Here is a 230,686-nt window from a genome sequence, read left to right as displayed (position 1 = left end):
ATCAGACCATTCACTGCCATCATTAGGAAACAAATCTTGTTCATTAACAACACCATCACCGTCGCGGTCTACATCTGCATTATCTCCAATGCCATCATTATCAATATCTGACCATTCACTAGCATCGTTAGGAAATGCATCTTGTTCATTGCCATGACCATCACCATCTTTATCTGGATCCGAATTATTACCAATGCCGTCACCATCTAAATCTGCCCATTCATTTTTATTTTCTGGGAATAGATCATTTACATTTAAAACCCCATCGCCATCTTTATCTGGATCCGAATTATTACCAATGCCGTCACCATCTAAATCAGCCCATTCTGATGGGTTATTCTCAAAAGCATCTTCATCATTGTTTACGCCATCGCCATCTTTATCTGGATCTGAGTTATCACCTATGCCATCACCATCTAAATCAGCCCATTCGGTGCCATCATTTGGAAATAAATCAGTCTCATTATCTACACCGTCACCATCTAAATCTGGATCTGAATTATCACCTAAGCCATCCCCATCGGTATCTCTCCATTCATTCGGATTATTAGGAAATGCATCATCTTCGTTAGCAAAGCCATCATTATCTAAATCCGGATCTGAATTATTGCCTATACCATCACCATCAGTATCAATCCACTCTGTCGGGTCATTTGGAAATGCATCGACATCATCAGGGTAACCGTCATTATCTGTATCTATTGCATCAGGGTCATTATTCCATCTAAGTGGGTCATCTGGAAAATCATCAAGTTCATTTATTACCCCATCGCCATCTCTATCAGGGTCGGCATTATCACCAATACCATCTCCGTCCATATCAGCCCAATCAGTTGGGTCGTTTGGATATAAATCATTTTCATTTAAAACACCATCACCATCTCTGTCTGGATCTGAATTGTCACCGACACCATCCCCATCTAAATCAGACCATTCTGTATTATCATTAGGTAAAGCATCATCTTCATTTAAAACACCATCGCCATCTCTATCTGGGTCGGTATTATCTCCAATACCATCACCATCTAAATCTGACCACTCACTAGGATCACTTGGAAACGGATCTTCTTCATTTAAAACACCATCGCCATCTTTATCCGGATCAGAATTGTCACCAATACCGTCGTTATCTATATCTGCCCATTCAGAAGCGTCATTTGGAAAGAGATCATTCTCATTTGTAACACCGTCACCATCCCTATCAATATCTGAATTATCACCTATGCCATCACTGTCTAAATCAGACCATTCGGTCGCATCATTTGGAAATGCATCATCTTGGTTTAATACACCATCACCATCTCTATCGGTATCTGAGTTGTCACCTATACCATCATTATCTAAATCAGCCCATTCAGTTGCATCATTTGGAAATGCATCATTTTCATTTAAAACGCCATCACCATCTCTATCTGCATCTGAATTGTCACCAATACCATCAGAGTCTAAATCTGACCACTCATTGGGATCATTTGGAAATGCATCTTCTTCATTTAAAACACCATCTCCATCTCTATCTGTATCAGAATTGTCACCAATACCATCAGAGTCTAAATCTGACCATTCATTAGGGTCGTTTGGAAATGCGTCATCATCATTTAATACTGAATCACCATCAATATCATCATCTGTATTATCTCCTATTCCATCGCCATCAATATCTGAAGACTCCGATGGATCGTCTGGAAAATCATCTTCTTCGTCAGAAACTAAATCACCATCAAAATCTGTTGCAACTTCTTGTGTTGAAGAAGAGAATTTAAATGAACTTAAACTTGAACGTGTATTTCCTGTCGGCGCTATTTCAATTTTTGGTAAATTAGATTCGTCTGTTAAATGATAGAAAACTTCTAATTTATAATACCCTTGGCCTAAGTAGTAAGTGATGGAGTGTGAACTATTTAAATTATTTGTGATATTTGTTTTTTGACTTACTTTATTAGAAATTGTTTGCTCTGCTATTTTAAGTTCTAATAAATTATCATGCTCTAAATAAAAGGTATAATTGCCTTCTTCTAGTATTTGTACCTGACTTGTAAAATATGCTGAGTATGGATAGTTAATTTGCTCTTGTTCTATTTCAAATTTATTTAAACGCATTGCCGTATTTGGCATAAATAAATCAATTTCATTTATACTTGCGGGCTGATTTGAAAAGTAATAACGACCATTTATACCAAGTTCCCATTGTTCATTTTCAGGTTCAGCTATTAGTTCAATTTTAGTAAATTCTTCTGATGTAAGGCCTAGCTCATCAATTGCTAGGTATTGAGACTCGATATTAGGTTCTTGCTTTTTCCAGACTAAATTTATAGCGTCTGATTCTGATTTCCCAAGTACTTCAACCCTAAGTTGATAAATTCCAGGCTCAATCCAAATTGAATTGATATATAAAGATGAGCCTATTTGATTTTGGTTTATTAACTCTTTTTCTCCAATATAGATACGCAAAGGAACATTGGAATTAGCTTTAAAGCTATATAAACCAGCTGATTCAACATTAAAATATCCCTTAAATATCATTGCCATATCATTATGTTTATTTTTTTCAACTAGGGATAACTGATTTAAATTTCCTTGCTCAATTGGTGATAAATTTTCTAATAACTCAAATGAAATACCATCTAATTCATAATAATGGTATGACAGTCCATTTATTATATTTTGAGGATCAAAATCGATTGCGGCAGCTTGACTTAAATTATTTTGTGCTAAAAATAAATTGTGTTCGGCTAAATCTATTGTACTTGTTGTTTCAGAGAGCATGAATACTTGGGGTTGAATATTAATATCTTCAGGTATCAACCAATAAATGAATTCGTGATAACCTATATCAAGGTTCACCTCATTTTCAATTACTTCATTGTTTATAAGTAATAAACTGAGACCACTTTGTCGTGTTTCAAATCGATATTGTTCTTTTTGTTCAACATAAAAGTATCCCCTAAAATAATAAGCTCCTTTACTTTGCTGTTTCATAACATCTAAATTTAATTCAGGTGTTATTCCCATAATATCAGGCTGAGTATGAGTTAAAGATTCAATAGAATTGTAATCACCTGAAAAATAGTTAAATTCAACTGCTGAAATAGGATCATTCAGCACTATGCCTTCTTGATACGTCTTGTCCTCATCTGAATTAGAACAAGCAGTTAGTAAGGAAGTGGTGAAAATCAATAAGAATATTTTTGTAATTGCTCTGAATATATTAATCAAAGGCATAGATCTTAACCTCTGACTTATCTTTTAAAAATCGCGCTTGATTTTTAATCGCCTTTTTAATCTGTATCGGTGCTAAACGTTTATGAATATCTTCTTTTACTTCTATTAAAGGCTTTGCAGGTAACTCTATTAAGTCTATTACTTTAAAACGCACTAAAACACCATTAATACTATGGACTTTTGATGCCTCGTTCTTTGCTAAAGTAGATATTATTGATTGATAAGATTTTAGTAGCCCTTTATCAGCGCTATTGCCACGAATTATTTTAACTGAGTATTTTTTAGTTTCCGGTATATTAGCTAGCGCCTGCCAATCTTCTTTAGGTGATATATTTTGTATAAATTTATTAATTTGCTTTACTTGTTTTTCATCATGTCCTATTTGTGCTCTGATCATATCGAAACGTCTGATCTGCTTTTTACCGAACTGAGATAAGTTATTATGATAATACTCATTCACCATTTCATTCGAAACGGGGTCTGCTGAAATGTTATTTCTGATATATTGCTTTGTAAGTAATTCATCACGATATGCTGCAACTTGAAGCTCAACATGTTGAAGCTCAGTCTGCTCCATCAGTTTTAATTGCTCGGCTTTCATTAGTTTTCTAAGTACTAAGCTTTGCAAAATTTTATCTTTTGTCTTTTTAGTCAGTTGTAAAGCTGCAAATTCCCCAACAGTTTGATTTACGATTAAATCAAACTCTGTTTTATAAATTGGTTCACCATTTACTTTAGCGACAACCTCAGTTGGTGCATTATTACCATTTATTGTATTGTCAGTTTGTGTTTTATTACACGCAGCAACAAGGCTTACTAAGAGTAAGAATCCTATGGTTCGCATTGATATTTCCTTATTTTACTCTTAATAATTTAAATTTACTGAATGACAGTTATGCTCGTTTGTAAACGCTTTAGTTCTGCATCTTTTGCAACTTGGCGCAATATACGTTTAATATTACCTCTTACTTTTTCAAAAGGTTGTTTTACAATCGAAGGGCTTTGTTCTAATTTTACAATATGGTAACCAAACTCAGTTAGAAATGGTTCTGATATTTCTGAAGCTTGCAATTGATTAAATACCTTATCTGAAAATACAGGAGAGATTGCCCCTTTTTGCATCCAACCTAATTGACCCCCTTTTTTTGCAGAAACTAAATCTTCAGAATATTGTGACGTTATTTCATTAAACATAGCGCCTGTTTTTAATTTACTATAGGCTTCCATAGCTTTGCTATATTTAGACTGACGTTGCTGTTCAGTAGCATTATTATCCAATCTAAAAAGAATATGTGACACTTTCGCCTTTTCTTTTTGGTATTTACCTTGATTTTCAGCGTAATAATTTCTCATAGCAGTATCAGTGACAGCATTATCTAAAAACTTCATCAGGTAACGATTTAAAATTAAATCTTTTTTAATTTCAAACAATTCAGTTTCTATTTTTTGTTGATCTAAACTCCCTTCTTTTTCGATTGCTGCAATTAATGCTAAATTTTTTAAGTAATATTGCTTTGCTGATTGATATTGTTCTTCATTTTTACTATTTATTTTCTTTAATGATAAATAAGACTCTATCTCTGCTTTCGTAACTTGTTTATCACCAACTTTTGCCACACTTTCTGGCTTTGGACTACAAGCAAGCAAACCACTAATAACAACTACACCAAACAAGATTTTTAAGCCTTTCATCACAACTCCCTTTACCTAAAACAAATACAAAATCCGGCGAATTATACCCTAACTATTTAAAAATAGTGAGATTTATTTAATAAAAAGCACTTTTATTATAAATAAAAAGCGCTTTTTCATACTATTACTCAACCCAAGTTATAATTGCAGAGGTTTTATCTAAATAAGCTTTAAAAGCTGGATTTGCAGCGCCAAGTTTTAGCTGAATATTATCCATCACTTTTGAATTATCGATATCAGTTACTTCAACACGATTATTACCAAAATCAACATTTGCTCTATTAAGAAGCTCAATTGATTTAAATTGATGTATTCCCTGATAAGTTTTACCAACTAGATAAGATAAATCTTTATTACTTTCAACTACTAAGCTATTTTTAGTATTTGATATAATTGTGAGTATTTCATTTGTTTCATCATCAATATCTAAATCAATTGAACGTCCGATGAGGCTATGTTTAGGTTTTTCAAAAGAGTCATTCCATGGACCTGAAATAATAGTACTATCACAATATCCTTCTGGCTGTATCAACCACTTATTCTCATTTAAATCTGTCACACATTCTATCACTCCTTTTCCGGCATTTCGTATTACAGTACCTGAATCAGCATGGAGCATATGGCTATTGGTAATCCCATTGTCTATTTTAAAATGCCCTTGTTTACCGATATCATCTGCAATATATACTGTACCTGCTCCCGCTTCATAATTTCTGTAACTTATATAGTCAGTAGATGCAGTTGTGGTGTTTCCAGTATATGCTGTATGGTCATTTGTATAAATTGATATTCGCCCTCCACCACCTTGAGGATCATATGATCCTCCGCTTCTGCCTTTGGCTGAAATAGTACCAGAACCTGTTAACTTATCGCTTTGGATATGAATAGAGCCACCTGACCCACCTGGTTCACCATTCCTTACTCCACCATCAGCTGATATATCACCATTGAGTACAATATCTTTGGCATTAATTACAATGACACCGCCACCAGCTGTATCTAAACGATAATCAAGGTTCCAAGCATCTCCTGCTAGCCCAGCGAATTGTGCTTTAACATAAAAACCATACTGACAATCTTTAAAATCTCTATCGTTATAACGGCTTTTCACAACACCAGCATGACAACTATACTTTAAACTTCCTGGAAAGTTTTTAAAAGTAAAGCCCGCAGCAGTCGCTGTAATTGTTGAATATTCATCGATTTGAACAGTATTGGTGATATTAATTAATAACTGTTTTAATTGATCATATTGTGGACTTGATAATGCAAACCTTGAATATTTATAGGTATTTAAATTATTTCCTATTTTAATACCACCTAAGGAAAAAGTTTTCAAATGAGCACTTTGTTCAAGAACCATATTATTTTTTATTAACCACTCACCTTTAACTTGAATCAAAGAGTGATCATTCGAATATGATAAAATAAAGTCTTTCTCAATTGTTAAATCTCCCAATATTTTAAGTTCAACATCAGAATTTGCACCTACGTTTAAGGAGTTTTTAAACTCTACATCATGGGAAACAAGTTCTAATTTTGCACCAGATGTATTCAATTTGACTTCGCCATGTACAATAAAAGAATTCACCTGATTTTTAAATCTTAAGTTACTCCCATACTCTAAAATTAAATCTCCAAAGATTTCAATATCGGCACCTTCAAGGTCACCTGTGACTTTAGATGATTGGCCCAGTATAAAATCACCTTCAACTCTTAAGTTTGAATTCGCATGTAAGATTAAGTTAGCCGAATTACTCAAATTTATTGAGCCAAAAACTTTGATCTTATCAGCTGATATTATTTTAGTTTCACGATAATTAAACTCTAAATCATTTGGGATAATAATTTCTTTTTGATACAAACTTACATTATTTTCTGTCAGCCATGAGAGAGTCTCTGGATTATCAATTAAAGCTTTCAAAAAGATATTGTCGCCTAGATATGAGTTAGCCCGATCTAAGATAATTAACTTATCATTGCCTATATCTAATTTGCTATTTTCTGATAAATAAACGGAATCAAAAATATGAACACCGATTAATTCAAACGAAGCTTGATTTAAATAATTAAGATCTTCAGCTGAACTGATTGTTACGCTATTTTCGTCAAAATCTATGATTTCATAAAACTGGTTAGTTCCATTTTGTAAATCAACATACTCACCTTTTATGTTGAACCCTTTATTATCTTGCCAATTTGCATTAGAAACAGAAATTCTCCAATGCTGGTTTTCCAATGGTTCAACTTTTGTTATTACATGCTTTCCAATTTCAGGTAACTTTATCCAATTTGTTAGTGTTGTATCACCATCATAATTGACATCTGTTTTTAGCTCTAATCTACCATACCCCATGTTTTTATCTTTGATAAAAACAGTGCCCGTGTTAAATAAACCTTTATAGTTTTTACCTGTTATAATATCACCAGTAAAATTGTAATTTTCACTTATTAATGCTATCCGTCCTGAACTACCTAAAGTATCAACTTTATTATATGTCCCAGAAAAACCTAACGCATACATAGATCCATTACCTAATATTGTATCCGCCTCTAATAATATAGAACCAGCACCAGCGGCAATGACTTGCTCTGATATAGAATTCGATTCAGGGCTTACAGATATAGTGCCATTATTCTCTATTATTTGGGCTTTAATATTTAATACACCTCCACCCGAAAACTTAAGTGAGGTATTAATGTTGCATTTATTAATTTGATCACACCCTTTATGGTATAAAGCGCTTTTCCCTGGTGATAACGGATTTTTATAGTTACCAATAGAAATCGGTTTAATACTTTCAAAAGCAGTAGATAACGCCGAAGTTACATGACTACCCGCAAGTATATTTTCTGACTCTCCTTCAACTCTAACAGTTTTATCACCTTGCATAGAGTAAATACCAGCTTCTTCATTTATTAATAATTTTCCTTTTATTTCAAATTTGTTAGGGCTAATTTCAGAGAAATTAGATCCAGGGTAGCCAATATTTAACCTATCTTTTACAGTAACATCACCATCTACATTAATTTGACCAATACTATTAATAAATGCCTTATTTATAACAAGGTCACCTGCCACGTTTAGTTTCTTAAATGTATTGAATTTAACTGTAGCATTTATATGCGCATCTTGTTTAAAATCAATACTATTCGCAGAAATATCAAAACGGTTATCAAAAGTCATAGTATTATTAAATTGAATACTCTTTGCTGCTAATGAACTATAATTTGCTCTAAAAGAAATATCATCAAATACTAATTTCTGATCAATATAAATATCGACTGAGTATATATTTCCTGACTCTATTATTGATTTAATAGTTATAGGGTTTATATATCCCGCCCATATTTTAGTCTGGTAGTAATGACCATCATTTACTTCGACAATATCTTTACCAAAGCTCACCGTTGCATAAAATAATTCTAAGTTGTTAAAAGAATGTAAGCCTTGTATAACACCTGAAGACATATTCGATAAATCTTCAGTTGATTTAACAACTAAACTATTTTTTGTATTTGAAATTATTTGTGCTTCAACAGATGCATCAGAATCATTTGTCAATCGTATTTGTGTACCATCTAGTTCTCGACCTAAACTTTTTAAGTTATTAGCCCAAGGGTCATCATTTACAGTAATATTCCATAAATCATCTGCAATTAAATTGATATCATTTACCTGATGACTACCCACCGACAAAACAATGGTTGAGTCTGGTTCTAGTAAATCCAAAACAGACCAATTACCAGAAGCTTGATTTTGTTGAATCAACTGATTAATTGGTTTCATCTTTTCAAAATCCCCGGACTTCACTGCATTTTTATTTTCAATTAAATTTAGCGTTTCATTTCTCGCAAAAACCTCACCTCCACCTGAATCGGAAGGTTTTATCATGAACATTGAGTTTTCACTTTGTTTTTGCGCTAAATAAACAGTACCTGTAGCAGGTTCATTTGAAATGCCAATCAAAGTTGATAACCGTTTTAATTGCTCCATTTCAGGTGAAACAGTTTTTATTTGGTTATCTAAATTGAATGGATTTTGTATATCTTCAGGTCTACCTCCACCACCTCCATCACCGGTCACTTGGATATCAAATTTATCAGAAATAATTGCAACCCTACCATTGGATTGTGAATAATTAACCGTTTTACCTACTTTTATTTGCTCATCATAATCTGCAGATGTACTGATACTTTCAACAGCATGTGCTTCTCCACCCCAGCCACCAAAATAGTGCGATATAACTATATTTTCGGCATCAATAACTTTGAACTCATGGGCATCGATAAAAGCACTTCCTCCAGCACCGGTATTTTTACCATGTGAAAATTTAGGGTACTGAGAACCAATCGAAATCCAGTAGCTATTACTATCAACTTCTATGCGGTTTGCTTTTATATTGACAATCCCACCACCAGCACCATTTTCACCGCCTGACCCTGCGTATAATGGCTTTTTGTAACTACCATAACTACAAGATTCAACAGTTGCTGCGGCATGTGCACCAATACAATAATCATCAACAAAGCCAAAACCTACACCTTCAGGATACCCTGCACCATTTACAGAAATTGAGCCTTTAGCAGTGAGTTTCTGTCCAACTTTTAAACGTATAGGGTATAACTCTTTGGTTTGTTGATTAGCAGGCAACGCATGTATTGATCCTTCCTGTAGCATATTCAAGTCGACTACAAATTCTTCTGTTAAACCTAAATTTAACCTACCACTATCAATAGTTGTATTTGTATGAACAAATATATTTTTAGCTTTTATTGTATTAAAGTCCGATAAGTTTAAAGAACCAGTTATATCGATATTATGACCAATATGGCTTATCTCTCCTCCAATCATATTAAGATCTCCTGATATATATATATCTTCAGAACTAATAATATCTACAGTTGATGCTTTAGGATCATTATTTACGATATCGTACGTCACCAATAAACTGACTTCTGAAAAAGGAGCCGATTCTAGTACAGTTATATTATGTGTAGAACGCCAATTGTTGTTATGTAAGAAACACACTTCCTCATTATTTGGTTCTTCAGAAATACAATCCCACATATCAGGAGAAGTGACATGTAAATCCGCATTACCGTTGCCTCCTGACAATTTTACTGCAAGGTTAGTTGCTCCTTGGGGTATCTCAACATCAAAATATAAATGACCATTTTCAGAATTCAAATTAACTAAGTTTAACTCAGTAACACTCTGATTAATTTCTTCTCCAAGAATATATAAATCATTGCCAATTGATAATTTTTCGGTGTTCAAACGTAGATTTGAAACAGGTTTTACATCAAAGTTTCCTGCAACATTTAAATCTCCTGCAATTTCAACATTTACATCACCAATAACTGTTACGCTATCTGCAAATACAGGTCCGTCAAAAGTAACGCTTTCATTTTCCCATATAACATCACCTAAAGAGGTTGTTTCCGTTACAGTTAGATTTGATGTATCAAAGAATTGTCCGAAACTAACTTTTAATTCAGAAGTGCCTTCGCCAACTGGTGTAAAGCCTTGGTATGACGTAACGGCTACATTTGTGTCAGATGAAGTAAAAATAAGATCATAATAGCCAGGATCTGAAACATCTACTGAATAATTTCGTCCCTCTAATGTAACCTGAGCAATTACAGAAAGCATTATATCTTCAGATTGTGCACCTATATTGTAATTTACTTCTTTTGGTGTCACCTGAAGTGCTGTAACAAATTCAGGTTTGATACTACGACTGTTAAGATCGGTTGGATCTGAACCTGATGCTATTTCAATCGCATCACTAATGCCATCTCCATCAGTATCTTGTAAAGTTGGATCACTTCCCCATTGATATTCATCACCATCAGATAAGCCATCATCATCTGTGTCTTTATTAGTTAAATCAGAACCTAATGACAATTCAGTCAAATTATCTAAACCGTCATTATCATAATCTTCACGACCATCTTCTACACCGTTGTTATCCGTATCACGATTAGTAGGGTCTAATGATAACGTATGCTCAAGCCCATTATTAAGACCATCACCATCATAATCCCCTTCTAAAGTTAATAAAGGTAACGTAATTGTATTTGCAATGATTAAGCTTCTATTCGATATATGACCTGATAATTCTACGGATACAAGTTTACCCTCTTCTTGTTCAGTTACTGTAGGTACTGTAAAACTACCTTGATTGAAAATGAATTGTTGAGAAGTGCCATTAATTACAATTTGACCAGAACTAATATGTGATTTGGCTATATTCTCGCCAAAAGTCATGTCCAAACTCATTAGAGTATCAGTTAATAAGTAAGGTTTAGTTTGTGCTGCTATTTTCATATCAGCGCTATTAAAAGCAAGCGTTTGAAGTAACAAAGGATCTTCTTCAGCTAAACCAATTAATCCAGAATCTGTTGTTGTAAATTGATATTGAGTATTTAGTATGAGCTCATTATTTGGTAGAAATTCAACAGTTTGATTATCAATAAATGTGTATTGCCCATCAACTTCATTGCCATTAATATCAAATATGCTCAACACTTTATTTACAGCGGATTCAATAACTGGTTCTGTAAAACCAAAATTAATTGGTGTTATTATTGAATCTTCAACTGTTTGAACTTCAGATGAACTTATTGCAGGAAGTCGTTTCACAAAATCTAGCGTCATATTTGCAATTTTATTTATGGCTACATCTTCTTGAACACTTTCTAAGCTCAAATGTGTTTCTTCTATAAAGTTATCTGTAACCTGGATGCTTAAAGAGCCGGCATTCATAACATAAGTATTGTTTTGCTCTGCGTCTTTAAATAACCCATTATTAGTCAAATTAAATGTGACATTAAGGTTTGCGTCCTCTTCTTGGCCATTAATATCAACTTTACTGACTTGGTTACCGAAACTATCAGTTAATTGCATGTTAATTGTTGCTATTTCATCAACTTCAAGTATATCTGGTCTACCAAATTCATGATTGGTTATTTGAGAAATACTTAAGTCAAATTGTGCAGCTTTTCCTGCGATTAAATTTATAGTGATACCTGATATTTCACTATAATTTTGACCTTGTCGCTGTTGATATAATAGTTTTAACGATTGTGGGAAAGAACCAAGCTTATTTAGCTGATATGAACCAGATTTTTGTGGTACTGATACATTAATAATCGCAATACCTTGATCTAATTTCACATTGGCAACTTCTCCTACAAATACACCAGCGTCGTCATACTTATTAACAACCGTTATATTTTCTGCGAAGCCAAAATGGAAATCATTATGATCAAACATCAATTCAACAAATAAATCATTTCTATCAAATATTATATTTTCTGCTTGATCTGTCATTGATAACTTAACCTGACTCGTTTCGTTAACGACGATACTAGGTATATGATCAATAAGAATTTTTGCTGGTTCGCCAGGTAATATATCAACTAATATGACATCAGGACTGATATAAGGGTAATCTTTTAAACTGGCTACTAATTTATACTTACCGGCTTTGAGTTCCCATGCATCAAAATTTAATAAGCTATTTCCAATCTCATTTGACTCAATATTCCCAACTATTTTTTCCAATCCATCACTACTGATTAATTTAAATGTGACTGTTTGAAGTGGGACAGGCTTTGCTGAAATATCAAGTACATTAACGTTAAAATCGGCTAATTGACCACTTGGAATTTCTTTTGGATTGATACTTGATTGATTTAAATTATCAAACTGAATTAAATTCGGCTTTTGTGTCAAGCTGATACCGGTTTTTTCAGTCGTTGTCGTTTGACCTAGCCTATCAGTTAATTTAATGCTGATTTCAACTTTATCGCCGTCAACCAATTGTTGAGGTAACTCAATTGATGTACGAGCTTTATCACTACATCTATAATATTGTGTATTACAGATAGATTTTTCTTTCTGTAATACACCATTAAAATATAATTCTAATTTAACTTCTAGCTGCGAAGCTCCAGCATCATCTACACCATTTAGATTAGCAACATCTACGGAGATTACTTGGCCATATATTGCAGCATAAGGAGCTGTCAATACTAGAGCAGATGCATTAGGTTTCGTATCTACTTTAACTGGTAAATTAAAGGTTTGCTCTGTTATTTGACCTATATCATCTTTAATCGCAATGATTAAGTTTTGTGTAATATCACTATCTAAACGTTGTTGACGGATATCTTTTATTGATATTGTTTTTTCAAAATTTTTGCCTGATATATCGTAACTTCTTTCATAGTTTGGCCATTTAACATCAACTTCATCTAAATCAATATCATCCGACATATTCAATTTAACTGTAAAATGTCCTTTTTCAATTACATCAGTTGGTAATTGAATATCTACAAGTTCAGGATATGCATCTGATACAACTTCTACATGCAGTTCAGTAGTTTGTGTATTTTTAGCTTTATCTGTTGCTGTTAGGCTATAAACATAAGTTTTACCTAGCTCATGACCAGATTCAGTAATATTTATATTACCATCAGTAAAACCAGCCCAAATAACAGCTCCATCACGCTTAAGTAATACCAGTTCAATACCACTACCAATATCGCTATAATTTAACTGTAATTTAAAATCATGAGTATTTGGAACTTTACCTTGTTCAGCCAAAGGCGAATCTAATGAAATATTTACGATAGGCTTTTGTTGGTCTATTAATCTATCAATGCGTTTTGGAGTTGATTCAGTAAAATTACCATAAATATCAACTGCACGTGCTTTTATGTATTTACCACTGTCTGCAAGCTCAAAGTTTCTACGAACAACAAATTCAGGCCCATAATGTTTTCTTATCATTTTATATGGGCCATCAATTGAATCACTTAGATAAAATTCAACTTGACGTACGTCTTGATCTGTATTGCTTATTATTGCTTCCAACCTTAATGGACTTGGTATATAGCTTGGCTGTTTAAAGTCTAATGATACTTCAAACCTATTCACAGGCATGTCATCACTTTGAAGAATTAATTGTTTTTCTTCACTTGTTATTATTTCGCCATTTAAATCGATTGCTACAGATTTCAACTTAAATATCTGCCCATTTTTAAGCTCTGCAGGTATAAGTACATTAGTTGAAAATGGATATGTTAATTCTGTGGCTACTTTCACATCATTTATGTAATAAGTCACAGATTTTAGATTATGAGGTGAAGATTGTTCTATGCTCAAACGATCTCCAAGTTGATATACATGATTTATTACTGGTTTTGCTAGACCTGTATGAGGCGTTATTGATTGTTTATCTAACCAAATCAGCTCGAAACCAGATAAACCTTGGCCTAAAAGTGCTTGATCTCCATCTATTGATATTGAATTAATATCATTTTCAGCTACATAAACAGTATTTATAGCATTATTATTTTTAAGTGGTGAATATTTAAATTCGTTAGCTTGACTAAACCAAAGTGCACCTTGATGTATCGTAAATGATTGGACTTTTTCATCAAATAATGAATCACTTTGTTTTGTAGCTAAATTATATTTCCCTATACCAGTATCACTAGAGAAATATAAATTATCAGATAATAACTGAAGGTTGTTTAATTCTTCTCCACCCGCTAATAATTCTGTTATTTCTACATTAAAGTCATCAATAGGAAGAGAACCCGTTCTAACTTTATATAAGCTGCCACTTAATGTTGAAACATAAATAAATTCAAAATCTGATGTAATAGATACAATGGATTCACCAATAGCCACAACTAATTCACTTTCAATTTCGCTATTTAAAGACTTGAACTTTAGTTTATCACTGTGTGCAATAACCAAATTATTTTGATATATATCCATATCAATTAAATCAGCTTGCTTAAATAACCTCTCACTCTTTATAAGGGTATCTGAGTCAATACGATAAATTACACCACTAGATTCATCATATCCTAATATCTGATTTCCAATTTGTTTTAAGCGCTTTATATCTGCAGAATACGGTGCAGGGTATACCTCATTTATTTCAGAATGAGGTAAGTCCTCTTGTCGTGTTAAGGCATAACCTTGATTTGCTGCAATTGCTTGTCCATTTTTTAAAAGTACATTGACTGTATTTCCACGAATATTATGTGATTTAAACAAGCTTTTAATTTCACCATGGTTATATTTCCACGACCAAACATCACCTTGAGAGCTTTGTAGTTTACTATTAAAAACAAATAGCTCACCTTGAGTTTTGATGTCATACCTTGCAATTACAAATGGCTTACTTAAAGATATGCTTATTAAAATCCATTGCTGATTTTGGATATCATAAGTCCATAATTCATTATTAAACATGCCTAACTGGGATGTGTTTTTTATATCAAGCTGCCATGTGAACAGGTCATTATTTTCACTAATTTTAATTAATTTACCTGAAAGCGTTAATAACCATTTATCTTTAGCGATTAGCATTGCACTCAATTCATCACCTACATAAATTTGATTTAATTCTGTAGGCTTTGATAGTAAAACTTGTTCAAGTGAATATGTTGTCACTATCCATATTGAATCATCATCCTTTGCCAGTTGCTTGATTTCCCCTAATGAAAAAGTATTTTTAAGCTCTAAACTATTTCCAGATATTTTAAATTGTTTTAATTCACCTTTTACATTTGACGTCCATACTGTATCTCTTATAACTTCAATATCCTTGTAAGTATCATAAGACAAATATGTCCCTAGTATTTCAAATTCATTATTCGGGTCTACAAATACAAGTCCTATGCCTTCTAGAGCAACTAGCCATCTATCATATAAATAGGTTACAGCTTGCACTTTACCATCGAAGCGATTTAATAAGTCACCTTGTTCATTGAATAACTTTTCTTCATCAAAATAATAATTCTGCTGTGGTGTTACTATCTGATGATTATATGAAGATATTGGTGCATCCTGTGATATTTCATATGCATGCTTAACCCATACATTCTTCACTTCCTCATTTGTATTACCTAGTCCATCTTGACGTTTAGCCTCGATTTTAAGAAATTCGACATCTGGTACTGTTATTTCTAACGGCTCTGAACCACTTGCTAATACATTATCAAGTTCATCATATATCGTAATTTGTGCCTTAGGTCCTAACTGATTATTACTACTAGTAGAGATAAGTACTTTACTGTTTGTATAGGCACGCTCAGCAATACCATCAATTGAAAATGCTAATTTTGTTCTTTGAGGGACAACACGAATACCGACACTGTCTTCTATATAGTCAAAATGTTCGCCAAAGTATGTTCTCAATCTCACCTTATAAGTATCTAATGAGTCTAAACCAGATAATTTTAAAGCCATACTTCCAGATGATTTATCTCCAAATAATCGAGTAATTTCATTACCATTAAAATCCATCAGAACCAGCTCAATAAACCTTACATCATTTATATTTTCACTTAGATATTTTACAGTTAGCCAGTCACCTTCTTTATATCTACTATTATTGAGTGGCTCAGAAATATTCAGCTGACCATCTCCAGGCTCATTTTCCCTTACATTAACAGTTATAGGCGGAATCTCGATATCATTAACACTTAAATTAATGATTTGCTCTTGAACAGGACCTGATTTTAACCAGCTCCAACCATTTGATTTAGATTGTTCCAACAATATATTTTGTCCATTTATTGTTGACGCTTTACTGTTAAATATTCTGTTATTTTCTGGGTATATTAGATTAATAGGGGCAATGGCACCTTCAGCAATTTCAATAGGAAAGCCGCTTATTATCGAGCTTGCTTCTGTAAGTGGTGTATTATTTAAATTAAATTCAGTTGTAAATTCAATTTTATCTCTTTGGCGTTTATAAACACTTAACTTGCTACCAACAACATCTCCTCGTTTAATAGCTATTGTATTTTCATTAAACCAATATGCAGGGATAGGGTTATTATTCTCATCAATGAGTAATAAATCATGTATAGCTAATGATTTTTCTATCCCTTCGATATAAATACTCGTAGCATCTTTTTTAACTGCCATTGAAGAGAGCTGTGGATTAGTTGAATTTAATGTATAACGATGTATTTTTTGCTCATTAATTTTGTAGAAGCCAGTCCCTATACTAATAGGTTGTTGCCAAGGTAAAATCCCAACAACTTCACTTTCTTCAATAGCAACCCAATTAAATCCATGTATTTCATCGATTGTTGATAACCAAAGCATGTTGCCCTGAGTTTTGTAACTGTTAATTTTAGAATGAACTGAAATACTTCTATTGTGTACTAACTCTAATTCACTCGTAAGTGAGTAATGAGTTACAATCTCTTTTTGCCAAACATATATTTCACCAGCAACGACTGCTAATTTATCGCCTGGCGCTATTGAAAAACTTACTTTTGGATCAATTTTTTGACCATTTTTTATCTCCAATAAAGTCAACTGCGAACCGCTTAATACCCATATCTGGTTTCTCCAAACGGATACGGACTTAATTTCATCAGTAAATTGGTAACCGATTAGATCTGTCACTTGTGTCTTAATTGATGTATTTGCAATGACTTTTGCTGTTAATAGTTTTCCTTGTTTTAGAAATAACACATCTCCATTAGCACCAATTAATTCACCTGATAGGTCAATCTTTTTAGGTGTCTGAGCCAGCTTATTTTTGTAATTAAAAGCGAGTAGATATTCATTACCATTTTCATTTATAAGTGCATAAATTGATGAGGTTGATTTGAATAAATCTTTTATTTCGCCTTCAGTTTGGCTATAAATAGACTCTTGACCCGCATTTATTGTAAAACCATTTAACTTTGACTGGATCCCAACCCATGTTACATGTCCATCAATAGAGACTTGTTCTACAACATCTACAAACCTTTCAGATTTACCAGTTAAGTCAGCAACTAATTGATAATCATTATCTAAATAATCATGTTTAACAATATCAACTTTTTGCGTTTTTACATGCTCTGAAAGATCTTGTAAGTGTGCAATTATTTCAACTTTGCCTTGGGTATCATTAATATTTATAATTTCATCCACTGGTGCCAAAGCTAATACCTGTGAATCCTTATTGCTATCGGTAATTTCTATATAAGATTTATTGTTATAATCAGTCATTTCAGAAGGAACTTGGCCAATAACTCTAAGACCTGTGCCTGATAAAACCTTGGTTTGAGGTAAAAGCGTTAAGTTAATACTTTCATCTATTCCTGTATCACGTTCAATGTTAATAAAGCTGCGTGCGACGTGATCTCCACTACTTAATTTTAATAGCACAACAATATTTTCATCTGTTAATGGCAGTTTAATTAACCTCTTAAATCTCTCAGGTGAATTCTCATCTCTGCTAATCGAAATTAACTCTGGGTTTCTACTATCATTCTCGTTAGCACCGATTAACATATTTAAATTAGCAGTTTCTATATTTTTCAATAGAAACTCTATTTCAACAAATTGCCCTTCTTTTAAAGTTGACCCATTTTGAGGCGTTAATATTGCCAATTCTGGCTCACCTTTAGTGGCATCAAATGGTTTTACAGTTACTATTTCTGATATGCCAATATTTCCGTTAGGATCTGTGGCTCTTGCTTGTAAAGTAACAGCATCCTCTGAGCTTGGAGTGAAGGTAAATAGATTTGCTGTAGGTAGAATTTGATAACTGCCGCCATTTACTGACATTTCAACCTTGGTCACACCATACTTATCAAAAGATTGAATGATAACTTCAGCTATTTCGCCAATTGGTAATCGATCTCCGTTTGTTGGAGAAACGATGCGAATACTTGGAGGAGTAGCATCCATATGTAGCTTATAAGTATCTTCTTGTTGCTTCACAGAACCGTAACCATAATGAACCTGAGTTTTTACGTTAATATGTTCCAACGGAGCTATTTCAGATAGACGCGGGTTTAAGAAGTTAATACTAATCTGACCATTACTTTGATTTTTAATATACTGAGCATGGTGCCATTGACCATTTATTTGTATATCAACTTTATTAACTAAATCAAAGTCACCTATAATTTCTAATAAAATTTGAGCACTAGTTAACTCTTCAACTTTTTCTGGATTAGTTGAGATAGGTGAAATATTTATCACTGGATCAATTACAGCTGCAGAGAATGTTTCTTCTTTAAAGTTACCAAGTTCATCAATCGACTTAATTCTGATTTTTAATTGTTGGAACTGCTCTAGAATTTCAATTTCAGCTTTGTTATTAGGCATTACTTTATATGCATTATATTTAATACCATCTGTAGAAACTCTAAATTGATAAGAAATTTGATCTTTAGGGGTCAGATTATCAATGGAATCTGCAATAAATGTATATGCTCTTCCACGAGTTAAAGTCATAGTCGGTGAGACTGGCAAACTATCTTTTTCACGGATCAAACTAACGTTTTTAGGTGCAAGTCTGTCTAACGTTGTAAACTCATAACCCAAATTTCCGTTATAAATTGAACTGTAATCTAGTACTCTATTTCCTGATTTATCAGTAATTTTATTTAATGAGAAAACGTATTTACTATTGTTATCTAATGTTAAGTTTGGTTTTAAAGCGAGCTTAATTTTGTTATCTACAATATTGAAATCAAACTTTGTTGACACATCCTTTGGTTGCGCGTTTGAATAATTAAACATTATTTGATTTACTGAAAAGCTTTCAACTTGTGCATTTTCATTCAATAGAATACTTAATGGCTGTTTATAGTTAAACTCATTAAATTGACTAACTATAGGTGCAGTATCATCAATTGCTGTTAATTGCTGTTGAGATTCAACTATTTCATTCGTTTCCTTTTTATTAATTATTATTTTATATTGAATGTTTGGGATAACTTCAGGAGAGATAATCGTTAACGTTTGATCAGTTAGTTTATAGTCAATTAATGTTGATGCATCAGCAACTTCAGATAGTTCAGGCGCAACAATATGAACATCTAAATGACCATTAAACCCCTTACCTACAATCGTAATTAAATTATTACCAGAATCTGATAACTTATCATTACCTAACGAATTATCAGTACTAATGGACTCTATTTCTAATGCTTGAGAAACATTTACGGCTGCAATTAAAGTATCACTGTATTGCGATTTATTTATAGTTAAGTTTCTTAACCCTGTTGTTTCAAATGATTTATTAAATAATAGACTGCTACCACCATCATTAAGCGTATAATCAGCCATATTAACGATAGTTTCCCCTATGGAAATATTGTCAATGTCTGACAAATATTCGCCTGAGACAATAAATGGTGTCATCCTATTTGTGATCGTCGAAGCTGGCGTTATTTGATATATAACAGGCTCTCTATTATCGAATAATAGGCTTGTACTTAACCCTGTATTTAAATCAAAATCTATAAATGCACCTTGTATAGGTTGTTCAGGCCAAGTATATAACCCAAGCTGAATTTCATCATTTAATATAAAACCAGGTTCTAAAGGTGTAAAAATAATACTCGAATTAAATAACTCAGTGTAACCTGGTTGCTGTTTTGAATTTATTGCTACACTCAATATAGTTGAATGCCACCATTCACTATTACCTACAAAATTAACGACTAATTTTTGTAAATTATGTTTTATAGTTTTAGTAGATAATTCAACCAAATTTGGTAAAGGTACTTCAACAGTTTGTAATTCTTTTACGTCTGTTAACACTGTAATAATGTCTTTATCAAAATTTAATTTTTCGACATCGTTTAGTAATTCTGCTTCACTTAATTTATTGAAACTTAATTTATCTTGTGTTTGATTGATATCATATAAAGATAAAGACTGCCCATCAAAAATGACAGCTAACTCACCATTAATATCTATTTTCTGTGTACTCTGAGGTAAAACACCATCAGATTCAATCTGTAACAGATTTGAATGCGCTACATTATGTGTTTCAAGTTTGACAATTTGGCTATTTGAAAGCGCATATAAGCGCCCCATGTTCATAATTAATTTGTTTGCACCAACTACAGGTAAATTAGTTGTAACTAGGGCTGTGTTTAAATTATTTAATTTATAAGCAGATATTCGGTCATTTTCTAACACATACAAGAAGTTTTTACTAACAATCGCATCATGTGCAATAACATTTAGTTGCTGCATTTGGTTTGCATGCTCATATCCTAAATATATATGAGCTTGGTCAATAATTAATACTACACCATCATAGAATTTAACATTAGCTTCTGGTGTCAGTTGATTTGTTATTATTCGATTTAATTTTTTCGGTATATAAGGATCACTAATATCAAATATAATTAAGCTATTATCATCAAGTTGAACTAACAATTTATTTTTATCTAAAAATAAATTTTTGACGACTGTATCAAGTTCTATTTGTGCCAAATGTTGAGGTACTGATGATATAAACTTTTGTAATATCACAGTTTGAGAATTAGAAACTGTAGTCGCTAAAATACCCTTGTTATGGCTGTAACTTTTTAGCTGAGAATGCATCGTTTGCGCTGGTAAAATAATACTTATTTCACTATTGCTAGCAAAGAAAGTAGAGTCCTGAGCATTTTCAACTCGTATATCTAACTCTCCTAATGTTGCTGTCGGTAATTGAAAACTTAACAAGTTGTGTCGTTTAAGTTCAACATTTAGTGCTGGTATATCATTTATATAAATTTGACTAAATTCACTAAAACCCTTACCTTCAATCGCCAATAACACATTATCATTAAAGTAGAATTTCTTTTCATTTTCATCAACGCTATTATTGACGGAATTATATCTTCCAATTTTATCTATTGCAGGATCTGTAATGTAAGTAAATGCGCCATCTTTAAAATCACTCATTCTTCCTTGAATAACTTTTATTCCAGTTAATAAATTATTCTCAGGAGCCTTTTGTAATTTAGGTAATGTGAAAGTTAACTTTTGATTTCCAACATAATTAATTTTTTCTGCTGGAATAGATTGCTCACCTATCTGAAGATGTGCATCATGTGAGAAATTGCTACCGTAAACACTTATTTCAATACCACCACGATATGACCCTGATGCAGGTGAAATATAATCTATTTTTGGTCTCAGAGTATCTGAAGTATAAAAATAATAATTGTAATCAGAGTTTAGTGAGTTTCCGTTGATATCCGATACTTGTGAATTTACATTAATTTCATATCGTTTATTTTTTATTAGTGAAAACTCCGGGGTAAATATAACTTTACTGCCCAAACGATAAGTCGTTTTTTGCCAATTTCCAGCGACTACAGCATTATCGATAGTTACTTCAAATAATCTATTAGCATGATTAATAAACTGTTCATGATCAATCAATTTATTAAATTGTATTTCTATGCCTTCAGTTAAAGATAGTTCACCAGCCAGCTTAGGCTGATGAGATAAAATACTCAAACCTTTTTGTTCAAAGCTGAACACTCCGCCACCGATTTGACTAAATCTTTTTCCAACATCTACAGGGCTTTCTACAGGCTCACCACGACTATTTCGTGCGTATGATACGCCGGCATATAACTTGTCTTGACTAAATGACAAACTGTTTACAGAGCCTGTAACTGAAAAGTAATTATCAAGTTCGATCGATTGATTGTAACTATGATTCAACCAATGACTAATATTGAATTGCTGTACATCTCCATTTTCAGCCGCAACAGACAACATTGAACCTTGTAATTTCAAATCTCCTGCGTAGATGTTTCCATTTCGAAGTAAGTAGGCGAGATTTATTCCAGCTAAATGGTTAGATGTTTCAATATCAAAGATTTCTACACTTGCTTGCTCTGCAGTTGATATTAAAAACTTATCATTAACGATCATAATATCAGACACAGGTAATCTCTGGCCTATATTTGACAGCAACGGAATATCTTTTATTTTATTGAAATGACCAGAATTGAGCTCTATTGCGACCACTTTTCTAGATGAAGGCAAAGCAGCCCACAGTCGGTCATTTTCTATTTTAATTTTCGAAGGCCAACCACCAAGCATTGAGCTGGACATATGTGCAAGCTGACGAAGTTTTGCATCCTTTTCTACTTTGAATACAGAAATCCCAGAAGTAGATGCTAAGTAAACAATATTATCGCTAGTAACTATACTCCTAGCATGACCGTCTATATTGTATTCACTTATTAATATAGGATAAGCTGCTTGGCTAATATCAAACTGATAAAGCTTGTTTGCGCCAACTACAAATAACATATCATTTAATTGTGCTAAATCAACAAAACCACTAGGTGATAATTGTGTTTTAAAATGATAGCTTTGTACTTGTTCACCTTGTGATCTTGTGATTATTTTTGGCTTTATTGGATCTGTAGTATCCACTAAAATCAATTCTGAATTTTTAGTTTTTAATGTTTGAGTAACTTTACCGTCAAGATCAAATACTGAATATTTCCCACCCGTTACTGCATATATAATATCTTTATGAAGCTTCATTGCAACGATAGGGTTTTCACTATTATTAGCGAGATCAAGCTTCCCAGTCTCCTTTGAAGCATAAAAATAATCGATTGGAGATAAAGCTATTTCATCTTTAAATTGCGGGTTAACTGCTGTTACATCTGCAAAACCAAAGCTTCCTGACGGCATCATTATTTTTGCTTCATATGAAGATATTACTTTTACATTATTAGCGGGGGTACCAGATATATTAAACTGTGTAGCCGGATTAAATCCATACCCTCGAACAGTTATAAAATTGCCTCCTTGCGGTGGTCCAGTAGGAGGGTATAAGTCTTGTAATACCAACTTAGGCATTATTACAACAGCACCTAATTGCTGAGTTGAAATATCATTTTTATTTATAGTTACCGCTAAAGGAGCTACAGATTGTGTTAGATAAAGTTTTGGAAAATTGAATTCAATCACGTTATCACTGATTGAAGTTATCTGATCTGCTGATAGCTTTGATTCACCTAAATAAATTTCAATTAAGTTTTTATCGTTACCAAAACCTCGACCTTTAATTACAGCTTTCTCTGAGCCATCAGCATGGAAATAATGCCCCACTTCTTGTTGATCACTCAGACGTCTAATTCTATCAATAGTTGGTCTTGAATTTTGACTTACACCATAATTAAACTCATATTTTTTATTTAATGATTTGTTATTAATATTTACGAGTTCGGGCTCTATAATTAATGAGAATAAATCTAGCCCATCAAGTGAGTTTTGCGAAAATTCAACTTTAACTATTCCGCCTTGTAACGTATTGATACCATGTATTAAAGTAGCAGGTAATGCTTGACCATTTACATCTAATAATTTTATGTTTTCATTAATATGTACTTCATCAGTATTTATTAGATTATCAAACTTTATAGAAATTGTATCTTGAACTGAGATGATCTGTTCTGCAGCTGGAGATACACCAACTAAATTAAGTCCTGGCTCAACTAATTGTACAAAGCCATGGGATGTTGTTACATAACCTGTACCGCCACTAGCAAGTAAAACAGTATTATTAGATGTTTCTTCCCAATATACTGTCTGATATTTATCATCTATTAATTCTAATTTTAATAATTGATTATCATGGCTTAAAGAGATGCGCCCTTGAGATAACAGTAAACTTACAGCCCCTCCTTTGTAATCACCTCTTTCTATCTTTTGAGTTACATAATTAAGCTCACCAGACAGTTTATTAAAAATAGCTAGATATAGCTGTCCTTCACGCTGATACACAACATACAGCTCTTCATTTAACCAAGCGACTTGTAAAGGCTCACCAAGTAAATCCCCTTCGTTGAAACTTATATTACTATAACCTGATGGAGGACCCATTTTATCGTCTTTTACATTAATAAACCTTATAAATCCATCAGAAAAACCACTACCTGCTGCAATAGCTAAGATGCCTTTTGAAGTATTTAAAGCAAGATCATTTGCATTATACCCACCCAATTTTTGTTCTTGGATTATAAATGGGCTATTTAAATCATGTAAATCAATTAAAACAATCCCTTGACTCTTAGCACTTACAAAAGCCAGATTGTCTGCAACTTCTATACTCGTAACACTATCCTTTAAAGATAACTGTGCTAGACGAACAGGTTGCTGTAATAAGCTTGTATCGTAAATTTCAAAACCGTATTCCATTAAATATGGTTGTTTGTTATTTGGTTTTTGCCCTTCTAAAATACCAACAAATAAATCATCATGGCGAAGTGCCATTGCCCCTATAACCATTGGCGGGTAATTAGGTAAATTAACTGAAATCCCTTTTTCCTGTTGATATGAGAACTCACCAACATAGGTGCTTTCAGAAGGTGTATTGACATAGACTTTTATAACTTCAGGACTTAAAACAAGTGGCGCTCTGAAGTTGAATTTTTTCATTGTGACAACATCATCAAATAGGTTAATTAAATAACCGCCTTCATCAGCACGCTCTGTATATATTTCCGTACCGTCTTGTTTTAATAAAGACACTTTTGTGCCCGGTAAAAAAACATTTTTATCCGATGTTATTGAAATCTGATAACCACCTGAAACTGGACCAGAATTGATATTCATTTTTAAACTATTTAATTCTATATCATCAGCAATTACGATTGCTCCCATATGCCAATCCATAAATCCATTTTGGCTGACTTTTATAGCATGTTGACCAGAATTTAGAGGTAATAAATTCAAACTTGCGGTATTAAAAGTAATACGATCATTGAGTATATTTGCTGGAATTATATAAGGGCCAACAAATACAGTTGCCTCATCTGTAAAACCAGAACCATGAATTGTCACTTCAGAGTTTTGCCCTTTTCGATGCACGCCACCTTCAACCCAAGATATATTTGGCTTATTGCCTGACGCAACAGAGAAACTAAGTTTAAATGGCGCTAATAAGTCAGTAGCTCTAATCGTATTCGCTTTAGAAATACTTAATTGATAGTCATGCGCTACTTGAGGATCAAAAATTACTGTAAATTCTGAAGCTGAGTTATTTACCTCATTTATTGGTTTAAATGAAAATGAAACTTCTTGATTATTTGTTTTATCGATCAATTTAGCAGCGTTTTGCTTAGAAATTGATTCGATAGTAATATTTTCATTAAATTCTATTATCAGTTCTTCGTTTTCACCTAACAAACCCATCTGTTCAATATTTGCTTTGGTTACAACAGCACCTGGTAATTCGATTGTACTTAATCCTTGTTTTCCTCTGGCTGCCACTAAATTTCCTTTGTAATAATCAATGGCTTTAATTTCTAAATCAGTACCTGCAGATATTAATTTTGCATTATTAATATCACTAATATCATAAATGAGTACACCACCAATATCTTGCGATACAAATAAAGTCGAACCCAAAATAGTTAATTTTATAGCCTTTCCTTTTTGAGACTGAATAGACGAATCTATCGTTAACCATTGAGCTTGTTCAAAGGCATCCGCATACATAATAGCAACGCCTTGAGTACCCATAGCCATTATGAAATGTTTGCCATATTTCTTTATATCATAGATATTACCACTAACATTTATTCTTGTATTAAGCTGTGGATCGAATAAATTAATAGCATTTAAAGAATAGTGTTCACTTTCAAGATCGGTTGATACGTCAGCAGTATAGTTATCTATAAACGGACATTCTCTACCTGCTGACCACGCCATAGCTCCCTTACGACCAGCATGAAATAACCAACCTTGAGAGTCTAGATACAATGAGTTTGTTCCTACCTCAGCCTGATAATCATAACCTATAATAATAGGATCTGAGGGGTCAGATAGATTCAAAGATGTTAGTACTGAATTTGTTTGCTTTGCTGGAGCCGATTCACATCCCATAGGAAAAGGAGGATTTATTAGCTCTGCTGCATAGCTTGTACTAAATATACTTAAATTTTTACCTGTAATTGTAGAGGTGATTTGTTTACCTGAATTATTTGCTATATATTCTCGATTAAGCGCTTGTAAACTAGTAGCTTCATCAAGATTCAATACAAACATCCCTCCATTACCAGTACTTAATAGTGCTCTTTCACTAATTTGTGGACCATAAATACTAGCAAGTTCAAATTTTTCAATATCTAGTGCATCTAAACTAAACCCAATATCATCTACCTGGTGATATTTCAGATAATTTTTTTCAGTTTCACTTAGCTCATCACCAATGATAGATTTTGCTTCAATGCTTCTACGTGTGATCAGTTGCTCTAACTCTCTCTTTCCTTCAGCGGTATTTGGTAAAGAAGGTAGCCCTCCAACAGTAAGAGGCTGATATACATCGTTTATATCAACAGTATACGCGAGTGTTTTATCTGGTATTGGGTAACCAAATAAAGTTTGTTCTGAAGACCCATCTTTGAATAAGCCTCCAGTTGTAATTGCTATACCACTATTTTTTTCAACAAATAAGTCTGTTGGGGCTGAATCTGTGACTTGAGTTTGTCCTAATAACTTTAAGCCATACCCTAGTTCTAAGTTTGTATCTTGCTCATTATTTTTATGGTTCGAAATGAATATATTTCTTAAGCCAGTTTTGTTTTTTGGCGCCGTAAAAATTAAATGTTCTGTAGAAAGCACTCTGACATTTTGAGCAACAGATGTACCAACTTTGATACGGGTTCCTTCGGTAACGCTAGTACCAGGCTCAAAACCAGTTCCCCAAACATTAATTTGTTCACCCCCATTAATATCTGTCCACAAAGGGGAACTTATAGTTGCCATTAACTTTTCATCAACAACTATTGCCCCTTTTAAAGAAGAAAATAATTCAGCAGAACTGATATCCAGTTTTAACGTTAGATCAAATAGGCCAGGCACTTTTATTATAGGTGATTTAAATTTGATAATAGTTAGGCTTTCATTTTCTGGTGAAACTTGTACTTGAAAATTAGTAACAGCTTCCCCGCCTACATAAAGTGTTAAATTATCATATTGATTAGGTAAACCTGAAACAGTTAAAGTGAGTTCTTCACTCTTATTTATAGCCACTCTTCTGGGAATTACATCAATTAACTTTATCTGCTCAATTGACTGGTTGAGATATTTAAAAGTAAATTCTTTTGAGTTTTTTAATTCATATAATGTTTTAGTTTTATTGCCAGATATAGGTTTAACAGATTTAATGCCTGCATTTATCTTTAATAAAATAGATTCGCCATGGTCCACATTTTGATTATCTAAATTAATTACTACATCATTATTCAAAATATCTATTTTAGGTGTCAATATACTTAAATCTGACTTACTTAAAGTAACTTTATTAATGTTCTGCTGCCATAAATCTATCGCTTTATTAAAACGAACACGGATCAATTTATCATTTGTCAGAACCGAGTTTTCAGGGGTCACTCCTATAATTTTTAATGCAATGTCATTAAAGCTAATTAATTTATGTAATATGCCTTTATCTCCGTCTATATGTGCAGCACCATAGACAGCATAATTAGATACAATTAAAGTTTCGACATTATATTGTTGTTGAATTAAACCATTCATTTCAATAGGGTTAGCAGGATCTGAAATATCAAGCGCCTTGATACCTTTTTCACCTAATGCGAGATAAATAATATGCCCACTAATTGCAACATCATATACATGGCCATAATCTGCTATTCTTCGTAATACAACAGGTTGTTCTGGTATTGAGAAATCAATAATTACCGCGCCTAAATCACCTGATGCTGTATACGCAAAACTACCTTGGCTAACAACGTTAGAAGCAGGAATTTTAATATCACTAACATGACTTAGTCCTGATTTAGCACTATTTTCAACCAAATAAATACCGCCAGAATCTAAAGTTGTATTAACCAACCGGTTATTTTTAAAATCAAAATCACCTGTTGCGACAACATAATGTGATGAAGTATCTGATAACTTTATGTTTGAAACATCTAATGCTGATTGCGAGTTTAATTCAAGCTCTTTGGAAACATATATTTTTGAATGCAAATAAGTATCAACATTAATGAATCCTTTTTCTGCAGAAGCAGTATATACAGCGTAATTTTCAGCTATAATTCCTTTCGCAAACTGGCTATTTAAAGGTAACTGATTTACTAATGTAGACTGTGTTATATCATAACTATCAATAGCAAAGATAAAAAGTGTCCCTGAATCTTTCAAAGGTTTGCCATCAAAATCAAACTTCGCAGCAGTTACAAACACTCGATCATTATTTCGTTCAAAAAATCCTGCTATTCCTAATGCCCAATAGCCTGAAGGTAAATCATATTTTGCAACTAATGAGTCTTTATTGTCTTGTATTTTTGTTAAATCATGCAGGTATATCCCATGTTTTCCGACAGCAGAAAACATATAATTTCCAGACGGATCAAATACTGTATCAAATATTCGACCGATACCATCAACTTCGAAATTAACGGGCATTCTATATTCAAATGCATTATTAATGTGGCTGCTACGACCATCAGAATAATCAATACTTATATCTGTATGACCTAATGTGCCTGCCGGGGTGATCACTTCAATATGATTTGTATCAATCACATTTATTGTTTGATTTAATACAGGTACTCCGCCAAATTTGACGGTGAGTCTTTGTGTTCCTGGTTCAAATCCATTCCCTGAAATTACAACTTTATCACCACCTGTGACACTGCCAACATCTGGACTAACTGATAAAACTTTAAGTGGACTTATAAAATTAACTGCACCAATTTTTTCGCTTGAAAAATCTCGATTATCTACCACCTTTAATGTAGCTGCACCGCTCTCGTTTTCAGGCAATAAAATACTGTAAATTTTTCCAACTTCATAAGTTTCAACAATTTTTGCTAGTTTACCTGCAATATAAAAACGCGGCTCTATTGCAAATTCTGATAATGTAACAGTTACAGTTCCTCCTGAAGTACTTACAGAATGGGGTGTAACATCATCTATGCTGAATGGTTTCCCAGGAGAATTTGCTGTTTTAAAAGCAAATGAATAATCGACAAGCCCCTTTGTTCTGCGACTTAAAGCTTCACTTGTCAGTTTCAATTTATAATTTGTTAAAGGTAACAAAGTTGTTGTTGGAGTAATGATAATTTTATTTGAATTGTGCTGATCTAACTCAGCTGAAAAAGCGATTAATTCACCTTGTTCAGTGCCATCCTCTTTTATCAAGTTGATATATTTCTGTAAAAATTGCGCTACTGTTTCGCCATTGAAATCTAAATTTCGACTAAAAGTAATATTAATTACAACATCTGTTTCAACGTTATTTTGAAATGCTCTTGGATAACTATCCATTACATCTTGAGTATGTAAATCAATAAGATCTAGCTTATAAGTACCCTCATTCATATATTTAGAAACAACCAATGCAACACCATCTTCAGACCTACCGATATTTACAGGCCAGCAAGTATTATCACATATATTTATCACATCATGTAATGATATATGATTTGAGCTCGCTAGGTCGAAAATAGCGAGTTCAGAATGCGCATTTTCATTTTTTTGTATTGCTGAAGCTGTTGCTCTAATATTTTGCAATGCCAAAGTATCGGTGCCAATAGTTTGAACTGTTTCATTATTCTGTGTAGAAAGTTCAAAACCAAACCCTTTGAATTCTCTTTGTAATTTAGGTGCATTTACTGTGTCGATATTCCAATTACTAAGCTGAGATTGATCATCATTAAAGTTACCTTTTAAAGGTGTGATATATCCAGGAGATGATAAATAATTTGTTGCTATTAGTGGTATATTTGGTTTGTTTAAATCATATACCAGATTTTTAAAACGGGCTCCAAATTTAGATGAATTAAGTACAGTAACCCACATTTGGTTATTTTTTAATTCTATACTCTGAATTCTTAAATTAACTTTTGCGCCATCAATTAATTCTTGCTCCCAACTTTTTAAAACAAAGGGATTATTTTGATCTGAAATATCGATAATCAATAATTTATTTGATGTTGCTGCAATAAGTATATTATCTTTAATTTTCATGTAGTCAGGGGCAACTGAAACGGGCAGACGTATGCTATTTGTAATACTTCGATTTTCCGTATCACTGCTAGAACCTGGTAATTTTTTAACTTTATCTAAAACCAGTAAATATGCATTAGTTTCAAAATCAAAATCTAGATAAGGAAAACTTTTTGCTTTTGCTGAAACAAAAACTTTATCTTTCCCTATAACTAATTTCTTAGGTTGCAAAGTTTGAGGGAAATCATAATACCCTAGCCCATGCATTGGAGCGGCTTCATTTAATTTTAATGGATTATATTTAACTAAAGCTAACCAACCAGGTGCATAGTATTGTTCTACATAATTTATTTCTGTTACAGAAGACTCTGAAAAGACTTCAGGTGCATTTACTCCTTGTCCAAGAACATAAATAATATTTAAATCTGGTTCTGGTTGTATATCAGTAATCCTACCAGGAGGTAATTTTAAAGGATCTATCAACTTGGTTTTACCGCCAGAATTATATTCTTTTATCTGGGTAAAGCTAAGTGGCTTTTCAGTTTTTAAGCTGCGGTCTATAACTAAACCACCATAAAATAATGCTCTCGATAGTGTCGATTTTCTTCCTCTCAAATCTGTAACTTCAACATCAACAAATCCTCTGAAGTTATCGCCAAAATCAGGTACCTGCCAATTTATTTGTTCTGCACTATATAAACTTAAAGCATCTCCATCTATAGTTTGAATAATAGCTTCGCCAGTGCCATCACTTTTAAAAGATTTAACTGTAATACCTGGGTTGAATCCATGCCCAATTAAACTGACAAAATTATTTTCACCTTTTTGACTAACACTAACAAATGGTGGCGTTACAAAAGATAATCTTAATTCATCAACATATGTGAATGCTCCATTGATAACTGATTCAACCCCACCAGGATTAGTTAATTTTAAAGTAGCTGGACCTGGATAATTTGGAACTGTAATGGCTTTTATCACATCAAATTCATCATCATTTGATGATTTAGTTAAACTTTTAATTTTTAATGGGATTCCACCTAGATTAAGTTCAATATTTGGTGAGAAATAATAGCCTAAAATTGTAATTTCTGTTCCACCAGCAATATCTCCAATATTAGGAGTAATACTAGAGAATTTAGGTATATTTTGCGATTCTACAGAAATTGTCGAAAAATTAAAAAAGTAATCTGACGCTAAGGCGTAACCAGAAAGAGGTTTTAATCCTGATTTGATTTTTACAAAGTATTTTGCTGAACTTTGTAAAGTTACACCTTGTTTTAATTTTGCTACGATAGAGTTATATGAATTAGATCCATCAATAAGCTGTTTAAAATTAAATTCAAATAAATGACTAACATCTTCACCTATACTTGGGTGACCATGAGTTATGAATATGTATTCTTCAAAATTTAATGCCGGGCTTAACGATCCTGAAAAATTAATATCAATTTCTAAATCAGATGTTTGAATATGCTGTGAGCCTGAAGATGGTGAATGATCCGTAATAGTCAATGAAGGAAAACTAATTTCAGAAATACCCTGTTTACCCGTTGCTAATTGAACTCTGCCATGAGCTAATGCGATATCCGTTGTCACAAAATCGTTCGCTGAAGCAGGCCTGTGCGTTATGACAGGATGACTAGGATCTAAAGCCAAATTTAATATTTGATTAAGTTCAATAACTTCAACTAAACCTTCAGTAGCTTTTCCCATTTGATCTACATAAAAAGTGGATACATAAGCTTTATTACCCACAACCTCAACATCATAAGCACCAGCACTTTTAAAATCTTTTCTCTGAGCGCTTAAAGTATGTGTGAGTTCTAAAACAGGGTTAACTGGGTCACTAATATCAATAATATGTAATGCGCCAGCACCATCCCATAAACCCATATCAGTTACGTAAGCTTTTTTACCAACAATTTCTACTTTATTTGCAATACCAGCAATATCTAAGGTAGTAATAATGGGCATTTTCGGGTTCGCTATATCAGCGATAACTAAACCTTGATATGAAGCAGTAATATATGCATATTGCCCAGATACTTTAACATCTCGTGTAAATCCATCCGGTTTAATATAGCCAATGTGATAAGGTGAAGTTATATCACTAATATTAATTACTTGTACACCTCCGGAACCATTGGCAACAAGCGCTAACTCCCCCGTTCTTTCTACTCCATATGTATCATTGAATGGCAACTCAACAGAACCAGCTAGTAAATATGGAATACCAAATTGCTCATCTTCATTACGTTTATTAAATAGTAGTAATTCAGCTGATTTATCTAAATAAACCTTACCTGTTTCATCATTTTTATTTATTTCATCAACTAATAACTGATAAAATTTTGGTTCATATTTACATGTGATACACGTATCACCTGATTTAGTCGCTAATAAGATGCTATCCTGTGCTGATATATCAGTTATTGTTCCAGAAAAAATTTCAGCACTTCCATTCATTAAATCAGAAAATATATATCTTTCACCATTTTCACTCGCTTCGTGATGATCATAAAAATCGGCTAAAAATAGTCCTGTATATGGCTTAAATTCATCTAATTCGCTTGTATTTTCAATGCCTTCATACAGACTAAACCCTTTTTGGACCTGAAAAGTTGATAAAATAGACCAAGATGATGTTAAGCTTTGTATTTTACCTAAGTCTGAAAACTGTGCTAAATTTGAGTAATATACATTCTTAGCTGCTGCTCTAGATTCTGAGCTTTTAGATGCCTCATTACTTGGTAGCCAAAACTTCCTTTCTTTAATGGGCATTGAAATCTCATGTGTAGTTTGATGTTCTATTTCATGATTATTTGTTTTAATACGTGTAACAACTCTTACTCTTTCTAAGTCAAACTGTTGATCTGTTAGAATATTACCATCAGTAAATTCTGTTAAGTAAGTATAAGTATATTTTTCTGGTTCACTTTTAGGTAAACCATTCTCATCTGCGAGATCATCATTTAATAGTAACTCTCTTGTCGTTTTAGCTAGCACTTGCCATTGATTAGAGCTATCTTGATACTCTCGGACCCATTCTTGAAGAACGGTTCTTTGCTCTACAGATCCCATATCTTGAACTACAACACTTGCAATGAGATTAGTACCAGATTGAAGTATATCTCCGTCTATAGGTGATATAGCTAAGATTTTGGGTTCAACTGTGTCCTCTACGATACCTAGAGTTAATACATCCGAAAATCCTGACTGATTTAGTTTATCGTAAGCAACAACTTGAATATTTACTCCCTTTATATTTTCAGGGGGTGTAATTATTGCGCGGTACAGATTATTGACTGTTGATAATGTTTCAGGTTTGTATGCTTTAGTTTGAGTATTTATAATTTCATTATTCATCATAAATACAACTCGGTCGATTCCTTTCTCACCTAGATCATCATTAACCTGTGCAAAAACTTCGATAGATTCACCCGAAATCACATAAGATTGATCACTTGAAGGCTTAACTATTTCAACTTCAGGTGGCTTATCGGCTATAACTTTAAATTCGAATGCACTCGATAAGTGAGAAAAATAGCCATCTTGATCTTTAGCTACTGCTTTATAAGATAAAATATCACCAGGAACCAAAGTTGAGGTATCTTGGCTAAATTGAAATGGCGCTACGCTGTCTTCGCTAACTAAAGTATATTCGGTTTGCTCACTTGCGTTTATTGCTTTAAACAAACGAATACTATCAACTCCTTTTTCAACATCAGTAGCAGATACTTGTACTAAAAATTCTCTTCCTTGCGTCACTTCATTATCATTTTCATAATTTAGTCCTTGAGTATCAATAAGTTTAATTGATTCTACAACAGGCTTAGAATTATTAATCAATGAAATAATTACAGAACTATTCCCTTTATTACCCGCACCGTCAAAGGCTGTTGCAACCATCTTTAATGTTAATGTTGATACACCATCTTGAGTTGTACCTAAATAATTTTCTATGGTACTTAATTGGAAGTCGCCAGAATAAGGTGGAGTTAATAAATATTTTTGCTCAATTAACTTACTGTCGCCACTAGAACTATCTAATGCAAATATTTCCAGCTTAACCGATGTAACCTCCACATTATCTGTAGGCAATAAATAATAATTTAAATTACCTTTTTCAACCACAACCTGACCTGATATTGGTGACTCAAAAGTAATTTCTGGTGAAGTAATATCATTATTTATTAAAATATTTACTGGCTGAGATTTAACGATACGAGGTTCTGCTATAACTCTATGCTCTGTAGCAGTGGCAATAAATGTTACATCTCGTGCTTTTTGTCCATATGGTATTTCAACTAAAAACTCATAAGGTGCCCGGGCATCTGTTAATATACTTTCACCTGTGATTAAACCGTTTACCATTAAGCTAACATGTTTAATACCTATGTCATCAGCTGCATTGACTTGCACTAAAACATGCTGCCCTTCAATATATTCCTCGCCTTGGTTTGGTGCCCCTATAGCGACTACGGGAGGTTCATCGCCTTTAATTGATAATATTAATTCTTCCGTTGCAATGTGCCTATCTGGATCATTATTATTAATTCCATAGTGATCCATTGCACTAACTTTAATAACTAACTGATTGTCAACTGCAGACTCACTTAATTCTGGAGCCTCAAATGTAAATGTATACGGTCCTTGGCGTAGCTTCTTGTGGAATATTTCTTTATTTCCTTTAGTTACCACCATATTGACATAGGCGATAGAGACATCATCATAAGCATGAACATTGACGGAAACTAAACTATTCTCAACAACTTTATCCCCACTTAGAGGACTTACAATGTCAACCACAGGTCTTTCATCTACCCTTACTTTATAAGCTCTCTCAACTTCATAGGTATTTCCTGAATGATCTCTTGCTAGTAATTTAACCCACACATCAAATATATTTTCTTCATTAAAAGCTAGGCCTTGAAACTTTGTGTATAAATCATTTATTTTTGGCACAAATATATTATTCAAATAAATCGGTGTATCGATTTGACTGGTGATAGTTTCAAAATCTCTTGCAGGAATTGAATCTATAATACGAATAGGAGTTTCATAATCATTTTTTATATAATTATTTTCTGAATTTACGCCGTATGCAATAGATAGTTCGAGGCTTGCAACTTTTACATTATCAAAAGCTCTAAACTGTAATTCGAAATCACTCGCTTCAGTTACAAAATGGTTCCCTACTGGAGATATAATTGCAGCCTCAGGTTGGATATCATCTGAAGCACCAATAAAGATCACTTCATCACTTCCAATACTGTTTTCAGAATCTTTTACATTAGCGGTTAAAACAACTTCTTGGTTACTTTTAACTAGCTGAATAGGTAATTGCATTATACTTTCATAAACTCTTACATTCGCACTGTTGATTTTAGCGTAGTCATTTGCCACATCAGTACCATAGTTACGCTGAAAGTCATCATAGATTTCATTTAGAAATTGAATATCAGTTGAATTTAATTCTGTATCGATTAGAGAATCGGCTAACATTTGTAACTTTAAACCATTAGCGTACATAACAACTTTTCCATCCGATATCGGCATATCATCTGTTACTAAAACGCGAACTTTAAGGTTAAAACTTCCAGCTGTTATATAAGATTGTTCGGCTGGAGATGTTATTCGAATACCTGGGACTATATTTTCTAATGGATGAACATAAAAACGGTTACTATTTAGGTTACCCACATTATCAGTGATCCTTACTTCATACTGTTGTAATTCAGCATATGAAAATATAGTAGATAATGTTACAACATCTGTTGTAATGGGTTTTTCTGAACATGTTAATGGGTAGTCTTTCTTGTATACAACTTCTTCAGAACCATTACTTAATAACCTAATAAGCTCTATTTTTTTTATACCTGTATCATCAATAACATCATAAGAAACCTTAAATTCTCCACCTTGCTTCACCCAGAATTCTCCATAATTTAAGCGGATCGTATCTGTTATTAACCGATGAGATTCAAATTTATTGATATATAATTCAGGATTTTGGTTCTTAGTGACTGGAAAATACAGTATTTCTTCTGCTTGTTCTCCATACATATCCATTGCCGCTATACGTAAGCTTGCTTGACTACCAGGGATTAGATCTGTGGCTATTGGTAACAACAAATTATATTGTGGATTGAATAATCTAGAACCTTGCTCAGCAACCTTCTGATCATTTAAAAAATATTCAACATTTCTAAGTTGATTTGAGTTGTCTCGAATGATTGAATCTATATCTAAGACTTGTCCTGCTGTAATACTTGAGTTAATTGAAGGATTATTTGATGCTAACTGCGGACTTTCCATATCAATATCTATTTCAATAGATGGAATAGTTTGAATTTCTTGAGGTGTATTTAGAGCAGTATTACGGTCTGCCGCAGCAACTAAAACATTTAGCTTTTCAATGTTTTTATAATCAGACAATAGTGAAACATCGCCTGTGGTTTGAGTTACTTTATTATACCTATCACCATTACTTTTAATTAAATGACCGATATTTATCCATGAATTATTTTCAATAACAGACAGATCTTTTAATTCAATACTTATCCTTGCTTCTTTAGTTAAAACTTTATTTGCTTGTGATTCTCCAGGAAATACTTCTAGTTCACTTTGCTTTTGAAGATCAACTCTAATTTGTCTTATAAAGGGATGAGGCAGATCTGATTCAAGAACTGGTATTAAAACAACTTCAGTTACGCCATAAGGTAAAATATCTGCTAACTTAACTCCTTGATTCGCATCTATTGTTAATTCTTGCCATAATGAAGGGCAGACACTATCTGTGATATACTTAAGCTTGAAATTAACGACATCATTATTTACTGAATTTAGTTTTAGTACCTTATTTAAATCAAATTCTCTATTATATACTTGTAATTCACCAGGTATAAACTTAACCAAATATTCATCATCAATATTCAATACCCATTTACTGTTTGATTCAGGATAATCTATTCCAAAAACAAGAAAATCATCTTTTTTATTTTCAATACTTAGAGCTGCATCTCGCCAAAATCGACTTTTCCTTTTATTATCAGAAAAATCAAAACTTGTTGTTAGTGATGCAGCTATAACAGGCTCGTTTTCATTGGCAAAATCATCTGATACTTGTGTTTGATAAAATACCACCCCACCTTGTACAGGTTTTTTGGGATGTAGTGCTGATACAGTAATTAATGGTTTTTTATCTTGAACAATATTAAATTGGTGTACGATAGATGATTTATTGTTTTCTTTATCCCATGCTTCAATAATAATTGAAATCACTTTACCTTCTTCTGGAATAGGTGAAAAGTCATTCAAATTAATATTAAGCTCAGAACTACCATCCTCAGGACTTAAAAGAACTTCTGACACCTGTAAACCTGTTTCTGCGACGATTGGTGAATCTTTGTTATCCTGGAAATATACTTTATAGCCTGATAGCTGAACATTATCTTTAATATTAATTTTTAAAGGTACAATTTGATTTTCAACAAATTGATCTACCGGTGATATTACTGTTACCTCTGGCGGTACGTTGTCAGGTTTTAATGTTAATGTAATACTTGCAGATTCAGTTACATTGATCCCTTCATCTTGTGCCCTTAATTTTAATTGATAAGGCATATCTATATTGTTATATAAATGAGACTGAAGCTTAATTTTTCCGACAATATCTGTTTGAAATTTTTCTTTAATTATAGTGGAGCCAATTGTGATTGGATCTGGGATTTTAATACTTTTAATTGAATCAGTTCTACTCAATTGATCCCAAGCTAGTACAACTTCATTTAATTCTTCATCAATTAATATTGCCTGAATATCCTTTATATATATATCGTCAATTGCTATGGCTTCGATATTTAAATATTCTCCAGGTAATAGATCTATATCGTTTCCAGGTATTGACATAATCAGGCTTGGGCTATTGATATCATCCAACACACTAATTTCTATATCACTACTCGCTGTTAAATTATGATTATCTAATGCAGTAGCTCTTAACTTCACAACAGAGTTAGGTGAGATATTAGGCAATCGCATCGACGTGCTAAAATAATTTTCAACATTTTTAGTTGAGTCAAAGCTAACTATTTCAGTTCTTACTATTACATCATTTACTAGTAATTCATAAGTAACTTGTGAAACCAAACCATCATCATTAATAACTGAGTTTATGGCAAAGTTCTCACCTTCATATATTTGCTCACCAGATATTGGTTGCGTTATTTTTACTGTTGGAGGCGTTGTTTCTTCTACTGTGTATTCCCAAGTTTTGGTTGATGAGTTATCTAAACTATCAGATGCTTTAATTTCAAAAACGACTTTACCTATTTGATTTACTGTATATTTAACCAATTTTGAAAAAGCATTTTCGCTCCCAGAAAATGAATCAATCATTATACCATTAGCCATTAATTGAGCGTTTTTTATCTGAGATGCATCTTTTACTGACCATTGCACTTCATGCTCAACACCTTTTTGTATGACAGAGCCTGGTACTGGTTTATTTATACTAGAAATTGGTCCTTTATCGTCTATGACAACGTTAATAGATTTACTCTTTTGAACTGACTCTTGTTCAGAACTATCTTTTGCGATAGCAACTAATTTTAATTGTTGTGATTGGTTTTCAAGATCTAAAGTTTTTAGATCAAAAGTAAATGTACCATGGGTTTTTGCGTGAGTTTTTAAGCCATTATTTGAATCTAAGAATAATTCGGCTAACAGTTCATTTTGTGAATTAAGTATCTTTAATTGAATAGTATTAATTTCAACGTCATCTTTTGCAAAAATGGTGACATCCAAATTATCATGTATTCTGTATTGTGATCTTGTCACCTGTATATCAGTAACTTCCGGAATAGAATCTTGTATTACTGAGATTTGAAGATCAGATTTTCCTATGTTACCTCTCTCGTCTAGTACTTCAATGTTTAAACTATACACATCAAAATCACTACCACCATGCCCGATAAAATTCGGCATTGTAGTATATGCGACAATAGAAAATGCATGTGCTCCTCCAGGGAGTAGCTGCAATGGAATATCATTTTCTGTGATGATATCTTGAGGTTTACCTGTCAGTTTGTAAATTGCCCCCTCTTTTTTTAACCCTGTTAATTTAAAACCTTTAGCGCCCACATTGTCATATCCTGTTACCTTAACCATATGTGAAGTGTTTTCTACTACATTTGCTGTACTATTATTGCCCGCGGTACCATTTATCTGTGGTGAAACAAAATGAATTACAGGAGACTGTTGATCGTAACCAAGAGTCACATTTACATTTTGACTTAACGCTTTTTGCTGACTAGAGTCTGTTGCTTCGGCTCTGACCACAAGTACCTGTTCTCCTTGAGTTATTATTGGAGTTTGGTAAACAATACTATATGGAGGAGTGATATCAGAACCTATTATTTTTTCATTTACAAAAAAATCAACTCTATCTACTTTCATATCATCAGATGCTTCAGCCATTATTTCAATAGGTAAACCAGCTACCCATGAATCGCCTTCAAATGGAGTTGTAATACCTACTGTAGGGGGTTGGTCATTTTTAACATTTAGTTTGATTTGTTCTGAGTTATATATTTCACCATGAAAATCAGTTACTTTAACTTCAAATAGAATAGATTCACCTAATTTCTCATTTGATATATGAATATTATCAAAGATGATTTCTGAGTTTTTTTCATAAGAAGTAGTTAATTGTTTTTGTTTATCTGCAAAGCGAATTTCTTTTATTACTTCATTATTTAATAAAATTTCAACATCTGTACCAAAAAATAAAGTATCATCTGATACTGCTAATTCAATTTTTGTTTCTTGCCCTGCAATTACGTTTTTTTGAGCATGAGGTTTTGAAATTGATACATGAGCAGGAGAATTTTTAAGTAATCTTAATAATTTAGTATCTGTATCCTCTCCATTTTCACCCATAAATATCTTTGCAAAAACAGGTAAAGATTTTTCAGTGAGTACACTTGTCGGCGTAATCCCTTCATAAGTCCAGTTCTCATAAATATAATCTTTTGGACCTGAAACTGTTTCTTTTTTTCGAATTATATACCCAGGACTTTTGCTTTTACCAATTAGCTCACCATCTAAATAAAATTCAATCTTTTTTATACCTGACTGTTTATCGTAAGCATATTTTGCAAGGCCTAACTCATGCGTAATTTGGAAAAGTAGCGGGCTTTTTTCTATAACCCTTTGATTATCTGTTGGTAATTCAAAGTTGAATTCAGGTAGATTTATTTCATTTTTGTCTAAAACTTGCACTGATTGAGTCACTATTGGAGATAATTGACCTGCACTATCAATTGCAGTAGCTTCAACTTTTAGAGTTTGACCAATAAGATCATCAGTAATTGGTAGTTCGACTTTAAATGGGGCACTTAATGGGCTCGCTATAATGGTGCCATCAATTGATATGTTAACTTTATGAATTTTTACATCATCAGTTGCTTTAGCTTTAATAGTTAAAACTTCTCCAGACACTATTTTATTTTTTATATCTAAGCTGATAATTGGTTTAGCATCTAAAGCAACAATATTTAAATAACCAGCAACGCTAGCATCTCCAGTTAATTTAACACTTAATGGTATTGGCGCATTTATAGATACTGGTTTTAATGCTTTTAATGAATTACCTGATAGCTCTAACACTCCCTTAGCTGAACTGGGGAGAGATAATGTTAATGGAAATTGATCAGCTAAAACCTGAGAAGAACCATCATCAAAAATTGCTTCAATTTCAGGTAAAACAATACTTTGATTTAAAGAAGGAATTATCAGTTTCTCATCTGAAAAACCTTTAAACTGCAAACTTTTTAATTCTTTACTTAAATCCACTTGAACATTTATCTGTAAGTCGGGCAGACCTGGATATGACAGTATGACTTTGCTATCAATATTCTCAATTTCTGAATCAACGTAAATAACCCCTGAATCTGAAATAAAAATTTGTTCCGGATCTAAAGATGTATAAGTAACACCTCTTCCAGAACCTATCATCTCAACTTCTCCTCGAAATTCAAAATTAATAATCGGAGTTATAGAAATAGATTGTAAAACATCAGTGATAACAATGTTTGATGGTTGTGAAGTCCAAGAAATTGCTTTTTCTTCTATCTCTCCACCCGTTGTTTCAATAGAAGAAAATGCTGTTTTATTTCCAGAAGAATCAACAACATAAGCATCTATTAGGACTAAGCCATCGCTTGCTATTTGATTTTTAGTTAATGAGGTAATAAGTGGTATGTCTAATATAAATCCAGTTTGATTATCCATTTTTGGAAATATACGTTTGTATCCTTGACTATTCGCAAAAGCTAAAGGCTTTACTTCATCTATTATACCTCCGACATTTTTAAGTGATGAAGCTTTAAAACCAACAATATCAACAGCAACATATTGAATATCAATATCATCAGAACTATCAAACTGAACTGAAATTGATTGAGCATTATCGTTATCATTTATTGATAACCCTTTATATTCAAATACAGGAGCATTGCTCTCAATTTCAAAAGTTTCAGTGTAATTTAGTTGTGTCCCATTTTTTAAGGTAATTTTTGCATGGGGAGTAAAAGGCGTACCAGAAGATACCGGAATTGTGAATTCACAACCAACAAAGGAAGACTGATTAACGGATGATTGTAATAAGAGCGCTTTCCCTTCAATTTCGGTTTCAACAAAGGATATAGAAGTACAATCATCGATTGTCAAAACATAGCTATGCAGGTTATTAGTGGTTAATTTTCCTGAGATTCGAATATCAAAATTAGGCTCAGATAAAGCGACATGACTTAAAATCAAAAGCCCTAAAATTAAAATCCTTTTAAACATTACAAATCCTATATATCTTTAATAGCAAGAAATTCCTCATTTTCACTATCTAAAATATTAGATACATAGAACACGATGGTAATTCCGTAAATAATTACAATACTGCTGTACCTATAATTGTAATTTCGCGCAGATTCTAACATTTAAAATTAGTAAAATAAAACTTTATTTACGTTAATTTATATATTTTTTATAGACTTAGGAACATATTTGTTGTTAATTTACTTATTTGATATTAAAAGACTTAACTCGCTAAGTAATGTATTTTAAATTCACACCAGTAAGGTTAACAATTTCACTTTAAATTAATCAGGGCTTTAGGTTTTAGGGGGAAGTGTGAATATTTGGACCTGTTTAGTTAATAGCCAATGCGCATGAGCGCAATTCATAAGCGAAGCTTGAGAGCCTTTAAAGTTAGCGTACTGTTTTTTAAATAAAGAACTAAGGAACTTTATTCTACTAACTATTCAAGTAGGTATACGGCTTAATTTTATCCTAAAAATACATCACCGTATAAAATACTCTAAAAACACATCGATTAAAGACTCTAAAATTAACCTTTTACAAGTAAACGACTTCTAGAGCATGTTAACTTTAAATTATATAAACACTTAATATGCATGGTCTTTGTTGAATAATAAGGTGCTAAAAAAGTATAGGTTTTGTTGTTAAATAACTGATTGGAATTCCGGCATAAAACACTAAATTACTCAAACAAGGTTTACAAGTTGAATCAGTCGCTCTAGATTTAAATAATGCTTTACTACAAATAAGGAATACTGTGAAAACTCTCATGTATCTGATTTTAATGCTGAGCCATTTTTCAGTTGTGTCAAGTCAGTCTAATAATACAAATGAAATTTTAAAAAAATAGAAGATTTTTTATATGTTAAGCCTTCACGATCTTTATTATTACTTGATAAAGTTAAAAATTCTTTATCATCAGAACAAATGTTCCATTGGCACTTATTACAAGTTCGCGCGGCTGTTCCCACAAATCAACTGGATAAATTAAAGAAATCTATAGCAGTATTGATCCATGAAAAAAATCATCCGGATTTTAAATCAAATCTACCAACCATTTTGAGCACTTGTTTTATGGAATAGTAGAAATATTAAAGAAGCTTAAGCTTTGTATATTCAAATATCACAAATAGCTAAAAAGATTAATAACATCAATTAAAAATCTAACGCGTTATTACAGTGTCTACTGTTATAATAGTCGCAAGTATTACTCTTCTAAAAAATCTTAAATTAAATTTAAGTTAGGTCATTGAGCAAAATAATGAAAAAACAAAAAGCAATTACAAAAAAAGTATCAATTGGTGAGCAAGCTCAAAAGTTTGTAGCAAATAGAGCGACTGAAAGTGAAGGCAAGGAATACGGTAAAAACCTCAATCTATCAGTGCACTTTGCTGATCTGGCAATGATACATGCATTACCAACATTAGACTGTACTCAATGGCAATTTATATTAAAAGCTTATTCTGCAAACTCAGCATCTCATGACAAACCTTATGCTGATGTTGCAAAAGACCTAATGGAACATGTAGGTGCAAATGAACTTGACGAACTCGCACCACAACACCGTGAAATTGTAGAAATCGCGCTACAATTTAATCAACTTGAGCAATGGTTAGTAATTGATATGGCCACATTATTTTGGAACGGTGACTGGGGAATGGGCAACCAAACGCTATCACAAATTATACAAAGCATTCAACAATCATTGGTTATAAAACCACCCAAAACACCTAAGATTTAAAGTCCTATAAGTGGTGACATAACCCATATATTGCTCTTTTCTGATTAAAGCATTTATTATAGTGCCGCTAGTTGTCGCATTTTTTATTGATTTATCCAACGCTGTGATTATCTAAATGATGCTAAATTGGATAAATTAAGCGCAAATGCAAAGTACCTTCAAATATTTTTTTCATATTTGAAGGTTACCCTCCGATAACCACAAAAACCCCACCGATAGCACGCAAAAAACTGCCCCTAATCACTTTTTGTAACCAAAAGCTTTACACACATTGCAATTGAAGATAACTTGTACCCACAACAAGAACAAAACATAGCAACAGAAAAAATAATGAAAAAATTAATGGCTTTATTGTGTCTTTCACCATTGACTGCATTCGCAGCTCCAGCAGAGTTTGATATTCAAAAATTGTTAAAGCCGGTGAGCAAATCTATTCTTGCCGAAGGTCCTGAAGCATCTAGTTGGTGTGATGGCATTTTGACCCCGATACTTGCATAATAGCTAGCGTGCGCCCTTGAGTAGGACGAACAGCAACCATACTTAGCGGGATCCAATCAATTTGATTTTTGAATACTTAAGAAAAATTACCATGTATCTCAGGGGAACTCCAAACCATAGCTTCTGACCATATTGCAAGCTCAACTAATTCTTTTACTTTTGGGTGGTCTCTTGATTCACCATCAAAAATTGGTAAATTTGTTGGTTCAAAAATACGTACCTCAGCGCCAAATTATGTCAAGATTTTAGCACTTTCTAACGCCAACTTCTTACTGTAAAAACCTTCTCTTAATGAACCGTATAAAACTAATACTCTTGGGGCATGAGTTTGGGTTGTTGCCGATTTTAGCTTTTCAGTAATACTTGCAACTGAGTGCTTTGGTAAATTATTAAACATACATCTTAATTCCAGATTAACCGAAATGACGTACCGACAATGCGCATAAGTCAATATAATTCCATAATTATCGAAGTATATTGACGCTTTAAATTTGGCTCATGTTAGACAATTTAGGGAGGAGTTATATTAAACGTATAGGATTTTCTATGTACAAATGAGATTATGTGATGAAATTATTTAGCATTTTGATAGCAATTGATTTAACAAGAATTACAGAACATTGGCTGAATTAACAGCCAATATTTAATAGGAGAGTTTTACTTACTTTGTTTTAAAGATTTAACTAAGAAGAATAAGCCAGCGCTCAGTACAACGAGTGAAATGATTTGTGATTGAGATAACTCAAAACCTAAAACATCGTACCTTGGATTAATACGAATAAACTCAACCATAAAGCGGTTCACGGCTGATAATATTAAGTACATAGCAAAAGTGAAGCCAACTGCTGACGCTTTAAACTTGAAACAAGCGCGTAATATAAAGAAGCTAACAAAAGCTAATAGCGTTTCGTACATAGGCGTTGGGTAAACACCTGGAGCAGGTATAAACTGCCCTGCTACGTTATTATCGTAAGTTTGAGTCCAAAACCAGTCAGGTAACCAACTCGGTTTAGCTGCCATATTCACTTTTTGACCCCAATCACCATCACCTGATATTTGACACCCTATTCTTCCTATACCATAGGCAAGCATTATGTAAGGTGCAGCAATGTCAGTTGCTGATAAAATTGCAATTTTCTTGCGTTTAAGCATAAATATGGCTGTGATAAAACCTAAAATTAAACCACCATAAATTGAAAAACCACCGCGCGAGAATAATTGGTCCGCGATACCATATCCTCTAAATTCAAAAACATGTAATAGTTTTGCACCTATCAAACCACCTACAAAGGCATAAAATATGGTGGTTTCAAAGTATTCACCATCCAAATCTTTAACATTTAGTTCTGCTAATTTCTTTTTACCAAAATGCAGTGAAATCAATAAAGCTGAAATCACTAACAGGCCAAACATAGGGATAAACTGTGTGCCAGTATCAATACCGGTTAAATCTAGTAAGACACTTTCTAAATAAGGATAAGACATGATAATTTCCGTTAATCAAAGCTGGAGATCAGCTCTTTTTAAAGTAGCCTACTTATCGCAACAAAAATGTCAATACAATCACATACTTTTATAATTGTATTCTTCTAAATAATAAGCACAATACAGTAGATCATTTGATACTTTTTAACTCACTTTATTTAGAATTTTTAACTAAACCTATTCAACATTGGTGAAAGCTTCTAATGCACCACTTGCTTTTAAATTTTCAAAAACTTTTTTAATTTACTAAGTTGATGTTTTCATATTGATTTTTTACTAAATCTTAAATGCACTAAACCATCACTTATTTTCAAAGGCTGAACTTTCATATTTATATATTTATGAGAGTTATCTAGCATATATTTATTAAACCTCTGCTCATCAAAAAAAAACCACACGACCCTTGTAACGGTACAATTTAACTAGAGACTTCGTTCGAAGGGGCTTGGACTCACCTAAGTGAGAAAAATGCTCGGTTTTAAGCTACGTTACATAACTTTAAAATTGGTTCTAAATTGGATTAAAAAAGCCCCTTCGTTTGAAGGGGCTTGGCCGCTCACCTAAGTGAGAAGACTGCTCGGTTGTAAGTTACTTTCGTAACTTTAAAATTGGTAAGTGTATTGAACTGAAAATTCAGTCCCTTTCTCTTTACTTCGAACGAGTGCATTATCTGCTAAAATTTCTTGTTCTTCGTTCAACAAGTTTTTAAGCTTAAGTTTAATGCTCGAATTAAAATCCGGAAAGTAGCTGTAGTTCAAATCAAGTGAATGGAATGGTTGTTCCATTGCATCTTGCTGCCCTTCAATTCCGGGTATAATAATTCTTTCGCCGAATACGTTGTAGATCAGTGTTGCAGCATGATTGCCATTAGGCGCATCATAGCCTAACTGCATATTTACAACATATTTTGAATGACCCGTTAAACGACGTTTAGTATTGGTAACTGCAGCAGATACACCTGCTTGATCAACAATATTTTGTCGGTCTAGTTCCATTTCAGAGTCACTAACGGTTAAATTACCCGACATAAAAATATCTTGGCCAATACCTTCTAAGAAAGAAAAGTCTTTCAAGAATTCAAATTCAACGCCTGCAACATAACCTGTTTCAGCATTTGCAATTCGAACGAGAGGCGGACCATCTTGACCTGAAGACTGCACAGTCTCAATTGGATCTGTCATATCTTTATAGAACACACCTACTGAAAAGTTTTCCCCAGAGTCAAAATAATTCTCGTATCTAAAATCGTAATTATTAATTGAAGTTGCGCGCAACCCTGGCGTCCCACCTACAGGATATTCAGTTAATGGATCTATATAGTTTGATTTAGTTATCTCACGCAAATCAGGTCTCACTGTTGTTTGACCAAAACTAAAACGATATTGTGTTTCATCATCGTATAAATATGTTAACGCTAATGCAGGATAAAAATCATCACTTTGAAATGCTAATTCTTTATAATCTTCATTAGTTGCATCACTTGCTAATACAATTTGTCCTGTGTATGGGTCTAAAGGTACAGATATTTGTCTGAAATCCTCCCAACGAACACCACCACTGACTCTAAATTTGTTATCGAAGAAAAAGTCAGCTTCTAAATAATAAGCATCAATTTTTTGAGCTGATAAATAATCATCACCATCTATAGTTGTATCGTTTAAGATACTACGTGTTAAAGTTGCATTTTGAATGACATCATCTGAAAGTACTTCGTTTAATTCACTACCAGTTAGATCGACGTCATTAAAAGCGCGAGTATTAATATCAAATCTACGGTTACTGGCTGATCGTTCTTTAGAAATATAATCAGCACCCGTTTTAATTTCGACTTCTAATGCATTAAATGAAAGAGGAACTGTAAAGTTGAATCCATAATTCTCTACTTCATCATCTAATTGCTGAAAAGTATATCGTGCAGCTGTTGTAGAGTTTGAAAGCGCACCTTCATTAACAACGTCATAGATATCATCTTCATTATGATCCGTTACAATGAAGCGTGAACTCATATTACCTGGCGCATAACGATTAGAGCGACCAAGTGAATACTTCCAATCAAAGCCTGCATAGTTTAATTGCTCAAAAGTATGCATACCTTTAAGTTGGTTTACTATTAGCTCTCTTTCTTCATACTTTATATCATAAGAGCGAATACGGCGATTATCTGATTCATTTACATTCTCTGAAATACCACTTTTATCTCTAATAGTATCGACAGTATCATGTAATATCATTGTGCTCATATCAATGCGATGATTCTTTTGCCATTCGATACCAAAGTTAAGCATACCTGACCATTTGACACTATGCTCTGTTGTATTAACATCATCATAGCCTTGTACCATCGCTGCACTATTTTCACCGAGTAAAAACTTTTCACCTTGATATTCTTTTCCAACAAAATAAGAATTATCGTAACTAATCGATGATAAGAAACCGTAACGCCAATCGCCTGATTCAGTGCTATTACCTAGCGTAAAATTAACACTATGATCAGGGTCAATTGAAGTCGATTTTGGATCATAGTTTCGGTTTAAATCTGTGACTAATTGTCTACTATCTTCAGGTGATAAATCATCCAGTGACTGACCAGAGTCATAAACTGCTTTTATCGAAGCTGGCAGTTGACGTGTACCATCATCTAGACCCTGCCAATCATCACTCCCACCTTTATACTCGATGCCATCATCTGAGTTATTAGTATTTGTACCTAAGGAGCCACTCATATTAAATACAAAATCACTTGGAATTGTTTTAATTCGAATATCGACATTACCACCACCAAATGATGCAGGCATTGAAGGTGAAAATGATTTTTGAACTGATAGACTTTCAATAATGTCAGCAGGGAATAAATCCAATGGAATAACTGAGCGAGTCGGATCTGGACTCGGTACTGCAGAGCTATTTAATTGCGTACTTGAGTATCGTTCACCCAAACCGCGTACATAAATAAATTTACCATCAACTAATGTTAAACCTGTTACACGACGAAGTGCCGCTGCTGCATCACTATCACCGCTTCGTGAAATTTGTTCTGAGCCCATAATATCGGCAACAAAAGCTTGCTGCTTACGCTCTTCTAAAACTGCTGTCGCCGTGCCTTTTAATCGGCTTGCACTCACTACAACTTCTTCTAATACTGCTTCATCTTGTACTTCGGTAACTTCGTTAGCAAATGCAGTTCCAGCTAGTGATAATAAAACTGCTGAAGATATTGCTGATAACCCGAATTTAACTGATGTGTTTTTCATTTTTTGCCTCGACGAAATAAGCTAAATTAATTCACTTTAATCATGCCAAGCTATTGCTAACTTGGCATAGTGTGGGTTTAGTCTTATTCCAGACCGACTGTCCAACCTGCAGTCCAATTGTTATCTTCAGATACCGCACCAATGTGGCTTGTTGTATCAAAGAAACCATCGATTGCTTTAACATCTGTTGCAACTGTTGCATCAGTAGTGAAAATACCATTCACTACATTTTCTTGGCTTTGTGCAACTTTATTACCTAACACGTTGCTCCACCAATCACTCAAGTTGAAATCAACATCTGAAGGGTTTTTAAAGTTTTCAGAACAGGCAATTACAGAGCTAACAAACTTAATAGTGCCATCTTGTGCATTTTTAACTGTTTCGCTATGTGTTAAAACAGAATCTTTAGGAATGCCTTCTAGCTCTAAACACTCACCCATACCTTGTGCACCCGTAACAACAATGTTGTACATTTGTGCACCAGTTCCTTCACGGAAGTAAATGCCTTCGCCTTCGTCTTCACCTTTAAAATTATTACCAATAATTGTTACATTAGATAAAGTTGGATTAGAGCGTGGTGTCTTGTCTGGCGAATTACCATCATTATCAGCTTCGATACCACGGTTAGCATCTGAATTATCAGCTGCTTGCTTAACTAAAACATGTTGAAGCTTACCTTGGAAACCATTATCCCAGTCAATGCTGTCATCTTGAATGCTAGTTAAAACTAAGTATTTAGCTTGAACTGTACCGCCAAAGAACTCAACACCATCATCTGCATTTTGGTGAACTTGTACATATTCAACCGTAGTACCAGCACCTACACCACCAAATGTGATACCGTTTAACTCATTACCAGGTGCAATTTCATAACCGGCATTCATGACTCTTACATAACGTAAAGTACCTGAATTATCAGATGTGTCAGTACCACCAAATACAGCACTACTCTCAACACCTTCAACTTTTAAAGCACAATCAGAACCATCTGTAGGACACTTATTAGAAGGCGCATTACCTAAAATAACCATGCCGCCCCACTGGCCTGCAAATGTCTCTTCACCTAAAACATCTTGACTAGAAGTGAAGCTAATTGGGTTATCTTGTGTACCATTTGCAACAATTTTTGAATCACGGCTAATAACAAGATAGTCATCACCATTACGACCGTACACAGTTACACCAGGCTCTACTGTTAATGTTGCAGAGTTTTCTTTATCGCCACCTACAAAAACAGCACCATCTAATGCATATAAATTACCAGCAGTTAAAGTTAAATCAGCTGTAATTCGACCATTAATTTCACATGTTGTTGTTGAACCATCTATTGGTGTAATTGATTGTGTTCCTGCTGGACAACCTGCAACCTCTGCAGGTGCAGTTACTTCTCCACCACCATAACCGAATGCCCAACCTTCACGCCAATCGTTTTGACCGTCAAATGCACCAATGTAATTTACAGAGTCGAAGAAAGAATCAACTGTGTTATTTACATCTTGACCTGCTTCTAATAATGGAGAGCCTGATAATGGTTCACCATTTACACCAATCATAGCTTTGTCATTAACACTGTTACCAGTTTGCGCTGTAAACCAAGGTTCTAAATCTAGTAAAATATTACCGTCTTGATCTTTAGGGTTTTTAAAGTTTTCGCCGTTAGTACACGCCATAACTGTATTTTCTATTTTTATAATACCGTTATTTGCATTATTAACTGTTTCACTCTCAGTTAATTCAGAATCTTCAGGAATACCTTCAATTTCTAAACATTCGCCCATTTCAGATGGACCCCAAATCACTGAGTTGTATAAATGTAAGCCTGTACCTTCACGTAAGTAGATACCTTCAGCTTCATCTTCACCTTTAAAATTGTTACCAACTACAGTTAGGTTTGAAATGATAGGTTGTGATTTAGGGTCCTTTGAAGGATTGTTGCCATCATTGTCAGCTTCGATAGCACGGTTAGCATCTGTAGAGTTTTTATCTTGTTCGATATAAACAAATTGCATTTTACCTTTGTAGCCATTATCCCAGTCAACATTGTCATCATCATTACTTGTTAACACTAAGTGCTTAACATTGACTGCACCGCCAAAGAATTCAACACCGTCATCAGAGTTATTATGCACTTGTAAGTAATCAACTGTTGTTTGTGAACCAACACCACCAAATGTCACACCATTTAATTCATCCCCTGGAGCAACTTCGTAACCGGCATTTTTAACAACAACATATTGTAAAGTACCAGAGTTATCTTCCCAGTTAGTGCCACCGAATACCGCACCAGCTTCAACACCTTCAACTTGAAGTGCACAATCGCCATCTGCAGGACATTTATTAGAAGGTGCATTACCTAATAAAACTACGCCGCCCCATTGGCCTGAAGCAGTTGTATCACCAACTACATCTTGCAAAGAAGTCATAATGATAGGGTCATTTTTAGTACCCGTTGCTTCAATCTTTGAACCACGGCTTATTACTAAGTAATCTTTACCGCTGTTACCAAATACGACTGCACCTGGGTTAACAGTTAATGTTGCACTTGATGCATTATCATCACCTACAAATACAGCACCATCTAACGCCCAAAATGCATCTGTTGTTAATTCAACATCTGTTGTAATACGTCCTGATAAAACTTGAACAGTTACATCTTTACCTAAAGCAGCAGATACTGTTGCTGAAAGGCTTGGGCTGTGCACACCAGCAAGTACTTTATCAGTACCGCCTGTTGGTGGAATAGTTGGTGAAGGTGCTACAACAGTTTCACCTTCAACATTCAAATTAATATCACTACCACCACAACCTGCTAACGCTAAAGCACAAGTCAGCATACTTACTTTAAATAATTCAGGACCTTTCATTACCATCTCCACTAAGTTTTAATTCTTTAACTAAATTAATTAGTGCAATAAGGTAATTATTTCGTGTGACAGTTAGGTGACGGTTTGTTAAAGATAAGATGACAGTTTTGTTTTATATTTATTAAAGTATGACAGAATTTTTAAATATTATGATATAAGATTTCCAATTTAAAAATTTTTTAGTTAAACAGAAATATTAACGATGGAGAAAACGCTTAGCCTTTACAAATCACAACAAAGTGTAGAAAAGAGCTTTAGATCCCTAAAGAGTCCTGACTTTTTAACCGCGTCTCTTTATTTGAAAAAGCCAGAAAGGATTGAAGCACTACTGATGGTAATGACGTATTGCTTAATGGTTTATGTCGCATTGGAGCATAAGCTCAGAAGAGAGTTAAAGGCTCAGTCGGTATATTTTCCCAAGTTAAAATACAAAACGTGCCAAAATCCAACTGCTCGCGGGGTGTTCTTTTGCTTTCGAGGTCTGCATGTATTAACAATCAGTGGCGAGCAACAATTAGTCCTCAATGTGGAGGAGAGGCACAGTATTATCATTAATTGCATGGGCAGCATCTATCAAGAAATTTATTCCTAAAAATGCTGCGGAATGTCGGATATACAGGCTGCAATGGATTTATTTGATAAAAATTTGGCAGAGCTTCATAAGAATGGAAAAATTTAAGCCATTATGAATAACTACCAGCTAACGAGTTGGCGTTAAGATTAATTATTTCTTCTAATTACTAAACTTTAGAAACGAAAAAAGGGCCTTACGGCCCTTTGCTCTTCGTTCAATATTTGTCTACTGCCTTAACCCCTTAAGACACCAAACAGTCCTTTAATTGATCTGTCCTTTGAGTTTATAATTTTATTTAAGCAAGTTACCTAAATCAATATAAACTCAATTAATGCTTTTTAATTTCTAATTATTTTACACCTAACTCTCTTAGACGTTCGTTTAAGTACTCATCTGCTGTGTAACGCTCTGATAACACAACTTCTGGATGAGGATGTAAAAATAAAGGCAATGAAATACGTGATTTCGTTGTCGCTTTACCTGTTGGATTGATCACACGATGAATCGTTGATGGAAAATAACCACCTGACGTTTCTTGTAACATGTCACCAATATTAATAATTAAGTTACCAAAGTCACATGGTACGTCTAACCAAGAGTCATCTTTATTGAGTACTTGTAAGCCAGGCTCATTTGCTGCTGGTAATATTGTTAATAAGTTAATATCACCATGTGCCGCTGCACGTATTGCACCTGGTTCTTCATCACCTGTCATTGGCGGGTAATGTAAAATACGTAATAAAGTTTGCTCTGAATTTTTGATCATATCTTTTAGATCAATCGAGAACTTTTCACTTACTTCTTTAGGTGCATTTTCTTGAACCCAAGTTAATAACTGCGCTGCAAGTTGGTTTGCTAAACGGTAATACTCACGTATTTGTTCTTCAAGTTGTGCTGGTACACGACCTTTAGGATAAACATGGTAATACTCTTTAATATCTTTAACTTTATGGCCTTTAGCGATTTCTGACGTTTCGGGACCAAAGTAACCATCTTGATTTTCTTTGCTAAAAGGAAAATCTCTTTTTTCTTCAGAATTAAAAAATGCTTGCCAATTTTCATAAATTGACTCAACCAATTCTTTTGAAATTGGGTGATTTTTTAATACACCAAAGCCTGTGTTACGTAATGATTCAACAAATAATTCAGCTGCGTTATCTGCTTTAAAATCTACCGTTTGTAATTCCATGTAAGTCGCCCTTAAATATATAGTATCAATTTTAACTAATTGATAAGAAGAAGCCAGCAATGGCAGCACTCATTAGATTAGCCATGGACCCTGCCATAACTGCTCTGAGACCTAGGCGGGCGATATCCTTACGACGACTTGGAGCCATGCCACCAAGTCCACCTAGCAAAATTGCAATTGAAGATAAGTTAGCAAAACCACATAATGCAAATGTAATCACAACTTGCGTATGTTCACTTAACTGATCTCTAAATTTTATAAAATCAAGATAGGCTACAAATTCGTTTACAACCAATTTTTGACCTATAAAACTACCCGCAGTGACAGCTTCACTCCAAGGCACACCTAAAAGCCAAGCGACAGGTGCAAATATGTATCCTAAGATTTGTTGTATTGTAATATCCGGCATACCAAACCATTCACCAACACCGCCTAAAAGACCGTTTAACATGGCAATTAAAGCTACAAACGCAAGTAGCATTGCACCTACATTAAGTGCTAAATGCATACCACTTGATGCACCACCTGCTGCTGCGTCAATCACATTTACAGGCTTGTCATCGTCATCAACTTTTATGTTTTCTAGATTTTCTATCGGTGTTCCTGTTTCTGGCACCATCATTTTTGCCATTAAAAAACCACCTGGTGCTGCCATAAAACTAGCCGCTATCAAGTACTTAAGATCAATACCAATAATGACATAACCGGCAAGTATAGAACCAGCTACTGTTGCAAGGCCGCCTACCATTACGGCAAACAATTCTGATTGCGTCATAGTTGGAATAAAAGGTTTTACAACTAATGGCGCTTCAGTCTGCCCTACAAAAATATTAGCCGTCGCTGATAAAGACTCTGTTTTTGACGTACCCAATAATTTTTGTAAGCCACCACCTAATATCTTTATGATCCAGTTCATAATGCCTAAGTAATAAAGCACCGCAACTAACGCAGAGAAAAATACAATGATAGGTAATACATTTAATGCAAATACAAAACCTATATTATCGGAAACTAAGCCTCCAAATAAAAATTTAATTCCATCATTCGCATAGTTAATAATGCTTGATACTTTAGCTGAAACAGCGACTAAAACATCTTGACCTGCTGGAAAATATAAAACAAAGCCACCAATTAAAACTTGTAAACCAAATGCACAACCAACTGTTCGTAAATTAATTGCACTTCTATTGGTTGATGCGATAAACGCAACCAATAGTAAGGTAGTCATACCGACCAATGTCATGATTGTTGTCATTAAAATATCCTAAAATTCTTTCTAGCTTTTTAGCTTTTATTATTGTTGTAATATTTGAGTAATTTTACTTTTAATTAAATCAATCGCGACTCTATTTTTGCCACCACGCGTTACAACTAGATCAGCATTTTGCTTTGATGGTTCAATAAATTGATAAAACATAGGTCGAACTGTTGCCTGATACTGTTCGATAACCGATGGTAAACTACGGCCACGCTCTTCAATATCCCTTTGCATTCTTCGCATTAAACAAATGTCTAATGGTGTATCTATAAACACCTTAATATTAAATTCTTCACGTAATTTTTCGTCAGATAATAATAAGATACCTTCAACAATAATTACTTTAGCCGGATTAATTCGCCTAGTTTTATCACTACGCGTATGTTGTGCATAATCATATGTTGGCACTTCAACTGCATTACCTGCTCGTAACTGCATTAAATGCTCACACATTAATTCGTGCTCAAACGCATCCGGATGATCATAGTTAGTTTGTGTACGGTGATCAAAAGGTAAATGTGACTGATCACGGTAATAGGCGTCTTCTTCTAAAATAGCAATGGCGCCCGGCTCTAATTCATTAACTAACTCATTATAGATAGTTTGGCTAAACAAAGACTTTCCTGATGCTGATGCACCGGCTATAGCAATAATGGTTCTAGTCACAAAAAATTACATCCAATCGAATAACAAAAGTAGCCTACGATAACAAAAATTAAAAAAAAGATCTCTGTGGCTAGATAGAAAAACGACAATTTACCCGCTCATTTCAATTGCAAACAGGACAAATGTCCGCTCAATAAATATATCTGGAAATCAATTCCTTTTAATAAACATAAATCGTGTTTTCTTATTAGAAATTGAAAATAGCTAATACCATAAATTGTAATTTTTTGATCTAAATTAATTAATGCTATTATTTCCATTTAAAGTAATTGTAAATGATAATGGTTAGCATTAGTATTACCTAGATTTTTATAACACGCATCACTAGGGATTATTCATAACATGTTCAAAACTTCATTTAGCTTAATTGCTTTACTTGTCGCTACAAATTTATCAGCCAATACTCAAACACCAAAACAGACCGAAGATCTAGAGCGAATTATAGTTACAGGCAGTCGTATTATTGAAAATATAGACGAAGTTCCAGCTTCTATCACAGTTATTACACGCCAACAAATTGAAGCGCATCTAAAAGTATCATCTGAACTACAAAATTTATTATCTATATTAGTGCCAGGTATGGCTCCGAGTACTGGTACATCTAGTAATTCTAGCCAAACGTTACGTGGGCGCTCACCTTTGGTCATGATTGATGGTGTACCTCAGTCAACACCACTGAGAAATGGCGCATTAGGTATCAGAACATTAGATCCAAGTGCGATAGAACGTATTGAAGTAATAAAAGGTGCAACATCTGTTTATGGTAATGGCGCGGCAGGCGGTATCATTAATTACATTACTAAAAAAGCAAGCTCAGATAAAGTACTGTCAGGAGAAGCCAGTTTCTCTACGCGATTTAACGCTGTAAAACTTGAAGATAGTGTCGGTACAAGATTTAGCTCAGCTATCAATGGTCAGTTAGATAAATTTAACTATGTTGTCAGTGCTAGTTATGAAGAAAATGGCGTACAACGAGATGCCGAAGGTGACATCATAGGGTTAAAATATGGTTTATCTGATAGCACAATACAAAACTATTTTACGAAACTAGGATACCAAGTTGATGATACTAAAGACCTTTCTATTACTTATAACTATTATAAATCACAGCAAGAAACAGATTTAATTGACGTTGTTGGCAATATAAATACGGGTATAAAAACTTACGCAATTAAAGCACCTGCAGGTACTGATTTACCTGGTGAGCCACAAGGTCCACGTGGAAATCATAATGTGATGTTTAAATATACCGATACTGAGCTATTAGATAATACGCAACTGACAGTTGATGCTTACACACAAAAAATTGAAAATGTATTTTTCTACTCTCCTGTTTTAGCTAACCCTAGTGAAGGTTTCGATGGTGGACAATCTCTTATAAAGTCAGAAAAGACTGGTTTACGTATTACGCTAAATAGCCAAATAGATTGGGGGAATGTTGAAGCGACTTTTATTTATGGTATTGATGCCCTCAACGATGTGACTTCGCAACCTATGGTTGATGGTCGAGTTTGGGTACCTGAAATGGATATGAATAATTTAGCTGGTTTTTTACAGTCTAAATGGGCTATCAATGATGATTTCATTATTAAAGCAGGGATCAGACAAGAAAATATCGATTTACAAGTCAATGATTTTGAAACTCTTAAGTTATGTCGTACTGCTGATCAATGCTCAGTGCCAGTAAGTGTAAAAGGTGATACTTTAGAATATGATGCCACTACTTATAATTTAGCATTTAAGTATAACTACTCTGATAGCTTCAGCCCGTTCATTAGTTATTCGCAAGGTGCTGATATATCTGATATTGGTCGTTTATTACGTACTGCAACTGTAACTGATATTTCTGACATTCGTACAGAAGCATCAATTATAGATAACTATGAACTAGGTTTTACCTCTGAATTTGATGATGTACGTTTTGAATTTTCAGCTTACCGTAGTACATCAGAGCTAGGGACTACAAATAAATTTGATCCTACTACGGGTGTATATTTACCTGTTCGTGCACCTCAGGAAATCTGGGGATATGAAGCTTTAGTTGTTTATAAAATAAATGAAGCACTTAACTTTAATGCTACTTATAGTTGGGTTGAAGGTAAAAATACCCAAGATGACGTTTATTTAGGCGCAAAGCAGATCAGTGCACCTAAAGCAACCATGAACCTACAGTGGCAACCTATTCAAAATACCGACTTGTCTTTAACATATCTACATGTTGGCGATAGAAAACGTTTTAACCCAAATGAAGATGGCAATTATGTCGGTGATCAAGGTCCTATAGATAGTTATAACGTATTTAATTTAAGTGCTAATTATAATATTGAACAATGGTCTTTATTTGCTGGCGTAGAAAACTTATTTAATCAAGATTATTACTCTGCTCGTTCACAAGGATATAGCTATAAAGGTTATAACACTAAGAGTTTAGGAACCACAGTAACCGCTGGAATCAAATACAGCTTTTAATATTTTAAAAATCCCGCCCAAGCAGCTCTATTGAGCTGCTTTTTGTATTTTTGGAGTAGTATAAAAATGAAGATTTGGTTACGCCGATGTCATCTTCTATTAGCCCTTTTAAGTGGAGGGTTTTTAATAAATTTAAGCCTATCTGGTGCATTATTAGTTTTTGCTAAAGAGATTCAGTATGTTATTAATCCTCATCTTTGGACCGTAACACCTACACATAGAGTAAAACCACTCAGTGAATTAATCAGTACAATTGAAATAAATACTGGCTCAAAAGTTACAATGCTGACTACGCCACCTGAGCCAAATTTAGCATGGCAAGCAAGACTTACAGATAAAAGCTTTATTAGCTTAAATCAATATACAGGCGATATTTTATTACACTATTATTTCGATGATACATTTTACGGCTTTGTAATGTATTGGCATAGATGGCTAATTTATGAAGATGACAATAATAAACGCCCGCTTAAGTTATATATTTCCATTGCAAGCTTAATCCTCATAATTGAAATGCTTTTTGGCTTATATATGTGGTTCAAACCAAAAAAGCGACTCAAACGTTTAAAAATTAAAACAGCAGCGAAACCTAAAGTATTAATGTATCAACTTCACACTGTGATAGGTGTCTTTTCAATATTACCTTTAATATTAATTGCTTTTTCAGGCATGACCTTTCATTGGAAAAGCCAAACAAAACAAATAGTGAACTGGTTCAGCCCTGGAGAAGTTGAGTCTCGACCTGAAGCACCTAAGTCTATAGTTAAACAACACACCAATTTAGATTTTGCCTACCAGCAAGGACAAACAGTATTAAGTTCAGGTGATATTTATCGTATATATTTTCCTACAGAAAAAGACGAACCATTGGGGTTAAGAATAAAAATGCGAAAAGAAACTTATGCTTATAGCTGGGTTTGGGTAGACATATATACAGGTGAAATCTTAAAAACTTATGATGCACAAACTGCTTCTATAGCAACACAAGTTTGGAATTTTAGATATAAATTTCATATCGGTGACTTTATTGGTTTGCCTGTTCGGATTTTATGGTTATTTATTTCACTATTACCGTTATTTTTTGTAATAACAGGTGCATATATTTGGTATTACAGAAAGGACATCAAGAATAGGCATTAATTTTACGGACAAATGTCCTTTGTAATAAGCTAAATATAAACTTAAATGTATACTTATAATAATTACGAAATTTTTATTAAACGGATAGATTTGAGGTTTAGTTATGGCAAAAGCGTTAATTTTAATGGCTGATAGTGTTGGCATAGGTGCAGCACCCGATGCAGCTGATTTTGGCGATGTGGGTGCAAACACCCTTGCTCACCTTTTATCTGAGTATCACACACAAACTGGCGACAAACTTTCTTTACCTAACTTGTCTCGTATGGGTTTAATTGACGCATGTGAAGCCGCTGGCAAAGAACCATGTATGATTAGTGATCGCCAAGAGCCTATTGCCGCGTGGGGATATGCAAAAGAGCTTTCAACAGGTAAAGATACGCCTTCGGGACATTGGGAAATGGCAGGTGTGCCAGTATTATTTGATTGGGGTTATTTTCCAAAAGAAGTCCCTACTTTCCCACAAGAATTAATCGATGAAATAGTTAAACGTGCAGGTATCCCTGGCATATTAGGAAACTGTCATGCATCTGGAACAACAATTCTTGAACAATTAGGTGAAGAACATATAAAAACAGGCAAACCTATTTGTTATACCTCTGCAGATAGTATTTTTCAAATAGCTGCCCATGAAGAACATTTTGGCTTAGATAAACTACTTGAATTATGTGAGATCACCCGAGAATTGGTTAATGAATACAATATTGGCCGTGTTATTGCCCGCCCATTTTTAGGTGATAAAAGTGATAACTTTGCGCGTACCGGTAACAGACGCGATTATTCTGTATTACCACCTACTCCAACCGTCTTAGATAAATTAACTGACGCAGGAACTCATGTTGTAAGCATAGGTAAAATAGCAGATATTTATGCTCATCAAGGTATTAGTGAAAAACACAAAGCGCCAGGGTTAATGAATTTACTAGAAAAAACCAAACAAGTATTTAAAGAGACTAAAGATAACAGTCTTGTATTTACTAACTTAGTAGATTTTGATGAAAAATTTGGCCACAGACGTGATGCTATTGGTTATGCAAAAGCGCTTAAGCAATTTGATCAGTATTTACCGCAAATTTTAGATGAATTAGAGCAAGGTGATTTGCTAATAATTACCGCAGACCATGGTTGTGATCCAACCTGGCCTGGTACAGAACATACCCGTGAGTATGTACCTGTTATTGCATATACCAAAGACATGAAACCTGTTGCTTTAGGACAAAGAGAAACTTTTGCAGATATGGGTCAAACCATAGCGCAATGGTTTGATATTTCAAAATTAAATTATGGCGAAGGTTTTGCTGAACAATTAAAAGCAAAATAATCGAAAAATAAAGATAAAGGATAACATTATGAGCACTCCACATATCGGTGCCAACGTAAACGATTTTGCACAAACAGTACTAATGCCAGGCGATCCACTTCGTGCACAATATATTGCTGAAAACTTTTTAGATGATGCACGCCAAGTCACGGGTGTCCGTAATATGTTTGGTTTTACTGGTACTTATAAAGGTAAGCCTGTCAGCATTATGGCTTCAGGTATGGGCATACCATCTATGTCTATTTATGCTCGTGAATTGATTGTAAGTTATGATGTAAAAAACCTGATTAGAATTGGTACCTGTGGTGGTATCAGCAAAGATATCAAAATTAGAGATGTTATTTTTGCTCAAGGCGCAAGTACAGATTCAAATGTAAATCGTACTCGTGTACGAGGTTATGATTTTGCAGCTATTGCAGATTTTGATTTATTAGAGAAAGGTGTACAAGCAGCGCGTACTTTAGATATCGAAGCTAAAGTAGGTAATGTATTTACAACGGATACTTTTTACCAAGCTGATCCAACTTTTTATGAAGAGTTAGATAAATTAGGCATTATGGCTGTTGATATGGAGACGGCTGGTTTATACGGTGTTGCTGCAGAATACGGTGCAAATGCAATGGCATTATTCACTGTGAGCGATCATGTAATTACTGGTGAAGCATTACCTGCTGAAGACCGTCAAAATACATTTAATGAAATGGTTAAAATCGCTTTAGAATCTCTTTAAAAGTAAAGTAGTAAAAACAAAAAAGGACTGAATTACAGTCCTTTTTTATGTCTATAAAATTATTTTTATTCGCCTACGTTAAACCATTTATGCCCTTTTTGAGCGAGTAGTTCATCTGCAGCCTCAGGTCCCCAAGTACCCGCTCTGTATAAAGCAGGAGTACCTTCTTTTTCCCATTTTTCAATAATAGGATCAATCCAACCCCATGCTTGTTTTACTTCATTTCTATGGATAAATAACGCGGGGTTATTTGCAGCTGCATCTAGCATTAATCGTTTATATGCATCTGAGTGGAAGCCATTAGCATAATCTTTAGACAAATCTAAATTTAAAGTAACAGGCTCTAATTGCATATCTAAACTGTCTAATCGTTTTGACATAAGCGTTAACTGAATGCTTTCTTCAGGTTGTAAGCGTATTACCAAACGATTTGGAGCAATATCACCCACATTGTTTTGATATACGTTATGAGAAACAGGTTTATATTCTACAATGATTTCTGCACAGCGTTTTTTCATTCTCTTACCTGTACGTAAGTAAAATGGTACACCTGACCAACGCCAGTTATCAATGTTTGCTCTAATAGCAACAAAAGTTTCAGTATGTGAAGCAGCATTTAGCTCTTCTAAATATCCCGGTACCACTTTGCCATCAAGCTCTCCAGGTACATATTGACCACGGATCACATTTTCATCTACTGCTTCATCAACTAATGGACGAAGTGACTCTAAAACTTTTAGCTTTTCTGTACGAATACTATTTGCAGATAATTTATTTGGTGATTCCATCGCAACTAAACATAATAGCTGTAATAAATGGTTTTGAACCATATCACGTAATGCACCTGCTTTGTCATAAAAACCAGCGCGGGTTTCAAGACCAACAGTTTCAGAAATGCTAATTTGAATATTATCTATTGTTTTAGCATCCCAAAGATTTTCAAAAATAACATTTGAGAAACGCAGTGCCATTAAGTTTTGTACTGTTTCTTTACCTAAATAATGATCGATTCGAAAAATTTGATCTTCTTCAAAATACTCTGCTACTTTAGCATTGATCACTTCTGCTGATTCACCACAATAACCAATCGGTTTTTCAACAACCACACGAGACGTCGGAGTAATTAAATTCATCTTTGATAGCACTTCAGAGCAACTACCGTAAACAGCTGGTGGTAGAGATAAATAAAATACGCGAGATTTATCTGCAGAATCAGTTTCTAACATGGCTTTTAGTGCTTTCCAGCCATCATCAACTTCAGTCACATTTAGTGCTAAAGGTTTAATAAAAGTACTAAACTTCTGCCAATCTTTTTTATTGTATTCACCTTGAGATAAATGATCTTGTAGGGCTTGATTAACTTTCTCTATAAATTCTTGTTCATCTGCTAATTCACGTACCGTAGGTACAATTGAAGAGCCCTCAGGTAAATTACCTTCTTGATATGCACGATACATTGCAGGTAATAGCTTACGAAGTGATAAGTCTCCCCCGCCACCAAAAATTACAATATCAAATGGATTAAGCATGATTATTCTCTTATTAACAAAGCTAAGTAATGCACTATTGTGCAGATAGGTTAACAATAAACACAATTGACACCGGTGTCAATCTGTATGTAACGAAACTGCTTGAAGATTTATTGCCGCAGCAAGACAAAACTATCCTGATATTAACAATTATAAAATATATCGTCTTTATGATCATTTTATATATTGTGATTTTGACATTTATATATTTAATTCTACGCTTTTGGTGTTAATATGATTTTTTTAGATTTAAACATGCTTGGTATGGATGGTGTTCAGTTATTAAAAATATCGCAGCTTGTAAGTTTCAGGGTTATGTCGTTATTGTTAGTGGTGCTTCAACCAAAATAATTCAAAGTGTGGAAGATCTAGCCAATAAATATAATTTAAATTTTGTTGGTAGCATACATAAACCTATCGACCTAAAAGATTTTGAGCATATTTTTACTTTAGTAGGTAAAAACAAGCTCCCTGAATTAAAAAGTGAAACCCAACAATTATAGATTTATGAAATTATACGCGCACTTGAAAATGATGATATTGAAGTTTTCTATCAGCCCCAAGTGAAATTAAGAAATCGTAAATTGGTATGTGTAGAAGCACTTTGTAGATTACAACACCCTAGCCTTGGCCTCATATCCCCTGATAAATTTATTGATAAATCTGAAGAAACAGATTTAATATTTCACCTCACATTGAATGTGATTGATAAAGCCTCCACTGATTGGGTGGCTTGGTATAATCAAGGAATAGATATCACTTTATCTATTTATATCAGTCCTTATGTACTCAAATTTTCAGAGTTCACCGATCTCTTTTTAACAAAAGTAGCAGAACTTAACATCACTAAGAATAAGATATTTTTAGAGGTAACTGAAAGCATCATAGTAGATAATTACGAGGTCGAGCTTGAGGCACTCAGCCGGTTAGCTATCAAAGGTGTAACCCATGGAAACACCAAGTAGATTAAAACTTCACTTTACCTCGTAAAGTTTTAGTATTGCCCTTTTTCGTTTTACTATCCATACGTTTACGTTGTGAGTTACGGCTTGGTTTTGTTGCTCGTCTTGATTTTTGCACTACCATTGCCGATAAAACGATCTCTTTTAAGCGTTTTAGTGCATCATCTTTATTCATCTCCTGGGTTCTAAACGATTGCGCTTTGATAATAATTACGCCGTCAGAGGTAATACGACTGTCTGTGAGTTTTAGCAGCCTTTCTTTATATACTGAAGGTAAAGTTGATCTTTTTATATCAAACCTTAAATGGATAGCGGTTGCCACTTTATTAACTCTTTGACCACCATTGCCTTGAGCTCGAATAGCACTTAACTCAATTTCCCACTCTGATAATATGACTGTATTTGAAATTTCTAACATTGTAATTCCGTGAAACTGTTTAAGTTGTGTGATTTAGTGACTTTGATAATTTTCACATTTAGATTCATAAATATTACTCACGTTACTCATGCCTGTAAGATTTATAATACTTGTTTTATTATTAAGCTTTATCTGCATTTCACCACCCTATGCCTTTATCAGCAATTGCATATAGTGTTTTAAATGCTTCTATAGTTGAATTTATTGTTGCTGATTGATCTATTTTATTATCAAGTATTAATTCAGAATTACCGGTATCAGTAATTGTACCAAAAACCTTAATTTTGAAAGCTCTGCCACCATAATTAACCTCAGCACTCATAGTTTTGCCATTTAATTGCTGCTTAATCGAGCCTTTCGAAATTGTTAAAGTAATATTCTGATGGTCTTTTGCGCAATTAACTTCAAATGTAGGTAATTTAGTATCATTTTGAAGAAGCACGCGTATGATTGAATTATCATTAGATATAACAGAGGCACCAGAGCGTTCTTTTACAACATTTTGAGAGTGATAAACGGTGCTACCTGAAAACTTTTCTACTTCTACTGCATTAACTGTGTGGAGGGGGAAAAAACAACATGTTAAAAATATAAATAAACGACGCAAAAGTCACCTTGAACAGAAAATTATTAAACTTTCATTAAATTTCAATCATAAAATACATATTTTAACTTATCCATAATCAATAGGCTATCTTCAAAGCGTGTATTATCTAAGTTGGAAATTATTTATTTATTATTGAGCTCTCACAAAATTCGATCTACACTGGCTTTTCATAACAAATAAAAAGTAAAAGGTTTATGGCTAAAGGAAATAAAATAACTGACATTTTTATCAATTATTCAGCCAATATTCGTTACTACATTAGCCGAATAGTCCGCCCTGAAGATATCGAAGATATTGTTCAAGAAACTTTCATAAAGAGCTACGAAGCAGATTTAAAACAAGAAATACAATATGCCCGTAGCTACATGTTAAAGACTGCAAAAAACCTCGCGCTTAATCACGTTCAAAAATGGGATAATAAATATAAAGATTCACTAGAGGATTCTTGCGAGCCACCTGTCCAATTAATAACACAGAATTTTGAAAACGAATTTGAAAGCAAAGAACGTTTTTTATTATTTTGTAAAGCGACAGATCAATTACAAGGAAGTGTTAAAAAAGCTTTTATTCTTAAAAAAGTATATGGCTTAAGCCAACGTGAAATAGCTGATTATTTAAATTTAAGTGAAAGTACTATTGAAAAACACGTAGCAAAAGGGCTTCTTACTTGTTCTGAATATATGGCAAGGAAAGAAAAGCAAGCGAATGATAAAATGGCTAGTTATTCAACATTATCTAAAGGTAAAAAGAGTACATAAATGGCAAAAGTCACCAAATTCAACAGTAAGCAAACAATTCAAGAGCATGCCAGCCTTTGGATCAGTCGCATGGATCGAGGTTTAACAGCTGATGAACAAAAAACACTGTCAATTTGGTTAAAAGAATCAGACGCGCATAGAAATGCTTTGTTTAATTTAGCTAAACTTTGGGATGATTTGTCGGTTTTAAATGAACTAAGTGATTTATTTCCTTTAGAAACTAAAAGTAAACAAAAACGTTTTGCGCCAATTGCTATAGCAGCAAGTTTTGCAGTCATCATGCTAACTAGTGCTTCTTTAATCTTTACTGATATTTCATTGCCATTTATAACTTCAAGTCAACATATTGCAAAAATTAAAGATTACCAAACAAAAATTGGTGAGCAAGTCAGTTTTTCATTAACTGATGGTACAAGTATTAGATTAAATACTAATAGCCAAATCCAAGTCGCTTTTACAGAAAATCATAGGCAAATTTCTTTATTAAAAGGTGAAGCTCGGTTTGATGTTGCCAAAGATAAAGATAGACCATTTACGGTCAGTGTTGAAGATCAATCTTTCACAGCGCTAGGCACTATTTTTAATGTCCAGAAGAATGATACCAATAACTTAGAGTTAGTTGTTACTGAAGGAAAAGTTTTGATCAGTGATACGAATACTATCGACCAAAGGTTAGATAATATTATATCTAACCTTAAAAGCTTAGAGCATAATAAACTAGCGGGTTTGGTTGTTAATTCGGGTGAAAAATCACTCGTTACTCACAATACTCAAATAAGTAAAATTTCGTTGGATCAAATTCAAAAAGAGCTTTCGTGGCAGCAAGGCATGCTTATTTTTGACGCTACACCTTTAAATACAGCTTTAAACGAAGTATCTCGATATAATGATATTCAGTTTGAATTTACTGATAATAATTTATCAGATTTAAAAATTTCTGGTTATTTTAAATCTGGAGACATCGAAACTCTACTCCAATCACTTTCTGATAATTTAAATATTCAGTTTATAAAATTACCAAACAAAACAATACAATTGAGTACAATCGGGGTTTAGAATACCCCATTGTAAAGCCAGCGTTACTCTCATTTTAAAAATGATGAAGTGTTTTTGTAACTTTACAGGTTATTTACTTTTGTACCTCTAGCATTTTATGCCATTTTCATAGATTATTAATTACAAATAATAATTAAACTCTTGAGGCTTTTTTGCTATTTAGTATTTTAAACGCTATTGTATGCAAATCTCATATCTATACCTTTTTTATGCAACTTAAAATTAAATTTTTTTTAATTTTAATTTTTGCTGCTCCCGCATGTTTTGCACAAACCATGCTAAAGTTTGACATAAAAAAGCAACGTGCCGATAAAGCTTTAATTTCCTTTGCCAAACAATCAAACCAAACCATTCTTTTTTCTTTTGAATTAACTAAACAATATCATGCTAATGACATTCATGGCTTTTACTCTTTTGCAGCAGGTCTAAACCAACTTTTATTACACTCAGGCTTACGTGCACAAATCACAGATACAGGCAAGGTGACCATTAGTGCTGATGATAAAATAGCGCAAATGAATGATATTCTGAAAACAATTCCAGTTGCTGCAAGTAAAATAATAGAAGAAGTCGAACCAACTGAGAAAATATCAATTATTGGTAGCCGAGTCGCCGGGCGTTCAGCCGATGACTTACCTGTTCCGGTAGATATTTTAACAAATGATATTTTGAACCATACTGGTCAAACTGAACTTGGTAAAATATTGCAAACTATTGCCCCCTCTTTTAACTTTTCCAACTCTGCCATTAGTGATGGTACCGACGCACTTCGCCCCGTAACACTCAGAGGTTTAGGACCAGATCAAACTTTAGTACTGATAAATGGCAAAAGACGCCACCAAGCAAGCTTAATACATATTAATCCTACTGTTGGTCGCGGCACTGCAGGTACAGATATCAATGCGATACCTGTATCAGCAATAAAAAGAATTGAGGTTTTAAGGGATGGGGCTGCCGCACAATATGGCTCTGATGCTATCGCAGGTGTAATTAATATTGTTCTAAATGATATTTCACAAGGTGGCATATCTGGTTTAACTTTAGGAAAGTATACCTTAGGTGATGGCGATAATATCAATCTTACTTTATCTAGAGGCTTTAATTTAAATGATTCTGGTTTTTTAACTGCTACTTTAGATATAAAAAATGCGAAACCAACTAACCGCGCTGGTTTACATGGTTCGTGTCAATTTGAAGGTTGCTCTTCCATTAATGCTAATATTAAACTTTCAAACAATTTTCGAGAGCATAATGCTCCCAGAAAAACCTTTCGGATTGGTGATACTGACACAAAACAAATAGGGCTTACGATAAACTCTGCTTATGAAGTCGATCAAGGAGAGTTTTATGGTTTTGTTACTTATTCTCATCGGGATAATGAATCAGCTGCTTTTTTTAGGCACAACGCGAATCAAAGTTCTAACCCCAAATTACAGGATAATGATGCTGTTATTCCTTCTGGATTTTTACCTAAAATCAATTCAGCAATTAAAGATGTTTCATATAATTTCGGTTATCAAAATACCTTTAGTAATAATTCGTTTATTGACCTATCTTATACCTATGGTGAAAACACCATAGATTATACAACGCGCGATTCAATCAATGCTTCATATGCTAACGCACTGCAATATACCTCAAACTTAACAGCACAAAAAATAAGACAAAGCCTACCAAACGAAGCATATGCGTATGGGTTATCACTGAGTTTGAGAACAATCAATTTCGATTTTATCCATGAATTTGATTTTCTTTCTTTGGCAATGGGAGCTGAATTTAGAACCGATGAGTTTAAAGTACTTCCCGGCGATGAATATGCTTATAAAGACTTTGATACAGATAATTTAGGAAATAGCCTATTTAAAACTGACGCTTTAGCTGGCACTCAAGGTTTTATTGGCACAGCACCAGGGCAAGCCGTTAATGAAATAAGAGATGTTGTTTCTTTTTATACAGATATAGAAACACAAATAACGCCAAAATTGCTTTTGAGCAGTGCGCTAAGATTCGATGATTACAAAGAGTTTGGTCAAAGTACCAACTTTAAACTGGCTGCTAATTGGAGTGTTTCTGATAAAGTTTCAATACGCGGTGCTGCCAGTTCAGGGTTTAGAGCCCCCTCAATGCAACAGCTTTATACTGATAATATCAGCACACAATTTTTTAGTAATTCTGATGGCGGTGACCAATCAGCTCAACAAATTGGTATATTTAGAAATGACAGCTTTTTAGCTAAAGCGTTATTAATTCCACAATTAAAAGAAGAAGAAGCGACTAATTTTAGTTTAGGTTCGGTGCTTAAAGTTAATAATTTAATTGATTTCACAATCGATTTTTATTCTATTTATATCGACGATCGCATTGTATTAAGTAATTCATTAGGCCAAGGTTTATCATCAACATTAGATACAACTTTAAAAACCTCAGGTGTAAGTGCTGCACAATTTTTTTTAAATGGTGCAGATACACATACACATGGTGTAGATATTATTGCAACTTATAATGCTCCACTTCTCTATGGTAATTTAGATTTAACTTTTGCTGCAAATTTCACAGATACGCAAGTTGATAATGTATTTACACCACAAAATAGTGCGCTAGGTAATATCGAACCTAAAGATATTTTTTCGCAGCAGTCTATTTCTATTATCACTCAGTGGCAGCCAAAAGATAGAGTTAGCCTCAATACATTATACCAAGTAGATGATTTTACATTCAATTTAGCATTTAACCGTTACGGGGAATACACTGTAATAGATGGCGGCACGCAAACCTACGGAGAAAAAATACTGACTGATTTACAAGTCAATTACCAAGTTAATGCAAATTTGTCATTTAGCATTGGCGGAAATAATATTTTTGATATTTACCCAGATAAAAATAAAATAGGTAACTCTCATGCGGGTACGATAATTGACAGTGAAGGTAATATTGTAGTCAGTAGTGAAGGCGTTTTTACCTACTCTCGACGTTCAGCCCCTTTTGGATTTAATGGTGCTTATTATTATTTAGGTGTGAAATATCAGTTTTAGTTAAACCTCTACTGAGTCTGGTTAAATTGTTGTAATGTTTTATACGCCCTAGCCCATGGGTATAAGGTTAGATTTAATAACTCAGGCTGGATATCTAAATTAGAATATATTTTCTTGATTAATGTTACTGAAATGCCTTTAATTTCTCCTGATTCTATATAGTTATAAGGTGGGTAATCTTCTGTCATCCAGTTTATACTTGACGCGATATGATTTATCGACGCTTTTACCGGCAGCGTATTGACCTGTGCCAAACTTGTTTCAATAAATGAGAAGTAAAATAACAAGAACAAAAGATTACGCATATATTAAAAATATCACTTACTAAACCTTAATTTAAAGTTTAGTAAGTAGTTATCGTTAGTCCACTAAATTCATTAAACAATTTCAGCGGATTTAAAGCACTAATCTTTTTCTTGTGTCTTATCTTCTAGTTCAGTGATAACTTTTTGCACTATTTTTACTCGCCCTGATTTAACTAAGGCATCCCGTAATATATATTCTATTTGTGCATTGGCACTTCTTAACTCATCATCAGCCCATCTTTGCACTGCGGCTAAAACATCTGGGCTAATTCGTAGCGGATAGCTTTTTTTACTGGCCACAATTTAAACCTTTATTTATAAACATTAATAAAGAGAGCCTGCATTAACAACAGGTTGCGTATTTCTTTCACTACATAATACAACTAGTAAATTACTCACCATAGCGGCTTTACGTTCTTCATCGAGTTCAACAATTTCTCGTTGTGATAATTGTGTCAGTGCCATATCTACCATACCAACCGCACCATCAACAATTTTTTGTCTCGCAGCAATGATCGCAGATGCTTGCTGGCGTTGTAACATGGCGCTTGCGATTTCTGGCGCATACGCTAAATGACTTATTCGTGCTTCATGAATTTTCACACCCGCCTTATTTAATCTATCTTGTATTTCAACTTTGAGTGCTTCAGATACAATTTCAGGATCACTTCTTAATGCTGTTTCTTTGCTATCTTGCTGATCATATGGATATCGGCTAGACATATTTCTCAGTGCAGCTTCACTTTGAATGTTCACAAACATGGCGTAATCATCAACTTCAAATGTGGCATCGTATGTATCTTTTACTGACCAAACAACCACTGTGGCTATTTCTATTGGGTTACCATGAGCATCATTAACTTTAATTCGGCTACTTTCAAAGTTTCTTAATCTTAATGATATATTTTTTCGGATAAAAAAAGGAATTGTCCATCTTAACCCTGGCGCTTTAACAGTACCAACATAACTGCCGAATAACATTAATACGCGCCCTTGGTTTGGCTGAACCATAAATAAACCTAATAAACAGGCTGCATCAATACCTAGTAATAATAGCCAGGCAGGGTTGTTAACTGCGCTTGCCAAGGCAAAAATAGAAATTATAACAATACTTAAAACCGCAATATAACCATTGAGTGAGAATCCATCTTTTTCTTTCATTTTATACATCCTTAAAACTAAAGTGATATCATTTTGATATCACTTTAGTGATATTTACCACAAATGGCAAGAGCTAAATGTAAGTAATTATTACGTCTTTAAATATGTCTTAAATTGATTTTGTATCAGTATTGGCATGTTTTTTCTGATGGTAGTCAGTTCTGTTTGTTTAAATTCCGTTGTAATAATCCCCTCACCTTGCTCTAAACAATAAAGTATCTCACCCCAAGGGCTTATTATCATACTGTGCCCCCAAGTTTCGCGGCCATTTTTATGTATGCCTTCTTGTGCAGGTGCAACTATATAAACTTGGTTTTCGATGGCACGAGCTTGTAATAATGCCTGCCAATGTGCCTTCCCTGTCACACAAGTAAAAGCACTTGGTACAGTTATAATATCAGCGCCTTGTAAGCGTAACTCTTGAAATAAAGAAGGAAACCTTATATCAAAACACACTGTTAAACCTATATTTGTTTCAGGCGTTTGTACCACAGTGATAGAGTCTCCCGCTTGTGTATAGCGAGACTCTAAATAGCTGTTTTTGTTATCATCTACAGTAACATCAAATAGATGGATCTTATTATATTGTCCTAATATTTCACCTTTTGGTGAAAATACACAACTTGAATTGAAAAACTTATTACCGCAAGGTGCTAATACAGGAATTGTGCCCGCAACCAAGGTGATTTGATACTGTTTTGCTAGCCTAGCAAGACTTTTCGTTAAATATTCCTTACTATCATTTTGCTGTGCCAAATTCAGCTGTTGTGTTTCTTTGCCTCCAAAAAATAAACAGCATTCAGGTAAAGCAACAATATGCTTACATTTCTTGTCTCTTTCTATCAAGACACTTAATTGATTTTCAATTGATATTAGATTTTCTGCTACATTAGGTGCTGAACATAATTGTATCGCTGATAATTTCAGCATAATTTTCCTGTCTATTTAAAATACAGATACCTGAGTTTAAGTTATTGTAGTAAAACGTAAAAGGTTAAATTTTTTTAATAGATAAATCTCATTTTTATATATGAAACTCATGCTTAAAAGCTATACTTAAAGCTGTGTTTTTGATACGGAGGTGAGACATGTTTTAAAGACAGAAAAATGGAGATATGATAGATGTGAATGAATTAACCCATTTAACAAATCTGTTCCATAAAAAGTAACAGGTCGCTATCAATAGTGAGCAGAATTACAAGATCCTGAAGAATTTAATAAAATGGATTCAGTCTTTTTATCCCCAGAGGAGCTCCCCAATGTTGGACAGATCCGAACTACCGTAAATCAAAAATTATAACTCCTTACTTTATTTAAGAATTGTTATCAAAAAATTAACATTTCTCACCCTTGTGTATTCCTTTTAAACCTTAAATACAATTGATAATTATTTCTATTTACAAACATATTTCGAGCCGTTACTCTATCGCTGAATTTTACATAGAACAACAAAAAGTTAGCCAACTTTAACTTTTCAATAATGGGATGAAACAATTGAAAACATATAACCTAAGTTTAATTACAGCTTCAATTTTATTTGCTACATCAAGTATGGCAAACGATAAAGCTGATGAAAATATCGAAAAAATAGATGTACAAGGGACTTATATTGAAGGTTATGCTGCCAACGAAGTCGGCGGTGCTTCTCGATTGGATTTATCTATTATCGAAATACCACAATCAGTATCTGTGATCACTAGTGCACAAATGCAAGATTTCCAATTAAAAGATATTAACTCTGCACTTGATTCCGCTACTGGTGTGAATGTAGAACGCATAGAAACAGATCGTACTTATTATACTGCTCGTGGTTTTGATATTACTAACTTTCAAATCGATGGTGTTGGTTTACCACTTACATCAGGTAATAATCACGCAGATGAAGATACTGCGATTTATGAACGTATCGAAGTTATTCGTGGTGCAAATGGTTTAATGACAGGTGTGGGTAACCCATCTGCAACCATTAATTTTATCCGTAAACGCCCTACTTTAGATACCGAGTTAAGTGTTAATGCAACAGTAGGTTCTTGGAATAATCAACGCATAGAGTTAGATGCATCTACACCATTAACAGATAGTGTTAGTGCACGTTTTGTTGCTGTAAAACAAAAAAAAGACTCTTACTTAGATAGATACCAGCAAGATAAGAGCATAGCTTATGCTTTTATTGGTGCAGACTTATCTGACAATACATATTTATCTATCAGCCACAGTTTTATTGATAATGATGCAACGGGTAATAATTGGGGGGCTTTACCGCTTTATTACACTGACGGCAGTGCAACAAATTATGATGTTTCAACTAATACATCTGCGGATTGGTCTAACTGGCAAGTAACTAAAAACAATACTGTATTAGAGCTTAGTCATTACTTTAACGATGATTGGCGACTACGTGCTACTTATTCTCATAAAACTACAGATGAAGACACTGAATTATTTTATGTTTATGGCACGCCAGATAAAGCAACCGGTCTAGGCTTAACTGGTTACGGCAGCGAATATGACTTAGACGATAAACATGACTTATTTGATGCTTACATTAGTGGTGAATTTGAGTTGTTTGGTCGTGAACACCAGTTAGTAACAGGTATCAATTATGCTAAAACCAGCTACATAGATTCATCATTATATGACTACACTACAGGCAATGGATTTCCTGCAATGCCTGATCTAAATGATTGGGATGGTAATGCAACAAAACCGACATTCAATGACAGTAAAAGAGGCAGTGATGTTGCTGCAAAACAAAAAGCGGCTTACTTTACTGCGCGCTTTAATGTTATTGATGATTTACATGTGATCACGGGTGGTCGATATAATGACTGGCATGTTGAAGGCGAAGCCTATAGCAAAGTACAAGATGCATCAGATAAAGAGTTTATTCCATATTTAGGCGCCGTATATCAAATCACACCACAATTAATGGCATACAGCAGCTATACAGAAACATTCTTATCTCAAAAAGAACTCGATATAAATGATGATATCCTAAAACCAGTCACAGGCAAAAGTAAGGAAATTGGCTTTAAAAGTGAGTTTTTTGATAGTCAGTTAATTACTTCATTTGCCTATTTTGATGTAGAGCAAGTTAACTTAGCCAAACTAGATCCTTTAACAGCTGACAAACCAAAAGATCAACATAGATATATTACTTCAGATGGTATTAGCAGTGATGGTTTTGAATTAGAACTTGCTGGAGAGCTATATCCAGGACTGCAAGTAAGCATAGGTTTAACTGATTTTAATATCTCAGGCGATGATGTCGTTCGTGACTATACGCCAAGTCGTTTATTAAAAATGGCAGCCACTTACCAAGTTGAATCTATTACAGGTCTAAGTTTAGGTATGAATATGCGCTGGCAAGACGATATTTCTCGCGATCAAGGTGTTGTTGCTGAAGGTCATGCAAACGAAGGACAAGAAATCGTAACTTATCAAGATGCTTACAGTGTTATTAATTTAATGGCCAAATATGATATCAACGAAAAAGTATCAGTTTCTGTTAACGCAAATAATGTAACAGATGAAAAATACATAAATAGCTTGTACTGGGCGCAAGGATATTACGGCGCGCCAGTTAATTACACTGCAACGCTAAGTTGGCAGCTATAACATTCCACTGACTATGGAATTGCTCCCTCAGAGCTAACACCAAGTGATACAGTTTATCTGTATCACTTTTTTCATTATTGAAACGGTAAACCAGATGAGAAAAAAACTCTTTAAATGGCATTCTTATTTAGCTTTAATAGCTATGTTACCTTTAATTATAATTTGTATAACAGGTAGTATTTTAGTTTTTAAAGTTGAAATTGATACCTTACTAATGCCCAACAAAATGCAAGTAAACGTTTTACCAAACTCCCCTCGTTTACCTTTAGATGATTTGATCAGTAATATTAAAAGTAAATTTCCTAACTATGAAGTGGGCACTTGGGAAATATTTGATGACATTAGCAATAATCGCGCTAGAACTGATACAGCTTATATTATTCGCCATCAGGATAATATTTGGAAAAAGGTTTATATCAACCAATATACAGGCAATATTTTATCAGAGCCCGTTAATTTAGATCATGATTTAACTGACTGGTTACTCGACTTACATTATCAGTTATTACTAGCAACAAAAGGTGCATTTGTCGGTTTTGTTATTGCGCTTATTTTTTTATTTTTAGCCATTAGTGGCATTATTTTATATCGTCAATTTTGGTTGAAATTCTTTACCCTACGCCTGGGAAAAGCCAAACAAATATTCTTCAGTGACTTACATAAAATGATAGGCATTGCATCTTCTCCCGTTTTATTAATTCTCGCTTTTACGGGGGCTTATTGGAATGCATCTGTTGTAATACATGAAGTATCAGAACATATCATTGAAGAGCCTGTCATTATGAACGCACCATTTCATAATCAAAAGCTATCAATTGAAAAACTAAAAAATAATACCAGCCAATTAATCAACTCTTTTAAACCAACTTATTTAGTTTTACCCTTTGAACCCAACTTAAATATCACTTTTTATGGGATTGTAGAAAGTGCCAATCCACTTCATAGCGAGTATGGCAGTCTTGTTACTTTTGATAAATATTCAGGTGAGCTAACCATGTCTCAAGATATTCGAAAAACTGATGGTTTAACAATTACATTAGATAGTTTTCGTAAGCTTCATTTTGGATATTTTGCCGGCTTAACCAGTAAAATAATTTGGTGCGTGTTAGGTTTAAGCCCTGTATTTTTATCTATAACGGGGTTTTATTTATATTGGCAAAGAAACCGTCGTAGAAATAAAGCTAAACTCAATCGAAAGGAAAAAAGTAGTTTAGCTTTAAATACTTAATTTAAAGCTAACAGCTAATTTTAGGAATATCTTGCCAGCAACTGGTAAAATGAGGCGATAAAAAATGTCGTTTCATTTGCCATTTTTCAGTGCAACTCTCACTGGCTAGTTTGACTGTACCTTGGCCAAACCTGTGGTTTATTTTGTCAAAACAGGCCATTAATTCTGGTTTATCTTGGCTTGTATTAAACATATCACTTTGCTTAAATTGCGCAGTTTCTAAATCAATCGCCCCCACTCCACAACGATAAAAACGTACGTCAGGTTTAAATAAAGTTGGTAAAACCGTGCTAACAGCATGGGCTAATACACAGGTATCTGCGGTTGCTACTGGAAAATCATAGATAAACGACTTTTTATAATAATGCGCTTCATGGGGTGAGCTTGCAGCAAAAATAACAATGCGCTTGGTGAGTGAGTTTTGTTGTCTGAGTTTTCTGGCTACAATTGCGCTGTGCGCCGTTAATGCAGAGACAAGACTATCTCTATCTTCAATGCGTTTACCAAAGCTACGCGTCGAAAATATTTCTTTTTTTGCTTGTTTAACTTCATCCCAGTTTAAACATTGAATGCCATTTAACTCACTTATGGTACGCTCCACCAGCACACTAAAAAGTCGACCCATGTCTCGCGCATTACAATTTGATAAATCAAGCGCTGTATTGATATTCATAAGTTGCAGTTTTTTACCTAACCGACGGCCTATTCCCCAAACATCTGTTACGGTCATTTTTGCTAATATTTCTCTACGGCTTGATTCATTATCAATAATCGCCACCCCATTATAACCACTTAACTTTTTAGCAGCATGATTTGCCGCCTTTGCTAACGTAGGTGTTGTGCCAAAGCCGACTCCGACTGGTAATTTAGTTTCTCGCCATACAGCGCTCCTGATCTGGTGGCCGTACTCATGCCAATCATCAATTAAATGTTTAAATCCTGTAAACTGTAAAAATGATTCATCTATTGAATATACATATTGATTATCACAATACCGGCCGATCACATTCATCATCTTTTCACTTAAATCGGCGTACAATTCATAATTAGAAGAACGTATCACCACATTATGCTTTGCTAAATAATCTTTAACTTTAAAATAAGGCTGAAACTTAGGGATGTTAAGTTTGCGAGCTATAGGGCATACAGCACAAATACAGCCGTCGTTATTTGTGAGTACCACAACAGGTTTAGAACGAATGGCAGGATCAAATACTTTTTCAGCACTGGCATAAAAAGAGACTGCATCAACTAAGGCAAACATTGCAATAATTCACTTGCTTGACGATGTAAACGAATCGAACGGGTAACGACCCCCTCTACCTGAAATTCATCAGCCTGACTCACTTTAACTGGTGGATGCATAGGCGAAGCCGATAACAATAACGCATTGTTTTTATCTAATAATTTACATACAAAATTGCCATTGAAATTTGCAACAATGACATCACCACATCTAAGATCTTCAGCCCTATCTACTAATAATAAATCACCTTCAAAAATACCGACGCCCTGCATTGACTGCCCAGAGGCAATACCAATAAAAGTCGCATTTGGATGTTTTATCAATAATTGGTCTAACGATAAACCTAACTCTTTATATTCTGTCGCAGGTGATTCAAAGCCAGAGATCCCTGCATCAATATAAATTGGAATTACTTTCATTTTACAACCCTAAATACTGTATATAAAAACAGTATAAACTAAATGAGTAGTTTAGATAGATTTGTTTTAAATAAAAAAGACCGCGTAAGCGGCCTCTATTGTATAAATATAGAATAAAAAACTATGCTTTAGCGCCATTATTTTCTAAATATTGCGTTATCTTCATATTTCTAGCACCATTTAATGGGCTGCGATATTCAGTTCCTTTCACCAGTTTTACCTGCACACCTAAATTAACATCAGCGCCTCTTTCTACTAAAAACTTTACCATTTCAAAATGTCCAGCACGTGATGCCGTGATCAAAGCTGTTTCATCATTAATAACAATCGCGTCTAAATTTGCACCTTGATCTAAAAGTAGCTTAGCAATTTCAACATTATTTTTCATCGCTGCATTAATTAAAGCATTACCATCTATATCTGTGGCTTGATTAACATCAGCACCTAAATCAATTAATGCTTGTACAAGCTCAATTTTATTTCGTTGCACAGCTATAATTAATGGTGTGCCATCACCTTCAAGATTCTCATTAATACCCACACCATTATTTAATAACGATCTCACTTTATTTAAGTCATTGTGTCTAATTGCTCGGATCATCAACTCACTATTAGGATTGCTAGAATGTGCTTTATGATATCCTTTTGAGACTACAATAGCTGCTTTATTATCGTGGGCGATACTGATTGTCGCAGTAGAAATAGCAATACAGCTAATAGCGATACTTAATAGTTTTGATTTGTTGTTTATTTTTAGCATTTCATTGTTCCTTTATGAATTTTATGTAGTTGTTCAGTTATAAATTCATATAAGGTATGTCAAGCATCATGCCAAAACATAACTAATTGAAAAATAGATATAATGTGTAATAAATATTTGATTTTCATCTCCACCGGACGGACACCGAACAGTCCGCGGACAAATCAATCGCGCTTATTGCAAATAATTATCATTTAGATGTTGACTTGGGTATGATTCTAATTGATAATCATTATCAACGAAACGCAGTACCTAACCTCAGACCACAAGGACGATATTTTGGCAGGAGGCCATGCTTTATTAAGATACAGAAAGAACCCTGTAAACGTTAAGCAGTACGTTAAACTGTAAGATCATTGATAGCTTGGAAACAATCGCCCCTTGCTACTAGGCTATCAATGCTCACCCCTTATTACTTGCTACATTGCTCATATCGGTGACGGTTGATATGGATTCTCAAAAAAGCCCTTTAGGGCTTTTTTTTTGCCTGTAAAATTGATATTAAACAATGTAATAGGCGGTTTTTAACTTAACCAGAAATAAGGTTATAACTTATTATTGTTAATTAAAGCCAATAAGTGGGCTTTATGATGCTTAAATGAGTTGCTCTCAACATTTTCTTGTACACTCTTTTTAAGAGCAAGGTTTGTCATTTTTAACGCCTTTTCAAATTGACCATCAGCTTCTAAAGCATAAGCTAATCGAGAATAACCATCAGCGATATTAGGATAGTTTTTGACATTGAACTCAAAGAAATTAATCGCATTGATAATATCTTTATTATATAGCGCATTTTTCCCTGCTTGAGTAATAGTCGAGTAACTAGGCTTTATTTGATAACCATATTTTGTAGATTGTTTCTTATAAAAATTCTCAATTGCAGGTAATCCCTGGACAATTATCTCTTGTGGGCATTGCAATGTGTTATATAAATATCTGAATGCGAGTGTTTGCCCTATCAGCGCAGAAGTACCATGATTTTCTCGTTCGTCAATTTCTGAATGATAGTTAAAACCATTAATAGTCTGTTTTTTTAGTAACTTAGTATATTTCTCAAAAGCGCTCAGCATATTACCACCTTCATCAGCCAAATTTAGATATAAATAGTTATTAAGCTCAGTTGTATTAGCTAAAAAGCTTTCAGCTTGCTTAAAAATTACTTGGTCATGCCACCATAAACTTGGGCTGAACGCAAAATGTGCTTGAAACAATTGTGGTCTTGATTGCAGCGCATATATGGCTAATAAACCACTTAAAGAATGACCTGATAATATTTTAAAATTATTTGTACGATAGCTTTTATCGACATAAGGAATAAGTTCTTGCTCCATAAAATCTAAAAACTTATCTGCACCACCTGATATTCCCCAGCGGTTATAACTTTCATCATAAGTTGGCGTAAAATCTCTGGTACGGTGCGTATTTTTAATGGCGATAATAATCATTTCTTGCGCCATGTAAGATTGGTTTAATAAATCTAATGAACCGATAGCATGATTGAAATTTCTCTGACCGTCTAATAGGTAAAGTACGGGATAGTTTTTATGTGTATTTTTGTGATAATTGTTAGGTAAGTGAACCAGTAGTTCTCGTTGTTCTGCTAATATTTTTGAAGGCAATCCATCAACTAATGATTCCCCTCGCACCTTGGCATTAGTCACCTCGATATTGAGAAATAATGTAACAATGAAAACAGTAATTATGTGTTTAAACATAAGATATCCTTTAATTTAACTTGGTTAGTGTTTTAAAGCTACAGTTATGTTTTTGAATAGAAAAGTAATGAAATTTTAAGGAAAAAAAGTGAAAAATAAGTGAATTCACCATATTGTTATCAAAATAGACATTTAATTAATCCTTTGTTTTATATCTGTTTTACTGCATGCTAAACTCATTTTCTTTTAAGTACACAGACAATTAAGTTTTTGGATAACAATTCAGTATGATTCAATTTGGTGGTTTCATCCTTGATAGCAAACAAACAAGATTATTATACCAAGGTCAAGAGTTAGCGATTGATCCGAAACTATTTGAGCTACTGGTGATATTTGTAAATCAACCTAATATCATAATTTCTCGGGACTATATTTTAGATCACCTATGGTCAGGTTCTATCGTTACAGATAATGCAATTAATAAGTTAATCGCAAACTTGCGTAAAGTGTTAAGTGATGATCCTAAGCAACCTCAGTATATTCAAACCGTACCAAAACGCGGTTACCGATTAATATGTGAAGTAACTTTACTTGAAACTTCAAATACACGTCCACAAATACCGCAACACAATACCAGCATAAATAAAGTTAAATTAAGTACATTTAGTATTGCAAAAATAGCTGTGATATTAATGTTTTTTAGTGTGGTTCTTTGGCAAGTTGTTAGCCCTACAGAACAGCCAAATATTAAAGCTGACACCATAGAATTAACACGTTCAAAAGGGGCTGAAAAATCTGCGAAAATGCATCCAGACAAAAAGCATCTTTATTATTTGAAAATGAACTCACAAAATACCGCAAATCAACTTTGGATAAAAAACATTCACAGTTCAAAAGTACATAAAGTCGACATAGGTAAAGCAACTATTAGCAGTATTGTTGCAGTGGCAAAAGACTCGAAGGATGAAACCACCAATTTATTTTATTTTGATAAAACACAAGATACTTGTGGGGTTTATAAAGCAAGGCTTACTGCAACCAGTCAAATAGAGCAATCAAGCCAAGCTAATTTAGTAATGAACTGGAAACAAAGTGAAAAACTATTTAAATGCAGTCACAAACGAATAAAAGATATTGATTACCATGAAACGCGACAGGAGATCTACTATGCTGCTCAACCGCAAGATTTATGGCCTAATCAAATTTATTTATTTGACCTTAAAACTAAAAGTCATCGCTTTGTTACACAAGATGAGCCTAAAGGTTGGGGGCATCACGGCATTGATATTTCACCAGATGGTAATAAGTTACTCATAATGAGTACAGATAGTAATTACAAAACCCAATTATTAGCTTTAGATCTGGCTAGCAACCAAATTACTAAAGGCTTTAAATTTAATCACCCAGTCATTGAAGCAATTTGGCATCATGACTCCGAGCAAGTCCTTTATTATGCAGCACCACCTTTACACCAAATAATTAAAAGTGATCTCAATGGAAAAAATGCCACTACTCTTGTGAGCGTATCTGAGTATTTATCACCTCAGATGTCATTATTTCCAGATGGTCAGAACCTACTATTTAGCACAGAGCAAAAAAACTTTAGCAATCGCTGGTTAATTGCTCCAGAGTCAATGAGTGATATTGATAACTCAAGTGTTCATGATGTTAACCCTGCTTTATTTCATAATAGCTCAGACTATTTATTTGTTTCCAAACGCAGTGGTCGAAGACAATTATATTTAGGACGCCAGGATATAAATCATGCACAGATAGTTACTAATTTTTCAAAACTACTTTCACTGAACTATTTATCAATATCAGCAGATGACCAAAGTATTTTAATAAATATAGAAAATAAGGTATATCATATTCCGATAAGCGATTTAAATACCTTAGATCCAGTAAAGGAACTTAACAAAGAGCAACTCATTTTCACAAGTGAACATCCCATAATCTCACTCGATTGGCTGACAAAAAATGGCGCTGCAATTACTATCGTTAAAAATGGCACACCAGAATTAAAACTTATTAATTTGGCTAATAATAAAGAGGTCAAACTTAAAGGGAAATGGGCATATGGGAAAAGGGATAGCCAACATCTAGACTATAGCTATTTAATTGAACAATATACTAATGCTTTATACCGAATCAATACATTTATAATATCTGATGAGGTAGATATAAATCAACATAACCTAACTCATACTCAACTTACGCTACCTACAGGTTTTTTTCACGTTAAAATTGACTCAAACATTTTGTATTATGGCAGCGGCGAAAATGATGGCGATTATTTAAATGCAATTCCATTAAATGGCAATAATAAAAGTAATAAATATCTTATAAATGGTTTTAATAGTTACGATGTTTATAACGGTAAGATAATGCTAAGTGATATAGAAAGTATTGAAGGTGATGTGCACCGCACTATGCATTAAATATATCAGTTGCAAAAAAATCTGAAAATAACTTAATTAAATCATATATATATAACTATAATCAATCACTTTTTTACAATTTATATATTAAAGAAGCGATACATAGATTGACTGTGCAGTTATTTACTTGTCGCTAAACGTGTAGCTAAGCCCAAAAAGATAAAACCTAATAAGCCATCAATATGACGACCAAGTTTGAACTTATTGCCAATTAACCTAGCCAATTGACTAAAAGAAAGTGCAAATATCGTATTTGAAATTAATCCAACTAAGCTAAGCCAAAAGCTACCAGTAAAGTTTGTAAAATACCGGCAAAAAATATTCCAAGGGCGATCAGTAAGCCTGCTTTAAACCCTTTGGTGGATGAATATGAAGATATCAGAATTAAATCAGGACCAGGCGATATTACTAAAAAGAAAACCGCAGTGAAAAATAATGGTAAAATCGATATATCAATCATTTAAAGCCCTGATGTTTAATCTAAAAAACAGCGTAGACTACTTTACTTCTAAATCAAAAACAACACTAATAGAAGCTGAAAATTTAATGTTTTCTTGTAAGTAGCGTCCAGGCTTTGGTGCAGTCCCTTTCATTGCACTCATTTGTACCATTTCAGCATCTTGATTTGCACCATAGCGATATGCGCTACTATTTGAATTTGCATTAATGCTATAAATTCGGCCTAAATCGGCATCAAAAGCGTTTGCTAAAGAGCGCCCTTTTTCTTTAGCATGTTTTACAGCTAATGCATTCACTTCATCTTTAAATACTGCTTCTTTAGACGATTTTAATTCGATATTTCTCACTGAGTTTATTTTTACACTGAGCGCAAAATCAATAAATGTATTTAGTTTTTTAATATCATTTAAAGTCACTTTTAAAGTACGTTTGGCAACATAACCTGTAATTGTTGGGTTTTCATTATTGCGATATGAATATCTAGGCTCAGTTGAAATACTAGAAGCAGATACATTGCTCTCGTCTACTTTAAATTTATTTAAACCATCAAGTAAATTATTAACGCGAGCGTCAACCTCTGTTTTAGCTGCTGAGCTTGTTTTATTGTTATTTTCTACATGTAAATGGATCACTGCAATATCTGGTTTAGCACTGAGTTCTGCGTTCCCGGTAACTGAAATATGGCGGTTATTTGGTAATTGCGTATTTGCTACACTTGTAAAAGACATTGCCACTAGTGCAATAGAAGTGATTAATTTCATAGGGTTTCCTATTATTTTCTAATAAAAAGTCATTTAATTATGTATTGCTCGTTGCAACGCATCTCTGTTCTTATCTAAATCATCTAAACTTTCAACTGATTTGATTCTATCTATATATTCTTTTGGTAAACTTGACTCGATGGCACCTATTAAAACGTGATTTTTATACCAAGAGTAAGGCATTAGATGAACATCAATCTGTGTGGCACTATATAAAAAAGCCTGAGCTTTTTCATTGTGCTCATTGATCAGTGATATTTGCTTTTCATCGTATCCAAAACCTAGACCTTCAGCTTTATCCAAATGAATTTTGTCTGCTTCATCAATTTCAAATAAAACGCCCAACACATAATCAGATTTGTTTGCAGTATATAACGCATCACATTTACCTGACTTATCTTGCCCTACTTTATGAAACCTTAAACTGAAGCCAACTAATTTAAAGCAACCATAACGCTTTGCACTAGGTGCTCTTTGTTTCAATCTGGCTAAAGACATATTTGAACCATATGCAAAATACTTCACTGAATATGAACCTTCCCTTAACTAAACCTTTAATATTAAAATTTTAATTCAAAAATCTCATGGACGATACCTGATGGATCTTTAAATGCCGCATAGCGACCCCATTGATTTTCATTTGGCGTTTGATGCACAAATTCAACACCTTGTTTTTTTAAGTAGATAATTTTTTCATCGAGGTTATTCACAGTTAACACTAATGTCGAGTTTGACTCATATCCATGTCGATAGCTTACGGCAGTGTTATCGCCTTCAAAAATAGCAACCTCTTGATCACCAATTTTTAACTGGACACAGTTTTCATGCTCAGAAGCTAATTCTAAACCTAATATGTCTATATAGAATTTCTTAGAAATTGTAAGGTCATGTACTACAAGTAAAGTCGATACGCCTAATATCATAATTAATTATTTCCTTGGCTTAGTTTTTTCATATAGGTAGCAGGATTATCAATACTATTAAAGCCATACCTTTGATAAAGGCTTTGTGCATCACTGGTTCTTAATAGCCAATTTACATTTTGTAATGCATGATGACTAAATATTTCATCAAGTAATCGTTTACTTATTCCTTGTTTTTGAAATTCGTCAAAAACAAATACATCTAATAAATAAGCAATAGAAACTGTATCTGTGACTACGCGAGCAAAAGCAACTTGTTGATTATTACAATACATACCAAAACATAGTGAATTATCAATACTTGCTTCAACTTGCTTTAAAGTTCTACCTTTGGCCCAATATGATTCATTTGAAAGATAGTCATGAATTTTTGATACATCTAACAGCTTCTTATCCGTCGATATACTGAATTTATTATGCATTATTTTCCTTTAACAGCTTACAGATCCATTCATATTATTAAACTTACTAAAAATTCAAACGAACACCGGCTTTTAACAGAGACTTATCGCTTTGAATGCCATCATATTGATCTGAGTCTCGCTTTGTTTTTTCTGCTACAAGAAAGATATCAAAACTGTCATTAAGACTATATATAAGCTTAGATTTAATCGCAGTACTTTTGTCTTGCTGATCATCAGAATAAGTAAAATCATCTGAATAATCTAAGGTTAGGCTTAACATTGTGAGCGATATATGTAATCTCTTTGACCGACCAAAAGTAAAGAGGAAACAACCTATGCGAGATTACACGGTAAGGCTCAGAAAAAACTTTACGTCGATACTTAGGTATCCACAAAAAGTAATACATTAGTCTTAAAACATGATAAGAATTTCTTTGAAGTTCCATGTAGTGGATACGACAGACTAAGGCAAGCTCAGTCTACACTATCCAGCACGGGGGCAAGCCCCCGAGATTTTCGCTACGCTCTGTTAAATATAATTTAACCTTTGGTTCAAGTTATTCGAATCCCCTTCTTTGGCGTTTAAAGGTATCCTTTACTTAATAAAGGAGCGGTATGTTTAAATCTATAAAATATTTCACATTACACAAAACCGATATAATATTTATTACTATCGGGCTATTTTGCTTAGTCCCTATTATTTCATCACCTGTAGCATTATTAATTGGTTTCACATTATCTACCTTGGGTTATACACCAAAAAATATTAATTTAAATACGCTCACAAAAATTTTATTAGCTTATTCAATTGTTGGCTTAGGGTTTGGTATAAATTTAAATGAAGCAATTTCAGCGACCAAAGATGGATTCGGTATTATAGTAGTATCAATCTTTAGCACATTAATACTAGGTTACTACCTGACTAAAATACTCAAAATTGATCATAAAACAGGTTATTTAATTTCTACTGGCACTGCAATTTGTGGTGGTAGTGCTATAGCAGCTGTTGCTCCCGCCATCAATGCTAAAAATGATCAAACTTCATTAGCATTGGTTACAATATTTATTCTTAACTCTGTCGCTTTATTTGTTTTTCCATTTATTGGCCATTTACTAGAAATGGAACAGTATACTTTTGGTGTTTGGAGTGCGATAGCCATACATGATACCTCTTCTGTAGTTGGAGCTGCTTCTGCATATGGAGATGAGGCATTATTGACCGCTACAACGTTAAAGCTTGCACGCGCATTATGGATTATTCCTATTGCCTTGATTAATGCATTGTTGTGTAAAGGCGATAATAAAATTAAAATCCCTTTTTTCATTTTATTTTATTGTTTAACGATCCTGATTGCTTATTTACTGCCTGAATTTCAATATTTATTTGACAGTATATTCAATATCTCAAAACGTGTTTTAGTCGTATGTTTGTTTTTAATAGGTACAAGTATCAGCATTCAAAAAATAAAAGAGTCCGGTTTAAAGCCGCTACTTTTGGGCATAATGCTTTGGGGGGTGATCAGTATCAGCTCGCTAAGTTATATATTATGTTTTATGTAAATATATGATGTTAGAGACTTACTTTCTGTCTTTTAGCTCTAAAATAATATGCCACTAGTAAAATGAATGCAATGAGATCTAGTGCAGCAGAGACTAGCCCTTGTGTAAAAAGTGATATGAAAATGCATATAAATACACTCATTATTATTAAAGTATTTATCAAATCCAAAGCCTTATTATTTAAATATATTAGATATTATCAAAGTAACGCCTATGACTTGGGAAATAATAGAATCATATAACTCATAACAAATTTAAACTGCACACCAACCACGCTATTTTAAGTATTAACTTATCTAAAGATAAACGGGTAGATCGTGATTTTAGATGTTTACTCCTACCTAACCTGACCATAAATACAACATAACTTATTGTAAATTAAAATAATCATTTCCTTTGGGCTTTAGCCAAATTTTTAACTGCTCATCGCTAAAAGTGATAACTGAATAAGGTATGTTGTAGTGTGGCTCTACTTGATTCGTAACTTCTTTTGACGAACTAAAAACGGCTTGAATTTTTTTAGCTACAAAGCTTTATAAATATGTTGTTGCAGTTTTAATTATTTTGTCAGATAACAGTGGGTCATAAAGTGCATCTGCAAGCCTATCCAACCTTAGTTCAAATGCAGGTTCATTTAATTAAAAATGATAACGCGTATTATCAGGTCTTGTAGAGCCATTTGACCAACCATTTTGTTGTTTAAAAAATTGATAAAAGCTGCCTATATCGGGAAATTTTTCACTCCCTAATAAAACGATATGTTCTAATCAATGCGCTAACCCTAAACGATGATTGGGGCTATGTTTAGACCCTACTGCTACAGTTAGAGATGCGGCTGAAACTGAGCTTTAGGATCTGAAATGACCATTACTGATAAACCATTATCCAAGATAAATGAATCATACTGTTTATCATCATAACTACTGGTTATTATTTCAATTTTTCCGTGGGAATTTAATGAAAACAAAATAAAAAAAAGGCTAGTAAAATAGCCTTATTAAATTTAAACATTTGCATCAGTTCATAAAATCAGTTTTGTATACAATACTGAATTTATGAAAGGATTGTCAATTCATAAAGATAGGTAAGATTTATGCAGGTAATTACAAATAAGCTGTTTTCATTGCTTTAGCATTCATTTGCTCACGCTTTACAAATTTAAGCCATTGTGATGCGAGCTTTTTAGCTTTTTTATGCTTTTCTGCTTGTTCAAACGCTAAAATTGACGCATCAAAGTTCTCTAAATTATATTGCGCCATACCTAATGCTATATAGGTATTTGAGTCACCATTTTTTAGGCCTTTATCTAATGCTTCACGGGCTGAATCAGCTGCTTCTTCAAACATTTCATTATTTAAATACAGTTCGGCTAACCTTTGGTCGTACTCACCTGTTTGAGTCAATTTTGATGCTTTATCAAAGAAGGTTATTGCTTTGCTATCTTCTTTTGCTTGCATAAAAGATTCAGCAACAAAAGCCAAGTTCTTATTGGTATTTTCAATCAAACCGGTATCTAAACCTGACTTCATTGTTTCTGCCGCTTTAAAAGCTAAACCATTAAATAAATAAACTTGGGCTAAGTTACGAACATCCGACTTTTTAGTTATAAAACCTTGCTGTTTAGCAGCTTCTAATATTGCCAATTGCTTAGTTTCTTCACCTAACTCACCATACATATTGCCCAGCTGTAGCCAATATTCAGGTTTATTGAATAATTTAACCATTTTCTCTAAAACGTCAGCCACTTGTTGTGGTTTATTCAATGAATAAAATAAAGCACGCTGTAATACTAACCAATTTTCTTTGGGTATTTTTTGCTTGCCTTCGGCCAGTGAAATCGCTTGTGAGATACTCTCAAGTGACGCTTGATATTGCTTATCTTGGTATAAAGCTTGCGACTTTAATACATAATAAGCATCAGATTTAGGTTTTGAATTTACTTTATCCCAGCGGGCTAAATAAGTTGTCACTTTTTTATATTTGCCATCAGCCATAGCAAGTTGCGCTAGGCTGAATAATGTAGAAAGCTTTAATGATTCCGGGATCGCTTCTTGAGCTACTACTAATTCAAAAGCAGTCATCGCTTTTGATAAATCATTTTGATTGTAATGAATGAAACCATAAAAGTTATACATCATCGCAACTTCATAATCATTCATACTTGATTTTTTACGCGCAATATCATCGAGTGCAGCCAAACCTTCATCAACTTTACCGTCATCTGCTAATTTTTGCGCTCTTGCTAACTGCGAATACACTTTATTTCGTAAGGAAGGTACTTTTTTAGTTTTCACTTCATTGGCAAAAACAGTATCAACGTTGATACCAGGAATTATCGCGCTCATACTTGGCAAAGTAATAGCAGCAGTAAAATAAGCACTGTAGATTAAAGTCGATTTTAAAAATTTCATTTGAGCTCTCTCTTATAAAAGGCGAATGAAAACGCCTATTTATACCTAAACCGCTTGATAAGGCTTAGGCATAGATTAATTAACCGCTAATTTGAAAACTGATTTTGTTTTGAACACCAGCCACTTCAACTGCTTCACCGTTTACAACACGTGGTTTGTATTTAAATTTTAGTGCAGCATCCATTGCAGCACGATCAAAAATACCTTCAGGTTTTGCATTTACTACACTCGGCGCAGTCACAGTACCACTTTTAGTTACCGTAAATTCGACGATGACATAACCTTCAATGCCGCGAGATAATGCACGTCTTGGATAAACCGGTGATACCTTAACAATTGGTAAATATTCGCCATCACTTGAACCTAAAGATAAACCACCCGATAAATTTAAATCAGCTTCAATATTGGCGCCAAAATCAAAATTTCCAGTTTGAGCTTGTGCATTGCTTTGATCCATTTTAGGCGAATTCATCGGCGGAGGTGGCTCTTTAGGTTTTGGTGGTTTTTGTGGTTTACGCTGTTTTTTCTCAACCGCTTGCTCTGTTTTTAAACGTACAAAATCTAATACATTGCCTTTGGCAGGCTCACTTAACTGGCCATCACCACTTTGTATTAAAGATTGCATGCCCCAAAATAAAGCTAAAGTAATAAATACAGCGATAAAAAATGACACTAAATAACGCATTGTTTTTATCCTCTTATTATCAACTATGCTTCTTGCGCAGCGATTGATACATCAAATACACCTGCCGCACGTGCTGCATCCATCACTTTAATTAAAGTATCTGTTGTTGATTTTTTATCCGCTTGGATCACCACTGAACCCTGTGGGTTCTCTGCTTTTAAACGCTCAATATTAGCCTGTACTGCGCGAATATCAATTTGACGTTTATTGATCCAAATCGCACCTTCATCAGAAATCGCGACAAGGATATTGGCACGTTCTTTTTTTACAGCAGTAGCCGCTTCAGGGCGATTAACATCAATACCAGATTCTTTTACAAAAGTAGCTGTTACGATAAAGAAGATAAGCATGATAAATACAACATCTAACATAGGTGTCATATTAATTTCTTCAGCTTCATCTTCTTGAAAAATTTGTGCTAATGGTGCTCTCATAATCTTAATCTCATCACTATTTGAGTGAAATATTTAGAGCGAGAGACTCGCTCTAATTAACTGTGTAAACTGTATTAATGATCTAAAACCATTTTGTCTTCTAACAGTTCAACTTCTCTTTTTGCTTTGCGCTGTAAATAAGTAGATGCAAATACACCTGATAACGCGCCTACCATTCCGGCCATTGTAGGGATTGTTGCTTTTGATACCCCAGAAGCCATAGAACGAGCACTACCCGTACCTGTAATTGCCATCACATCAAAGACTTCAATCATGCCTGTTACTGTTCCCATCAAACCAAGTAATGGACACAGTGCCACCATTACATTGATCATCGGCAAGTTGGCATTCAGTTTCATTGACGCTTTACACACATTTGCTTGTTTGATTTGTTGCGCATTCCAACTATTACGTTCAGCACGCCCAAACCACTTCTCTTGTAATGATTTTTTATACGCTTTAAATCCACCAAATAAGAAAATAAAGCGTTCTAATATCAATAACCACATTGCAAATATCAGCACACCAATGACAACTAATACCTGGCCACCGGTGTCTAAAAATTCACGGATAGCAGTAATTGCATCCAGAATCAGAACCATGACTTAAGCTCCTTCTTTATTTGGCTCAGCAGCTTCACTTCGCTCAGCGATAATGCCCGCACTTTGTTCTTGTAGTGTTAATAACAGGCCCTTAGAACGCGTATTTAAAATTGTGTAAAGGAAAACTGTTGGAATGGCGACAACAAGACCTAAAACAGTTGTAACAAGCGCTTGTGAAATACCACCGGCCATCAGTTTAGGGTCACCTGTACCGAACAATGTAATCGCTTGGAAAGTATTAATCATGCCCGTAACAGTACCTAGTAAACCTAATAAAGGTGCCACAACTGAGATAATTTTAATCAATGTTAAGTTACGTGTTATTTTTGGCATTTCACGTAATATTGCTTCACTTAATTTAAGCTCTAACGTGTCATAAGTAACATGTGGAAATTGGTCTTTCACTTTCATTACACGGCCTAATGGATTATCGTCACGTGCAACAGTATCTTTTAATTGACGACGCATTTTTCCACCAATAATAAACAGTGAAATAAAACGCTCTAAAGAGATAAGTAATGCAATTAAACCAACAGCTAAGATTACATATCCTACAGTACCACCTTGATGAACCTGTTCTTCAGTACCCGGTGCTTGCACCAATAAACCTAAAATTGAACCGCCTGTTGGATCTAACGTAAAATCAACAAAACCTGATTTAGCATCTTGCATAGCTTGCGCACTTGCTAAGAAACGTCCCGTTGGCTGACGCGTTAATTCAGCTAACGTGTTAGTTGCATCGTTGTACTCTAAGTATTTACCGTTTGAAATTAAATTAAACGCACCAACTCGAACAACTTCTTGCTGTACTTTTTGACCACCTGCAATAATTACTTGTGATTCAAAGCGCTTTACTTTGCCTTGCTCTGTCATTTCGCGTTGTAATTCGAACCATACTTTTTCAATATCTTCGATTGACGCAAGCTTCGAACTTGCACCCATTTTTTGCGCAAGTTCATCCATAAATACGCCGCGACCTGGTAACTGTGCAGACACATTAGATGTCGCAAACTTATTTTTAGTATCGCCAGCAACTTGTTGTAATACACCAAAAAGTTCTTTTAATGAACCCATACGCTTATTCAGTGCACCGGTTAAATTACCAAGCTTTATTTCATTTTCTTCAAACTGAGTTTCTAAATTTGAAGATTGTTGCAACAAGTTATTTCTGTTCTGAGTAACTTGCTTCAATTTCGCAACTTGTTCTGACTGGCTCGCTATAAATGCTTTTTCACGAGAAATATTTTCAGCCGTTTGCGCCTTTTGGCCTTGCTCAATTGTTTTTAATAGGTCATCTAAGTTAACCGCTTGTGCATTTGCATAAGAAGTACAAGAGAGTACACCCGTTAAAATAAGTGATTTAATAAATTTCATTACTATTTTCCTACTCTGCTGCTTGTACTGGTAAACTGATCATGTTTGGAGCTAGTTGCTTACGTGCTATGCGTAAACCTTTACTAATTTGACTAATGTTTGAATCAGGTAAAGCAACGAAAGATTGAGCTTCTTTATCCCAGATACCTGCTTTTTTGCCATCACGAGTCAAATAAATTAAATCTAAGCGTCCAATGCGTAAATAATCAACTTCACGCTCCATTTCATCTACAGTTAATAGCTGCGTATATGCTTCTATTGTGCGCCCGTAATCCACTTCAACTTGATATGCTTCTAATACACGTCTAAATTTTTCACTCGAAGCGACATCAGCTTTATCCATCATTGTTTTTAATTTGCTGATACGTTCCGTACGTTCTTGTGTTAAAAAAGGAATATCTAAAGCAATAAATTGCTCAAGACCTGTAATCATACGTAACATTAATGGTGTAATTTGACGTTCAATAACAGAGACTTGATCCATAGATGCATTTAGTTCATCCATTTCAGTGATCTGATTTTTGATTTGCTTTGTGATCTGTTGGTTATAAACCTCAAGTCCATCAATTTCTTTATTTAAGGTTTTAAATTGCTGTAATCTAGATTGCATTGAATCTGCAATTTTATCGATTTTATCTTGTGATTTTATTGCTGATTGATTGATTTTATTACTAGAATCAACCACTTTATCTAAGTCGCTGGCAAAGCTATTTAAGCTCATTGCAATTGTTGTGGCTAACAACAGAGGTTTAACGCATTTCATCACTACAACCCTATAGGTAATTTACTTTACAAAAACATTACACAGGAGTTTAGGGGGAAATAATTACACTTAGATTTCGAATAGGTGACACTTTTGTTTTAAAAATATGTCATTTTATTTACAGTAAGTCATCTTGGATTATATCAAGCTAACAGTTTTTACTATAAAGCTAAATATTGACTATTGAATGACATTTACAAGTCATATTTATTAATCATTTGTTAAAACATCGTACTTTGGCGCTAATGATACTTGAAATTGAAACGTCATAATTTGCACATAGTTTATTCACTTTATTGTCATTAATCATTCATTTTTAAATCTTAATATCTAAGAATATGAACTAGGCCAGATAACACCTAAGGATTAAATAAATGAAAACAAAACTCATCGCATCCTCATTATTAAGCTTTAATAGCCATGCATTAGAACAAAAAGTGCCGTTAATAGGCATAGATGGCGGGCAATTTGAAAATATTGCAAAAAATTCATACCCCCGGATTTGACAGATTAACAACAAAAAAAGCTTATACAGGTGGCATTACTGGTACACAAAGCCAGCAAGACACCAAAAGCGGCCCTGGCTGAGCTACGATTTAACCAGCGTATGGGCTAATAAACATCAAGTTACTTCAAGTACCTAGAACTTAGCCGATAATCAATTTGAAAGCGTTTTCAGACATATTAAAAACAATTATCCAACTGCAGATATATCAAGTTTTCGTACATGGGCACCCATTCATAGTCAGTTTTTTAAAAATGATTTAGCATTATTAACAAGAGCCCATGCAGGTGGTACAGATGAAACTAATTTTAATCTTGCACTGGATACATTAAAAAATAACGATCCCGATTTTATCTTTTTACACCTCGATGAACCAGATGTTATAGCACATAGTCAGTGTTTCGGTAGTGCTTATAATGATTCAATTCAAAAAGCGGATAGTAAATTAAACGTATTATTAGATGAAATACAGAAAAGACAAAGTAATGGTGAAAACTGGTTAGTGCTTGTCACAACTGATCATGGCAGGACACCAATATCAGGTTGTCATCACGGGAACCAAACATGTCAAGAAAAGACTATTTTTATATCGAGTAATCAAACATTAAATGATGAATTTAGTAATGTAGTTACAAGCTTACCAAATCAAAGTGTTCAGAAATGAAGTTTTTGTAGAGACGCTCAGCGCACAACAAAATACGTGGCAAGATGATGTGTCTATTAGTGACAAAGTAGATTATGTATTTGAAAAAATAAAACACCAGTAGGCTACAGAACGACATTATCTAATTTAGATGAATCAACTTGGCCAAGCTTACAAAATTACGCTAAAAGAATTACTGCTGCACTAAAATGGCAAGGTGAACGCGTTTATTTATTTTTAAATGATGGTACTTATTTAAGAATTAATTTATCTAATAATACTTTAGATAGTGGCTACCCCAAAACAATCAATAACGCCAACTGGCAAGGGCTTGAGCCTTATGCTAAAAATATTCAATCAGCCTTAAAATGGGATGATACACGCGGTTATTTATTCTTAAATAACGCGCAATACATTCGCTATAATATTACATTAGATAAAGTTGATAGTTATATCTCTTCAATTTTAGTAATTTAACAGCTGTTCTAAACATAAGAGTCCAACATAGGAATTACTTAAGACTCAGGTTTGACAGCTAAAATACTCAACAAGTAAACATTGGTTAATCATATATCCATTCTTCCCCAATATAAAAATTTAAATTTAAGTATTGAGCACTTTAATTTAATGTTACAATATAACATATCAATAGTTGTGATATATGCGTAATTAGTTATAGTATATCTGTTTACTTTGTACTGCTTATTTAGGAAAAGCGCGTTGACCCCAATCATAGAAGCCAACAATATTACATTCAACTGGCCAAATTCAGAATTCAAATTATTAATCAAACAACTATCAGTTTCTAAAGCTGAAAAAATCTTTATTCAAGGTCCAAGCGGTTGCGGAAAATCCACGCTTTTAAGCTTATTATGCGGCGTTAATTTACCTAATAGTGGCAAGCTCACAATATTTAATACTGATTTAAATACATTGAGTAGTAGTCAAAGAGATCAATTTAGAGCAGACCATATTGGCATTATTTTTCAACAGTTTAATTTACTTCCTTATTTAACTGCATTAGAAAATGTTTTACTTGCTTGTGATTTTTCTCCTATGAGAAAACAAAGAATATTAAATAAATCACTTTGCGTTAAGCAAGAAGCTGAACGATTACTTTCCAATTTAGAAATATCTAATAAAGCATTACTTAAAAAACCAATTAACGAGTTAAGTGTTGGTCAACAGCAAAGAGTTGCTGCTGCACGTGCACTCATTGGTTCGCCCGAGATTATTATTGCAGATGAACCTACTTCATCTCTAGATGCTGTTAGATGTAACACTTTCATGAAATTATTAATTGAAGAAGCTCAGGCATGTGAAGCCACGCTTCTCTTTGTAAGCCATGATGAAAGGTTAAGAACTCACTTCGATAGCAGCCTCACTCTTTGTTTCAATGATGTCACAAATACAGCAAATTTTATTTCACTTTCAAAAGATCGGGATCAGAAGTAATGGCAATATTAAGTTTAGCGATTAAAAGCTTCAGAAACCGAAAGTTTTCGACTTTATTAGCGGTGATATCAATTAGTTTAAGCGTTGCTTTATTACTAGGCGTTGAAAGAGTGAGAGAGCAAACCAAAACCAGTTTTACTTCAACAATTTCTGGAACCGATTTAATCGTAGGGGCAAGAAGCAGTTCTGTTAACTTATTATTATCGTCCGTATTTCAAATGGGCACTCAAACAAATGGTATTGATATCGCATCTTATCAAGATGTAATTAAACAACCACAGATCAGTTGGTCGATTCCTTTTAGTTTTGGTGACTCACATAAAGGGTTTCGTGTTATAGGCACTACCAAGCAATTTTTTGAGCATTATAAGTACGGAAAAAAACAAAATTTAACTATGGATACAGGTAATTGGTTTAACAGTTCAGCCAACATAGTGGTGGGCGCTACTGTAGCAAAAAAATTGAATTACAAACTCAATGATAAGATAACAGTCAGCCATGGTGAAAGCGATAGTCATATTGAGCACGATAATATTGTGTTTACCATTTCAGGTATCTTAGCACCGACTTCAACACCTATTGATAGAAGTTTATATATTAGCTTACAAGATATGGATATTTTACATGTAAAACAGAACAATTTTGAACGCGGAGCTGATCCACTAGCCGCTTTAAAAAATAAAAAGCGTCCGCGTAAGCAAGCAATCACAAAAATAGAATCTCATGAAGATTACCATGACAATCACCACTATGGTAAACATCACGAAGAGCATAACCATAGTTCTGAACATCATGACACTGAACATCATGACACTGAACATCATGACACTGAACATCATGACAAAAATACTAAAACAGATCACCACCAACATAGTCATCAAACTGATAGGCTTTCTGGATTTTATTTAGGCCTCACACATAAAACACAGGCTTTATCTATGATGGCTTTTATAAACAAATACGACAATGAAGCTTTAATGGCAATTATGCCTGGAGTCGCTTTATTGGAACTTTGGTCTATGTTGTCTGTGGTGGAGCAAGTATTGTTTTTAATTTCAATATTAGTTGTCGCGATTGCGTTAACAAGCATGTTGATTATTCTAATAACCAACTTAAATCAGCGTCGCAGGGAAATGGCTATTTTAAGAGCGATAGGAGCAAAACCAAAGCATATACTCGCGCTATTAGTTGGTGAAGTCAGCTTTATAGTGATCAGCGGTATCATTTTAGGATTAATCATTCTTTATTGCGTACTTATTATATTACAGCCCTTTGTACTCAGTCATTTAGGCGTTCACATAGCACTTTCGGCGCCAACAACAAGTGAAATAAAGCTTATAGTATTAATGGGACTTGCTAGTGTAATAACCAGTTTATGGCCGAGCTTTCAAGCATATAGATACACATTATCAGATGGTATTTCTGTTAAATCATAATAGGAGATGTTGCATGTTGTCCATGGTTTTATTAGTTTTATTGAGTATTTTTTACAGCGAACACGTACTGTCGAACCAAAGTGATAACCAGTTGTTAGATATAACAGTCAAATCACAAAAACATCAAAAAATCGATTTTCTAACGCTGACGAATCACGTAATTTATGAAGAATTTGATGATCCTTTTGGGCTACTAGATTATGAGGAGTTAGATAAGCTCGCGATAATTGTTAACTATCAAGATGCAAAATCCGCTGGCAGTTCAATGTCAAAGCAGCAAACTCAAGAACATGATAAATTAAAAATTGAGCTTGAAAAACAAGCAATCAATGTAGATCAGTTACTTGAAATAAGATTACAAATGATAGCGCAATGGGAAGAACAAAATGAGTCAGTTAATCCACTCATTGTAAATCAAAATATTGAAATTGAGGGTTTTGTATTACCCTTAGAATGGCAAGGTAAAAAACTATCAGAGTTTTTATTAGTGCCTTTTATAGGTGCTTGCATCCATAAACCAGCCCCACCACCCAATCAAGTGATTTATGCCAAGTTAAAAAAACCAATCAATTTTTCTGAGTTAAATACATTTACCTCAGTAACAGTAAAAGGTTTTCTAACAAGTGAATTAAAATCCCCTGAGCTTACTCTTGTTGATGGCACGCAGCCTGTTACAACAAGTTATAGCCTTGAGACGACATCTATAAAAATTAATCAAACTATAGATGCTTGGTAAGTAAAGAAAACAAAGGGTTTTGAACGTACTTTATCTAAATAGTTAATTTCTTAACATGTCAGAAATACACCATAGCCCTAAAATATATTATTAATCCGTACTATTAACTCTACTATTTATCAGTAGCAAGTTATTAGTACCAAGAAGAAGAAAAAGCCATGAATAACTCAGAAATTTTAGCATTATTTGAACAATGGAATGATGCTTTACAAACAAAACAAGCTAAAAATGTTGTGAAGCTATATGATAAAGATGCAATACTTTTACCTACGATATCCAATCAAATTCGCCATAACCATGAAGAGATGGAAGCTTACTTCGAAGATTTTTTAGCTTTAGAACCCCATGGCGTTATCGATGAATACAACATTCGATTTTTTGATGAAATAGCGATTAACTCCGGGATTTATACATTTACATTTAAAGATGGCAATAAAGTTCAAGCACGTTTTACTTTTATATACCGCAGAGATGGCAAAAAATGGTCAATTATAGAACAACACTCATCACGAATGCCTGAAATAGATATTTAACCATATGTTTTATATTAAAATAATATCTAGACAAAATAGTTTAACGATAAAGTACTTTTAATGAATCAATATACAATAGCTTAGTAACAGCTAAGGCTCAGCAAGCAGAGTTAATGATAAACTTATAATCTAAGCGCATCATTAACTCGTTATATTTTAGGTATGGGATTCATGAAAGTGCGAACCATGTTGATGATGCCAATGCCCATCATGCTTGTATTCTACCCGCCCGTTTATAACCCTACTTTCATGTGAACATTCTAAACTATGCCCATGATTATGTTTATTATGTTTTTTTATTGTTGCTTCATGCGATTCATTCGCGTGACTATGATGATCATGTCCATCATGTTCATAATCAAAATGATCAACATGCCATTCGGCCGCATGGCCACATGTATTTTTATGACTATGTTTGTGATTATCATGAATGTCATGCTGATTTGCGATTGCAACATTTACCACACAAGACAATCCAACTAGAACCAAAGCACCTGCTTTCATTTTTCTCTCCTTTTGATTTATAGCAAAATAAATATAGTACAAAATTAATTTAATAGGTAATTTGAAATATTTATGAGCAAATATTTCTAATGGAGTAATAAATACTTATTTAAAATAAGTTAGCGTAAAAATGCGTTTAGTATATCTAGCTATATTTACTTGAAATAGATTCTATTGCCGACATAACATTATTGGTTGTATTATCATCAATACTATCAATATTCGGTGTACTAAACGATCCTTTATCATTACCAAAATACTGACCACTTTTAGAATCCATTTGCGGATTTATTGCCTGTAAGTGCATCTATTTCAACAGATGATTGCGCTGCAGAAGATAAATTAATACCACGACCGTTACGGCCTAAAGTTTTTAGTAAATTCATCGATAATATATAAGGCGCTATTGTATTAACACTAAAACGAATATCTAAGCCATCTTGTGTCATTCGATGAGGGGTTTTAAACACACCTGCATTGTTGAACATTACATCTATATGTTGATACTTAGATTTGAGTTTATCTGCTAAATTGATCACTTCAGTTAATTATGATAAATCAGCACAAACAGTATCAATATCATCCACAGCAGATAATTGTGTTAATTCCCTTAGCGCCTAATTGGTCTATTAGCGCCAATTGTGCATCACCAGTAGCATAAACTTGAGCACCAAAATGATTAGCTAACTTTAAAGCCACATGACCAACACCACCAGAGCCACCAGAGCCACCAGAGCCACCAGAGCCACCAGAGCCACCAGAGCCACCAGAGCCACCAGAGCCACCAGAGCCACCATGTACTATACCCATCACCATTCAAAGTGCAGGTTTTAAAATTTGAAAATTGTAATTGTTCCAACTGCCAAGTGTATCGGCAATATCAGGTAATGTTGTTGTAAAAAAGTCACTAATTCTCCGTCGAAATTCTTTAGTCGAAGAAAAATATTTACCATTGCACCAACAATATTAATATGCCTGTAATAAATATTACAGGCATCTATGAGTTATTTAACAGACTTTTGCTCTTGCTGCCATGCCCAATTAGGCGACTTGACTAAAAGATTAATACGATAACGCCAATTTGGTGCTCGCCATAAACGCTTTATTAAAGTCACATAACCCCCAAAGAATACTTTAATTGGGTTAATGCTATTCACTTTAGGGAATACACCATATTTGACCGTTTAATTTTCCTCCGCAAATGTACTAAACATACGATCCCAAATGATAAAAATTCCAGCATAGTTTTTGTCAAGATATTGGTTGCATGGTGTACTCTATAGTGCGATGGCGTATTAAATACCTTTTCAATAAATGTAGGTAATTTTTTTACTGTCCCTGTATGTAATAATGTTTGGTACACTTGCACATTTTTTTCAGCTAAAAATATCATAAATGGATGAAAACCTAGCAATGCGAGCGGAAGGTGGAAAAATAATGGAAAAACAAATCTAATGGACCAAAACGATACAGTATAAAATTGTCCAACCATTTAATGGTAAATCTACTAGCCTAAAGTTGTCATAAACATAAAATAATACACTAATATATAACGCACCAACTAAAGCAACTACATGCTGGCACACTTAATATGTATGATCATAAAAAAGCTGAATTTGGCTTTGTTGGTCATCACTTTACATTTTGGCAGCCTTTAAGCAAAAACTATTTTGACGATATTAAAAATAACTCACCTTACCCATTACTTTATGATGTACCACAAGGGAACTTATAAACTTGGGTTCCAATGCTGTTGCCAGACACTTATTGGAAGCATCATTAAAATTTAAAAACTAAGTAAACCGGTTAATTATAGCTGGTTTACTTATTTTAAATTAATACTCACTCACTTCTAATAAATTGCCTTATATAAAAATTTGTTACATTTTTTCTTATGTAAATGGATCAGAAGAAACAGTCATTATCGCCGATAAATACTATTTTTTAAGTTTCTAACTTCATTAAACACTTAATAATAAAAACTATCTTCGAGAATTAAATTTAACGGTATTTTGCCGATGTAATAAACTCTCCAAATGACTCACACCAAACCACGATAGTGTTAAATTCTTCTAAAGGCGTATCTGGTGCAATTTCAACTACAAAATTATTAAAAGTATTAACATCACCTAGTTGAATCATTGAATGTTGAAATTGTTCAAATTGTGCTTCGGTTTCAATAAATTTAGGCGATAAATAAAGCTTATAATCGGGCCCTGGTGCAAGTTCCCCCATTAAAGTGACATAACCTTCACCTATTGAAACCGTGCCTTCGCCCCAATGAAATATGTCGCTATCTTTAAGGTTTCTTTTAAATTCAGTTGTATAGCTGGCATTTAATGAGACGCGCTTCACTTTATTTTTGCTTGGTGCATCTGGTGCAGTTAATAGTGGCAAACTATAAATACCTATAAAAACACCTAATAAACCAATCATGAAATGTGAAATTAGTAACAATAGTATTTTTTTTAAATTCATTTATTATCCAAAAATGCAAGAATGCGTGTAATTAATACCATTTTATCTGAACACAGCCCCTTAAAAAAGTGTTGTTAATCGAGAAATTAAATCTGGCATTACATAGTATTGAACTGAATCGACTAAAGTGCGTGACCATACACCATCTTTATTGCCATTCGTTAAATATACTAAAATATAATAATCATTTAAATCAGATTGGAACATGAGTCGAACCCGTAACACACCACCGCCATCGTGACCTAATTCTTGCCACGCGCCTGAAGTATCGTAATCCCAACCACTTGCGAAATACCCTTTATCACCATCTAAAAGTATGTAAGGTTGCCATAGTTTAATTAATAACGGTTTAGAAACTAACTCCCCTTGTGCCAATGACGATATAAACTTGCCTAAATCTTCTAAAGTTGTATAAGCATCTGAATGGGAACTTGCATAATCTGGAAATTTAACCTCATTTGCTATTAATTTATCCCCACTATTAGGCAAGTATCCAGCTATTAAGTTTTCCTTAGGAACATTTAATCTACCTAACCAAGTATCTTTTAAATCTAACTTTTTGATTATTCGTTTATTAGCTAGTTCTTTATATGGCAGTTGTGTGATATTTTCTAAGATAGTTTTTATCACTAAATAATTTGTTTGCGTGTACTGTATTTGTGAATCAGGTAAAAATAATAAAGGTTCATTTTCTAATAAACTAAATGCTTCGTTTATAGTTGAAGGAAAAATCAATTCATCATTATCAAATGACCAATACTCTGGTACACCTGAACTATGATTTAAAAACTGCTCAATTCTGATGTTTTTCCAAGACTCAGGTAAATTTGAAACATATTTTGATGCAGGATCTGTTAACTTGAGTTTTCCAGCTTCATAAAGTTGCATGATCAAAGTACTCGCAAACAATTTTGTCACTGAATATATTGGATAAATTGATTTTTTATCGGTATTATCTGAGTTCAAATTATTATGATAAATGATATTTTTATTATGTATCACCAATAATGACTGCTTAGGTATACCATGATCTATCGAATTATTTATTAACTGATTTGTTATTTTTTCTTCGACTGTTTCAGACTTCCAACTACAACCCGCTAATGTATAAACGAGTAATACAAACAGTGCTATAAAACTCATTTTACCTATCATATCATCTACCTTAAATTTTAATCTGAACAAATAATAGTTTTAAAATAACAATCAAATAGCTTTATCCATATATAACAAAGCCTTACTATTTAAGTTTTCAGTCTTAAAAACTTTATAACCCAACTTTTGATAGATATGCAAGCCTCTTGTATTAGCTTCAAATACATCGTGCCAAATACGATTAGCTTGTAATATTCTTGTGCAATATAGCTCCATAGATTTGATCGCTAATTGCCCTATTCCTTTACCTTTTGAATCAACAACAATGCGTCGAAATTCAACATATTTAAAGTTGTTTTCAGTTGTAATATGATAAATCCCGATATAGCATTTTGGTTGATAATTGAAAGGTAAATAACATTAGGCCTGCTCATTTCAATTTTATGCTGCTCTTCTGAATAAGCCATTATAAATTTCGACGTACCAGCAGCACTTTCCATCTCAATTACTTTTGGTAAGTCCTGTATTTGTGCTGGGATTAATTCCATCATATTTAAAAAGCTTTATTTTGAAATAACAGATTTGGCATAAAAAAATAATCGGCTTTTAACTTGTGAAGTTAAACCTAAACTGATTAATCCAGTAGAAAACGCTAAAATAAACATAATACTTTTAATAATTTTAGCCCCAGTAAACAGCGCTACTAATATTAATAAAGCAACATAAGCTAGCCCTATCATCCCCAAAAACAGACACATACCTTTAATATCGTTATTCATATTTTCTCCTTTAATTATGGAATAATCTAAACTCAATTTTGTTTTAAATGTTTAAACTCCTGATAAGTGAGCCCTTGCGCATTTACTAGTTCACCTTGTTTATTAAACTCTAAGCTTGCATACGCTTCAAATACAGTATTGCAATTACCGCCACCGTATAATGATATAAGTACATGATTATTTGATTAACACTTAACGGGCTTGGTAATATAAACACGTTTTTTGTCTAATTTCTCATAACCTTTTAGTTGCTGTTTTATTCCAACTACCTTAGTACTTACCGATTGAGAAATATATTGCAGTTTATGGCCAATATAATTTCCACCAACATGCCCAATACTCAGCCCTTTTGGAATTTGACTATGATGTAAGTGTGAAGGCAGTTTTGAAGCTTCAGCTTTAATTGAAAAGTTTTCACATTCAATACTAGTCTCGCTTTTAGTGACCTTAAATAAAGTACCACCTATTTCTATTTCTTGGGCCATTAAGTTTATATTTAGTAATAACAATATAACCCAGCATATATTTCTCATACGATTCAACGTCTATTCATCATTGATAACTTTCAACGTTGCTTTTTCTAACATATCTAGATTACTCTCTAATTGCAGATTAGTTAATAAACCTTTTTGATATAAAATCTCTAGTTCCAAAGTTTTTATTGTTTGCTTTAAAAATTTTAAATATAACGGTATTGATTTTCTTTTAGAAACTTTTAAATTGATAAGCAAAGCATTTAGGTCCGACAAAACAGGCTCAGATAAATTTTTACTCACAATATTTTGCATAATAAACGTATCTAAATAATCAGGATAAGGCGCTGGATTCTTAATAAAAAAATCAACTTTCCTTGAATCGTTATCTTTTAAAGTTGTTTCATATTGCAATAGTTCGTCAGTATAGTCATAACTTGTATCTACAGACTCTATAGAAGCATTAAGGAGTTTTATTACATCGCTTTTTTCTTTTTGGGACTCTTCAAAATTTGTTATTGTAATTGCAAGTAATACACCGACTAATGTTGCAATCAAAGTTAAAAAATAATTTATGCCTAAGTTATATTTTTGAAATCTGCTTTGTAGTCTAGGTATAAAAGTAATCAAACCTATAAGCATAAAAACACTTGTTAAAACAATATATATCACGATTTACTTACCTATTAATGAGCCTACTTTTATTACAATAGGTCGCTTTTTCAAATTCACTTACATTCATTGCGATATTTGAAACTTGCGGAAACATCTCACTCAACTTTGTCACTATGGTTTTTGATAGCTTTGCTTTTTGCTCAGTTGTTCTACCTTGCATAATATGCGCAAAAACGTGCATAAAAGCTGTTTTATTATTACCCACTAAGTAATTTTTAAATGGATTGATTCTTACTTTTATGTCACTTTCATCAAATAAACCTGATGCTTTAGCAACACCATGAAGCTGCCTTAAAATTTCAACTTCAGGCACAATAGCTAGAATATCTTCGGAACAATCTAAAACAAAATGTGGCACGCAAGCTCCTGTATATAATGAATTAAACTCAAAATAAATTAATCTTGCTTAATACACTATCACAAATCAATTGGTGTAATAAATTCAATATGTAACAAAATTATTCTTTATTTGGTTGCCAAAAGCGTAAAGTTTCAGGTAAGTGCCAATCATCGCTGACTAAACTTTCTATCTCTTTCAAATCAACATATTTGTGACAAGCTCTAAAACGGCCATATTCAGATAATTTATCTTCAAAACCAATATCTACCGAAAATGTTTCATTGCTAGTTGGCCAAACTGAAATAACATTGCCTTGGGCTGTAGCTAAGGTAAATCTAGGTGTATCTGAGTCTGTATTATGAGACTGTTTTATTCTATTGTTATTTGCATAATCATGCAGGGTTTGCAGTGCGTCTGATGTATTATTTAACTCATCACTAATAGAAGCCGCAAAAGAGTGTTCAGGGTTTGTCATTTTAATATCCGATAAAAGTAATTAAAGTAAAAAATATGGAGATAGAGTAAAGAATTTTTAATTATATTGCCTAATATTAGTTAAATCCTACTTTCGAAGTATGGATATTCTTGTTCAGTCATAATCGTTAATTATTATAACTGAACAATTAACATTCAATTTAGGCATCATCTACTTCAGGGTTTAATATTACATCCCATGACTATGGACTTAACTCGAATATTTTATCAGAATCTGTATTACCGTTTTCACATACATTATTTTGACCGGTTAATCTTATAGGTAATTTTTGTGTGTATGATTTTAGCAGCCATGGTAGGGATAAACTCAGTAACGTCATAATTAGCAACATCCGCGATATAAAAAGGATCTTCTTTTATAGTTGCATCTACTTCAGCTTTATCTTGTGCATTTATTAATATAACTCCGCCCGTTCTTGGCTCTTTGCGTCCTGAAGCAATAAATTTATTAGTTGTATAATAAGTTTCACCTAATATTTGATTAAATATTTATATTTTATTTTTCAATGAAGCCCGATTTATTTGTGTAAAATGATCTACAGCAAAGCTAAATAACACCTTGATCATAAAAAACATACTCACCATTAAAAACCAAACTGGAAGTGATAAAGACAGTAATAAGAATATGCCGTAACACATTAGGTTTGCAGCAACAAACATTTGAATCGGTTTTGCGTTTAACGAATTAACAACTGATGCAGAAACAATAGTGTAACCCCAAATAATAAAAGCGTTGCTCATAGGTTCTGAAAGTAACCATGCGATAGCTAGAATATGAACATGAATCGCTATGAATATAAGACGATTTTTAGCCCTGTGCGCATAAAAATCATTAGTTCCTAGGCTAAAATTGGCAATACAACCTGCTAATACATCTGTAATTAATATAAAAGCGATAATTGATTTCCAATTATCTAAGTGAAAATCTGCTACAAAATAAACAATACCGCTACCTATTAAAGCAAACAATATTGTACAGCTCACTTCAAATATTGATTGTTTTTCTCCTAGTACATCAAAAAGAAATTCAGGGACTTTAAAATAGTTCAATTTTCCAACTCCTTTTTGCTATAGAACCAAACTACCAGACAAAACTAAAAGTGAAGCTAAAGTAACTTCAAAACAAATTTTACAAGTGCCACAAATGATATAAATTGAAGCATCTATTGATATAAAACCATGTACATATCTGTTATGAAACATACCCGGTAGACTTTATCATTGTTCTATCTTTGCATTATAAATTTCTGCATGTTCTATGTTTTTTGAAGGATTTTCAGATTAACAAGCAAAACTGACCAAAGGTTTATCATGAATAAAAAGAAAAAATAAAACGCCATAAATATTTATTGCAAAAAAGCACTCTAATTTAGAGAAGTGCTTTATTTAATACCTATAAACCTATAAATCTATAAACCTATTTATCATTATCTAATTCGATTATAATCTTTTCTCCCAGTGACATTGCGAGATTATTGTCATAATAAGCGGCTTCGTTTATAAAGTGCGGATAGGCCTCATAATCACCTTGATAGGTAACTTCTGTGCCATCAAATAAGGTGAAAATGGCATCACCAGATTTTATCGGTTTAAAATCATTATCTTGCACATTTTTATGCACCATTCCTATTCGTTCGCCATCATCGTCCTCTGGCAATTTAAGGCTTTCAACATAACGATAAGCTTCATAACACTTAGGTAAACTAGGTACTTCATCTTTATTATAAAGTGCGACAAAATCTAAAATAGCGTGTGTCATAGTTTCCATCCAATCTAATACATCTTGGCGGATCACAGATTGCGGTTGCGGCCCGATTTCAACAATAACACCTTGCTCAGCAATCGAAGCCAAAAAATAATGTTCATGCATATCAACATGATCTTCAAATACTATGATGGCTTCGGGCATTTTAGATAGTACATACGCCCCCATTTTTTTATTGAAATCATCAGATTTTAATAAAATAAGCGTAGGTCCCATATTACTAGTGGTGTTATGTAAATCAATTATGAAATCAGATTTTGCATTACCTTTAGGCCCAAGTTGTGCGTTAATCACCTTTGCTCGACTTTGTTCGTAATTAGCAAGCGTCTCATTGGCTAGGTCTTTTATTGCAAATTGACGATTTAAATCGCAATCAATATATCGTTTGTTCTCTTTAAAACCATTAGGATTGGCAAATAAGGTATTAACATTTAATCCTTCTCTTGCGATTAACTGCAACGATTTTTGCCATTTTTTTAATAGATATATACCACTGAACTCATTGCCATGCGTGCCACCGACAACTGAAACATGTTCAATTTTTTTCATTAAAAGTAATCCTTCTGATCAAGTTGAAATGAAAGCCTATCGTACTGGAGCATTATATAAAAATCATTGTTTATTTGTAAGAACAACACTGAATCAATTGCATTTTTTTCAAGTAGGCTACTATCAAGTAAAAAAAAGGTCCGCATAAAATGCGGACCATATAGCAAATCAAATAGTTAAAATTTAAAGCATACTATTTCAATTTTTTAAGTAATACTTCTACCGCTTTTTCTATTTGCTTATCTTGCCCTTGGGAGGTAGATTTAGGGTCATTTTTAACCATATGATCTGGCATTGTTTGGCTATTTTCTAGATACTGACCTTTTGTATCTTTCATACCTACTTGTGGCACACCTGCACGGAAATCACCTGAAATCCCCATTTCCCACCATACTGCTGTCATAGTACCTGGAACTGGCATACCGACCATTTCACCTAAATCTAATTCATCATAAGTATAAGAGAAAGCATGCGCGTCACTATAGTTACCTTCATTAATTAATAGCACTGATGGTTTATTCCACTGATCAAGCGGATCACCAGCATATTGACGTCCACGAACGTGCATAGTGAAATATTCATTACCACTTAGCAATTTAGCTAAATCGTTATGTAACCAGCCACCACCATTAAAACGCGTATCAACTACTACAGCTTCTTTATCAAAATGCTTACCTAGCAAACGAGAATAAACCGTTCTAAAACTTGGATCATTCATCCCTCTTACGTGAACATAAGCAAGACGACCATTTGATAATTTATCTACTAATGCTTCACGATTACTGACCCAACGTTCGTACAATAAGTTATCTATTGCTTGCGCAGGTGCAGGTTTTATTACTTCATCAAAACTTTTACCCTTAGCATCTTCAAACGTGAATCTGACTCGTTTGCCAACAGTATGATTTAGCAACTGATATAAATTTTGGTTTTTAGTAAGCTTTATGCCATTAACCGCAGTTAGTTCAACACCAGGCTTTACTTGGCTATCTGCAGTATCAAATGGTCCTTTTGCTAAAACTTCTTCAACTAACAAACCTTTACTAGAATCAAAGAACAGCCCTAAACGTCCTGTATTATCATCAGTGCTTGTTGGTTTAGGTCTATAAGATGAACCGATATGTGATGCATTTAACTCACCTGTCATTTCAGCAAACATATTGGCAAAATCACGACCGTGACCAATAGCAGAAAGCTTTTTACGATAATCGCTACCTACATCATCCAAATCTATACCGTGAAAATCATCTCGATAAAACTTGTCTTTTATAATGCGCCAGCTGTGATCAAACATAAACTCACGCTCAGAAGCTGCTTTCAATTGCATTACAGGGTTGACACTGATTGGCTTCAAAGCAATCTTTTTACCTATATCACCTTGCTTTAACTGCCCATCAGCAAGAATAAAGATTTTCTTGCCGTCTTCACTAAAAGACATACTTGCTGAGCGAGCATTCAGTTTTGCCACAAGCTCTGTTTTTTTATCTCGAATAGATTGACGCCATAAATCATAACCTTTCTCGAAGCGGGCTAAATAATAAAGCGCTTTGGCATCTTTAGTTAAATATGCTTGACCTAAACTTGAAGAGTGAACCGTTAAACGAACAGTACGGCTATCTAAATTGTCCCACTCAATATCGACTGGTTTCACATCTGTGTCGGTATCTTTGTCAGCTTTTTCATCTTTAGATTTGGCTTCATCTTTTTTAGTTTCTAACTCTTTTTGTAGCGCGTACTCTTCTTTTGACATGCTGAATTTGTCATAACTGTCTTTCGTTAAGAATGCAGCCAGAACATCACCTTGTCGACCCCAACTACCATGATCTCTTTTACCAAAACGTGAGCTCCACCAAAGCACAGCTTCGCCATCAGTATGCCAAGTTGGCGCTGCATCATTGTAACCAGATAAACTAATGTCTTTTGGTTCAGCTGAACCATCCGCTGGAAAAACACCTATATTATTGATAAATAAACGGCTTCTGGGGGAAAAACTTGCTGTCATCCAGTAACTATCTGGCGACCAAGCAAACGAAATATCGCCATCTGCATAAGAGTAATTATGCTGTTTCCCTAGCGCTACATTTACTTTTTTGCTCTGACGATCAATAACTTGAATTTCATCTCGATTCGATAAAAACGCGATTTTTTTGCCATCAGGTGAATAAACTGGTTGGAAACTATCAGAATCAGCTAAATGAACAACTTCTTCTTTTAAAGTTGTTGCAGCAAAAAAATATGGCTCAGACTCATTTTTAATACTTGTTTCGTATAAGCCCCAATGCCCTTTTCGCTCAGCTGCATATAATAATGTTTTACCGTCTTTGTGAAATGAAACTGAACGTTCTTGCTGTGGAGTATTCGTGATTGCACGTGTTGTTTTAAATTCAGTGCTAGCAACAAATACCTCACCGCGGGCAACAAAAGCCACTTCTTTACCATTAGGAGATACAGCATATTCTGTAATTTTACCGCCTAATGATACCGGCAATAACTCATCTTCTTGTATATCGTTGGCTATTGAGATTTTAACATGTTTAGCAGACCCATTCTTACGCGTGTAAACACTGCCATGATGAGCAAAGGCTAACGTACCATTGTTACTAATAGATAAACTACGAACAGGATGAGATTTAAATTTTGTTATTTGCTTTTTGTTACTACCATCTAAATCTGATTGCCATACATTAAAAGCACCTGATTTTTCTTCAGTTGTGTAATAAAAAGTATTTTTGTCTTTCCATACAGGGTTATGATCAGCGCCTTTAAATGAAGTGATCTGAGTATGTGAACCAGACTTTAAATCATGTAACCAAATATCGCGCGCAAAAGCAGACACATCGTGTTTTCTAAACTGATTTTCATATGACTTTTCATCACGATAGAGAACTTGCTTACCATTTGGAGAAAACTGAAGTTCAGAAGCTGGAATTGTTGCAAGCATCTGAGGCGTGCCGCCTTTGATTGAAACAGTATAACTTTCAGTTAATCGCGAGGTTGGAAAAACCGTTGATTGCGTTGAATCCATTCGGCTCGAAGTAAATAAAACACCTTCACCATTTTTAGTAAAATCTTGTGGAATATCATGAGAAGAATGGTATGTTAAACGCTTTGCTTTACCACCTTTAGCAGGCATTACGTATACGTCTAAATTGCCATTTCTGTCACTGGCAAAAGCAATACTTTTACCATCTCGTGACCAAATAGGATGACCATCCCAATCATTATGAATCGTTAAAGGGCGCGCTGTACCACCTTTAGCTGGCACAGTATAGATATCACCTTTATATGAAAATGCAATGGTTTTACTATCAGGTGAAATACTACTATGTAAAAACCATTCTTCGCTTTTTTCAGCTGCACTGGCAACACTGGCAAACATAGCCAGGGCTGACAACGCATACTTTGACTTATGCATTATTACTTCCTTTAATAAGATGATGTAGGACCATCACTTTTTATTATTGAACACCGCTCTAAGCGGGTTTTGTGATATTATAACAATACTAGCGGTATGCAAATGTAAATAGATGAACAACCAATTAGCTGCTTTAAAGTACAACATAAACCAATAAAATATCTTATAAAACACCCGCTATATTACATAAATAGGAACAGATACCCAAAGATAAAAAGTAACAAATCATTAGTTGGATTCAGAACGTTGGTTTTAGCAACGCAATAAAATGGGGAAAAATAGGCAGTTGTTTATTCCTCAGTATCTTTATAAACACTAAACCTATCATGCTTAAATATGATTTTTTTTTGCCAATCTAATTGGGTCAATTTGGCTAACCGTTCCTCTGGATTATAACTGCGTTTTTTAAGTTTATTTTTTTGTTTAATTTCGTTTTTAAAATTAGCAACTTCAGTGAAGTTTTTAGCAATTAGTTTACTATTAAATTGATAAAAAAAATGATGAATATCAACTAAAGTATTAACTTGGCCTTTCCTTAGGCCTTGTATAAATTGATTACCACTATAATCAGTTTCCTGTTTCACGTCGTTACATAGTCTTTGCCAGCTATCACATTCAATACCTTGGTTGTTTTGTAGCTCATCTAAACTTTCAATAAAAGCATTAACATATACTTACTCTGGGAATTTAATAACACTAGGTAATAATCTTATATCTGCCATCGCTTTGCCATAACCTAACAAAGCGGCTCTGGTAATTAATTTGATACCAGTGTGAAATGAATGAAGCTGCGCTGTATTAGCTCGAATCAAAAGATGACCAAGACGATACATTAAGCTCATTTCTCCCAATAAACAATGGGTAAAGAATCCTATAAACAACACAATTATTAATCGCATAATTTAATACCCAAATTACAATAACTATAACCTGCAGTATCTTGAAACTTAACGGATCATGTCGTGCATAATTAATTCAACTTGATAGCCCAAACCATTAAAATGAAAATTAGCAAAATAACTTTTTGAACCTCTCATACCTAACAAATAAGGTCGTGCAGGTTGAATACCATATAGCATCAAGTTTTTCTTTTTTATCACTTTCCTGGGTCCATAACCAGCGGTAGCTTGCTACCAACTGGTCACCTTAGCATCTATGACAAATAAATCTCCTCATAAGCAATAAATGCAACATCCTGAACCGATAGTCTAAGTTCCTGCTTTTTTATTGTTAAACTTGCATCATTGGCGATCAGTATAGGCAGGTAAGAAATATAGACTGAATCATTTAATTTATTAAAATAGCTTTTGTTATTTACCAACCTATAAATATCATTTAAACCATAATTACCATCACTAATCTAGATAGCTAAGGGTTCAATATCTTCAAGTCCTTTATTATCTTTTAGCGTATTGACAAGCTCGTAATAATTTCTAGAACTAAAAGTATAAATAAAATGCAAGGGCAGTACTTCAATGCCTTCATCTAATGAAGGCTTAGGACTTTATTTCTCAGATATTCTACCGTTATTTTATCTAAGGAAGGAACTTTCATCTGAGAGTCAATTTTGTTACTTTTGATTAAATCTTCCTGCCCACGCTTAGTTTCTTTATTAAACCTGACTTTTTCAATTTCTATGGCTACCCGAAAATCATAAATTTGAAAGTCAAAAATTAAGTATCCAGTTAAAATCGATTTATTACCAAGTTCCTCAGGAAATCTTCCATTACAACACCAGATACCGACCAATCAGCTAGCGTAAAAGACTCTCCCTCAAGTTGAAATACTGTTGGAATTATAAACCTAACATGTTGTCGATAATGCTCTGATTCATGCGTAATTTGCTCCGGTATAATAAATCTCTTAAGATGCGACACATAACAACTGAGCGATTAAAACTTCAATCATAGTGAGCTCAGTTTTTGTTATAAAACACATATACAACCAGTATGAATTATAGACAATAAATATTGTTGTGCTTGTTAATTGAATACCCATAGGGAATGAGGTTTTGTGCAGTTTAAGGTTAATATGCGTTTTTCATGGTTCTAATATTTATAAGTTAATAGATACATTGTGAGTTTATAATACGATATAAACTGATTACATTTCTTAAAGGGCATCGAATTATTTAAAATTTTTTAGATTTAAGAAAGCAAAATTTATCTAATTTAAATCGTTTGCAATGGAAGTTTATCATTTTTTGGTTTTATGTCTGCAGGCTAAATTTTTATCACCTATTATCAATATACGTTCTCATTGTATTGCTCAAGTATTGTGAATAAACGATTTCTATTTACAGAAATTCAGATGCGATTGCCATCACATTTGATAAACAAGATAAATTAAAACGGATTGCTATATCAAAGTCAGATATAAAGCTACTTAGTCTTTTTAGAAAACAATCAACACCAACAATACATTTAGCCTGTAAAAATAAAATTTTGTAGAGTGAAAGTTTTTTAATCAAAAAGTATAAAAACCTTATATCATCTATTTTTACCTAAAATCATGTTATTTAGCCTGTTTTCATTTTTGGCGCATCAACAACATCAATCTCTTCATAATGCACACAACTCAAAAATAATAGTTTGTAAAAAAGGGAATCAACATGTTTAAAAAATTATTCATCGCAGCTGCAATATCAGCAACATTAGTCGGTTGTAACGCAACAGAAGAAAACCAAACAAATACACAAAGTGCGCAAGTACAAAACATTCAAATTCCAGAATACCCAGTCGATTATTTTTTCAGAAACAGTGTTACACGCAGTGTGACCATTTCTCCAAATGCAAACTATGTTGCGATGCTTAAACCTTATAAAGATCGCATGAATATTTTCTTTCACCCAATTAACCAACCAGAAAAAGCAAAACGTATTTCAAATCAAATCGACCGCGATGTTGCCGGTTATGGCTGGATATCAGATGATACAGTGATTTATGCAAGAGATACCGGTGGCGACGAAAATTACTATCTAGTAACAGTTAATATTCACTCAGGCGAAGAATTAGCGATAACGCCAAAAAGTGGTGTAGTAGCAAGAGTAGTAGATGTATTACCAAATCAAAAAAATGAAATTTTAATATCAACAAATCAACGTGATAAACGCATTTTTGATGTTTACCGCTACAACCTAAAAACCAAAGCGACATCTTTAGTTGCACAAAATCCTGGTAGTTATAGTGGCTGGATGACAGATCACGACGGTAAAATCAGAGTCGCAATGCAAACAGATGGAGTAAATACGCAAGTATTATATCGCGATGATGAATCACAGCCGTTTAAAGTATTAAAACAACTTAACTTTAAGCAAGGTTTTGAGCCACTAGGTTTTACACCTGACAATAAAAACCTTTATGTAAGCACTCGTATCACACGTGATAAAGCAACACTAATTGAATATGATATTGCTCAAGATAAAGAAGTAAAAGAGATTTTCTCTCACCCAGATGTTGATATTAGTGGGATAAGTTACTCTGATGTGCACAATAAAATCACTTCAGTGAACTATACAACATGGAAAAACCAGCATCATTTCTTAGATAAAGGTGCTGAACAAACATTTAAAAAGATCCAATCTAAACTACCTAACAGTCAATTATCTATTAGTAGCAGCTCTCGTGATGAGCAACAAATGATAGTGGTCAGTTATAGTGATGTAGAACGCCCTGTTTATTATCATTATGATGTAAAATCTGATTCTTTATCACCACTTGCGCAAAATGCACCTTGGCATAATTCAGAGCATATGTCGTACATGAAACCAATTGAGTTTAAATCACGTGATGGGCTAAAAATTCATGGTTATTTAACAACACCAAGAGGAAAAGAAGCTAAAGATTTACCTTTAGTTATGCTACCGCATGGCGGTCCTTGGGCACGAGATTCTTGGGGCTTCCAACCTGAAGTACAAATGTTCGCTAACCGCGGTTATGCTGTACTACAGGTAAACTTTAGAGGGTCTACGGGTTATGGCCGTGAGTTTTGGGAAAAATCATTTAAGCAATGGGGCCAAGCCATGCAAAATGATATTACTGATGGCGTAAACTGGACTATTGATCAAGGTATAGTCAATAAAGATAATGTATGTATTTATGGCGGCTCTTATGGTGGTTATGCAACACTTGCGGGTGTGACTTATACACCTGATCTATACAAATGTGGTATCGATTATGTTGGTGTATCAAATCTATTTACTTTTATGGAGTCTATCCCACCCTATTGGAAGCAATACTTAGCAATGTTACATGAAATGGTTGGTCATCCAGAGCATGATAAAGAGATGATGACCAAATATTCTCCGGTATATAACGTAGATAAAATTAAAGCACCGTTATTGGTATTGCAAGGCGCGAAAGACCCAAGAGTAGTTAAAGCTGAGTCAGATCAGATTGTTGACGCACTTACTAAACGCGGTATCGATGTAGAATATATCGTAAAAGAAAATGAAGGCCATGGTTTTAGAAGTTTAGAGAACCGTCTTGAAGCCTACCAAGCTATGGACAAGTTTTTAAAGCAACATTTAAATCCATAAATCCACCAGCTAATTAAAACAAAACCCTATTCCATCAATGAATAGGGTTTTTTATGTGATAATATTAAAGGCCACGTTAGGCTAATTCACTGAGCGCCAATTCAGTTATCGCTAAACTATGTTGATTTAATTTAAAGTGATTGGGTGACCAACCTTTTAAAAAGCGAACAAAATCTGCCCATGCAAATTTATATAAATCTTGCCATTGTTTACAAACTTCCTCAGCATCAATATGTGCATGATAGTGTGATAAATAACTTGCTAACTGAGTAAAGTAATATTCTAAATACTCAGCTTCATTTGTCATTAACGCTTGAGGCATGCTACTTAGCAACAACATGACATCTTTAATACCAACGCCACCGCCCACGTACTGAAAATCGACAGCTGCGGCACCTTCGGTTTTAAATAAAAAGTTAGCCAACTTTGCATCACCATGAATAATGCTTTGATACTCACATTGATTTAATTCATCATTAATATTGTTAGCTTGTGCTTTTAAGCCTAAATCTGTTAGCACTGCAAGTTCATCAGGTCGTGTTGCTAAATGCCAATAACTGCCGGTTTGCCATAATTTTTGCGGGCATACTTGTAAGTGTTGCGCATGAAATTGCGCTAGCCAATTTAAAGCTTGTTTTATTTGGCGCTCGTTAGCATCACAGCTCAATGGCGCATAATCCGAACATGCTAAATCAGCTAATATTATCACAGTTTCATTATTTACAGTGTTAGAGGCATATGACTCTGCAACTGATGAGTCGCATAATGCAGAGAAGTCTTGATACCATGCACTTTCTACTTGATATGACTTTAATTTTCTTTGAGTAGATAAATCTGATTGCCACCCTTTTGGATGGCTTATTTCGTTAGGCACTTTAATATATTTTACGATCACGCTCTGAATTGGCGCATTAGTTAACTTTACACGTAAAAGTTGACCAAAATCACTCCATAATGATTGGATCAGCACTACATCAGCTATTTGGATTTGTTTACCAAATACTTGATACAAAGTACTACGTGTTAAATCACTTAAATTCATATTTTGCCAAACCTAAATAAAGCGCTCACAGGGTGTGCCCTGATGAAATTGCATTTGCCAATGCTCGCCATTAAATTTATAGAGTGAACTTCTATGAGAATACTTGATTGTATCAGTATCAATTAAGGTGATTTTCGCACGATAAACCAACTGAGCAACATTATCAGCTAATATTCTTAACTGATAATCCTGTTGCTCAACGGTAAAAGGCATTTCACCTGCAAGCCTGTCATATACATCATTTTTTGAATATGGCGCGCCACCACTTGCTGGATATTCCATAAAATCCTCAGCAATTAATTGATTTAAAGTTGTTTTACAACGACGCACGTCAGGCTCAATTAACTTAAGTTCCAATGCGATTAAATCTTGTTTCAGCTGCGCCATATCCAAAATATTACTCCTTGATAAATTTAAATTTATCTTCCAATTTACTGACACCTAGACCATTCATTTTTTTAACTAATATTTGCACAGGAATACGCTCTTTCATGGCTTCAATATGACTGATCACACCTATCATTTTACCACTGGCATTTAAGCTATCTAATGCATTAAGGGCGATATCTAAGGTTTCACTATCTAATGTACCAAAACCTTCATCTAAAAATAGCGAATCAATGCTGGTTTTATGGCTCACTAAATCAGATAAAGCCAATGCTAAAGCAAGACTAACTAAAAAGCTTTCTCCACCAGATAAGGTTTTAGTATCGCGCACTGTATCGCCCTGCCAAGTATCAATGACTTGTAGTTCTAATGCTTCAGTTTGTTTTCTTTGTAATAAATAACGACCATGCAGTTTATCAAGCTGTTTATTGGCTAAGAACACTAAATGATCTAGCGTCAAACCTTGTGCAAACTTATTAAACTTAGCGCCTTTTTGTGAGCCAATTAAACTATGTAAATAAGCCATATCATCAAATTCAATTTGGCTTTGTGCAATTTGCTCAATTAGTAATGCCTGACTTGTTTGTTTTTTGTCATTTTCTGTCAATTTAAACTTAGCGTTAGCGATATTTTCTGTTAATAATAAAATATCAGATTCCAGTTTTGCTAATTGCTCAGTGACTTCACTTAAACTCGATTTCGATGCTTGATTGCTTTGCTCTAAATTTTCAACAAGTTCTAATTGTTTTTTAGCTTCAATTTGAACTGCTTTTGCACCATCAAGTTCTGTTTGTAATGTTTGCTTTAACTTGATCAGGGCTTCTCGCTCATCTTCATCAAGTAATGCAGCTTCAAACTCAACTTGCTCTTTAAATGGGCTATCAGCTAACTGTTTTTGCCATTTATCTGTTTGTTGTGTTTGTTCAGTATTGGCAGTTTCAAGCTCTATGTTTAGTGCATTTAACTGGCCCTTAATTTCTGTCAACGCTTGAGCCGCATTGTGCGATTGCGTTTGAACTTGTTTTTGTTTTTCTTGAATATGCGCAAGTGCTTTTTCACTAAGCAACCTTTGCTCTGATACATCTTTATCAGCAAATAATTCGAAACGTGTTTTCTGCTCTACTTCAAGCTTTTGTTTAAATTCATTTAAAACATCACTGTGTTGCTTTAATTGCGCCTGAGATTCAACTATTAGCTTTTCTAAGTTATCGCTCTTAACACCCGCTGCTGTTAACTGCTCTTGTAATGCTGTCGTTTGCTCTTTAGCGTGGGTGTAGTTTTGTGAATCTTGCTGTTTATTATCAAACCACTCACTGGCACTTTCTAGTTCAGGCAAGCTCAGAGATAAACTTTCAAATGTAGTTTTTAATTCACTTTCATCTGTCTTGTATTGCTCATCAATATTTGTAAGCTCTAACTCAGTTGCTTTTACTTGCTGTTGCAACGTAGCAATTTGCTGTTGTGCTAATTCAACTTGGTGGCTATGTTTTGTTTGTTCACTGATTGCAGCATCAACTTGGGTTTGTAACCCTCTTAGTGTGACTTCTTGCTGTTCTATTTGTTTTATATGCTGTTCTAAATAGTTTTTTTGCTCAGAGCATTGATTGATGTAATCATTAAATGCAGTGATATTATCTATAGTAATTTGCAGCTGTAACTCATTACAAATATTTTGCCATTGCGCTGATAATGTTTGACCTGTATTTGATAGTTCTTGCTGTTGTTTAATAATGGCAGCTAATTGCTCATTAGCCACTGCTTGCTGAGTTTTAAGGTTTTCACCATTAACTTTAATGGCATCTAACTCAGTGGTAACCGCATTTAACCTTTGCTCAGTATCTGACACATTCACTGTTTGATATTGCTGCACAGAAGGATGTTCATAAGAGCCACATAATGGACAGGCATCGCCTGGCTGTAATTGCGATCTCGCTTGTGTTAAATCAGTGATTTTACGCTCTTGCTCTAAGATTTTTTGTAAATCTTTTTGCATTTGTAGCTTAGGGCGGTAATCTGCTCTTAATTGCTGAATTTGGTGTTCAAATTGAGTCACATTTTGTTGTAGTACTTGATGTTGCTGCGTTAACTGGTGATATTCATTTTGAGATTTTTGCCATTGTTCGCTATTAAAGCTTAATGTCGAGCGATGTTCTTGCTGCTGATTTAATAATAATAACTGTTGCTTCAAATTTGCTAACTCATCACCATTTAACAAAGTGGCCAAATTTTGTTTTTGTTTATTTAGCTCATCTTGCTGTGATTTTGCACTTAGCTCACCTTGTTTAATTGTTTCTTGTGTTTTTTCAAGTGCGGTTTGTTGTGCTGTGACATCTTTTTGCGACATTTTAAGCGTTTTATCTAACGCTAATTTTTGCGTATTTAATTTAGTTAAACCATCAAACTTTACTTGCCAAACAGGCAATTGCTCAGCTAAATTTTCATCTTGTTTATGAGACTCTAAATACTCAGTAAATTGTATATGTTCAGCTTGCATTTTTTGCTGCATTTCAACATGAGATTTTAGCTCACTTGTTTGGCTTTGCTCTGTTGTTGTAAGTGCTTCTATTTGCTGCTGACTTTTAGCAACATCATCACTTAGCTGCTTACATATTGCATCTAACGGCACTATTTTGTCATTTAATAGCGTATTGAGTTCAGTATAAGATTTTGTAAGTGTTTCAAGCTCGCTGTTTGTTGTATTAAGTGTTTGAGACAAATCCGTAGATACTTTATCAGCAGCTTCTTGCTCAACACTTAATACTTTATGTTTATCGCTTATGCTTGTTAATTGTTGTTTTACTTTATTTAATAAAACAAATTGCGCTCTGATTTTTTCGGCAGGTTCACACTTTGCCAGTTTTTCAAAATTACTGTGTTGCTCATCAGTATTTTTTTGTGCAGATAATAAATTATTATCTGATTGTAATAAGTTATTTTTCGCCTCATCACGTTTTTTTAACCAAGCTTGCTGCTCAATTAAAATTGTTTTACTTTTTTGATTATCTTCTAGGCTGGTTTGATTATCTGTTTGCTGCTGTTTTAACAGCTCTAAATCTTCTTCAGATAACACTTCAAAATCTTGCTGTTTGTCTTTTAAACGCGCTAACGCATTTTTAATGACACTGAAATCTTGATGTACTTTTTCAGAGATTAAACTAAAAATTTCTGTCCCCGTTAATTGTTCTAATAACTCAGCTCGCTCATTAGGCTCAGCATTTAAAAATGCAGCGAATTGACCTTGAGATAACAACATAGATTTTGTAAAACGCGCAAAATCCAAACCGCTGATCTCTTCTGTTAATTGAATTTTAGTTTTAACTTGTGACGCTAAAATACTGTCATCACCGCTATCTTCTAATTTAGCCAATTCAACTTTAGCTTCTTGTAAATTGCCATCAATTTTACCGCGAGAGCGTTTTTGGCTCCAAAAAGCACGATATGCAATGCCTTTTACTTCAAATTCAACCTCTGCCATACATTCAACGGTATCGCGAGTCATTAACTCATTGGTTGTTTTAGAAATGTTACTGAGTCGTGGCGTTCTATGATAAAGCGCTAAACAAATGGCATCTAATATCGTAGTTTTACCGGCTCCCGTAGAGCCTGTAATAGCAAATAAACCGTTATCGTTAAAAGGTGCTTGGCTAAAGTCAATTTTCCATTCACCTTTAAGTGAATTAATATTTTGAAATCTGAGGCTTAAAATTTTCATTATTTAGCCTCCTTTACATCTTCAACGATATTTTGAAAAGTCGTGATAATACGTGTTCGCCTTTGTTGTTCTTGCTCTGTTTCAAATGACTCTTGTGCCAAGCGTTGCTCAAATACATCTAATGGTGTTAACTCTGCTAAAACTTGTTTTTGTTGTTTTTCAATTGAAACTTGACGATTAGTACGTGCTCTGCGCAGTTGTAGCACTTCGACATTTAAATCTTCAACTAAAGTGGCAATACGCTGTTGTAAATCATTTAAATAATCTTGCGTTTTTACTTCAATATGTAACCAAGTAGGCAAGGTATCATCATCATTTTCAAGTTTATTCAACTGTGTTTCAATGCTTTCTAAATCACCTTTAATTGATTGCATAGGCTGAAATAATGGCACTTTCAAAGGAGTAACTGTGTTTAATTTGCCGCCATCAAACTCAGCGAGTAATACTTGTTTTTCAGTGCCCAGTTCATCAAAGCTTAAAGGAATTGGTGAACCGCTATAACGAATATGTTCAGATTTTGCGACAATTTGTGGACGATGAATATGGCCAAGGGCAATGTAATCCGCAGGTGGGAATTCTGAAGCTGAAAACGCTTCTAAACTACCAATATAAATATCACGCACTGAGTCAGATGTTTTTACACCTAAAGCCGTTAAATGACCTGTGGCAACAATTGGCAATTCACACTCTAAAGTTTTACGTTTATCATCTGCGAGTTGATATAAATTAGCATAATGGTCTTTAATTGCTTGCCCTAACGCTTGTTGTTTTTCTTGACCTGTTTCACCAGCACGACTTGTCATCACATCTTTCGGGCGAATAAAAGGAATGGCGCACAATACTGCGCCCGGTTTTCCTTTATGTTCACCAAAGCTATGATTTAAAACTATGATCTGCTCACTCAAATCACCACATACATTAGCAATCACTTGGGTATTTAAATAAGCCAACAATTCTTTTGATTCATTTAAGGTAGATACAGAGTCATGATTACCGCCTAATACAATTAATTGGCAGCCTAATTTATTCACTTCAACCACAAAACGGTTATAGATTTCACGGGCATAACTGGGCGGTGCACCTGTATCAAATACATCACCAGCTATGATCACTGCATCTATCTGTTGCTCAACAATTTGAACTAAAATCCAGTTAATAAATGCTTGATGCTCACCTGCGCGGCTTTTACCAATAAAATGCTGACCTAAATGCCAATCTGATGTGTGTAATATTTTCATGTATACCTAAAAAAGAAATGCTGTTCTTTACTTAACACAATACAAAAACTAATAAGTGACTGTTAATCCGCTAGCACCAAGGCCAAATAAACTTCGGCCTGAGCAATACTTTCACATAGTAAATTAATGTGGTGTATTGTGAGTTATATCTAACGATTATCTCAAGTTATGCTTCATATAAATAGCTTTAGCTGAGTTAATTAGGTTAAGTGGGCATATTTAAAGCAGTTTACACATTTGCGTTAAATATATGAGACATAATGAATCAAAATAATACAAATTTTAACCATTAAGGTATAATCCGCAACTTAAGATGTCTCTCACTTCTTATTGCATCGCATTTTGCAAAGCAGAATGCTGATTTTGATGTATTTATAGGGTTTTTCCTATGGCCCTGAATTTGCACTATTACAATTTTAGCCGGAGTATTATTATGAATAACTGGAAAAAAGAAGTATCTCATTTAGATCAAGTATTAACTGAACAACTAGAAGTTAGCGAAGAAGAAAACTTTGAGCAAATGCTAAGTATGCATAAACAGGTGAGAACACAGTTAAATCTGGTTAAAGCAGCATCACCTGTATCTGATGCACATAGATTAAACGAATGTGAATAAATTTATGCCCCTCCATGCCTATATTTAACTCCATAAATATAGGCATAGCCAAGTTGCTTCAAAATGAAGGTGCTTGGATATATAATGCTTTGGTAATTAATGACAATTTTGTTATTAAGCAACAAAGCATTATTATTCTGGGAGCTGTATGTCACATCAGCAATTTACAAAATTCAAATCTCATCTAAGTAATTTCTTACTCCCAGAAGAAATCATAGATGCCTACACCCAACGATATGCTTTTGGCACTGACGCCAGCTTTTATCGACTTATACCTAAACTGGTCTTAAAACTTAAAAACAAAAACCAAGTAAAACAAGTTTTAAGTTTGGCTAACCAATATAAAGTACCGGTTACTTTTAGAGCCGCAGGTACTAGCTTATCAGGACAAGCCATTACAGATTCTGTATTAATTACTTTATCGCGCGATTGGCAAAATTACGACATTACCCACTTAGGTGAAAAAATCACCTTACAGCCTGGGATCATTGGCGCTAAAGCGAACCAATTATTACACCCTTTTAATAAAAAATTAGGGCCTGATCCGGCATCAATAGATAGTTGTAAAATTGGCGGTATCGCAGCAAATAATTCATCTGGCATGTGCTGTGGCGTAAAACAAAACAGTTACCATACCTTAGCAGATATGACGATTATTTTTGCCGATGGGACAGAGCTTGATACATCAGACCAACACAGTTGTAATCACTTTTTAAATAACCAGCCGCAGTTAATAAATCAAATTTCGCAGTTATTGTTAAGCGTACAAAATAATCCTGAAATAGCAGAGCTAATTAAACAAAAATATCGTTATAAAAACACCTGTGGCTACGGTATTAATTCATTGCTAGATTTTCAACACCCTATCGATGTCATTAAACATTTAATGATAGGCAGTGAAGGTACTTTAGGTTTTATCGCCGATATTACTTATCATACGGTTGATGATCACCAACATAAAATAACCGGCTTTTATATTTTTGATGATTTAAATTTAGCCTGCAATTTAGTACCAGAGCTTGCTAATTTAAATGTGACGGCACTTGAGTTACTTGATTTTAGAGCACTCAATAGTGTTGCAAATAAACCGTTAATGCAGCAATGTTTAAATCAAAATCCAGACACCCAAAATACACAACTAACCGAAAATTCAGCCGCTTTACTGATTGAGGTACATGCTAAAAATGCTGATGAATTAGCAATCATTCACCAACAATGCCAAAATTTAATTGCAAAGTTACAGGCTAATATACAAGCCAAAGTTGCATTTACTAAAGATCAGCAAATAAGTAGCGAACTTTGGCAAATACGCAAAGCAACCTTTCCTGCAGTAGGTGCTGTTAGGCAAAAAGGCACTACAGTTATAATTGAAGATGTGACCTTTCCTATCGAAAAGCTCGCTTTAGGTGTAAAAGCATTACAAAGTTTATTTAAAAAATATCAATATAATGAAGCCATTATTTTTGGTCATGCATTAGATGGCAATTTACATTTTGTTTTCACTCAATCATTCAACGAGCAAAGCCAAACCGATAGATACAGTGCATTTATGCAAGAAGTCTCACAACTTGTTGCTATTGAGTTTAAAGGTGCATTAAAAGCGGAACATGGCACAGGGCGAAATATGGCGCCATTTGTTGAATTAGAATGGGGCACTGATGCTTATAAGTTAATGCAACAGGTAAAACAGGCTTTTGATCCCAATGGCATATTAAACCCTGATGTTTTAATAAGTGATAATAAAAACATACATTTAGAAAACCTAAAAACACTGCCACCTGCAGATGATATAATAGATAAATGTGTAGAGTGTGGTTTTTGTGAATCCGTTTGCCCATCAAATGAATATACACTCACGCCTAGACAAAGGATCAGCGTTTGGCGACGTATCGTTGAACTTGAAAATAAGCTAAATCACAGTGATGTTGATGTTGCTATAAAACAAAAACTAGATACCTTACAACAAGATTATCAAAAGCTAGCCATTGACTCATGCGCAACAACAGGGTTATGTGGTTTAAAATGCCCTGTTGGTATTAATACTGGCGAGTTTATAAAGTCGTTACACGCAAATAAATTAAACGATAGTAAAACCGCATTAAAACTTTCTCATTTTGCAGCAACCCATTTAGATAAAACACTTTCTACTGCAAAAATGGGTTTATCTTCAGTGGCAGCACTGAGCGCTGCGTTACCAACACCCATATTAGAGAAGTCTTTTATAGTTTTAAATACCATTAGTAACAACCGCATTCCTTTATATTATCCTGCTTGGCCTAAAGGCGAAAAAAAAATAAGCGCAACCAAGCACGCATTTACCACGCAGAAAAAAAAGGTAATTTATATTCCGAGCTGCGGTGGCAGAACTTTTGCGCCAGATAAAAGTGCAGCCGATCAACGTCCTTTATTTGAAGTCATATCTTCGATTTTAAACAAAGCCAATTTTGAAGTATTAATCCCCCCTGCTATTAATAACCTCTGCTGTGGTATGCCGTGGCAAAGTAAAGGTGATACCCATAGCGCAAATACAAAAGCTAATGAACTTATCACTTTAATAAAATCATTAAACCAAGATAATTCAATACCCGTCATCATGGATGCCAGCCCTTGTGCTTTGACACTGAATAACTCAGATAAAGGTGAGTTTAAAGTGTATGAAACAGCTGAATTTATCAATCAAAACGTATTAAATACTTTAACTATTACGCCACAAACACAACCAATCACTTTGCATGTGACCTGTAGCAGTAAACGCCAAAACATTGAACATAACCTGATAAATATAGCCAAAGCCTGTGCCAGTGAAGTGCTCATTCCTAGCGATATTGCATGTTGTGGTTTTGCAGGGGATAAAGGCTTTTTTGAACCCGCTCTTAACGAAAGTGCTTTAAAAACCCTAAAACCGCAAATTCATCATTTCAATAACAACCCCCATAACAAATCCCATAACAACAAAACTTGCATAACAGAGGGCTTTTCAAACAGCCGAACTTGCGAAATTGGTTTAACTAAAGCCAGTGACATCCCCTATCAATCAATTGTGTATTTGCTAGATAGGGTGAGTAAACCTATAGGCGACTAGAAATTAAGTGGTTGTTTTTATTGATTTTAAACTGTTATTGTAAATAACTGAATTTTATGAGTGCCTATTTATGAATTTTTTATTGTCTATTCTTTGATGATTTTTAATTCCCTGTGTTTAATTCCTTCCCATGATTGTTCTTTATAAGATATAAGAGGGTTATCCATGTCGCATCTAGAATATAAGTCAAGCCTTTTAGCCACTACTCACCCACAATGAAAATGAACTAACTATTTAAGCTTAGTTCATTAACCTTTAGATGGCTAAATTTTATGGGTGATGAGATGGACACTCCCGCACTTTTTAATAACAGCATAAATGATTAAATGCTCACCCTTTATTAACCATTCATCTAATTTAAACCTGCGGGGATTATCGGTAATTGCTCCTGAATTACTCTACTACTTACATCCTTGTAAGCAAATCTCCGCGTACAATACAACCTCTCTGTGGAGCATGAATTCAGATTAATATTACTATAATTTGTGCTTATTAAATTTCAAAATTAAAACTTGTAATTTATTGCTCTCACCCATATCTAAGTTGTTGAGGTGATTGTTTTAATACCAATTTTTACATTATATAAATCAAGATAGACAGATAAATTTCGTGTATAAACACGTAATAAATAAGTCATTTAGGAGTTACTATTTATGGAGAACACTAAGCTATTAACTTTAGGTGTTATCATTATTGTATTGCACATTTTGGTGAACGCCCACATTTCAAAAGAAATCCATGAATGGGTGCCTTCATTACAAAAGCGCTTAACTTTGTTTCTTGGTGTTTGGTTTATACCTTTTATTGGAATTGCTTGTGCATATAAAATTCTTGATTTGAATTGGTTCAAAAAGAAAGTAAAAAGTAAAAGCTCTGTTTCAGGTCAAAGTTCAATGAGTGGAGCCTTTTTGGAAGTAGATGCTATTTTTAATCCCGGAAAAAAATACGTGGTAGAAGCGCAAAAAAGAGAAGTCATCGAAAGGAAAGAAGATGGTGATATGTTTAAAAACAAACCTGATATAAGTGTATTAAAAACTTCAGACATATCAGGAAACTAAACCTAACAAACAAGACTTAAAAATGTTATTTACATATAACATTAATTATATTTTTAAAATCAAACATAATGATTTTAATTCTGAGGTTTCGCAAGTAAATATATAGCGAATGTTTAAGCTTTGCTCATTCAGTTATTGCACAATAGTTACACGGAAATATAGTATGGATAATAAACAATTAATAATGAGAAAATAGATAGCCCTATTATCTTTTGGAGTTCAATAGGTGTATGTATTGGCTGCCCTACAGCAGTAACAATGAAATTAGAAAGCTATATTAGTTTATGTTTTTTCTTAGTTACGTCTTAGTTATTTGTTAAGCGCGATAAAAATTCCCTCATAGAGAAAAGCAACAAAATTATAATTAGAGGGTCGGATTTTTCTCCAGTTTTTAGTGCTGAGCATTGAATTCAATATCACGTTCATCTTTCTGATACAGGCGATGATAGCCACTTTTTTAGGTTTGCCTGCCGTAACTAATTTTAGATAATGTGCTTTAAATACAGGATTTGATTGTATCACGGACACCATTACCATAAATAAAACAGTTCGGATCTGATGTCTTCCGCCTTAGATTTTTTACTTAATAACCCCCCCTTAATTGTCTAGAACCTCATTGTTAAAATAAAAAATGATTAAAAAGGTACTTGTTTTCAATTGTTTAAATTATTTATTACCAGTAAAGTGTTCTGATTATAAAAATAGATTTTCAACGAGTATTTCTTTAGGCTCGTTAGGTATTCAAATAGATAACATATGAATCAAAGTATATTTAGAGTTGGTAGTTACTTTACGGCAAGAATTACTAGGATTGAGCCATCGCTTGAGGCTGCATTCGTAGATTACGGAGCTGAGCGCCATGGTTTTTTGCCATTAAGTGATTTTAATGGTTATGATAAATCACTACATAAAGAAGGTTCGATTGTTATTGTTTGCATAAGCAAAGAAGAAAATGGACAAAAAGGTGCTCTAGTATTTTCCCCATTAGATGTTGATTGCGATGTTGTTGTTCATGACCTAATAGGTATCAATACCGAAAGTTCAAGACCAATCGCTCTGTTTGCACTTTGTTCCATCGCTATCGTTATTATTGCAATTGTAGTGTTCACAAGCACCTAACAAGAAACTATTTCGGTAATAGTCAATTTTAAATGGTGGTTTTATATTTACTTAGTTCATCGCAAGTTATGTTTGATAACTTTAGCGCAAAAGGCTGTAACTCAAACTTAGTGTCATTTATCAAGTAGAGTTAGCAATGAATTTCCCCCATCTATTAAATATAATGGGAGAAAATACTGTATTATAAAATCATCAAATGGACGTAAAACGCTTGAATTACGTTATTTTCGTTAATTAGAGTCATTTATATTGGCTTTTTATGGCAGGTTATCATGCAGCTTCTTGCTTTATCTCATTGGCAGAAGAATTGTTAGAAAGCAAACCCGATTTTATCAACCCTAAATATAATAAAATTGAATCTACTCTTGAGTTTATTGCAAACAATCAAAGTCTATATGATGCAGATGAAGATATTTACGGTATATTTAAATCAAAAATGAAAAATATTAGAACGCTTCGAAAACGTGCAATACAACAAATATAGATTGTAGTTCTATGAAATATTTTAGAAAAATGATTGAGCATTATATTCCAGTCCAAGATGATGAATGGGCTAATACTGATAGGTTCAAACATAAAACAACTTACCAAGATTGATAGTTTTTTATGATTTTCACTTGTCATGCTCATCAACACCATAGATACTGAAAGTTAATTGGTGGTCTTGAATAATAATTAAGGGTACCTAGCACTTAAACTAAAAACATATAGGCACACATGCAAATTAGATGCTGAGCTTATAGCATTCTTTATTTGTTTCTAAGAGGAAATTTTATGCTTAAAGGTATGATTACAATATTCGGGATTTTTCTGTTAACAACATCAGCTCAGGCTTCAGAGCCTCTATCAGTAGACCGGGCAGTTACTCACAGTTTAGAACTATCCTTTCCAAACGAAAGTAATATTAAGCCTGAGATCAGTGATTTTGATGTATTGAACTATATCCTTATGAGTAATGAGGACGGTGAACGTTGGGTGGTGGTTACTATTAGAAACAAAGCAACTGGCACTCGAACTTTAAATCAAAAGCACCTACTTGGCTTATTGGCAAATGGTGAGAGGGTTCACCCTCACGAGTTTAAGCAAGCATATTTAGGAAACGAAACAATATCTTTAACTCTCAATTTCGGGGAAAGTAAGTTTCCTGTCCTTGAAGTTTATTCAAGAGAAAAGATATAAAAAATCTGGATTGGAGTCGCTCAGCCGCCAACTGATAAAGTCATATATAGAACAACTAGGCCAGATTGGTGTTTGTTTATAATTTAAACTTATCATGCTTAATTACATAGATTTAAGTCTCAGTTAATTCATTAATTTGCGTATTAACAAGATCCGCTTCTAACGTATATACCATAGCTGAAATGTACATTTAATACACTAACTGGCCGCCTAACTCTAAATTGATATCTTTGTTCATATTTCCCTAAATAAGCAACTATTTCAGCCTTACTTGGATATATACCCAAGCTACTTCAAGATGCGAGTTTCAGGACTGCTGAGCAATTCGTGATCTAGGCGCATCTTTGTATTAATGGTTTTTCCCTTAAAAGAAGATGGAACAACGAGCATGATTTGCTCAGAAGTCCCCGCAGGGTTGGTTTAGAAGCGCTTTAGGTGAAAATAACTTTAAGCTATCCCAAGCATGCTGCCATGAACCATCAAAGTGATCGTTTGCATCTAAAATTAATGGATCAAAGCCTTTTCTTTTCAAATAATAAGCAGTTGAAAGACCCGCCTGCACTACCAATAATTAGTGCCATAACAGCGCCAAGCCCCATACATTTTGTAGCTAATGCAGCACTTAAATGGATCACAGCTTCAGCACGTATATAAAGCGGAATACCAATTACTGCAGCAATAGGAATAGGAATAGGGTTATTTTCGCTTGCAATATTTGCAACAAATTCAGTTGGCACAAATCCATAAATCATTGAGCCTATGGCAATACCACCATCAAGTAAGGCAAAACTTTCTTAAAGTCAGACCAAGTGCTGTTCCATATTTTACGCCATTTATTAATTGGATTTAATAATAGACTGGCAAATAAAAATACCATCATAGTGCCAAATCCTGCTTTAGCCCTCAATAATCCCTTCAAAAATGGGATCGTAGCGCAAGAACAAAATGGGGTGATTGCACCTAAAAACTCTGTAATTATGTAACCTTTACCATTTTACTTGGTGGAATATATTCCTGTAAAACGCCGACTAGGTAGCTGATCAACAAAAATAATAAAGTTAATTCTACCGCCAAAAAGGCAAACATATTCAAAGCTTCATAAACCATTTCATTTGTAACAGTCATTTTTATATCGGAATTTCTAAGTTAGTCGAATTAAAATATCTAGAATTAAGAAGTGTCCATATATTTCCATATAATTAGAAATAATAATTTTTGAGCAATGAATTTTTAATGAAAGACGTAACCATCAGTTCTGACTGTCGATTAAAATTAATTAATAAAAATCAGATCGATAAGCTTAATAGTAACGTATGGACAAATTGTAAAATAATAATTTTATACAGATACGAATAATTCATTATCACTTGATGAGTATAACCATAGGATTTTTGTTCAATCTTTCAACCTAACTGAAGCTAAATAATATGAAAATAAAAGTTCCCCAAATACAAACGTTAAATCACATTCTTCCAGAAGAGCCTTTGCTAATGATGGGCGCAGGTCCAGTGCCAATTCCACAAGCCGTCGCCAACGCCAATGGTATTGTGATTAACCATTTGGGTGAAACTATGGGAAAAATTGTTCATCAAATAAAAGATATGGCAGGCTATATCTTTCAAACCAGTTCACCGTGGATTGTGGGTGTTGCGGGTCCTGGTTCTGCTGCAATGGAAATGGCTATTACTAATTTAGTATGGAAAAATACTAAGGTATTGAGTATTTGTAACGGTTTTTTCTCTAATCGTTTGGCTCAAATGGCACAAAGAGCTGGAGCTGTAGTTGAACACACCTCAATTGTTGAAGGACAAAGTGCCGATCCCATCAAAATCCGAAAACTAATTGAAGAATTTAACCCTGAAGTGATCACTATCGTACAAGGTGAAACATCTAATACGACTTATAATCACGAACTTGTTGAAATCGGTAAACTAGCAAAAGAGTTTAATTGCTATTTAATCGTTGATGCCGTGTGTACTTTAAGCACTATGCCTTTGCAAATGGATGACTGGCACATAGATGCGGTGATCACTGGCGGTCAAAAAGGTTTAAGTTCAATTCCCGGTGTGTCACTTGTCGCATTCTCTGATAGAGCATGGCAACGCATTAGTAATCGTGTTACGCAAATTCCTCAATGGACTTTAGATGCAATGTTAGCATCAAATTTTTGGCATCAAGACTCATATCATTACACTGCACCTGTTTCAGGTTTATTAGCATTGCACGAGGCAATGAGGCTTATTTGCAATGAAACATTAGAAAAAAGGTTTCAAAGACACTTAACGTGCTCAACAGCACTGCAAAGTGCAATCGAAAGTTTAGGTTTAGAACTGTATATAGAAGGTAAAAGTAGACTCAATTCTGTGGTTGGCATTAGATTACCTGAGCAGTTAGAATCAAAAGCTGTGTGTGAACATATTTCTAAAAACTATCGTGTTGAAATTGCTGGTTCTTTTGGCCCTCCCATTGTAAGAATTGGCCAAATGGGCGAACAATGTAGAGTACATAATTTATTTAGAACGATACATGCTTTTGGCTCTACATTTAAAGATTTAGGTGCAAAAGTTGATGTACCTGCAGGTATGGCCCAGTTAGAAAATATGTTACAAAAACACAAATGTATTTAGATTAAAATCTGAGATTGGGTAAAGAGACCTATTACAGGTCTTTTTTTCTGAATATTACCATAACAGATTTATAGAAATTAAATATGATGTTGAAGCTATATAACTATTAAAAAACATTTTAATTATGCATTTGAGTTATATCATTGTTAATTAAACTGAATCTTAAAATCACATTTGCTATAGAGAGTTTGATATATACAACACTTTAGTTATTTACTAAAATGAGCAAGCAAATAATCAATGGCTAACCGTGCTTTCATCGGTAAAAATCGTCTATCTTGATAAACTATCCAGCTTTGTGCATCTTTACGCCAATATTGATTTAAAACGGGGGTTAATTTTCCGGCCTTTATTGATGACAAAAAATTATGCTGAGGCAAATAAGCAATACCTAAACCTTGTTCACAAGCATTAACCACAACTTGAGCATTATTACTTTTCCACCTGCCTGTTACTTTAATATTTTCTTTATAATCTAAATTTTCAAATTGCCATTGATCGTTATTTGAAATAATACAATTGTGATTTTTTAAATCTTGTGGGTGTTGTGGTGTGCCATGTTCAGTTAAATAAGCATCGCTGGCAATGGCCATCATAGGATGTGTTAATAGTTTTCTTGCAACTAAACCTGAATCCTCTAATTTGCCATATCTAATTGCAAAGTCGATACCATCTTCTACAAAATTAACTTTTCGACTATTAAAATCTATTTCTACCGATAGCCTAGGGTGCTGTGATGCAAATTCCATTAACACTGGCGCGACTTGTTGCTCTGCAAATGTGCCTGCAGCACTCACACGCAGTGTACCCACTAACTCAAGTTGTTGTGTATTAACTTGTTCATTTGCTTGCTGTAGCCCAGTAACTAAGTCTCTACATTGATGGTAATAATTTAAACCTGTGGGCGTTAAGCTTACTAATCGTGTAGTGCGCGCAAATAATGCACAACCTAATCTTTTTTCTAATTTAGCAATTTGTCGACTAACATGACTTGTACTACAGCCCAGTTGCTTTGCCGCTGCAGAAAAACCTAGGCGTTCAGCAACGCATACAAATTCTACAATACCTTCGAAATTATCCATAAACCCATCAATTATTGCTATATGAAAATAGTAATTTGCCATTTCACCATATTGTTGTCAATGAGGTTTAGGTCTATTATCAATGCAAGACAAAATGCCAATGCGGCGTCATTATTAAAGGACATCAAAATGCAAAAGATCTTAATCCCTGTTACAAATCATGCAGTGTTAGGTACTACAGACCAGGCTAATGGTACTTATTCACCCGAATTAACACACGCTTTAGATGTTTTTTTAGCAGCAGGTTTAGATTACGAAATCGCTTCGATTAATGGTGGTAAAGCACCGTTATATGGTACTGATATTGAAAATGATTCAATTAACGATAGCATTTTAAACAATGAAAAATTTCAGTCTCGAATCAATAATACAATTGCTGTTTCTCAAATAAATATTGAAGATTATGCAGCAGTTTATTATCCAGGAGGCTTTGGTTTATTATCTGATTTGGCAGAAAATGAAGACTTTGCAAAATTAAGTGCACAACATTATGAAGCTGGCGGTATTATTTCTGCGGTTTGTCATGGCCCTGCTGGTTTATTACCAATTACGTTAAGTAATGGCGAAAAGTTACTGGCAAATAAATCTGTTACTGGTTTTACCCGTGAAGAAGAAATCGATTTTGGCACAATTAATGACATTCCGTTTTTATTAGAAGAATCACTTACGCGCACTGCTGCACGTTTTAGCAAAGTACAACCTTGGGGTGTATTTGTGATTGAAGATGACCGGGTGATCACAGGTCAAAATCCATCAAGTGCCCATGCAGTTGGTGAAGCTGTGGTAAAACTTTTAACTAAGTAGCCTAATCTAGAAGTCTGCGCATTTGTTAGCAGTGTGTAAGACGATAAAACAGCATGTTGATTTTTAAATTAACATGCTGTTTTTAAATAAATTTTTAGCCCTATTTATATTACTTGCTCAAGAATACGGCGTGTTGCATTTTCTTCACTAAGCGCATTGGTATTAATAGAAATTGTATTTTCATTTGGAATTGCAACAAACTGATTTTCCACCAATAAGGTATGTAACAAGTCTGGGCATTGCACTTTTTTAGTGCCATTTCGTGATGGGTTTTCTACTCTTTGTGCTAATACTTCAGCTGAGACATCTAAATAAATAGGCAGCATAGACCCGCCATAATCCGATATTATAGATTCCCACTTTTTCACAACATTTAAATCAGAATTTAAATCAAAACAGAATGTTATGATCAAGCCAGCCATCTTATTTTGACAAGCTTTTTCAATTGCTTGCGACCTTAGCGAATCAATAAAATCAAAAAAGTCATCTTGTCCAAATTCAGGATACACCTCTAATGCGAGATCAACACTAAGGTGATTATGTAACACATTATACCCTAAGGCAGATTTTAAGCGTTTTGCTAAAGTAAGCTTTCCTGCACCGGGTGGGCCATGTAATACAATTAATTTCATAATTTATCCTAACGCTATAAAATCTGTTTTTGGTTATGTTAATTTAGTTAAATTCACTTTTTCATCGATTTATATATAAAAAATACGCTACTACTCATTTACTGTTGGCTTGATTTGAGGGTTTTATTAACCTTTTTTAAAGCCATTTTACGCTTTAAAGGCGAGAGGTAGTCAATAAATAGTTTACCTTTTAAATGATCAATTTCATGTTGTAACACTATTGCCAAAAAGTCATCTGTTTCTATAGTGACTTCTTTGCCTTCGCGGTCTATACCTTGCACTTTAACCTGAGTAAACCGTTCAACATCTGCATAATATCCTGGCACTGATAAACAGCCTTCTTGGCCTTTTTCAGTATTTTTACCACTGATCACTTCTGGGTTGATTAATATTAAAGGCTCATTTCGCGCTTGTGAAATATCAATGATAATAATTGCTTCACTGCGACCAACTTGTGTTGCCGCAAGTCCTATACCATCGGGTGTGTCGTACATAGTGTCTAACATGTCGTCTATTAAACCTTGTACTGCATCGATATTACTTATTTTTGTTGCTTGCACTGTTAATTTTTCATTTGGTGCTTTTAAAACTTCTAAAACGGCCATTTTACCTCAGTTGTTAAATCTTAATTGCCTCGCATTTTTTTACGATACGCATATAGGCAGCTAAATCATGCTATATGGCTCAAAGAGTACATTTTTATTTATTTAGAAACAATTACATAGAGTACTTAATATCGATTTTTTGCTAAAACTAGCCTGATTTATTAAAACACATCTATCTGGTATCTTTTTTTATCCAAAAGTAAGGGTGTTGATAAGCAATTATCAACACCCTTACTATCTTACCAATCACTTAAATTAATGTAATGTAACTTGTACATCTATCCAAGCGTTTACGGTACCTAAGGTACCACCTGTTTCAACTGGGTAAATGCTAAAGCCATTCCAGGGATCAATAAATGTTTTATTAATTTGTAATGGCGTGTCATTAAAGTCTTCTAACGCCCAATTAGAACTTCGCGAATTAGGTGTAGAGTCGAGCAATAATGAATTATGGTTGTACCAAGGCCAGTATTTTCATCCATATAGTTTTGTAAATTGGTTAAAATACCATTTTTTAATAACGGCGTACGTAATTGATGATCGGGAGACGTATTTACTTCACTTTTTTGCATCGTACGATATTCAACCCAATAAGTTTTCTCGCCATCACCTGATTTTATTTTCAGACCTATTGGACCTAGTGCATTGTGCCCGGCAGCTGTGCCATGATTAAACGTATAAATTCGGTATTTACCAGATGTTGTGATCGTTGGTACATCAGATTCATTTCTTCTAATGAATCTGCTCCCATGCCCATTAAGCCGAACACATTGCCATTAAAATTATCAACTGAATCTAAAGAAAGCGATTAACGCTTTCTTCACTCATTGTTAATTTTAAAAACTATTAAATATACGGGTTACCGAGCCACATATTTCAGCACGTCTTGACCCAGTTACTTGAGGATCATTACCAGATAATCGATTTATGCACCTGTGGGCTAACCAAGCAAATGCCATTGCCTCCATAAAATCACCACTTATACCCATATCATCAGTCACTTTAACTTGCCAATTGGGTAATGCCATTTGTAAATATTGCATAATGGTTTTATTTTTAGCACCACCTCCGCATACTAAAAGGCTACCGAAAGGTAAGTGATTAATCCCTTCAATTATGGGGTCACAGGTTAAAACCACAAGTGTAGCCATAATATCTGCATCTGATATTTTATGATTGTACTCTGTTAATTTTTGTTCTAACCAGTCTAAATTAAACAGCTCACGTCCAGTACTTTTTGGTGCAGCTAAATCAAAGTAAGGTTCACATTTAAGCAACGCTAGTAATTGATAATTACATTGACCTTTAGAGGCTAAATCGCCATTTTCATCAAACCTTTTACCTGTCACTTTTGCTACCCAACTATCAAGTAAAACATTGCCAGGGCCGGTATCAAATCCCACTAAAGGAGCAGGATTAACGATTGAAATATTAGCTATTCCGCCTATATTCAAAAAGACTAAAGATTCATCGCAAACTTCTGTCATTTGAGATACTAAACCTTGATGAAATAAAGGCACTAAGGGTGCACCTTGACCACCTAAAGCGATATCCATAGATCTGAAATCAGTCACTGTTGTAATATTAGTATTTGCAGTTATTTTAGCGGAATCAACCAATTGCATTGAAAAAGCACTATTTCCTGTAGGTTGATGAAAAACAGTTTGCCCATGACAGCCTATCGCAATTATTTGGTTTGGATCTATATTTTTATTTCTTAAAAATAGATTAACGGCTTTAGCATAAGCCAAACTTAACTCAACTGTGATCTCACCTAAGTTTTGCAGTGATGTATTTTGTGTTTTACATAAAGTAAGTACTTTTTCACGTAAATTGTTATCAAAAGAAAATTCTGCCCCTGCAACAAACGTCGTTTTATTATCTTTAGAAATTGAAACCAAAGCGACATCTATGCCATCAAGGCTGGTTCCTGACATGATGCCTAAATAATATTTGTTTGTAGAAGGTTCTGTTGTATTGGTCATTTTCATATAAAATAGCAATCTCAAAGCAAGCGATGAATATAAATCTACTTTAGATTTTAGCCAGTTTATGGTTTTAAAAACAGGACTTTAAATGTCAGTTGTCACTGAAAGTAAAATAAAACAACAAAAAGTACCATTAAGAGTACAAATAGCGCAAAAACTCATGATAGATTTACGCTTTTTTAATGAACAAGCGGTTGCAAAAAGCAATGATCGTGAACCTTTAACACAATTACCAGATCCTATTAAAAGTTTAATTAAAAAAACGCACTTAGGTGGCGTAATTTTATTTTCAGAAAACCTCGTAAGTACAGAGCAAATAATCAAACTGAACCATGATTTACAGCAAGCAGCTGCATCGTCTGAATATCAATTTCCTTTACTGATTTCAGTAGACCAAGAAGGCGGTCGCGTATTTAGAACTAATAGACAAGATACCACAGCATTCACTGGCAATATGTCAATTGGTGCAACTTATAGCCAACATGGCTGCAAATATGCAGATAAAACTGCTGAAGTGATAGGAAATGACTTAAGTCACTTAGGGTTTAATGTTAATCACGCACCCACAATAGATGTCAATGCAAACCCAAATAATCCGGTGATAAATGTTCGCTCGTTCGGCGAAGATCCCCAATTAGTTGCTGAACTTGGATTATCGCAAGTCAATGGATTTCAAAAAAATATCATAAGTACCATAAAGCATTATCCTGGACATGGCGATACCGATGTTGATAGTCATACAGGTTTACCTGTTGTCAAACATGACCTTAAAACGATATATAAAATGGATATCGCACCTTTTAAATATATTATCGAAAATTCAAATCCCGCGATGATAATGACCGCACATATACAATATCCAGAATTAGATAATAGTGAATGTATCGCAAAATCTGGTGCTAAAATGCTAAAACCCGCCACGATGTCACGCATTATGATCACAGATATATTGCGCAACGAATTAAACTATCAAGGCATTGTTATTACTGATGCGTTAGACATGGCTGGCATATCTGACTTTTTCACTGAACATGATGCAGTGATAAACACGTTTAAAGCAGGCGTTGATATTGCCTTAATGCCAATAAAAATAAGAAATACAAAAGATTTGGCTAAATTAGATGAACTGATTGATGCCATAGTCGACGCAGTAGAAAAGCAAAAACTCAATAAACAAGAAATTGAAACTTCTTTTAATCGTATTCAAAAGCTTAAAACAGATCACGAATTAAATAGTGCATTTAATGTAGATATTCATGACTTAATAAATAAAGCAAAATCGGCTCTTGCTACACAAGAAAGTCGACAACTAGAGCAACAACTGGCAGACGATGCGGTTACCTTAGTGTGTGGTGATAGCAATGTACTGCCTATTACTGCTAATCAAAAAATTCATTTGATCATGCCTGATAAAACAAAATCTATTGCAATTGAACAGATGTTAAAATCTCATTTAGGCAATACAGCACTGATCACTTATACCAATATGAGAGATTTTGAATTACTTCAAGCGCAAAACCAGATCAAAAATGCAGATATTGTGATCGGGAGCCATATTTCCCCTAAACAAAGCGCAGTTGAAATGGGTGGAATGGATGATTTAATAGCTAACTCAAAAATCAGTGACAATGTGGCAAGTCCACAAAAAATCTTTGAATTATTAAAACTTGCCAAGCAACTTAATAAACTAACAGTTTTTGTCAGTTTAAGAACGCCATACGAGATCTCTGAATTTAAAAATGTAGCGGATATTTGTTTAGCAACATACGCCTACAATACATATGTAGATATCAATTCAAACTTAATTAAAAGCCCAGCGTTAAATGCTTTATGTAGAGTCTTAACAGGTAAAATATCTGCAAAAGGCACTTTGCCCGTCACAGTTAATATATAGTAGAGACAAAAAAAGCCCGAATACATCGGGCTTAAAAATCAGGGGGAATAACGAAAAATAAATAATTTAAAATTAGTGCTGTGCTAAGTCCTCTTTGCCGATTTGAATTTGGCGAGGTTTAAGCGCTTCGGGTATTTCTTTTTCTAAATCGATTAATAACAGACCATTTTCAATATTAGCCGCCAACACTTTAACGTGATCGCCTAATTGAAATGACTTTTCAAAATTTTGCACAGTAAGCCCTTGATGAACAAATTTAGACTCTACTTTTTCAGTGGTTTCTTTTGTGCCTTTAACTGTTAATGTCTTGTTTTTAGATTCAATATTCAGTTCTGCATCTTTAAAACCTGCAACAGCGAATGTAATACGATATTTACTATCTTCAAATGATTCGATGTTATAAGGAATTGAACTAGTTTGTTTTTCATTACGTGTCGCAGTGTCAATTAAAGAAGTTAATTGATCAAAGCCGATAAATGAGCGGTTTAATGGAGCAAAGTTTACTGTACGCATAAGATTATCCTCATTGAGCGATATTGATAATTCGACATTGAATTACCTTAAAAATGTAGCCCTTCATAATGAACGAGCAATTAGTTTACGTTTGTTTATATATAGGACCCTTTCGGCATCCAGATGTCTGAAACTACACACTATTATGCAGTTTCATTAATATTTAAATTTTGTAGTTTTAAAGACGATTAGCTTTCTAGTAATTTACCACTACCAATTTTAATCTGGCGCGGTTTCATTGCTTCTGGAATTTCTCTTTCTAAATCGATATGAAGCAGACCATTTTCCATATCTGCACCAATGACTTTTACATGGTCGCCTAGTTGAAATTTACGTTCAAAATTACGCTCTGCAATACCTTGATGAATAAAGTTACGTTCAACTTTTGCTTTGTTGGCTTTAGTGCCTGTTACTTTTAACGTATTGTTTTCTGATTCGATTGCTAATTCTGATTCGGTAAAACCTGCTACAGCCATTGTGATTCTGTATTTATTTTCTGCTAGTAATTCAATATTATATGGAGGAAAGCCTGATTGCTTTTCGTTTCTATTAGCTGCATCGATAAGTGAAGCTAAATGATCAAAGCCGATGAATGAACGGTGAAGTGGTGAAAAATCTACTGTACGCATAATATTATCCTCATTGAGCGATATTGATAATTCGACATTGAATTATCTTTAAAATTTAGCTCTTCATAATGAACGAGCTGTTTGGTGTAATAAATTATCTATATAACTTATGTACACTTTTAAATAGTTGGTTGGAACTATGTTTTACTTTGGGACCCTATCGGCGTCCTCTGTTTAAAGATATATGTATGAAAAAATCACTTTCAAGGGTAAAAAGTAAAAAAATAAATTTTTCTTAAAAAATCAGCTTTATTAACGTAAAATGATTCCACTTATTAATTTAAAACGCTAAGTAGAAAGAACAAAACTGTATGAAGACACCTAAACGGATCCAGCCTTTAGTTGATGAAGGCTTAGTAGACGAAGTTATCAGTCAGCTTATGAGTGGTAAAGAAGCAACGGTATATGCTGTACGCTGTGGTGACGAAGTACGTTGTGCCAAAGTATATAAAGAAGCAACAAAACGTAGTTTTAAAAAAGCAGCACAATATAATGAAGGTCGTAAAGTAAGAAGTAGTCGTCGTGCGCGTGCCATGGAAAAAGGCTCTAAATTTGGCCGTAAGCAACAAGAAGAAATTTGGCAAAATGCTGAAGTTGATGCTTTATATAAAATAGCTGATGCTGGTGTACGTGTTCCAGAGCCATTCGGTTGCTATGACGGTGTGCTTTTAATGGAGTTGATTACCGACGAAGAAGGTGATGTTGCACCACGTTTGAATGATGTAGAAATGCCAGCTGACCAAGCAATTGAAGATCATCAAATCGTAATGACATATGTAATGCGTATGTTATGTGTCGGTCTAGTTCATGGTGATTTATCCGAATTTAACGTACTGGTAGATGAATATGGTCCTGTGATCATAGATTTACCGCAAGCTGTAGATGCCGCAGCAAATAACAACGCCAAAGCCATGCTTAAGCGTGATGTACAAAACATGACAAATTATTATAGCCAATTTGCGCCTGAACTGGATAAAACTGATTATGCTGAAGAAATGTGGGCGATATTTGAAGCCGGCGATTTACATGCCGATTATGAGTTAACAGGTCAATTTGAGCATAGCACCAAAGCAGCGAATGTTGGTTCCGTATTAGATGAAATTAAAGCCGCATTTGAAGAAATGCAAGATAGAGAAGAAGCGATTGCAGCTAGTTTAGAAGACTAGTCTATTAATTTTGATATTTTTTTAAAATCTCTTTAAAAGTCTGCTTTTTTGTAATACAACAAAAGCAGCTTCCAGTTTATTTAATTATGTTTTATTTACAGTTTTTCGACTCAAAGCAAAATAAACAGGGTTTGAATGGATCACAAAAGCTTCAAATGCTAACGTTGCCAATACTATTACTTCTTGCCTATGAGGACCAATAAAGTGATAAATTTATTGCGTTTTTCAAGATGTGTAACCCCTAACATCATATCGATTTTTCATTGCTTTAATTAATCGATTGCTCAACCCCACGCCATATCAACAAAACGATATTTACAATCTGCTTGCTCTAACAATGCCTTGGCAAAATCAACATCCATACCATGCCACTGCATTTTATCACTTACTTTTTTAGGTGAGTAATGCTCATAACGAACTGTTAATTCACATGAAAAAGCTTGTGCTGTTATTAAGTATACGATTAAAGCTAACAATACAGTTTTAATTGAATTAAAGTATATCCAAATAGGTATTTGATAATATTAGTTCAAATTTTCAAACTTAACCGAATCTATTAATAATAAAAGTAATTTGACTTGAATATATTTAGCTGTTTAACGGTCTATTTAAATAACCAACATTTCAAACTGAAATTTATAAGGAAGTCGCTTGAAAAGTATTTTAATACAAGTTGTTGCTGCTATTATTATTTTTAATCTTGTGAGTATGTTTAAGGAATCATCTTTATTAGATGTATCTGGAGATTTACCAGCCCCCTATTTTTCGTTACCTATACTTGAAAATAAAGAGAAAAAACAAGAACCTAAGCTATCAAATAGCACTTCATTAAACGAAACTTATAACAAAAATAACAGATTAGATTTAAGCCAATTAAAAAATCAAAAAACCGTTGTTTATTTTTTTGCGCCTTGGTGCAGTATTTGTAAAATAAGCATGCCTAACTTACAAAACAAAGTCTCAGATGGCTCGGTCAATGCCATCGCCATAGCACTTGATTTTGATAACTCAGAACAAGTAAAGGAATTTACAAATAATTTAGGGATCACATTTACCGTATTATTGGGAAATCATCAAATACGACAAAATTACCAAATAGAAGCATACCCAACTTACTATGTAATAGATGAAAACCTAAAGTTATCAGCCCGCTCTATGGGATATTCGACCGAACTTGGCCTAACACTACGCGGCAGCTAATAAAAAAATAAAAAGGGGTCGGAGTTAATTAAATTATTTAAAGCTAAATTTTTTAGTTTAAAATGTGATTTTGATGACAATTACATCATGTTAGATGCTTTTCCCTTCTATTTATGAGAGTTGAATAATTTATTTAATAGATTTAACTCAAAAGTTTGATTAATTAACTCCGACCCCTTTATTTGTTTTATACTCTACTTTTATTCTTTATAGTTTGTTTTCATGCAATTAAAGCGGTATTGGCTTAGTAAATTTTTCATTAAAAATCATGCTTCATTAGAAATTGGCACTCAAGGTGTTTTGCTAGATAATACACTCATAAATTGGCCCGACTTTGAGACGTTTCCATATATTGAATCTCATTTCTTTTTTTCGAGTCTTAATTGGCAAGCTAATGACATTCAATATCATTATAACTGGCTTTCAAAAAATACAGCAAGCAATGCAATAACCAATATATTAGATCAATGGGGTAAAATAAATAAAGCCGCATTAATTCATTTAGCTAATGCGATTAAAGCAAAAATGAGTCAAGGTTATTTACGCAAAAATACATTTACTAATATCCAAAATAAGGCCATTAAACAGCTGAAGTTATGGCCTAAAGATATTGCATTATTCTCTTTTGATGAATCGATTCATAAATCATTAAAGTTTTTACAATTAGTTGTAAGCTGGAGTGAACAGCATTTAGCTGCTTTTCAAAAAAACTATATAGATAGACAAAAAGCAGTTTATTTAGATTACTTTCAATCAATTGAATCAAATCCTTTAACTGATAGACAACAAACTTCTTGTATTACTGATGAACAAAACAACTTAATTTTAGCCGGTGCAGGTACTGGTAAAACAAGTACTATGATAGGCCGTGTTGGTTATTTATTGAAAAGTGTTCAAGCGAAAGAATCTGACTTTTTATTACTTGCGTTTGGTAAACAAGCTGCTGACGAAATGAAAGTTCGTATTAAAGAAAAACTAAACCTTTCATCAATTAGAGTAAATACATTTCATAGTTTAGGTTTAAATATTATTACATCGGTCGAATCTAAATCACCAAATATTAGTGAACTTGCATCCAATGAAACTAATAAACAAAACTGGACCCAAGCTCAATTTAAACTATTACTGGCTCAAAGTGATTTCAAGTTAAAGGTTCAAAGTTATTCTCAAGCATATCTAAACTCGAATAAAGATTTAGATGGCAATATTGAAGAAATTTCTAAAAATTTAAGTCAATTGATCGGCTTATATAAATTAGCGCTATTTGATAAACAACAATTCCAGCATCGATTGTCAAAAAATAAAGATCAAAGCCAAATAAAATCTGAGCTTGAATTATTATCACCTATATATCAACTTTATCAAAAACACCTTTTAGACTGTAACGAAATAGACTTTGAAGATATGATCATCAAGGCAATTCAATACGTCGAATCAAACCGGTTTAAATCAAACTGGAAACATATATTAGTAGATGAATTTCAAGATATTTCAGAACCTAGAGCCAGGCTAATTAAAGCATTAAAAACGCAAGTATCAGGTTCTTCCCTATTTTGTGTAGGCGATGACTGGCAAGCAATTTATAGATTTACAGGAGCAGATATTAGTTTAACAACGCAATTTGCAAGTTACTTTGGGGCAACCCAAATCACAGCTTTAGATAAAACCTTTCGATTTAATAATAGTATTAGTGATTTTTCCAGTAAATTTGTAATGCAAAACCCGCGTCAATTACATAAAGAAATTCTCACACATACCCAAGTTAACGAGCCAAGAGTTACATTACATCAAGGTGACAGTGAAGATAAATTAAGTCATGTATTAGCAGACATTAATGATAGTAAGTCATCTAAGCAGTCTGTTTATATTCTATCGCGATATAAGTTTAATTTACCTAATAGACATAATTTAAATCAGTTAAACGTTAAATTTAAAAACTTAGATATAAAAACAGATACTTTTCATGCCAGTAAGGGTAAAGAGTCTGATCATGTGATTATATTAGGCCTCAATAAAGGTAAATATGGTTTCCCATCACAAAAGCCAATTCCCCCATTATTAGATTGTTTACTGCCTAAAGCGGAAGAATTTCAGCATGCTGAAGAGCGACGACTATTTTATGTCGCTATTACTAGAACAAAACACACAGTACATCTATTAAGTGACATAAAAAAGCCGAGTCAATTTATCACTGAATTATTAGAAAAAGATTATATGATTAATTACAATTAAGTATCTGAAACTTCATTAAAAGAAGCCGTATAAAATGGAATTTATTTACTTAAAAGACAAGCCTGAGTTTATACCACAAATAGCACACTGGTATTTTAAGCAATGGGCTTATTTAATGGAGACACCGAGTGTTGAAATCATTAAAGACAAACTTCTAACACAACTGAATTGCTCAAAGATACCATTGGTATTACTCTTAATTAAAAATGAAAAATTACTAGGTACTTGCCAATTAAAGTATCATGAAATGGACATTTATCCAGAGAAGGAGTACTGGCTAGGTGGTGTCTATATATGTCATAGGCAAAGAGGTAAAGGGTTAGCAAAAAAGCTTGTCATAAAGGCTAAAGATATTGCAAAATCACTCGGTGTAAAAACTTTGTACTTGCAAACAGAAAACCTTTCAGGCGGTATATATTCGCAACTTGGTTGGCAACCTATTGAACAAATAACCAATAAAGGTGAAAAGGTTTTAGTAATGCAATGCAATCTATCAACCTCACCTGATAATGTATAAAAGAATCGGTCTCAAGTCATTGATGGGTTGTGATAACTCGACATCAGAGATAAAAAATCAGGGAGTCAAAAAACATTAAAAAAACAAAGTAAAGATGTGTTAAAAATCAAAATGTTAGAACCGAGTGATTGGCTGCAGTATAAGGCTGGTGAAAATGTTACCCTTAAAACCACATTGGAGTATAGCCTTATATCTAGCGAATTTGGCACTATGTCGTTAATTATCCAGGGGCCAAACTTTAAATCAATTGCTCAAAAAGACATGGAAGTGAGTAACCAAGAATCTTCTATGACAATAGAAGTCGACATAACTGTGCCTAAAGATAAAACAATGTCTGTATTTGGCGCCTTAACCCTCCAAGGTCAGGATAACTCTATTTCAGCCGATAGTCGAAATATTGAGTTATATAACTATAACCGAGGTCGCTCGCCTTATTCTGCGTTCAGATCCGCTTCGCGGACAAATGCTTCTAGTTCATTTTTATTCATAGTCTGCCTATCCTTAAACTCTCAATAAGAGTAGTAGTAATAGGCAGTCTCACAATGAAGTTAAACCTTTATTATTTAACACTTTGAACCATAGCTAAAGCCATAGCTTCAGCTACTTTAATGCCATCAATACCTGCAGATAAAATTCCTCCAGCATAACCTGCACCTTCACCTGCCGGATATAAACCTTTCGTATTTAAACTTTCAAATGACTCTCTATCACGTGTAATTTGAATTGGAGAAGATGTACGCGTTTCAACAGCTGTTAATGTTGCATCCTTCATTGAGAAGCCTTTTATTTTACGTTCAAACGCTGGGATCGCTTCGCGTATTGCTTCAATTGCGTAATCAGGCAAAGTTTCACTTAAATCACAATAGGTTACGCCAGGTTTATAAGATGGAATGACCTCACCATGTTCACCACTTGCACGACCCGCTAAAAAGTCACCTACAAGTTGGATTGGTGCATCATAACTACTTCCACCAATTTTAAAGGCGTTTTCTTCTAGTTTACGTTGAAATTCTATACCAGCTAAAACATCTTCTTTCCCATCTACTAATGGGTAATCACTTGGGTCTATACCAACAACAATTGCACTATTTGCATTTCGTTCATGACGTGAATACTGACTCATTCCATTGGTCACTAAACGTCCCTCTTCAGATGCTGCAGCAACAACTGTACCACCTGGACACATACAAAAACTGTAAACAGAGCGACCATTCTTACAATGATGAACAAGTTTATAATCAGCAGCACCTAAAATTTCATGTCCAGCGTGTATACCAAATCTTGCATCATCAATAACAGATTGTTCATGCTCAATTCTGAATCCAACTGAAAAAGGTTTTGCTTTAATATAAACACCTTTATCGTGGATCATTTTAAAAGTATCACGGGCACTATGGCCTATAGCTAAAGCAACAAAGTTAGTATCAATTTTTTCACCACTGGCTAATGTTAAACCAGTCACTTGTTGATCATCACCTGACTCTTCCATATGGATATCATCAACACGCTCGCCAAAACGAATTTCTCCGCCTAACGCAATAATATTAGCGCGCATTTTTTCAACCATAGTTACTAGCTTAAAAGTACCTATATGTGGTTTACTTACATATAATATTTCGCTTGGAGCTCCCGCATCTACAAATTCATTTAATACTTTACGGCTGTAATGCTTAGGATCTTTTACTTGAGAATATAATTTACCATCAGAGAAAGTACCCGCACCACCTTCGCCAAATTGCACGTTTGATTCAGTATTTAATATCTTTTTACGCCAAAACCCAAAGGTATCCTTAGTACGTTGTCTTACTTCTTGACCACGTTCTAAAATAATAGGTTTAAAACCCATTTGGGCCAAAATCAATCCAGTAAATAAACCACATGGTCCCATACCAATTACAACTGGGCGCTGACTAAAGTTATCTGGAAGTTCTGCCACAAATTTGTAAGTCATATCAGGACTGAGTTTAACATTGTGATCTTTTTCAAACGTCTCTAATAAAGCATCATTAACCGATGTTTCAACATCAAGTGTATAAATTAGCGTGATAACATTTTTTTTGCGTGCATCATAACCACGTTTAAAAACCGTAAAATCAATTAATTGATCATCAGTAATATTTAATTTTTTAAGTACGGCTTGTTTTAATTCACCTTCTTGGTGATTCAAATCTAATTTTATGTCGGTTAAACGCAGCATTGAGGATCTCATTGAAAAAATTGCAGCAGTATTTTACCTTATTGCGCTAGATATTGCCTACAATAATACACAAGAGATTGAATTAATATTTTAGCTAGGTATCATGCCCCTCTATTTTGCATATACCTATTAGGAAATAACACCCTATGGCCTTTGTAGTAACCGATAATTGCATTAAATGTAAATACACTGATTGTGTAGCAGTTTGTCCTGCTGATGCTTTTTTTGAAGGTCCAAACTTTTTAGTGATCAATCCAGACGAATGTATCGATTGTGATTTATGTCCAGTTGAGTGCCCAGCAGGTGCTATTTATCAAGAAGATGAAGTACCGGAAGATCAAAAAGACTTTATAAAATTAAATGCTGAATTAGCTGAAATTTGGCCAAGGATCACCAAAGTTATCGCCCCACCTGAAGATGCTAAAGTATGGGACGGTGTAGAAAATAAAATAGAGTTCTTAATTGTTGAAAATGAAGAATAGGCTAAATAACCGTAGAAATAAAATCTTCTAACGTATTTAAGCCTAGTTGAGCTTTTACTTCGTCATCACAACACTTTCCAACTAAAGCTTGGCCAATGGGTGATTTAGGTGTGATTACAGTAATATTTTGTTGTTCAAGCTGGGTAACAAATCCACCAGCAAAAGCAGCAATGAAGAACCAATGTAATTTAGTGACATCTTGCTCAAGTTGGACTAAATGGCCTATAGTAATTGCCGTATCGGCTTCAATTTCTTCAACAATATGCTTTTGTGTTTTTAACACATGGAAAGCTTTAATCGCCGTTTCAAACTCATCAACACGTTTAGATTGACCTTGTGCTAAATACCCCGCTTCAATGGCAATGGTATCGTATTGGGTTTCAGCAACCGACTCATCATTAACAGCTGCATCACGTGCATTTGTTGCGGCTTCAATTGCATCTTTTAATTCTTGTTCTAAATGAGTAATGATCTTACTAATTAACTGCAGCTTATCCATTGTTCTCTCGATTCAAATAATACGCCATCATTATCCCCCAAAAAGGGGGCGGAGTGAATTAAATGAATAATTTTTTAATTCACTCCGACCCCTTTTTTAATGTTAATGGGTAAAATGGTAAACCTTATAAATTACACCATACTTTCAACTGTATTTTATTCAAACAAAGGACAACTAAAATGATGATTGCAAGTTGGTCAATCGACGCAAAGTTTGGTCACAAACCAGATGTAGTTAACTGATTATCTCAATGGTTTAATGAAATAGGTTCACAAATTGGCTGGGTTAAAGGGAAATATTCAGAGTTGTAGAATGAAAACCAATAAAGGGGTCGGAGTCAATTAACGATATTTTAAATTAATTAACTCCGACCCCTTTTTATTTTCAAACCCCTTTTTATTTTAATAAAAATTTAAGTTTATCGGTCTAGTAAACAGGCTGAAATTTCAAACTAAAAGCCTGTTATCATTTAATATTAAAAAGAACATCAAATCACAAAACCATTTTTGGTCACTCTATGGCGGGCGCTTTTGTAATTAAAGCACTTGCAAGCAAACCTGATTTATTTGAAAACTATATTGCCACAAGCCCATATATGTTCCCTAACGATAAAGCACTATTCACAGCTTTTGATAAATTATTTAAAATAATAAAAGCCTTAATAAATCGCTCTACTTGACGATGACAGATGTAGCGGCTGAAGGTGTAGAAGTTACTCAAGCGTTAGATAAATTTGTTGATTTAATGAAAAAACAAGCTCCTGATTCTTTAAACTGGCACTATGAATTTATTCCTGAGCAAGTATATATGACAACACCTTATTTAACTTTATACCAAGGTGCCTCTTTTGTATTTTCTGACTTCCATACACCTATCTATATGCAATATAGTAAGTTTGATAAAAATGGTGGCCTTAAAAGCTTGCAAAAAATTTATGAAAAACGAAGTGATAAATATCAAGTATCGCCCCAAATACCTGAACGCACAATTCGTCGTCTTGGATATAACTTTATGGAAGCTAATCCAAAAGAAGCTGTTGAGATATTTTTAGAAAACTCTAGAGGTAACCCTGAGTCGCCGGGTGCAAAACTTGTTTAGCAAGAGGATATGAAAATTTAGGTTCAAAGGAGAAAGCACTTTTAAGCTTTAAAGAAGCAGTTAAAATAGCCCAAAAGACCTCACCACAAAATGTGCCTTTTTTACAAACCAGGTTGAAAGATACCAAAATAAATCAGCCGCTTTAGGTTTATGTGGCTGATTTATTTAATGCTTTAACTTACCACCTCGCTAGTTCACACAATTTATTAACTGACTTTAAGTTTCGGGTTGTCGCTAAAACATCAAGTTTCTTTTCTATAAATACATTCGACAACTTAGTTTTTCCGTAGCCATTTGGGCAATGTAAATAAATGCATTTATCACCCAATACTAATTTTTCAGGTGCTTTAACATACTCCATCAATCTATTTGCAGCCGATTTATCAGGCTGATGAAATAAAAAAGTAATCAGCATTTTAGTGCCATCAGCTTCTAAGTCCACTTCACCAAAAGGAAGGTTAGCTAACACTTTTTCAAATTCATTTGATGTTCTGATATCAACTGGTACTTCAAAGTTGTACTTAGTTTTTATCGCATCTTCTATTAATTTTTGAATATCCAGAACATGGTCTATATCTGAGTTAAAGATCACATTGCCACTTTGAATATAAGTCAGTACATTTTCAAAACCTAAGCTTTCATATAATGACTTTAATTCTTTCATTACAATTTTTTTTTGACCACTTACATTAATGCCTCTTATAATTGAAATATATTGGGTCATGATTAGTCCTTTTTAATCCATTTACCCTTTGCATTTTTAATAAAATTACCTGAGGCTGTTTTTTGAATTGCTTTTTCTCCAGCTAAAGCAGAAATCTGACCCAAAGTAATTTTATTTTTACGGGCCAATGAGATATACAAGTCTTTACGTTTTTTATTCACTGAATTTACAAGGCTGGTAACTTGCGCATTATTTTTGATCGCGCCTAAATAGCCATCAGGCATTTCACCCACTAAACCTTGCTTTTTAGCGTCTTGAAGCGTTAATGCTAAGGCTGAAAATGACATACTTAGCATGATGATTAAAAAAGAGGTGTATTTCATTAATTTATTCATGTTTTATCCTTAAAATATTGAGCTATCTTCACTAAAAAGATCATCAAGTTCTTTATCAACTTTTACACGAATTTCATGATCAATCTTCAGGTTTAAGTTAATTGTTATTGGCTCTTTCGCGCTTACTTCTACTTTATGCGTACATGCGCTCAATAGAATAACAGCTAAAAAACTAGCTATTAATGCCTTCATATTATTAGTCCTTTTATTGTGATTTTTGGATGATTTCACTTTCCATATTATCAGCGATCCTTAATGACTTAATTAAACCAAGTAAATCGTAATTGATATTTAGGTTTAAATTCACTTCATTATCTAAATCTGGATTTCGCCCTTTTATTACCGTATCAAGTAACATTCTGCCATCATCATACATAAATACATCAGCATTTAATTGATGATAATCTAAGTTTTCTAAAGCATCAAATGCTAAAGCAAGCTCTGTACTTGTTTGCTTTAAAGACTCGACACTTGGGTTATCTTTAATTTGAATCCTCCCTTCACCGACATTGAATAGCTTGCCATTTTCAATTCTAATGTTTTCATCTATAAATAGCGGTAAATTACCAGACACTCTACCTGTTACTATGATCCCTTGTTGCTTTTCAAGTTCAATTATTTTACTTAAATCTATTTGTTCTAACTTTAATGTCACAGGATTTTTTGCATCTAGTGGCCACTTTAATTCTGGTATTTTGAAGCTACCACCAAAAGCATCAGCTTTAACATTCAATAAGTTTATATTGAGTTTATTCGATTCAAAATTAATCGATGTAGTAGCAAGTAATTCAGAAATGGGTGTACCAGCATCAATACTGCCTAAGCTTATATTATTAGCGATATCATAAGTTGTAATTTTTTGATTTTTTAATTCAAAGTGTTGTTGCCAATATAAACCCTCAAGCCAAAAACCATTTACTTCACCAATCACATCCTTAACATTAAACTGCAAATTCAGCTCATTTTTAAATGCATTGCTCATATCAGTAAGCTGGCCTTTTAGTTGATAATCTATTGAACCATTAATAAGCGCTAAATCTGGTTTATGTGCAATATTTAATTCTAATAAACTAGGAATACTCAATTGCTCCATAGATATATCAATATATGGCTGATTAATATCACCTTGTATCGAATAATTTGCTAAATTAATATCATCTAGTACAAGAGTTCCCGCTACTTTCAAATTTTCTAAAGTACCATCTAGCTTTGATTCAATGACTAGCTGTTGCGTTTTAATAATTTTTTTCAAATCTCCTTTTTGTACATTAGTTTCTAGATTTAGCCCTAAAGTCAAACCTGTTTTGGAGGTATGTTGCACCTTACCTTTAAGCTCAGTTTGAATTTGAGGAATATAAACAGACTTAGCTCTTAAATTCTTTAAAATGATATTAGAGGCAGGAGCAAAATCTATAAAAAAATCACCTTCACTTTTATGTAATTGACCCGACAATTCGATATGAGCTGCATCTTTCACTATCTCATTAGATATATTAAGTTCAGAGTTAACGTTAAATTTTGTATTAAACCTGTCAAAGTTTAAGCTGCTAGAAAATCCTTCAAGATTTATTAAACTTGATTGTTCGCTATTTAAAATATTCAATTTAATTGCATCTAAGGCAATAAATTGTTGTTCAAAGTTAACCTTAAATCTCCCCTGAGGATTAATAATCATTAACTCTTTTTTATTATTAATGAGCAAATCTATTAAATATTCTGGTACTTGTTTGTCTTTTAATAATGCAATCACAGCATCATAATCAAAATTTAAACTTGCAGTACTTTGAGGATCAAATGCTAAATCAATTTCATTTTCACTTATTACAGATTGCCAAACTGCATTATGTTTTAGTTTAAACGGCCCACTATTTAATATGCCCACTTCATTGTATACAACTAAACTTACTGTCTGTTTATTTATAGTCAGTAGGTTTTTTTTCCAATTAAAATGAGAGCTGACAGCACCTTTTACATTTAAGTTATTTTGTATTTCTGCTGGAAAAGTTAAACCGTGAGCAGCTAAAAATTCAATAGATGACTGTACATTTAAAGAGATTTCACCCTCAACTTCATTATTAAAAAGGTTAAGCGTTGCAACTAACACCTCAGAATTTAATGGTGTTGAAAGCTGGATTTTATAATCATTATCAGCAGCAACAAATTTTCCGATATAAGCCGATTTTGAATTAAAAATTTTATAGGTAAATTCGTTAATATTGATGTTAAAAGGTAAGGTAAAGCCACTTATTTCTTTAAAAAGTGAATGAAGCTCAACAAGGGGTTTTGATGCTGTTTCAGATTTTTTAAATTCAATCGGCTTTAAGCTTTTAACATCAACTGAGTTTAAATTAATGCCCTTAAATTTAATCCCCTCTTGATAAAACCAATCAACTTTTCCATGCCTTAAAGTGACATCAAAAAGCTTATGCTTTAAACATAACTTATCAATCACTACATCTAAATTAGACGCTAGTTTCATTTCTGAGCATGATAAAGCTATGTTATATGGAGCAAGGTAAGGTTTAACAAAATGAAGCATTAATGCCTGCCAATTGCTAAACATTGCACCGAATATAAAAATACTCATAATTACACAAATAAAACTTAATTTTAACCAGCGTTGCATGCGATCCATTTCTTTTATAAAACCATGAGTTATCAGCAGCTAAAATGATACTGCTTATCTAAGGTAAAGTAGATATTTTTTTTCATACCCTCCTTATAAATGTAATATTTTCACTAAAAAGATAAACCGTAGAAGTCAGTTACAAAAAACATTGATTTTAGTCAAACTATTACCAAGTTCAATTAATTTGCTTTGTACTTAGAGTAATCATTCTTATAAAATCGTAATGTAAGAAATTATCATTTTCAAAGGTATTTAATATATGACATTAGTTGACTTGACTAAAAATCAAAAAACAAAAATCATAGCACTTCCTTAAGATAAAGTGCTTGCTACCCAACTTTTGGAACAAGGATTCATACCAAATTGTGAAATTTCACTGGCACATAAGGCACCACTAAATGGCCCTCTCGCTTTTAGATTAAATAATACAAAAATGATAGTGCAACAGCATTTAGCGAAACAAATCATTGTGGATGTTATTTAATGTCTTATTATGATCATTATGCATTAGTTGGTTTTGCCAACTCGGGAAAAAGCACCCTTTTTAATTTATTATCTGATGGTAACCAAAAAGTAGGTAACTGGTCAGGCGTAACAGTTTCGGTTAAATCAAGTAACGCAACTTTACCTAGCCATACAGCTATACTTTCTGACTTACCGGGTTTAAGTTCTTTAACAAAAGAGACTCTCAAGGAAAAGACTTAAGCATTTCACATGACTTTTTAGCAAAGTAAAACATCGACTGTATTGTTAATGTTTTAGATGCCACTCAGTTACAACACCAATTTATTAAAGATACATTAGCCAATTCAACATCTGCGCAATCTACACAATTAAGTTTTACCGACCGTATTGATAATTTTGTATTGCATCCTATTACGGGCATTCCAATATTTTTAGCAATGATGTATTTATTGTTTATGTTTGCAATAAATTTAGGCAGCGCATTTATCGATTTTTTCGATATCCTAAGCGCTACACTATTTGTTGACTACCCGCTTCATCTTTTAGCACCATTTGAATTACCACAATAGCTGATGACCATAGTGGAAGGTGTCGGAAATGGTTTTCAAACCGTCGCTACTTTTATTCCAGTTATGTGTTTATTTATTAATTTCTTTAATTCAATCGGCACAGATGGCAAATTTGGTAATCAAGACAGCGAACAATCAATTTTAAGTGCCAGCGCAAAAATTGTTATGCCGATACTGGCTCCTATGGGAGTTAAAGAAGATAATTGGTAAGCAGGAATGGGCATAATTACTCATAATTTATTAAAAGGATTAAGCTAATATAAACGCATTTTAAGCTTTAACTTTTTAATTATTGGTTCAGCTACCCCTTCAATAAACCCAAAGGCGATACCTGATAAAATACATACACAAGCCAACAGCTTAGTCATGCCTATTTGTTCATTATAAAAAATGGCTGACCCCAATAGCGCAAATAGTGGCACTAATAATGTCAGTGGTGCCATAGTGCTCATAGGATAGTGTGCTACAAGCTTATTCCATAACCAATAGCCTAATAAAGTAACTGGATATGCTTGAAATAGAACAGAAAAAACACTCAAGTAATTCATATTATTTATCAAAGATACAAAAACCGAAGTGCCATTTAGCATAAGAGATAATGCAAATAATGGCACTGGAGCAAAAACACAAGACCATACAACAAACGCAAACATATCGTTAATTGTTACTTTTTTAATGATTAATCCAACTAAACTAAAACTCACTGATGCAAAACAAGCAAACAATATCCCTATTAAAGTGACAGACCCATCTTGTAATGTAAAAATCAATGATAAGCCAAATATAGAAATAAACAGGCCTACTTTACGAAATATAGATAACTTTTCTTTTAAAATTATGACGCCTAATAAGACAGATATAAATGCACTTGATTGTAAAATTAAACTCGACATACCAGCAGATACACCCAAATAAATTGATAAAGTCAACATGCCCCATACCCCGACACCAAACGTCAGTCCATAAAGTGCTAATACTGACCATGATACCCGTGGTTTTTTAATAAAAAATATTGCAGGAATCGCTGCAAAGGTGAACCTTAATCCGGCTAAAATTAGCGGGTCCATACCTTCTACCCCGAGCTTAATTACTGAAAAATTAAATCCCCACATCCATGCCACAACGATGGCAATTAATATATGAACTCGTGACATACCCTACTCCCTTATCTCTAAAAATATATTTGATTAGTATGCGAAATTCACAAATAATAAACAGATGCAATTTTTAGATATTTTTAGAGTACAATTTGCCTGCTAAATACCTTCTACTTTCAAAAGAGATAATTTCTGACATTGAGCTAGGTAAATTATCCTTAGGTCAACGTATGCCTGCAATTCGTAAGTTTTCAAAAATACGAAATATAAGCAATACAACAGCAATTAACTGTTATCAAAATTTGCAAGAGCTTGGTTGGCTTCAAGTTAAACCACAATCAGGTTATTTTGTGACACAACCTTTTGGTAAAAATAAAATCCCAGAATTTCCCCTGTTTGAAAGTAAAGTTAGCCTGCCAAAACGCATAACACCTTTGATAGAGGCGATGAACAGCCCTTTTTATATTTCTTTGATATCACCTCAATTGATACCATTTGATGTGCTTAATAGATGCACTAAACAAGGAAATACTAGGAGTCAGCATTTATCTCATTTATACCCTGACTATCAAGGGCAGCCCAATTTACGACATGTTTTGAGTAAACATTTTTCTGACAATTACTTTTCCTTAAATGCGAATAAATTAACCATTACCAATGGCTGTATCGATGCAGTTAAAACCGCAATTGAAGTGACAACGAAACCTGGTGATGCCATTGCAATTTCATCACCCTGTTTTAATGGTTTAATTGAGTTACTAGCGAGTTTAGATAGAAAAGTTATAGAGATCCCCTGTTTTGATGCTCAGTTAGACTTAATTCAATTAGAACAACATCTAAAAGGTAAATCTGTTAAAGCATGTTTATTTAATAGTAACCATATCAACCCGCAAGGTATTAGTTTTAGCGCACAACAAAAACAAAAACTTGCAAAACTAGCCGAACAATATCAAACGCCAATCATAGAAGATGATATTTATCTAGAGCTCAGCCATAGTGCTCATAATCCACTTCCCATTAAACATTGGGATAACTCTGGTTGGGTTTTATGGTGTGGTTCTATCTCTAAAACCCTCTCACCTAGCTATCGTTTAGGTTGGTGTGAACCAGGCAGATTTTTCGAACAATACTTATTAAATAGAAGTATACGAAATTACGGTGTTAACTTAGTTGTACAAAACATGTTATATGAATTTATTTACTCAGGGCAATATGCAAAACACTTAAAAAAATTAAAAATAAAGCTAAATCAAAATGTACGAGATTATCATAAATTCCTTAGTCAAAACTTACCTAAAAATGCACGAATAAGTACGCCTCAAGGTGGACTAGTGCTATGGATACAAATAACTAATTTAAACGCACAAGCATTATTAATAGAAGCAGCAAAACATAAAGTATATTTCAGAGTAGGCAATGAATTTAGTACTTTAGATTTATATAAAGATTGTTTACGTATTAATATTGGTTGGGCGATTACAGATATATCAAAATCTAATACTGCAAATAATCCAAATTCTATGAGGTGTAAGCAACTAGCCACTTTGTGTCATTTAATAGTTCAACAAATAACTAGAGATTTTTAATCACTCTCATCGTAGATATAGTTCATTTAATAAACTAAAGTAAGAGTTACCATAGACTTTTAGCGCTGAAAATATTGAATTTTATAAAAAATAATTTATTAATTAATTTTCTTTTAATTTTTTTGGCAATCACGTCAAACGTTTGTTTTGCTCAAACTTCTAATCTTATCAATGAATACTCAGTCAGAAAGTTAACTGAAGAAGATGGTTTTATATCCTCTGAAATTTACTCAATTATTCAAGATCAGCAAGGGTTACTTTGGTTTGGAACAGCTGAAAATGGTGTAATGAGATACGATGGCCGTAAAGTCACCCTATTTGAATTTGACAGTATGAATTCAAATGGGCTTTCGCATAATGATGCTGGCAACTTAATGTTAGATCGCAATGGTAATATGTGGGTGGGAACTTGGGGGGGGGGCGCAAATATTTATAACCCTAAAACAGGACAATTTGAAAGTTTTCTGCACAGCAAAGACAATAAAACATCAATTTCATCGAATCGAATTCAATCATTATTTCATGATCAAGAAAACAAAATCTGGTTAGGATCATACAATCAGGGATTAAATCTATATTTAGGGAATAATCGCTTTAAAAAGTTTAAGGCAGATAAAAATGAACGCTCTAGTTTATCTCACAATAGAATATGGGATATTGAAGAAAAAGATAAAAACACGCTTTGGATAGCTACTAGTTTTGGACTAAATTTATTTAATAAGTCTAATAATACATTTTCTCACTTTCTTCCCGACCCAGACAATAAAACACCTACTGGTAGAAATGAAATAAGAAATATTTTAAAAACCTCAAAAAATAAAATTTATATAGGAACACAGCAAGGTCCTTTTATATTTAATGAGAAAACCCAGAAATTTATTACTTTGACCTTAGATAAAAATGAAAACCTAGGCCAAGTAAACTCAATGATAGAAGATCACCAAGGCTATATTTGGTTTGTAACAAGTAATGGCGTTTTTAGACAATCACAGCTTAGCAAATCACTTGAAAAATTGGAGCTTGATGATAATAATGGCCTTAGAGTCATTTTTGAAGATAGCTCTAAAACCATTTGGATCACCAGTGAAATTCAAGGTATTTATAAATTAGTCCCCCACCGTAAATTTAAATCAATTAACAATCCAGAATTAACAGCGCCAAATGGAATCACTGTTGATAAAAATGGCGATATTTTAATAGTTAACTCATCATCTGAGGTATATAAATGGCGCACAACAGAGCAAAGTTTAACATTAATTAGTGATTCTATTTTTAGTGAAAAAAATGGTTTTGGTGGTAATCAACTACTAGAAAGACCAATCATACTGCCTGACGGCGATCATAGTTTTTGGATAGCCCAAGATGAAGGGTTAGCGAAATTTAATATCGAGACAAATAAAATTCAATTTATAACTTATCCAAAATCAGTCAAAAACCATCAAGAATTTAGAGAGTTACGTGCACTGAACATTGATGAATATGGCAATTTGTGGATTGGTACATATAAGAACGGGGTATACATTTATGACCCCAAAGCTAATAAGTTTAAACATTTAAACTACGATTTTGGCTTATCCCATCCCGAAGTTTTAATTATTTTTAAAGATAGTGATCAAAATATGTGGGTTGGTACTGGTAATGGGGTCAATATCTGGCAAGAATCAAAACAAAAATTTAAATCTTTTCAAGATAATAACAAAGATCCGAAGAGCTTATTAGGGAATATAGTACAAGATATATATCAATCTCAAACAGGTGATATTTGGATAGCGACTCAAAAAGGACTTAATTTATATCAAAAAGAGACTCATACTTTTAAGCATTTCAATAAAGATAATGGGCTAGCAACATCTTTAATTCGCGCTATTGCAGATGATAAACATGGCAATTTATGGGTTACAACAAATAAGGGCATTTCTCAAATCAATGTTTCTTCAGCCATGGTAGTTAACTTTGATAGCCAAAACGGTTTATCCGGGTCTAATTTTTATGCTGGTAGTTTTGTAAAAGGTGATGGTGAGGTACTTTTCACAAGTAGCCCTAGAGGCATTGAATATTTTACCCCCTCTAAAATTGAAGAAAACAAAGATGACTTTAATCTCATTTTAACTGGGTTTAATAAGATGGGTCAGCCAGTCAAACTTGATAAACCATACTCCTATGTTACTGATATACAACTAACGCATCTTGATTATATTTTCTCATTTGAGTTTTCTGTTCTAGATTATATTTCACCTAACAAAAGCCAATATGCTTATAAGCTTCAAGGTTATGACGATAATTGGATTGACATAGGAAATCGTAACAATGCCTCTTTCACAAACTTAGATGGAGGTAATTATACCTTTTTAGTTAAAGCAACTAATAGTAGTGGAAAATGGGGAGCCAAAGTATTATCTATCAATTTAAAAATCTCTCCACCACCATGGCAAACATGGTGGGCTTACGGTATATATCTAGCGATAATCATATTTATCGCCTCAACAGCAATTTACTTAAAAACACGATTACAAAAAAATGAAATTTTAAGACAAAAACAATTTGTTACTCAACTAGAAAAGCAGGTTTCTGAAAAAACAGCATCACTTGAAACACAAGCAGTAGACCTGACTAATGCTTTAAAAAAAGCGGAAGAAGCTACGCAGTTAAAGTCTGAATTTTTGGCGAATATGAGTCATGAAATAAGAACCCCAATGAATGGTGTCATAGGCATGCTCGACTTACTGAAAAACAGCCAACTTTCAACAGAGCAAGAAAATCGAGTCAATATTGCATTTTCAAGTGCTAACTCACTCTTAATACTGATTAATGACATTTTGGACTTTTCAAAAATTGAAGCTGGACGTTTAGAGCTCGAGTATATCAATTTCGATTTAATAAATTTACTAGAAAAATTAGCTCAATCAATGGCCTTACTCGCTCAAAATAAAGGTGTTGAAGTGATTTTAGATGTGACAGATATTAATCAGCAATATATCAACTCTGATCCCAATAGAATAAGACAGATACTGACTAATATTTTAAGTAACGCAATTAAATTTACTGACCATGGTGAAATAGTCATTACGGCAAAGTTAACACCCGATTCAAACTCTCAAAACATCTTATTAAAATGTTCAGTTAAAGATACTGGCATAGGTATACCAAATAATAAAGTTGCCATGTTATTTGGTGCCTTTAATCAAGTTGATGCATCAACAACAAGAAAATATGGTGGTACTGGCTTAGGGCTCAGTATTACAAAAAAATTATGTAAATTACTTAAAGGTGATATTACAGTCTCGAGTGAAGTCGATAATGGCAGTTGCTTTGAAATAACATGCTTAGTTCAAAAAAGTACTCACATCGATATCAAACCTAGGTGTGAAAATTATTCTAAACACCATATTTTGATTATTGATAACAATACCACCAATCGAAAAACAATGCGCCGACAATTAGAAAAATGGGGTTCTACGGTTGATGAAGTCTCTGATAATACACAATCATTAAAAAACTATGCTAACAGCCTAAATGATTTGGATATTGCTGATTTCAATATCGTGTTTATAAATATAGATTCTCAATTGCTTGATAATTTTGAATCAATAAAAATTATTAAAAATATTATTAATAAAAACAATATGAAAGTGATTCTCATGACCACAATAAATGAACAAGTTAATGAGCACATACTTTCTAAATTTAATACGCATCTATATTTATCAAAGCCTGTGACAACAACAAGCTTACGTAATGTAATACAAAAAGAATTAACTTCAACTAATGAATTAATTTCGGAAAAAGAGCTCGATAAATCAGAAAAATCGAAGCATTACCATGCTAATTTTTCAGGAGTTAACATTATGCTTGTAGAAGATAATCAAGTTAATCAAATGGTTGCTTTGAGCATTCTCAATAATTTAAGTATAAAAGTTGATGTAGCTAATAATGGTATTGAAGCTATGCAATTATTAGAAAACAAAAACCTATATTCTCTTATAATAATGGATTGTCAAATGCCTAAAATGGACGGGTATGAAACGACTAGAAGAATTAGAATGGGTGAAGCCGGAGTTGAAAATGCTACTATACCAATAATAGCAATGACCGCCAATGCTATGTTAGGCGATAAACAAAAATGTATAGATGCAGGTATGAGTGATTATTTAACTAAACCCATTATTCCCATTAATTTAGTAGAAAAATTAAAATTGTGGATTGCTAAATAACACTAAATTTATCATTGCACTAAAGATACTATACTTCCAAACTTAATTTAATAAATTACTTTTTAATAATACAGACTTCATTGCGTTCCGAACTATCAGCTTTGACAACACCATCATGAATATTAATTATTCTATCTGATTGAGTCGCTATATTCTGATCATGTGTCACCATGCATACCGTTACACCGTCATTATTGAGCGTTTTTAATAATTCCAATATCTTTTGCGCATTTTTAGAGTCTAAATTTCCAGTCGGTTCATCGGCAAAAATTATAGAGGGTGACGTTACAAGAGCGCGCGCAATAGCAACTCTTTGCTGCTGCCCCCCTGAAAGATTACTAGGATATTCGTTGATTTTATCTTCTAAGCCAACATCTTTCATCGCTTTTAAAAACACTTGTTCATGAACTGCAGTACTAATATGGGGTGAATATTTCAAAGGAAGCATTACATTTTCTTTAACGGTATAATCTCCAATTAAGTTAAAAGATTGAAAAATGATACCTATGTGTTTTGACCTCACCTTTGCACTTTTATCTAGAGTCAACTTTGAAACGTCAATGTCTTCAATAGTATACATTCCTGTATCGGCTTGATCTAACATAGCTAATATCGTAAGTAATGTTGATTTACCATGCCCTGAAGGGCCGCAAATTGTAACAAACTCGCCGTTCATAATTTCAAGATTAATATCTTTAAGCACATGAAGCTTTCCATTTTTAAACTTCTTATTTATATTTTTTAAAACAATCACTTACAATCTCACTCTAAGAGCTTTATCACCGAGCCAATGACTATTATTTGATAATTCAAATGCTTCAAATCCAGCGTTATTAGAAATTAAATTAACATGATTTTCATCTGCAGCGCCAAACTCAACTTCACAAGGCTCTAAAATTTCATCCTTAAAGCAATATGATTTATATAATCCAGGGCCGTTATACCATAATGGTTTTGCTAGCAGCCTAGTATTACTTTTAACTGGTAATAGTAGTTTGGCATTCACATTTTCTCCTTCAGAAGTTATTTCTGATAGATTAATTTGTGCTTTAAGCCAAACATAGACTGAGCCATTATTTACTTTATTTTCAATAAAGGAGACTTCTGCAGGTATTATTTTATTCCTGATTTCTATTTGAGATTTAAGTCCTACAGATAAATTCTTTACAATACTAGGAGGTACTCTTAGTCTAATCTTTAAGTTTTTTTCATCGAATATATTTGCTAACAACTCACCTTTTTGGATAGATGCACCAACCGAGACCTTATCTGCTATTCTTAAAACTTGCCCATGTATCGGAGACGTTACGCTTAATTTATCTACTTTCGATTTTTCTAACGCAAGCTTATTTGTTAATGTTTCTATTTGAGATTGATAGTTAATTTTTTCAAGCTCAAAAATATCTTCATTTAACTTTATTTCATATAAAGAATCTTTAATTCCTTTTTCAATAATTTGTATTTCTAATTCAATAGATTTTATATCTAAAGCAGATATAACTCCTTTATTGGCCAACTTTAACTTTCCCTGATATTTTAATTTTTCGAATTCAAGCTGTAACTCAACTTTAGAGAGCTGATTTTTTTTATTAAATATTTCTAATTCTTTTTTAGCTATTTGAAGTTTACTTTCATTTTTCAATTGTAATAATTGACTATTAATATCAACATAAGCGTATTGAATTTCTGGGTTTTCTAATTCAACAAGTAATTCACTTTTAGCAATGTTTTTACCATTATATAAATTATTCGATTTTATGATCCCAGATACTTGGCTTATTAAAGCCGTTTTTTCTCGAGACATCACTTCTCCGATAACATTTTTTATCGGTTCAATTTCTCCATATTTTGCTTTCGTTAAACTGATATCATTAATATTTACTTCTTGAGCGTTAAAATATTCAAAATAACCCAAGAGTAATAAAAAAGTAATGCTGCTAAAAATTAATAAATAATACTTTTTGCTAAGTTTATTGTTATTTGATAATTGGTTTAATGTGTCTTTAAGTTGCATTTGTTAGTCGTCCTTAAACAAATCTAATGGCGATATTTTATAGATCTTTGCAATTTGTACTCCTGAGGAAATCACTAAAATACTCATAACACTGAAAAAAGAAAGGAGAATAAAAATAAGTGAATTCGCATTTGAATAGTAGTTATAAGTAAAAATAATACAAAAGCAACCACCTACTAAACAGCTTGTGCCAAACCAATTAAAGGAAGAGCAAAATAGATCTGAACAGACTTGGTTTTTTGTTGCTCCTACAGATAATTTCACTTTTATTTCGATTAATCTTGATTGAATATAGTTTTGGATTGTCGCTTTAATATTTAAAAATAATGCGATAAAAATAATTATCATCACCACTATTAAAATAATCAATAATGTACTTTCTTTTTTAAGTACTAGTTGTTTTTTATCATAAACTGAGACCGCTTTATAAACTTTAATTGTAAAATGATTATCTCGAATTATGTTATTTATTTCTGATAAATAACTCATTGAATTATCAGTTTTTATAATCATAGTGCCACTAGCAAAATCAGGGTTGTATTGCCATAACAAAGGGATATTATTTGCTTTTGGGTCTAACCAGTATGCATCTTTGACAATGCCTACAATTTTTAATCCTTTACTTGATTTTGATCTCAAGTGGATCTTTTTTCCTAATGGGTTACCTCTTAGATAACTTTTAGCAAAAGCGTCCGAAACCGCTATTTCATTTTCATTTGAGGGCATGACACCCGAAGTCATTAAGTGATTAACTACCTTATGATAATTTCTATCAGTTAATATTGATTTCACCTGCTCTGGTAAGGATAAAATAATGTCACTGGTGGCTGACAGCTGCACTTCAAACATAGGAGGGTTAAATGGCGAAGCATTACTAATCGTTACTTTATAATCATTTAGTTTATTTAATTCTAACGCGATTTGATTTATATCTGCTTTAAATTGTGTGAAATCATTTGTTAATAAACTCGCAGTTCCTTTTTGTCTATATTGGACAGTATATAAGTTATCCATATCAATATGACTATCTCGATTAAGTGCCGTAAAAGCCGAAAATGACTCAATCATTAAAATGGTTAAGAAAACAGGTGTAATTAATAATAATGCTAAACATATTCGTAAAGACTCTGATACTGAGTTTTTCTTTGTTGAGCGACTTAAGCTTTTAATGTTTTTAGTGGTATTTAATACTGTTGAAAATGCTCTGCTTGCTACAAATAAAGAAAAAAATATAAATATAACAAATAAATACACACAGGATATCACTGTATGGTCACTACTAATTAATGTCTCGCCTATAAAGTTTTCAATATTCGAATTAATTATTTTTATGTTTGAGATAATAAAAATAATTAACAATAGCCTAGGCCAAAGGTATATTTTAAGTAAATAATATATATTTTGTTTTACCGTACTACCTAATACGGCTTGGAGTGCCAACTTGCCTTGTAGCGTATCTAACCATTTATTTAATGTTATTATTTCACTTAAAAACATAATAAACATAAGAAAAATCGAAAAAACAAATATGGTTTGCGTAATATTTGATAACTCAATATACACTAATGGTGATACTAAAATGCCTTTAACATGATTTTTGTTATTAAAATTTATTCCATATTTACTATTTTCACTATAAAAAAATACTTTGCTTTGTCGCGCAATTATTTCTCCTATTTTTTCATCTACCTGATAGTAATGTGTAGGGACAAAATTAGACACATTCACAATAACAGATGCTTTATTTGAGACGCCATTAAAGCTTAAAGGCAATATTGCGGCTACTCTAAATACCTTAGTATTTATAGTAATAAAATCACCAATTTTGATTTTCAATTCATTAGCTAAAACTTTAGTTACAAATGCATTATCACCCGTTAATACTTCTTCTATTTTAGGTATATCTAGCAATTTAATAGCATTATCTGATAAATATTCAATTTCAGATTTTTGTTTGTTTTCTCCTGATACGACAACGCCAGGCATAACAGTGCCCCATATGTTTTTATCCATTGCATTACGAGACAAGTTTGTAATTTCTTCTAAATTAAATCGCTCGAGTTTATTTGCTGAATCTAATTTATAGAGCGTGTGCCAAGCTCCTTGTGGAGATGAGCCTTTAGGGTAAGGATATTTTACTTGTTGCATCAACAGTGTTGATGCATAAAAAATAATAATTACAATAAAAAACAAAAGACTACTTAATGAAACCGCCATGTGTTTTTGTAATCTTTTAAATAAAGCTAAGTTACGCAATTTAATCACAGTTTAAAATACACCAACAATGTAAAGTAAACATCTCTATTGACCAAAGAAAGTACTGTCAAATACTGTTGCAGGTGCTTTCGGAGTTTTAACCTTAGCGGTAAAAGTGACGTTTTCGTAATATTTTTTAAAAGCTTCTTTATAACCAGGTTTATCCGGAGTGGTTGATAATATTTCTATATTTTTAGCTTTACCTTCAGGTGTAATTACAAATTTTGCCTTCGCTGTTATTTTAGTTTTTGTTTTCCAAATCATTTCACCACTAGGTGTTTTTGTAGCCATTAACGTAGCCATTGTTGGTGTTTCTTTCCATTGAGCTCTAAACTCACTCTCTTGCAATACTACTCTTTCATCAGCGAATACGCTTAAACAAAAGAAAAAGATTGAAGCTAAAATTATATTTTTCATTTATTTTCCTTAACTAATACTCATTTAGTTAGTAGCCAACTTAATAAAGCTAGCTACTATGCATCAACTTTAATAAAAGTGCAATGCACACAAGTTGCCACCAGAATCACATGTAGCAACCCAACCATTTCCCCATGCACAAATAGAGCAGGCATATGCTGAAGTAGCAGATAAAGTCGCAATACTAAATATTGCACCAAGAATCATTTTTTTTGATTTTTTCATAACTATCCTTATTTTATAATTATTACCCAAAGCTGTTTTGGGAACTAGAAATTAACATTTAGTTCTTGTATTGTAAACGTTAATTTTACAATCATCTCACTTTTAGGAACTTTTGGGGTTTCATGCGATTTATTTAAAATTACAATAAAAATTGCGATATAAATTATGAAAATTAACAACAACAACTATAAAAGAAGAGGTATTCTTTGAAATTTATAATGTTACTAATAATAGCACTGCTAAGCTCTTCTTCACTTTCTATTGAAAAACAAACTTTCAAAGATGACCCTTCACTTAGATTGAATAAAACTTTACACCTAGCTAAAAAAGAGAAGAAATTGGTACTAATCATATTTGGCTCTGATTGGTGTAAAGATTGCATCAGCTTTAAAGCTAAGATCTCGAATGATAAAACTAAAGAAATAATTGATAACAATTTTATTGTAATGAATGTTGATACAGGAATGTGGAATAAGAATATGGATTTCACTAATTCATTTAATAATCCTATAGATAGTGGTATTCCATCTATCGCAATTATTAATTTCAATAAATCAATTCTTTATGTGAGTAACAAAGGCGAGTTTGCATCCGCATCAACTCTAGATGACATAATTATATACAAGAAAATCAAAAACATTTTATTTAACCTTGATTTATAGCTTTACTGGCCATTGTCTATTAAAAAAACACAAAAGCCACTGCATTATTATTAAGTCATCAGGAATTTTATTTAACGATACAACCCCTTTATCTAACACCTGTTTTGGGATCCTATCTTTTCGTGAAAGCATTAAAGCCTTTGAATAATTACGGCTAAATTCTGGGTGGCCTTGTATACCTAAAATATGTTTATCAATTTGAATCATGTAATAAGGGCAAAATTGATTACCCATCAATACCTCAGTGTCTTTTGGCAGTTTGATGACTTGGTCTTGATGGCTTACGATTAAATTGACTGAGTTTAAATCAGGTTTCATCCAAGATTGTTTTTTTATTACTTTTGAAGTGGTTACACCAACTCCCCAACCTTTAACCGATTTTTCAACTAATCCACCTAAAGCCTGTGCTATTAATTGATGGCCAAAACAAATACCAACAAAGGGCTTTTTAGCGATATACAAAGATTGTATGAATGCGAGTAATTGTGTGATCCATGCTTGATTTTCATAAACACTATATTGACTGCCTGTGCTCATATAAACATCGCAATCATTTATATCAGTTGGGTATTGCCCGCTTTCTACATCATAAAATGACAGTTTTAGGTTTTTAATATCACAGTTGGCTTTATTTATTGTGCTAATAAACATATCTTGGTAATCACCAAACTCTGATTGCAAATGTGTTTGCACGTGATCACAAATCAAAATACCTAATTTCATAAAACTTATATTTCACCATTTAAAGCATTGATAAAGATGTCACTATATTGTTTTTCACTAAATTGAATTGGATTGCCAGCAGCACAAGGATCATTAAATGCCATTTTGCCAATTAAACAAGCATCTTTGGCTGTGATGTCGATATCACTGAGTGTGTGTGGAATGCTAAGTTGTTGGCGAAATGTGATCACCCAAGCGATAAAGCTGTCGAAACACGCATCTTTTAATCCTACATAGCGTGTTAACCGTCTTATTCTGCCTTCTATTTCAGACCTATTGGCTTTTAATACATATGGCATCAATATGGCATTCAATAGTCCATGATGACAATTATAAAGTGCGCCTAAAGAATGTGCTAAAGCATGCATCGCGCCTAAACCTCTCTGAAATGCAGTAGCGCCCATAGTTGATGCCACCATACACTGTGCTCTGGCTTCTAAGTTTTTCCCGTCGAGTGTTGCTTTTAATAAACTACCTTTGAGTAACCTAATAGCTTCTAATGCAATACCTTGCGCCATTGGATGATAACTAGGCGCACAATAAGCTTCTAATGCATGTGAAAAGGCATCCATGCCGGTTGCCGCCGTTAAATGTGCAGGTAAATCTAAGGTAAGCTCGGGATCTAAAATCACAATACTGGGTAACATATTTGGATGAAAAATAAGACGTTTTATTTTTGCTTCAACATCTGTGATCACAGAAGCGCGACCTACTTCAGAGCCGGTACCGGATGTTGTAGGCACAGCAATGACAGGTGCCATATTTATTGTATTTACGCGAATCCAATTATCTGCTTTATCTTCAAAACTCCATAATGGCAATGTTTGCCCAATCATTAAAGCAACTGACTTTGCGGCATCTATAGCAGAGCCGCCACCTAAAGCAATCACACCATCATGATTACCATTATTGAATGCGACTACACCATCTTTTACATTTTGTTCGGTTGGGTTACCCACTATGTTACTAAAAACATCGACTTTCATATCCTGATCACAAAAATTGCTCAAAACCTTAGCCACCATAGGCTGCCCAGCTAAAAAAGGATCTGTAATAACTAATGGTTTTTTCATGCCTAAATCTTTACATAGATTAGGTAATTCAACTATTCGCCCTACTCCTTGCTTTATATTAGTAGGGTAATTCCAATCTGCCTTTAAATGATCAAGCTTCATAGTTATGCCTATATTATTTTAAATTTTAGTTTTTAAGTGAAATGATTTTGGCCGGGTTAATACACCATAACCTAAAGTCGATAAAGTACAGCCTCTGCCTGAGTTTTTAACGCCAGTCCATGCAAGTGAAGGGTCAAGATAATCACAGCGATTCATAAAAAAAGTGCCCGCTTCTAGCTGTTCGCCTATGGTGATAGCGCGATCAGTATCTTTCGTAAATACAGATGCTGTTAATCCAAATTCAGAATCATTCATTAACTCAATAGCTTGTTTATCACTACGGACTTTCATTATACCAACTACCGGACCAAAACTTTCTTTAGTCATAATATCCATTGAATGATCGACATTCGTTAATATTTGCGGTGCTAAGTAAGCACTACCTTCTTTATCTAATGGAAAATCTTCTGAGGTAATATGAGTCTTAGCGCCAGCTATTACTGCATGGTGTATTTGTTCACGAACAAAGTCTGCAGGCTTTGAATTCACCATAGGCCCAAGTGTTGTATCTACATCAAGCGGTGAACCTAACTTATATTGTTTAACTAGCTCAGTTGCCTGTTCAACAAATTCATCAAATATCTGCTCAGCAACATATATTCGCTCAATGCCACAACATGATTGCCCTGAATTAAAAAAGGCACCATCTATACAAGTCTCAACCGCATGTTTAAGGTCAGCATCATCACATACATAAGCTGGATCTTTACCGCCAAGCTCTAACCCTAATCCCATAAAATGACCATTACAGGCATTTTCAATTGCCTTGCCACCCGCCACTGAACCTGTAAAAGAAACATAATCGACTTTGTTTTGTTTAATAATGACTTCAGTATTACCATGACTTAAGTGTAAATATTGAAATACACCTTTGGGGAAATTTGCTTGTTCAAATGCTTTTTCAAATTGCTCAGCACATAAAGGTGTTTGTGAGGAGTGTTTTAATATCACGGTATTTCCCGCCATTATCGCAGGAATAATGCTATTAATAGCTGTTAAATATGGATAATTCCATGGCGCTATTACAAATACAATGCCTAATGGCTCTCGCTTTATATAGCTTGTTATATTTTTATTTGATGAAACCTTAATCGTTTTTAAACTGTCTTTTGCAATATTGATCATATGACGAGCACGCTGGGCCATACCTAAAACTTCACTTAACGCATATTTGATTGGGCGACCCATCATATAACTTAGCTGTAATGCAATTTCATCGCTATTTTCAATAAAAGCATTCACCATAGCAAGGCACATTTTTTTACGTTGGTTTAAAGTTGTTTTTTTCCACTTTAATTGCGCTGATTTGGCAAGTTTAAGTGTTTGACTAATGTTTTGTGAATTAGCTAAAACACGCTCGACATAAATAGAGTTATCAATTGGCGTACGTGTAACTTGAAGATCTTCATCTGTGTTTAACAACATATAGCACCTCAGATAATTTCAAAGTATCGCTCGAGTTCCCAGTCAGAAACATGTTTACGATACTCTCTTTCTTCCCATAATCTTGTTTGAGCAAAGTGCTCAACAAATTCTTTACCAAATAGTTTATTTGCAGCTTGTGAATTTTTGAGTTTCTTTGCCGCCTCACTTAAAGACTGTGGTAATGTTAAAGACTCATGATGTGTTTGCTCATACGCGTTGCCTTCAACTTGTGCTTTGAGCGCTAACTTTTCTTTAATGCCCAATAAGCCAGAGCCTAAAGCCGCAGCCAAAGCAATATAAGGATTTGCATCTGCAGCGCCGAGTCGATATTCAATTCTTTGAGACTTTGCTGTACCAGGTATTAAACGTAGTGCCGTGGTACGATTTTCGACACCCCAAGTAGCATCTAAGGGTGCCCAAAGTCCAGGAACCATTCGGCTATAACTATTAACAGTAGGTGAAATCATGACTAAAAATTCAGGCATATACTTTTGTTGGCCGGCTAAAAAATAACTTTGTAACTCACTCATATTAAATGCTTTAGATTCATCATAAAAAACAGAATCGCCAGCTAAGTTTTTTAAAGAGATATGAATATGACCACTTTGCCCTGGCAATTTATTTGACCACTTGGCCATAAAGGTCGCCATTAAGTGGTTTTGCTGCGCCCAAACTTTAATAAATGTTTTAAATAATGCCGCTTTATCTGCGGAATTTTCAGCAATATCATGATTAATAGCAGCCTCTAATACTCCGGGTCCAGTTTCAGCATGTAATCCCTCAATAGGAAAATCCATCGCTTCTCCTAATTGTAAAATTTGCTGATAAATATCTGCGTTGGTGCTATTTCTTAAAACGGAGTAGCCGAAATTTCCAGGTGTTAAAGGTTTTAAATTTTTGAAGTTTTTTTCTCGAATAGACTCAGGTGTTTCATCAAACATGAAAAATTCATATTCAAAAGCAGCACTCGCGATAAAGCCCATTTCTTCTGCTTGAGATATCACACGATTTAATACGTTTTTAGGGCATATACTCGCTGCAGCGTCACTAAATTGTGCAATAAATAACAGCATATTATCTTCAAGAGGCAGTTCACGGCAAGAACTCGGAATAATTTCAACTTGTGCATCAGGGTAACCAGTATGCCAACCTGTATAAGCGGTATTATCATAAAGCTGATCGTTAGCATCCCAGCCTAAAACTACATCACAAAATGCAAAACCACACTCTAAAGATGAAAAGAACTTTTCTTTACTCATGTACTTTCCGCGCATTACACCATCAATATCAAATAACCCAACCTTGATATAAGACAAGCCACGTTGTTCAACAATCTTTTTTGCATCAACAACTGTTTTTACCATTCTTGGTTCTAACATAACATTCCTTATAAAAAGGGGTCGGAGTCAATTAACCGGTTTATTATCAATATTAATTGGTCGACCTTGCTTTAATTGACCAATTTTCATTTCTAATGTTTGCTCTATTTGCGTTTTAAATTCTTCATCACCAAACGGATAATTATGTATTAAACACTCCCTTATATGATGAAGTTGTTCTGAAGAAATCTGCTGAGTAAATAATTCACGATAATTATTTAATCGACTTTGTTGAGATTGCCCTAACTTTAAATATTCGTCGTGAGGTGTGATGCATTGAAGTGTTTTTCCTACGCCATTATGCTGATAGCTAGACCAAGTATATTCCTCTGGTGAATCTACCATTTTAGCTCTGACCGGATTAAGTTCTATATATCGCTGGCAAATTAGAAGGTAGCGTTCACTATCTATAAGACTTGCTTTATGTCTACCTTCCCATAAAGTCCCAGTGCGATTATAAATACCATTTATATATCTAACATATTTACGTCCAACACTTTGCATCACTTTTGAAATGCCTTCATGATCGCTAGGTGTCATTAATAGGTGAACGTGATTGGTCATTAAAACAAAGGCATGAAGTTTTACCTTATATTCAATTAAAGCTTCGCTTAACGCCTTTATGTAAAAGCCATAATCGTCATCACAAAAAAAGCAGGCTTGTTTATTATTGCCACGCTGTACAATATGACTAGGGATCCCTGCGGCGTAGAATCTTACTTTCCTTGGCATGGCTCATTCCTGAACATCACTTCATAAAATGAGTATAGTGCAGATGGGGTGTTCTGAAAGGGGAAATCAAATTAATTGACTCCGACCCCTTTTTAATTTACGAGCCTTTTTGATAAAAAAGCCGACATTTTGGTGAGTAAAGCTGATTAAATGCGCATTTTTACAGCTCTTTTCTCTGGCTTTTGTTGATACCCATAATGAGTCAATCCACAGCCAACCAAAATTGCCATATAGTATATGACTCAAGAAAAATTAAATTCAAGATACAATAAGAGTTAGGGATCCATTATGTTAATTTAACTATTTAATTGTTAAACATATAATCGAATGATAAGGTAGCTATTGTAAATTTTTATATATTTTCAATAAAAACAATTATATATAGATCAAACAACTCACCTCACTATGGATATTAACCTCACAAAAATGATTAAACATTGGATCATCACTTTAACGTTATTTTTATGCTTCTTACCTGCAACATCGCTGGCAAGCAATAATAAAAAATCGCCTAATATTATATTTATTGTTGCTGACTATATGGGATATGCCGATACAGAACCTTATGGTGCAACTGATATAAAAACCCCCTCACTCAATGCATTAGCTTCTCAGGGTATTAAATTTACCAATCATTATGCCGCAGCTTCATCTTGCATACCTTCTCGTGCCTCGTTAATGAGTGGGAAATATCCCTCGAAAGTATTACAGCCTTTTGAGCATAAAAAAGGCAGAGGTTTACACTCAAAAAATAACAATTTACTTAAAGGTTTAAAATCTAATGGCTATAAAACAGCTCTAATTGGTAAGTGGCACCTTGGACAAGAAGAAAATTTCAGTCCTAATGATCATGGTTTTGATTATTTTTTAGGATTTAACGCTTGGACATTAGGCTACCATAATCATTTAACTTCTGACGGTGAACCTGGCTTATATCGAAATAAAGAGCTTGTAAATGAATCTGGCTATCTCACGGATATTTTTACAAATGAAGCAGTACAATTTATTGATAATAATAACAAAGAGCCATTTTTCCTTTATCTTTCATATAATGCTGGATTACCGCCATATCAAAAGCCGGATCTGGAAAAGTCTAAATGGGATACCGGGTGGGATGCAAATAAAGCCAGCCGTTCCGATTATGTTTCCATGATTGAAAGCATGGATTTTGGCATTGGTAAGGTGTTAAACAAGTTAAAAACATTAAATCTTGATGACAATACCCTAGTCATATTTACTTATGATCATGGTGGTCGACACCTTGTTGATTCGGGCCCTTTGTTTCATGGCTTCGGCACTTTGTGGGAGGGGGGCATACGTGTTCCACTCATAATGCGCTGGCCAAATAAATTAAAAATAAATAATATTTTTCAAATCCCTACAATAGCCATGGATCTAACTGCAACTATGCTAGATGCTTCACAGAGTACATATGTTGCGACTTCCTTAGATGGCACCAGTTTACTCGAAATCACTGCACAGCCAGACAATTATGTTGATCGTAGTTTATATTTCAAAGGTCGAAAAATGAAAGCTGTTCGTAAACAAAACTGGAAATATATTGTTGATGGATACTCTCAACTACTTTTTAACTTAGAGACTGATATCAGTGAAAAACAAAACATTTTTCATAAACAGATCAAAAAAGCGAATCAACTTAAGCAAGAACTTGAAAACTGGGAAAAGAGTTTAGAATCCTATTAATTTTACAACTACGATTAAAAAGCAATAGAATATTTATTACATTGTGAAGTATTATTGTCAGTACGCACTAGTTTAGTTCAAATCAGCCCAATGAGGCTGATTTTACCTCACTAAAATTAAGCTATTATATCTTCATAATCTTTTGAAGCCATTACAGGAATAAATTCTGTAATAGTATAAGTTGCAGCACCATTAATTATGAAAGGATCTGATTTTAGGATTGACTCAAGTAACTCCCTACTTTCGTGCTTCGATATTATAATCCCTCCATTTCTTGGCACTTTACGACCACCAAACATTAATTTATTAGATTGATATTCTTGTTCAAGATAATGTTTATGTTTACTCGTTAAGCTAGCTGTTATTTTATTCATATCCGTAAAAATCATATCTACTAAAAACATATTTCCCTCGCTTTTTTAACTAATTAATATAATATCGCTACTTATTTCGTAGCATATCGCTACTATTTTAGAAGCGCAATACTTATGATAACTCCATTACCAAATAATTCAGTTAAAGGTTCAACATCAGGAATTGCTATCATGGCTCTTTTTGATCTTCTAGGCAGAAAATGGAATATGAGAATTATGTGGGAGTTACGTAATAAATCATTAAGCTTTAGAGCGCTACAAGAACAATGTGGAGGAATGTCCCCATCTGTACTAAACACGAGAATAAAGCAACTTACAACAGCAAAGTTGGTTGCTTCAGAACCATCAGGTTATAAGCTAACCACTTTGGGTGTATCTCTTATGCAAACGTTAGATCCTCTGAGAGACTGGTCCAGACAGTGGGAAAAAGAGTGCCAATAAATACCTTATAAATAACAAATAATATTATGAAAAATAGCAGCTGTTTTATGTAAGTTTCGATAGCCATGTATTTGGTTGCCACTAAACTTAGTACTATCTCCCGCTTTTAGTGCTTTCCAGTGACCATCAATGTAAAAAGCCATTTCTCCTTGAAGCACTATAATATGCTCAAATACATTTTTATTGTGTGGCTCAGACATATGCTCATGCTGCCGATTTAAGGTAATCTCAAAAGTTTCCATTTTTGATACTTCATCAAATTCAAATACTGTTTTTATGCTGATGCTTTTAGGGTTCTCAGCTTCAGAAATTAAAGCTTCAGATACTGAGTCAAACAAAATTTGTTCAGTCAAAAAATAAGATAGGGGTAATTCAAATCCGCTGGCGATTTGCCATAGCTTAGAGATTGTAGGACTCGACTCCTCACGTTCGATTTGCCCTAACATGGCTTTTGATACGCCTGTATTTTTAGCGCAGGTATCTAAACTCCATCCTTTTTGAGCTCTGGCATATTTAAGGTTTTTAGCTAAATGTACATTTACATCAGTAATAATTTTAGTCTCAGACATATCTTCAAATTATAAATTGAAATCCCTTGTGCGTTATAACATACAATGTTAATTTAGTCTCGTGCGTTTTAACGCACAACCTGAATGGTTATTGATAATATTGAGACTAACATGCAAAAAATTCAAAACATTTTAAACTGGTCTACCCCTGGGTTTGTTGCCGTATTAATTGGCATGACTAGCTCTATTGCTCTTATTTATCAAATGGTTATTAATTTAGGTGGTGACTCTACAATCGTATCTAGTTGGCTTTTAGTACTAGGTTTAGCTATGGGCATTACTTCTATAGGGCTATCTATTTATTATAAAGTGCCTCTTTTGATTGCTTGGTCAACACCTGGGGCTGCTTTACTCATAACAAGTACGCAAGGTTTTAATATCAATGAAGCCATAGGTGCATTTATTGTGTGTGCCGTACTTATTTTTATCTCAGGCATAAGTGGCGTATTTGAAAAAATAATCAACAAAATTCCACAACCCATTGCCAATGCAATGCTTGGAGGCATTCTTGTCAATTTTGGTATTGAAGTATTTAATTTGTTTGAACACAACTTTTTAATAATTGCCTCAATGTTAGTGAGTTATCTAATGGCCAAAGCCTTTCTGCCTAGATTCGCCATGTTGATAGTATTAATAACAGGTGCAAGCGCTGCATATTTTGGTAATTTAGTTAACTTAAGTGATTTTCAGTGGCAAATGAGCCAATTTAAATACACGTCACCTGATTTCAACCTTACAGCTATTATCAGTATTTCATTACCTTTATTTATTGTCACTATGGCGTCTCAAAATGTGCCAGGTATTGCAGTTTTATACGCTCATGGTTATCAACCTAAGATTTCACCTATTATTAGCATTACAGGTTTTACCAATATATTAATTGCGCCTTTTGGTGGTTATGCAATTAATTTAGCCGCGATCACGGCTGCAATTTGCATGAGTGAAGAGGTAGATCCGAATAAAAATAAACGATATTGGTCTGCAGTATTTGCCGGAATATTTTACATTATCATGGGGTTATTCGCTGCCAGCTTAATAAATATATTTGATGCCCTGCCTACGGCATTAATTTTAGCTTTAGCCGGAATCGCTTTATTTTCTACGATTGCAGGGAGTTTAAAGCAAGCTTTATCACAACCTAGCTTATCAGAAGCAACTATCATTACATTTTTAGTGACTGCATCTGATTTAGTGCTATTTAACATAGGCTCTGCTTTATGGGGAATTATTGCTGGGGTCATCACTTTAATGATTCAAAACAGCGCAAATAAGAAAACCTCAAAAACAGAAGAATAGATCATCAAGCAAACAGTAAAATAACAACTCAGCCTATTTATTTACAAGTAAAGCCTGACATTGTTCAGGCTTTACTTTAGCTTTTATTTTAGACTTTGTTTTCACTGGTTTAGATGTCGATTTTTTAGCTGGCTTTGTAAATTGATTTCGCCACCAAGTCAGTTCATTACAACCACTGGTAGAAGCAACTTGTTTTTGATTTTTACAATGTAAATTACCTTGAGGACAAGTTAACCTTACATGCATATGATAACTATGCCCCACCATGGGCGAACTTTACTTAACCAAGTATCGTCAAGAAATGCCATATCGCACAATGGCTGTTTTATTACTAGGCTTACAAAAATACGTGCGACTTGTTCACTTATGGCCGCCTCTTTAATTAAAGTAATATAATCTGGATCCCAGATAGCAGCTTTTACTTTAAACTGTTTTTTAATAACTACGTCTAATTTATTAACTGTTTCTCTTTGTTTTAATGAAAGCGCAATATCAGCAATTAATAAATCATCTAGCCCTTGTGCTTTTGTCGCTATTGCTAAACTTTTAATAAAATCAATCAAGTTTGGGTGACCATAAAAACGATTACGAGACGTGCGAATTACTTGAAAACCCTCCCCTTTTTCAGGCAAGACTGCACCACCCAATAAACAGCCATTATTATACGTACCAACTGCATTAGGTTTTTGATTATTAGGTGCATAAAAATCCTGCCATGAAAGGGCTAATGCGTTATTAACACTTAATAGTATTATGAAAATTAAACTTATCTTACAAAAAAAGTAATAAAACATACGCCAATTTAAAAGGTAGAAAACTATTAATGATCATAGTTTATCTACAGTGATTATCTATCCATTCACTCATCACAACATGAGTTTTAATTTTTACAATGTCGATTTGTGTATCTAAGTGCTCTCGTATTTCATGAATTCGGCGCATTGAGTCTGCTTGTACATATACCAATAAGTCCATATCTCCGGTTATGCCACTACAAGTGATCACTTCAGGGATCGCTTTAAATACATGTACCACATCTGAGCATCTGGCACACTTATGCTGGATTTCAAAATACACTGAGACACCTTCTTTTTGTGATTCACTCAGTAATACTTGATAACCACGAATAATACCGTTTTGCTCTAATTTCTTTATACGCTCAGATACAGCTGAACGCGATAAGCTCACCGATTGCGCAATATTAGAGATACTTTCTCGAGCGTTAACTCTTAATTGCGCTATGATTGCTTCATCAAATTTGTCCATTAAAACCTCATAAAATCATAATGACGGAATAAATACTAATTACCGTAATTTTGTCGGTCTAAATTACTTTTTGTATAATAAGCATGACACATTGTCATCGGCTTGATGCGTATACTAACCCTATTAATATCAAGATGGAAAGCATGATGAAACATGAGTCAAAAAAAATAGGTCGTTGGCAAGGCGCGGGGTTAATGGCAACAACTTTATTAGGTACGGGCGTATTTATCTTACCGCAAATGACACTTGACATTGCTGGTGAAGGTGCCATATTTGCTTGGCTTTTGCTCACATTAGCGATCATTCCTGTTACTTTAGTTTTTGCAAAATTATCAGCAAAATTGCCCCATAGTGCTGGACCAGCCTATTTTGTAGAACAAGCTTTTGGTCCGATTGCAGGGCGAACAATTGGTCTTATTTTTTTATTTGTTGTGCCACTCGGTGCGCCAGCTGCTATTTTAATGACCTTTCAATTTGTCGGTTCATTGATTGAATTAAATGGCTTAATTTTACTATTTACTGAGCTTAGCGTATTGCTACTACTTTTTATGCTAAATTATCGTGGCATTCAAATATCAGCCAAATTGCAATTTATACTTACTTTGGCAATTGTTTCTGTCGTAGTTATTTTATTTGGTCTTAGTCAATCAAGCACAAGCACGGTTTTAACCAATGATTTACCAAAAGCTGATATAGATTTAATTATGGCTGCTGCTGGGTTAGCGTTTTGGAGCTTTTTAGGTGTAGAAGCCATGAGCCATTTAGCTAATGATTTTGAAAATCCTAAGAAAGATCTGGTTCCGGCGATGATGATTGGTACTATTTTAGTGGGATTAATTTACCTCGCTTGTACACAAATTATTATTGAAGTACCTACAACAACTGAGCTAGCTATGGTTGGTATTTTTGATAATTTATTAGGTAATATTTTTGGGAATATTGGAGCTCAAGTTATCGGTGTTTTAGGCATTGCTGGCGGCCTTGCCACGGTAAATGTATATACCGCAAGTGTGGCGCGTTTAGTTTGTAGTTTTAGCAATGATGGTGTTCTCCCCAGTTATTTTTCAAAATTAAACGCCAACCATGTACCTGCTCGCGCTTTATCTGGTGTATTAGTTATTATGGGATTTGTTTTAACAACTGTATTTGTTACAGGTCAAGAAATTGAAAAATTGATTTCATTAGTTAATGGCGTATTTGTTGTTATTTATTTTGCCTCTATGTTATCTGCATTTAAGATCTTAAGTAGAAAGTACAGATCTCTTATTACTCTTGGCTGTTTATTTTGTTTTTTACTTGCTTGGGGTTTAGGTTGGCAAATGATTTATGCCGTCATATTAATCACTATAACAGTGCCATTTTTATGGTGGCAACAAATCAAACAGGCTGATAAACAGATATCAGTTTAACATTTTGTTTCATATTTACAGTCACTAAAAGAGTAATAACTTCTTATCTCGTCACTATTTAGTTAAAATGCATAATCAATCGAAAAGGCACATTAGGTGCCTTTTTTATGTCTTGTGAATTAGTGTAATCACCAATGATACACTTTGTTACAGATGATGGATCTTGTTACGTCAAATTATCAGCGAATAAATATAATGACATGGCGTTTAAAAATTAAGGAAATAAATACCATGAAGATAACTTTTAATAAAATCACTTTTTCAGCTTTGGCGTTATTAGGCACAAGTTTTACAAGCAACCTTTTTGCAGCTGATATCTCTCACACTCTTAGAAAAACACAACAAGATAATACAACTGAAAACTATTTTGAACTAGGTTTAGGTTTAGCTACAGGAACAGGACCAACAGTTGAAGAAGATGAAGACAATGAATGGGCTGGTGCCTTTTTAGTTGTAAACGGAAGTTATAATTGGCGTGGTTTTTTTATTGAAAAATTTGGTGAAAGTACAGACCCATTATTATTTGGCTATAACGCTTATTCAAGCGATAACTGGTCATTTGATATTGTTTTAGCCCCAAAAGGTCATGGGATTCAAGGTGGTGAGAATGATAGATTTAACGGTTTAGATGATCGAGATTCAGCAACTATGTTTGGTGGCCGTTTAACCGGATATATTGATGATAATATAGTACAATTTTCTGTTAAACATAATATAGGTAGTAATCATAATGGCACAACAGCATCAGCCTTAATAGGCCGTAATTGGCAAGTTAGAAATTGGAATTTTCATTCAATGGCTGGCGTACAATTTTTTGATGCTAAATTAAATGATTATTACTTAGGGATCTCTGCTGAAGAAGCCGCAAGAACTGATTTTGATGAATATACAGCTGGCTCAAACTTTAATCTAACAGCTGAGGCTGGTGTTACTTACCCTATAACAGAAGATTGGGTATTTCGCTCTACCGCACGGTTTGTACAATTTTTAGGAGACAAAACTGATAGCCCTATTTTTGTAGATAAACGTGATAATGTGATGTCACTTTCAACTAGCATTAGCTTCGTTTTTTAAGAGTAGTTGATTATGAAAAGAACGCTTATCTCACTCAAAAAATCAACGGCTAAATACTTACTAACTAGCGTTATGTTTTTGCCAATCTCATTTATATCAAATGCCTCTGAAACAAATGCAACGCTAGTTGTTACGCCTAAAAGCTGTGTTGCTTTACATAAAGGACAAAAATGTTATTTAGAAGTGACATTTGATTGGCAAGCAAAATTAAATGATTACTGCTTAGTAAACAATACCAGAAGCCAAGTTATGAAATGTTGGTCAGATAAAAACTCTGGCCAATATAGTTTTGATTTTCAATCAACACAAAGCAATGACTTTAGTTTACAACTGCAAGATTCAAATACAGATGTTGCACATGCACAAATAGTGGTTGCATGGGTATACAAGTCAAAAAAACGTTCAAAATCTAGTTGGAGATTATTTTGATAGATATGCCCCCTATGCAGCATATTATTTTAGTGGAAGATGATATGTCACTTGCCGAATGGTTTAGTGACTATTTAACAGAGCATGGATATCTTGTAACTTTAGTCAATAGAGGTGATTTGGCGATTGATCTAATTGCCTCAGATAAACCAGATTTAGTTGTATTAGATATCATGTTACCTGTAAAAGATGGATTTGATGTTTGTCGGGAAATAAGAGACTTTTACTCTGGCCCTATTTTAATGATGACTGCTAGAGATCATGAAATGGATGAGATTTTAGGTCTTGAATTAGGTGCTGATGATTATGTTACTAAACCAGTAAAACCGCGTGTATTGTTATCAAGAATAAAAGCACTCTTTCGTCGTGCTAATATTCAATCAACACCTTTAACTGACGATAGTAACACCCTATGTTTTGGAGAGTTTGCGATAGATTCTCACTCTCGTACTACAACATTATCAGATGAAGTGATCGCAGTTTCATCTAATGAATTTGATGTGCTTTGGTTATTAGCACAAAATGCTAATGCATTAGTGACTAGACAAGACCTAGTTACTGAACTTAGGGGCATAGAGTACGATGGTTTTGATCGCTCTGTTGATATTATAATTTCTCGCTTACGAAAAAAACTGGGAGATAATGCAACCTCACCTTATCGAATCAAAACGGTATGGGGAAAAGGTTATTTATTAGCAAAAGATGCTTGGACTAAATAACCGGAGTTCATTATGAAAAAACTGATTTTATCTTTAGTACTCATTGTTATTTTTTCCATCATAGGGCTAGGCTGGGGGTTAGATAATTTATTTGCACAATATCAAACTAAAAATCAAATAGACGAGCTAAAACCTTATAAACAAATCACGACAGCTTTAGCGCAAACTTTAGATGAACAAAGCGATATACAAGCATTTGTAAGCCAATGGCAAAAAAGCAATGATTTAAAAATAAGCTTAATTAATTTAGAAGCTTTCCCTTTACCGCAATCTTTACAACAAAGCTTTAAATCGGGTATACCGCTCACTTTAGAGTCTGATAATGATATTTTGATCCATGTTGTGTTACCAAAACATCAGCATGTTTTGGTATTAACTTTACCCCAATTGATAAATGAGCAAGACAATAGTCAACTACAACTGATATTCACCTCTATATTTTATATCACCCTATTACTGATTTTATTTATTTGGTTATACCCATTAATAAAAAATTTACGACAATTAGGGATCACAGCCAAAGCCTTTGGAGAAGGTAAATTAGAGCAAAGGATCACAATAGAAAAAACATCATATATTGCAGATATTGAAGTCGAATTTAATAAAATGGCACAAAGAATTGAAACTTTGATCAGTGATAATCTATTACTGGGCAATGCTGTTTCTCACGACCTACGCACTCCGCTTGCACGACTAAGATTTGGTATTGAGGCTTTAGAAGAGACTAACAATCCAAAATTGCGTGAAAAATATCAAAAACATATTAGCCACGATATTGATGAAATGGAAAAATTAGTTGCCGTTTTATTAAACTATGCGCGCTTAGACCAAGCTATGGTTGCAATTGAAAAAAGAAAAGTTGTCATTCAAGATGTAATAAATGATTGTATTAATACAATTAACCCTAAACACATTGAAATTGAATTTATACCTAATAACAATGTAACTTTGTTAGCTGATATCAATTATCTATCCATGTTGATTAATAACTTATTAAGTAATGCACTCCAATATGCTAATACAAAAGTAGCTGTAAAAGTAATTCATAAAGATAATGTAACGCGCTTAATAGTTGCCGATGATGGTGAAGGAATTGAAGAATCAAAACGCCAAGAGATACTTAAGCCCTTTACCCGTGGCGATAATGCCATTGATAAACAAGGTTATGGTATGGGCCTTGCGATAGTGACACGAATTGCACAATGGCATATGGCAAATTTGAAAATAAGCCAATGTATGAACCTTGGTGGAGCTGAATTTAGCATTATTTTTAAAGGCTGAATTATATATATTAATCATAAAGAAATTAAAGAGGAAATAGCGTACGATTTTCTCTTTAATAAAAATATTAGCCCATTGCATATGGTATTAAATCCTGAAATATCAAAGATAACTCGAATAAATTTTCGATATTTATTTTTGAGAATCATGACTGGTTTTTACTACCATGGCTACAAGTGACTCTAAACTTATGCCAAATTTATCATTTGAAATACTAACATGAGAAATACCAATTAAAATAAGCAATAAAAAGTATATAAATGCTTATAAGCTAGGTTTAATCAGATATAATTTATACTTAAATTTATTTATCTAAACATAGTTAATATTACTATTTACTTTATTACGCTTATCTCGTTTTAAAGGTATAGTACTGACATACTTAGGATAGTAACTACATATTAAAAATACCTCATGAGCAAAACTCGCAACAAACTCATTCGTTACAATAATATTGAAGTACAAAGTGCTTTTGATAAAGAAGCCGAGCTATTGATGCAAGTACAAAATAATGAACTCGATCAATGTCTAATGTTGTGGCAAGCAAAAAGCCCAACACTTGTTTTGCCTGCTGGGAATAAATGGCCACAAAGCAGCAAATTAAACAGCGCGCTAAATAGAAATGATTGGAAATTACTTTCGAGAAAAACTGGCGGAGCACCGGTGCCGCAATGCCCAAGTGTTATTAATTTATCCCATATATATGTCTGGCCAGAAGAACTGCCTTATTCTATTACCAAGGCTTATCAAGATTTATACGGAATATTAAATGCATTTTTTGAAGGTTTTGGACTAAAGAGTGAAGCTCATGCAACTGAGTTTTCATATTGTGATGGCGACTACAACCTTAATATTAATGGTAAAAAAATAGTTGGCACCGCGCAGCGTGTAATTCTTAAAAAAGGTGGCGGTAAAGTAGTATTATCCCAAGCTTTTATTTTAATCGATGCATTATTAGATGAATTAATTAAGCCAGTAAATTTATGTTATGAAATATGCGAAAAAACAGAACGTGTAAAAGCACAAGTACATACATGTTTATTTGAGCATATAAACGAGCGCCCAAATATAGATGAAATTTACCAAAAAATAACCCAAGCATTTATAAAACATAAATAAATCAATACCATCAAAAAGGGGTCGGAGTGAATTAATTTGGGGACAAATAAATGTACCTAAATTAATTCACTCCGACCCCTTTATTTCTTTATTTTCTATTCAATTTCAAAGTATTCTGGATAAATTTTTTTCAGCTCCATTTTCATATTCAGGTTTTTTTCGGCTATCTGCAATACCATTTGTTTTGCTTGAACAACTTCACCCTGTTCAATCAAATCATCAATCTTTTTCAAAATAGCAGGATCTAACCTAATCGAGTCTAAATTTATAGCACCGCTACTTCGCATTTTTAACGCCTTAGATTTTTGCATAACTGTAGGTGCTTTGTACTCAATTCCTTGCGGTCTTATAGCTTCCTTTAGGTCTTTTGGTAAAGCTTGGATTTCATTTACTTCTATTTTGCTTTCTTCTATTGCTGCTTCAAATGCCTCTTCAGATATCTTTTCTGATTCAACCTCATTAAATGAAGCATCTTGTACTGGAGATACTTGCTTTTTAAACTGCGGTAAAGACTCTATTTGTAAATTATTTTTATAAGCGGGTTCATTTTCAAAATATAATAACGATACTAAAACCATAGATGCTGCAACAGGCACTACATATCGCCATTTTTGAGAATACTTAACTTCAATTGTTGTCTTTTTTGCCTCGTTTAAAATCGCTAAATCTATGTCTTTGGAAGGCATTTCAGTGGCTCCCAGTTTATAGAGTTTATCTAATTTTTCGTTGTCTATTTCATTCATAAACAGAGCCCTTAAATTTACTTTTTATGCATATTTTTAGTTTCGAATATGCATACCGAATTCTGCTTTTTATTGTTTCTTTATCACAGTTTACAATGTTAGAAATTTCTAGCAGATCAAATCCAGCTTCTTGTTTTAAAATAAAGGCTTCTAATTGCACACCAGGTAATGCTTTTATACATACTTTAAGCTGTTTTATAACATCTTGCTCAGCTAATTTATCAGCAAAATTATTATAAGAACCAGAATCAAGCTCATCCATGTCATTGATATCATAACTTACTAAAGTGAATCGCCTATATTCATCAATTAATAAGTTATGGGCAATATGGTAAACCCAAGTAGTGAATTTAGCGCTATTTTGGTAATTGCCTTTTGCCTTAATGACTTTATGCCATACGTCCTGATATAGCTCTTCAGCTTTATAACTATCTTTACATTGGCGAATAAAGTAACGATATAAAGGCCCTTTGTGCTTTAAATACAGCATTTCAAAAGCCTTTATATCTCCTGCGACGTATCGCATCATTAAATCTTCGTCACTAATCATTTTATCCTTAAATTATTTTTTATTTACAATGCCTCTGCTGCTCTCACTAACTGAATAAACTCTGCTCGGTAGCCAAATTCATCCACTCCTTTATTTAGCTTAGCAAGCGAAATCACATCTTGATAAGTAAAATCTTGCATATATTTACCGCCTTTTAATAATTGAGCAAAACCAGATACAGCAGCAGAAAAACCTAAACTATTACTTAGTTGCTCACTGTCAGTTTTAATATCTGAACGCATAATTACTTTCGATAATAGGTTACTTTTTTCACTGCTCGGTTCTTTATATCTCAACTTAATAAATGCCAATTCATTTGATTTTAAATTTAATTCATTTACTTGTTTATTTTGGTAACGTAAATCATCTATTTGTTTATTTTTAGAATCAGCTAAGGTGATTTCATATAAAGCGGTGACAGTATGCCCTGCACCCATTTCTCCCGCATCTACCTTATCATTATTAAAGTCTTCTTGTTTTAATTGTCTATTTTGATAACCAATCAATCTATACTCAGCAACTTGGTCTGGATTAAATTCAACCTGAATCTTCACATCTTTAGCAATTATTTGCATAGTAGAAGATATTTCATCCACTAACACTTTTCTAGCTTCATTAATATTATCGATATAAGCATGATTGCCGTTGCCAATATCCGCTAATTGCTCCATTAAGGCATCATTATAATTACCACGACCAAAACCTAGCGTAGTCAAAGCAATGCCTGATTTTCTATTCTTTTTAATGATCTCTTTTAAGGCATCAATAGATTGTGTTCCCACATTAAAGTCGCCATCAGTCGCTAAAATAACACGATTAACACCATTTTTTTTGAAATTTTGTTGGGCCAACTGATACGCTAATTTAATGCCTTGGCCACCATTAGTTGAGCCTCCTGCTTGTAACTTATCTAATGCCATAGATATTTCATGTACCTCATTGCCTTTAGTCGGTTTTAATACAACACCTGCAGCGCCAGCATATACGACAATAGAAACAGTATCATCTTGGTCTAGTTGTTTAGATAACATCAATAAACTGCGTTTTAATAAAGGTAATTTATTTTCTGAATTCATTGAGCCCGATACATCAAGCAAAAACACTAAATTGGCATCTTTTAGCGCTGATTTTTCAATCTCAAATCCTTTTAATCCAATTTTAAGTAATTGTCTATTTTGATCCCAAGGAGAAGCTGCAACTTCTGTATATAACTTAAATGGCGTATTTACCTTTGAAGGTGCTTGATATTGATAATCAAAATAATTTATGAACTCTTCAATTCTTACCGCATCAGATGGTGGTAGTTTTCCCATGTTTATCATGCGTCTACTATTAGTATAACTACCTGTATCTACATCTATTGAGAAAGTAGACACAGGCTGAGTTTTAGTTAATTTAAGTTCATTTTCTGGATCATCACTGTATTTTTCTGTATTTGGGGTTTCAGTATGAATGGGTGCAATTATTGGTGGCGGCAAAACGATTCTTTGATGATAAGCTTGACCAGGTGCCACACGCATTAACATGGCCTTAGCTTTAGGTCCTGAAGCCCTTTGTTTTGCTACTTCCATATCACTGGCCATACTTTCTATTTTTATTTCTTGTGATTCAGTTATTTCTATTTTTTCGTGCTGCTGATTATCCTTTTTATCATTAACAACATACTGTTCATCATTGTTTTTTGTTTGCGGACTACAGGCACTCATAAAAGATAATGTAATACCTGATAGCAAAATTGATTTTGTTAAAGCTGTGTTCATAGTCATAACCTTTAAAATTAAATTGTATTACAGGTATAAACGTCAGCTTTTTTAAAAAGGGTTAAATTATTTTATATTTTTTAAATAAATTGAGTTTTAAAATAATTTTTTTGGAATAAATATCTGACTACTAGGATGGAATATTCCCTAACCAATATGGTGATTAATTGGATGATAAACCCAATACACTCATTTAAATGATCTCTCAGTTCTAGGTTTTGCTTTGAAATTAATATATATAAGCTACTGTTAAAAATAATAAAGGAACCATTTAGGCTCCTTTTTTCATTAATGTTAATTTATTTTGTGATGGTACGGATTAAAGAAACCCTTTTAGCAGAGTCTTATTATGAATTGAAGGCTTTATTTGAAGTGATTCTGGCAAGTCCTTTAATTACTCTATAAATAGACCAAACCCACACACCTAAAAGAATAAAGTAACCAACAACAAAAAATACTGTTATAAATCCGATTATCCAAATCCCTAAGCCCCACCAAAAGGTGTTAGTTATATTAGTATAATGATCTTCAAATAATGTGCCTTTAGCTTCATCTTTTTTGACCATTGCCCAAACAGCGCCAACAATCCATAAAATACCCGTAAACAAACCTGCTACCATCAGGGCATATGCTATAAGAACATTCGTTTTAGCGGTATCATCTTTTATACTCATTGAAGTTGTAGTGGTACTACTCTAAAATATAATGCTCGGGAGGGACATCATGTCTTTTAACAACTGCATTGCTACTAATAGAAAATAAAAAAAGAATACAAAACACAAAAACTTCATATTACATCCATGTTTATTAAAGGGCTGTTGGCACCCCAATAAAATTGTAGTTAACTAAAACTATTGAAAGCAACTAAGATTGGCTTCCTTTGATTGTATACTTACCTTACTAGATATTTAAAACAATATACTATGAAGTAAACGCCCTTCAACACTTACTGCAATAACAGCTGAAATGACAGTACCAATGAAAGCACCAAACATGCAACCAATATGAAGCTGTTTATCGTGCTTATAAATTGCCAACATCCCAATTAAAACTGTGACAATAACTAAGATAGCAAATAAATGAAGCCAAGTTAAACTACCAGTCGGCATTATAAAAAAAGAACTAAAAGAAGCGATTAGCATTAAAGCCACCCAATACTTGCCATTTAATTTATGTAAATGAGTGCCTTTTTCTAATACTAAATTTAGAAAACCAAGAATGATTGAAAGAATAACGACAAGTAAATGTATCTGAATTGACAGTGCGATATCCATATGCGTTCTAAATTCCTAACGCCTCAAAGATTGGCGTAAAAATACTTGGCTAAAATAAGTAATAAAGGAGTACAAGCCAAGCATTTTGAGCCCTTTAAAATAATTGATAACTTTAGTGCGAAAATACATTGATACATTTTCACCTTGCTTAAGCTTTTTATATTGTCAGTCCGATGGTATTGCTTTTTATATTAGAATCCTTCTCTGGCTTTAAGCTCTGAAAAGTCACTCATTACCCATTTTGTGTAACCTGGCCGTTCATTAAGTTTTTCGTACCAACTACATACTAAATCAGGCAATTTAACAGTTAACCCTTGTGAAATTAACCGATAGATCACAGCACCAACTACTATATCAGCTAGACTAAAATTGTCTCCTGCTAAATATTCTGATTGAGATAATTGCTTCTCAATTGCCTGCAAGCAGTTTATACAAGTATCCAAATCTTTATTTACCGCTTCCATATCTCGTTTATCTTCAGGCTTTCTATAATATCCCCAAAAAGTTCCCATAAATGCGGGTTGAAAAATTGTTTGTGACCAATCTAACCACCTTTCACTTAATGATCGCTCATAAGGACAAGCAGGATACCAACTCTCGTTTCCATAGCTTGCTGCCAAATACCTTAAAATTGTATGTGATTCCCAAATAGATTTGCTGCCATCAATCAGTACTGGCACTTTTTGAAGCGGATTCAACTTTAAAAACTCACTTTCATCTAAGCCTCCAAAGCGACCCCCTAGCTCAATATGTTCATATTTAACATTCAATTCTTCTAACAACCAAAGTACTTTTTGAACATTAAATGATGTTGTGCGACCAAAGAGTTTCAATATTCTTTCCCTTTAACTTATTGAATTTGTTTTTATATCAGTCGGTGCTGATTTGAAGTACAAATAGGAGGAGCTATTAGTTTTAACCACTTCATGTTAAATAAAAAAGGCGAGATTTTAAATCTCACTTCTTTTAAGTTTTATGTATTTTAAGCCAACGATGTTCCTTTAGCTAACACCATTTTTATATATGAAGCTAAATACATGATTGAGTATTTGTTTCTGTATCGCCTTTCTATTTACGCCTTCACGATCATTACACAAAGATACGCCTTTTACTTTTCGATCAGAATCACATTTATCAATATATACAAAATGTCCGGCCCCCTGTTCAATACCAACTAAATTCGCGCCTTGAATATGATCCGCATAATATTTTGAATGTGTGTTATAAGGCAAAAAATCATTTTCTACAGAGCCAAGAACCAAAGTTGGCACCTTTATACTCTCAAGGCTTGCTTCGCTAGCCGCATGACCTAAGGCCGGATCGAATGCAATCACTACTGCAACGCGTTCGTCTCGCATTTGTGATTGTAGCAAACCAACTTTATTTAACATTTCTTCATTCATTGGCTTACGTTTTTTATGCTTCCCATAATCACAACCTTTGTCACCTTTTGCCATTTCTGTAGCGCAATAAACTTCCGACTTACCGGATTCTAAATTTGCTCCCGCCATAGCTAAAGATGTAAACCCACCTGAAGAATGCCCTAACATTATTATTTTGTCTGTTTCAAGTGAACGATTAAATAGACCTGTTTTAGATAAACTATCGATCGCAAAGCTCACATCTTGTGGTCGCTGCCAAAAACGCATAACCGTACTTGGATCAATAGTCTCAGGACCATACACCCAAGATTCTCCAAAATGTGCAATGCCAGCAACAACCCAGCCTTGAGATGCTAATGCATATCCCAACCAGTTCATTTCTCGAGGAGACCCAAAAGCACCATGTGAGATAATAGCAATCCGTTTACTGTCTTGCTTTTGTGATAGACAAATCGTTGCTTCACAGGGTTTTGAACCACCTTGATACCAAAACTTAATCTTAGCTGGACGATTTAATTGCTGATTAATAAAGTCGACTTCTGTTGTCTTAAGTTCAGTTATGTCGCTAGCAAAGACTGGTGTACTGCCAATAAAAGCAAGCAGTATAAGAGTAATATAATAAAATTTTGTTATTTTTAAGTTCATAGTTATCTCTCTTTTTCTATCCTTAAACATTCTATCGTTCAACTATAACTTCAGGATTAAATTTAGCTGTGCAGAAAGTGCGTTTTATGAAAAAGCGCCACTTCATTCAAAGTTTTATAATTTATCTCCTAATTAAGCTGCTATATTGCGCCATCATCTACAGCAAAATACAACTCGGTTTTAAGTGCTTCAGGATCCGTATCCATAGGGTTATTCAGATATAACTGTACAATTTGTTGATCTTTGAGCTTAATATTATTAGGTAAAACCCATTGAGCATAAACTTGAGAAATGGTTTGCCACATACAATAGTGCGGACCTGTATGCGTAAAACAGGCCCATCTTCCACCACGCCATTTAAAAAATGCTAGCTTTTCACTGTGAGCAGGTAGACCTTCAACAAAACCTGCAAAAAATCGACTTTCAGTTTGTTCCCCTGCCCATGGGTTATCAACTGATACACCGATAGGCTGTAACTGCGTATAATTTAATGGCTCAGCCATAGTAGCTAATTGACCGTATAACTTTCCAGCTACTACGGAAAAGGATTGTTCATTAAACCCTTTACCATATAAGCCTAAAATTTTTTGCTCCGGTAACGTTTTCCAAACAGGTTCAATTTTTTGGTCCGTTAATATTTTTTTAGGCTTTAAGCTACCTGCACGCTCATTATTAGGCAATTTTCCTTGAATTACATCACTTGGCGTAACAGAGAAGTTCTTTTTAAACGCGCGAGAAAAAGATGATGGAGAATCATAGCCGACGCTCATAGCGACATCTATAATATTGTGGTTCCCCTGTTTGATTAAGTACAGTGCCTTTTCTAGCTTATGTCGCTGAATAAATTCGCCTAACTGGTAACCCGTTGCCGCAAAAAATATGCGATTAAAGTGATATTTAGAAAACCCAGTATAACTTGCCAGATCATCCAAACTGATAGTCTTGTCGCTGTGATTATAAATATATTGCCCGACCTGGCTAATGATTTTTGCGTTCTTATTACTAAAGGTTTCTATCACAAGTTCTCACCTAATTTCTATCTTCAATGTTACTTATATCTATTCATTTCACTATTTATAATCATTGAGTCTGCTACAAAGTATTACGCCTATCTGTAATACTTTATTGAGCAAATATAAAGAAGGTAATTCAATGGCTTTTTATAATAGCGCACATCCATACTACTGCGGTATAAATTTACATGCACGCCTTTTATATGCCTGTATCATTGATTTTAAAAACAAAATTATTGTCCACAATAAAATTAAAGCTGACAGCTCTCAACTCCTCGCATTACTGAACCTTATATTGGCAAGCTTGTTATCGGTGTTAAATGTATTTATTACTGGTACTGATTTTGTTTTAGACCACCCTTATACATGACAAATTCGTTGGGTATTAATTTTAATTACAAAGCTGAAGCTGCTGTTTCGCATCTAATAGGTGATGATAAAGCGATGAACGATATCAATAAGTGACAGAAACGTATGAGTAAAACCAAGGGTCTATCAGTTTTAACTCATAAGCTTGGTCGCTTTATGCTAAAAAATAAAACTATATTCGATAAAGAAAGATTTTTAAAGAATTAAGTCACGCACAAACACAATTGACTGAGATCCGGCTCATATGTGTTATATACGCATTACAAATTTCTCTTTTTATACAGCTTCTAACTATGATTAAATTTTAACAAATTTAAGAGTCATTCGATCTGACTCACCGATTTTTGTGTAGATCTCTTTATCTTTTTCTTTCAGTGCAAGGCTGGGAGGTAGTGTCCAAACGCCTTTCTCATAGTCTTTAGTATCTTTTGGGTTAGCGTTCATTTCTGAACTAGCTACTAATTTAAACCCAAACGACTCAACTACACTGATAAGATCTGATTGTTTCCAACGTCCACGTTTCGAAGAAGCTTCACGATTTTTTGTAGAGCTTTCAGCTTCTCTGTGTTGCACAATCGCCAAAACACCACCATTTTTCAATATCTTCCAAGACTGCTTTAGTCCATTATCTAACCTTCCTTGGTTTTGCCAGTTATGCATAGTACGCGTAATAAAAACAAAATCTAACGAAGCTTCATCTACAGGTAACCCCTCAACGGCTGGCAACCAAGTGCCGATAGCGTTATTCCCGTATAAGTTTTGTTCATTTTTTATTTTCTCTGGATAGGCAGAAAGTTTTTTTGCCCAATCAGGCCACTTGCCATAGTAAGCAGGGTTGTGTTGCAATCCCACATACCTTCACTTATCTTTCAATAAAGGTGCAAGTATATGTGTATACCAACCGCCGCCAAGTGCGACTTCACCAACTGAGGAAGTTTCATTAATTTCAAAGAATCGTAACACTTGATCAGGGTTACGGTATTTATCTCGTTTGATTTCTTCCACTGTACGGTGTGAATTATTGTGAACTGCTTGCCATATAGCATCTTTATTACTTGATTCAGCCAATACATTTTTAGCATTAATAGTTAAAAGTAAAAATGTTACGCCAACAAAAAATCTATGTTTACCCATCTTCTATCTCCTTATTTTAAATATTTAGTGTTAATTTAGATTACCAGTGCGTTTCGCCACATTAAGCAGATATTTATAGTTGGCTAAGATAAGTGAGGCACGAACACGAGCTAAGTGTTTTGTCCTTGTTTAACAGGTTGATAATCATTGAGCCTCCTCCAAAGTATCGCGTTTATACGTAATACTTTAGTGACCAAACATAAAGGAGTAAGCTCAATGAACTTTTATAATAGCTCACATCCATATTACTGTGGAATAGATTTACATGCACGCCTCATATATGAAAGCTATTCATGGCGGTAAAGCTAAAATGATAAAATTGATTTTTTTAAAATAGCAGCGCTATTGCGTGATGGAAATTTCCCTGTTGCTTACGCTTATCCCCATAAAATGCGTGCAACTCGAGATTTACTGAGCCGCCGTACTAAAATCGTTCGTCACGGCGCAATGCTTAAAGGTCATATTGTAAACACTAATAGCCAATACAACTTACCCCCGACTGAACTTAATTTAAAAAATATCTCAGTTAGACAACAACTTCGTTCACAATTTAAAGTCCTATTGTACAACAAAACATTGATTTGGATATGGCCCTTCTTGATTGTTATGTATTTTCTAAATGCTGCTTCCGGTTAGCAGCGATATGCTTATAACTAGAGTATTCATACCCATATGAAGCATTAATGGATAAATAAAACCAAATGATAATCTTATATACCCGTAAATAATAGCGCTGAATAGCTGAGGTATTGTCAGTATAGGGAGCAATAGAATATTGAGTAATGTAATTTCATATTTTGTTATGTGCATCCATGCAAATGCAATACACGAAAAATAAAAAATCCCCCGAAAATTCGTTTCCCAGAATGAAACCAACCTTTTCTTTATCGACTGTATATTGAATATCAGATATAGAAGAGCCCCAAACGAAACTGAGATGATTACTCTTAGTAAAAAGCTTTCATCTACCATCGAAATTTTTGTATTAAACACGACCTTAGTCAAAAAGTAGTATGTACATACACTTGAAGACAGAGCAAAATATATTGGCTTGAATACTAATGAGAGCCTAAATCCAATTTCTTCTAAAAAAGGTAATAGGATTCCGCCAACCAACAACAGCATTGCTGGGGAGAACCGTTCTGTCATTTTTACGCTTTGTATATTTTCAGGATCATAAACAACAGCAAAAAACAGGATTACGGGGATCAGAAAGATAAACTTAAGAACATACAACCCCACCGTATCGTAAACCTTGAACCGAGTAGACTTCTCAATATCCTTCTTATCATGAGGCTGCTTAATAAAATTAAAAATATCACAATACAGTGAGTAATAGTACTTTGGCTTAATTAAAGGGTAATTCATAATTTATCTTCCATTTAAATGAAACCTCCGTTTGCTCGTAACGTTAATGCTTTAGATTCCACCATTATTTAATAACGTTCACATTATTACTTTAGATGTGAAATAAATGTGAAATCAGAGCTACAGTTAATGGCACTAGCATACTGGTGTTACCAACTATTAGGGATGTCCACTTCTTGGGTAAACCCGATACCAACGCCACTATTAACGAGCAAAATGCAGTTGGCTATAATATTTGAGGAACGAAAATAGCCATCTGTATTTTTTCCTGTTAAATGGCTTGTATGGAATTACGCTCGGTTTAACGTAAGAATATTTACACCATTATCAGTTACTTTAAGTTGCTCACAACTATTGAAAGCTAATAGAACAGGAACAAAACCACCAGTGCTTGCATTATACATTTGACCTGACCAATTTGGCTCTAAGTTTTTTATTACAGTAAGGCCGTTAGCTTTAGGATTATCTAAGTGAGATTTCACGTTAACCGTTTTGGTAGTTAAATTAATTTCAAGCCAAGCATTTTTATCTGCATGCTTCCAAGTTCCAGATATTTCACAATGTGTATCTTGGGCAAAACTGCCAGAAGAATAAATTATTAATGCTGTGATTAGATATTTGATTGACTGCATAATTTCCTTTGCATACAACGAGCCTGTAGAATTACTCGTTTTAAAATAATATTTTATAATCGGAAATTTTACTGTCATTCAGTTATTTTAACAATCAAAAACGTTTACGTTTTTGGCTATTTTTACTGTTTGAATTATGAGAGTTTCAGATTTACGAGTTTTGTGCTGATTTATTGGTTTTTTGGTGGGATATGATGTTTTTTCGTAGCTGATTAACCCTTAATGTAGGTTGTTTCTTAACTTTTCTATGTTATGAACTAAACAATAAATTTGCCATTGCGCATTCACTTTTTCTTATCCTCGAAAGGTGAATTTTTTCATACCCTTATTTACTTTAATGTTGCCAAAAATAGGCTCTATTGCACCGAACCTTTTACTGTATTGTCGCCGCCCAATTGGACTATCTATTTTAATCCTCATCTTATCTGTATATGAAGGCGTTTTTAATTCATTATCATTTAAAAATTGGACTTGTCGTCCTGTTTTATTTGGCTCTTTTCTCATGCATAGCCTCTGTAAGGGGCAATTTTTACAGTCTTTTGAATAACCCAAAATCGTGTGTAAGTGCGCACTGCACTTTTGAGGTTATCGCCGCTACACCACATTTCATTCCCTGCTGGGCAGCGACAACTTTTTGTGTTTTATCATAATGAAAGTCTTTACTGGTAAATAATCTTGGCTTACCTTTACTGCGCTTAAATCGTCGCTTTTCTTTTTCTGTATGGTACGTTTCACTGATTTTAAATATAGGATTACGACTTCTAAATTGAGCGTCTACCATGTAACTGTTTAACCCTGTTGTTGCTACATATTTTAAGTTTTCTTCACTATGAAACCCGCTATCTGCTGTGAACTTTGCTTCTGATAAGGTATTCGGTGTGCCTAACGCTTTTAGTTGTTCTTCTAGTTGTGTTATCGCTGGCTTCAAGGTTTGTTGCTCACCTACCGAGCCTCAAGTTTGAGCTTGCACAATGATTTGATGTTTATCATCATTTATTGCAATCCCATTGTAGCCTTGGATTGTGCCTTTTGATGTAGTCATCTTTGCGCTATCAGGATCGGTTATATTACTTTTTACTGGCTTGCCTTTACTGCCTAATTTTTCTCTTTTTGTTGCCAAGTCATCAGCTATTTTGGCGGCGCTTTTATCAAGTTTTTCCTTTTGTTTTAAATCGTGTGTAACTTCATCTTCAGGCATAACATCTTGTGATTGATGGCGAGAAAAATCGATAGATATGAACTTATTTTGACAAGATAAATCAGGTTTACCTCTTTGCAATAATAAGTGCCATTTTGATGTTCAGTAGTTGAATAATATCTATTAGATCACATCAAAGATCTGGTATCAAGCTTAAAAAAAAACAAATAGTAAAAACTAAAAAAGACACTAAAAAGTGTCTTTTTTATAAATTCTAAAGCCTCAACGCCGCCGTAAGAGGCAGAAAATGCTTGGCTATAATTAGAGCCAAGCTTTTTGCGTCCTTTCTTGATGGCCTTGTTAGGCTTTCTTAAGCACCGAACATGATTCTTCTAGCAAATAATATCGAACCAATAAATTGATTTTATCCTTTAACCATTTGGGACCGAAATCCGAAATGTCGTTATGCCGTGATTCAGGAATTTTGACTACGCAAATGTTTGTTTGCTCGGAGGCTGAAGGCAAAACACCTTTATCAGCTGGAAAGTCGCTAGCCCGAATAGATAATACTTTTATATTGGTACCTCTAGGCAAAGGAACACGTCTATGATCGAGAGTGATTAATGATTTAATATAAGGCTTATTTTCATTTCCTAACCATGAAGAAATATCACCACCATTTGAGTGCCCAACTAAAAGCAAATTGTCAAAATCATAATATTCAAAACGCCTACTCAAAACTAATTTAACAAAGTCCAGAGTTTGAGCGCCTCTGCGCCAATTTTCACTTCTGGTTTCAAATAAATTTCCTGACGTTGAAAGTGGTGGGTCATTTGGCAGTTCATGTCCAATAGCTACAACAAGGTAACCCAGGTTATTAAGCTGATTAGCAAAAAATGTATACTTCAAATGAGATACGCCGTAGCCAGCGCTCAATAGAGCAACTGGACATTTAGATTCCTTTTTACAGTTTTTAGCTGATTGAGGAAGCGTAACTTCTATAGGGATATTTCTCTCCCTAGATTCATCGTAGATTGTGTCTGCATTTGAAACGCTAGATGCACTAGCAATTAAAAATACTAATCCTTGCAGATACTTCATAAATCTCCTGAAAGCCTCACTAATGGGCGCATAAATGCTTGGCTAAAATTAGCGACGAAGGAGCAAAAGCCAAATGGTTTTTGTCCTTTTAAACGACTTGATAATCATTGAGCCTCCTCCAAAGTATCGCGTCTATACGTAATACTTTAGTGACCAAACAAAAAGGAGAAAGCTCAATGAACTTTTACAATAACATACATCCATACTATTGTGGTATTGATTTACACGCCAGATTACTCTATGTCTGTATCATTGATAATACAGGACTTATTCTTGTTCATGCCCTTTATATGAAAGCCATTAATGGTGGCAAGGCTAAAAACGATAAAATAGATTCATTTAAAATTTCTAAACTTATTCGAGGCGGTAACTTTCCTCTAGCTTATGTCTACGACAAAGAAATGCGTGCTACACGCGACTTATTACGTCGCGGATCCAAAATAAATGTTTTAGTTAAATTTAAGCTGATTTATATGACTCATAATATTGATAGTGTGGATGATTTAAGATCAATCTCATCTATATTGTCATACTATATAAAAACAACATCGTGATTTTTACAAATAACAAACACAAGATAAATGAAATGATTGCTCTTACATATCTCAATTTTATGAAGTTGAGCTAGATCACTGGCAAGACAGAAGTTTATAGAGCAAAGGAGGTATAAATAAGATCCCGTAAAAAAAACTTTGCTAAATACAGCAATGATTAAAGTTTATAAGGGTATAAAACAGAGTTAGTGTGAATAACATTAGAGCTAAGTTTTTTGCCCTGCTTTAAGTTAAACAAAGTGTCCAGCGCTTTTTCACCCATTTCAAATGGGCTTTGACCTAAATTTCCAGAAGATAGGCCTTGTTTTAAAAGGAACATTTGTTCTTTAGATGCATCAATAGATAAGATATTAATTGTTTGGTTTTTTATATTTTGTTTATATTTTTCAAATACCTTTGTATATTTATCAATATTAATTTGCGCCCAACCTCCCATATAAACAAGTGTCTTTCCCATGCCATGAACATCAAAGTCTTCAATGAAAGAAACCCCTTGTCTAATTGAAGAATCAGTATCTTCTAAACTATATAAAGGGCACCTGTGATGTTCTTCAAGTAACTTAGACTGACTAATTGCTTTTTTAAATCCTTTGATCCTTTCGTTTAAGTTATCTGTGGCTTTATAGCCACTTACAATGCAATATTCATGTTTAAATTTTACGATTGAAAGAAGGTGCTTGCCCAGTTCATAACCTAGTTTAAAGTTATCACTACCAATATAAGCGGCTCTTAAATCATCTACTAGTCCGTGAATTCCTCTAGCAAAATCTGCATCAACGGTAACAACCGGAATATTGTTTTCTTTAAAGTATTTTAGAGAATCAATATGGAATTTTGAATCGATCACAGATAAAGCCAAGCCATCAACTTTTTGTGTTTGTAGTGCTTTTATAGCGTTTTTTTGAAGAAAAGGATTTCCGGCAGACATTTCAATAAAATGGCAATTAACGTTCAGTTCTTTGGCTTTATTGATGCATCCTTGTTTCATTTTTTCAGATAAATATAATCCAAGTTCTTTTAATTGCTGGCTGTCTTTAAACTTCTTTATTTTCATTTTAAGCTTCTGCAATGCAAATTTAGTTTTATTTTCACCATCAAGCGATAATACATAGGTATATAAGTACTGTTCTTGTTCTGGTGCATAAGACATGGCTTTAGCAAAATGTTTTGTTGCTTTATGATGTTGCTGCTATCTAATTAAATAAAGTCCAAAAGCATATTGCACTTGCGCTGACTTGGGCAGTTTAAAGAAAGCCTTATTTAATACTTGTTATTCGTGATCTGATCTTTGTAAATTCCGATACAACTCAGATAAATTCAAATAGCCAGATTCAAAATAAGGGTCAACCTCTATGGCTGCTTTAAATGATTCTTCAGCACTAGCCCAATTACCAAGGCTCATTTCTAATACGGCTTGATTTGCTCTGCCCTCACCACGCCAACTATTGATTTTATTAACTGATAATAACTCTTCAAATACAGCTCTAAATATTGCCATATTATTTGCAAACATATTGGTATCAATTAAGCTTCTTGCCGCTTCAATCCTTACTGCTTTGTGTTTTTCCAAACTAATTGGCTGACCAGAATTTAGTAAATAATAGTTATGACGTGTTGATGATAAGGCTTGTCATATCACCGTGGCAAAAAAAACAACCCACATTAATATCATTCCATTTAGTATCAAATGTATTTGTTTTTTCATTATAATCACGCACTAAACCATCAGAATGACAATCGGCACACATACCATTCCAATTTTGCAATGGTTGCTTCCAGTGTAATCTATCTTAAGGGCTAATTTCTTCATTACTATAATTGTGATACCAACGCTGGGCTTTATCTTCTTTGCTGCGTGCATCCCAAGCAAAAGGTAATACTTGCATAGATCCCTGTTTAGTTTATACAAGGTATTGCTGTAATGAAAAGTGACCAAAGGTATATTTAATATCATAGGTTTCAGTTTTATCATCGTAAGAAACTTTAGCTTTGTGTTTATCATTCGCTATATAAAACAGTGCTTTTTAGCCATAGTGCATTGCAGTAACATGTTTAAAGTCACCTAATACATTTGTTTTATCTGCGATTGCCATCGCTTTGGCATGATCTGATTTTTGCCAATCATGAGTTTGTGATTTATGGCAATCAATACAAGTCGCATTGGGCGATTTTTTATTAATAAAATGAGTATATTTATTATCAGTTTTAGTTAATTCAAGTGCATAGTTTTTAACTACTTCTCCTTGTTCGGCCAACAGGTATGGCGACACTAAGACAAGTAAAAACCAAATTTTTGAATTCAAAATGCACCTTTATATTGTTATCATTTAAGACTGGTATTGGAGCTATAATAAAATACGCTTTAACACTGAATTAAACACTCAAGGCAAGCTTTTCTATACCATGAGAAGGTGTCCATCTTTTAAATTCAACAAATCCATGCTTTTGATATAAATTTATTGCAGGTTTATTAACAACGGCCGTCTCAACAATTGCTTTATCATGGGCTATCGAAGTTAAAACATAAGCGATTAACTTATCTGCTATACCTTTTCTAAAAAAGCGAGGAGCAACTGTTAAACTATTAATCTCTAAATTTTTATCATTCATTTCTATTTCAATAACCGCAGCAAGACAATCGTCATAAAAATAACCATAAAAATCTGTTTTTGAGTTCCTAACGTGGTTTACATCACGTGATAAAGGCGGGAAATTATCTGTACCAATCAATTGTGCCTCAATTTTATATGCGCTTTGAAAAACATCATAGATACGAGTGGCAGTGATCTCATCAAAATTTTTGAGTTTTTTTATCATGTTCAATATTGCCTTCATGCTTATATTACTTTTTTATTACGTACTAATTATTACATTAACTAGTTGCTTGGCTTAACCCTAATTCTTTTTGTTTTCTTTTAGTTAGTCCTAAAGAAACTAAATGATGAGATTGTGTAATGTAATATCGTAAGTCTTCATCTGTTTGATTATCACAATCAACTTTTTGTATCCAGTTCATGCCGCGATTAGCAAAATATGGCGCAGGAATATAACCTTCACATTCACTTAAAAAATAAAAGTTTTGCTCTGAAGTTTTAAAAGTAAAAGCAGGTTGGTTATCTTTACCCCAACCAGCTATTGCAAATACTTTACCACCTACTTTCCATACATGTGAGTTACTCCATTGCACAACATAAGTCGTTTCGGGTAACCCGCCACAAAATTTATTAAATTCATCGTAATTCATACTTTCATTTGAACCTTTTTAATAAATACCATAAAGATTAATTATTACTATGGCTTACTTCAGCATTAACATAATGTCTTGTGTTTTTCGGTTCAAAAATTCACCTCTAAACTTAAGAAATGGACGCTCTACCGAAAGATACAATACAGTAGCAATTACATAAGCCCCTGGTACTTTTGTCTTTGCTAAAATTGAGCTTGTACTCGATGCACTGGCAACGATTAATGCCAAACTAATCGACAAAATTGGCAACCCTATCACAGTTGCCATCAAACCAAATCTATCTTTAAAAATCCAAATTGATAAAGCTAAACTCAACACCCCCAAAAATAACATTTTATTTGAATTCGTTAATAAAACTTGCCAAAAATGCGGTCTAAATACTTTTAAGGTTGCTAATAATACGCCCGCTAACAACCCATCTAACCTGGTATAACTTGGGTAATATATTTTTTCGACATAATCTCGGTATATTGGAATTGTATCTATTTCATTTAACCAAATATCAGCTCTTAAATACATGCCAATTATCACAATAAGTAAGGACAAAAATATAACAAGCCCAGTCCCACTTCGTTTCATAATTAATAAAACTATTAAAGGAAATAATAAATAAAAATGTTCTTCAACACACAAAGACCAAACATGTGAAAATGTATTACTATTTTTAATATCAATATACAAATTGACTTAAATACTTGGTTACCAATTAAGAAGCCACTTAATACAAAAACAGATCGACTCCCATCCAACCAAATACTGAAAAATCTCTATAAGGCGTTCCATACCTCAAACCATGAAAAAGCATTACCCACACAATTGCTATCGCTCTGAGTAAATCAAGGCCTGGTAGTCGATTTATATTATTCCTTTATGAATTGAGATCAGAGATTTAACCCTTAATAATTTAAAGATAATAATGGATTATTGCACGCTACCATGTCTTCAGCATGAGTTTCAGAGAATAAAACCTATTATCATATATCAATTAACTTCAATTCTCTCAAGTGGATTTAGCTATGTTTTTTTAAGAACTCGAGAACAGCTTGATTAAATAACTCAGGCTGCTCCCACTGAACTGCATGGCATGCTTCATGAATTATGAGCGTTTGACTGTTAGGTATTTCAAGAGCTGCTGCTCGCATCATAGAAGGCGGTTGATATAAATCCGCCCCACCAGCAATAAAAAAACTAGGAAGGTTAGCTGCACGAATTTTTTCCCATGTAATATTACTTTTCGCTTTTTGACGATACCTAATACCGTCACCTTTAGATTTTTTCTACACCTAAATACTCAATTAAGGCATTCAAATCATCAGCAAAATTACCTGTATCATTTTTTGAACCTGGCGGAGATCCAAAAAATCAGCGTCTAGAATAGGCTATTGTTCTAAACCCTGCTTTTGCAAAAACAGGTTGTTGATAGGGCCAAGTTAACGCACTACCTCTTCCAGGGTGTGAAAGTAAAACAACAGGGCCTTCACCACCTGTATCCCAGTAATAAAGCCCTGCACCTGAAGGAAGAGGTAATACACCTTCAGTTACAGGAACTTGCTTGAGTTTTGCCATATATTTTGATTCCACTTTACTAGAGTCAAAATCACCATTTGGTATTTGTGCCTGAAAATTATTAGTGATTCCACTAGTCATCAGTATGCCTGCTACTGAGGTGGCTTTTTTTATTATACCTCTTCGGCTATCGTTGATTTTCTCTACTTGTTTTTTAATCCTACTCCCTGAATAAAACTAAATTATGTTTTTGAATTGATAAAACGACTTATGAATATTTATCATTAAGATTGATAAGTGACTTATTAGCCTGATAAATTCCTATCTTTTTTGTAATATTTTCAGCCTACTCCCATCAGTTTCGGACTTTGTTTAAAGCCATACTTTTGATATAAGTTATGTGCATCATCTGTAGCCAGTAAAAGGAATTTATCTTTCCATCGAGGATCATTGATCACCGTTTCCACTAACCATTTTCCAAGTCCTTGTCCTCTGTAATTGGAGTCGATGATAACATCAGCGATATAACCAAAAGTTGAATAATCTGTGACAACCCGAGCAAATCCGATTTGAATCTCTCCGTTGTAAAGTGAAAAGCACTCTGAGTGTTCAACTGATTTTTGAATAACATCAATAGACCTTTCAGACGCCCAATAAGATGCAGATAACAACTCTTGTACTTTTATAAAATTGACATGCTTCACATCATCATAAATAAAAAAATTTTCTTTTTTGTACAACAAGGGATTAGTTGCTCATAACAATAACAATACACAAGTTAAGGTATAATAAGTTTTTAAATAAGAGTACATTTTTAATTAATTCAAAACAATAAGATAGAAACTTCAGTTGAATATAACATCACCTTACTAGCGCAACAAAAAACTCATATAAGGAACCTTTTAATTGGCGTTGTGCAATAAATAAGATATTAGACTTGCAGTGTTTTAAACAAGTTAGCTTATAAGGAAGTACTAAATGAATGCTGAATAACTCTGTCGATAATCAATACGATATTTTAAAAGATTGCTATTTAAAACGTATTTATTCACCAAGCCACTTAAGTTTAGCGGTTTTGTTGATTTCATTAAATTCAGACTGGCTTATTTTTTTGCTAGCTAAATCTTCTTCAGCAGCACGCAAAACCTTGGTATATTGAAGTTCTGTTGCAGCAAGTATATACCCTAATTTCCTTTGAGTAATTTTTCCGCTATGAAATTGCATCATCGCTATTTTTTTATTCCATAACTGCCCTTTTGGCGGAGGCGGTAGTGAAAAATCAATCGAGAGCAATCTTTCATCAGATATTGTATAGCCTTTTGCAATTGAATCTTTAGCGCATTCATATAACACATAATCAATAGAATCTTGTAGCCCGTATAAATGCCAATCAAAGCCAGCAATACAACCACCTACAATTTTACCATCCTTATCACTGATATCAATTGCCCTTTCAGCGCAACCTGAAAGAAAGAAGACTATAGCTATTGTTTTTATAAAATTTCGATTCATCGACGACCTTTAAAAAATAACGAGTTTGCAAAGTACTCATTTAAATTAACATCTAATAAAAACCAAACTATTACACTATATTAGGTATTGATTCAGGTTTCTTAGAAAAGTTAAATTATCTTCTAATTTATTTCACATTATATATTACAATAAGTTTAGGTTTCAAAAAACTTTAAATTTATTATGCCTTTGTAGACTGAAACACATTATTCTCAATCAAACCTCCAGAAAATTCAAAGGTTAGCAATCCTATCTTTTAAAAACCTAAATGCTCGTAAAAACCGTTTGAATCGTTTTCAACCCAAGTTTAAAAGTATAAAGCCAATATGTTTTACCATACTTATTTTCTGCTCCATTGATGAACATATGACCTAAGCCTTGCCCTTTAAAACAGCTATCTATAAAAAAAAGGGGTCGGAGTTAATTAATTTAGGAACAAATGAATGTACCTAAATTAATTAACTCCGACCCCTTTATATTTATGTTGGTTTTACTTTTTAAGGAGGTGATTTACAAGTTTGAAGTATTTCTCATTATTATTAGTATCTTCAGAAGCGATGATCAGATATTTACCATTAACAACAATAGATGGCACACTGGTCATTTTATTCGCGCTCATTTCTTCATAACTTTCTTTCATATTATTGATAACGTTTTCATTTTTACCTGCAGTTTCTAAAAATACAGCTTTATCAATATTATTTTTAGTAAAAAAAGCATCAAAATTTGCATCAGTGATACCTGATTTATATAAATCAAATAGTTCAGAAAAATGTGCCATATTATTGGTTTCTTGAAGTGCATAGAAAATTCGACCATCATTTACCCAGCCTTCAGATAATACGGCGTGTTTTCTAATGAATCCAACTTCAGGGTTCGCGGATTTAAAGTCTTGAAGCGGTTTTTCAAAGCTTTGACAATGAGGGCAACCTAACCAAAAGTATTCAACTAAAAATGGTGCTTTAAGTTCACCTACATTAATGTTGTTAACTAAGCGGTAATGTTTACCTTCCTCATAGCTAATATCAACTTGGCCACTTTTAGCTGATTGCACATTTTGTTTTGGTTCACTGCATGCACTGATTAAAATTGCAGATGCGAGTGTAATAACTGAAATTAACTTAAACATTCTTTATACCTTATTATTCTAATGCGTAAGATAATAAAATAATTAACGTTATGAGTCATTGAAACATTGTGTTTATTTTCTTACTCAAAGATTCATAACTTAAATGAAAAGCCGATAGCAATTGTTTTAACGGGGATTTCTGCAATTTCTGTTTTTTCAAAGTCTAATGTCACGGCCATTGTTTTACTAATACCATAACCAAATCCGAAACCTGTCATTAACGAAACACCGCGATCTTTTGCTTCAGTAACAGTCACCACTTCATCTTCTGCCACATTCAATGATGCGTATTTGTTATCCCAACCTATAGCACCTAATTGTGCCCTTATAAAAACATCATCGGTCAATGAATAAGAGCCAATTGCACGAATGTCTATTCCTAACGTACTGAAATTGCCTTTATGATGTGTTGTAGTTTTAGTTGTTTTATCTGCATTGATAATTTTTTCAGTAACAGCAAAGTCTGGTTTTGCAAACTGAGATAAGCCAGCTTCAACAGCGATATATTCATTAAAATTAAAGCCCGTAAAAATACGCACACCTATGCCAGATTTACTTTCTTTATATTTTTTAGGATCATCAAAAACAGTTTGTGGGTTCGATTGAAACTGAATTTCGTCAAAATTACTTTTCTGTAATGCAGCGCCAAAATAGCTAAATGTATTTTTATCATTTGCTGAAGCTAAACTTGAAGTAAGTACGTACATACTGAAAAGAATGATATTAATGAACTTCACTAAATTATGTCCTTATAATCGAATTTTGGAAGCTGAATATAACAGATACATCAATTAAATCTATGTTTATTATGAAATTTAATATCAAACGAATATTAAATAGCCTTTATTTCCCAAGACTGTTAATTTAACTATACTCAAATGAATTTTCATTGCGGTCTTTAAGAATTTTAAAAATGAATTGATTACTTACCCTATTGTGTATTTTCATATTCTTTTGTGCTTCAACGCAAGCAAGAAATATACGTCTTGCCGTTGGCCCTGATCATAGTCGAATGATCGTCAATAACTACCCTTTATATCGTGCTAGTTGGCTTTTTTTAACTCAAGCTTTGAGAAAATCAGGCCATACAGTAAGTGTCGTGTCTCAACCTTGGTCAAAAGCTTTATCTACAGTACAAGAAGGTAAACTTGATGGGCTATTTTTAGCGGCGAATCTAGTGGGTAGTAAAGAATGGGCGGTACTAAGCAGGCCTTTAGGCTACGATTATTTTGGTTTTTTTGTTAATTCAAACTACCAAAGTTCAGGTAATAAAATCGCTTCGGTAAGAATTAATAATTTAGATCAAATTCTTTCATCAAAGCAGCAAAACAACTTAATACAAGTACCCACTGCTCAAAGAGGCTTGCAGCTTTTAGCTAAAAATGAAATTGATAAATTTATTTTAGCTCGAGGTTATGGAGAATATTTAATAAAAAATGAGCTAAAATCTATATCGAAATACATTCATTTTCAAGAACAAGGAGCAGAAAAAAGATCTGCTCATATCGCATTATCAAAACAGAACCTAAGTTATAAAATCCTAAAAGAGATCATAGACAAAGCAATATACCAAGGTATAAAAGAAGGAGATTATGAAAAAATAATGAAAGAAAACAAATTACCCACAGATATGTGGATAGCCCTTTAATCCCTTAATATCAAAACTTACTCTGCTATTTCTGGTAATCATTACCACTTATGATAAATTCCCAGAATAAAAATAAAACTGCTATTCATCATCCATGACAACATTACCCAAATGTATTAAAACCTCGCAAAAAAGCATAAGCCATTATTTAGGTCGCTTTTTATTAAAACTCTTAGGCTGGAAGGTTTCAGGTGAATTCCCTCAAACATCTAAATTTGTTGCAGCTGTCGCGCCTCATACATCAAATTGGGATTTTATAATTGCCATTGCTGTTAAGTTACAATTGGGCATTACGATTCGGTTTTTAGGTAAAAATAGCATTTTCTTTTGGCCATTAGGACCGATATTAAAAGCTTGGGGTGGTATGCCCGTTGATCGTAGTTCGCCCCATGGTCTTGTTTCACAAGTCAAAAAGCAATTTGATAACAACGAACATTTGGTATTGGGTCTTGCTCCTGAGGGCACCCGTAAAAAATCTAAAGAATGGAAAACTGGATTTTTACATATTGCACATAATTCAAATGTGCCTGTGGTTCCTATGGCGCTCGATTATAGAACAAAAACATTTATTATCATGCCTGCGCAACATATTAATGAAAATACTGAGCATGCGCTTATTAGCATAAAGTCTTTATATGATAAAAATATGGCTAAATATCCTGAGAATGTTTCTGGTTTTTAAATTTAAGTTAAACTTCATTAAGTGCTTTAAAGTGACTGATTATTGCTTGCATCAATTCACTTTGAAGCTGAAACGTCTCGTCTCCACCATTTGATAATATAGCCACTTCGAAATCATATTTTGGATATAAAAATAATTCAGATTGATAACCATCTTGTGAACCACTATGTGCAAAAAATGGTTCGTTACCCCAGCCAATAATCCATCCTAATCCATATAAGCCATCTTCTCCCAAATCAGAATGCACCTGAGTCATATTATCTAACGAACTTTTACTCACTATTTTTTCTTGTTTGAGCGCGGTGATAAAATTATCTAGATCATTAATGCTACTAACTTGCGCCATCGCACCCGTTGTATATTGCTCGATATTAAAGAACCTAGTTGTTTTTGCATAATTTAGCGCACTGGCAGGCTTTAAATGTGTATGTTCGTCAACAATATAGCTCTGCTTCATATTAGCGGGCATAAAAACATGTTGTGCCATATATTCATTATAATCTTGGTCACTCACGTGCTTTACTATCTCAGCAAGTAAAACATAACAAGTATTACAATAAACCGCTTTGTCTCGTTCTAATTTTGATACTTGTAAATCGTCTTGCTGTAAATAAGATAATAAAGTGCTATTTGTTGCATTATTAGCTAAATGAAGATTATTAAATGCAAAAAAATCTTTTGATAAACTGACTTTATGAGAGAGTAAGTCTTTAATGTTAATATCAGCCCAGTTATTCGGCAAAGATGCAAGATGTTGTTTAACATTATCGCTGAGCGATAGCTGACCAGACTCAACTAAAGTCATTATAGACAAAGCTGTAAAAGTTTTACTAATAGAGCCAATTCTAAATGCGGTATTTTCAGTAATGACACAGCGCTGATTAGCAAGACCTTTGCTTGTTTTAATTAAGGTTTTATTTTTATGTTTTACTAATACACTCAATCCTGGTTTTGTATCTTTTTGCTTATTAATAATTGCGGAAAGTTTTGCTTTCAGAGATAAGCTATTCTCATCAACTTTGCTAGTTGTACTACATCCCATCAAGCACAATAAAAATATAACGACAAGATACTTGTTCATAAATAACCATAAAATAGGAGTATTAATAAAAGGTACATTGAATTCAGAAAAAATACATAAGATAATACCTAAATAGCAGATGGTTTTGGTAACAAAATAATTCTAAACATAAAAAAGCGCTTAAAGCGCTTTTTCAATTAAGTAAATTAACTACAACTATTTAGCATCTACAATATGAACTTGCGTATTTGTTTTTTCAAACAGTTCAATAAATTCTTGAGGGATGCCGCTATCTGTTATTAAAATATCAATCGCATTTAATTGTAGAATTGAATGAAGTGAACGGCGGCCAAATTTAGAAGAGTCTGTTACCACTATAATCTGATCTGCATTATCACACATCGCGCGGTTAAAACTGGCCTCAGGTTCATAATGTGTGCTTATACCGCTTTTTAAATCTATACCATCAACACCTAAAATAACTTTATTAAAATTATAATCATTTAAAATATCTTCTGCATGAGAGCCATAAAAAGACATAGACTTTTTACGTAACTGACCGCCGGTAATTAATACATCACAATTTTCAAAACCTGCTAATTCATTGGCTATATTTAAGCCGTTAGTCATCACTATTATGTCTTTATGCTTGCCTAAACAACCTGCAACTTCTTCAGTGGTAGTACCTGAGTCTAATAAAACGGCATCGCCATCATTAATAAATTGTGCGACAGCTGCACCTAACTGTTTTTTAATTTTATGGTTTTCTTTATGCTTCTCTTTTACAGATAACTCTTTGGTTAAACGTGTACTTGCAACAGCACCACCACGCGAGCGTACAATCAATCCTAATTTATTTAATTCATTTAAGTCATGTCGAATTGTTACCGTTGAAATATCGAATTCTGTAGCTAATTCTTTTACGGATACATTACCAAGCTTTTGTGTTCTTAATACAATTTCATGACGTCTTTCTATTGTGCTTAGCATTTTAATTACTCTGGTTATTTTTATTATTTAAAAATGTTGCTTAAGCTTAACATAGTTAATCACTTTATTTATAAAAACTTCCATTTTGTCAAATATGAAAGGATTTCAGCTAAAATTTATATTAATTATATAGTAATGAAACAAAACGAAAATTTCGTACAAACTAAACCTACTTAAAAAATGGCTAATAACACCTTGAATATAACGAAATACTTACAACTGTCGTATAACTGTCGTAAGCTATTCGTAAAACAATCTCACTTCATCATGCAGTATTTTTCTGTCTTCACACATTTAGTAAAAGGTATTTATTAAAGTTAATGCACATTTAATTGTCGAGTTACGACAACAAAAATCATGCTCACAAGATGAATTAGCTATCGCTTGAGGACTTAATTTACGAACTATTCAGCGAATTGAAAATGCGGGCTCTGCATCATTGCAATCAAAAAAAGCACTTGCCTCAGCATTAGTCATAGATATTTTAGAACTTGAATATAAGGAATTACCTCAGATGAAAAAATACGAATATAAAACATTAGAAATAGACAATAAAGAAGGTTTTTTAACCGGGCTTAAAAAAATGCCTGATTTAGCAGAGATTTTCAATAAAGAAGGTCAAAAAGGTTGGCTTGTTATTCAGGTATTAACCCCAGATTTAGCCCAAGGAAGATAGTCGGTTAAAACAGGAAGTTTTGTTGTTTTATTACAAAGAAAGCTCCCCTAATAACATAAGCAAGAGCTATCAGGCTGAGAATAAAAAGTCCCTCTCTAATATAAAAGAGCCTGATGACTGGCTAAGTTTGAAATTGTGATATGTAATGCTTTAAATTTCTCATTAAGAATTTCAATACTAACCAGTTCATCAGATAAATCCGGTGATTCAATATTATATTGTGTAACTATCTTATCGATCTCTTTAGTTCTTAGGTCAGCCATATCAGAATAAGTTTCTAAGTTTTCTTGTGGCATAAAAATATCTGATTCGAGTTTCTTCCATGGTTCGTACCATAAAAAATCTTGATAGAGTCAACTTCCCTTTCCCGATAGATAAAGATTTACCATTAAATTTTGATAAAAAAGATACTCTTTAAACATTGTTTTAAATAATGGTTGCATCGCATTTAACGCATTTTCTGGATTAATTGATGCGAATAAAGGTCTTGCATCTTGTGCTAGAGATAAGTTGATAGACTTTAGTTTTTTAGCTGAAGCGTTTAATGAATAAGCTAATATAAATTGGCGGCTTTGGTGTAAAACCTCATATTGTCTAACTAATTCATCTTGCCACTGTTTTACTTCTGGATCAGCTAAGGTTATATGGTTTTCATTAATAATTTTGATCGATTTATTTAACTTATTGCTACTGACAGTTAATTGTTTAAATAAAGCGTTTATCTCAATTAAATTCCAATCTGTGATGTCTTGGGATATAAGCGCATTAATCTGCTCATCTAAATTAAGAGGTTTATCTAAAAAAGCTTGTTTCACCATATATTGGGATTTAATTAGGAATAAAAGAGACTTTTTAACAAATAAAATGTTAGATAAAATTAACTTATATGCACAAGAAAATGACATAAATAGTGTATACGTTAAATCTTTTAATACACAATATCATACAGATGAAAGCTTAAAATCTGTGGTGAATTCTAAACAACAAACCGGATATGCTATTTTCTATCCAGCAATTAATTGTGATAACTCTTTGAAATTAACCCAGCGAGAATTTGATCAGTTTATAAAAAATAAATCTCCACTGGTATCAACACAAACTCAATCTAATTTGACTCTCGATTTCGAAGTTGAATCTAAAGCTCAAACATCTACTACCAAACATAGTACATCTGTAACACCACCTGTTCTAGCTGATTCTTTTGTTTCTAAAAATTCATTTTATGGATTTAGGTTAGGTATGGATAAAAAAGATGTGGAAATACATCAGACTTAGATTTAAACTCATCAAAAGACTCTTGTTTAAATACTAATAACTTATCAAATCAAACTATCAACAATATTAGATCTAATTATTTATTTAGATTTAATATTAAGACAAAAACAAAAACCTATTTAACTTCTTGTAATCAGCTTATAACCTTTAAACGAAATACCTTCTCAGAGCTATCTTTAATTGAAGAAATAAATATAAAGTCAGCGAGTTTAAATATTTTAGACTCATTATTTTCAAATATAACTAATTGACAGTTTTTAAATGTTGAAAAAGAAATGTCTGAGTCTCAAGTAGTTAAAAAGTTAAATATTGATGACGCCTATATGATGAATGATATTCTTGAGTTTTCAAACGATAACTGGCAAGGCTATTTTACCTTTAATGAAGATAGAGTGATCAGTGCTGAGTTAAGTTACTTTTCATCTGATGAATAATCTATCAATACTTTGATAATTCAGCAGCAGTGTTTATATTACTCAAAACACTGCTGTTTAAGCCAACGCCCTAGTTTAACGATATCCATTTGTTTCGCACGTGATTTTTTATAAACAAAATAGAAATTATCACCGGTTAATACTTCATGCATAGGAATGCGCACAAAATTATATTGCCTGTCTTGATCTGACATCAAATAATGATTCATTAAAGTAATGCCCTGATCATATCGGGCAGCTTCTGCTGCCAATAACATATGGCTAAAGTGATTTATTTTTGTATCACTTGGCATTTCAAAACCGCCTTGTTGCGCCCAGCGTCGCCAATCTTCAGCTAATTGCTCTCCTGGGAATAAATTTTGCACAGATAATAGCGGTTGAGTCCATAAGGCATCAGGTAAAGGTTTATCTTTTATTTGTTGCCAAAGTTTGTGACCACATACTGGATAAAGGCGCTCAGCATATAAAAACTCTACTACAAAATTTGTTTTTGGTGGGTCTACCGTAATAAAACAATCTGCTACCTGATCACTACATTTAGGTTCATCTGCCATCATATTGAGCGAGAGTTCTATTTCTGGGTATTTTTGTTTTAAGTCATCTAAACGGGGTATCAACCACTTAACCGCGACTGAGCTATATAGCGCTAAACGGATCTTACCTGTTTGTCCTTCTCTTATGAGCTGACTCGCATTAGATAAGTTACTTAATGAATGTGTTACTTCTTCAAAATACCGCTCCCCTACTTCTGTTAAAGCAAAAGAGCGGCCATGGCGACTAAACATAGCTTCGCCTAAATATTCTTCCAAAAGCTTTACTTGGTGGCTAACCGCACTTTGTGTGACGTTAAGTTGATCTGCTGCTTGTGAAAAACTATTCAGCCTAGCAACAGCTTCAAAACATTGTAATGCACGTAACGGAGGTAACTTCATTTAAAAAACTCATTATTAGTTTAACTCATACTAAAAGTATTTTAATCATTATACATAATCTATAGGTTTGCAATAAACTTCTCCTACTCAAATTGCAGAACAATTTTATAGGAGAGGTTTGATGAATAATATGACTGTTGGTTTAGCCATGATTTTACTTGTAATAGGTAATTTAATTGCCGTATTTTCTGATGCTTTGATCAAAACACTTTCTGAAGATATTGCTGTTTACCAATTTGTACTTTTTCGACAAATTACAGCGGCATTAATATTATTGCCTTTATGTTTTATCGGTAAAAAAACAGCTTTTAAACAAGGTTTAAAATGGCACGTGATCCGTGGTCATATTTGGTTAATAGGTGCTGTATTTATGGTGATTGCAATTAGCTCAATGCCATTAGCAACGGTCAATGCTATTTTTTATGCCGCACCTTTATTAATGCTGCCACTTGCTATGGTGCTATTTAATGAAAAGTTATCTAAACATGCTGTTGGTGTCGCTATTTTTGGTTTTATAGGCGTTTTAATTGTTATTCGCCCTACACATATAGACTGGGCTGCCATTGCAGCTTTAATCGTTGCATTCACTATGGCAGTAAATAATTTGCTAATAAGAAAGCTACCAAAGCAGCAAAATGTATTTCAAACCTTATTTATGACAAATATAGTCGGCATTCCAATCGCATTTGCTTTAGCTTTATATGAAGGAAAGCCCTGGGATTTTACACCTATGCTCACAGCGGCAGGTTCTAGTAGTTTTATTTTGATCTATGCTGGTATTTGCATCGTGGCTTATCGCTCTAGTGATGCAAGTAAAATAGCCAGCGCCGAATATAGTGGTCTATTGTGTGCAGTGGCTGTTGGTATTATTTGGTTTGATGAAATACCAGATCTAACCATGGCAGTTGGCACCCTTTTTATTATTGCACCTTTATTATGGTTAGCAAAAATAGAGTCAAAGAATAAAGGGCTTGTATCTTAGCGATCTGAAATGGGCATGTTTATCATCATGCCCAAGATTAATCATACAAAATTTCATTTTGTTGTTTTTTAGTTTCGCTTTAAAAATACAGGTGATTAAGCTTTTTACTCACCCCAGTTAAATGAAACATGCTTTTAGGAAAGTTATATTTCATAATATGATTAAAGCCATTATTAATGATGTAATAATCTTGCCCTTGGTTAACACCTTTTAATAAAACTTTATTACCATTTTCATGCCAATCTAATACACGAGTAATATCATAATCCAAAGTTGATAGTTTTCTTTCTAGTTTTTTGAGATTTATAAAAACTAACTTTTCATCGGCACTAAAAGCGATATTTTCTTCATTTGGTGACCATATTGGCGGGCTAATATATTCTGCATCGCCTTCATTCGCATAAGCAAAGCTTAGCTGTTCATTATGCTTTAAAAATATTTGCGTTTTACCCAATCGTCTTGAAACGATAAGTTGCTTATTATTCGTTAAACTGGGTATTACTATGAGATCTTGATGAATAGAATCAGATACTAATTTTTTACCATTGGTTTTAGTATCAAAAACATATAAGTCGGTATCTAAACTCGTTTCCGTTATTAACAACTGACCTTTGCGATTAAAATTTGGATAGTGTTTTTTTTGTGTGAGGCAATTTGTATAGGAAATACTTCACCATTTAAATTTAAAAATTGTGCTTTAATTTGTTTAATATTATCTACATGGCCTATTTTATTGATATCTAAAACAGTTTCTGTACCATCTTCTAAATTAATCTTAACTAATTGGCTTGCATCTGTTTTCACCAATGCAAATATTGATTTGTCAGTATTGGCATAATCAAAGCTAATACCTACATCATATTCTTTATACCAGTTCTATTAAGTTAATGATCTAATATAAATTAGGATAAATTTTCAAGAGCAAGGCGCTTGATTGAGCAATAGCTGGCTATTGGGATTGAAAGCAACACAGCTATTGTACATTTAGACTATTTAGATTGATCTCATATTTATTGGAATTGGTATTACTAACGATTCTTTGAGTTTTTTACCTAAATCAGACTCAATTAAAACCGATTTATTATCTGTATTTTTTTAATATAAATGATCTTATTTTCACTTGGTGAAAATACACTTTGAAATTCAGGAGACTGACTTGAGGTAATGATATTTCGATGTTGAAATTTAGCTTCAAATGGTTGAGGTTTGAAATATAAAAATGTACTCACAAATAAAATGAGGCTAACTAACAATAGAGACAGATCTCTATGAGTACACTCACATCTTTCTTTGAAATAACAATTTAGATACCGCATTACATATCGCTGAGTATCGTTTAAAGCTTTATCCAAACTCACAATTTGCTATGCGTACATTAGCTGATGTTTTTCATGCACAAAATAACCAAACATCGGCATTACTTTACATAAACAAAGCAATCAAACTTGCTAAATGCAAAATCCACTCACTATTAGCAGTCAATCCAAGCAACTTTAGCATCTGATCCAAACGATATTAGCAGGACAGTCCGAACAAAATTAGCCGAAAAGCAATTACTCGAACTACCGTTAAATTTCTCTGACTATGTTTCGTTATTACTTTTGGCTAAAAAACTGTTGCTGGCCTAAAGGAAACCAGCTTTCGCTGGTTTTAATTTGCTTTAATCACTTTGCTCCCAAAGAAGCCAAACCTTCGTTCAGTTCGTGAGAGGTTTGAAATCAAAAGAGAGTAACTCTCAAATACCATTACTCCCTTAATTTTATGTTAAATGTTATATTTTTAAGAGTTGTTTCATTCTATCTTCCAATTCTAAGATTACTTGTTTAGCCGAATCAACATCATTATCTAGCATTTTAAGAACTTCCATACAACGACTTTTAAAAGGTTCTGATAGTTTACTAACTGATAACAATAGATATTCTTTAGCTAATTCTTCTTTATTATTTAAAATAAGAGCAAACCCATAAATCATCTGTGCATGCTTATGCTCTAAAATACCTTTTTTGTTTTGAAGTTCCGTACAAAAATCAGCTATTGTTTTACATTCATGCGCTAAATATATGTTTTGCTGAATTATATTTAAAACTTTATCTGAAATATCTTTATCTGAAATATCTTTATCACTCAGTTCACTAGAATTAATATAAAATTTTGAAACATCCAAGCGATCACTGTAAAGCAAACTCAAATGTTCATTACAATCAAATAAGGGATATATAAAACGCCAAATATATATTCCGCGTCTGGTTTTTTCGATAAGAAAGCCACTGAGGATATGCTCTAATGGATTTACAAAAATATAATCCCCACTATTTGAAAAAGTAGGAAATTCTTTCAATATAAGTTTTGTTAATTTCTTTTTATTCATTATTCAACCTAGTCAACTTTTATCAGACTGAGGGCAGACCCATCAGGGATATGCTCAAAATAATTATTCGCTTCACCAACAGACATATAATTCCAAAATCCTGTTTTTAGTTCGAAGAGTATTTCAGGGTTAGCTATTGGGCCATATACACCATCTGCTCGGACTGAACCTTTCGTGCCATAAGGAACTAGAAGACCATTTTTGTATGATACTTCAGCATTATAATCGACTCCAAGTGCATCAACTTTATCAGCAAATATTTTATGAATGCCTGTACCCCGTCTCCAAGGTATCGCACATTCCCAATCACTACACGTACTATCATAAGAATTTGCAGCATCTTGAGCCACAAGTCTTAATTTTGCGATAACCCTAGCATGTTCAGGGTTAGCCTTTACCCACTCTGCTTTCTTTTTATTGCTAGTTTCGGCATTAAATAATTGTGTAAAAGCCCCTGTAACAGCACCATTAGCAAACTTGCCGCCACTGATAACTGAAGTTGTACCGCCTATTACTGATGCACCAACTATGCGATGAACTTTGTAATATGATAAAGCAGAAACATCACCCCTATCAATTGCAGCATTGGCACTATTTTCACCACCAATATCATTTAATAATGGTTTAAATGCTGACGCCACACCTGCCGAAACAAATCCATGCCCAAAGTTTCCTCCTTGAAGCTCTGCGCTAACACCACCTACCAAAGCATTAGCAGACACATTTGCTATCGAACCAGCTTCGCCCCAAGTTTTACTGGCTCCAATTTGTTGCAACGACCAAGACTGAGCATAAGAAATCGCCGCTGTCCTTAACCCTGCCCCTAAACTTCCCGTGACAGCATAACTCTGTAAACCATTATAAGCAGCTAAACATTGTGCAGCAGCAGTACCACAACCAATCCCGATCGCTATTTGCACTGCGGAATTCAGTATCGGAACCTTGGCTAGCGCCCTCAGTATATGGCCCGTACCAGTAACTTTCATCATGCCTTTAAGGAAAGACTTAACAAAATACCCGCTCGGATCGGTATAACTTAACGGGTTATTCCAAACATAAGTATAACGGTTATACGACTGTGAATTACTCGGTGCCTGAATAAACGGGTCTGCCTGCAAGAATCTCCCCAACGTTGGATCGTAGATCCGACCGTTCATATGAATTCCACAGAAGTTCGATAGAGTTAAAGAGCAATAACTAGCTAATAAATAAGCTTTTTGTAATTTATCAAATATATAAGATTATTCAATCTTACTTCAAAAATTTCCCTAAACCGAGCACTACTTAAATGCAGAAACACGACATAAATGTCGTATTTTTGCAATTGAAAAATGTCGTGTTTTTGTAATTGAAAAATGTCGTATTTTTGCATATACTAGAATTGTTGAAAAACGAGGTGTTATATGACTATTAAAAGCAGAATTAAGGTTAGAGTTTCACGCTCAAAGCGTTCTGTCTTTTTGCGTTCAGACTTTAAAGACATCGCCAATTATGATCAAGTAGGACGAATCTTACGTCAAATGGTTACTACTGGTGATCTTATTAAAATCGGATACGGTTTATATGTGCGTGCTCGTTTAAACCGTATTACAGGTAAGCCTATGCCTGATAACCCAGCAGGTGCTGATGGTGTACTCATTGAGGCAATGGAACGTTTAGGGCGTGACTACCAGTTTGATGCACTATCTTTATCGAACATGCTAGGTCAAAGCACTCAAATACCAGCCAAAGTGTTGATCAAGCCTAAATCTTCACGCTTTACGCGTAAGATTGCCGTAGGCTCACAAGGGGTAAATATTGCTGGATAGTTCACTGTTTTCAGATGTCGCTGATGCAATAGGTCTAAGTAACCCGACAATTGTTGAAAAAGACTATTATGTTGTTCAGCTTTTAAAGCTTATTCAGCAAGTCGAAACACCTTACCATCGTTTGGTTTTCTCAGGCGGTACAGCATTAGCTAAATCAAACATCAAAACATACCGTATGTCAGAAGATGTTGATTTAAAGCTCGTGCCAACGGATGATTTCAAATCACTCCCTTCTAGAAATGCTAAAAAGAATGTACGAAAGGATATTTACAATGCCGTCTGTGTATTAATTGATGATTCTGATATTTTCGAATTAGATTCAGATGTTATTCGCCGAGATGAATATCGTTATATGTGTTTCGATGTTAAATACCCCCAAGCATACCAACAAGCGCCATGTTTACGACCATATATAAAACTAGAGCTTATCGAATCAGAATTATTAAGTGGTTCTGTTAATCGCGAAATCAGTTCGCTATACAGCCAAACAGTTAGCGAGCCTTGTGAAATCGATACATTCGTGTGCGCTAGCATTATTGACACGCAAGCAGAAAAACTCATATCAATGTTACGACGCACTGCTAGCCATGCTCGTAACCATGAACGTCAAGATGATGAAACACTTATTCGTCATATCTACGATACCCATCACATTCAGTTAGAGTCACCTTCTGATATTGATGATTTAACAGTATTGGTAGATAAGGTAATACAAATAGACATTGCACGTTACGGTAATCAACACGTAGAGCTAGTCACTGCACCTGTTGATGAACTTAGGTATGGTTTAACCTTGCTTGCTGAAACCGATGAACATCAACAGCGTTATCAAGCGTATGTAGCCCCTATGGTTTATGCAAACAAACCTGTTACATGGGTAGATGCGTTTGCAAGCTTTCGCACGTTAACTCAAACCATATTGAATCGACTGTGATTAAGCCACATCTTGTAAAAGGGCTTTTTCGACTCTTTCATCCAAGGGTATATGGTTAGCTGGATGCGAGTCACCATAGACGATATGTAACTGCTTAATGCTGACTTTAGTATAAATTTGTGTGGTGCTAATGCTTGCATGACCCAAAAACTCTTGAATGTAACGAAGGCTAGCACCACCTTCTAACATATGGGTCGCAGCAGAGTGGCGAAACGTGTTACAGCTTCCCATTTCATCATACCCTGCGGCTTTGATATATTTGCTCGCCAAGCTACTCATGGCTGATTCAGTAAAAGGCTTTCCTACACTATTTAAAAATAACTGCTCTCCACTGTGAATGCGTATCAACTTAGGACGAATATGGTCAATATAATACTTCAGCCACATTAAGGTTCGAGGCGCGATAGGTACTTTACGATCTGAGTCACCTTTTCCCTTAAAAACCAGCAGTTCTCCTTTTTCAAAGTTGATATCACTTACGCGTAAATTAATTAGCTCCTTACGGCGTACGCCTGATGCGTAAAACGTTTCAAGGATTGCTCTATCTCTCATCCCCTTGTCGCCATAAAGTAAGGGGATTTCAAATACTTTAGTCACTTGATGCTTTTCAAGCACATTAGATGGAACACGCTTAGCTGCTTTTGGCAACTCAAGTCGGCCTAGCGGGTCAACATCTAATATCTCATTCATGTACAAGCATCGAATGAAGACTTTAATCGCTGTCATGATATTTCGAAGCGAGTTCTTTTGAATAGGCTCCCCTGTTTTGCCTTTGTAATTTTGACGTGCAAATAAACGATATTCATTCACTAAGGCTAAGTTAATGTCTTTTAATAAAACAACGTCATTCACAAGACACCACAACACAAAGCGTTCAAGCAAACACTTTTTACCATTAATGGTCGATGCCTCGATGTCATGTGAGAAACAATGGTCTAAGTAATATTGCAAGCCATCAACAAGCGTTAAAATTTCTTTCATTTCACGCATAGTGTTCTCCTAGACAGAACGAGCCTGACGCAACAAGCGATGAAAGCGTTTCTTCGCAGAGGCTTCGTGACAAAGCAGGTGATTAATATCTTGCCAACTTGGTAAGTCAGCAATACGGCATTTAATGCGCTGCTCAGCAAGAAGCTCTGCAATTTTTTGGGTTTTATCTTGGTAATACTCAGATAAGTTAAAGGCGAGCTTTACTAATTTGACACCACATGTCTTTAGATGCTCTGCATGGGCTTCATTAAAGTCGATGCTGCCGACCAGTGATAGCGCCTTAGTGTCACTCAATTGCATGGCGCTAACCGCCTCTAAGGGACTTTTACATAACAAAATACATTTAGGTTGAGTATGCAGGTAGTCCTGATTAAAGAGTAAATTTTCATTTGCTAAATAAAACGGATATATCGACGATTCCATTCGAACCGATACTGTCGAGATACGTCGGCCATATGCCCCTTTAATTTGACCGTTTTCAATAATTGGAAAAACAGCACAGCCTAAGCACAGTTGATGTCCTTTAGGAGATAAAAAACCAAAACGTTTTAATATTTCTCGAAATGCTGCTTGATTAGGCACTTGTTGAAACAATCGGCATAGCGATGTATCGGCAAAACCGAGCTTAAATTGCTTAATACTTGTATCGTTGAGGGCACGCCCCCTAAAGAAGCTTAACGCTTTATCAAGCTCAATGGCACGATACTGGTAGTGCTCATACAAAAATTCAATTTGCTGCTGCGTGTTTGTTTCAACCGTAGGGGTTGATAGTAAGGATAATTGGTTAAACCCTTTATGCTGCAATAAGTAAGAACTAATCATGATTCACCGCCACGCTCAGCAATCACTTTTCGGATAGATTCACCTTGCAGGTTGATTTTATGGCTATTATGCACAATACGATCTAGCACAGAATCGGCAATGGTTTCGTTGCCAAAGGTCTCGTGCCAAGCTGCAATAGGATATTGCGAGGTAATAAGCAAAGCGCCTTTTGATTCACGAAACTCAATAAGCTCGAAGAGTAAATGGCGTTCATTCTTATCCATTCTTGCATTACCCCAATCATCAATAATAAGTACATCAATACGACTGAGCTTTTTAAGTAATTTCATCAGTGTTTCTTCTTTTTCCGCAGCCACTAATTCCAAAAGCAAATGTGACAAACGATAAAAAATAACACTATGCTCTTTAGCAATGACTTCTTGAGCAATTCGGCAAACTAAGGAGGTTTTTCCTGTGCCTGTAGCACCAACTATCAAAATATTTTTATTGGTATCAATCCAATGACATTCAGCTAATTGATTGACTTGGTTAACCTTTAACGATGGATAAAGCGTGTAATCAATATCAGATAAAAACACATTGGTATATTTGAGTTTGGCTTGTGTCGTTAGTCTCCTAATCTTACGCTCAGTATTATTACCTCGTTGTGCATCAAATAGTTTTTCTAGAAATTCCAGCTTAGATTTGTCATCAATTTCATCTTGCTCTAATACTTCAACAAAGCCATCTAGTTTCAATGCTTTAGATTGAGATATTAGTAATAATAAGTTACTCATATTGACATCCAGAGTAGTAATCCTGACCTCGTAAATTTGCATGAGTCGTTTCACTAGCATCAGGCTCAACATCATATACGTTAGATTTCAAAATAAGTTCAATTTCTTTAACACTGAGCATGTGACATCGAAGGGCATATTCACAGGCGGCTACAAAAGCAACATCACCAAATTGACTATCAAATTTTTGTAATACTTGGCAACGTTTGCCTATTGGGTGAGAATGATCATGTTTAGTTTTGCTATATAGATGCTCAACGACTTTAACAACACAGGGCGCAATGGTTTTAGCCCATTCAATATAGTGCGATTTGGTTTTACTCTTCTGAGCCAAATGTTTTGGATGTAGGTGTTTATCAATCGAGACAACATTATTTTTACCTTCAATAATGTCATGAGTAACACGTAGCTGCCCTTTATGAAGTATTAACAGTTTTCCACCTTGAACACGCAACTCAACGTAATCATTTCGATATTCATAAGGCACGGAGTAACGATTGTTGTCATACCAAACAAAATAGTTTTCAGGTACTTTTACGACAGTGCGGTATGTTACTGGCTCAAATGGTTGTTTAGGTCGTGGCGCTAACTGGTGAGACTCATCTGAATAAAACAAGTCATTGGCACTAAGCCCAATACGCTGAATTGGGTTAGCGTTACGCTTTTCAACTTCCACGGCTAAATGAGCATTCATCTCATCAATAGAGAAGAACGTCAGGTCAGTATTCATTGTGGCAAACACGCTGTGGGTCAGCTCTTTTACACGATTTTCAGCTAACGGGTTATGAGTTGGTGTAGCAACTTTTGATGTATCGATTAATACATCATCATAGTGCTTAGCAAACTCACTTGCAGATTGACTTAGTTCAGCAACTAATCCTGCTTTTTTGACCATAGCCTTGGCATTATCACAATGAATGACCTCAGGAATACCACCAAAATAATCTATGGCGGCGATAATGGCCTTAATCCAACTTGCCGAACTCATATCTTTTGTCGTATAGGCAAAACGCTTTTTCGAATAACCCAAGGTTGCCACAAATGCGTAGGTCATCACTTCTTGATCACCTTTTGAGTAAGATAAGGTTGACCCAGCATAGTCAATAAACATAACTTCACCGGGGGCAAACTCTTGCAGCATCGACAAGCGAGTTTTCTTAATGTAAGTCGCTATAAGTTGATAAAACCGAGACCTACCATAAGCTTTGTCACCGTACTTTCGTTTATATTCACAATACTTAGTCCAAATCGTTTTACGATATTTTTTATGGGCTTTAATGCATTGCACAATAATTTCTTCAAAATCAGGCTCAATTTTGAAGCGTTTTGTAATAAAACACTTGGGGTATATTTGACGCTTTAGCTCGTCATCATCTAAGTCAGCAAACGATTCAGGCGTAATCTCTGACGCTAATAGCTTATTGCTTAGCACGTCCACGGTTTGCCGAGGGCAACCTGCTAACTTGCCAATATAAATATGAGATAAACCTTTGGGCAAAAGAAGTAAGCGAATGACTTCTCTTAATTTATGTACCTCAATCATACTCTTTACCTTTAAGTCATTAAAAATAAAGGCGCAGAAATCCCTAAATTATCTTCTAAGATAATTTGACAAACGGTAAAAATGTACGATGATTATAGTGTCTGCTTAAAGACAAAGACCATCGACGCCAACATTGAGTACCAGTCAATTGTTGGCGTTGCACATTCTGCACCTAAAAAACTAATCCATTACAACACCCTCTGTGGCATAACGCTGCTCAGCAAGCCACTTGGCTACATCTTTGGTCATGGCAAATCGACCTCTTCTGGTTTCAATTCTAAATGTATGAATAGGTACTGTGCCTCGGCTTGCTGCTTGCCGAAACGCATCCCCACTGCGATAGCCCAAGGCTTTTCTTAACGCATCACCAAACATCATTGGGCCATGCTCGTCATACAGCTTCTGCTCTAACTCTTTTGATAAAGCTTCTGCCAGATCTTCATTAGTCATATCAACTCTCTTTGCTCCGCTTTGTCACGTATCCTTCAAACCTAGCTCATAAAACATGGGTTCGCTAGCAGGATCAAAACGATAGTTATGATCCTGCATAAACAAGCATTTTTAAGATAACGAGCTATAATTAACTGTGACATGCCGAACAAAATATAGACCAGTGACCGTTCGGATAGCGGCTTTTGAATATGACTCGACCTAAAAAAGATCCGATAGAACGGCTAAAAGTAAAATATATGCTGCACTTTATCGCACGGATAAATGACTTACGGCTCACAGGCTATGCACTGGAGAAACATTTCGAGCCAGAAAATATCAAAATAAGTCCAAACACTGGACAGCTCTATGATTCAGGAAAATGGAGACGTTTTTTAAAGCACGGAATAACGCCCAGTAAAAAATCAATGAGCCGTATTAAAGAGCATTGTCCTAGTGCGCTTAAAACTTACCATTCCCCTTTTTGGCAGGCATTAACATTAATCGAGCGTGATGAAGACCAATGGCATGAGTTTTATAACAGCTTAAATAAAAATGTTTCGACAATAGTACTTGATTATATTGAAAACCCCAGACTATTCGATGAGCGAATGCTTGACGATAACAAGCCCTTAAAAAAACTCATCAGGATAGGAGATGACCATGCTGTAGCAGCATTAATAGCGCTGTTTCGGCAATACAGTGAGCCAGTATTAATAAACGATGATATTGAAACGCATTTATATAATGTGTTCTTTAATTTTTTATCTCGATTTTGTCCTCATAGCTTTTTACCAGAGCTTTATACATACGTTTATGATAATATCCTCCAGCGTCAAATCCTTCGAGCAAGAGCCTCTACTTGGCCTGATTCTGTAGAAGTTGTTGAGTACATGCTCAGCATAGAGCAGAAGAATGAAATGATGGCTGAAGATTTGATGATAATTGACCGTCATACCACAGCTAGAGAATTCTTTTATTGGAAATATCGCGGTAATAAACCACTTATTATTCAGGAAATGGCAGAAGCCTTTAATCATGAAAAATGGAAGCTACCAGATAGCAACCAAGGATTAAAATGGCTACTCAAAGCGCTTAATAAATCCCGACCTAAAAAACATAAATTTGGTGAAGTTTACTTTTGATTTTTGAGCTGCTGAAAGAGATCGGATCAATGCTAATACAGATTGGATCACCTGCTAATTTAAATGGACTCTACACTAAAAAAGAAAATCATGAGAACTTAGATAACTATATAGAGAAGTATAAAAAGTTCAGTTTATAACGCAATCAATGCCAGCTTTTTAAATCAGAATTTAGTTGGCTTTTTAATCTATAGGTAAAACGTTGTTTTGAAACATTATTTATCGTAACCTTTAACAGTCTGAAGTTTCATTAATTTAGGAATAAAGTGAAATACCCAAAACCATTAAAACAAGGTAGTAAAATTGCCATAACCGCTTTTTCATCTGGTGTTGCAACTAGCTGCCATCAGCGTTTAGATATTGTATTAAAAAATCTTAAAGATTTAGGTTTTGAGGTGATTGAAGGTCAATGCCTTAGAGAAGATATTAAACATGTCAGTGCATGTAAGCAGTTACGTGCCCAAGAGCTTATGGACATGTTATGTGATGACACCATAGATGCAATCATGCCGCCTTGGGGGGGAGAGTTTGCTATGGAAATTTTACCCTTGTTAGACTTTAAACGTTTACTATCGGTTAAACCTAAATGGATAATGGGCTTCTCTGATGTGAGTACGGTTTTAACAACGCTTACAACTAAACTTAATTGGTCAACAGTTCATGCAACTAACTTAATGCAACTACATCCTGATGAGGCTGAATTGTTGACATCAAGTACTTTAGCGCATTTAAAGCTAAAGGATGATGATAACTTTGAACAACAGTCATCTCAATTTTATCAAATTAAGAATGAATCATTTAGCCAAAACCCAAACGTCACATTAAATTTAACTGAGCCAACACTGTGGAAAGTATTAGATAAATCAAGTACAGCAAATTTTAGTGGTCGCTTAATTGGTGGCTGTTTTGATACAATTTCAAATATTATTGGCACTGAATATTTTGATTTTGATGCTTTTCATCTTAATTATATAGATGACGGCATTATCTTATATATCGAAAATGCTGAAATGTCGCCCACCGCATTTATGCGAGCATTATTAAGTTTAAAGTTTAAAGGGGTTTGTAATAAAATTAATGGCCTTTTAATTGGGCGTAATGCAGTGACGAGTAATAAAGGTAAGGAGATCTCGTCATTTGAAGCACTATCAAATGCTTTAGACGATTTAGATATTCCTGTGGTTTATGATGTTGATATTGGCCATTTACCACCTAACTTAACCCTGTTTAATGGCGCTTTTGCTGATGTATCAGTTTCAAACAATGTAGGCAAAATAAAGCAAACACTCAGCTGATAAAGTAATATGTAAATTTGGCTTTAAACAAAAATGCCCATTTAATATGGGCATTTTTTTATTCTCACTTAGTCATTGTGCTCTTTACCTAAGCTTAAAAACTTTAAACTCAAAGCTAATAATAAAATCGCCAAAGGTAATATAAGCACTTCCCAACTTAAATTATTCAAATTAATAAGAATGAGCTCTAAAAACTTAACAAATAAAATAATAACAATGACTTCACCTAAAATATTTTTTAAATGGCCAATATTAGGGGTTTTTATCCACTTTAAAACAGGTTTAGTATTACTTTCACTCTTATTAAAAATGAACAAAGTATATACGCCGTGGGCAAATATAAATAAGACCAAAGCAATTAGAAATGTATCTAAAGATTTAATTAAATAAGCTGTTGCAATATCTGAAGAATCTAAATGCGCTAAACTTTCGTTAGGAATTCTGCCCAGTAATACTGTTGTTAACGCATAATAAGTTTTAATAGCGCCAACAATAAATAATAAAAATGAACCAACTAAAGAGCAGACTATGGCTATCCAGCTGGTGAATCTAAAAATATCAAAGGTTTTTTTCATTGGGTTTCCTACTTATAAAAGATTTTGACTAAAAATGTTACTCACTGTTAATAACTAAGTCTGATTTAACTCTTCTAAGTTTTCTAACAAGTTCTGCTCTATAGAATAAGTAATATCTGAAATAGGCAAGTGATTAAGCGATGTACCAAATGGTTGTTCTAACTGAGTACTTAGCGAATCTAAACCTAACAATGCATATGCGATTATGCTGCTTAATATCGGGGTCATTAGCCCTAACGAATTTACTAATCCAAAGGGCAATATAAAACAAAATAAATACACAGTGCGATGTACTAACAATCTATACGCCAATGGCAAAGGTGTATTTTGAATGCGTTCACAGCCAGCTTGTACTGATACCATAGCACTAATGTGCTGCTCTAGATTGACTATAAAATAGTCAGATAATAAAGACTCTTGTCTAAGCAATATAAGTTGTGTGCTGATCAATCTTAAAATAGCATCGGGAAGATTATAGGCACTTTTTAAACTCTCTATTTCACTTGGTTGCAAAAATTTTTCAATATCATACCAAGGGACAGAGCCATTTAATTGATGTTTCAAAGCATAATTATACGCGATGATCAAACAAATCAACTGCCTTTGAGCATCCCTTCCATAAGCTGTTTTGTTATCAATCAATGACATTATTTGTCGAGATAAGTTTCTAGAACTAATAACTAATTGCCCCCATAAGTTTCGCCCTTCCCACCAGCGGGCATAACAAGCATTGTTCCTAAATCCAAGAAATAAAGACAAAGCAATACCAAGCAAAGTGAAAGGTGCTAATGCATATTGAGGCAAGATCGCAGGATAAAATTTGTGACTTATTGCTACAAAAAGACTAAATAGTGTGATGAAAATGATTTGTGGGGCAATGATTGGAATAATAGAGCCCTTTAAAATAAAAAGTAATTTTATAGGGTGAACTTGTCTACTATTTATCACTTACATCACTTATTTATTGTTCATTAAAAGATGATGTCATTATATTTATTTCTGTATTAATGATAATACAGTTAAACTGCAATTAACTTGTACCATACGGTAACAATCTTTTTTCTTAAATTGTATAAAATTGTTAAAAAACCACCAAACCTAACTCAAAACCTTTATCAGACAAAAATAATTAAAAAAAATTCCATTTAATGCGGACATTTGTCCTGTAAGCAAATAGTGCAAAAAGATTATATTAATATCATAGACTTATAGAGTAAAAACTCTAATTTAAACTGCATATTTTATGTTTAAAAATTGTTAAATTAAAATTTAAAATACATATTTTTAACATTTACTGAATTATTTATCCTTTTCTCGTGTTATCATTTGTTACCGTAAGGCTCAACCTAACGGTGTCTACCACTCTTACCCGTTAGGTCCGTATTAACTTCGTAAAATTGACCCTTACATCGCCAATGTAATATGGCGCTACATATTACAGTTGAAATTTAAGAGTGAATAAAGGTTAAATCCGACATGAAAGCAATGAAAAAGACAACCTTAGCAGTATTAATCAATACAGCTTTGTTTTCTGCTGCAGGTTATGCAGCTGACGCCCAAGTGCAAGATCAAGCAAAAACCAATCAATTAGAAGTTATCTCAGTAACAGCACGTAAACGTGTTGAAAATGCACAAGAAATCCCAGTTTCTGTTTCTGCATTACAAGGTGATAATTTAGAGGCATATAGTTCAGCAGGTATGGACATTCGTTTTATGAATGCAAAAATTCCATCACTTTCGGTTGAATCATCTTTTGGTCGTAGCTTTCCGCGCTTTTATGTTCGTGGTTTAGGTAATACAGATTTTGATTTAAATGCATCACAACCTGTATCTTTAGTAGTAGATGATGTTGTTCAAGAAAATCCTATATTAAAAGGTTTCCCTGTATTTGATATGGAGCGTGTAGAAGTATTACGTGGTCCACAAGGTACTTTATTTGGTCGTAATACGCCTGCGGGTTTAGTTAAATTTGATTCAGTAAAACCTTCGGAAGATACAAGTGGTTATGCAGCTTTATCATACGGCACTTTAGGCGCAATTGATTTTGAAGGTGCTGTAGGTACTGCATTAACAGATAACTTATCAATGCGTATTTCTGGTCTTCATCAAGAAAAAGATGATTACATTGATAACCGTGCTGAAGGCTTTGAGCAAGACGACGTTTTAGGCGGTTACGAAGAAAATGCAACACGTATTCAATTCTTATATGAAGGCAATGATTTTTCAGCTTTATTAAACTACCACTGGCGTGATTTAGATGGCACACCGATTGTGTTCCATACAAATATTGCAAAACCTGGTAGCAACGAAATTCGTGATGACTTTGACGCTGACGTTGTATATCAAGATGCGGCAGAATTTGCGACGCAACAAGTAACCACACAAGGTGCTAATTTAAAACTTGAATGGGATTTAAGTGATACGCATACTTTAACTTCAATCTCAGCATGGGAAAGCGCAGAAATTTATTCTCGTGCCGATGTTGATGGTGGTTACTTAGGTAACCCAATTGAAGATCCTAATGCAGTTTGGTGGGGCGCACAATCTGCTGATGCCATTCCAGATCATAACCAATATACACAAGAGTTGCGTTTATCTAGTAACTTAAATGGTCCATTAAATTACCAAACCGGTGTATTTTATTACTACGAAGATTTAACGATTGATTCTTATGATTTTTTAACTGGCCAAAACCCTGACTTTCCTAAATTAAGCCATGGTGATGAAAAAGGTTATTCGACTCAAGATCAACAAACTACTGCCTATGCGGTATTTGGTTCTGTAGATTACGATGTAGATGAAGATTTATCTATGACGGTAGGTGTTCGTTACTCGCATGATGAAAAAGACTTCACTGCAAGGTTAATAAATCATCCATTTTCAAATACTGATAAAGAAGAAACTAACTTCAAAGAATCAGCAAATCCAAGCGATAGCCATGTAAGCTGGGATGTAAGCGGTGTTTACAAACTTAACGATGACGTTAACGTTTTTGCGCGTTTAGCCAATAGTTTCCGTGCACCAAGTGTTCAAGGTCGTATTTTATACGATCAAAAGGTAAGTATTGCCGATTCAGAAACTATCAATTCATTTGAAACTGGTATTAAATCAGATATTTTAGACGGCCGTGGTCGTGTAAACGCAACGGTTTATTACTTTGTAATGAATGATCAGCAATTAACAGCTGTCGGTGGTGGCGCAAACTCAAACACTTTATTAAATGCAGATAAAACTGTTGGTTACGGTTTTGAACTTGATACACAGTGGATTTTAACTGATGAAATCAATGCTTCATTTAATGTCAGTTACAACAGCACTGAGATTCAAGATGATAGCTTATCAGTTGCAACGTGTGGTTCAGGTACTTGTACTGTAACTAATGCATTAAATTCGGATGGTAGAGCTAATATTGATGGTAACAGCTTACCTAACTCTCCAGAATGGATTGCTAATTTCACTTTACGTTATGCGACTGAAGTAGCTGATGGCGAATTCTTTGCTTACACAGATTGGTCTTACCGTAGCGACATTAACTTCTTCTTATATCATGCTGAAGAGTTTAACGGTAAAGCACTTCTTGAAGGCGGCATTCGCACAGGTTACAACTGGGAAAGTGGTAATAATGAATACCAAGTTTCTGCATTTGTACGTAACTTAACTGATGAGCAAGTGATCATCGGTGGCGTAGACTTCAACAACAACTCAGGTATGGTTAACGAACCACGCTATATTGGTGCTGAATTTAAAGTTAACTTCTTTTAATTAAGAGTTTGCCTATATAAACAATAAAGCCCGCTTAACAGCGGGTTTTTTATTTATGAAATATAAAAACGTACTTTTCCTCAAAATTAACTTTCAGTTGGTTTTCAGCCAACCCCTTCAAAAAATTACACTTTACAAAAAGTCTATTACATTTAGCATCACAAAATCACAATTTACTTAAAATTACTCTAATATTGATTATAATAGCGACTCATCATAATAAAGGCTGAGTAATGCAAAAAACATCTACCACCCCTCCAGAGCAACTTCAAAAGCAGCTAAGACTATTAGAAAATATGCTAACAAATGTAGGCGCTTTTATTTATGCTAAGGATTTAAATGGATGTTATGTATATGCAAACCAAGCAGTATTAGACTTATTTAATCGCCCATTAAATGAAGTATTAGGAAAAGATGATAGTCATTTTTTTGATCTTCCTTTATCAAAACAATTAAAAGTCAATGATAATAAAGTTATGACTGACGGCGTTACCACTGAAAATGAAGAGACTAACGTTATTAAAGAAACTGGCCAAACGCACATTTATCGTACCGTAAAAAAACCGCTTTTTAATGATAACCAAAAGATAGTTGGTATGTGCGGTATATCTACTGATATAACCGAAGAAAAAAAGCTACAAAAGATAATCCGCCAACAAAAAAAGCTCTTAGACACTGTACTTGATAATGTAGATGCACACATTTATATGAAAAACTCCCAAAGAGAGCTCCTGTATGTAAACAATAAAACAGCTGAATTATTCGGTTTTCCAGTGGAAGACATAATAGGAAAAAAAGAAAATGATATTTTACCGGCAGAAATAGCCGATCACTTTTATCAATCTGATAAAGTCGTTTTTGAAACTAATCAAAAGCAAGTAATAGACGAAGAAGTAATTGGAGAAGACGGTAAATATTGCAGGTA

Annotated in this window: 196 protein-coding genes and 10 pseudogenes (2 of these 206 only partly in view); 70 read left to right on the top strand and 136 right to left on the bottom strand. The window is 33.9% G+C overall.

The genetic code is table 11. The annotated features are described in order from the left end of the window. From PSA_RS22070 to PSA_RS22055, 4 genes are all read right to left on the bottom strand, one after another. Positions 1-3,222, bottom strand: partial view of a thrombospondin type 3 repeat-containing protein gene (locus PSA_RS22070; protein WP_052379833.1) — the beginning only. It extends 3,699 nt beyond the left edge of the window; the window shows 3,222 of its 6,921 coding nt (coding positions 1-3,222); the start codon lies at positions 3,220-3,222; its stop codon lies off the left edge, out of view. Continuing rightward, the gene (locus PSA_RS22065; protein ID WP_042143153.1) at positions 3,209-4,066 is read right to left on the bottom strand and encodes a peptidyl-prolyl cis-trans isomerase; all 858 of its coding nucleotides are present in this window, start codon (positions 4,064-4,066) and stop codon (positions 3,209-3,211) included. Before PSA_RS22065 ends, PSA_RS22070 begins: the two co-directional genes overlap by 14 nt. 35 nt (positions 4,067-4,101) lie before the next feature. After that, the gene (locus PSA_RS22060) at positions 4,102-4,914 is read right to left on the bottom strand and encodes a peptidylprolyl isomerase (RefSeq protein WP_042143155.1); all 813 of its coding nucleotides are present in this window, start codon (positions 4,912-4,914) and stop codon (positions 4,102-4,104) included. 124 nt (positions 4,915-5,038) lie between these two features. After that, the gene (locus PSA_RS22055) at positions 5,039-42,562 is read right to left on the bottom strand and encodes an Ig-like domain-containing protein (protein ID WP_059365045.1); all 37,524 of its coding nucleotides are present in this window, start codon (positions 42,560-42,562) and stop codon (positions 5,039-5,041) included. Between the two features lie 1,285 nt (positions 42,563-43,847). Here PSA_RS22055 and PSA_RS22050 point away from each other — a divergent pair. Both PSA_RS22050 and PSA_RS26045 read left to right on the top strand, forming a co-directional pair. Beyond that, the gene (locus tag PSA_RS22050) at positions 43,848-44,327 is read left to right on the top strand and encodes a hypothetical protein (protein WP_042143169.1); all 480 of its coding nucleotides are present in this window, start codon (positions 43,848-43,850) and stop codon (positions 44,325-44,327) included. Between the two features lie 288 nt (positions 44,328-44,615). Next, complete coding sequence (locus PSA_RS26045; protein ID WP_042143170.1) at positions 44,616-44,825, top strand: hypothetical protein; 210 nt, start codon at positions 44,616-44,618, stop codon at positions 44,823-44,825. Here the strand turns inward: PSA_RS26045 and PSA_RS26650 are convergent. From PSA_RS26650 to PSA_RS22030, 4 genes and pseudogenes are all read right to left on the bottom strand, one after another. Beyond that, positions 44,809-45,222 (bottom strand): annotated as a pseudogene (locus PSA_RS26650) (NAD(P)H-dependent oxidoreductase); the annotation flags it as partial. The gene PSA_RS26045 and the pseudogene PSA_RS26650 overlap by 17 nt on opposite strands. A gap of 260 nt (positions 45,223-45,482) precedes the next feature. Continuing rightward, a complete protein-coding gene (locus PSA_RS22040) occupies positions 45,483-46,310 on the bottom strand; it encodes a prolipoprotein diacylglyceryl transferase (RefSeq protein WP_042143173.1) in 828 nt (275 codons plus the stop codon). Positions 46,311-46,912: 602 nt separating this feature from the next. Continuing rightward, positions 46,913-49,561 carry a TonB-dependent receptor domain-containing protein gene (locus PSA_RS22035; RefSeq protein WP_042143175.1) on the bottom strand — a complete coding sequence of 883 codons (2,649 nt, stop codon included), beginning with the start codon at positions 49,559-49,561 and terminating at the stop codon, positions 46,913-46,915. An 83-nt stretch (positions 49,562-49,644) separates the two neighbouring features. Further along, positions 49,645-52,425, bottom strand: a complete 2,781-nt coding sequence (locus PSA_RS22030) for a hypothetical protein (RefSeq protein ID WP_042143177.1) — start codon at positions 52,423-52,425, stop codon at positions 49,645-49,647. Positions 52,426-52,612: 187 nt separating this feature from the next. Here PSA_RS22030 and PSA_RS22025 point away from each other — a divergent pair. After that, positions 52,613-53,017 (top strand): annotated as a pseudogene (locus PSA_RS22025) (IS1634 family transposase); the annotation flags it as partial. Positions 53,018-53,348: 331 nt separating this feature from the next. Here the strand turns inward: PSA_RS22025 and PSA_RS22020 are convergent. From PSA_RS22020 to udk, 3 genes are read right to left on the bottom strand one after another with little or no spacing between them, the layout of a single operon-like run. Then, complete coding sequence (locus PSA_RS22020) at positions 53,349-54,188, bottom strand: isopenicillin N synthase family oxygenase (protein ID WP_042143181.1); 840 nt, start codon at positions 54,186-54,188, stop codon at positions 53,349-53,351. 31 nt (positions 54,189-54,219) lie between these two features. Beyond that, positions 54,220-55,443 (bottom strand): NupC/NupG family nucleoside CNT transporter, encoded by a 1,224-nt coding sequence (locus PSA_RS22015; protein ID WP_042143183.1) that lies wholly within the window; start codon positions 55,441-55,443, stop codon positions 54,220-54,222. A 39-nt stretch (positions 55,444-55,482) separates the two neighbouring features. Next, on the bottom strand, positions 55,483-56,112 hold the full coding sequence (gene udk / locus PSA_RS22010) for a uridine kinase (RefSeq protein WP_042143185.1): 630 nt from the start codon (positions 56,110-56,112) through the stop codon (positions 55,483-55,485). Positions 56,113-56,454: 342 nt separating this feature from the next. On the opposite strand from udk, the gene PSA_RS22005 reads away from it, so the two are divergent. The 4 genes from PSA_RS22005 to deoD all read left to right on the top strand — a co-directional run bounded on the left by PSA_RS22005 (position 56,455) and on the right by deoD (position 61,769). Further along, a complete protein-coding gene (locus tag PSA_RS22005; protein WP_042143187.1) occupies positions 56,455-58,581 on the top strand; it encodes a TonB-dependent receptor in 2,127 nt (708 codons plus the stop codon). 66 nt (positions 58,582-58,647) lie between these two features. Next, positions 58,648-59,721, top strand: a complete 1,074-nt coding sequence (locus PSA_RS22000; RefSeq protein ID WP_042143189.1) for a PepSY domain-containing protein — start codon at positions 58,648-58,650, stop codon at positions 59,719-59,721. Positions 59,722-59,824: 103 nt separating this feature from the next. After that, positions 59,825-61,039, top strand: a complete 1,215-nt coding sequence (locus PSA_RS21995) for a phosphopentomutase (protein WP_042143190.1) — start codon at positions 59,825-59,827, stop codon at positions 61,037-61,039. A 28-nt stretch (positions 61,040-61,067) separates the two neighbouring features. After that, the gene (deoD, locus tag PSA_RS21990; RefSeq protein WP_042143192.1) at positions 61,068-61,769 is read left to right on the top strand and encodes a purine-nucleoside phosphorylase; all 702 of its coding nucleotides are present in this window, start codon (positions 61,068-61,070) and stop codon (positions 61,767-61,769) included. Positions 61,770-61,834: 65 nt separating this feature from the next. Here deoD and zwf read toward each other — a convergent pair whose 3' ends face one another. Next, a complete protein-coding gene (gene zwf, locus PSA_RS21985) occupies positions 61,835-63,298 on the bottom strand; it encodes a glucose-6-phosphate dehydrogenase (RefSeq protein ID WP_042143194.1) in 1,464 nt (487 codons plus the stop codon). 503 nt (positions 63,299-63,801) lie between these two features. On the opposite strand from zwf, the gene PSA_RS21980 reads away from it, so the two are divergent. Then, positions 63,802-64,263 (top strand): EAL domain-containing protein, encoded by a 462-nt coding sequence (locus tag PSA_RS21980; protein ID WP_082305871.1) that lies wholly within the window; start codon positions 63,802-63,804, stop codon positions 64,261-64,263. Between the two features lies 1 nt (position 64,264). Here PSA_RS21980 and arfB read toward each other — a convergent pair whose 3' ends face one another. Beyond that, positions 64,265-64,678 carry an alternative ribosome rescue aminoacyl-tRNA hydrolase ArfB gene (gene arfB / locus PSA_RS21975; RefSeq protein WP_042143197.1) on the bottom strand — a complete coding sequence of 138 codons (414 nt, stop codon included), beginning with the start codon at positions 64,676-64,678 and terminating at the stop codon, positions 64,265-64,267. A 139-nt stretch (positions 64,679-64,817) separates the two neighbouring features. Continuing rightward, positions 64,818-65,285: a hypothetical protein gene (locus tag PSA_RS21970; RefSeq protein WP_042143198.1), complete on the bottom strand. Its 468-nt coding sequence runs from the start codon at positions 65,283-65,285 to the stop codon at positions 64,818-64,820. A 194-nt stretch (positions 65,286-65,479) separates the two neighbouring features. Here PSA_RS21970 and PSA_RS21965 point away from each other — a divergent pair, with 194 nt between their 5' ends. From PSA_RS21965 to PSA_RS21955, 3 genes are all read left to right on the top strand, one after another. Then, positions 65,480-66,043: an RNA polymerase sigma factor gene (locus tag PSA_RS21965; protein ID WP_042143200.1), complete on the top strand. Its 564-nt coding sequence runs from the start codon at positions 65,480-65,482 to the stop codon at positions 66,041-66,043. Continuing rightward, a complete protein-coding gene (locus tag PSA_RS21960) occupies positions 66,044-67,099 on the top strand; it encodes a FecR family protein (RefSeq protein WP_042143201.1) in 1,056 nt (351 codons plus the stop codon). Between the two features lie 275 nt (positions 67,100-67,374). Then, positions 67,375-70,131: a TonB-dependent siderophore receptor gene (locus tag PSA_RS21955; RefSeq protein ID WP_231665485.1), complete on the top strand. Its 2,757-nt coding sequence runs from the start codon at positions 67,375-67,377 to the stop codon at positions 70,129-70,131. A gap of 8 nt (positions 70,132-70,139) precedes the next feature. Here the strand turns inward: PSA_RS21955 and PSA_RS26645 are convergent, their stop codons facing one another. The 4 genes from PSA_RS26645 to PSA_RS21935 form a co-directional block, all read right to left on the bottom strand. Beyond that, positions 70,140-70,319, bottom strand: a complete 180-nt coding sequence (locus PSA_RS26645; protein WP_042143206.1) for a transporter substrate-binding domain-containing protein — start codon at positions 70,317-70,319, stop codon at positions 70,140-70,142. A gap of 216 nt (positions 70,320-70,535) precedes the next feature. Then, positions 70,536-70,736, bottom strand: coding sequence for a hypothetical protein (locus tag PSA_RS21945; protein WP_042143207.1), 201 nt, complete (start codon positions 70,734-70,736; stop codon positions 70,536-70,538). A gap of 24 nt (positions 70,737-70,760) precedes the next feature. Further along, positions 70,761-71,597: an SPFH domain-containing protein gene (locus PSA_RS21940; protein ID WP_042143210.1), complete on the bottom strand. Its 837-nt coding sequence runs from the start codon at positions 71,595-71,597 to the stop codon at positions 70,761-70,763. A 90-nt stretch (positions 71,598-71,687) separates the two neighbouring features. Further along, on the bottom strand, positions 71,688-72,527 hold the full coding sequence (locus PSA_RS21935) for a carbon-nitrogen hydrolase family protein (protein ID WP_337589989.1): 840 nt from the start codon (positions 72,525-72,527) through the stop codon (positions 71,688-71,690). 555 nt (positions 72,528-73,082) lie between these two features. Between PSA_RS21935 and PSA_RS21930 the strand changes: the two genes are divergently transcribed. Further along, a complete protein-coding gene (locus PSA_RS21930) occupies positions 73,083-75,215 on the top strand; it encodes a TonB-dependent siderophore receptor (RefSeq protein ID WP_042143212.1) in 2,133 nt (710 codons plus the stop codon). A gap of 94 nt (positions 75,216-75,309) precedes the next feature. Beyond that, positions 75,310-76,443, top strand: a complete 1,134-nt coding sequence (locus tag PSA_RS21925; RefSeq protein WP_042143215.1) for a PepSY domain-containing protein — start codon at positions 75,310-75,312, stop codon at positions 76,441-76,443. A gap of 7 nt (positions 76,444-76,450) precedes the next feature. Here PSA_RS21925 and PSA_RS21920 read toward each other — a convergent pair whose 3' ends face one another. From PSA_RS21920 to PSA_RS21905, 4 genes are all read right to left on the bottom strand, one after another. Then, positions 76,451-77,707, bottom strand: coding sequence for a Y-family DNA polymerase (locus tag PSA_RS21920; protein WP_042143217.1), 1,257 nt, complete (start codon positions 77,705-77,707; stop codon positions 76,451-76,453). Beyond that, positions 77,695-78,108, bottom strand: coding sequence for a LexA family transcriptional regulator (locus PSA_RS21915; RefSeq protein WP_042143219.1), 414 nt, complete (start codon positions 78,106-78,108; stop codon positions 77,695-77,697). The genes PSA_RS21920 and PSA_RS21915 overlap by 13 nt, the downstream gene beginning before the upstream one ends. 121 nt (positions 78,109-78,229) lie before the next feature. Beyond that, complete coding sequence (locus PSA_RS21910) at positions 78,230-78,868, bottom strand: ankyrin repeat domain-containing protein (RefSeq protein ID WP_052379834.1); 639 nt, start codon at positions 78,866-78,868, stop codon at positions 78,230-78,232. A gap of 545 nt (positions 78,869-79,413) precedes the next feature. Next, positions 79,414-80,583: an alpha/beta hydrolase gene (locus tag PSA_RS21905; RefSeq protein ID WP_042143221.1), complete on the bottom strand. Its 1,170-nt coding sequence runs from the start codon at positions 80,581-80,583 to the stop codon at positions 79,414-79,416. 227 nt (positions 80,584-80,810) lie between these two features. Between PSA_RS21905 and PSA_RS21900 the strand changes: the two genes are divergently transcribed. Further along, complete coding sequence (locus PSA_RS21900) at positions 80,811-82,964, top strand: winged helix-turn-helix domain-containing protein (RefSeq protein WP_042143223.1); 2,154 nt, start codon at positions 80,811-80,813, stop codon at positions 82,962-82,964. A gap of 268 nt (positions 82,965-83,232) precedes the next feature. On the opposite strand, the gene PSA_RS26640 is transcribed toward PSA_RS21900, so the two are convergent. The 6 genes from PSA_RS26640 to PSA_RS21870 are packed head-to-tail and all read right to left on the bottom strand — an operon-like array spanning position 83,233 to position 85,791. Further along, entirely contained in the window at positions 83,233-83,424 is a 192-nt protein-coding gene (locus PSA_RS26640; protein ID WP_042143224.1) for a LysE family transporter, read from the bottom strand. Between the two features lie 37 nt (positions 83,425-83,461). Then, positions 83,462-84,184, bottom strand: a complete 723-nt coding sequence (locus PSA_RS21890) for an SIMPL domain-containing protein (RefSeq protein WP_082305870.1) — start codon at positions 84,182-84,184, stop codon at positions 83,462-83,464. A gap of 33 nt (positions 84,185-84,217) precedes the next feature. Then, positions 84,218-84,709: a gamma-glutamylcyclotransferase family protein gene (locus PSA_RS21885; RefSeq protein WP_052379835.1), complete on the bottom strand. Its 492-nt coding sequence runs from the start codon at positions 84,707-84,709 to the stop codon at positions 84,218-84,220. Positions 84,710-84,744: 35 nt separating this feature from the next. After that, positions 84,745-85,107, bottom strand: a complete 363-nt coding sequence (locus PSA_RS21880) for a VOC family protein (RefSeq protein ID WP_042143227.1) — start codon at positions 85,105-85,107, stop codon at positions 84,745-84,747. Between the two features lie 2 nt (positions 85,108-85,109). Further along, positions 85,110-85,529: a GNAT family N-acetyltransferase gene (locus PSA_RS21875; protein WP_042143230.1), complete on the bottom strand. Its 420-nt coding sequence runs from the start codon at positions 85,527-85,529 to the stop codon at positions 85,110-85,112. 46 nt (positions 85,530-85,575) lie between these two features. Next, positions 85,576-85,791, bottom strand: a complete 216-nt coding sequence (locus PSA_RS21870) for a hypothetical protein (RefSeq protein WP_042143232.1) — start codon at positions 85,789-85,791, stop codon at positions 85,576-85,578. A gap of 335 nt (positions 85,792-86,126) precedes the next feature. Here PSA_RS21870 and PSA_RS21865 point away from each other — a divergent pair, with 335 nt between their 5' ends. After that, a complete protein-coding gene (locus PSA_RS21865; protein ID WP_042143235.1) occupies positions 86,127-87,071 on the top strand; it encodes a YeiH family protein in 945 nt (314 codons plus the stop codon). Positions 87,072-88,174: 1,103 nt separating this feature from the next. Here the strand turns inward: PSA_RS21865 and PSA_RS21860 are convergent. From PSA_RS21860 to PSA_RS21835, 6 genes are all read right to left on the bottom strand, one after another. Beyond that, the gene (locus PSA_RS21860) at positions 88,175-89,482 is read right to left on the bottom strand and encodes a tetratricopeptide repeat protein (protein WP_042143237.1); all 1,308 of its coding nucleotides are present in this window, start codon (positions 89,480-89,482) and stop codon (positions 88,175-88,177) included. A 79-nt stretch (positions 89,483-89,561) separates the two neighbouring features. Continuing rightward, positions 89,562-90,167, bottom strand: a complete 606-nt coding sequence (locus tag PSA_RS21855) for an energy transducer TonB (RefSeq protein ID WP_042143240.1) — start codon at positions 90,165-90,167, stop codon at positions 89,562-89,564. 23 nt (positions 90,168-90,190) lie between these two features. Next, positions 90,191-90,601 carry a biopolymer transporter ExbD gene (locus tag PSA_RS21850; RefSeq protein ID WP_042143242.1) on the bottom strand — a complete coding sequence of 137 codons (411 nt, stop codon included), beginning with the start codon at positions 90,599-90,601 and terminating at the stop codon, positions 90,191-90,193. A 74-nt stretch (positions 90,602-90,675) separates the two neighbouring features. Continuing rightward, positions 90,676-91,203, bottom strand: coding sequence for a MotA/TolQ/ExbB proton channel family protein (locus PSA_RS21845; protein ID WP_042143245.1), 528 nt, complete (start codon positions 91,201-91,203; stop codon positions 90,676-90,678). 3 nt (positions 91,204-91,206) lie between these two features. Continuing rightward, on the bottom strand, positions 91,207-92,577 hold the full coding sequence (locus tag PSA_RS21840; protein WP_042143248.1) for a MotA/TolQ/ExbB proton channel family protein: 1,371 nt from the start codon (positions 92,575-92,577) through the stop codon (positions 91,207-91,209). 10 nt (positions 92,578-92,587) lie between these two features. Then, positions 92,588-93,340 (bottom strand): DUF3450 domain-containing protein, encoded by a 753-nt coding sequence (locus PSA_RS21835; protein ID WP_042143250.1) that lies wholly within the window; start codon positions 93,338-93,340, stop codon positions 92,588-92,590. A gap of 374 nt (positions 93,341-93,714) precedes the next feature. On the opposite strand from PSA_RS21835, the gene PSA_RS26945 reads away from it, so the two are divergent. The 6 genes from PSA_RS26945 to PSA_RS21815 all read left to right on the top strand — a co-directional run bounded on the left by PSA_RS26945 (position 93,715) and on the right by PSA_RS21815 (position 98,648). Further along, complete coding sequence (locus tag PSA_RS26945) at positions 93,715-93,846, top strand: hypothetical protein (RefSeq protein ID WP_269432867.1); 132 nt, start codon at positions 93,715-93,717, stop codon at positions 93,844-93,846. 177 nt (positions 93,847-94,023) lie between these two features. Continuing rightward, a complete protein-coding gene (locus PSA_RS26635; protein WP_371257879.1) occupies positions 94,024-94,509 on the top strand; it encodes an alkaline phosphatase family protein in 486 nt (161 codons plus the stop codon). A 699-nt stretch (positions 94,510-95,208) separates the two neighbouring features. After that, positions 95,209-95,943, top strand: coding sequence for an ABC transporter ATP-binding protein (locus tag PSA_RS21830; protein ID WP_337589990.1), 735 nt, complete (start codon positions 95,209-95,211; stop codon positions 95,941-95,943). Further along, positions 95,943-97,379 carry an FtsX-like permease family protein gene (locus tag PSA_RS21825; RefSeq protein WP_042143253.1) on the top strand — a complete coding sequence of 479 codons (1,437 nt, stop codon included), beginning with the start codon at positions 95,943-95,945 and terminating at the stop codon, positions 97,377-97,379. The genes PSA_RS21830 and PSA_RS21825 overlap by 1 nt, the downstream gene beginning before the upstream one ends. Before the next feature lie 13 nt (positions 97,380-97,392). Next, on the top strand, positions 97,393-98,115 hold the full coding sequence (locus PSA_RS21820) for a DUF3299 domain-containing protein (RefSeq protein WP_042143256.1): 723 nt from the start codon (positions 97,393-97,395) through the stop codon (positions 98,113-98,115). Between the two features lie 158 nt (positions 98,116-98,273). Further along, positions 98,274-98,648, top strand: coding sequence for an SgcJ/EcaC family oxidoreductase (locus PSA_RS21815; protein ID WP_042143258.1), 375 nt, complete (start codon positions 98,274-98,276; stop codon positions 98,646-98,648). A 156-nt stretch (positions 98,649-98,804) separates the two neighbouring features. Here PSA_RS21815 and PSA_RS21810 read toward each other — a convergent pair whose 3' ends face one another. From PSA_RS21810 to PSA_RS25570, 6 genes and pseudogenes are all read right to left on the bottom strand, one after another. Next, positions 98,805-99,152: a hypothetical protein gene (locus PSA_RS21810; protein ID WP_052379836.1), complete on the bottom strand. Its 348-nt coding sequence runs from the start codon at positions 99,150-99,152 to the stop codon at positions 98,805-98,807. A 145-nt stretch (positions 99,153-99,297) separates the two neighbouring features. Then, positions 99,298-99,432, bottom strand: coding sequence for a hypothetical protein (locus PSA_RS26940; RefSeq protein WP_269432866.1), 135 nt, complete (start codon positions 99,430-99,432; stop codon positions 99,298-99,300). After that, positions 99,422-99,691: an SDR family oxidoreductase gene (locus PSA_RS21805; RefSeq protein WP_052379837.1), complete on the bottom strand. Its 270-nt coding sequence runs from the start codon at positions 99,689-99,691 to the stop codon at positions 99,422-99,424. Before PSA_RS21805 ends, PSA_RS26940 begins: the two co-directional genes overlap by 11 nt. Before the next feature lie 40 nt (positions 99,692-99,731). After that, positions 99,732-99,962, bottom strand: a complete 231-nt coding sequence (locus tag PSA_RS27385; protein ID WP_042143259.1) for a hypothetical protein — start codon at positions 99,960-99,962, stop codon at positions 99,732-99,734. A gap of 6 nt (positions 99,963-99,968) precedes the next feature. Beyond that, positions 99,969-100,106: pseudogene (locus PSA_RS26630) on the bottom strand (IS630 family transposase); the annotation flags it as partial. Between the two features lie 50 nt (positions 100,107-100,156). Then, positions 100,157-100,309, bottom strand: a complete 153-nt coding sequence (locus PSA_RS25570; RefSeq protein ID WP_157575818.1) for a hypothetical protein — start codon at positions 100,307-100,309, stop codon at positions 100,157-100,159. Between the two features lie 434 nt (positions 100,310-100,743). Between PSA_RS25570 and PSA_RS25565 the strand changes: the two genes are divergently transcribed. Continuing rightward, positions 100,744-100,887 (top strand): hypothetical protein, encoded by a 144-nt coding sequence (locus tag PSA_RS25565; protein WP_157575817.1) that lies wholly within the window; start codon positions 100,744-100,746, stop codon positions 100,885-100,887. A 266-nt stretch (positions 100,888-101,153) separates the two neighbouring features. On the opposite strand, the gene PSA_RS21790 is transcribed toward PSA_RS25565, so the two are convergent. The 17 genes from PSA_RS21790 to PSA_RS25535 form a co-directional block, all read right to left on the bottom strand. After that, on the bottom strand, positions 101,154-101,630 hold the full coding sequence (locus PSA_RS21790; protein ID WP_042143262.1) for a DM13 domain-containing protein: 477 nt from the start codon (positions 101,628-101,630) through the stop codon (positions 101,154-101,156). 60 nt (positions 101,631-101,690) lie between these two features. Then, positions 101,691-102,785: a serine hydrolase gene (locus PSA_RS21785; protein WP_052379839.1), complete on the bottom strand. Its 1,095-nt coding sequence runs from the start codon at positions 102,783-102,785 to the stop codon at positions 101,691-101,693. Positions 102,786-102,836: 51 nt separating this feature from the next. Further along, complete coding sequence (locus tag PSA_RS27380) at positions 102,837-103,025, bottom strand: hypothetical protein (protein WP_371257878.1); 189 nt, start codon at positions 103,023-103,025, stop codon at positions 102,837-102,839. Continuing rightward, positions 103,022-103,276, bottom strand: coding sequence for a hypothetical protein (locus PSA_RS25555; protein WP_052379840.1), 255 nt, complete (start codon positions 103,274-103,276; stop codon positions 103,022-103,024). The genes PSA_RS27380 and PSA_RS25555 overlap by 4 nt, the downstream gene beginning before the upstream one ends. A 12-nt stretch (positions 103,277-103,288) precedes the next feature. Next, positions 103,289-103,504: a hypothetical protein gene (locus PSA_RS21775; protein WP_042143263.1), complete on the bottom strand. Its 216-nt coding sequence runs from the start codon at positions 103,502-103,504 to the stop codon at positions 103,289-103,291. Positions 103,505-103,689: 185 nt separating this feature from the next. Next, on the bottom strand, positions 103,690-104,037 hold the full coding sequence (locus PSA_RS21770) for a hypothetical protein (protein ID WP_127924063.1): 348 nt from the start codon (positions 104,035-104,037) through the stop codon (positions 103,690-103,692). 12 nt (positions 104,038-104,049) lie between these two features. Continuing rightward, complete coding sequence (locus PSA_RS21765; RefSeq protein WP_042143268.1) at positions 104,050-104,649, bottom strand: hypothetical protein; 600 nt, start codon at positions 104,647-104,649, stop codon at positions 104,050-104,052. Positions 104,650-104,656: 7 nt separating this feature from the next. Then, on the bottom strand, positions 104,657-105,010 hold the full coding sequence (locus PSA_RS21760; protein WP_042143270.1) for a 5-carboxymethyl-2-hydroxymuconate Delta-isomerase: 354 nt from the start codon (positions 105,008-105,010) through the stop codon (positions 104,657-104,659). 100 nt (positions 105,011-105,110) lie between these two features. After that, positions 105,111-105,467 (bottom strand): hypothetical protein, encoded by a 357-nt coding sequence (locus PSA_RS21755; protein ID WP_042143272.1) that lies wholly within the window; start codon positions 105,465-105,467, stop codon positions 105,111-105,113. A gap of 257 nt (positions 105,468-105,724) precedes the next feature. Beyond that, positions 105,725-105,964 carry a YciI family protein gene (locus PSA_RS25550; protein WP_371257877.1) on the bottom strand — a complete coding sequence of 80 codons (240 nt, stop codon included), beginning with the start codon at positions 105,962-105,964 and terminating at the stop codon, positions 105,725-105,727. Between the two features lie 12 nt (positions 105,965-105,976). Next, a complete protein-coding gene (locus PSA_RS21750; RefSeq protein ID WP_042143275.1) occupies positions 105,977-106,537 on the bottom strand; it encodes a hypothetical protein in 561 nt (186 codons plus the stop codon). Between the two features lie 367 nt (positions 106,538-106,904). After that, positions 106,905-107,801 (bottom strand): aspartoacylase, encoded by an 897-nt coding sequence (locus PSA_RS21745; protein ID WP_042143277.1) that lies wholly within the window; start codon positions 107,799-107,801, stop codon positions 106,905-106,907. Between the two features lie 193 nt (positions 107,802-107,994). Then, on the bottom strand, positions 107,995-111,216 hold the full coding sequence (locus PSA_RS21740) for a S41 family peptidase (RefSeq protein WP_042143279.1): 3,222 nt from the start codon (positions 111,214-111,216) through the stop codon (positions 107,995-107,997). Positions 111,217-111,506: 290 nt separating this feature from the next. Then, the gene (locus PSA_RS21735) at positions 111,507-111,800 is read right to left on the bottom strand and encodes a hypothetical protein (protein ID WP_042143281.1); all 294 of its coding nucleotides are present in this window, start codon (positions 111,798-111,800) and stop codon (positions 111,507-111,509) included. Positions 111,801-111,890: 90 nt separating this feature from the next. After that, positions 111,891-112,058, bottom strand: a complete 168-nt coding sequence (locus PSA_RS25545; RefSeq protein ID WP_157575816.1) for a hypothetical protein — start codon at positions 112,056-112,058, stop codon at positions 111,891-111,893. 105 nt (positions 112,059-112,163) lie between these two features. Beyond that, positions 112,164-112,316 carry a hypothetical protein gene (locus PSA_RS25540; protein WP_157575815.1) on the bottom strand — a complete coding sequence of 51 codons (153 nt, stop codon included), beginning with the start codon at positions 112,314-112,316 and terminating at the stop codon, positions 112,164-112,166. 1,196 nt (positions 112,317-113,512) lie between these two features. Further along, positions 113,513-113,686 (bottom strand): hypothetical protein, encoded by a 174-nt coding sequence (locus PSA_RS25535; RefSeq protein WP_157575814.1) that lies wholly within the window; start codon positions 113,684-113,686, stop codon positions 113,513-113,515. 141 nt (positions 113,687-113,827) lie between these two features. On the opposite strand from PSA_RS25535, the gene PSA_RS21725 reads away from it, so the two are divergent. After that, entirely contained in the window at positions 113,828-115,753 is a 1,926-nt protein-coding gene (locus tag PSA_RS21725) for a S9 family peptidase (RefSeq protein WP_042143285.1), read from the top strand. Between the two features lie 76 nt (positions 115,754-115,829). On the opposite strand, the gene PSA_RS21720 is transcribed toward PSA_RS21725, so the two are convergent. The 4 genes from PSA_RS21720 to sbcD are packed head-to-tail and all read right to left on the bottom strand — an operon-like array spanning position 115,830 to position 122,132. Then, on the bottom strand, positions 115,830-116,795 hold the full coding sequence (locus PSA_RS21720) for a phosphotransferase (RefSeq protein WP_042143287.1): 966 nt from the start codon (positions 116,793-116,795) through the stop codon (positions 115,830-115,832). A 12-nt stretch (positions 116,796-116,807) separates the two neighbouring features. Then, positions 116,808-117,182, bottom strand: a complete 375-nt coding sequence (locus PSA_RS21715) for a DUF4440 domain-containing protein (RefSeq protein WP_042143322.1) — start codon at positions 117,180-117,182, stop codon at positions 116,808-116,810. Between the two features lie 10 nt (positions 117,183-117,192). After that, positions 117,193-120,894, bottom strand: a complete 3,702-nt coding sequence (locus PSA_RS21710) for an AAA family ATPase (RefSeq protein WP_042143289.1) — start codon at positions 120,892-120,894, stop codon at positions 117,193-117,195. Next, positions 120,894-122,132, bottom strand: coding sequence for an exonuclease subunit SbcD (gene sbcD / locus PSA_RS21705; RefSeq protein WP_042143292.1), 1,239 nt, complete (start codon positions 122,130-122,132; stop codon positions 120,894-120,896). Before sbcD ends, PSA_RS21710 begins: the two co-directional genes overlap by 1 nt. 433 nt (positions 122,133-122,565) lie before the next feature. On the opposite strand from sbcD, the gene PSA_RS21700 reads away from it, so the two are divergent. From PSA_RS21700 to PSA_RS21690, 3 genes are all read left to right on the top strand, one after another. Beyond that, entirely contained in the window at positions 122,566-122,748 is a 183-nt protein-coding gene (locus tag PSA_RS21700) for a hypothetical protein (RefSeq protein ID WP_042143294.1), read from the top strand. 148 nt (positions 122,749-122,896) lie between these two features. Beyond that, on the top strand, positions 122,897-125,830 hold the full coding sequence (locus PSA_RS21695) for an FAD-binding and (Fe-S)-binding domain-containing protein (protein ID WP_042143296.1): 2,934 nt from the start codon (positions 122,897-122,899) through the stop codon (positions 125,828-125,830). Positions 125,831-126,483: 653 nt separating this feature from the next. Next, complete coding sequence (locus PSA_RS21690; RefSeq protein WP_042143298.1) at positions 126,484-126,888, top strand: hypothetical protein; 405 nt, start codon at positions 126,484-126,486, stop codon at positions 126,886-126,888. A 309-nt stretch (positions 126,889-127,197) separates the two neighbouring features. Here the strand turns inward: PSA_RS21690 and PSA_RS21685 are convergent. Then, a pseudogene (locus PSA_RS21685) lies at positions 127,198-127,458 on the bottom strand (hypothetical protein); the annotation flags it as partial. 219 nt (positions 127,459-127,677) lie between these two features. Here PSA_RS21685 and PSA_RS26625 point away from each other — a divergent pair. From PSA_RS26625 to PSA_RS21670, 3 genes and pseudogenes are all read left to right on the top strand, one after another. Beyond that, positions 127,678-127,857, top strand: a pseudogene (locus PSA_RS26625) (hypothetical protein); the annotation flags it as partial. 409 nt (positions 127,858-128,266) lie between these two features. Beyond that, positions 128,267-128,491, top strand: coding sequence for a hypothetical protein (locus PSA_RS21675; protein WP_042143302.1), 225 nt, complete (start codon positions 128,267-128,269; stop codon positions 128,489-128,491). A gap of 290 nt (positions 128,492-128,781) precedes the next feature. Then, entirely contained in the window at positions 128,782-129,186 is a 405-nt protein-coding gene (locus tag PSA_RS21670) for a hypothetical protein (RefSeq protein WP_042143304.1), read from the top strand. Between the two features lie 397 nt (positions 129,187-129,583). Here the strand turns inward: PSA_RS21670 and PSA_RS27375 are convergent, their stop codons facing one another. Then, complete coding sequence (locus PSA_RS27375) at positions 129,584-129,748, bottom strand: NAD(P)-binding protein (RefSeq protein WP_371257876.1); 165 nt, start codon at positions 129,746-129,748, stop codon at positions 129,584-129,586. Continuing rightward, a pseudogene (locus PSA_RS24890) lies at positions 129,711-130,311 on the bottom strand (permease); the annotation flags it as partial. The pseudogene PSA_RS24890 and the gene PSA_RS27375, both read right to left, overlap by 38 nt. A gap of 302 nt (positions 130,312-130,613) precedes the next feature. On the opposite strand from PSA_RS24890, the gene PSA_RS21660 reads away from it, so the two are divergent. Further along, the gene (locus tag PSA_RS21660) at positions 130,614-131,813 is read left to right on the top strand and encodes an alanine--glyoxylate aminotransferase family protein (RefSeq protein WP_042143328.1); all 1,200 of its coding nucleotides are present in this window, start codon (positions 130,614-130,616) and stop codon (positions 131,811-131,813) included. A 209-nt stretch (positions 131,814-132,022) separates the two neighbouring features. On the opposite strand, the gene PSA_RS21655 is transcribed toward PSA_RS21660, so the two are convergent. Beyond that, on the bottom strand, positions 132,023-132,895 hold the full coding sequence (locus PSA_RS21655) for a LysR family transcriptional regulator (RefSeq protein ID WP_042143553.1): 873 nt from the start codon (positions 132,893-132,895) through the stop codon (positions 132,023-132,025). 129 nt (positions 132,896-133,024) lie between these two features. On the opposite strand from PSA_RS21655, the gene PSA_RS21650 reads away from it, so the two are divergent. After that, on the top strand, positions 133,025-133,699 hold the full coding sequence (locus PSA_RS21650) for a type 1 glutamine amidotransferase domain-containing protein (protein WP_042143330.1): 675 nt from the start codon (positions 133,025-133,027) through the stop codon (positions 133,697-133,699). A 104-nt stretch (positions 133,700-133,803) separates the two neighbouring features. Here the strand turns inward: PSA_RS21650 and PSA_RS21645 are convergent, their stop codons facing one another. The 4 genes from PSA_RS21645 to PSA_RS21630 all read right to left on the bottom strand — a co-directional run bounded on the left by PSA_RS21645 (position 133,804) and on the right by PSA_RS21630 (position 136,927). Beyond that, a complete protein-coding gene (locus PSA_RS21645) occupies positions 133,804-134,331 on the bottom strand; it encodes an AAA family ATPase (RefSeq protein ID WP_042143332.1) in 528 nt (175 codons plus the stop codon). Positions 134,332-134,429: 98 nt separating this feature from the next. Further along, entirely contained in the window at positions 134,430-134,936 is a 507-nt protein-coding gene (def, locus tag PSA_RS21640; protein WP_042143335.1) for a peptide deformylase, read from the bottom strand. A 255-nt stretch (positions 134,937-135,191) separates the two neighbouring features. Beyond that, positions 135,192-135,377, bottom strand: a complete 186-nt coding sequence (locus PSA_RS21635) for a hypothetical protein (RefSeq protein ID WP_042143337.1) — start codon at positions 135,375-135,377, stop codon at positions 135,192-135,194. A 395-nt stretch (positions 135,378-135,772) separates the two neighbouring features. Continuing rightward, complete coding sequence (locus PSA_RS21630) at positions 135,773-136,927, bottom strand: anhydro-N-acetylmuramic acid kinase (RefSeq protein WP_231665482.1); 1,155 nt, start codon at positions 136,925-136,927, stop codon at positions 135,773-135,775. A gap of 85 nt (positions 136,928-137,012) precedes the next feature. Between PSA_RS21630 and PSA_RS21625 the strand changes: the two genes are divergently transcribed. Then, on the top strand, positions 137,013-138,818 hold the full coding sequence (locus PSA_RS21625; protein WP_231665480.1) for a glycoside hydrolase family 3 protein: 1,806 nt from the start codon (positions 137,013-137,015) through the stop codon (positions 138,816-138,818). A gap of 72 nt (positions 138,819-138,890) precedes the next feature. On the opposite strand, the gene PSA_RS21620 is transcribed toward PSA_RS21625, so the two are convergent. Both PSA_RS21620 and PSA_RS21615 read right to left on the bottom strand, forming a co-directional pair. Then, a complete protein-coding gene (locus PSA_RS21620) occupies positions 138,891-139,331 on the bottom strand; it encodes an Hsp20 family protein (protein ID WP_042143339.1) in 441 nt (146 codons plus the stop codon). Positions 139,332-139,519: 188 nt separating this feature from the next. Further along, positions 139,520-139,960 (bottom strand): Hsp20 family protein, encoded by a 441-nt coding sequence (locus PSA_RS21615; RefSeq protein ID WP_042143341.1) that lies wholly within the window; start codon positions 139,958-139,960, stop codon positions 139,520-139,522. Positions 139,961-140,271: 311 nt separating this feature from the next. Between PSA_RS21615 and PSA_RS21610 the strand changes: the two genes are divergently transcribed. After that, the gene (locus PSA_RS21610) at positions 140,272-141,126 is read left to right on the top strand and encodes a PA4780 family RIO1-like protein kinase (protein ID WP_042143343.1); all 855 of its coding nucleotides are present in this window, start codon (positions 140,272-140,274) and stop codon (positions 141,124-141,126) included. A 284-nt stretch (positions 141,127-141,410) separates the two neighbouring features. Here the strand turns inward: PSA_RS21610 and PSA_RS21605 are convergent, their stop codons facing one another. Continuing rightward, positions 141,411-141,602 (bottom strand): hypothetical protein, encoded by a 192-nt coding sequence (locus PSA_RS21605; protein WP_052379844.1) that lies wholly within the window; start codon positions 141,600-141,602, stop codon positions 141,411-141,413. A 175-nt stretch (positions 141,603-141,777) separates the two neighbouring features. Here PSA_RS21605 and PSA_RS21600 point away from each other — a divergent pair, with 175 nt between their 5' ends. From PSA_RS21600 to PSA_RS21585, 4 genes are all read left to right on the top strand, one after another. Next, positions 141,778-142,326 carry a TlpA disulfide reductase family protein gene (locus PSA_RS21600; RefSeq protein ID WP_052379845.1) on the top strand — a complete coding sequence of 183 codons (549 nt, stop codon included), beginning with the start codon at positions 141,778-141,780 and terminating at the stop codon, positions 142,324-142,326. A 222-nt stretch (positions 142,327-142,548) separates the two neighbouring features. Beyond that, positions 142,549-144,558 (top strand): UvrD-helicase domain-containing protein, encoded by a 2,010-nt coding sequence (locus tag PSA_RS21595; RefSeq protein ID WP_052379846.1) that lies wholly within the window; start codon positions 142,549-142,551, stop codon positions 144,556-144,558. A gap of 34 nt (positions 144,559-144,592) precedes the next feature. Next, a complete protein-coding gene (locus tag PSA_RS21590; RefSeq protein ID WP_042143345.1) occupies positions 144,593-145,075 on the top strand; it encodes a GNAT family N-acetyltransferase in 483 nt (160 codons plus the stop codon). A gap of 96 nt (positions 145,076-145,171) precedes the next feature. After that, positions 145,172-145,591, top strand: a complete 420-nt coding sequence (locus PSA_RS21585) for a hypothetical protein (RefSeq protein ID WP_042143347.1) — start codon at positions 145,172-145,174, stop codon at positions 145,589-145,591. Positions 145,592-145,634: 43 nt separating this feature from the next. Here the strand turns inward: PSA_RS21585 and PSA_RS21580 are convergent, their stop codons facing one another. After that, the gene (locus tag PSA_RS21580) at positions 145,635-147,272 is read right to left on the bottom strand and encodes an NAD(P)/FAD-dependent oxidoreductase (RefSeq protein WP_042143349.1); all 1,638 of its coding nucleotides are present in this window, start codon (positions 147,270-147,272) and stop codon (positions 145,635-145,637) included. Between the two features lie 146 nt (positions 147,273-147,418). On the opposite strand from PSA_RS21580, the gene fdxA reads away from it, so the two are divergent. Beyond that, positions 147,419-147,754 carry a ferredoxin FdxA gene (gene fdxA, locus PSA_RS21575; protein ID WP_042143351.1) on the top strand — a complete coding sequence of 112 codons (336 nt, stop codon included), beginning with the start codon at positions 147,419-147,421 and terminating at the stop codon, positions 147,752-147,754. A 1-nt stretch (position 147,755) separates the two neighbouring features. On the opposite strand, the gene PSA_RS21570 is transcribed toward fdxA, so the two are convergent. Then, a complete protein-coding gene (locus PSA_RS21570; protein WP_042143353.1) occupies positions 147,756-148,253 on the bottom strand; it encodes a membrane protein in 498 nt (165 codons plus the stop codon). 472 nt (positions 148,254-148,725) lie between these two features. Here PSA_RS21570 and PSA_RS25525 point away from each other — a divergent pair, with 472 nt between their 5' ends. Beyond that, on the top strand, positions 148,726-148,932 hold the full coding sequence (locus PSA_RS25525; protein ID WP_269432883.1) for an alpha/beta hydrolase-fold protein: 207 nt from the start codon (positions 148,726-148,728) through the stop codon (positions 148,930-148,932). A 2-nt stretch (positions 148,933-148,934) separates the two neighbouring features. Beyond that, positions 148,935-149,351 (top strand): hypothetical protein, encoded by a 417-nt coding sequence (locus PSA_RS21565; RefSeq protein WP_042143355.1) that lies wholly within the window; start codon positions 148,935-148,937, stop codon positions 149,349-149,351. A 178-nt stretch (positions 149,352-149,529) separates the two neighbouring features. On the opposite strand, the gene PSA_RS21560 is transcribed toward PSA_RS21565, so the two are convergent. The 4 genes from PSA_RS21560 to PSA_RS21545 are packed head-to-tail and all read right to left on the bottom strand — an operon-like array spanning position 149,530 to position 153,036. Beyond that, entirely contained in the window at positions 149,530-150,075 is a 546-nt protein-coding gene (locus tag PSA_RS21560) for a DUF1697 domain-containing protein (protein ID WP_042143356.1), read from the bottom strand. A gap of 2 nt (positions 150,076-150,077) precedes the next feature. Further along, positions 150,078-150,410, bottom strand: a complete 333-nt coding sequence (locus tag PSA_RS21555; protein WP_231665478.1) for a YdbL family protein — start codon at positions 150,408-150,410, stop codon at positions 150,078-150,080. Positions 150,411-150,419: 9 nt separating this feature from the next. Then, positions 150,420-150,602: a YnbE family lipoprotein gene (locus PSA_RS21550; protein ID WP_042143358.1), complete on the bottom strand. Its 183-nt coding sequence runs from the start codon at positions 150,600-150,602 to the stop codon at positions 150,420-150,422. Positions 150,603-150,615: 13 nt separating this feature from the next. Then, positions 150,616-153,036 (bottom strand): YdbH domain-containing protein, encoded by a 2,421-nt coding sequence (locus PSA_RS21545; RefSeq protein WP_231665476.1) that lies wholly within the window; start codon positions 153,034-153,036, stop codon positions 150,616-150,618. Between the two features lie 325 nt (positions 153,037-153,361). On the opposite strand from PSA_RS21545, the gene PSA_RS27370 reads away from it, so the two are divergent. From PSA_RS27370 to PSA_RS26035, 3 genes are all read left to right on the top strand, one after another. Beyond that, positions 153,362-153,523, top strand: coding sequence for a FeoA family protein (locus PSA_RS27370; protein WP_082305868.1), 162 nt, complete (start codon positions 153,362-153,364; stop codon positions 153,521-153,523). Next, positions 153,523-153,744: a FeoB small GTPase domain-containing protein gene (locus PSA_RS21540; protein ID WP_042143361.1), complete on the top strand. Its 222-nt coding sequence runs from the start codon at positions 153,523-153,525 to the stop codon at positions 153,742-153,744. Before PSA_RS27370 ends, PSA_RS21540 begins: the two co-directional genes overlap by 1 nt. A gap of 341 nt (positions 153,745-154,085) precedes the next feature. Then, a complete protein-coding gene (locus tag PSA_RS26035) occupies positions 154,086-154,283 on the top strand; it encodes a nucleoside recognition domain-containing protein (protein ID WP_042143363.1) in 198 nt (65 codons plus the stop codon). A 44-nt stretch (positions 154,284-154,327) separates the two neighbouring features. Here PSA_RS26035 and PSA_RS21530 read toward each other — a convergent pair whose 3' ends face one another. Then, positions 154,328-155,227 (bottom strand): EamA family transporter, encoded by a 900-nt coding sequence (locus PSA_RS21530; protein WP_042143365.1) that lies wholly within the window; start codon positions 155,225-155,227, stop codon positions 154,328-154,330. Positions 155,228-155,322: 95 nt separating this feature from the next. Here PSA_RS21530 and PSA_RS21525 point away from each other — a divergent pair, with 95 nt between their 5' ends. After that, positions 155,323-156,756 carry a PLP-dependent aminotransferase family protein gene (locus PSA_RS21525; protein ID WP_042143368.1) on the top strand — a complete coding sequence of 478 codons (1,434 nt, stop codon included), beginning with the start codon at positions 155,323-155,325 and terminating at the stop codon, positions 156,754-156,756. A gap of 74 nt (positions 156,757-156,830) precedes the next feature. Continuing rightward, on the top strand, positions 156,831-160,967 hold the full coding sequence (locus tag PSA_RS21520) for a two-component regulator propeller domain-containing protein (RefSeq protein WP_371257867.1): 4,137 nt from the start codon (positions 156,831-156,833) through the stop codon (positions 160,965-160,967). Between the two features lie 55 nt (positions 160,968-161,022). Here the strand turns inward: PSA_RS21520 and PSA_RS21515 are convergent, their stop codons facing one another. The 5 genes from PSA_RS21515 to PSA_RS25515 all read right to left on the bottom strand — a co-directional run bounded on the left by PSA_RS21515 (position 161,023) and on the right by PSA_RS25515 (position 165,879). Next, a complete protein-coding gene (locus PSA_RS21515; RefSeq protein ID WP_042143371.1) occupies positions 161,023-161,721 on the bottom strand; it encodes an ABC transporter ATP-binding protein in 699 nt (232 codons plus the stop codon). After that, positions 161,722-162,981 (bottom strand): efflux RND transporter periplasmic adaptor subunit, encoded by a 1,260-nt coding sequence (locus PSA_RS21510; RefSeq protein WP_042143374.1) that lies wholly within the window; start codon positions 162,979-162,981, stop codon positions 161,722-161,724. A 3-nt stretch (positions 162,982-162,984) separates the two neighbouring features. Continuing rightward, positions 162,985-165,246, bottom strand: a complete 2,262-nt coding sequence (locus tag PSA_RS21505) for an ABC transporter permease (RefSeq protein ID WP_042143376.1) — start codon at positions 165,244-165,246, stop codon at positions 162,985-162,987. A 36-nt stretch (positions 165,247-165,282) separates the two neighbouring features. Next, positions 165,283-165,654: a hypothetical protein gene (locus tag PSA_RS21500; protein ID WP_042143379.1), complete on the bottom strand. Its 372-nt coding sequence runs from the start codon at positions 165,652-165,654 to the stop codon at positions 165,283-165,285. A 69-nt stretch (positions 165,655-165,723) separates the two neighbouring features. After that, on the bottom strand, positions 165,724-165,879 hold the full coding sequence (locus tag PSA_RS25515) for a hypothetical protein (RefSeq protein ID WP_157575813.1): 156 nt from the start codon (positions 165,877-165,879) through the stop codon (positions 165,724-165,726). Between the two features lie 218 nt (positions 165,880-166,097). Between PSA_RS25515 and PSA_RS21495 the strand changes: the two genes are divergently transcribed. Further along, a complete protein-coding gene (locus tag PSA_RS21495) occupies positions 166,098-166,541 on the top strand; it encodes a thioredoxin family protein (RefSeq protein WP_042143380.1) in 444 nt (147 codons plus the stop codon). Here the strand turns inward: PSA_RS21495 and PSA_RS21490 are convergent. The 5 genes from PSA_RS21490 to PSA_RS21470 are packed head-to-tail and all read right to left on the bottom strand — an operon-like array spanning position 166,536 to position 171,975. Next, on the bottom strand, positions 166,536-167,264 hold the full coding sequence (locus tag PSA_RS21490) for a gamma-glutamyl-gamma-aminobutyrate hydrolase family protein (RefSeq protein WP_042143381.1): 729 nt from the start codon (positions 167,262-167,264) through the stop codon (positions 166,536-166,538). The two genes, PSA_RS21495 and PSA_RS21490, sit on opposite strands and share 6 nt — an antisense overlap. A gap of 5 nt (positions 167,265-167,269) precedes the next feature. Further along, the gene (locus PSA_RS21485) at positions 167,270-168,439 is read right to left on the bottom strand and encodes an iron-containing alcohol dehydrogenase (protein WP_042143383.1); all 1,170 of its coding nucleotides are present in this window, start codon (positions 168,437-168,439) and stop codon (positions 167,270-167,272) included. Positions 168,440-168,457: 18 nt separating this feature from the next. Next, a complete protein-coding gene (locus PSA_RS21480; protein ID WP_042143385.1) occupies positions 168,458-169,864 on the bottom strand; it encodes an aldehyde dehydrogenase family protein in 1,407 nt (468 codons plus the stop codon). 8 nt (positions 169,865-169,872) lie between these two features. Beyond that, a complete protein-coding gene (locus PSA_RS21475) occupies positions 169,873-171,243 on the bottom strand; it encodes a glutamine synthetase family protein (protein WP_042143387.1) in 1,371 nt (456 codons plus the stop codon). A 27-nt stretch (positions 171,244-171,270) separates the two neighbouring features. After that, positions 171,271-171,975 (bottom strand): transposase, encoded by a 705-nt coding sequence (locus tag PSA_RS21470; protein WP_042143389.1) that lies wholly within the window; start codon positions 171,973-171,975, stop codon positions 171,271-171,273. A 405-nt stretch (positions 171,976-172,380) separates the two neighbouring features. On the opposite strand from PSA_RS21470, the gene PSA_RS21465 reads away from it, so the two are divergent. Then, entirely contained in the window at positions 172,381-173,679 is a 1,299-nt protein-coding gene (locus PSA_RS21465; protein ID WP_059365040.1) for a sulfatase-like hydrolase/transferase, read from the top strand. Positions 173,680-173,795: 116 nt separating this feature from the next. On the opposite strand, the gene PSA_RS21460 is transcribed toward PSA_RS21465, so the two are convergent. Further along, positions 173,796-174,083, bottom strand: coding sequence for a YciI family protein (locus PSA_RS21460; protein ID WP_042143393.1), 288 nt, complete (start codon positions 174,081-174,083; stop codon positions 173,796-173,798). An 84-nt stretch (positions 174,084-174,167) separates the two neighbouring features. Between PSA_RS21460 and PSA_RS21455 the strand changes: the two genes are divergently transcribed. After that, complete coding sequence (locus tag PSA_RS21455; protein WP_042143395.1) at positions 174,168-174,494, top strand: helix-turn-helix domain-containing protein; 327 nt, start codon at positions 174,168-174,170, stop codon at positions 174,492-174,494. A 5-nt stretch (positions 174,495-174,499) separates the two neighbouring features. Here PSA_RS21455 and PSA_RS21450 read toward each other — a convergent pair whose 3' ends face one another. Further along, positions 174,500-175,063, bottom strand: a complete 564-nt coding sequence (locus tag PSA_RS21450) for a helix-turn-helix domain-containing protein (protein WP_042143397.1) — start codon at positions 175,061-175,063, stop codon at positions 174,500-174,502. Positions 175,064-175,174: 111 nt separating this feature from the next. On the opposite strand from PSA_RS21450, the gene PSA_RS21445 reads away from it, so the two are divergent. Next, positions 175,175-176,359: a benzoate/H(+) symporter BenE family transporter gene (locus tag PSA_RS21445; protein WP_042143572.1), complete on the top strand. Its 1,185-nt coding sequence runs from the start codon at positions 175,175-175,177 to the stop codon at positions 176,357-176,359. A gap of 33 nt (positions 176,360-176,392) precedes the next feature. On the opposite strand, the pseudogene PSA_RS21435 reads toward PSA_RS21445, so the two are convergent. Together PSA_RS21435 and PSA_RS21430 are read right to left on the bottom strand one after the other, a co-directional pair. Next, positions 176,393-177,153, bottom strand: a pseudogene (locus PSA_RS21435) (penicillin-insensitive murein endopeptidase). A 40-nt stretch (positions 177,154-177,193) separates the two neighbouring features. Then, positions 177,194-177,625: an Lrp/AsnC family transcriptional regulator gene (locus PSA_RS21430; protein WP_042143400.1), complete on the bottom strand. Its 432-nt coding sequence runs from the start codon at positions 177,623-177,625 to the stop codon at positions 177,194-177,196. Positions 177,626-177,771: 146 nt separating this feature from the next. On the opposite strand from PSA_RS21430, the gene yjeH reads away from it, so the two are divergent. The 6 genes from yjeH to PSA_RS21400 all read left to right on the top strand — a co-directional run bounded on the left by yjeH (position 177,772) and on the right by PSA_RS21400 (position 183,656). Next, positions 177,772-179,034, top strand: a complete 1,263-nt coding sequence (gene yjeH / locus PSA_RS21425; protein WP_042143402.1) for an L-methionine/branched-chain amino acid transporter — start codon at positions 177,772-177,774, stop codon at positions 179,032-179,034. 231 nt (positions 179,035-179,265) lie between these two features. Beyond that, positions 179,266-180,108: a MipA/OmpV family protein gene (locus PSA_RS21420; protein WP_042143404.1), complete on the top strand. Its 843-nt coding sequence runs from the start codon at positions 179,266-179,268 to the stop codon at positions 180,106-180,108. Between the two features lie 12 nt (positions 180,109-180,120). Further along, positions 180,121-180,537, top strand: a complete 417-nt coding sequence (locus tag PSA_RS21415) for a DUF3019 domain-containing protein (RefSeq protein ID WP_052379850.1) — start codon at positions 180,121-180,123, stop codon at positions 180,535-180,537. Positions 180,538-180,542: 5 nt separating this feature from the next. Further along, on the top strand, positions 180,543-181,256 hold the full coding sequence (locus PSA_RS21410) for a response regulator (protein WP_042143576.1): 714 nt from the start codon (positions 180,543-180,545) through the stop codon (positions 181,254-181,256). A gap of 12 nt (positions 181,257-181,268) precedes the next feature. Beyond that, on the top strand, positions 181,269-182,537 hold the full coding sequence (locus PSA_RS21405) for an ATP-binding protein (protein ID WP_042143406.1): 1,269 nt from the start codon (positions 181,269-181,271) through the stop codon (positions 182,535-182,537). Between the two features lie 414 nt (positions 182,538-182,951). Next, entirely contained in the window at positions 182,952-183,656 is a 705-nt protein-coding gene (locus tag PSA_RS21400) for a lipoate--protein ligase (protein WP_042143408.1), read from the top strand. 95 nt (positions 183,657-183,751) lie between these two features. Here PSA_RS21400 and PSA_RS21395 read toward each other — a convergent pair whose 3' ends face one another. The 8 genes from PSA_RS21395 to PSA_RS21360 form a co-directional block, all read right to left on the bottom strand. Continuing rightward, positions 183,752-184,399, bottom strand: coding sequence for a hypothetical protein (locus PSA_RS21395; protein ID WP_042143410.1), 648 nt, complete (start codon positions 184,397-184,399; stop codon positions 183,752-183,754). Continuing rightward, the gene (locus PSA_RS21390; protein WP_042143412.1) at positions 184,392-184,949 is read right to left on the bottom strand and encodes a sigma-70 family RNA polymerase sigma factor; all 558 of its coding nucleotides are present in this window, start codon (positions 184,947-184,949) and stop codon (positions 184,392-184,394) included. The genes PSA_RS21395 and PSA_RS21390 overlap by 8 nt, the downstream gene beginning before the upstream one ends. Positions 184,950-184,972: 23 nt before the next feature. Beyond that, positions 184,973-186,709 (bottom strand): VWA domain-containing protein, encoded by a 1,737-nt coding sequence (locus PSA_RS21385; protein WP_042143415.1) that lies wholly within the window; start codon positions 186,707-186,709, stop codon positions 184,973-184,975. A 347-nt stretch (positions 186,710-187,056) separates the two neighbouring features. Next, positions 187,057-187,383 carry a hypothetical protein gene (locus tag PSA_RS21380; protein WP_052379851.1) on the bottom strand — a complete coding sequence of 109 codons (327 nt, stop codon included), beginning with the start codon at positions 187,381-187,383 and terminating at the stop codon, positions 187,057-187,059. Between the two features lie 234 nt (positions 187,384-187,617). Next, positions 187,618-187,983: a DUF2306 domain-containing protein gene (locus tag PSA_RS21375; protein ID WP_042143417.1), complete on the bottom strand. Its 366-nt coding sequence runs from the start codon at positions 187,981-187,983 to the stop codon at positions 187,618-187,620. A gap of 191 nt (positions 187,984-188,174) precedes the next feature. Next, positions 188,175-188,816: a glutathione S-transferase family protein gene (locus tag PSA_RS21370; protein ID WP_042143419.1), complete on the bottom strand. Its 642-nt coding sequence runs from the start codon at positions 188,814-188,816 to the stop codon at positions 188,175-188,177. 168 nt (positions 188,817-188,984) lie between these two features. Then, on the bottom strand, positions 188,985-190,010 hold the full coding sequence (locus PSA_RS21365; RefSeq protein WP_231665474.1) for a hypothetical protein: 1,026 nt from the start codon (positions 190,008-190,010) through the stop codon (positions 188,985-188,987). Between the two features lie 140 nt (positions 190,011-190,150). Then, positions 190,151-191,029, bottom strand: coding sequence for a GyrI-like domain-containing protein (locus tag PSA_RS21360; protein WP_042143421.1), 879 nt, complete (start codon positions 191,027-191,029; stop codon positions 190,151-190,153). A gap of 133 nt (positions 191,030-191,162) precedes the next feature. On the opposite strand from PSA_RS21360, the pseudogene PSA_RS25510 reads away from it, so the two are divergent. Then, positions 191,163-191,599: pseudogene (locus PSA_RS25510) on the top strand (hypothetical protein). 90 nt (positions 191,600-191,689) lie between these two features. Here PSA_RS25510 and PSA_RS21350 read toward each other — a convergent pair. Together PSA_RS21350 and PSA_RS25505 are read right to left on the bottom strand one after the other, a co-directional pair. Beyond that, positions 191,690-192,238, bottom strand: a complete 549-nt coding sequence (locus PSA_RS21350; protein WP_127924068.1) for a class I SAM-dependent methyltransferase — start codon at positions 192,236-192,238, stop codon at positions 191,690-191,692. A 12-nt stretch (positions 192,239-192,250) separates the two neighbouring features. After that, the gene (locus PSA_RS25505) at positions 192,251-192,526 is read right to left on the bottom strand and encodes a hypothetical protein (RefSeq protein WP_127924069.1); all 276 of its coding nucleotides are present in this window, start codon (positions 192,524-192,526) and stop codon (positions 192,251-192,253) included. 268 nt (positions 192,527-192,794) lie between these two features. Here PSA_RS25505 and PSA_RS25500 point away from each other — a divergent pair. Continuing rightward, positions 192,795-193,134: pseudogene (locus PSA_RS25500) on the top strand (IS110 family transposase); the annotation flags it as partial. Between the two features lie 1,050 nt (positions 193,135-194,184). Here PSA_RS25500 and PSA_RS21340 read toward each other — a convergent pair. From PSA_RS21340 to PSA_RS21320, 5 genes are all read right to left on the bottom strand, one after another. After that, positions 194,185-194,526 (bottom strand): hypothetical protein, encoded by a 342-nt coding sequence (locus tag PSA_RS21340; protein ID WP_042143427.1) that lies wholly within the window; start codon positions 194,524-194,526, stop codon positions 194,185-194,187. Between the two features lie 294 nt (positions 194,527-194,820). Beyond that, entirely contained in the window at positions 194,821-195,030 is a 210-nt protein-coding gene (locus PSA_RS26030; RefSeq protein ID WP_052379852.1) for a transposase, read from the bottom strand. A gap of 25 nt (positions 195,031-195,055) precedes the next feature. Continuing rightward, positions 195,056-195,454, bottom strand: coding sequence for a hypothetical protein (locus tag PSA_RS26025; RefSeq protein ID WP_052379853.1), 399 nt, complete (start codon positions 195,452-195,454; stop codon positions 195,056-195,058). Between the two features lie 24 nt (positions 195,455-195,478). After that, entirely contained in the window at positions 195,479-195,805 is a 327-nt protein-coding gene (locus PSA_RS26020; protein WP_052379854.1) for a hypothetical protein, read from the bottom strand. Positions 195,806-196,024: 219 nt separating this feature from the next. After that, positions 196,025-196,765, bottom strand: a complete 741-nt coding sequence (locus PSA_RS21320) for an alpha/beta hydrolase (RefSeq protein WP_042143429.1) — start codon at positions 196,763-196,765, stop codon at positions 196,025-196,027. 176 nt (positions 196,766-196,941) lie between these two features. On the opposite strand from PSA_RS21320, the pseudogene PSA_RS21315 reads away from it, so the two are divergent. Then, positions 196,942-197,208, top strand: a pseudogene (locus PSA_RS21315) (IS110 family transposase); the annotation flags it as partial. Positions 197,209-197,476: 268 nt separating this feature from the next. Here PSA_RS21315 and PSA_RS21310 read toward each other — a convergent pair. The 12 genes from PSA_RS21310 to PSA_RS21260 all read right to left on the bottom strand — a co-directional run bounded on the left by PSA_RS21310 (position 197,477) and on the right by PSA_RS21260 (position 205,450). After that, a complete protein-coding gene (locus PSA_RS21310) occupies positions 197,477-198,469 on the bottom strand; it encodes a substrate-binding domain-containing protein (RefSeq protein WP_042143430.1) in 993 nt (330 codons plus the stop codon). A 120-nt stretch (positions 198,470-198,589) separates the two neighbouring features. Beyond that, the gene (locus PSA_RS21305) at positions 198,590-198,889 is read right to left on the bottom strand and encodes a hypothetical protein (protein ID WP_042143432.1); all 300 of its coding nucleotides are present in this window, start codon (positions 198,887-198,889) and stop codon (positions 198,590-198,592) included. A 34-nt stretch (positions 198,890-198,923) separates the two neighbouring features. Then, positions 198,924-199,085, bottom strand: a complete 162-nt coding sequence (locus PSA_RS25495) for a hypothetical protein (protein ID WP_157575811.1) — start codon at positions 199,083-199,085, stop codon at positions 198,924-198,926. Between the two features lie 258 nt (positions 199,086-199,343). Next, positions 199,344-199,622: a multiheme c-type cytochrome gene (locus PSA_RS21300; protein WP_042143434.1), complete on the bottom strand. Its 279-nt coding sequence runs from the start codon at positions 199,620-199,622 to the stop codon at positions 199,344-199,346. A 70-nt stretch (positions 199,623-199,692) separates the two neighbouring features. After that, a complete protein-coding gene (locus PSA_RS21295) occupies positions 199,693-200,136 on the bottom strand; it encodes an N-acetyltransferase (RefSeq protein WP_042143436.1) in 444 nt (147 codons plus the stop codon). 55 nt (positions 200,137-200,191) lie between these two features. Further along, a complete protein-coding gene (locus PSA_RS21290) occupies positions 200,192-200,563 on the bottom strand; it encodes an MmcQ/YjbR family DNA-binding protein (RefSeq protein WP_042143439.1) in 372 nt (123 codons plus the stop codon). A 54-nt stretch (positions 200,564-200,617) separates the two neighbouring features. Beyond that, a complete protein-coding gene (locus tag PSA_RS21285) occupies positions 200,618-201,112 on the bottom strand; it encodes a hypothetical protein (RefSeq protein WP_197276865.1) in 495 nt (164 codons plus the stop codon). An 816-nt stretch (positions 201,113-201,928) separates the two neighbouring features. Further along, positions 201,929-202,213, bottom strand: coding sequence for an alpha/beta fold hydrolase (locus PSA_RS26620; RefSeq protein WP_042143440.1), 285 nt, complete (start codon positions 202,211-202,213; stop codon positions 201,929-201,931). Positions 202,214-202,413: 200 nt separating this feature from the next. After that, positions 202,414-202,776, bottom strand: coding sequence for a GNAT family N-acetyltransferase (locus PSA_RS21275; protein WP_231665472.1), 363 nt, complete (start codon positions 202,774-202,776; stop codon positions 202,414-202,416). 340 nt (positions 202,777-203,116) lie between these two features. Beyond that, positions 203,117-203,584, bottom strand: coding sequence for a hypothetical protein (locus tag PSA_RS21270; RefSeq protein WP_042143445.1), 468 nt, complete (start codon positions 203,582-203,584; stop codon positions 203,117-203,119). 490 nt (positions 203,585-204,074) lie between these two features. Next, positions 204,075-204,713 carry a thioredoxin domain-containing protein gene (locus tag PSA_RS21265; protein ID WP_042143448.1) on the bottom strand — a complete coding sequence of 213 codons (639 nt, stop codon included), beginning with the start codon at positions 204,711-204,713 and terminating at the stop codon, positions 204,075-204,077. Between the two features lie 92 nt (positions 204,714-204,805). After that, positions 204,806-205,450 (bottom strand): outer membrane beta-barrel protein, encoded by a 645-nt coding sequence (locus PSA_RS21260; protein WP_127924070.1) that lies wholly within the window; start codon positions 205,448-205,450, stop codon positions 204,806-204,808. Between the two features lie 197 nt (positions 205,451-205,647). Here PSA_RS21260 and PSA_RS21255 point away from each other — a divergent pair, with 197 nt between their 5' ends. Together PSA_RS21255 and PSA_RS21250 are read left to right on the top strand one after the other, a co-directional pair. Continuing rightward, a complete protein-coding gene (locus PSA_RS21255; RefSeq protein WP_042143452.1) occupies positions 205,648-206,361 on the top strand; it encodes an ABC transporter substrate-binding protein in 714 nt (237 codons plus the stop codon). 94 nt (positions 206,362-206,455) lie between these two features. Further along, positions 206,456-207,043 (top strand): 1-acyl-sn-glycerol-3-phosphate acyltransferase, encoded by a 588-nt coding sequence (locus PSA_RS21250; protein ID WP_042143454.1) that lies wholly within the window; start codon positions 206,456-206,458, stop codon positions 207,041-207,043. Between the two features lie 7 nt (positions 207,044-207,050). Here the strand turns inward: PSA_RS21250 and PSA_RS21245 are convergent, their stop codons facing one another. Both PSA_RS21245 and agaR read right to left on the bottom strand, forming a co-directional pair. Continuing rightward, a complete protein-coding gene (locus tag PSA_RS21245) occupies positions 207,051-208,124 on the bottom strand; it encodes a serine hydrolase (protein ID WP_082305863.1) in 1,074 nt (357 codons plus the stop codon). A gap of 156 nt (positions 208,125-208,280) precedes the next feature. Further along, positions 208,281-209,054 carry a transcriptional repressor AgaR gene (gene agaR, locus PSA_RS21240; protein ID WP_042143457.1) on the bottom strand — a complete coding sequence of 258 codons (774 nt, stop codon included), beginning with the start codon at positions 209,052-209,054 and terminating at the stop codon, positions 208,281-208,283. Positions 209,055-209,493: 439 nt separating this feature from the next. Between agaR and PSA_RS26615 the strand changes: the two genes are divergently transcribed. Continuing rightward, complete coding sequence (locus PSA_RS26615) at positions 209,494-209,730, top strand: DUF4177 domain-containing protein (protein ID WP_231665470.1); 237 nt, start codon at positions 209,494-209,496, stop codon at positions 209,728-209,730. Positions 209,731-209,825: 95 nt separating this feature from the next. On the opposite strand, the gene PSA_RS21230 is transcribed toward PSA_RS26615, so the two are convergent. Beyond that, complete coding sequence (locus PSA_RS21230; RefSeq protein WP_042143459.1) at positions 209,826-210,026, bottom strand: hypothetical protein; 201 nt, start codon at positions 210,024-210,026, stop codon at positions 209,826-209,828. A 57-nt stretch (positions 210,027-210,083) separates the two neighbouring features. Further along, positions 210,084-210,548 (bottom strand): hypothetical protein, encoded by a 465-nt coding sequence (locus PSA_RS21225; protein WP_127924071.1) that lies wholly within the window; start codon positions 210,546-210,548, stop codon positions 210,084-210,086. 46 nt (positions 210,549-210,594) lie between these two features. Between PSA_RS21225 and PSA_RS21220 the strand changes: the two genes are divergently transcribed. Together PSA_RS21220 and PSA_RS25490 are read left to right on the top strand one after the other, a co-directional pair. Continuing rightward, positions 210,595-211,005, top strand: a complete 411-nt coding sequence (locus tag PSA_RS21220) for a hypothetical protein (protein ID WP_042143462.1) — start codon at positions 210,595-210,597, stop codon at positions 211,003-211,005. Between the two features lie 275 nt (positions 211,006-211,280). Next, entirely contained in the window at positions 211,281-211,439 is a 159-nt protein-coding gene (locus tag PSA_RS25490; RefSeq protein ID WP_157575810.1) for a hypothetical protein, read from the top strand. A 38-nt stretch (positions 211,440-211,477) separates the two neighbouring features. On the opposite strand, the gene PSA_RS21215 is transcribed toward PSA_RS25490, so the two are convergent. Beyond that, positions 211,478-212,371: a LysR family transcriptional regulator gene (locus PSA_RS21215; RefSeq protein WP_042143463.1), complete on the bottom strand. Its 894-nt coding sequence runs from the start codon at positions 212,369-212,371 to the stop codon at positions 211,478-211,480. Between the two features lie 121 nt (positions 212,372-212,492). Between PSA_RS21215 and PSA_RS21210 the strand changes: the two genes are divergently transcribed. Further along, the gene (locus tag PSA_RS21210; protein WP_042143466.1) at positions 212,493-213,353 is read left to right on the top strand and encodes a DMT family transporter; all 861 of its coding nucleotides are present in this window, start codon (positions 212,493-212,495) and stop codon (positions 213,351-213,353) included. Positions 213,354-213,432: 79 nt separating this feature from the next. Here PSA_RS21210 and PSA_RS21205 read toward each other — a convergent pair whose 3' ends face one another. The 4 genes from PSA_RS21205 to PSA_RS21190 form a co-directional block, all read right to left on the bottom strand. Beyond that, positions 213,433-213,957, bottom strand: coding sequence for a hypothetical protein (locus PSA_RS21205; RefSeq protein WP_042143467.1), 525 nt, complete (start codon positions 213,955-213,957; stop codon positions 213,433-213,435). After that, positions 213,951-214,157, bottom strand: coding sequence for a hypothetical protein (locus tag PSA_RS21200; RefSeq protein ID WP_042143471.1), 207 nt, complete (start codon positions 214,155-214,157; stop codon positions 213,951-213,953). Before PSA_RS21200 ends, PSA_RS21205 begins: the two co-directional genes overlap by 7 nt. Positions 214,158-215,124: 967 nt before the next feature. After that, positions 215,125-215,721 (bottom strand): hypothetical protein, encoded by a 597-nt coding sequence (locus PSA_RS21195; protein WP_042143473.1) that lies wholly within the window; start codon positions 215,719-215,721, stop codon positions 215,125-215,127. A gap of 8 nt (positions 215,722-215,729) precedes the next feature. Next, positions 215,730-216,878, bottom strand: coding sequence for an RHS repeat-associated core domain-containing protein (locus tag PSA_RS21190; protein WP_082305862.1), 1,149 nt, complete (start codon positions 216,876-216,878; stop codon positions 215,730-215,732). A 246-nt stretch (positions 216,879-217,124) separates the two neighbouring features. Between PSA_RS21190 and PSA_RS21185 the strand changes: the two genes are divergently transcribed. Together PSA_RS21185 and PSA_RS21180 are read left to right on the top strand one after the other, a co-directional pair. Beyond that, complete coding sequence (locus tag PSA_RS21185) at positions 217,125-217,529, top strand: DUF6088 family protein (protein ID WP_042143476.1); 405 nt, start codon at positions 217,125-217,127, stop codon at positions 217,527-217,529. Beyond that, positions 217,519-218,463, top strand: coding sequence for a nucleotidyl transferase AbiEii/AbiGii toxin family protein (locus PSA_RS21180; protein WP_197276864.1), 945 nt, complete (start codon positions 217,519-217,521; stop codon positions 218,461-218,463). The genes PSA_RS21185 and PSA_RS21180 overlap by 11 nt, the downstream gene beginning before the upstream one ends. Here PSA_RS21180 and PSA_RS21175 read toward each other — a convergent pair whose 3' ends face one another. The 5 genes from PSA_RS21175 to PSA_RS21155 all read right to left on the bottom strand — a co-directional run bounded on the left by PSA_RS21175 (position 218,464) and on the right by PSA_RS21155 (position 223,005). Beyond that, positions 218,464-219,453 (bottom strand): tyrosine-type recombinase/integrase, encoded by a 990-nt coding sequence (locus tag PSA_RS21175; RefSeq protein ID WP_052379858.1) that lies wholly within the window; start codon positions 219,451-219,453, stop codon positions 218,464-218,466. A gap of 9 nt (positions 219,454-219,462) precedes the next feature. Then, positions 219,463-220,275, bottom strand: a complete 813-nt coding sequence (locus tag PSA_RS21170) for a hypothetical protein (protein WP_042143478.1) — start codon at positions 220,273-220,275, stop codon at positions 219,463-219,465. Further along, positions 220,272-221,012, bottom strand: coding sequence for an IS21-like element helper ATPase IstB (istB, locus tag PSA_RS21165; RefSeq protein WP_042143480.1), 741 nt, complete (start codon positions 221,010-221,012; stop codon positions 220,272-220,274). Before istB ends, PSA_RS21170 begins: the two co-directional genes overlap by 4 nt. Continuing rightward, on the bottom strand, positions 221,005-222,555 hold the full coding sequence (locus PSA_RS21160; protein ID WP_042143483.1) for a DDE-type integrase/transposase/recombinase: 1,551 nt from the start codon (positions 222,553-222,555) through the stop codon (positions 221,005-221,007). The genes istB and PSA_RS21160 overlap by 8 nt, the downstream gene beginning before the upstream one ends. Before the next feature lie 180 nt (positions 222,556-222,735). Next, the gene (locus PSA_RS21155) at positions 222,736-223,005 is read right to left on the bottom strand and encodes a hypothetical protein (protein WP_042143485.1); all 270 of its coding nucleotides are present in this window, start codon (positions 223,003-223,005) and stop codon (positions 222,736-222,738) included. A gap of 191 nt (positions 223,006-223,196) precedes the next feature. Between PSA_RS21155 and PSA_RS21150 the strand changes: the two genes are divergently transcribed. Together PSA_RS21150 and PSA_RS21145 are read left to right on the top strand one after the other, a co-directional pair. Beyond that, complete coding sequence (locus tag PSA_RS21150) at positions 223,197-224,129, top strand: hypothetical protein (RefSeq protein WP_042143486.1); 933 nt, start codon at positions 223,197-223,199, stop codon at positions 224,127-224,129. Positions 224,130-224,395: 266 nt separating this feature from the next. Beyond that, on the top strand, positions 224,396-225,424 hold the full coding sequence (locus tag PSA_RS21145; RefSeq protein WP_042143488.1) for a S66 peptidase family protein: 1,029 nt from the start codon (positions 224,396-224,398) through the stop codon (positions 225,422-225,424). Positions 225,425-225,492: 68 nt separating this feature from the next. Here PSA_RS21145 and PSA_RS21140 read toward each other — a convergent pair whose 3' ends face one another. Together PSA_RS21140 and PSA_RS21135 are read right to left on the bottom strand one after the other, a co-directional pair. Beyond that, positions 225,493-225,999 carry a YqhA family protein gene (locus PSA_RS21140; protein WP_042143490.1) on the bottom strand — a complete coding sequence of 169 codons (507 nt, stop codon included), beginning with the start codon at positions 225,997-225,999 and terminating at the stop codon, positions 225,493-225,495. 54 nt (positions 226,000-226,053) lie between these two features. Then, positions 226,054-226,947 (bottom strand): bestrophin family protein, encoded by an 894-nt coding sequence (locus tag PSA_RS21135; protein ID WP_042143492.1) that lies wholly within the window; start codon positions 226,945-226,947, stop codon positions 226,054-226,056. 528 nt (positions 226,948-227,475) lie between these two features. On the opposite strand from PSA_RS21135, the gene PSA_RS21130 reads away from it, so the two are divergent. Continuing rightward, positions 227,476-229,761 (top strand): TonB-dependent receptor, encoded by a 2,286-nt coding sequence (locus PSA_RS21130; RefSeq protein WP_042143494.1) that lies wholly within the window; start codon positions 227,476-227,478, stop codon positions 229,759-229,761. A gap of 233 nt (positions 229,762-229,994) precedes the next feature. Then, a protein-coding gene (locus tag PSA_RS21125) for a diguanylate cyclase (RefSeq protein ID WP_052379859.1) crosses the window boundary here: on the top strand, positions 229,995-230,686 show its 5' portion. Its footprint extends 604 nt past the window's final position; only the first 692 of its 1,296 coding nucleotides appear in the window; its start codon is at positions 229,995-229,997; its stop codon lies off the right edge, out of view.

The organism is Pseudoalteromonas sp. '520P1 No. 423' (genome assembly GCF_001269985.1).
Taxonomy (GTDB): Bacteria; Pseudomonadota; Gammaproteobacteria; order Enterobacterales; family Alteromonadaceae; genus Pseudoalteromonas.
This window is presented reverse-complemented; position numbering and strand designations above follow the sequence as displayed.

Excerpts from the sequence above, each read along its gene's own strand:
- PSA_RS22065 (WP_042143153.1), bottom strand. The coding sequence starts at position 4,066 with ATGCGAACCATAGGATTCTTACTCTTAGTAAGCCTTGTTGCTGCGTGT.
- PSA_RS22060 (WP_042143155.1), bottom strand. The coding sequence starts at position 4,914 with ATGAAAGGCTTAAAAATCTTGTTTGGTGTAGTTGTTATTAGTGGTTTG.
- PSA_RS22055 (WP_059365045.1), bottom strand. The coding sequence starts at position 42,562 with ATGTTTAAAAGGATTTTAATTTTAGGGCTTTTGATTTTAAGTCATGTC.
- PSA_RS22050 (WP_042143169.1), top strand. The coding sequence starts at position 43,848 with ATGAAAAAACAAAAAGCAATTACAAAAAAAGTATCAATTGGTGAGCAA.
- PSA_RS22040 (WP_042143173.1), bottom strand. The coding sequence starts at position 46,310 with ATGTCTTATCCTTATTTAGAAAGTGTCTTACTAGATTTAACCGGTATT.
- PSA_RS22035 (WP_042143175.1), bottom strand. The coding sequence starts at position 49,561 with ATGAAAAACACATCAGTTAAATTCGGGTTATCAGCAATATCTTCAGCA.
- PSA_RS22030 (WP_042143177.1), bottom strand. The coding sequence starts at position 52,425 with ATGAAAGGTCCTGAATTATTTAAAGTAAGTATGCTGACTTGTGCTTTA.
- PSA_RS22020 (WP_042143181.1), bottom strand. The coding sequence starts at position 54,188 with ATGGAATTACAAACGGTAGATTTTAAAGCAGATAACGCAGCTGAATTA.
- PSA_RS22015 (WP_042143183.1), bottom strand. The coding sequence starts at position 55,443 with ATGACAACAATCATGACATTGGTCGGTATGACTACCTTACTATTGGTT.
- PSA_RS22005 (WP_042143187.1), top strand. The coding sequence starts at position 56,455 with ATGTTCAAAACTTCATTTAGCTTAATTGCTTTACTTGTCGCTACAAAT.
- PSA_RS22000 (WP_042143189.1), top strand. The coding sequence starts at position 58,648 with ATGAAGATTTGGTTACGCCGATGTCATCTTCTATTAGCCCTTTTAAGT.
- PSA_RS21995 (WP_042143190.1), top strand. The coding sequence starts at position 59,825 with ATGGCAAAAGCGTTAATTTTAATGGCTGATAGTGTTGGCATAGGTGCA.
- deoD (WP_042143192.1), top strand. The coding sequence starts at position 61,068 with ATGAGCACTCCACATATCGGTGCCAACGTAAACGATTTTGCACAAACA.
- zwf (WP_042143194.1), bottom strand. The coding sequence starts at position 63,298 with ATGCTTAATCCATTTGATATTGTAATTTTTGGTGGCGGGGGAGACTTA.
- arfB (WP_042143197.1), bottom strand. The coding sequence starts at position 64,678 with ATGTTAGAAATTTCAAATACAGTCATATTATCAGAGTGGGAAATTGAG.
- PSA_RS21965 (WP_042143200.1), top strand. The coding sequence starts at position 65,480 with ATGGCTAAAGGAAATAAAATAACTGACATTTTTATCAATTATTCAGCC.
- PSA_RS21960 (WP_042143201.1), top strand. The coding sequence starts at position 66,044 with ATGGCAAAAGTCACCAAATTCAACAGTAAGCAAACAATTCAAGAGCAT.
- PSA_RS21955 (WP_231665485.1), top strand. The coding sequence starts at position 67,375 with ATGCTAAAGTTTGACATAAAAAAGCAACGTGCCGATAAAGCTTTAATT.
- PSA_RS26645 (WP_042143206.1), bottom strand. The coding sequence starts at position 70,319 with ATGACAGAAGATTACCCACCTTATAACTATATAGAATCAGGAGAAATT.
- PSA_RS21940 (WP_042143210.1), bottom strand. The coding sequence starts at position 71,597 with ATGAAAGAAAAAGATGGATTCTCACTCAATGGTTATATTGCGGTTTTA.
- PSA_RS21935 (WP_337589989.1), bottom strand. The coding sequence starts at position 72,527 with ATGCTGAAATTATCAGCGATACAATTATGTTCAGCACCTAATGTAGCA.
- PSA_RS21930 (WP_042143212.1), top strand. The coding sequence starts at position 73,083 with ATGAAACAATTGAAAACATATAACCTAAGTTTAATTACAGCTTCAATT.
- PSA_RS21925 (WP_042143215.1), top strand. The coding sequence starts at position 75,310 with ATGAGAAAAAAACTCTTTAAATGGCATTCTTATTTAGCTTTAATAGCT.
- PSA_RS21920 (WP_042143217.1), bottom strand. The coding sequence starts at position 77,707 with ATGTTTGCCTTAGTTGATGCAGTCTCTTTTTATGCCAGTGCTGAAAAA.
- PSA_RS21915 (WP_042143219.1), bottom strand. The coding sequence starts at position 78,108 with ATGAAAGTAATTCCAATTTATATTGATGCAGGGATCTCTGGCTTTGAA.
- PSA_RS21910 (WP_052379834.1), bottom strand. The coding sequence starts at position 78,868 with ATGCTAAAAATAAACAACAAATCAAAACTATTAAGTATCGCTATTAGC.
- PSA_RS21905 (WP_042143221.1), bottom strand. The coding sequence starts at position 80,583 with ATGTTTAAACACATAATTACTGTTTTCATTGTTACATTATTTCTCAAT.
- PSA_RS21900 (WP_042143223.1), top strand. The coding sequence starts at position 80,811 with ATGATTCAATTTGGTGGTTTCATCCTTGATAGCAAACAAACAAGATTA.
- PSA_RS26640 (WP_042143224.1), bottom strand. The coding sequence starts at position 83,424 with ATGATTGATATATCGATTTTACCATTATTTTTCACTGCGGTTTTCTTT.
- PSA_RS21890 (WP_082305870.1), bottom strand. The coding sequence starts at position 84,184 with ATGAAATTAATCACTTCTATTGCACTAGTGGCAATGTCTTTTACAAGT.
- PSA_RS21880 (WP_042143227.1), bottom strand. The coding sequence starts at position 85,107 with ATGATATTAGGCGTATCGACTTTACTTGTAGTACATGACCTTACAATT.
- PSA_RS21875 (WP_042143230.1), bottom strand. The coding sequence starts at position 85,529 with ATGCATAATAAATTCAGTATATCGACGGATAAGAAGCTGTTAGATGTA.
- PSA_RS21870 (WP_042143232.1), bottom strand. The coding sequence starts at position 85,791 with ATGTTAAGCCTAACCTTAGATTATTCAGATGATTTTACTTATTCTGAT.
- PSA_RS21865 (WP_042143235.1), top strand. The coding sequence starts at position 86,127 with ATGTTTAAATCTATAAAATATTTCACATTACACAAAACCGATATAATA.
- PSA_RS21860 (WP_042143237.1), bottom strand. The coding sequence starts at position 89,482 with ATGAAATTTTTAAAATCGACTTTAATCTACAGTGCTTATTTTACTGCT.
- PSA_RS21855 (WP_042143240.1), bottom strand. The coding sequence starts at position 90,167 with ATGCGTTATTTAGTGTCATTTTTTATCGCTGTATTTATTACTTTAGCT.
- PSA_RS21850 (WP_042143242.1), bottom strand. The coding sequence starts at position 90,601 with ATGAGAGCACCATTAGCACAAATTTTTCAAGAAGATGAAGCTGAAGAA.
- PSA_RS21845 (WP_042143245.1), bottom strand. The coding sequence starts at position 91,203 with ATGGTTCTGATTCTGGATGCAATTACTGCTATCCGTGAATTTTTAGAC.
- PSA_RS21840 (WP_042143248.1), bottom strand. The coding sequence starts at position 92,577 with ATGAAATTTATTAAATCACTTATTTTAACGGGTGTACTCTCTTGTACT.
- PSA_RS21835 (WP_042143250.1), bottom strand. The coding sequence starts at position 93,340 with ATGAAATGCGTTAAACCTCTGTTGTTAGCCACAACAATTGCAATGAGC.
- PSA_RS26945 (WP_269432867.1), top strand. The coding sequence starts at position 93,715 with ATGAAAACAAAACTCATCGCATCCTCATTATTAAGCTTTAATAGCCAT.
- PSA_RS21825 (WP_042143253.1), top strand. The coding sequence starts at position 95,943 with ATGGCAATATTAAGTTTAGCGATTAAAAGCTTCAGAAACCGAAAGTTT.
- PSA_RS21820 (WP_042143256.1), top strand. The coding sequence starts at position 97,393 with ATGTTGTCCATGGTTTTATTAGTTTTATTGAGTATTTTTTACAGCGAA.
- PSA_RS21815 (WP_042143258.1), top strand. The coding sequence starts at position 98,274 with ATGAATAACTCAGAAATTTTAGCATTATTTGAACAATGGAATGATGCT.
- PSA_RS21810 (WP_052379836.1), bottom strand. The coding sequence starts at position 99,152 with ATGAAAGCAGGTGCTTTGGTTCTAGTTGGATTGTCTTGTGTGGTAAAT.
- PSA_RS26940 (WP_269432866.1), bottom strand. The coding sequence starts at position 99,432 with ATGGATTCTAAAAGTGGTCAGTATTTTGGTAATGATAAAGGATCGTTT.
- PSA_RS27385 (WP_042143259.1), bottom strand. The coding sequence starts at position 99,962 with ATGGGTATAGTACATGGTGGCTCTGGTGGCTCTGGTGGCTCTGGTGGC.
- PSA_RS25565 (WP_157575817.1), top strand. The coding sequence starts at position 100,744 with ATGTATGATCATAAAAAAGCTGAATTTGGCTTTGTTGGTCATCACTTT.
- PSA_RS21790 (WP_042143262.1), bottom strand. The coding sequence starts at position 101,630 with ATGAATTTAAAAAAAATACTATTGTTACTAATTTCACATTTCATGATT.
- PSA_RS21785 (WP_052379839.1), bottom strand. The coding sequence starts at position 102,785 with ATGATAGGTAAAATGAGTTTTATAGCACTGTTTGTATTACTCGTTTAT.
- PSA_RS25555 (WP_052379840.1), bottom strand. The coding sequence starts at position 103,276 with ATGATGGAATTAATCCCAGCACAAATACAGGACTTACCAAAAGTAATT.
- PSA_RS21775 (WP_042143263.1), bottom strand. The coding sequence starts at position 103,504 with ATGAATAACGATATTAAAGGTATGTGTCTGTTTTTGGGGATGATAGGG.
- PSA_RS21770 (WP_127924063.1), bottom strand. The coding sequence starts at position 104,037 with ATGAGAAATATATGCTGGGTTATATTGTTATTACTAAATATAAACTTA.
- PSA_RS21755 (WP_042143272.1), bottom strand. The coding sequence starts at position 105,467 with ATGACAAACCCTGAACACTCTTTTGCGGCTTCTATTAGTGATGAGTTA.
- PSA_RS21745 (WP_042143277.1), bottom strand. The coding sequence starts at position 107,801 with ATGAAAAAAATTGAACATGTTTCAGTTGTCGGTGGCACGCATGGCAAT.
- PSA_RS21740 (WP_042143279.1), bottom strand. The coding sequence starts at position 111,216 with ATGCATAAGTCAAAGTATGCGTTGTCAGCCCTGGCTATGTTTGCCAGT.
- PSA_RS25545 (WP_157575816.1), bottom strand. The coding sequence starts at position 112,058 with ATGAGCTTAATGTATCGTCTTGGTCATCTTTTGATTCGAGCTAATACA.
- PSA_RS21725 (WP_042143285.1), top strand. The coding sequence starts at position 113,828 with ATGTTTAAAAAATTATTCATCGCAGCTGCAATATCAGCAACATTAGTC.
- PSA_RS21720 (WP_042143287.1), bottom strand. The coding sequence starts at position 116,795 with ATGAATTTAAGTGATTTAACACGTAGTACTTTGTATCAAGTATTTGGT.
- PSA_RS21715 (WP_042143322.1), bottom strand. The coding sequence starts at position 117,182 with ATGGCGCAGCTGAAACAAGATTTAATCGCATTGGAACTTAAGTTAATT.
- PSA_RS21710 (WP_042143289.1), bottom strand. The coding sequence starts at position 120,894 with ATGAAAATTTTAAGCCTCAGATTTCAAAATATTAATTCACTTAAAGGT.
- sbcD (WP_042143292.1), bottom strand. The coding sequence starts at position 122,132 with ATGAAAATATTACACACATCAGATTGGCATTTAGGTCAGCATTTTATT.
- PSA_RS21700 (WP_042143294.1), top strand. The coding sequence starts at position 122,566 with ATGAATAACTGGAAAAAAGAAGTATCTCATTTAGATCAAGTATTAACT.
- PSA_RS21695 (WP_042143296.1), top strand. The coding sequence starts at position 122,897 with ATGTCACATCAGCAATTTACAAAATTCAAATCTCATCTAAGTAATTTC.
- PSA_RS21690 (WP_042143298.1), top strand. The coding sequence starts at position 126,484 with ATGGAGAACACTAAGCTATTAACTTTAGGTGTTATCATTATTGTATTG.
- PSA_RS21675 (WP_042143302.1), top strand. The coding sequence starts at position 128,267 with ATGGCAGGTTATCATGCAGCTTCTTGCTTTATCTCATTGGCAGAAGAA.
- PSA_RS21670 (WP_042143304.1), top strand. The coding sequence starts at position 128,782 with ATGCTTAAAGGTATGATTACAATATTCGGGATTTTTCTGTTAACAACA.
- PSA_RS21660 (WP_042143328.1), top strand. The coding sequence starts at position 130,614 with ATGAAAATAAAAGTTCCCCAAATACAAACGTTAAATCACATTCTTCCA.
- PSA_RS21655 (WP_042143553.1), bottom strand. The coding sequence starts at position 132,895 with ATGGATAATTTCGAAGGTATTGTAGAATTTGTATGCGTTGCTGAACGC.
- PSA_RS21650 (WP_042143330.1), top strand. The coding sequence starts at position 133,025 with ATGCAAAAGATCTTAATCCCTGTTACAAATCATGCAGTGTTAGGTACT.
- PSA_RS21645 (WP_042143332.1), bottom strand. The coding sequence starts at position 134,331 with ATGAAATTAATTGTATTACATGGCCCACCCGGTGCAGGAAAGCTTACT.
- def (WP_042143335.1), bottom strand. The coding sequence starts at position 134,936 with ATGGCCGTTTTAGAAGTTTTAAAAGCACCAAATGAAAAATTAACAGTG.
- PSA_RS21630 (WP_231665482.1), bottom strand. The coding sequence starts at position 136,927 with ATGAAAATGACCAATACAACAGAACCTTCTACAAACAAATATTATTTA.
- PSA_RS21625 (WP_231665480.1), top strand. The coding sequence starts at position 137,013 with ATGTCAGTTGTCACTGAAAGTAAAATAAAACAACAAAAAGTACCATTA.
- PSA_RS21620 (WP_042143339.1), bottom strand. The coding sequence starts at position 139,331 with ATGCGTACAGTAAACTTTGCTCCATTAAACCGCTCATTTATCGGCTTT.
- PSA_RS21615 (WP_042143341.1), bottom strand. The coding sequence starts at position 139,960 with ATGCGTACAGTAGATTTTTCACCACTTCACCGTTCATTCATCGGCTTT.
- PSA_RS21610 (WP_042143343.1), top strand. The coding sequence starts at position 140,272 with ATGAAGACACCTAAACGGATCCAGCCTTTAGTTGATGAAGGCTTAGTA.
- PSA_RS21595 (WP_052379846.1), top strand. The coding sequence starts at position 142,549 with ATGCAATTAAAGCGGTATTGGCTTAGTAAATTTTTCATTAAAAATCAT.
- PSA_RS21590 (WP_042143345.1), top strand. The coding sequence starts at position 144,593 with ATGGAATTTATTTACTTAAAAGACAAGCCTGAGTTTATACCACAAATA.
- PSA_RS21580 (WP_042143349.1), bottom strand. The coding sequence starts at position 147,272 with ATGCTGCGTTTAACCGACATAAAATTAGATTTGAATCACCAAGAAGGT.
- fdxA (WP_042143351.1), top strand. The coding sequence starts at position 147,419 with ATGGCCTTTGTAGTAACCGATAATTGCATTAAATGTAAATACACTGAT.
- PSA_RS21570 (WP_042143353.1), bottom strand. The coding sequence starts at position 148,253 with ATGGATAAGCTGCAGTTAATTAGTAAGATCATTACTCATTTAGAACAA.
- PSA_RS21565 (WP_042143355.1), top strand. The coding sequence starts at position 148,935 with ATGACAGATGTAGCGGCTGAAGGTGTAGAAGTTACTCAAGCGTTAGAT.
- PSA_RS21560 (WP_042143356.1), bottom strand. The coding sequence starts at position 150,075 with ATGACCCAATATATTTCAATTATAAGAGGCATTAATGTAAGTGGTCAA.
- PSA_RS21555 (WP_231665478.1), bottom strand. The coding sequence starts at position 150,410 with ATGAATAAATTAATGAAATACACCTCTTTTTTAATCATCATGCTAAGT.
- PSA_RS21550 (WP_042143358.1), bottom strand. The coding sequence starts at position 150,602 with ATGAAGGCATTAATAGCTAGTTTTTTAGCTGTTATTCTATTGAGCGCA.
- PSA_RS21545 (WP_231665476.1), bottom strand. The coding sequence starts at position 153,036 with ATGCAACGCTGGTTAAAATTAAGTTTTATTTGTGTAATTATGAGTATT.
- PSA_RS21540 (WP_042143361.1), top strand. The coding sequence starts at position 153,523 with ATGTCTTATTATGATCATTATGCATTAGTTGGTTTTGCCAACTCGGGA.
- PSA_RS21530 (WP_042143365.1), bottom strand. The coding sequence starts at position 155,227 with ATGTCACGAGTTCATATATTAATTGCCATCGTTGTGGCATGGATGTGG.
- PSA_RS21510 (WP_042143374.1), bottom strand. The coding sequence starts at position 162,981 with ATGCAACTTAAAGACACATTAAACCAATTATCAAATAACAATAAACTT.
- PSA_RS21500 (WP_042143379.1), bottom strand. The coding sequence starts at position 165,654 with ATGAAAAATATAATTTTAGCTTCAATCTTTTTCTTTTGTTTAAGCGTA.
- PSA_RS25515 (WP_157575813.1), bottom strand. The coding sequence starts at position 165,879 with ATGAAAAAATCAAAAAAAATGATTCTTGGTGCAATATTTAGTATTGCG.
- PSA_RS21495 (WP_042143380.1), top strand. The coding sequence starts at position 166,098 with ATGTTACTAATAATAGCACTGCTAAGCTCTTCTTCACTTTCTATTGAA.
- PSA_RS21490 (WP_042143381.1), bottom strand. The coding sequence starts at position 167,264 with ATGAAATTAGGTATTTTGATTTGTGATCACGTGCAAACACATTTGCAA.
- PSA_RS21485 (WP_042143383.1), bottom strand. The coding sequence starts at position 168,439 with ATGAAGCTTGATCATTTAAAGGCAGATTGGAATTACCCTACTAATATA.
- PSA_RS21480 (WP_042143385.1), bottom strand. The coding sequence starts at position 169,864 with ATGTTGTTAAACACAGATGAAGATCTTCAAGTTACACGTACGCCAATT.
- PSA_RS21475 (WP_042143387.1), bottom strand. The coding sequence starts at position 171,243 with ATGTTAGAACCAAGAATGGTAAAAACAGTTGTTGATGCAAAAAAGATT.
- PSA_RS21470 (WP_042143389.1), bottom strand. The coding sequence starts at position 171,975 with ATGCCAAGGAAAGTAAGATTCTACGCCGCAGGGATCCCTAGTCATATT.
- PSA_RS21465 (WP_059365040.1), top strand. The coding sequence starts at position 172,381 with ATGGATATTAACCTCACAAAAATGATTAAACATTGGATCATCACTTTA.
- PSA_RS21460 (WP_042143393.1), bottom strand. The coding sequence starts at position 174,083 with ATGTTTTTAGTAGATATGATTTTTACGGATATGAATAAAATAACAGCT.
- PSA_RS21455 (WP_042143395.1), top strand. The coding sequence starts at position 174,168 with ATGATAACTCCATTACCAAATAATTCAGTTAAAGGTTCAACATCAGGA.
- PSA_RS21450 (WP_042143397.1), bottom strand. The coding sequence starts at position 175,063 with ATGTCTGAGACTAAAATTATTACTGATGTAAATGTACATTTAGCTAAA.
- PSA_RS21445 (WP_042143572.1), top strand. The coding sequence starts at position 175,175 with ATGCAAAAAATTCAAAACATTTTAAACTGGTCTACCCCTGGGTTTGTT.
- PSA_RS21430 (WP_042143400.1), bottom strand. The coding sequence starts at position 177,625 with ATGGACAAATTTGATGAAGCAATCATAGCGCAATTAAGAGTTAACGCT.
- yjeH (WP_042143402.1), top strand. The coding sequence starts at position 177,772 with ATGAAACATGAGTCAAAAAAAATAGGTCGTTGGCAAGGCGCGGGGTTA.
- PSA_RS21420 (WP_042143404.1), top strand. The coding sequence starts at position 179,266 with ATGAAGATAACTTTTAATAAAATCACTTTTTCAGCTTTGGCGTTATTA.
- PSA_RS21415 (WP_052379850.1), top strand. The coding sequence starts at position 180,121 with ATGAAAAGAACGCTTATCTCACTCAAAAAATCAACGGCTAAATACTTA.
- PSA_RS21410 (WP_042143576.1), top strand. The coding sequence starts at position 180,543 with ATGCCCCCTATGCAGCATATTATTTTAGTGGAAGATGATATGTCACTT.
- PSA_RS21405 (WP_042143406.1), top strand. The coding sequence starts at position 181,269 with ATGAAAAAACTGATTTTATCTTTAGTACTCATTGTTATTTTTTCCATC.
- PSA_RS21400 (WP_042143408.1), top strand. The coding sequence starts at position 182,952 with ATGAGCAAAACTCGCAACAAACTCATTCGTTACAATAATATTGAAGTA.
- PSA_RS21395 (WP_042143410.1), bottom strand. The coding sequence starts at position 184,399 with ATGAATGAAATAGACAACGAAAAATTAGATAAACTCTATAAACTGGGA.
- PSA_RS21390 (WP_042143412.1), bottom strand. The coding sequence starts at position 184,949 with ATGATTAGTGACGAAGATTTAATGATGCGATACGTCGCAGGAGATATA.
- PSA_RS21385 (WP_042143415.1), bottom strand. The coding sequence starts at position 186,709 with ATGAACACAGCTTTAACAAAATCAATTTTGCTATCAGGTATTACATTA.
- PSA_RS21380 (WP_052379851.1), bottom strand. The coding sequence starts at position 187,383 with ATGAGTATAAAAGATGATACCGCTAAAACGAATGTTCTTATAGCATAT.
- PSA_RS21375 (WP_042143417.1), bottom strand. The coding sequence starts at position 187,983 with ATGGATATCGCACTGTCAATTCAGATACATTTACTTGTCGTTATTCTT.
- PSA_RS21365 (WP_231665474.1), bottom strand. The coding sequence starts at position 190,010 with ATGAACTTAAAAATAACAAAATTTTATTATATTACTCTTATACTGCTT.
- PSA_RS25505 (WP_127924069.1), bottom strand. The coding sequence starts at position 192,526 with ATGGGTAAACATAGATTTTTTGTTGGCGTAACATTTTTACTTTTAACT.
- PSA_RS21340 (WP_042143427.1), bottom strand. The coding sequence starts at position 194,526 with ATGCAGTCAATCAAATATCTAATCACAGCATTAATAATTTATTCTTCT.
- PSA_RS26030 (WP_052379852.1), bottom strand. The coding sequence starts at position 195,030 with ATGAGAAAAGAGCCAAATAAAACAGGACGACAAGTCCAATTTTTAAAT.
- PSA_RS21320 (WP_042143429.1), bottom strand. The coding sequence starts at position 196,765 with ATGAAGTATCTGCAAGGATTAGTATTTTTAATTGCTAGTGCATCTAGC.
- PSA_RS21310 (WP_042143430.1), bottom strand. The coding sequence starts at position 198,469 with ATGTCTTATGCACCAGAACAAGAACAGTACTTATATACCTATGTATTA.
- PSA_RS21295 (WP_042143436.1), bottom strand. The coding sequence starts at position 200,136 with ATGATAAAAAAACTCAAAAATTTTGATGAGATCACTGCCACTCGTATC.
- PSA_RS21290 (WP_042143439.1), bottom strand. The coding sequence starts at position 200,563 with ATGAATTACGATGAATTTAATAAATTTTGTGGCGGGTTACCCGAAACG.
- PSA_RS26620 (WP_042143440.1), bottom strand. The coding sequence starts at position 202,213 with ATGACTAGTGGAATCACTAATAATTTTCAGGCACAAATACCAAATGGT.
- PSA_RS21270 (WP_042143445.1), bottom strand. The coding sequence starts at position 203,584 with ATGAATCGAAATTTTATAAAAACAATAGCTATAGTCTTCTTTCTTTCA.
- PSA_RS21265 (WP_042143448.1), bottom strand. The coding sequence starts at position 204,713 with ATGTTTAAGTTAATTTCAGTTATTACACTCGCATCTGCAATTTTAATC.
- PSA_RS21250 (WP_042143454.1), top strand. The coding sequence starts at position 206,456 with ATGACAACATTACCCAAATGTATTAAAACCTCGCAAAAAAGCATAAGC.
- PSA_RS21245 (WP_082305863.1), bottom strand. The coding sequence starts at position 208,124 with ATGAACAAGTATCTTGTCGTTATATTTTTATTGTGCTTGATGGGATGT.
- agaR (WP_042143457.1), bottom strand. The coding sequence starts at position 209,054 with ATGCTAAGCACAATAGAAAGACGTCATGAAATTGTATTAAGAACACAA.
- PSA_RS21230 (WP_042143459.1), bottom strand. The coding sequence starts at position 210,026 with ATGCCACAAGAAAACTTAGAAACTTATTCTGATATGGCTGACCTAAGA.
- PSA_RS21225 (WP_127924071.1), bottom strand. The coding sequence starts at position 210,548 with ATGGTGAAACAAGCTTTTTTAGATAAACCTCTTAATTTAGATGAGCAG.
- PSA_RS21220 (WP_042143462.1), top strand. The coding sequence starts at position 210,595 with ATGTTAGATAAAATTAACTTATATGCACAAGAAAATGACATAAATAGT.
- PSA_RS25490 (WP_157575810.1), top strand. The coding sequence starts at position 211,281 with ATGTCTGAGTCTCAAGTAGTTAAAAAGTTAAATATTGATGACGCCTAT.
- PSA_RS21215 (WP_042143463.1), bottom strand. The coding sequence starts at position 212,371 with ATGAAGTTACCTCCGTTACGTGCATTACAATGTTTTGAAGCTGTTGCT.
- PSA_RS21210 (WP_042143466.1), top strand. The coding sequence starts at position 212,493 with ATGAATAATATGACTGTTGGTTTAGCCATGATTTTACTTGTAATAGGT.
- PSA_RS21195 (WP_042143473.1), bottom strand. The coding sequence starts at position 215,721 with ATGAATAAAAAGAAATTAACAAAACTTATATTGAAAGAATTTCCTACT.
- PSA_RS21190 (WP_082305862.1), bottom strand. The coding sequence starts at position 216,878 with ATGAACGGTCGGATCTACGATCCAACGTTGGGGAGATTCTTGCAGGCA.
- PSA_RS21185 (WP_042143476.1), top strand. The coding sequence starts at position 217,125 with ATGACTATTAAAAGCAGAATTAAGGTTAGAGTTTCACGCTCAAAGCGT.
- PSA_RS21175 (WP_052379858.1), bottom strand. The coding sequence starts at position 219,453 with ATGCGTGAAATGAAAGAAATTTTAACGCTTGTTGATGGCTTGCAATAT.
- PSA_RS21170 (WP_042143478.1), bottom strand. The coding sequence starts at position 220,275 with ATGATTAGTTCTTACTTATTGCAGCATAAAGGGTTTAACCAATTATCC.
- istB (WP_042143480.1), bottom strand. The coding sequence starts at position 221,012 with ATGAGTAACTTATTATTACTAATATCTCAATCTAAAGCATTGAAACTA.
- PSA_RS21160 (WP_042143483.1), bottom strand. The coding sequence starts at position 222,555 with ATGATTGAGGTACATAAATTAAGAGAAGTCATTCGCTTACTTCTTTTG.
- PSA_RS21155 (WP_042143485.1), bottom strand. The coding sequence starts at position 223,005 with ATGACTAATGAAGATCTGGCAGAAGCTTTATCAAAAGAGTTAGAGCAG.
- PSA_RS21150 (WP_042143486.1), top strand. The coding sequence starts at position 223,197 with ATGACTCGACCTAAAAAAGATCCGATAGAACGGCTAAAAGTAAAATAT.
- PSA_RS21140 (WP_042143490.1), bottom strand. The coding sequence starts at position 225,999 with ATGAAAAAAACCTTTGATATTTTTAGATTCACCAGCTGGATAGCCATA.
- PSA_RS21130 (WP_042143494.1), top strand. The coding sequence starts at position 227,476 with ATGAAAGCAATGAAAAAGACAACCTTAGCAGTATTAATCAATACAGCT.